This is a genomic window from Huaxiibacter chinensis, from assembly GCF_022171985.1.
Taxonomy (GTDB): Bacteria; Pseudomonadota; Gammaproteobacteria; order Enterobacterales; family Enterobacteriaceae; genus Enterobacter; species Enterobacter chinensis_A.
This window is the reverse complement of record NZ_JAJVHF010000002.1, coordinates 230,687-461,372: the sequence shown is the minus strand read 5'-3', so window position 1 is coordinate 461,372 and position 230,686 is coordinate 230,687. Positions and strand designations below refer to the sequence as shown.

Annotated in this window: 206 protein-coding genes, 4 tRNA genes, 6 pseudogenes and 1 other annotated feature (2 of these 217 cut by a window edge); of the genes and pseudogenes, 93 read left to right on the top strand and 123 right to left on the bottom strand. The window is 54.4% G+C overall.

The features are described 5' to 3' along the window. The 3 genes from polB to rluA all read left to right on the top strand — a co-directional run. Positions 1–354, top strand: the 3' end of a protein-coding gene (polB, locus tag LZP96_RS08015; RefSeq protein ID WP_064324802.1) for a DNA polymerase II. 2,004 nt of this gene lie to the left of the window's left edge; 354 of the gene's 2,358 nt are visible here — the last part of the coding sequence; its start codon lies off the left edge, out of view; the stop codon is at positions 352–354. Positions 355–483: 129 nt separating this feature from the next. Next, positions 484–3,390: an RNA polymerase-associated protein RapA gene (gene rapA / locus LZP96_RS08010; protein WP_064324801.1), complete on the top strand. Its 2,907-nt coding sequence runs from the start codon at positions 484–486 to the stop codon at positions 3,388–3,390. 12 nt (positions 3,391–3,402) lie between these two features. After that, positions 3,403–4,062: a bifunctional tRNA pseudouridine(32) synthase/23S rRNA pseudouridine(746) synthase RluA gene (gene rluA, locus LZP96_RS08005; protein ID WP_064324800.1), complete on the top strand. Its 660-nt coding sequence runs from the start codon at positions 3,403–3,405 to the stop codon at positions 4,060–4,062. A 28-nt stretch (positions 4,063–4,090) separates the two neighbouring features. Here the strand turns inward: rluA and djlA are convergent, their stop codons facing one another. After that, the gene (gene djlA / locus LZP96_RS08000) at positions 4,091–4,906 is read right to left on the bottom strand and encodes a co-chaperone DjlA (protein WP_064324799.1); all 816 of its coding nucleotides are present in this window, start codon (positions 4,904–4,906) and stop codon (positions 4,091–4,093) included. Positions 4,907–5,144: 238 nt separating this feature from the next. Between djlA and lptD the strand changes: the two genes are divergently transcribed. Genes lptD through apaH form a run of 6 tightly spaced genes read left to right on the top strand, consistent with a single transcriptional unit; the run spans position 5,145 to position 11,870 of the window. Then, positions 5,145–7,493, top strand: coding sequence for an LPS assembly protein LptD (lptD, locus tag LZP96_RS07995; protein ID WP_064324798.1), 2,349 nt, complete (start codon positions 5,145–5,147; stop codon positions 7,491–7,493). Positions 7,494–7,546: 53 nt separating this feature from the next. Then, positions 7,547–8,833, top strand: coding sequence for a peptidylprolyl isomerase SurA (surA, locus tag LZP96_RS07990; protein ID WP_258925820.1), 1,287 nt, complete (start codon positions 7,547–7,549; stop codon positions 8,831–8,833). Continuing rightward, positions 8,833–9,819, top strand: coding sequence for a 4-hydroxythreonine-4-phosphate dehydrogenase PdxA (pdxA, locus tag LZP96_RS07985; protein ID WP_064324796.1), 987 nt, complete (start codon positions 8,833–8,835; stop codon positions 9,817–9,819). Before surA ends, pdxA begins: the two co-directional genes overlap by 1 nt. Continuing rightward, on the top strand, positions 9,816–10,637 hold the full coding sequence (gene rsmA, locus LZP96_RS07980; protein WP_064324795.1) for a 16S rRNA (adenine(1518)-N(6)/adenine(1519)-N(6))-dimethyltransferase RsmA: 822 nt from the start codon (positions 9,816–9,818) through the stop codon (positions 10,635–10,637). The genes pdxA and rsmA overlap by 4 nt, the downstream gene beginning before the upstream one ends. Before the next feature lie 3 nt (positions 10,638–10,640). Continuing rightward, the gene (apaG, locus tag LZP96_RS07975; RefSeq protein WP_064324794.1) at positions 10,641–11,018 is read left to right on the top strand and encodes a Co2+/Mg2+ efflux facilitator ApaG/CorD; all 378 of its coding nucleotides are present in this window, start codon (positions 10,641–10,643) and stop codon (positions 11,016–11,018) included. Positions 11,019–11,021: 3 nt separating this feature from the next. Continuing rightward, entirely contained in the window at positions 11,022–11,870 is an 849-nt protein-coding gene (apaH, locus tag LZP96_RS07970; RefSeq protein ID WP_064324793.1) for a bis(5'-nucleosyl)-tetraphosphatase (symmetrical) ApaH, read from the top strand. Positions 11,871–11,910: 40 nt separating this feature from the next. Here apaH and folA read toward each other — a convergent pair whose 3' ends face one another. The 8 genes from folA to LZP96_RS07930 all read right to left on the bottom strand — a co-directional run bounded on the left by folA (position 11,911) and on the right by LZP96_RS07930 (position 22,227). After that, entirely contained in the window at positions 11,911–12,390 is a 480-nt protein-coding gene (gene folA, locus LZP96_RS07965; RefSeq protein WP_064324792.1) for a type 3 dihydrofolate reductase, read from the bottom strand. Positions 12,391–12,504: 114 nt separating this feature from the next. Then, on the bottom strand, positions 12,505–14,370 hold the full coding sequence (kefC, locus tag LZP96_RS07960) for a glutathione-regulated potassium-efflux system protein KefC (protein WP_064324791.1): 1,866 nt from the start codon (positions 14,368–14,370) through the stop codon (positions 12,505–12,507). Beyond that, positions 14,363–14,893, bottom strand: a complete 531-nt coding sequence (kefF, locus tag LZP96_RS07955) for a glutathione-regulated potassium-efflux system oxidoreductase KefF (protein ID WP_064324790.1) — start codon at positions 14,891–14,893, stop codon at positions 14,363–14,365. Before kefF ends, kefC begins: the two co-directional genes overlap by 8 nt. Positions 14,894–14,998: 105 nt before the next feature. Beyond that, positions 14,999–15,232, bottom strand: a complete 234-nt coding sequence (locus LZP96_RS07950) for a YgdI/YgdR family lipoprotein (protein WP_064324789.1) — start codon at positions 15,230–15,232, stop codon at positions 14,999–15,001. Positions 15,233–15,419: 187 nt separating this feature from the next. Then, on the bottom strand, positions 15,420–18,644 hold the full coding sequence (gene carB, locus LZP96_RS07945) for a carbamoyl-phosphate synthase large subunit (protein ID WP_064324788.1): 3,225 nt from the start codon (positions 18,642–18,644) through the stop codon (positions 15,420–15,422). Between the two features lie 17 nt (positions 18,645–18,661). Continuing rightward, on the bottom strand, positions 18,662–19,810 hold the full coding sequence (gene carA / locus LZP96_RS07940) for a glutamine-hydrolyzing carbamoyl-phosphate synthase small subunit (protein WP_064324787.1): 1,149 nt from the start codon (positions 19,808–19,810) through the stop codon (positions 18,662–18,664). Positions 19,811–20,264: 454 nt separating this feature from the next. Continuing rightward, positions 20,265–21,086, bottom strand: coding sequence for a 4-hydroxy-tetrahydrodipicolinate reductase (gene dapB / locus LZP96_RS07935; protein WP_064324786.1), 822 nt, complete (start codon positions 21,084–21,086; stop codon positions 20,265–20,267). Positions 21,087–21,219: 133 nt separating this feature from the next. Continuing rightward, positions 21,220–22,227 carry a LacI family DNA-binding transcriptional regulator gene (locus tag LZP96_RS07930; RefSeq protein ID WP_064324785.1) on the bottom strand — a complete coding sequence of 336 codons (1,008 nt, stop codon included), beginning with the start codon at positions 22,225–22,227 and terminating at the stop codon, positions 21,220–21,222. Between the two features lie 191 nt (positions 22,228–22,418). Here LZP96_RS07930 and LZP96_RS07925 point away from each other — a divergent pair, with 191 nt between their 5' ends. The 7 genes from LZP96_RS07925 (at position 22,419) to LZP96_RS07895 (ending at position 31,479) form a co-directional block, all read left to right on the top strand. Next, the gene (locus LZP96_RS07925; RefSeq protein ID WP_064324784.1) at positions 22,419–24,371 is read left to right on the top strand and encodes a fructose-specific PTS transporter subunit EIIC; all 1,953 of its coding nucleotides are present in this window, start codon (positions 22,419–22,421) and stop codon (positions 24,369–24,371) included. Positions 24,372–24,383: 12 nt separating this feature from the next. Next, the gene (locus tag LZP96_RS07920; RefSeq protein WP_258925819.1) at positions 24,384–27,014 is read left to right on the top strand and encodes a glycoside hydrolase family 38 N-terminal domain-containing protein; all 2,631 of its coding nucleotides are present in this window, start codon (positions 24,384–24,386) and stop codon (positions 27,012–27,014) included. Between the two features lie 161 nt (positions 27,015–27,175). Next, complete coding sequence (locus LZP96_RS07915; protein ID WP_198324751.1) at positions 27,176–28,918, top strand: class I mannose-6-phosphate isomerase; 1,743 nt, start codon at positions 27,176–27,178, stop codon at positions 28,916–28,918. A gap of 2 nt (positions 28,919–28,920) precedes the next feature. Further along, on the top strand, positions 28,921–29,349 hold the full coding sequence (locus LZP96_RS07910; protein WP_064324781.1) for a PTS sugar transporter subunit IIA: 429 nt from the start codon (positions 28,921–28,923) through the stop codon (positions 29,347–29,349). A 9-nt stretch (positions 29,350–29,358) separates the two neighbouring features. Continuing rightward, a complete protein-coding gene (locus tag LZP96_RS07905) occupies positions 29,359–29,853 on the top strand; it encodes a PTS sugar transporter subunit IIB (protein WP_064324780.1) in 495 nt (164 codons plus the stop codon). A 10-nt stretch (positions 29,854–29,863) separates the two neighbouring features. Beyond that, positions 29,864–30,661: a PTS mannose/fructose/sorbose/N-acetylgalactosamine transporter subunit IIC gene (locus LZP96_RS07900; protein ID WP_064324779.1), complete on the top strand. Its 798-nt coding sequence runs from the start codon at positions 29,864–29,866 to the stop codon at positions 30,659–30,661. Further along, the gene (locus tag LZP96_RS07895; protein ID WP_064324778.1) at positions 30,661–31,479 is read left to right on the top strand and encodes a PTS system mannose/fructose/sorbose family transporter subunit IID; all 819 of its coding nucleotides are present in this window, start codon (positions 30,661–30,663) and stop codon (positions 31,477–31,479) included. Before LZP96_RS07900 ends, LZP96_RS07895 begins: the two co-directional genes overlap by 1 nt. A 27-nt stretch (positions 31,480–31,506) precedes the next feature. Here the strand turns inward: LZP96_RS07895 and LZP96_RS07890 are convergent, their stop codons facing one another. The 8 genes and pseudogenes from LZP96_RS07890 to LZP96_RS07855 all read right to left on the bottom strand — a co-directional run bounded on the left by LZP96_RS07890 (position 31,507) and on the right by LZP96_RS07855 (position 38,912). Then, positions 31,507–32,277 carry a glucose-6-phosphate isomerase family protein gene (locus LZP96_RS07890; RefSeq protein ID WP_064324777.1) on the bottom strand — a complete coding sequence of 257 codons (771 nt, stop codon included), beginning with the start codon at positions 32,275–32,277 and terminating at the stop codon, positions 31,507–31,509. Further along, positions 32,270–32,824: a glucose-6-phosphate isomerase family protein gene (locus LZP96_RS07885; RefSeq protein ID WP_064324776.1), complete on the bottom strand. Its 555-nt coding sequence runs from the start codon at positions 32,822–32,824 to the stop codon at positions 32,270–32,272. The genes LZP96_RS07890 and LZP96_RS07885 overlap by 8 nt, the downstream gene beginning before the upstream one ends. Before the next feature lie 153 nt (positions 32,825–32,977). Beyond that, on the bottom strand, positions 32,978–33,928 hold the full coding sequence (gene ispH / locus LZP96_RS07880; RefSeq protein WP_064324775.1) for a 4-hydroxy-3-methylbut-2-enyl diphosphate reductase: 951 nt from the start codon (positions 33,926–33,928) through the stop codon (positions 32,978–32,980). Further along, positions 33,909–34,379, bottom strand: a complete 471-nt coding sequence (gene fkpB / locus LZP96_RS07875) for an FKBP-type peptidyl-prolyl cis-trans isomerase (RefSeq protein WP_064324774.1) — start codon at positions 34,377–34,379, stop codon at positions 33,909–33,911. Before fkpB ends, ispH begins: the two co-directional genes overlap by 20 nt. Positions 34,380–34,441: 62 nt before the next feature. Beyond that, the gene (lspA, locus tag LZP96_RS07870; RefSeq protein WP_064324773.1) at positions 34,442–34,942 is read right to left on the bottom strand and encodes a signal peptidase II; all 501 of its coding nucleotides are present in this window, start codon (positions 34,940–34,942) and stop codon (positions 34,442–34,444) included. Beyond that, a complete protein-coding gene (gene ileS, locus LZP96_RS07865; RefSeq protein ID WP_064324772.1) occupies positions 34,942–37,758 on the bottom strand; it encodes an isoleucine--tRNA ligase in 2,817 nt (938 codons plus the stop codon). Before ileS ends, lspA begins: the two co-directional genes overlap by 1 nt. Positions 37,759–37,795: 37 nt before the next feature. Beyond that, positions 37,796–38,734, bottom strand: coding sequence for a bifunctional riboflavin kinase/FAD synthetase (gene ribF, locus LZP96_RS07860; protein WP_064324771.1), 939 nt, complete (start codon positions 38,732–38,734; stop codon positions 37,796–37,798). Between the two features lie 7 nt (positions 38,735–38,741). Further along, positions 38,742–38,912: pseudogene (locus LZP96_RS07855) on the bottom strand (DUF2575 domain-containing protein). 150 nt (positions 38,913–39,062) lie between these two features. Between LZP96_RS07855 and rpsT the strand changes: the two are divergent. Next, positions 39,063–39,326: a 30S ribosomal protein S20 gene (rpsT, locus tag LZP96_RS07850; protein WP_003856458.1), complete on the top strand. Its 264-nt coding sequence runs from the start codon at positions 39,063–39,065 to the stop codon at positions 39,324–39,326. Between the two features lie 57 nt (positions 39,327–39,383). Here rpsT and nhaR read toward each other — a convergent pair whose 3' ends face one another. The 4 genes from nhaR to dnaK all read right to left on the bottom strand — a co-directional run bounded on the left by nhaR (position 39,384) and on the right by dnaK (position 44,840). After that, positions 39,384–40,286, bottom strand: coding sequence for a transcriptional activator NhaR (gene nhaR / locus LZP96_RS07845; protein WP_064324770.1), 903 nt, complete (start codon positions 40,284–40,286; stop codon positions 39,384–39,386). A 58-nt stretch (positions 40,287–40,344) separates the two neighbouring features. Then, complete coding sequence (gene nhaA, locus LZP96_RS07840; protein ID WP_064324769.1) at positions 40,345–41,520, bottom strand: Na+/H+ antiporter NhaA; 1,176 nt, start codon at positions 41,518–41,520, stop codon at positions 40,345–40,347. 167 nt (positions 41,521–41,687) lie between these two features. After that, positions 41,688–42,836: a molecular chaperone DnaJ gene (gene dnaJ, locus LZP96_RS07835; protein WP_064324768.1), complete on the bottom strand. Its 1,149-nt coding sequence runs from the start codon at positions 42,834–42,836 to the stop codon at positions 41,688–41,690. Between the two features lie 84 nt (positions 42,837–42,920). Then, positions 42,921–44,840, bottom strand: coding sequence for a molecular chaperone DnaK (dnaK, locus tag LZP96_RS07830; protein WP_064324767.1), 1,920 nt, complete (start codon positions 44,838–44,840; stop codon positions 42,921–42,923). 295 nt (positions 44,841–45,135) lie between these two features. Here dnaK and satP point away from each other — a divergent pair, with 295 nt between their 5' ends. The 4 genes from satP to LZP96_RS07810 all read left to right on the top strand — a co-directional run bounded on the left by satP (position 45,136) and on the right by LZP96_RS07810 (position 48,933). Continuing rightward, a complete protein-coding gene (satP, locus tag LZP96_RS07825) occupies positions 45,136–45,702 on the top strand; it encodes an acetate uptake transporter (RefSeq protein ID WP_064324765.1) in 567 nt (188 codons plus the stop codon). A 240-nt stretch (positions 45,703–45,942) separates the two neighbouring features. Continuing rightward, a complete protein-coding gene (locus LZP96_RS07820; RefSeq protein WP_064324764.1) occupies positions 45,943–47,016 on the top strand; it encodes a FecCD family ABC transporter permease in 1,074 nt (357 codons plus the stop codon). Further along, positions 47,013–47,789, top strand: a complete 777-nt coding sequence (locus LZP96_RS07815; RefSeq protein ID WP_064324763.1) for an ABC transporter ATP-binding protein — start codon at positions 47,013–47,015, stop codon at positions 47,787–47,789. Before LZP96_RS07820 ends, LZP96_RS07815 begins: the two co-directional genes overlap by 4 nt. Before the next feature lie 16 nt (positions 47,790–47,805). Continuing rightward, positions 47,806–48,933, top strand: a complete 1,128-nt coding sequence (locus LZP96_RS07810) for an ABC transporter substrate-binding protein (RefSeq protein ID WP_064324762.1) — start codon at positions 47,806–47,808, stop codon at positions 48,931–48,933. Here the strand turns inward: LZP96_RS07810 and LZP96_RS07805 are convergent. The 3 genes from LZP96_RS07805 to tal all read right to left on the bottom strand — a co-directional run bounded on the left by LZP96_RS07805 (position 48,920) and on the right by tal (position 51,992). Beyond that, positions 48,920–50,221 (bottom strand): MFS transporter, encoded by a 1,302-nt coding sequence (locus tag LZP96_RS07805; protein WP_064324761.1) that lies wholly within the window; start codon positions 50,219–50,221, stop codon positions 48,920–48,922. The two genes, LZP96_RS07810 and LZP96_RS07805, sit on opposite strands and share 14 nt — an antisense overlap. Positions 50,222–50,340: 119 nt before the next feature. Continuing rightward, positions 50,341–50,928, bottom strand: coding sequence for a molybdopterin adenylyltransferase (gene mog / locus LZP96_RS07800; protein WP_064324760.1), 588 nt, complete (start codon positions 50,926–50,928; stop codon positions 50,341–50,343). 110 nt (positions 50,929–51,038) lie between these two features. After that, positions 51,039–51,992, bottom strand: a complete 954-nt coding sequence (gene tal, locus LZP96_RS07795) for a transaldolase (RefSeq protein ID WP_064324759.1) — start codon at positions 51,990–51,992, stop codon at positions 51,039–51,041. Positions 51,993–52,263: 271 nt separating this feature from the next. Between tal and LZP96_RS07790 the strand changes: the two genes are divergently transcribed. Then, on the top strand, positions 52,264–53,694 hold the full coding sequence (locus LZP96_RS07790) for an alanine/glycine:cation symporter family protein (RefSeq protein ID WP_064324758.1): 1,431 nt from the start codon (positions 52,264–52,266) through the stop codon (positions 53,692–53,694). A 66-nt stretch (positions 53,695–53,760) separates the two neighbouring features. Beyond that, a complete protein-coding gene (gene yaaA, locus LZP96_RS07785) occupies positions 53,761–54,534 on the top strand; it encodes a peroxide stress protein YaaA (RefSeq protein WP_064324757.1) in 774 nt (257 codons plus the stop codon). Between the two features lie 86 nt (positions 54,535–54,620). Here the strand turns inward: yaaA and LZP96_RS07780 are convergent, their stop codons facing one another. From LZP96_RS07780 to yjjY, 7 genes are all read right to left on the bottom strand, one after another. Beyond that, a complete protein-coding gene (locus tag LZP96_RS07780; protein ID WP_064324756.1) occupies positions 54,621–54,905 on the bottom strand; it encodes a DUF2502 domain-containing protein in 285 nt (94 codons plus the stop codon). Between the two features lie 217 nt (positions 54,906–55,122). After that, the gene (thrC, locus tag LZP96_RS07775; RefSeq protein ID WP_064324755.1) at positions 55,123–56,409 is read right to left on the bottom strand and encodes a threonine synthase; all 1,287 of its coding nucleotides are present in this window, start codon (positions 56,407–56,409) and stop codon (positions 55,123–55,125) included. A gap of 3 nt (positions 56,410–56,412) precedes the next feature. Next, positions 56,413–57,342 (bottom strand): homoserine kinase, encoded by a 930-nt coding sequence (gene thrB, locus LZP96_RS07770; RefSeq protein ID WP_064324754.1) that lies wholly within the window; start codon positions 57,340–57,342, stop codon positions 56,413–56,415. A gap of 1 nt (position 57,343) precedes the next feature. Further along, entirely contained in the window at positions 57,344–59,806 is a 2,463-nt protein-coding gene (thrA, locus tag LZP96_RS07765) for a bifunctional aspartate kinase/homoserine dehydrogenase I (RefSeq protein ID WP_064324753.1), read from the bottom strand. Positions 59,807–59,830: 24 nt separating this feature from the next. Further along, positions 59,831–59,949, bottom strand: a sequence feature (Thr leader region). Next, positions 59,888–59,956 carry a thr operon leader peptide gene (gene thrL / locus LZP96_RS07760; protein ID WP_071892486.1) on the bottom strand — a complete coding sequence of 23 codons (69 nt, stop codon included), beginning with the start codon at positions 59,954–59,956 and terminating at the stop codon, positions 59,888–59,890. Its footprint overlaps the feature before it by 62 nt. 210 nt (positions 59,957–60,166) lie before the next feature. After that, positions 60,167–60,853 carry a tRNA/rRNA methyltransferase gene (locus tag LZP96_RS07755; RefSeq protein WP_064324752.1) on the bottom strand — a complete coding sequence of 229 codons (687 nt, stop codon included), beginning with the start codon at positions 60,851–60,853 and terminating at the stop codon, positions 60,167–60,169. 399 nt (positions 60,854–61,252) lie between these two features. Further along, positions 61,253–61,393, bottom strand: coding sequence for a YjjY family protein (yjjY, locus tag LZP96_RS07750; RefSeq protein ID WP_086870418.1), 141 nt, complete (start codon positions 61,391–61,393; stop codon positions 61,253–61,255). Positions 61,394–61,488: 95 nt separating this feature from the next. Between yjjY and arcA (LZP96_RS07745) the strand changes: the two genes are divergently transcribed. After that, on the top strand, positions 61,489–62,205 hold the full coding sequence (arcA, locus tag LZP96_RS07745) for a two-component system response regulator ArcA (protein WP_064324751.1): 717 nt from the start codon (positions 61,489–61,491) through the stop codon (positions 62,203–62,205). A 43-nt stretch (positions 62,206–62,248) separates the two neighbouring features. Here the strand turns inward: arcA (LZP96_RS07745) and creD are convergent, their stop codons facing one another. The 4 genes from creD to creA are packed head-to-tail and all read right to left on the bottom strand — an operon-like array spanning position 62,249 to position 66,256. Beyond that, positions 62,249–63,601, bottom strand: a complete 1,353-nt coding sequence (gene creD, locus LZP96_RS07740) for a cell envelope integrity protein CreD (RefSeq protein ID WP_064324750.1) — start codon at positions 63,599–63,601, stop codon at positions 62,249–62,251. Positions 63,602–63,658: 57 nt separating this feature from the next. Beyond that, complete coding sequence (gene creC / locus LZP96_RS07735; RefSeq protein ID WP_064324749.1) at positions 63,659–65,083, bottom strand: two-component system sensor histidine kinase CreC; 1,425 nt, start codon at positions 65,081–65,083, stop codon at positions 63,659–63,661. Then, a complete protein-coding gene (gene creB, locus LZP96_RS07730; RefSeq protein WP_064324748.1) occupies positions 65,083–65,772 on the bottom strand; it encodes a two-component system response regulator CreB in 690 nt (229 codons plus the stop codon). Before creB ends, creC begins: the two co-directional genes overlap by 1 nt. Before the next feature lie 13 nt (positions 65,773–65,785). Beyond that, positions 65,786–66,256, bottom strand: a complete 471-nt coding sequence (gene creA / locus LZP96_RS07725) for a protein CreA (protein ID WP_064324747.1) — start codon at positions 66,254–66,256, stop codon at positions 65,786–65,788. A gap of 211 nt (positions 66,257–66,467) precedes the next feature. On the opposite strand from creA, the gene robA reads away from it, so the two are divergent. Then, positions 66,468–67,337, top strand: a complete 870-nt coding sequence (robA, locus tag LZP96_RS07720) for an MDR efflux pump AcrAB transcriptional activator RobA (protein WP_064324746.1) — start codon at positions 66,468–66,470, stop codon at positions 67,335–67,337. Here the strand turns inward: robA and gpmB are convergent. Then, the gene (gene gpmB, locus LZP96_RS07715) at positions 67,334–67,981 is read right to left on the bottom strand and encodes a 2,3-diphosphoglycerate-dependent phosphoglycerate mutase GpmB (protein WP_064324745.1); all 648 of its coding nucleotides are present in this window, start codon (positions 67,979–67,981) and stop codon (positions 67,334–67,336) included. The two genes, robA and gpmB, sit on opposite strands and share 4 nt — an antisense overlap. A 47-nt stretch (positions 67,982–68,028) precedes the next feature. Between gpmB and yjjX the strand changes: the two genes are divergently transcribed. Continuing rightward, positions 68,029–68,544: an inosine/xanthosine triphosphatase gene (gene yjjX, locus LZP96_RS07710; RefSeq protein WP_064324744.1), complete on the top strand. Its 516-nt coding sequence runs from the start codon at positions 68,029–68,031 to the stop codon at positions 68,542–68,544. Between the two features lie 18 nt (positions 68,545–68,562). Here yjjX and trpR read toward each other — a convergent pair whose 3' ends face one another. After that, positions 68,563–68,889 carry a trp operon repressor gene (gene trpR, locus LZP96_RS07705; protein ID WP_064324743.1) on the bottom strand — a complete coding sequence of 109 codons (327 nt, stop codon included), beginning with the start codon at positions 68,887–68,889 and terminating at the stop codon, positions 68,563–68,565. Between the two features lie 55 nt (positions 68,890–68,944). Beyond that, positions 68,945–70,882 carry a murein transglycosylase gene (gene sltY / locus LZP96_RS07700; protein WP_064324742.1) on the bottom strand — a complete coding sequence of 646 codons (1,938 nt, stop codon included), beginning with the start codon at positions 70,880–70,882 and terminating at the stop codon, positions 68,945–68,947. A gap of 226 nt (positions 70,883–71,108) precedes the next feature. Between sltY and ettA the strand changes: the two genes are divergently transcribed. Further along, positions 71,109–72,776, top strand: a complete 1,668-nt coding sequence (gene ettA, locus LZP96_RS07695; protein ID WP_064324741.1) for an energy-dependent translational throttle protein EttA — start codon at positions 71,109–71,111, stop codon at positions 72,774–72,776. A 261-nt stretch (positions 72,777–73,037) separates the two neighbouring features. Here the strand turns inward: ettA and LZP96_RS07690 are convergent, their stop codons facing one another. Continuing rightward, positions 73,038–73,952 carry a LysR family transcriptional regulator gene (locus tag LZP96_RS07690; RefSeq protein ID WP_064324740.1) on the bottom strand — a complete coding sequence of 305 codons (915 nt, stop codon included), beginning with the start codon at positions 73,950–73,952 and terminating at the stop codon, positions 73,038–73,040. A 108-nt stretch (positions 73,953–74,060) separates the two neighbouring features. Between LZP96_RS07690 and LZP96_RS07685 the strand changes: the two genes are divergently transcribed. Continuing rightward, the gene (locus LZP96_RS07685) at positions 74,061–75,062 is read left to right on the top strand and encodes a zinc-binding alcohol dehydrogenase family protein (protein ID WP_064324739.1); all 1,002 of its coding nucleotides are present in this window, start codon (positions 74,061–74,063) and stop codon (positions 75,060–75,062) included. Between the two features lie 191 nt (positions 75,063–75,253). On the opposite strand, the gene nadR is transcribed toward LZP96_RS07685, so the two are convergent. The 3 genes from nadR to serB all read right to left on the bottom strand — a co-directional run bounded on the left by nadR (position 75,254) and on the right by serB (position 78,947). Beyond that, a complete protein-coding gene (gene nadR / locus LZP96_RS07680; RefSeq protein WP_064324738.1) occupies positions 75,254–76,486 on the bottom strand; it encodes a multifunctional transcriptional regulator/nicotinamide-nucleotide adenylyltransferase/ribosylnicotinamide kinase NadR in 1,233 nt (410 codons plus the stop codon). 35 nt (positions 76,487–76,521) lie between these two features. Beyond that, complete coding sequence (gene radA / locus LZP96_RS07675; protein ID WP_064324737.1) at positions 76,522–77,907, bottom strand: DNA repair protein RadA; 1,386 nt, start codon at positions 77,905–77,907, stop codon at positions 76,522–76,524. Between the two features lie 71 nt (positions 77,908–77,978). Next, entirely contained in the window at positions 77,979–78,947 is a 969-nt protein-coding gene (gene serB / locus LZP96_RS07670; protein WP_064324736.1) for a phosphoserine phosphatase, read from the bottom strand. Between the two features lie 118 nt (positions 78,948–79,065). Here serB and LZP96_RS07665 point away from each other — a divergent pair, with 118 nt between their 5' ends. Then, positions 79,066–79,710 carry a YtjB family periplasmic protein gene (locus LZP96_RS07665; protein WP_064324735.1) on the top strand — a complete coding sequence of 215 codons (645 nt, stop codon included), beginning with the start codon at positions 79,066–79,068 and terminating at the stop codon, positions 79,708–79,710. A 39-nt stretch (positions 79,711–79,749) separates the two neighbouring features. Further along, a complete protein-coding gene (lplA, locus tag LZP96_RS07660; protein WP_064324734.1) occupies positions 79,750–80,766 on the top strand; it encodes a lipoate--protein ligase in 1,017 nt (338 codons plus the stop codon). 52 nt (positions 80,767–80,818) lie between these two features. Here lplA and deoD read toward each other — a convergent pair whose 3' ends face one another. From deoD to deoC, 4 genes are all read right to left on the bottom strand, one after another. Then, the gene (deoD, locus tag LZP96_RS07655; protein ID WP_014882458.1) at positions 80,819–81,538 is read right to left on the bottom strand and encodes a purine-nucleoside phosphorylase; all 720 of its coding nucleotides are present in this window, start codon (positions 81,536–81,538) and stop codon (positions 80,819–80,821) included. Between the two features lie 126 nt (positions 81,539–81,664). Beyond that, positions 81,665–82,888 carry a phosphopentomutase gene (gene deoB / locus LZP96_RS07650; RefSeq protein WP_064324733.1) on the bottom strand — a complete coding sequence of 408 codons (1,224 nt, stop codon included), beginning with the start codon at positions 82,886–82,888 and terminating at the stop codon, positions 81,665–81,667. 52 nt (positions 82,889–82,940) lie between these two features. Continuing rightward, positions 82,941–84,263, bottom strand: coding sequence for a thymidine phosphorylase (gene deoA / locus LZP96_RS07645; protein ID WP_258925818.1), 1,323 nt, complete (start codon positions 84,261–84,263; stop codon positions 82,941–82,943). Between the two features lie 55 nt (positions 84,264–84,318). After that, positions 84,319–85,098: a deoxyribose-phosphate aldolase gene (gene deoC / locus LZP96_RS07640; protein ID WP_064328063.1), complete on the bottom strand. Its 780-nt coding sequence runs from the start codon at positions 85,096–85,098 to the stop codon at positions 84,319–84,321. Positions 85,099–85,360: 262 nt separating this feature from the next. On the opposite strand from deoC, the gene LZP96_RS07635 reads away from it, so the two are divergent. Beyond that, positions 85,361–86,908 carry a YjjI family glycine radical enzyme gene (locus tag LZP96_RS07635; protein WP_258925816.1) on the top strand — a complete coding sequence of 516 codons (1,548 nt, stop codon included), beginning with the start codon at positions 85,361–85,363 and terminating at the stop codon, positions 86,906–86,908. Continuing rightward, positions 86,883–87,743 carry a YjjW family glycine radical enzyme activase gene (locus LZP96_RS07630; RefSeq protein ID WP_258925814.1) on the top strand — a complete coding sequence of 287 codons (861 nt, stop codon included), beginning with the start codon at positions 86,883–86,885 and terminating at the stop codon, positions 87,741–87,743. The genes LZP96_RS07635 and LZP96_RS07630 overlap by 26 nt, the downstream gene beginning before the upstream one ends. On the opposite strand, the gene LZP96_RS07625 is transcribed toward LZP96_RS07630, so the two are convergent. The 8 genes from LZP96_RS07625 to LZP96_RS07590 all read right to left on the bottom strand — a co-directional run bounded on the left by LZP96_RS07625 (position 87,738) and on the right by LZP96_RS07590 (position 94,057). After that, the gene (locus LZP96_RS07625) at positions 87,738–88,520 is read right to left on the bottom strand and encodes a TatD family hydrolase (protein WP_258925812.1); all 783 of its coding nucleotides are present in this window, start codon (positions 88,518–88,520) and stop codon (positions 87,738–87,740) included. The genes LZP96_RS07630 and LZP96_RS07625 overlap by 6 nt on opposite strands. Continuing rightward, positions 88,517–89,569 carry a patatin-like phospholipase family protein gene (locus tag LZP96_RS07620; protein WP_064324728.1) on the bottom strand — a complete coding sequence of 351 codons (1,053 nt, stop codon included), beginning with the start codon at positions 89,567–89,569 and terminating at the stop codon, positions 88,517–88,519. The genes LZP96_RS07625 and LZP96_RS07620 overlap by 4 nt, the downstream gene beginning before the upstream one ends. Before the next feature lie 119 nt (positions 89,570–89,688). Continuing rightward, a complete protein-coding gene (locus tag LZP96_RS07615) occupies positions 89,689–89,850 on the bottom strand; it encodes a DUF1328 domain-containing protein (RefSeq protein WP_003856556.1) in 162 nt (53 codons plus the stop codon). A gap of 83 nt (positions 89,851–89,933) precedes the next feature. Further along, positions 89,934–90,551 carry a molecular chaperone OsmY gene (gene osmY, locus LZP96_RS07610; protein ID WP_064324727.1) on the bottom strand — a complete coding sequence of 206 codons (618 nt, stop codon included), beginning with the start codon at positions 90,549–90,551 and terminating at the stop codon, positions 89,934–89,936. A gap of 302 nt (positions 90,552–90,853) precedes the next feature. Further along, complete coding sequence (gene prfC, locus LZP96_RS07605) at positions 90,854–92,443, bottom strand: peptide chain release factor 3 (protein WP_064324726.1); 1,590 nt, start codon at positions 92,441–92,443, stop codon at positions 90,854–90,856. Between the two features lie 91 nt (positions 92,444–92,534). Beyond that, entirely contained in the window at positions 92,535–93,212 is a 678-nt protein-coding gene (gene yjjG, locus LZP96_RS07600) for a pyrimidine 5'-nucleotidase (RefSeq protein WP_064324725.1), read from the bottom strand. 19 nt (positions 93,213–93,231) lie between these two features. After that, complete coding sequence (rimI, locus tag LZP96_RS07595; RefSeq protein WP_064324724.1) at positions 93,232–93,675, bottom strand: ribosomal protein S18-alanine N-acetyltransferase; 444 nt, start codon at positions 93,673–93,675, stop codon at positions 93,232–93,234. Further along, on the bottom strand, positions 93,644–94,057 hold the full coding sequence (locus LZP96_RS07590) for a DNA polymerase III subunit psi (protein WP_064324723.1): 414 nt from the start codon (positions 94,055–94,057) through the stop codon (positions 93,644–93,646). Before LZP96_RS07590 ends, rimI begins: the two co-directional genes overlap by 32 nt. Positions 94,058–94,159: 102 nt before the next feature. Here LZP96_RS07590 and rsmC point away from each other — a divergent pair, with 102 nt between their 5' ends. The 4 genes from rsmC to LZP96_RS07570 all read left to right on the top strand — a co-directional run bounded on the left by rsmC (position 94,160) and on the right by LZP96_RS07570 (position 95,664). Beyond that, on the top strand, positions 94,160–95,188 hold the full coding sequence (gene rsmC, locus LZP96_RS07585; protein ID WP_064324722.1) for a 16S rRNA (guanine(1207)-N(2))-methyltransferase RsmC: 1,029 nt from the start codon (positions 94,160–94,162) through the stop codon (positions 95,186–95,188). A gap of 154 nt (positions 95,189–95,342) precedes the next feature. Then, positions 95,343–95,429: transfer RNA gene (locus tag LZP96_RS07580), tRNA-Leu, on the top strand. Between the two features lie 29 nt (positions 95,430–95,458). Beyond that, positions 95,459–95,545 (top strand) — tRNA-Leu (locus LZP96_RS07575). A 32-nt stretch (positions 95,546–95,577) separates the two neighbouring features. Next, positions 95,578–95,664: transfer RNA gene (locus LZP96_RS07570), tRNA-Leu, on the top strand. 37 nt (positions 95,665–95,701) lie between these two features. Here the strand turns inward: LZP96_RS07570 and LZP96_RS07565 are convergent. Next, complete coding sequence (locus LZP96_RS07565; RefSeq protein ID WP_064328062.1) at positions 95,702–95,971, bottom strand: DUF1435 domain-containing protein; 270 nt, start codon at positions 95,969–95,971, stop codon at positions 95,702–95,704. Positions 95,972–96,186: 215 nt separating this feature from the next. Here LZP96_RS07565 and LZP96_RS07560 point away from each other — a divergent pair, with 215 nt between their 5' ends. Together LZP96_RS07560 and fhuF are read left to right on the top strand one after the other, a co-directional pair. Further along, entirely contained in the window at positions 96,187–97,251 is a 1,065-nt protein-coding gene (locus tag LZP96_RS07560) for a GGDEF domain-containing protein (RefSeq protein ID WP_064324721.1), read from the top strand. Between the two features lie 97 nt (positions 97,252–97,348). Next, positions 97,349–98,137 carry a siderophore-iron reductase FhuF gene (fhuF, locus tag LZP96_RS07555; RefSeq protein ID WP_258925811.1) on the top strand — a complete coding sequence of 263 codons (789 nt, stop codon included), beginning with the start codon at positions 97,349–97,351 and terminating at the stop codon, positions 98,135–98,137. Positions 98,138–98,180: 43 nt separating this feature from the next. Here the strand turns inward: fhuF and LZP96_RS07550 are convergent, their stop codons facing one another. Then, a complete protein-coding gene (locus LZP96_RS07550; RefSeq protein ID WP_064324719.1) occupies positions 98,181–99,524 on the bottom strand; it encodes a PTS sugar transporter subunit IIC in 1,344 nt (447 codons plus the stop codon). A 327-nt stretch (positions 99,525–99,851) separates the two neighbouring features. Here LZP96_RS07550 and LZP96_RS07545 point away from each other — a divergent pair, with 327 nt between their 5' ends. Then, positions 99,852–100,310 carry a YbaK/EbsC family protein gene (locus LZP96_RS07545; RefSeq protein ID WP_258925810.1) on the top strand — a complete coding sequence of 153 codons (459 nt, stop codon included), beginning with the start codon at positions 99,852–99,854 and terminating at the stop codon, positions 100,308–100,310. Positions 100,311–100,346: 36 nt separating this feature from the next. On the opposite strand, the gene bglJ is transcribed toward LZP96_RS07545, so the two are convergent. Both bglJ and LZP96_RS07535 read right to left on the bottom strand, forming a co-directional pair. Continuing rightward, positions 100,347–100,982 (bottom strand): DNA-binding transcriptional activator BglJ, encoded by a 636-nt coding sequence (gene bglJ, locus LZP96_RS07540; protein WP_064324717.1) that lies wholly within the window; start codon positions 100,980–100,982, stop codon positions 100,347–100,349. Beyond that, positions 100,982–101,716, bottom strand: coding sequence for a helix-turn-helix transcriptional regulator (locus LZP96_RS07535; RefSeq protein WP_258925823.1), 735 nt, complete (start codon positions 101,714–101,716; stop codon positions 100,982–100,984). The genes bglJ and LZP96_RS07535 overlap by 1 nt, the downstream gene beginning before the upstream one ends. 391 nt (positions 101,717–102,107) lie before the next feature. Between LZP96_RS07535 and LZP96_RS07530 the strand changes: the two genes are divergently transcribed. The 9 genes from LZP96_RS07530 to opgB all read left to right on the top strand — a co-directional run bounded on the left by LZP96_RS07530 (position 102,108) and on the right by opgB (position 109,556). Next, complete coding sequence (locus tag LZP96_RS07530) at positions 102,108–102,884, top strand: threonine/serine exporter family protein (RefSeq protein ID WP_258925809.1); 777 nt, start codon at positions 102,108–102,110, stop codon at positions 102,882–102,884. Continuing rightward, entirely contained in the window at positions 102,875–103,348 is a 474-nt protein-coding gene (locus LZP96_RS07525) for a threonine/serine exporter (RefSeq protein WP_258925808.1), read from the top strand. Before LZP96_RS07530 ends, LZP96_RS07525 begins: the two co-directional genes overlap by 10 nt. Before the next feature lie 65 nt (positions 103,349–103,413). Next, complete coding sequence (locus LZP96_RS07520; RefSeq protein ID WP_064324714.1) at positions 103,414–104,040, top strand: TetR/AcrR family transcriptional regulator; 627 nt, start codon at positions 103,414–103,416, stop codon at positions 104,038–104,040. 40 nt (positions 104,041–104,080) lie between these two features. Next, the gene (locus LZP96_RS07515; protein ID WP_258925807.1) at positions 104,081–104,533 is read left to right on the top strand and encodes a MarR family winged helix-turn-helix transcriptional regulator; all 453 of its coding nucleotides are present in this window, start codon (positions 104,081–104,083) and stop codon (positions 104,531–104,533) included. Between the two features lie 83 nt (positions 104,534–104,616). Continuing rightward, positions 104,617–105,045 (top strand): organic hydroperoxide resistance protein, encoded by a 429-nt coding sequence (locus tag LZP96_RS07510; protein WP_258925806.1) that lies wholly within the window; start codon positions 104,617–104,619, stop codon positions 105,043–105,045. Positions 105,046–105,149: 104 nt separating this feature from the next. Beyond that, positions 105,150–105,695 carry a primosomal protein DnaT gene (gene dnaT, locus LZP96_RS07505; RefSeq protein WP_258925805.1) on the top strand — a complete coding sequence of 182 codons (546 nt, stop codon included), beginning with the start codon at positions 105,150–105,152 and terminating at the stop codon, positions 105,693–105,695. Continuing rightward, a complete protein-coding gene (dnaC, locus tag LZP96_RS07500; RefSeq protein ID WP_258925804.1) occupies positions 105,692–106,429 on the top strand; it encodes a replicative helicase loader DnaC in 738 nt (245 codons plus the stop codon). The genes dnaT and dnaC overlap by 4 nt, the downstream gene beginning before the upstream one ends. Positions 106,430–106,510: 81 nt before the next feature. Further along, a complete protein-coding gene (locus LZP96_RS07495) occupies positions 106,511–106,996 on the top strand; it encodes a YjjA family protein (protein ID WP_064324709.1) in 486 nt (161 codons plus the stop codon). 268 nt (positions 106,997–107,264) lie between these two features. Then, positions 107,265–109,556 carry a phosphatidylglycerol--membrane-oligosaccharide glycerophosphotransferase gene (opgB, locus tag LZP96_RS07490; protein ID WP_064324708.1) on the top strand — a complete coding sequence of 764 codons (2,292 nt, stop codon included), beginning with the start codon at positions 107,265–107,267 and terminating at the stop codon, positions 109,554–109,556. A 152-nt stretch (positions 109,557–109,708) separates the two neighbouring features. Here the strand turns inward: opgB and tsr are convergent, their stop codons facing one another. After that, positions 109,709–111,367 carry a methyl-accepting chemotaxis protein gene (gene tsr, locus LZP96_RS07485; RefSeq protein WP_064324707.1) on the bottom strand — a complete coding sequence of 553 codons (1,659 nt, stop codon included), beginning with the start codon at positions 111,365–111,367 and terminating at the stop codon, positions 109,709–109,711. A gap of 358 nt (positions 111,368–111,725) precedes the next feature. Between tsr and LZP96_RS07480 the strand changes: the two genes are divergently transcribed. The 7 genes from LZP96_RS07480 to LZP96_RS07450 all read left to right on the top strand — a co-directional run bounded on the left by LZP96_RS07480 (position 111,726) and on the right by LZP96_RS07450 (position 119,613). Continuing rightward, on the top strand, positions 111,726–112,622 hold the full coding sequence (locus LZP96_RS07480) for a helix-turn-helix transcriptional regulator (RefSeq protein WP_258925803.1): 897 nt from the start codon (positions 111,726–111,728) through the stop codon (positions 112,620–112,622). Positions 112,623–112,842: 220 nt separating this feature from the next. Further along, positions 112,843–114,996 carry a carbon starvation CstA family protein gene (locus tag LZP96_RS07475; RefSeq protein ID WP_258925802.1) on the top strand — a complete coding sequence of 718 codons (2,154 nt, stop codon included), beginning with the start codon at positions 112,843–112,845 and terminating at the stop codon, positions 114,994–114,996. 94 nt (positions 114,997–115,090) lie between these two features. Further along, positions 115,091–115,294 carry a YbdD/YjiX family protein gene (locus tag LZP96_RS07470; protein WP_064324704.1) on the top strand — a complete coding sequence of 68 codons (204 nt, stop codon included), beginning with the start codon at positions 115,091–115,093 and terminating at the stop codon, positions 115,292–115,294. Between the two features lie 10 nt (positions 115,295–115,304). Next, positions 115,305–116,258: a GTPase gene (yjiA, locus tag LZP96_RS07465; RefSeq protein ID WP_258925801.1), complete on the top strand. Its 954-nt coding sequence runs from the start codon at positions 115,305–115,307 to the stop codon at positions 116,256–116,258. A 181-nt stretch (positions 116,259–116,439) separates the two neighbouring features. Then, positions 116,440–118,287, top strand: coding sequence for a UvrD-helicase domain-containing protein (locus LZP96_RS07460; protein ID WP_258925800.1), 1,848 nt, complete (start codon positions 116,440–116,442; stop codon positions 118,285–118,287). Positions 118,288–118,747: 460 nt separating this feature from the next. Continuing rightward, positions 118,748–119,293 carry a YfaZ family outer membrane protein gene (locus tag LZP96_RS07455; RefSeq protein ID WP_258925799.1) on the top strand — a complete coding sequence of 182 codons (546 nt, stop codon included), beginning with the start codon at positions 118,748–118,750 and terminating at the stop codon, positions 119,291–119,293. Continuing rightward, a complete protein-coding gene (locus LZP96_RS07450) occupies positions 119,293–119,613 on the top strand; it encodes a hypothetical protein (RefSeq protein WP_064324700.1) in 321 nt (106 codons plus the stop codon). The genes LZP96_RS07455 and LZP96_RS07450 overlap by 1 nt, the downstream gene beginning before the upstream one ends. A 47-nt stretch (positions 119,614–119,660) precedes the next feature. Here LZP96_RS07450 and LZP96_RS07445 read toward each other — a convergent pair whose 3' ends face one another. After that, positions 119,661–121,031 (bottom strand): NAD-dependent succinate-semialdehyde dehydrogenase, encoded by a 1,371-nt coding sequence (locus tag LZP96_RS07445; protein WP_064324699.1) that lies wholly within the window; start codon positions 121,029–121,031, stop codon positions 119,661–119,663. 153 nt (positions 121,032–121,184) lie between these two features. Here LZP96_RS07445 and LZP96_RS07440 point away from each other — a divergent pair, with 153 nt between their 5' ends. From LZP96_RS07440 to LZP96_RS07430, 3 genes are read left to right on the top strand one after another with little or no spacing between them, the layout of a single operon-like run. Then, positions 121,185–121,928: a helix-turn-helix transcriptional regulator gene (locus LZP96_RS07440; protein ID WP_258925798.1), complete on the top strand. Its 744-nt coding sequence runs from the start codon at positions 121,185–121,187 to the stop codon at positions 121,926–121,928. 47 nt (positions 121,929–121,975) lie between these two features. Continuing rightward, on the top strand, positions 121,976–122,638 hold the full coding sequence (locus tag LZP96_RS07435; protein ID WP_258925797.1) for a LysE family translocator: 663 nt from the start codon (positions 121,976–121,978) through the stop codon (positions 122,636–122,638). A gap of 3 nt (positions 122,639–122,641) precedes the next feature. Next, positions 122,642–123,913 carry a DUF445 domain-containing protein gene (locus LZP96_RS07430; protein WP_064324696.1) on the top strand — a complete coding sequence of 424 codons (1,272 nt, stop codon included), beginning with the start codon at positions 122,642–122,644 and terminating at the stop codon, positions 123,911–123,913. Here LZP96_RS07430 and LZP96_RS07425 read toward each other — a convergent pair. From LZP96_RS07425 to LZP96_RS07395, 7 genes are all read right to left on the bottom strand, one after another. Next, positions 123,910–124,986, bottom strand: a complete 1,077-nt coding sequence (locus LZP96_RS07425; RefSeq protein ID WP_064324695.1) for a DUF2955 domain-containing protein — start codon at positions 124,984–124,986, stop codon at positions 123,910–123,912. The two genes, LZP96_RS07430 and LZP96_RS07425, sit on opposite strands and share 4 nt — an antisense overlap. Beyond that, entirely contained in the window at positions 124,976–126,043 is a 1,068-nt protein-coding gene (locus LZP96_RS07420; protein WP_087892555.1) for an HlyD family secretion protein, read from the bottom strand. Before LZP96_RS07420 ends, LZP96_RS07425 begins: the two co-directional genes overlap by 11 nt. Beyond that, positions 126,040–126,510, bottom strand: a complete 471-nt coding sequence (locus tag LZP96_RS07415) for a MarR family winged helix-turn-helix transcriptional regulator (protein ID WP_064324693.1) — start codon at positions 126,508–126,510, stop codon at positions 126,040–126,042. Before LZP96_RS07415 ends, LZP96_RS07420 begins: the two co-directional genes overlap by 4 nt. 433 nt (positions 126,511–126,943) lie before the next feature. Continuing rightward, the gene (locus tag LZP96_RS07410; protein WP_064324691.1) at positions 126,944–127,639 is read right to left on the bottom strand and encodes an ArsR/SmtB family transcription factor; all 696 of its coding nucleotides are present in this window, start codon (positions 127,637–127,639) and stop codon (positions 126,944–126,946) included. After that, positions 127,611–128,009 (bottom strand): hypothetical protein, encoded by a 399-nt coding sequence (locus tag LZP96_RS07405; RefSeq protein ID WP_064328060.1) that lies wholly within the window; start codon positions 128,007–128,009, stop codon positions 127,611–127,613. Before LZP96_RS07405 ends, LZP96_RS07410 begins: the two co-directional genes overlap by 29 nt. Beyond that, the gene (locus LZP96_RS07400; protein WP_064324690.1) at positions 128,002–128,325 is read right to left on the bottom strand and encodes an antibiotic biosynthesis monooxygenase family protein; all 324 of its coding nucleotides are present in this window, start codon (positions 128,323–128,325) and stop codon (positions 128,002–128,004) included. Before LZP96_RS07400 ends, LZP96_RS07405 begins: the two co-directional genes overlap by 8 nt. 93 nt (positions 128,326–128,418) lie before the next feature. Continuing rightward, positions 128,419–129,834, bottom strand: coding sequence for an aldehyde dehydrogenase family protein (locus LZP96_RS07395; RefSeq protein WP_064324689.1), 1,416 nt, complete (start codon positions 129,832–129,834; stop codon positions 128,419–128,421). 101 nt (positions 129,835–129,935) lie between these two features. On the opposite strand from LZP96_RS07395, the gene LZP96_RS07390 reads away from it, so the two are divergent. Beyond that, positions 129,936–130,838: a LysR family transcriptional regulator gene (locus LZP96_RS07390; protein ID WP_064324688.1), complete on the top strand. Its 903-nt coding sequence runs from the start codon at positions 129,936–129,938 to the stop codon at positions 130,836–130,838. Here the strand turns inward: LZP96_RS07390 and LZP96_RS07385 are convergent. Next, positions 130,825–131,304 carry a carboxymuconolactone decarboxylase family protein gene (locus LZP96_RS07385; protein WP_064324687.1) on the bottom strand — a complete coding sequence of 160 codons (480 nt, stop codon included), beginning with the start codon at positions 131,302–131,304 and terminating at the stop codon, positions 130,825–130,827. The genes LZP96_RS07390 and LZP96_RS07385 overlap by 14 nt on opposite strands. A gap of 102 nt (positions 131,305–131,406) precedes the next feature. Between LZP96_RS07385 and pdxR the strand changes: the two genes are divergently transcribed. Next, a complete protein-coding gene (gene pdxR, locus LZP96_RS07380) occupies positions 131,407–132,798 on the top strand; it encodes a MocR-like pyridoxine biosynthesis transcription factor PdxR (protein ID WP_064324686.1) in 1,392 nt (463 codons plus the stop codon). Positions 132,799–132,804: 6 nt separating this feature from the next. On the opposite strand, the gene LZP96_RS07375 is transcribed toward pdxR, so the two are convergent. Beyond that, positions 132,805–132,966, bottom strand: a complete 162-nt coding sequence (locus tag LZP96_RS07375) for a DUF1127 domain-containing protein (protein WP_064324685.1) — start codon at positions 132,964–132,966, stop codon at positions 132,805–132,807. 176 nt (positions 132,967–133,142) lie between these two features. On the opposite strand from LZP96_RS07375, the gene LZP96_RS07370 reads away from it, so the two are divergent. Next, positions 133,143–134,558, top strand: a complete 1,416-nt coding sequence (locus tag LZP96_RS07370; RefSeq protein WP_064324684.1) for an aminotransferase-like domain-containing protein — start codon at positions 133,143–133,145, stop codon at positions 134,556–134,558. Between the two features lie 68 nt (positions 134,559–134,626). Here the strand turns inward: LZP96_RS07370 and foxA are convergent, their stop codons facing one another. The 3 genes from foxA to LZP96_RS07355 all read right to left on the bottom strand — a co-directional run bounded on the left by foxA (position 134,627) and on the right by LZP96_RS07355 (position 138,232). Further along, a complete protein-coding gene (gene foxA / locus LZP96_RS07365) occupies positions 134,627–136,735 on the bottom strand; it encodes a ferrioxamine B receptor FoxA (protein ID WP_087892551.1) in 2,109 nt (702 codons plus the stop codon). 121 nt (positions 136,736–136,856) lie between these two features. Further along, entirely contained in the window at positions 136,857–137,837 is a 981-nt protein-coding gene (locus tag LZP96_RS07360; RefSeq protein ID WP_064324683.1) for a helix-turn-helix domain-containing protein, read from the bottom strand. Positions 137,838–137,998: 161 nt separating this feature from the next. Then, positions 137,999–138,232, bottom strand: a complete 234-nt coding sequence (locus LZP96_RS07355) for a DUF2171 domain-containing protein (RefSeq protein WP_064324682.1) — start codon at positions 138,230–138,232, stop codon at positions 137,999–138,001. A gap of 228 nt (positions 138,233–138,460) precedes the next feature. On the opposite strand from LZP96_RS07355, the gene LZP96_RS07350 reads away from it, so the two are divergent. Then, positions 138,461–138,646, top strand: a complete 186-nt coding sequence (locus LZP96_RS07350; RefSeq protein WP_064324681.1) for a hypothetical protein — start codon at positions 138,461–138,463, stop codon at positions 138,644–138,646. A gap of 43 nt (positions 138,647–138,689) precedes the next feature. On the opposite strand, the gene LZP96_RS07345 is transcribed toward LZP96_RS07350, so the two are convergent. Together LZP96_RS07345 and LZP96_RS07340 are read right to left on the bottom strand one after the other, a co-directional pair. After that, complete coding sequence (locus tag LZP96_RS07345) at positions 138,690–139,811, bottom strand: ribosomal protein uL16 3-hydroxylase (RefSeq protein ID WP_064324680.1); 1,122 nt, start codon at positions 139,809–139,811, stop codon at positions 138,690–138,692. A gap of 142 nt (positions 139,812–139,953) precedes the next feature. Next, positions 139,954–140,559 (bottom strand): ATP-dependent Clp protease proteolytic subunit, encoded by a 606-nt coding sequence (locus LZP96_RS07340; protein ID WP_064324679.1) that lies wholly within the window; start codon positions 140,557–140,559, stop codon positions 139,954–139,956. Positions 140,560–140,729: 170 nt separating this feature from the next. On the opposite strand from LZP96_RS07340, the gene LZP96_RS07335 reads away from it, so the two are divergent. The 3 genes from LZP96_RS07335 to LZP96_RS07325 all read left to right on the top strand — a co-directional run bounded on the left by LZP96_RS07335 (position 140,730) and on the right by LZP96_RS07325 (position 144,626). Then, positions 140,730–141,116: a VOC family protein gene (locus LZP96_RS07335; RefSeq protein WP_064324678.1), complete on the top strand. Its 387-nt coding sequence runs from the start codon at positions 140,730–140,732 to the stop codon at positions 141,114–141,116. 97 nt (positions 141,117–141,213) lie between these two features. After that, positions 141,214–143,280: an McrB family protein gene (locus LZP96_RS07330; RefSeq protein ID WP_064324677.1), complete on the top strand. Its 2,067-nt coding sequence runs from the start codon at positions 141,214–141,216 to the stop codon at positions 143,278–143,280. Then, complete coding sequence (locus LZP96_RS07325; protein ID WP_064324676.1) at positions 143,277–144,626, top strand: McrC family protein; 1,350 nt, start codon at positions 143,277–143,279, stop codon at positions 144,624–144,626. The genes LZP96_RS07330 and LZP96_RS07325 overlap by 4 nt, the downstream gene beginning before the upstream one ends. Here LZP96_RS07325 and LZP96_RS07320 read toward each other — a convergent pair. Then, positions 144,619–146,010, bottom strand: a complete 1,392-nt coding sequence (locus tag LZP96_RS07320) for an MFS transporter (RefSeq protein ID WP_064324675.1) — start codon at positions 146,008–146,010, stop codon at positions 144,619–144,621. The genes LZP96_RS07325 and LZP96_RS07320 overlap by 8 nt on opposite strands. A 45-nt stretch (positions 146,011–146,055) precedes the next feature. Then, a complete protein-coding gene (locus LZP96_RS07315; RefSeq protein WP_064324674.1) occupies positions 146,056–147,144 on the bottom strand; it encodes a cellulase family glycosylhydrolase in 1,089 nt (362 codons plus the stop codon). 185 nt (positions 147,145–147,329) lie between these two features. Here LZP96_RS07315 and LZP96_RS07310 point away from each other — a divergent pair, with 185 nt between their 5' ends. Further along, positions 147,330–148,337 carry a LacI family DNA-binding transcriptional regulator gene (locus LZP96_RS07310; RefSeq protein WP_064324673.1) on the top strand — a complete coding sequence of 336 codons (1,008 nt, stop codon included), beginning with the start codon at positions 147,330–147,332 and terminating at the stop codon, positions 148,335–148,337. On the opposite strand, the gene fosA is transcribed toward LZP96_RS07310, so the two are convergent. Beyond that, positions 148,334–148,759 (bottom strand): FosA/FosA2 family fosfomycin resistance glutathione transferase, encoded by a 426-nt coding sequence (gene fosA, locus LZP96_RS07305; RefSeq protein WP_064324672.1) that lies wholly within the window; start codon positions 148,757–148,759, stop codon positions 148,334–148,336. The two genes, LZP96_RS07310 and fosA, sit on opposite strands and share 4 nt — an antisense overlap. Positions 148,760–148,958: 199 nt before the next feature. On the opposite strand from fosA, the gene trpS reads away from it, so the two are divergent. Together trpS and LZP96_RS07295 are read left to right on the top strand one after the other, a co-directional pair. Further along, entirely contained in the window at positions 148,959–149,963 is a 1,005-nt protein-coding gene (gene trpS, locus LZP96_RS07300) for a tryptophan--tRNA ligase (RefSeq protein ID WP_064324671.1), read from the top strand. Between the two features lie 119 nt (positions 149,964–150,082). Next, a complete protein-coding gene (locus LZP96_RS07295; protein ID WP_071892483.1) occupies positions 150,083–150,655 on the top strand; it encodes a DUF1349 domain-containing protein in 573 nt (190 codons plus the stop codon). 98 nt (positions 150,656–150,753) lie between these two features. Here LZP96_RS07295 and LZP96_RS24195 read toward each other — a convergent pair. From LZP96_RS24195 to LZP96_RS07270, 5 genes and pseudogenes are all read right to left on the bottom strand, one after another. Further along, positions 150,754–151,155: pseudogene (locus tag LZP96_RS24195) on the bottom strand (VENN motif pre-toxin domain-containing protein); the annotation flags it as partial. Positions 151,156–151,660: 505 nt separating this feature from the next. Beyond that, positions 151,661–151,966 (bottom strand): hypothetical protein, encoded by a 306-nt coding sequence (locus tag LZP96_RS07285; RefSeq protein ID WP_064324669.1) that lies wholly within the window; start codon positions 151,964–151,966, stop codon positions 151,661–151,663. Continuing rightward, entirely contained in the window at positions 151,963–164,451 is a 12,489-nt protein-coding gene (locus LZP96_RS07280; protein ID WP_157685347.1) for a hemagglutinin repeat-containing protein, read from the bottom strand. Before LZP96_RS07280 ends, LZP96_RS07285 begins: the two co-directional genes overlap by 4 nt. Before the next feature lie 12 nt (positions 164,452–164,463). Beyond that, the gene (locus LZP96_RS07275) at positions 164,464–166,158 is read right to left on the bottom strand and encodes a ShlB/FhaC/HecB family hemolysin secretion/activation protein (protein WP_064324668.1); all 1,695 of its coding nucleotides are present in this window, start codon (positions 166,156–166,158) and stop codon (positions 164,464–164,466) included. A 515-nt stretch (positions 166,159–166,673) separates the two neighbouring features. Further along, positions 166,674–166,958, bottom strand: a pseudogene (locus LZP96_RS07270) (SymE family type I addiction module toxin); the annotation flags it as partial. 162 nt (positions 166,959–167,120) lie between these two features. Between LZP96_RS07270 and LZP96_RS07265 the strand changes: the two are divergent. The 5 genes and pseudogenes from LZP96_RS07265 to LZP96_RS07245 all read left to right on the top strand — a co-directional run. Beyond that, a pseudogene (locus LZP96_RS07265) lies at positions 167,121–167,276 on the top strand (tryptophan--tRNA ligase); the annotation flags it as partial. 251 nt (positions 167,277–167,527) lie between these two features. Beyond that, positions 167,528–168,010, top strand: a complete 483-nt coding sequence (locus LZP96_RS07260) for a hypothetical protein (RefSeq protein ID WP_064324667.1) — start codon at positions 167,528–167,530, stop codon at positions 168,008–168,010. Between the two features lie 3 nt (positions 168,011–168,013). Continuing rightward, entirely contained in the window at positions 168,014–169,666 is a 1,653-nt protein-coding gene (locus LZP96_RS07255) for a pyocin-S2/colicin E7-DNase domain-containing protein (RefSeq protein ID WP_064324666.1), read from the top strand. Next, positions 169,663–169,911, top strand: a complete 249-nt coding sequence (locus LZP96_RS07250; protein WP_064324665.1) for a bacteriocin immunity protein — start codon at positions 169,663–169,665, stop codon at positions 169,909–169,911. The genes LZP96_RS07255 and LZP96_RS07250 overlap by 4 nt, the downstream gene beginning before the upstream one ends. 114 nt (positions 169,912–170,025) lie before the next feature. Next, positions 170,026–170,397, top strand: coding sequence for a hypothetical protein (locus LZP96_RS07245; RefSeq protein WP_064324664.1), 372 nt, complete (start codon positions 170,026–170,028; stop codon positions 170,395–170,397). 81 nt (positions 170,398–170,478) lie between these two features. On the opposite strand, the gene LZP96_RS07240 is transcribed toward LZP96_RS07245, so the two are convergent. Beyond that, the gene (locus LZP96_RS07240; RefSeq protein ID WP_082904907.1) at positions 170,479–170,952 is read right to left on the bottom strand and encodes a SymE family type I addiction module toxin; all 474 of its coding nucleotides are present in this window, start codon (positions 170,950–170,952) and stop codon (positions 170,479–170,481) included. Positions 170,953–171,252: 300 nt separating this feature from the next. On the opposite strand from LZP96_RS07240, the gene LZP96_RS07235 reads away from it, so the two are divergent. Then, the gene (locus tag LZP96_RS07235) at positions 171,253–172,128 is read left to right on the top strand and encodes a phosphorothioated DNA-binding restriction endonuclease (protein WP_064324663.1); all 876 of its coding nucleotides are present in this window, start codon (positions 171,253–171,255) and stop codon (positions 172,126–172,128) included. Between the two features lie 180 nt (positions 172,129–172,308). Here LZP96_RS07235 and LZP96_RS07230 read toward each other — a convergent pair whose 3' ends face one another. The 7 genes from LZP96_RS07230 to LZP96_RS07200 all read right to left on the bottom strand — a co-directional run bounded on the left by LZP96_RS07230 (position 172,309) and on the right by LZP96_RS07200 (position 177,498). Next, positions 172,309–173,298 carry a restriction endonuclease gene (locus LZP96_RS07230; protein ID WP_492011848.1) on the bottom strand — a complete coding sequence of 330 codons (990 nt, stop codon included), beginning with the start codon at positions 173,296–173,298 and terminating at the stop codon, positions 172,309–172,311. 94 nt (positions 173,299–173,392) lie between these two features. Further along, positions 173,393–174,223: a DUF4942 domain-containing protein gene (locus LZP96_RS07225; protein WP_258925796.1), complete on the bottom strand. Its 831-nt coding sequence runs from the start codon at positions 174,221–174,223 to the stop codon at positions 173,393–173,395. Positions 174,224–174,336: 113 nt separating this feature from the next. Continuing rightward, positions 174,337–174,657, bottom strand: coding sequence for a TA system toxin CbtA family protein (locus LZP96_RS07220; RefSeq protein WP_258925795.1), 321 nt, complete (start codon positions 174,655–174,657; stop codon positions 174,337–174,339). Between the two features lie 36 nt (positions 174,658–174,693). Beyond that, positions 174,694–175,017, bottom strand: coding sequence for a type IV toxin-antitoxin system YeeU family antitoxin (locus LZP96_RS07215; RefSeq protein WP_258925794.1), 324 nt, complete (start codon positions 175,015–175,017; stop codon positions 174,694–174,696). A 12-nt stretch (positions 175,018–175,029) separates the two neighbouring features. Further along, positions 175,030–175,500, bottom strand: coding sequence for a RadC family protein (gene radC, locus LZP96_RS07210; RefSeq protein ID WP_258925793.1), 471 nt, complete (start codon positions 175,498–175,500; stop codon positions 175,030–175,032). 70 nt (positions 175,501–175,570) lie between these two features. Then, a complete protein-coding gene (locus LZP96_RS07205; RefSeq protein WP_258925792.1) occupies positions 175,571–176,392 on the bottom strand; it encodes a DUF932 domain-containing protein in 822 nt (273 codons plus the stop codon). Between the two features lie 149 nt (positions 176,393–176,541). Then, entirely contained in the window at positions 176,542–177,498 is a 957-nt protein-coding gene (locus LZP96_RS07200; protein WP_258925791.1) for a hypothetical protein, read from the bottom strand. 544 nt (positions 177,499–178,042) lie between these two features. Between LZP96_RS07200 and LZP96_RS07195 the strand changes: the two genes are divergently transcribed. Beyond that, positions 178,043–178,690: an inovirus Gp2 family protein gene (locus LZP96_RS07195; protein ID WP_160623352.1), complete on the top strand. Its 648-nt coding sequence runs from the start codon at positions 178,043–178,045 to the stop codon at positions 178,688–178,690. 91 nt (positions 178,691–178,781) lie between these two features. Further along, a complete protein-coding gene (locus LZP96_RS07190; protein ID WP_160623722.1) occupies positions 178,782–179,000 on the top strand; it encodes a helix-turn-helix transcriptional regulator in 219 nt (72 codons plus the stop codon). Positions 179,001–179,218: 218 nt separating this feature from the next. Here the strand turns inward: LZP96_RS07190 and LZP96_RS07185 are convergent, their stop codons facing one another. From LZP96_RS07185 to rraB, 18 genes and pseudogenes are all read right to left on the bottom strand, one after another. Beyond that, entirely contained in the window at positions 179,219–180,004 is a 786-nt protein-coding gene (locus LZP96_RS07185; RefSeq protein ID WP_258925789.1) for a hypothetical protein, read from the bottom strand. A gap of 11 nt (positions 180,005–180,015) precedes the next feature. Then, positions 180,016–181,020, bottom strand: coding sequence for a GTPase family protein (locus LZP96_RS07180; protein ID WP_258925788.1), 1,005 nt, complete (start codon positions 181,018–181,020; stop codon positions 180,016–180,018). 38 nt (positions 181,021–181,058) lie between these two features. Continuing rightward, the gene (locus LZP96_RS07175) at positions 181,059–181,742 is read right to left on the bottom strand and encodes a WYL domain-containing protein (RefSeq protein WP_110146077.1); all 684 of its coding nucleotides are present in this window, start codon (positions 181,740–181,742) and stop codon (positions 181,059–181,061) included. A gap of 308 nt (positions 181,743–182,050) precedes the next feature. Continuing rightward, positions 182,051–182,218, bottom strand: a pseudogene (locus LZP96_RS07170) (IS630 family transposase); the annotation flags it as partial. Positions 182,219–182,482: 264 nt separating this feature from the next. After that, on the bottom strand, positions 182,483–182,710 hold the full coding sequence (locus LZP96_RS07165; RefSeq protein ID WP_165459699.1) for a hypothetical protein: 228 nt from the start codon (positions 182,708–182,710) through the stop codon (positions 182,483–182,485). 238 nt (positions 182,711–182,948) lie between these two features. Then, positions 182,949–183,578, bottom strand: coding sequence for a hypothetical protein (locus LZP96_RS07160; protein ID WP_258925787.1), 630 nt, complete (start codon positions 183,576–183,578; stop codon positions 182,949–182,951). 57 nt (positions 183,579–183,635) lie between these two features. Further along, positions 183,636–184,355, bottom strand: coding sequence for a M48 family metallopeptidase (locus LZP96_RS07155; RefSeq protein ID WP_096982822.1), 720 nt, complete (start codon positions 184,353–184,355; stop codon positions 183,636–183,638). A gap of 18 nt (positions 184,356–184,373) precedes the next feature. Next, positions 184,374–187,652: a type I restriction endonuclease subunit R gene (locus tag LZP96_RS07150; RefSeq protein WP_258925786.1), complete on the bottom strand. Its 3,279-nt coding sequence runs from the start codon at positions 187,650–187,652 to the stop codon at positions 184,374–184,376. Beyond that, on the bottom strand, positions 187,649–188,695 hold the full coding sequence (locus LZP96_RS07145; protein WP_258925784.1) for a virulence RhuM family protein: 1,047 nt from the start codon (positions 188,693–188,695) through the stop codon (positions 187,649–187,651). The genes LZP96_RS07150 and LZP96_RS07145 overlap by 4 nt, the downstream gene beginning before the upstream one ends. Next, complete coding sequence (locus LZP96_RS07140; RefSeq protein WP_258925782.1) at positions 188,692–189,849, bottom strand: restriction endonuclease subunit S; 1,158 nt, start codon at positions 189,847–189,849, stop codon at positions 188,692–188,694. Before LZP96_RS07140 ends, LZP96_RS07145 begins: the two co-directional genes overlap by 4 nt. Then, positions 189,839–191,362, bottom strand: coding sequence for a type I restriction-modification system subunit M (locus LZP96_RS07135; protein WP_258925781.1), 1,524 nt, complete (start codon positions 191,360–191,362; stop codon positions 189,839–189,841). Before LZP96_RS07135 ends, LZP96_RS07140 begins: the two co-directional genes overlap by 11 nt. Positions 191,363–191,368: 6 nt before the next feature. Then, positions 191,369–191,947 carry a restriction endonuclease subunit S gene (locus LZP96_RS07130; RefSeq protein ID WP_258925780.1) on the bottom strand — a complete coding sequence of 193 codons (579 nt, stop codon included), beginning with the start codon at positions 191,945–191,947 and terminating at the stop codon, positions 191,369–191,371. 55 nt (positions 191,948–192,002) lie between these two features. Then, entirely contained in the window at positions 192,003–192,269 is a 267-nt protein-coding gene (locus tag LZP96_RS07125) for a hypothetical protein (protein ID WP_258925778.1), read from the bottom strand. A gap of 473 nt (positions 192,270–192,742) precedes the next feature. After that, on the bottom strand, positions 192,743–194,002 hold the full coding sequence (locus LZP96_RS07120; RefSeq protein ID WP_258925777.1) for a tyrosine-type recombinase/integrase: 1,260 nt from the start codon (positions 194,000–194,002) through the stop codon (positions 192,743–192,745). 198 nt (positions 194,003–194,200) lie between these two features. After that, positions 194,201–194,285: transfer RNA gene (locus LZP96_RS07115), tRNA-Leu, on the bottom strand. Between the two features lie 108 nt (positions 194,286–194,393). Beyond that, positions 194,394–195,125, bottom strand: a complete 732-nt coding sequence (locus tag LZP96_RS07110) for a hypothetical protein (RefSeq protein WP_064324639.1) — start codon at positions 195,123–195,125, stop codon at positions 194,394–194,396. A 32-nt stretch (positions 195,126–195,157) separates the two neighbouring features. Continuing rightward, positions 195,158–195,916, bottom strand: coding sequence for a tRNA isopentenyl-2-thiomethyl-A-37 hydroxylase MiaE (gene miaE, locus LZP96_RS07105; protein ID WP_064324638.1), 759 nt, complete (start codon positions 195,914–195,916; stop codon positions 195,158–195,160). A gap of 45 nt (positions 195,917–195,961) precedes the next feature. Next, positions 195,962–196,384: a ribonuclease E inhibitor RraB gene (gene rraB, locus LZP96_RS07100; RefSeq protein ID WP_064324637.1), complete on the bottom strand. Its 423-nt coding sequence runs from the start codon at positions 196,382–196,384 to the stop codon at positions 195,962–195,964. Between rraB and argL the strand changes: the two genes are divergently transcribed. Both argL and argF (LZP96_RS07090) read left to right on the top strand, forming a co-directional pair. Then, positions 196,284–196,580: a putative translational regulatory protein ArgL gene (gene argL / locus LZP96_RS24190; protein ID WP_374230089.1), complete on the top strand. Its 297-nt coding sequence runs from the start codon at positions 196,284–196,286 to the stop codon at positions 196,578–196,580. The genes rraB and argL overlap by 101 nt on opposite strands. Next, entirely contained in the window at positions 196,550–197,554 is a 1,005-nt protein-coding gene (gene argF / locus LZP96_RS07090; protein ID WP_064324636.1) for an ornithine carbamoyltransferase, read from the top strand. The genes argL and argF (LZP96_RS07090) overlap by 31 nt, the downstream gene beginning before the upstream one ends. 546 nt (positions 197,555–198,100) lie before the next feature. Here the strand turns inward: argF (LZP96_RS07090) and LZP96_RS07085 are convergent. After that, positions 198,101–198,553: a YhcH/YjgK/YiaL family protein gene (locus LZP96_RS07085; RefSeq protein WP_064324634.1), complete on the bottom strand. Its 453-nt coding sequence runs from the start codon at positions 198,551–198,553 to the stop codon at positions 198,101–198,103. Positions 198,554–199,226: 673 nt separating this feature from the next. On the opposite strand from LZP96_RS07085, the gene arcA (LZP96_RS07080) reads away from it, so the two are divergent. The 10 genes from arcA (LZP96_RS07080) (at position 199,227) to gbpA (ending at position 208,199) form a co-directional block, all read left to right on the top strand. Next, positions 199,227–200,447 carry an arginine deiminase gene (gene arcA, locus LZP96_RS07080; RefSeq protein WP_064328054.1) on the top strand — a complete coding sequence of 407 codons (1,221 nt, stop codon included), beginning with the start codon at positions 199,227–199,229 and terminating at the stop codon, positions 200,445–200,447. 10 nt (positions 200,448–200,457) lie between these two features. After that, a complete protein-coding gene (arcC, locus tag LZP96_RS07075) occupies positions 200,458–201,369 on the top strand; it encodes a carbamate kinase (RefSeq protein WP_258925776.1) in 912 nt (303 codons plus the stop codon). Between the two features lie 114 nt (positions 201,370–201,483). Beyond that, a complete protein-coding gene (gene argF, locus LZP96_RS07070; RefSeq protein WP_258925775.1) occupies positions 201,484–202,488 on the top strand; it encodes an ornithine carbamoyltransferase in 1,005 nt (334 codons plus the stop codon). A gap of 47 nt (positions 202,489–202,535) precedes the next feature. Continuing rightward, positions 202,536–203,939, top strand: coding sequence for a YfcC family protein (locus LZP96_RS07065; RefSeq protein ID WP_258925773.1), 1,404 nt, complete (start codon positions 202,536–202,538; stop codon positions 203,937–203,939). 87 nt (positions 203,940–204,026) lie between these two features. Then, a complete protein-coding gene (locus tag LZP96_RS07060) occupies positions 204,027–204,503 on the top strand; it encodes an arginine repressor (RefSeq protein ID WP_064324630.1) in 477 nt (158 codons plus the stop codon). A 100-nt stretch (positions 204,504–204,603) separates the two neighbouring features. Further along, positions 204,604–204,708 carry a pyrBI operon leader peptide gene (locus tag LZP96_RS07055; RefSeq protein WP_071892320.1) on the top strand — a complete coding sequence of 35 codons (105 nt, stop codon included), beginning with the start codon at positions 204,604–204,606 and terminating at the stop codon, positions 204,706–204,708. A gap of 34 nt (positions 204,709–204,742) precedes the next feature. Next, positions 204,743–205,675, top strand: a complete 933-nt coding sequence (gene pyrB, locus LZP96_RS07050; RefSeq protein WP_258925772.1) for an aspartate carbamoyltransferase — start codon at positions 204,743–204,745, stop codon at positions 205,673–205,675. Positions 205,676–205,687: 12 nt separating this feature from the next. Beyond that, positions 205,688–206,149 (top strand): aspartate carbamoyltransferase regulatory subunit, encoded by a 462-nt coding sequence (gene pyrI / locus LZP96_RS07045; protein ID WP_064324628.1) that lies wholly within the window; start codon positions 205,688–205,690, stop codon positions 206,147–206,149. A 73-nt stretch (positions 206,150–206,222) separates the two neighbouring features. Then, complete coding sequence (gene ridA, locus LZP96_RS07040; protein WP_006179088.1) at positions 206,223–206,609, top strand: 2-iminobutanoate/2-iminopropanoate deaminase; 387 nt, start codon at positions 206,223–206,225, stop codon at positions 206,607–206,609. A gap of 138 nt (positions 206,610–206,747) precedes the next feature. Then, positions 206,748–208,199: an N-acetylglucosamine-binding protein GbpA gene (gbpA, locus tag LZP96_RS07035; protein ID WP_064324627.1), complete on the top strand. Its 1,452-nt coding sequence runs from the start codon at positions 206,748–206,750 to the stop codon at positions 208,197–208,199. A 518-nt stretch (positions 208,200–208,717) separates the two neighbouring features. Here gbpA and LZP96_RS07030 read toward each other — a convergent pair. Together LZP96_RS07030 and mgtA are read right to left on the bottom strand one after the other, a co-directional pair. Continuing rightward, on the bottom strand, positions 208,718–211,102 hold the full coding sequence (locus tag LZP96_RS07030) for a beta-N-acetylhexosaminidase (RefSeq protein WP_064324626.1): 2,385 nt from the start codon (positions 211,100–211,102) through the stop codon (positions 208,718–208,720). Positions 211,103–211,263: 161 nt separating this feature from the next. Beyond that, complete coding sequence (gene mgtA, locus LZP96_RS07025) at positions 211,264–213,972, bottom strand: magnesium-translocating P-type ATPase (RefSeq protein ID WP_064324625.1); 2,709 nt, start codon at positions 213,970–213,972, stop codon at positions 211,264–211,266. 387 nt (positions 213,973–214,359) lie between these two features. On the opposite strand from mgtA, the gene treR reads away from it, so the two are divergent. From treR to nrdG, 5 genes are all read left to right on the top strand, one after another. Next, complete coding sequence (treR, locus tag LZP96_RS07020) at positions 214,360–215,307, top strand: trehalose operon repressor TreR (protein WP_064324624.1); 948 nt, start codon at positions 214,360–214,362, stop codon at positions 215,305–215,307. A gap of 126 nt (positions 215,308–215,433) precedes the next feature. Then, the gene (treB, locus tag LZP96_RS07015; protein ID WP_064328053.1) at positions 215,434–216,852 is read left to right on the top strand and encodes a PTS trehalose transporter subunit IIBC; all 1,419 of its coding nucleotides are present in this window, start codon (positions 215,434–215,436) and stop codon (positions 216,850–216,852) included. 51 nt (positions 216,853–216,903) lie between these two features. Continuing rightward, the gene (gene treC, locus LZP96_RS07010; protein WP_064324623.1) at positions 216,904–218,559 is read left to right on the top strand and encodes an alpha,alpha-phosphotrehalase; all 1,656 of its coding nucleotides are present in this window, start codon (positions 216,904–216,906) and stop codon (positions 218,557–218,559) included. A 375-nt stretch (positions 218,560–218,934) separates the two neighbouring features. Next, entirely contained in the window at positions 218,935–221,073 is a 2,139-nt protein-coding gene (gene nrdD / locus LZP96_RS07005; RefSeq protein ID WP_064324622.1) for an anaerobic ribonucleoside-triphosphate reductase, read from the top strand. A gap of 141 nt (positions 221,074–221,214) precedes the next feature. Continuing rightward, entirely contained in the window at positions 221,215–221,679 is a 465-nt protein-coding gene (nrdG, locus tag LZP96_RS07000; RefSeq protein ID WP_064324621.1) for an anaerobic ribonucleoside-triphosphate reductase-activating protein, read from the top strand. A gap of 3 nt (positions 221,680–221,682) precedes the next feature. Here the strand turns inward: nrdG and LZP96_RS06995 are convergent. From LZP96_RS06995 to LZP96_RS06940, 12 genes and pseudogenes are all read right to left on the bottom strand, one after another. Next, positions 221,683–221,963 (bottom strand): annotated as a pseudogene (locus LZP96_RS06995) (type II toxin-antitoxin system RelE family toxin). Next, positions 221,953–222,195 (bottom strand): type II toxin-antitoxin system RelB/DinJ family antitoxin, encoded by a 243-nt coding sequence (locus tag LZP96_RS06990; RefSeq protein WP_064324620.1) that lies wholly within the window; start codon positions 222,193–222,195, stop codon positions 221,953–221,955. The pseudogene LZP96_RS06995 and the gene LZP96_RS06990 overlap by 11 nt, the downstream one beginning before the upstream one ends. Positions 222,196–222,272: 77 nt before the next feature. After that, positions 222,273–224,183, bottom strand: a complete 1,911-nt coding sequence (locus LZP96_RS06985) for a BglG family transcription antiterminator (RefSeq protein WP_064324619.1) — start codon at positions 224,181–224,183, stop codon at positions 222,273–222,275. A gap of 19 nt (positions 224,184–224,202) precedes the next feature. Further along, a complete protein-coding gene (locus LZP96_RS06980) occupies positions 224,203–225,342 on the bottom strand; it encodes a lactonase family protein (RefSeq protein WP_064324618.1) in 1,140 nt (379 codons plus the stop codon). Between the two features lie 115 nt (positions 225,343–225,457). Continuing rightward, positions 225,458–226,198 (bottom strand): 2-dehydro-3-deoxy-phosphogluconate aldolase, encoded by a 741-nt coding sequence (gene dagF, locus LZP96_RS06975; RefSeq protein ID WP_064324617.1) that lies wholly within the window; start codon positions 226,196–226,198, stop codon positions 225,458–225,460. Beyond that, the gene (locus tag LZP96_RS06970; protein WP_064324616.1) at positions 226,195–227,313 is read right to left on the bottom strand and encodes a DgaE family pyridoxal phosphate-dependent ammonia lyase; all 1,119 of its coding nucleotides are present in this window, start codon (positions 227,311–227,313) and stop codon (positions 226,195–226,197) included. The genes dagF and LZP96_RS06970 overlap by 4 nt, the downstream gene beginning before the upstream one ends. After that, positions 227,297–228,430, bottom strand: a complete 1,134-nt coding sequence (locus LZP96_RS06965) for an amidohydrolase/deacetylase family metallohydrolase (protein WP_064324615.1) — start codon at positions 228,428–228,430, stop codon at positions 227,297–227,299. The genes LZP96_RS06970 and LZP96_RS06965 overlap by 17 nt, the downstream gene beginning before the upstream one ends. 42 nt (positions 228,431–228,472) lie before the next feature. Next, positions 228,473–229,114 (bottom strand): DUF4310 family protein, encoded by a 642-nt coding sequence (locus LZP96_RS06960; protein ID WP_006179056.1) that lies wholly within the window; start codon positions 229,112–229,114, stop codon positions 228,473–228,475. 13 nt (positions 229,115–229,127) lie between these two features. After that, positions 229,128–229,904 carry a DUF4311 domain-containing protein gene (locus LZP96_RS06955; protein WP_064324614.1) on the bottom strand — a complete coding sequence of 259 codons (777 nt, stop codon included), beginning with the start codon at positions 229,902–229,904 and terminating at the stop codon, positions 229,128–229,130. Between the two features lie 22 nt (positions 229,905–229,926). Beyond that, on the bottom strand, positions 229,927–230,226 hold the full coding sequence (locus LZP96_RS06950) for a DUF4312 family protein (protein WP_064324613.1): 300 nt from the start codon (positions 230,224–230,226) through the stop codon (positions 229,927–229,929). Between the two features lies 1 nt (position 230,227). Continuing rightward, entirely contained in the window at positions 230,228–230,590 is a 363-nt protein-coding gene (locus LZP96_RS06945; RefSeq protein WP_064324612.1) for an SFCGS family glycine-rich protein, read from the bottom strand. Between the two features lie 10 nt (positions 230,591–230,600). Continuing rightward, a protein-coding gene (locus tag LZP96_RS06940; RefSeq protein WP_087892547.1) for a glycine dehydrogenase crosses the window boundary here: on the bottom strand, positions 230,601–230,686 show its 3' end. The gene runs 253 nt beyond the window's last position; 86 of the gene's 339 nt are visible here — the last part of the coding sequence; its start codon lies off the right edge, out of view; the stop codon is at positions 230,601–230,603.

The following is a 230,686-nucleotide window of genomic DNA, read 5'->3' as shown; positions in this document are numbered from 1 at the left end:
CGCGAGACCATCGCCAGCCTGATGGCAGGCGAGCTGGACGACCAGCTGGTTTACCGAAAACGCCTGCGCCGCCCGCTGGCGGAATATCAGCGCAACGTGCCGCCCCACGTCCGGGCCGCGCGTCTGGCAGACGAAGAGAATGCGCGACTCGGTCGCGCCCTGCAGTATCAAAACCGCGGCACTATAAAATATGTCTGGACCACCAGCGGCCCGGAACCTGTTGATTATCAGCGTTCGCCCCTGGACTATGAACACTACCTGACGCGTCAGCTTCAGCCCGTCGCGGATGGAATATTACCCTTTAAGGACGATGACTTTGCTACACTAGTGACAGGGCAACTGGGGCTATTTTGACGCGTGACGAAAACGCCGCCATCCAGTACCATAGCGCCCTTTCCATTCCCGGACCCATTTTTCGATGGCCGTCATTTTTCGACGGTGGTCGAACTATTGCCTGCAATTAAAGATTAGAGCCGAACAACTATGCCTTTTACACTTGGTCAACGCTGGATCAGCGATACAGAAAGCGAACTCGGATTAGGAACAGTCGTGGCGCTGGATGCGCGCATGGTCACCATTATGTTCCCTGCAACGGGTGAAAACCGTCTGTACGCACGCAATGACTCCCCTGTCACCCGCGTGATGTTCAATCCGGGTGACACCGTTACCAGCCATGAAGGCTGGCAGCTGAAGATTGAAGACGTAAAAGAAGAGAATGGACTGCTCGCCTACACGGGAACCCGTCTCGATACCGACGAGACGAATGTCATGCTGCGTGAAGTGCTGCTCGACAGCCGACTGGTGTTCAGCAAGCCGCAGGATCGTCTGTTCGCCGGTCAGATTGACCGTATGGATCGCTTCTCGCTGCGCTATCGCGCGCGCAAATTTCAGAGTGAGCAGTACCGCATGCCGTGGAGCGGCCTGCGCGGCCAGCGTACCAGCCTGATCCCGCATCAGCTGAATATTGCCCACGATGTGGGCCGCCGCCATGCGCCGCGCGTTCTGCTCGCCGATGAAGTTGGCCTCGGTAAAACCATCGAAGCCGGTATGATCCTGCACCAGCAACTGCTTAGCGGTGCCGCGGAACGCGTCCTGATCGTGGTGCCGGAAACGCTGCAGCATCAGTGGCTGGTAGAAATGCTGCGTCGCTTCAACCTGCGTTTCTCCCTGTTTGATGACGAACGTTACGCTGAAGCGCAGCACGATGCCGACAATCCGTTTGAAACCGAACAGCTGGTGATCTGTTCGCTGGACTTCGTGCGTCGCAGTAAACAGCGCCTGGAGCATCTCTGCGACGCCGAATGGGACCTGATGGTCGTTGATGAAGCCCATCACCTGGTGTGGAGCGAAAACGCCCCCAGCCGTGAATATCTGGCCATCGAACAACTTGCCGAACGCGTCCCGGGTATTTTGCTTTTAACCGCGACCCCGGAACAGCTGGGTCTGGAAAGCCACTTTGCCCGTCTGCGCCTGCTGGACCCGAACCGTTTCCACGATTTCAATCTGTTTGTTGAAGAGCAGCAAAACTACCGTCCGGTCGCCGACGCCGTTGCCCTGCTTCTGGCAGGCAAACATCTGTCTAATGACGAACTCAATACCCTGAGCGATCTGATTGGCGAAGAGGATATTGAGCCGTTATTGCAGGTAGCGAACAGCGATCGCGAAGATGCGGCATCCGCGCGTCAGGAACTGATCGCCATGCTGATGGATCGCCATGGCACCAGCCGCGTGCTGTTCCGTAACACCCGAAACGGAGTGAAAGGCTTCCCGAAACGCGAGCTGCACACCATCCGGCTGCCGCTGCCCACCCAGTATCAGACGGCAATTAAAGTCTCCGGCATCATGGGTGCACGTAAAACGGCAGAAGAGCGTGCGCGCGACATGCTCTATCCGGAACAGATTTATCAGGAATTTGAAGGCGATACCGGCACCTGGTGGAATTTCGATCCCCGCGTTGAGTGGCTGATGGGCTATCTGACGGCCCATCGCTCACAGAAAGTGCTGGTGATTTGTGCCAAAGCAGCCACCGCGCTGCAGCTGGAGCAGGTCCTGCGCGAACGCGAAGGCATCCGCGCCGCCGTGTTCCACGAAGGCATGTCTATTGTCGAGCGCGATCGTGCCGCCGCCTGGTTTGGGGAAGAAGACAGCGGCGCGCAGGTGCTGCTCTGTTCTGAGATCGGCTCGGAAGGGCGTAACTTCCAGTTTGCCAGCCATCTGGTGATGTTCGATCTGCCTTTCAACCCGGATCTGCTGGAGCAGCGTATTGGTCGTCTGGATCGTATCGGTCAGGCGCATGATATTCAGATCCACGTCCCCTATCTGGAAAAAACGGCCCAGTCCGTGCTGGTTCGCTGGTTCCATGAAGGTCTGGACGCCTTCGAGCATACCTGCCCAACGGGCCGCACCATTTACGATCAGGTCCACAGCGATCTGATTGGCTATCTGGCCGCGCCGGAAAATACCGACGGCTTTGACGACCTCATCAAAGCCTGCCGTGAAAAACATGATGCGCTGAAGATGCAGCTGGAACAGGGCCGCGACCGTCTGCTGGAGATCCACTCCAACGGCGGTGAAAAAGCGCAGGCGCTGGCGGAAAGCATCGAGGAGCAGGATGACGACACCAGCCTGATTAGCTTCGCGATGAATCTCTTCGATATCGTTGGCATCAATCAGGACGACCGTGGCGAAAACATGATTGTGCTGACCCCGTCCGACCATATGCTGGTGCCTGATTTCCCGGGCTTACCAGAGGATGGCTGTACAATCACCTTTGAGCGTGATATCGCGCTCTCCCGTGAGGACGCACAGTTCATTACCTGGGAACATCCGCTGATTCGTAACGGTCTGGATCTGATCCTGTCTGGCGATACCGGCAGCAGCACTATTTCACTGCTGAAGAATAAAGCGTTGCCTGTCGGCACGCTGCTGCTTGAGCTGATCTACGTGGTAGAAGCCCAGGCACCGAAACAGCTGCAGCTTAACCGGTTCATGCCGGCGACCCCGGTACGTCTGATGCTGGACAAAAACGGGACAAACCTGGCCTCTCAGGTCGAATTTGAGAGCTTCAACCGCCAACTGAGCGCCGTGAACCGCCATACCGGCAGTAAGCTGGTGAATGCGGTCCAGCAGGATGTTCATGCCATCCTGCAGCAAGGCGAAGTGCAGATCGAGAAAGCCGCGCGTGCGCTGATTGACGCGGCGCGTCGTGAGGCCGATGAAAAACTGTCTGCTGAGCTGTCTCGTCTGGAAGCGTTAAAAGCCGTGAATCCAAACATCCGTGACGATGAACTGGCTGCCATTGAGAGCAACCGTCTGCAGGTACTGGAAAGTCTGGATCAGGCAAGCTGGCGACTGGATGCGCTGCGTCTGATCGTCGTGACGCATCAGTAACCGGAGCGCGATATGATCATGGAGACCTACAATCCGCCAACCGATCCCTGGCTGGTCATTCTGTATCAGGATGAGCACATTATGGTGGTCAATAAGCCGAGCGGCTTATTGTCCGTGCCGGGGCGGCTGGAGGAGCATAAAGACAGCGTGATGACGCGCGTTCAGCGTGATTATCCGCAGGCGGAATCGGTCCATCGCCTGGATATGGCGACCAGCGGCGTGATTGTAGTGGCTCTGAACAAAGCGGCGGAACGTGAGCTGAAGCGTCAGTTCCGTGAACGCGAGCCGAAGAAGCAGTATATCGCCCGCATCTGGGGTCATCCTGAAAAAGCCGAAGGGCTGGTCGATTTACCGCTGATTTGCGACTGGCCAAACCGTCCGAAGCAGATGGTCTGCTTTGAGACGGGGAAACCTGCGCAAACGGAGTACGAGATTCTGGAATATGCGCCGGATAACACGGCGCGGATCCGGCTTAAGCCGATTACGGGACGCTCCCACCAGCTGCGTGTGCATATGCTGGCGCTGGGGCACCCCATTCTCGGCGATCGCTTCTACGCCACACCGGACGCGCTGGCGATGGCCCCGCGTTTACAGCTGCACGCTGAAATGCTCACTATCACCCACCCGGTCTTTGGCAATGCCATGACCTTTAAGGCCCCCGCCGACTTCTAAAAAAATGCCCGGTTAAACCGGGCATTTTTTATTTGAAACCTTTCTGCTCTTTTATCAGCTCGTACGCTTTCTGGATTTCCTGCGCCTTTTGCTTCGCCATCTCCATCATTTCTGGCGGCAGGCCTTTGGCCACCAGTTTATCCGGATGGTGTTCGCTCATCGCTTTTCGATACGCACGCTTGATGGTCGTGGCATCATCGGTCGGTTTGACGCCCAGCACATTACAGGCGTCTTCCAGCGTAGGACCACGCTGCGCCTGCTGCCATCCACCGCCTGCCGACTGCTGCTGATAGCCGCCGCCAAACTGCGCGCCTCCCTGCATCATGCGCAGGAACTGGTCGAACTGATTGCGGGAAATACCCAGCTCTTCAGCGATGACGTAAAGAACATCGCGTTCGTTCGGGTGCAGCGAGCCATCGGCAAAAGCTGCCTGGATCTGGATTTCCAGAAACATCCGAATTAAATCAAAGCGTCCGAAGCAGATGCTGCGGAACTGGCGCATTTTTTCACGCAGCGGGTAGTTATCCGCTTTGCCGATACGAAACGCATTTTGCGCCGCGACGCGGGACTCGCCATGAAGGTTCATGCGATCCATAAAGACGCTGGCGATCTGGATATCTGCTTCGGTGACCCGCCCTTTCGATTTGGTCAGGTGCCCCATGACTTCAAAGGTGGTCGCGAAAAAGAGAGTCTGACGCTCGCGCTGGTTCGCAAACCAGGCCATTTTGCGACTACGCGCTTTATCAAATAAATGACCAATAATCAGCCCCAGGACAACGCCCCAGAAGCCTGCACCCATCATGATAGCGAACGCAACGCCAATTATTTTACCCCAATACTGCATAGACTCCCCGAATGGTCATGTTCCTGGTGTGACGCAACGCCATCTTACTGTGGTCGAGCCACAGTCAATTGAAGGACATCGCCTATAATTTGCATTATCATACTCGTCATTCGATCGCGCGCCTAACACTCAGGCACGCATACGGGCAGGATTAACGCTGGCACTGCGATGATGAGTAAGATAGTCTCTGAGCGTTTGCAAGCCGTAGCCACTGATGACGGAACAATAAATACAACGTATGAAAAAACGTATCCCCACCCTCCTGGCCACAATGATTGGTGCAGCCCTGTATAGTCAACAGGGGCTGGCGGCCGACCTCGCCTCGCAATGTATGCTTGGCATCCCAAGTTACGATCGCCCGTTGGTACAGGGTGATACCAATAACTTGCCTGTTACTATTACCGCCGATAATGCCAAGGGTAATTACCCTGACAATGCCACTTTCAGCGGCAATGTCGATATTAATCAGGGCAACAGCCGTTTGCAGGCCGACGAGGTTCAACTGCATCAGAAGCAGCCAGAAGGCGCTGCCGATCCGGTTCGTACGGTAGATGCACTGGGCAATGTGCACTATGACGACAATCAGGTCATCCTGAAAGGTCCGAAAGCCTGGGCAAACCTGAACACCAAAGATACTAACGTCTGGGAAGGTGATTACCAGATGGTAGGCCGTCAGGGCCGCGGTAACGCAGACCTGATGAAGCAACGTGGCGAGAACCGCTATACCATCCTGGAAAACGGTACCTTTACCTCCTGTCTGCCGGGCTCGAACACCTGGAGCGTCGTGGGCAGCGAAGTGATCCACGACCGCGAAGAGCAGGTCGCGGAGATCTGGAATGCGCGCTTTAAGCTGGGACCGGTGCCTGTTTTCTACAGCCCGTATCTGCAGCTTCCGGTTGGTGATAAGCGTCGCTCAGGCTTCCTTATCCCGAACGCCAAATACAGCACCACGAACTATTTCGAGTTCTACCTGCCGTATTACTGGAACATTGCGCCCAACATGGACGCCACGATTACGCCGCACTATATCCACAAGCGCGGCAATATCATGTGGGAAAACGAATTCCGTTACCTGACTCAGGCAGGCGTAGGCCTGATGGAGCTGGATTACCTGCCGTCGGATAAAGTCTACGAAGACGAGCACCCTACGGAAGGCGATCGCCATCGCTGGCTATTCTTCTGGCAGCATGCCGGGGTGATGGATCAGGTCTGGCGCTTTAACGTCAATTACACTAAAGTCAGCGATTCCAACTATTTCAATGACTTCACCTCGAAATACGGTTCCAGTACTGATGGTTATGCCACGCAAATATTCAGCGCGGGTTACGCTGTACAAAACTTCGACGCGACCGTATCAAGCAAGCAGTTCCAGGTCTTCAGCAATCAGACTGCGAGTACCTATGGGGCCGAACCGCAGCTGGATGTTAACTGGTATCAGAACGATGTAGGACCGTTCGACACACGCGTCTATGGCCAGGCCGTCCACTTCGTGAATACCAATTCCGATATGCCGGAAGCGACCCGTGTGCATCTTGAGCCAACCATTAACCTGCCATGGTCAAATGATTGGGCGAGCCTGGATACCGAAGCCAAAATCATGGCGACGCACTACCAGCAAAAAAATGTTGATGATTACAACAGCAAAAACGGAAAGGATCTTGAAGAATCAGTCAACCGTACGCTGCCGCAGTTTAAAGTTGACGGTAAACTCATTTTCGAACGCGATGTGACCCTGGCAGACGGTTATACCCAGACGCTTGAGCCTCGCATGCAGTATCTGTATGTGCCTTATCGCGATCAGAGCAACATCAATAACTACGACTCCTCGTTCCTGCAATCTGATTTCAGCGGCTTGTTCCGCGACCGTACCTATGGCGGTCTGGACCGTATCGCGTCAGCGAACCAGCTCACCACGGGCGTGACGTCGCGAATTTATGATGACGCTGCCGTTGAACGTTTTAACGTTTCTGTGGGTCAAATCTACTACTTCACGGAATCGCGTACCGGTGATGACAACATCAACTGGGAAAAAGACAACAAAACGGGTTCACTGGTGTGGGCAGGCGATACGTACTGGCGTATGACCGATCGCTGGGGTCTGCGCGGCGGCGTTCAGTACGATACCCGTCTGAACAATGTAGCCACCAGCAGCACGGCGCTGGAATACCGTCGTGATGAAGATCGTCTGGTGCAGCTCACCTATCGTTATGCCAGCCCGGAATATATTCAGGCGACATTACCGTCCTATGCAACGGGTGAGCAGTACAAAGAAGGGATCTCTCAGGTGGGCGGTACCGCGAGCTGGCCGATTGCCGATCGCTGGTCGGTCGTTGGCGCTTACTACTTCGACACTAACGCCAATAAAGCGGCCGATCAGATGTTGGGCCTGCAGTACAACTCCTGCTGTTACGCGATTCGTGTCGGTTACGAGCGCAAGCTTAACGGCTGGGATGTTAAAAATAATCAAAGCGAATACGATAACGTGATTGGCTTCAATATCGAGCTGCGCGGTCTGAGTTCTAACTACGGCCTGGGCACACAGCAAATGCTGCGCTCGAACATTCTGCCGTACCGTAGTTCCTTGTAATAAGCTTGATTTACAACGTAACCCGCATTGCGGTTAATTGAAATGGAAAAAGTATGAAGAACTGGAAAACGCTGCTGCTCGGTGTCGCTATGGTTGCGAATACCAGCTTCGCTGCGCCACAGGTTGTTGATAAAGTCGCTGCCGTTGTAAACAATGGCGTCGTTCTTGAAAGCGACGTAAATGGTATGATGCAGTCTGTTAAGCTCAACTCAGGTCAGGCAGGTCAGCAACTTCCGGATGATGCGACCCTTCGCCACCAGATCCTTGAACGTCTGATTGCCGATCAAATTGTCCTGCAAATGGGACAGAAGATGGGCGTAAAAGTCACCGACGAGCAGCTCGATCAGGCGATTACCAATATCGCGAAACAGAACAACATGACGCTCGATCAAATGCGCAGCCGCCTGGCTTACGATGGCATCAGCTACGCGACGTACCGCAATCAGATCCGCAAAGAGATGCTGATTTCAGAAGTGCGTAACAACGAAGTGCGTCGTCGCGTCACGATCCTGCCTCAGGAAGTCGATGCCCTGGCCAAACAGGTGGGCAACCAGAACGATGCCAGCACCGAGCTAAACATCAGCCACATTCTGATTCCATTACCAGAAAACCCAACCTCCGATCAGGCGGCCGAAGCAGAAAGCCAGGCTCGCTCTATTGTCGATCAGGCGCGTAACGGCGGAGATTTTGGCAAACTGGCGATTACCTACTCTGCTGACCAGCAGGCGCTGAAAGGCGGCCAGATGGGCTGGGGACGTATTCAGGAGCTGCCTTCTATCTTTGCCCAGGCGCTGAGCACGGCGAAAAAAGGCGATATCGTGGGTCCTATCCGTTCAGGCGTGGGCTTCCATATTCTGAAAGTGAACGACCTGCGCGGTCAGAGCCAGAGCCTCTCCGTCACGGAAGTCCATGCGCGTCATATCCTGCTTAAGCCATCGCCTATCATGACTGACGATCAGGCTCGCGCTAAGCTCGAACAGATTGCAGCGGATATTAAGAGCGGTAAAACCTCCTTCGCCAATGCTGCGAAAGAGTTCTCACAGGATCCAGGCTCGGCTAATCAGGGCGGCGATCTGGGCTGGGCCGCAGCGGATATTTACGATCCGGCGTTCCGTGATGCACTGATGAAGCTGAACAAAGGCCAGCTTAGCACACCGGTTCACTCCACCTTCGGCTGGCATCTGATCGAACTGATGGATACCCGCAACGTGGATAAAACCGATGCGGCGCAGAAAGACCGCGCGTACCGTATGCTGTTCAACCGTAAGTTCTCTGAAGAAGCGGCAACCTGGATGCAGGAACAACGCGCCAGCGCCTACGTGAAAATTCTGAGCTACTAATGCAAACGCACCGTGTCGTCATCACGCCCGGCGAACCAGCCGGGATTGGCCCGGACCTCGTGGTTCAGCTTGCTCAGCATAGCTGGCCCGTGGAACTGGTAATATGCGCTGATGCTACGCTGCTGAAAGACCGGGCGACATGTCTCGGTCTTCCTTTAACGCTCCTCCCTTATGATGCCCATCAACCGCCCGCCCCCCAGCAGGCGGGAACCTTGACCCTGCTTTCCGTTCCCCTGCGCACGCCGGTTGTGGCGGGGCAGCTGAGCACGGAAAATGGTCATTATGTTGTCGAGACACTGGCCCGCGCCTGCGACGGTTGTCTGACGGGCGAATTTGCCGCGCTGATTACCGGCCCGGTCCATAAAGGGGTGATCAACGAAGCCGGGATCCCCTTCACCGGGCATACCGAGTTTTTCGAAGCGCGTTCGCACAGCCCTAAAGTGGTGATGATGTTGGCTACCGAAGCGATGCGTGTCGCGCTGGTGACCACCCATTTGCCCATCAAAGCAATTCCTGACGCGATTACGCCCGCGCTCCTGCGTGAAATCATCACCATTCTGCACCATGACCTGCGGACCAAATTCGGTATTGCCTCTCCGCATGTTCTGGTCTGCGGCTTAAATCCGCATGCGGGCGAAGGCGGCCATATGGGGACCGAAGAGATCGACACGATTATTCCGGTGCTCAATGAAATGCGCGCGAAGGGGATGAATCTCAGTGGTCCGTTACCGGCCGACACGCTTTTCCAGCCGAAATACCTGGATAATGCGGATGCCGTGCTCGCGATGTACCACGATCAGGGTCTGCCCGTGCTAAAATACCAGGGCTTTGGCCGCGGTGTGAACATCACACTCGGTTTACCTTTTATTCGAACGTCCGTTGACCACGGTACTGCGCTGGATCTGGCAGGCCAGGGGAAAGCGGATGTCGGCAGTTTTATTACGGCGCTTAATCTCGCCATCAAAATGATTATTAATACGCAATGACTAATCGAGTCCATCAGGGCCACTTAGCCCGTAAACGCTTCGGGCAAAATTTTCTTAACGATAGCTTTGTAATTGAAAGCATCGTTTCTGCCATTAATCCGCAGAAAGGCCAGGCCATGGTTGAAATCGGCCCGGGTCTTGCTGCGCTGACGGAACCCGTCGGCGAACGCCTTGACGAACTGACCGTTATCGAACTGGATCGCGATCTGGCTGCCCGCCTGCAAACGCATCCGTTTCTGGGTCCCAAACTGACGATTTATCAGCAGGATGCCATGACCATGGACTTCGGCGAACTGGCCGAGAAACTGGGTCAACCGCTGCGCGTCTTTGGTAACCTGCCGTACAACATCTCTACGCCGCTGATGTTCCATCTCTTTAGCTATACTGATGCCATTGCTGACATGCACTTTATGCTGCAAAAAGAGGTCGTCAACCGCCTGGTTGCAGGACCGAACAGTAAAGCGTATGGTCGATTAAGCGTGATGGCGCAATATTTTTGCAACATCATTCCGGTGCTGGAAGTGCCACCCGGTGCGTTTACGCCACCGCCTAAAGTGGATTCTGCCGTGGTTCGCCTTGTCCCGCACAAGACAAAACCGTATCCGGTCAAAGAGCTTCGCGTGTTAAGCCGCATCACCACCGAAGCCTTTAACCAGCGCCGTAAAACGATTCGTAACAGCCTTGGCAATCTGTTCAGCGTTGACGTGTTGAATGAACTGGGTATCGACACGACAATGCGTGCGGAGAATATTTCCGTAGAGCAGTACTGTAAGCTGGCTAACTACATCAGTAATAATGCGCCGCCGAAGGAGAGTTAAGCCATGATCGATTCGCCCCGCGTCTGTGTTCAGGTACAAAGCGCCTACATTGAATCTCAATCCACGCCGGATGAAGAACGTTTTGTTTTTGCTTACACCGTCACGATTCGCAATCTGGGGCGGATGCCTGTGCAACTGCTTGGGCGTTACTGGCTTATCACCAACGGCAATGGCCGCGAAATCGAAGTCCAGGGAGAAGGCGTTGTGGGGGAACAACCGCACATCGCCCCTGGCGAAGAGTATCAGTACACCAGCGGCGCCGTTATCGAGACGCCGATGGGTACGATGCAGGGCCATTATGAAATGGTCGATGTCGATGGCAACCCCTTCCGCGTTGCCATTCCCGTTTTCCGTCTCGCCGTTCACACGCTGATTCATTAAGACATGTCTACATATCTCATTGGTGACGTTCATGGTTGCTACGATGAACTGATCGCGCTGTTAAAGCAGGTCGACTTTACGCCTGAACACGACACCCTCTGGCTGACGGGCGATTTAGTTGCGCGTGGCCCAGGCTCTCTGGACGTCCTGCGCTTCGTTAAATCGTTGGGCGACTGCGTGCGCGTGGTCCTCGGCAATCACGATCTTCATCTGCTGGCCGTATTTGCGGGAATCAGCCGGAATAAACCGAAAGACCGGCTTGCGCCACTGCTTGAGGCGGTGGATGCGGATGACCTGCTCAACTGGCTGCGCCGCCAGCCGCTGTTGCAAATTGATGAAGAGAAAAAGCTGGTGATGGCCCACGCAGGGATCACGCCCCAGTGGGATCTTCAGACAGCAAAAGAGTGTGCCCGTGACGTCGAAGCCGTTCTCGCGAGCGATTCTTATCCGTTCTTCCTGGATGCAATGTACGGCGATATGCCTAATAACTGGAGCGCGGAGCTTAGCGGCCTGGCGCGCCTGCGGTTTATCACCAACGCGTTTACGCGCATGCGTTACTGCTTCCCGAACGGGCAGCTGGATATGTACTGCAAAGATACGCCTGATAATGCACCTTCACCGCTCAAGCCCTGGTTTGCCATTCCTGGTCCTGTGACGGAGGAGTACAGCGTTGCCTTTGGCCACTGGGCCTCTCTGGAAGGCAAAGGTACGCCCGAGCATATTTATGCTCTGGATACGGGATGCTGCTGGGGCGGGGATTTAACCTGTCTGCGCTGGGAAGACAAAACCTATTTTGTTCAGCCATCGAACCGGCAGTTAGATCTGGGTGAAGACGAGGCGGTTGCCTCCTGAATCGAAAAGTCCCCCTCCCGCTGAGGAGAGGGGGATTCTTTTAGCGACGCTCCAGAACCTCGAAGCAGTAGCTGTGTGAGTTCTGCGCATCCGCGTCGTGGAATTCACTGAATACGGATTCCCACTCATCAGGATCGTAATCCGGGAAATGGGTATCCCCTTCCACTTCGGCATCGATATGCGTCAGATACAGTTTCTGCGCTTTCGGCAGGAACTGCTCATAAACACGCCCACCGCCGATCACCATAATCTCTTCGGCGTCGCCACAGGCCGCAATCGCTTCATCGACAGACTTCACCCACTCGACGCGATCGTCCGTGCCAGGCTTGCTGCTGATGACAATGTTTTTACGGCCCGGCAATGGGCGACCAATTGACTCCCAGGTCAGGCGGCCCATCACGACTGGCTTGTTAAGCGTCGTACGTTTAAACCATGCGAGATCGGCAGGCAGGTTCCACGGCATGGCGTTTTCCATACCGATAACGCGGTCTACCGCCAGCGCTGCAATCAGACTGATCATTGAAAATTTCCCGGATGCAAAAAATTGCCGCCACTATACGTAAAGCTTAATCTTTCGTCGACTAGAGCCAGAGTAAAGAATGGGAAATATTTCATTATTGCTGGCAACTCCACTTCACGCTGTCGGTTTCGGTTCCGGCTCATCCTTCGGATCGCCCGTGTGTTTTCCTTCTTCGGTGCCCTGCCAGCCATGACGCTGGATGAGCGACAGGTGGTTGCGGTCCTCATTGATGATTTCCGTGAGCATGGCGCTGGTGCGTTTCACGACGGCCGCCCGGGACGAATCATCGCTCTCAGCCATCTCCACCATCTCTTCCACCATATCCATATTGAAGCGACGGAACAGATCGGCACGCTCGCGCGCTTCGTATGACCCCAGGCCCAGGCCCTCAAGCGCCATTCTTCCTGTTTTCAGCGCCCCTTCAAAGGTCTCACGTTCCGGCGCGTCTACCCCGGCCTGACGCAATTTTATGAAATGATCGACGTCACGGGCGCGTGCGATAATTTTCAGGTTCGGGAAGTGTTCTTTCGCCAGTTCGGTCAGCTGCAGGCTGGCCTGCGGATCGTCAATCGCGTTAATCAGCACTTCGGCTTTTGCTGCCCCGGCGGATTCCAGTAGATCGACACGGGTGGCATCACCATAAAAGACCTTCATCCCAAATTTCCGCAGCGTTTCGATGTGATCGGGATCGTGATCGAGAATGACCATCTTCACGCCGCTGGACAGCAGCAGACGCCCGGAGATCTGACCAAAACGGCCAAATCCGGCAATGATCACCCGAGGCTGTTCTTCGTCAATTTCATCGGCTTCCTGCTCTTCGCCACTGGCTGATGATTCCAGACGCGTCAGCAGGACCAGTAAAATCGGCGTCGCTGCCATCGATAACGCCACGGCCAGGGTCAACGCTTTGGCCCATTCGGCGTCCAGCACGTTTGCCATCTGCGCAGCGCCAAAGACCACAAAGGCGAATTCACTGCCCTGCCCCAGCAACACGGCAAACCAGCGGCGCTGTTTATTGGGCACATTGAGCGGGCGGGCGATCAGCCACAGCACGGCCATTTTGATGACCAGGAAGCCGACCAGCAGTAGGAGTATCCGCAGGGGGTGTGTGACCAGCGTGCCGAAGTCGATAGACATCCCGACGCCGATGAAAAACAGCCCCAGCAGTAGCCCTTTAAAGGGCTCGATATCGCTTTCCAGCGCGTGACGATATTCAGAACTCGCCAGCAAAACGCCGGCCAGGAAGGCCCCCATCGCCATGGAGAGTCCCGCTTCTTCAAGCAGCAGGCCAAAACCAAAGACGAGGAACAGCGCCACGGCACTGAATACTTCGCGCAGGCCCGAGCGTGCCACAAAACGCAGTAGCGGGCGGGTCACGTAACGCCCCAACAGAATCACCAGCGCCAGCGCACCTGCCACTTTTAAGGCGGAAAGCGCGAAGGCTCCCAGCGTCGTAGAGGCGCCGGATGTCGCCAGCAGCGGAATCATCGCCACCAGCGGAATGGCCGCAATATCCTGAAAGAGTAAAACGGAAAAGGCGCTGCGCCCCATTTGCGAAACGGTCAGGTTACGTTCATTCATCGCCTGCATGGCAATCGCCGTAGAAGACAGCGCCAGCGTCATGCCTATCAGGGCGGCAATCTTCCAGTTCATGCCGAGCAGCGTACAAAAGCCGCCAAGAAGCACACCGCAGGAGACCATCTGTAATGCGCCGCCGCCAAATACCGAGGCGCGCAGCTGCCACAGCCTGCGGGGATCGAGCTCCAGCCCGATGACGAACAGCATCAGGACCACGCCAATCTCGGCAAAGTGGAGAATCGACTCTGCATCCGTCACCAGACGGAATCCCCAAGGGCCGATAACGCACCCGGCAATCAGGTAGCCCAGCACGGACCCCAGACCCAAACGAACGGCAACAGGCACAATCAATGCCGCGGCGCCGAGATAAATCAGCGCCTGTATCAGCGTATGGCTATCCATTGTGCGTCTCCTGCCAGTCGAGTAAGCGTTGTTTAAAGTGACGCGCCTGCGCCTGCAGGGTTTCGTCATCGCAGACAAAGGTGCAATGCATGGCAAAAGGGGGAAGCCAGTCTAAGCCGCAGTAAAGTGCGGTCGCCTGAAGCGGCTGTGACAGGACGTCGAAGCCGGGGTGCGATCCAATCTGAAAATGACTTTCGCCTCCGCCCGTCGTTACGGCCCAGAGCACGCTTTTCCCTTGCAGGGCTTTGCCGTTATGACCATAGGCCCAGCCGTGGGAGAAGACCTTGTCGATCCACAGTTTAAACAGCGGCGGCGTGCTGTACCACTGCATGGGATGCTGCCACACAATCAGATCGGCACGAGCAAGTGCTTCCTGTTCGGCGGCAATATCAATATTAAAATCGGGATAGCGTTCGTAGAGGGAGCGTATTTCTACGCCTTCAAGCGTCTTTACCTGGTCAAGCATCCGCTTGTTTGCGTGCGAATGGCGCGGATAGGGGTGCGCATAAATAATTAAGATCATGAAGTAGCCTGTTGTTTTACTGCACTCTTTTAACAACAGAGTGTAGACAGTAATTCAACAGGCTTATAGTGAATAATATTGACGGGCTAAATGGGTAAATCTGAACTAGTTATCGAGTTCGCCCATAGATTTTAACTGATCGCGGTTGATCTGCTCGGTCTTCCCGGTCTCTGCATTTTTCATCGAAACCATACCGGTATCATCATCCACCTGCGGTTTACCGTCGGTGACAATCGTTTGGCCATCTGTGGTTTTAACGGCCTGGTTAGACGAACAACCGGCAACGGTGAAAAGGGCTGCGGCAGCAAAAAGTGAGGTCGTGAGAAGTTTATTTCGCATGGTGTTCTCCCTGCTTTTCAGTGGAATTTCGTTAACGTCCTACTTATTTTAGGCTAACTCACTGAAGAGAGATGAAAAACCAGACGGTTCCGAACGAAGGGAAAGCACACAAACGCGGGGGGTGATAGTGAAGGATTCGCCGCAGGCCCGGCGGCACGTGTCTGCCGGGCCTGCGAAGAAAGACCGATTATTTACCGATCTGGGCATGCATCTCCTGAACGGAAATCACCTTCTCGGTGGCGTCCGCATTCAACGCCATCGCCGTGGCAAAACCGCCGTTCAGGGTGGTGTCGTAGTGCACTTTATACTGCAGTGCGCTGCGGCGGATCAGCTTGGAGTCTTCAATCGCCTGACGCCCTTCGGTGGTGTTGATGATGTAGGTGTACTCGCCATTCTTGATACGGTCCTGAATGTGCGGACGACCTTCATGCACCTTGTTCACCAGACGCGGGTTGATCCCGGCTTCGCCCAGCACAATCGCCGTACCGTGGGTGGCATCCAATTCAAAGCCCTGTTTCAGCAGTTTCGCTGCCAGGTCTACCACGCGCTCTTTATCGCCTTCGCGAACGGAGAGCAACGCGCGTCCCTGTTTTCTCATGGTAGAGCTGCTGCCCAGCTGTGCTTTGGCGAAGGCTTCAGCAAAGGTGCGGCCTACGCCCATCACTTCCCCGGTAGAGCGCATCTCTGGCCCTAACAGCGGGTCCACGCCCGGGAATTTGTTGAACGGCAGGACCACTTCTTTCACCGAGTAATAAGGTGGGATGATCTCTTTCGTCACGCCCTGCTCGGCCAGCGTCTGGCCCGCCATGACGCGTGCGGCCACTTTGGCCAGCGGAATGCCGGTGGCTTTTGACACGAACGGTACCGTACGTGCGGCGCGCGGGTTAACTTCAATCAGGTAGACTTCGTTATCTTTCACCGCAAACTGCACGTTCATCAGGCCGCGAACCTGCAACTCAATGGCGAGTTTTTGCACCTGCTGGCGCATCACGTCCTGAATTTCCTGGCTCAGGGTATAGGCTGGCAGCGAACACGCGGAGTCGCCGGAGTGAACCCCCGCCTGCTCGATGTGTTCCATGATGCCGCCAATCAGCACGCGCTCACCGTCGCAAATCGCATCAACGTCGACCTCTACCGCATCATCAAGGAAGCGGTCTAACAGCACTGGCGCATCGTTGGAGACGCTCACCGCGGTCTGGAAGTAGCGGCGCAGGTCAGCTTCGTCGTAGACGATTTCCATCGCGCGACCGCCCAGGACGTAGGAAGGACGAACCACCAGCGGGTAGCCAATCTCTTTTGCCTTCTCAACGGCCATCTCAATCGCGGTCACGGTGGCGTTGGCAGGCTGTTTCAGCTTCAGACGGTCAACCGCCTGCTGGAAACGTTCACGGTCTTCTGCGCGGTCAATCGCGTCCGGGCTGGTCCCGATCACCGGAACACCCGCCGCTTCAAGGGCGCGCGCCAGTTTCAGCGGGGTCTGACCGCCGTACTGCACGATGACGCCTTTCGGTTTCTCGATGCGCACGATTTCCAGCACATCTTCCAGCGTTACCGGCTCAAAGTAGAGACGGTCAGAGGTGTCGTAGTCCGTCGAGACGGTTTCCGGGTTACAGTTGACCATGATGGTCTCGTAACCGTCTTCGCGCAGCGCCAGAGAGGCGTGTACGCAGCAGTAGTCGAATTCGATACCCTGGCCGATACGGTTTGGCCCGCCGCCCAGCACCATAATCTTGTCGCGGTCAACGGACGGGTTCGCTTCGCACTCATCTTCATAGGTGGAGTACATATAGGCGGTGTCGGTGGCAAACTCTGCCGCACAGGTATCGACGCGTTTGTAGACCGGGTGCAGATTGTACTGGTCACGCAGCTTGCGGATTTCCGCTTCGCGCACGCCCGCCAGTTTAGCCAGACGCGCATCGGCGAAGCCTTTACGCTTCAGCATGCGCAGGAAGTCGGCATCAAGACCCGTGATGCCCATCTCTGCGACCTGCTCTTCAAGACGCACCAGCTCTTCGATTTGCACCAGGAACCAACGGTCAATGTTGGTCAGGTTAAAGACGCCATCGACCGACAGACCGGCACGGAAAGCATCCGCGATGTACCAGATACGTTCGGCGCCGGCATCTTTCAGCTCGCGACGAATCTTGGTCAGCGCTTCAGGGTCGTCCAGGCTGACTTTCGGGTCAAAGCCCATCGCGCCCACTTCCAGGCCGCGCAACGCTTTTTGCAGGGATTCCTGCTGCGTGCGGCCAATCGCCATCACTTCACCCACTGATTTCATCTGGGTGGTCAGACGGTCATTGGCCCCGACAAATTTTTCGAAGTTAAAGCGTGGAATTTTAGTCACAACGTAATCGATGGACGGTTCAAACGAGGCTGGCGTGCGTCCGCCCGTGATATCGTTCATCAGCTCGTCAAGGGTATAACCCACCGCCAGTTTCGCCGCCACTTTGGCAATCGGGAAACCGGTCGCTTTTGAGGCCAGCGCGGAAGAGCGGGAGACGCGCGGGTTCATCTCAATGACGATCAAGCGGCCATTTTTTGGGTTAACGGAGAACTGGACGTTAGAGCCGCCGGTTTCGACGCCGATTTCACGCAGTACCGCCATCGAGGCGTTACGCATGATTTGATACTCTTTGTCGGTCAGCGTCTGGGCTGGCGCAACGGTGATGGAGTCGCCGGTATGGATACCCATCGCATCGAAGTTCTCGATTGAGCAGACGATGATGCAGTTGTCGTTTTTATCACGCACCACTTCCATCTCGTACTCTTTCCAGCCAATCAGCGACTCATCAATCAGCAGCTCTTTGGTTGGGGAGAGATCCAGACCGCGTTCGCAAATTTCTTCGAACTCTTCGCGGTTGTAGGCGATGCCGCCGCCGGTGCCGCCCATGGTAAAGGACGGACGGATGATGCACGGATAACCCACGTCAGCCGCCACGGCCAGCGCTTCTTCCATCGTGTGTGCGATACCGGAACGCGCGGTGTCGAGGCCGATTTTCTTCATCGCCACGTCGAAGCGACGACGGTCTTCGGCTTTATCAATGGCATCGGCTGTCGCACCAATCATGGTCACGCCAAACTCTTCCAGCACGCCCTGACGCTCAAGCTCCAGCGCGCAGTTCAGCGCCGTCTGGCCGCCCATGGTAGGCAGAACCGCATCCGGGCGCTCTTTTTCGATGATTTTACGTACCACTTCCCAGTGAATCGGCTCGATGTAGGTTGCGTCGGCCATTTCCGGGTCGGTCATGATGGTGGCCGGGTTGGAGTTCACCAGGATAACGCGGTAGCCCTCTTCGCGCAGGGCTTTACAGGCCTGCGCGCCGGAGTAGTCGAACTCACAGGCCTGGCCGATAACAATCGGGCCAGCGCCAAGGATCAGGATGCTTTTTATGTCTGTACGTTTTGGCATGGTCTTAATACTCCTGATTACTTAGCGGTTTGACGGTACTGCTTAATAAGTTCGATGAAGTGATCGAACAGCGGTGCGGCATCATGCGGCCCCGGGCTGGCTTCAGGGTGGCCCTGGAAGCTGAAGGCGGGCTTATCGGTGCGATGAATCCCCTGCAGGGTGCCATCGAACAGCGATTTGTGCGTCACGCGCAGGTTTGCCGGCATCGTCGCTTCATCCACTGCAAAGCCGTGGTTCTGCGCCGTAATCATGACGGTGTTGTTATCGATGTCTTTCACCGGGTGGTTACCACCGTGGTGACCAAACTTCATCTTGATGGTTTTTGCCCCGCTCGCCAGCGCCAGCAGCTGGTGGCCCAGGCAGATCCCGAATACCGGAATATCGGTGTCCAGGAAGGTTTTAATCGCGTCGATGGCGTAATCGCACGGTGCCGGGTCGCCAGGACCGTTTGAAAGGAAGATTCCGTCCGGATTCATCTTCAGCACGTCTTCTGCCGGGGTCTGTGCCGGTACAACCGTCAGGCGGCAGCCGCGATCCACCAGCATACGCAGGATGTTACGTTTAGCGCCGTAGTCATACGCCACCACGTGGAAGGGTAACTCGTCTTCTTTTTTGGCTTCCGGCAGGTCGCCTGCCAGCGTCCAGCTGCCCTGTGTCCAGCTATAGGCTTCAGCGGTAGTCACTTCTTTTGCCAGATCCATCCCGTTCAGGCCCGGGAACGCTTTCGCTTTCTCCAGCGCCAGCGCCGCATCCAGGTTATCACCCGCGATGATGCAGCCGTTTTGCGCGCCTTTCTCACGCAGAATGCGCGTCAGCTTACGGGTATCGATATCGGCAATGGCCACGATGTTATGGCGCTTAAGGTAAGAAGAAAGGTCTTCGGTGTTGCGATAGTTGCTGGCAATCAGCGGCAGATCACGGATGACGAGGCCTTGCGCATGGACCTGGGAAGATTCTTCATCGGCGGCGTTGGTGCCGACATTGCCGATATGGGGATAAGTAAGGGTGACGATTTGGCGGGAATAGGAAGGATCAGTGAGGATTTCTTGATAACCGGTCATTGAAGTATTGAAAACGACTTCCCCAACCGCCGAACCTGTTGCCCCTATGGCCCGACCGATAAACTGGGTTCCGTCTTCCAGAACCAATAGCGCTGACTTAATCAAAACACCCTCCAGAGAATATTCACTCACTTTATCTGCATATTAATTCACAACCACGTCATGAATCAATGCAAATTTGTTGCCAGTGGATTTTCGGCAAACGGCGGCATTCTGGAGATTTGAGGCATGAAAGTCAACTTATAATGGCTATTTTGTTTATTCTTTTGCGCCGCTGGCGTGATTATCGCAGTTTAACCAGCAAAAAGATCAAGCAAATCACTATAGAAAACGTTTGTTTGAGAAGTTAACTGTTTCGAAAGGGCTGATGGGTCGAAAAACTGGACCAGATGGTCAAAATTTACAAATTTGCAACGCAATATCAGTAGATAAGATTCTTTTTTATCACTTACAGGATTAAATTTACGTATGAAAGGCAAAATAAAAGGGCAATAAATTATTGCCCTGTGTAATCAATAGATTATGATTACAATAACCACATCACGAAGGGTAACTAATACTATAATTCATTCAGATTAAGCACATCTCGCATATCAAAAAGACCGCTTTCATTCGATTTAAGCCACAAAGCAGAACGGACTGCACCGTTGGCGAAGGTCATTCGGCTGGACGCCTTATGGGTAATCTCAACACGTTCGCCAATATCGGCGAAGATCGCCGTATGTTCACCGACAATGTCCCCCGCACGCACCGTGGCAAATCCAATTGTCCCCGGCACGCGTTCGCCGGTGTGACCTTCGCGGGCGTAGACTGCGCACGCTTTTAAATCTTTATCGAGTGCATAAGCAATCGCTTCCCCCATCGCCAGCGCGGTGCCAGACGGGGCATCCACTTTGTGGCGGTGATGCGCCTCGATAATCTCAATATCGGTATAATCACCCATGACTTTTGCCGCTTTCTCCAGCAGTTTGAGCATCACGTTCACCCCCACGCTGAAGTTTGCCGCAAACACGATAGCGATATCCGCAGAGGCATCGACGATCGCCTGCTTGCCTGCATCGTCAAAGCCGGTGGTTCCTATGACCATTTTTTTGCCATGCTCCCGGCAAAATGCCAGATGGGTCAGCGTGCCTTCCGGGCGGGTAAAATCAATAAAGACATCAAAGTCCTCTTTAACCGCGTCCAGGCTGCTTTGAACGAGCACGCCCGACGTCCCTGCCCCCGCCAGTTCACCGGCATCGGTTCCAAGGAGTGAAGAACCCTCACGCTCCAGCGCCGCACCCAGCGCCACGCCGTCCATCTGAAGCGCAGCCTGAATCAACTGACGGCCCATACGGCCACCCGCGCCCGCTATCGCGACACGGACCTGTGCATCATGCATAGTTATTCTCTTACGTTAAAAGTATGTAAATCGTTTTCAGATTAACCAGCCTTTGCCTGGGCTGCCATCTGAAAACGCCAATAATTAGAATTTAATGTAAAACAGGGCGAGATATCAGCAAAAGACATAACGTTTAGCGAAAGCCGCAGGATTCGCGGATCACCAGCGCAGGAGGCAGAATGATCCGTTTAGCCGGTTCATCGTTGCCTTGCATGCGGCTGTAAAGCAGCTCCCCCGCTTTACGTCCTATCTCTTTGGCCGCCACCGAAACGGTGGTCAGGGCTGGCTGCACCAGGGCGGCCTCGGTAATATCATCGAACCCGACCAGGGCAAAATCGCGCCCCGGCTCGTGACCGAGCTTACGTAAACACTGCATCACGCCAAGCGCGACAATATCCTGATAGCAAATTGCCGCGCTAATGCGCGGGTGAGCCGTTAACAACGCTTCCGCCACGCGCGCACCATCACTTTGCGTCGCCTGAGATGCCACGATCCACGCCGGATTAGGCGTTACGCCGTACGTCTGCAGCATGCGGGTAAATCCCTCAATTCGCTGCGCCCGCGTGCCGGAATTCTGGCTGCCGCCGATGAAAGCGATATCCCGATGCCCCATGCGTAAAAGGTGCTCGGTCGCCATCTGCGTGCCGAGTACGTTATCGGTCCCGACAAAATCGACATCAGGATCGCTTAAGGGCCGCACCACCATAATGGCCGGAATATTGCGTCGCTTAAGGCCATCAAAAAAGGCCTGCGGCGTCTCGCGCGCGGCGCACAGCACCATCCCACCCACGTTGTTACGCATCAGCGAGTCGACAAACTTTTGCTGACGCTCGGACGACTCTTCGCTGTTAGCCAACAACAGTAGCAGCTCGTGGCGCTCCATCTCATGGCTCAGCCCCGCCGTCATCTCGCTGTAAAAAGGGTTGGTGATATCGTGCAACAGCAGGCCCACCTGGTTACTGCTGCGATTACGCAGGTTCGCCGCGGTTTGGTTGTAGACGTAGCCGGATTCATCCAGCGCCCGCAGCACCTTCTCGCGGGTGGCCGCGGAAATACGGCCTTTATTGCACAGCACCATGGAGACTGTCGCCGTCGACACGCCTGCCCGTTTAGCCACATGCGCCAGCGTAACCGCGCTCATACATTCGCCCCTTTACCCACGGAAGATTTTTAATGTGAAGTGACGCACTTAATCCCCGAGGAAAATCCTGATATCCCCGATACTGCTGAGTTAATCGCATTAAGCACACTACCCACAAAAAGTTAATCGATTAACCTCGGAGTGTCCAGATTCATTCTTACAGGGAACAACGCGTTACGTCAGGGGGTAATATGTCATTAAGCAGCATAACGACCGACAGACTGATTGTGCTTGATGCGGACTGGGATAGCCGGGAAAAGATCCTCGACGAGCTGGCCCGCCGGTTATATGAACAGGGAAAAGTCACCGATAAAACGGCCTTTCTTGATGCGGTTTGGCAGCGGGAAAACCTGTCGGAAACGGGATTTGAACAGGGGATAGCCATTCCTCACGGCAAATCGTCGGCCGTGACGACTCCGGCTTTCGCCGTTGCTCGTCTGAAACGCCCGGTTGAGGACTGGCCCACCATGGACGGGGAAGATAAGGTCGACCTGGTCTTTCTGCTGGCGGTTCCTGAGGGGGATGACGACGGGCACCTGAAACTGCTCTCCACCCTGAGCCTGACGCTCATGCAGGAGGAAAATGTGTATGCCCTGAAGCGGGCCGCCGATGCCGCCAGCTTCCTTGCCCTGCTGGACAACCCTGCCCACCATGATGATGCAACCCCCTTAGCCCTGCCTGCCCGCTCGTTGATTGTCATTACCTCTTGCCCTACGGGAATCGCTCATACCTATATGGCCGCCGAAGCGCTGGAAAAAGCGGGCGCGGCGCGTGGAATCCGGGTGTTGAGTGAAAAACAAGGAGCCAGCGGTACAGAAGATGAGGTCACGCCAGAGCAAATTCGCGCTGCTGACGGGGTGATCTTCGCCGCCTCGCTCCCCCCTAAGGGAAAGGGGCGATTCAAGGGAAAACCCTTTCTCTCCGTTTCGGTATCGGACCCGCTCAGAGATGCCGACGGCGTCATCAGCCGGTTTCTCACTGCCCCGGAGGGCCTTGTGCCGGATGATGCCCAGTCAACGCCGGTAACGGCATCGAAAAGCCTCTCCGGTCGACTTTATCAGGGCGTCTCCAGCGGCATCTCATACATGATCCCGGTCATTGTCGCCGCCGGATTAATGATTGGCGTCGCCCAGCTTCTGGCCGGGGCGTTTGGCGTGACCAATCCTGCCGAGGCGCGTTACGCCACCAGCGACAACCGCCTTCTGGAGACGGCGCACGGCTTGTCGCTGTATGGCACGATGATCATGAAATTTATGTATCCGGTCTTTGCCGCCTATATGGCCTGGAGTATTGCTGACCGGCCCGGGCTGGTGCCCGGCTTTATTGGCGGGGCCTTCGCGGGCGGACTTCATTACACGTTCTGGTCGATCGACGGGGGCATTCCCTCTGGCTTTCTAGGGGCGTTGATCCTTGGGATGGCGGCCGGACTGATTGCTGATTTCCTCAACCGGCATATTCATCTGCACAAGAATTTACAGGCGATGAAGCCGATGCTGATCGTGCCTGGCCTGACCGTGTTGCTGCTGTTCTTTTTAAACAGCGGGTTTGTCGATCCGGTGTTTGGCGGGCTTAACCAGGCGCTGCAACGTTTTATTGTCGAACATGGCCGCTCCAGTGCGCTGCTATTGTCTGTGATCATCGCATCACTCACAGCCTTTGACCTGGGCGGCCCGGTGAATAAATCGGCTGGGGCGATCGCCATCGGCCTGGCGGCCGATCATATTTTTCCCCTCACGCCACGCGTGCTCGCCATTGTGATCCCGCCGATCGGCATTGGTCTGGCGACGCTTGTCGATCGCTTTATCGTTCACCGCCGCGTGTTCGACGACAGCCTGCGCGTGACGGGCACCACCTCGCTGATCCTCGGCTTTCTGGCGATTGGCGAAGGGGCGATCCCCTTCATGCTTAAAAACCCGCTGATCACCATTACTCTCAATATCCTTGGCGCGGTACTGGGCTCCGTTATCGCCATCCAGCTCGGTTCGGTGCAGTGGTATCCGCTGCCCGCGGTCTGGGGCTGGCCGCTGGTGGAAAATCTGCCCGCGTATCTGTGCGGGATGGGCGTGGGAATCGCGTTTATCGCGCTCAGCAACGTGCTGGTGCGCTATTACTTCATCAAACATGGCACGCTAAAAATCGATTAACAAGGAGGTTATATGCAACGTCAGGATGTCTATGTCGTCCCCCATTCACACTGGGATGCCGAGTGGTATTTCACCTGTGAGGATTCCCATATTCTGCTGGTCGAAAACCTCGACGCGCTGATCGCGCTGCTGGAAAAAGACGACGCCTTTCCCGCCTACACCTTTGATGGCCTCGCCTGTGTACTGGAGGAGTATCTGCGGGTCAGACCGGAAAATCGACAGCGGCTGGCGGCGCTTATCGCCGGGCGTCGATTGTTTGTTGGCCCCTGGTACACCCAGTGCGATTCGCTGCTGATCCGCACTGAATCGCTCATCCGCAACCTGCAGTGCGGAATGGCTGTCGCCGAAGCGTTCGGCCACAGCATGAACATTGGCTATCTGCCGGATATTTTCGGCCAGCACGCCTGGCTGCCCTCCCTCTTTACGCAGCTAGGGATTGATTATGCGGTGCTGCAACGCGGCGTCTATACCGACGAGCTGGACGGGGACCTGAACCTCTGGTGGCAGTCGCCAGACGGCGCAAAAATTGCCACCAACTATCTTTATTACGGCTACGGTCCCGGCAAATTTTTGTCTGACGATGAAGCGTATTTACAGCACCGGCTGTTGCCGATCCTGACCGCGCTTAAAAATATGAATCGCAGTACCCGTAACCTGTTACTGCCTGCGGGCGGCGATCAGGTGCTGGCGAATCCACGCTTTCCGCAGATCGTGGCGGCGCTGAATCAAAAAGCGCTGCCTTGGCGCTTTATCCTCGCCGATTACGAACGCTACATGCGGGAGACCTGGTCTGAGGCGTCGTTTCACCACACGCTGAAAGGCGAGCTTTATGCCTGTCAAAAATCCCGTATTCACCGCACCTGCCACTCCACCCGCTACGACATCAAGCGGCAAAACTGGCAAACGGAACATCTGCTGATCGATAAGCTTGAGCCGCTGGCCGCGCTGGCCTCGGTAATGGGGATCCACTGGCCTTCGCCGGTGCTAGCGTCCCTGTGGAAAACCCTTTTTATGGCCCAGGCGCATAACGGCGTCGAAGCCACCAACGCCGATCCGGTTAATCAGAACATCAAAAACCGACTGATCAGCGTCGAGCGATCGGCGCTGAGTCTGATTAATCTGCTGAAGAAAAAAATCAGTTACCGCATCGCCCAGCCTGATGCGCTGGTGGTGTTTAACGGCGATCCGCATCCGGGAACGCGAGCTGTTGAAGCCGTCGTGTTCACCCGACGCCGCGGATTTGCGCTGTACCATCAACAGCAAAAGGTGCCCTGCACGATCCTTCGTCAGGAAAAGCTTCGCGGCGGGCAGCGGATCGTGGTCACCGCCGAGGGGGAGAAGCGGGAGGATCTCGAGGATTATTACCGCAGTGAGATCCTGTTTAACGCGGATCTATCCGGGCTGGGCTGGCAGACTTACCGGGTTGAGGAAGGCCCGGCCAGCCCACGGCTTATGCCCGCTTCCTGCACGACCGTTGAAAACGCGTTCTTTCGCGTGACGCTGCACGATGGCGCGCTGACGTTTGAAAACCGCCAGACGGGAGTCCGCATCAGCGATCCTTTTACCTTTGTGGACTGTGGCGACGACGGGGATGCGTTCGACTTCGCCCCGCTGGCGGACGATGTGGAACTCCGCACGGCGCACTTTACCCTGATTCGCTGCGAAGTGAGCGATCGGGTGAGCATCATGACCCTGGAGACGCCGCTGCGGCTTCCCGCCGACATGCTCAGCCGTCAGGCCGGGCGGCGCGACCGCTTGCTGACGATTGAAACCACCCTCACACTGCGCCAGGACGAGCCGCTGCTGCGGGTTCAGCATCGGTTAACCAACAAAGCGAAGGACCACCGGCTGCGCGTTCATCTTGCCACGCCGGTGCATCGACCCAGCCAATCGTATGCCGATCAGGGCTTTTCCGTCATCGCGCGTGAGACGCAAAGCCCCTGGCTGAAAGGCTGGCGTGAAAAGGGTTTTGTAGAAAAACCAATGCCTATCTACACCCTGGAAAATGGGGTTTACCTGCGTGATGAATCACATTCCTTCTGCGCGCTCACCCAGGGTATCAAAGAGTACGAGGTGCTTCCGGCGTCGGATACGCTGGCGTTGACGCTTTTTCGCAGCGTCGGGTTATTGGGCAAAGACGACACGCCGTGGCGCCCGGGTCGCGCCTCTGGCATCAACAACTGCGTGGTGGAAACACCCGACGCCCAGATGCTTCAGCCTATGCTGTTTGAGTATGCGCTCGCGCTGGATACCCTGGCAGATGAGCAGGCGCTGTTCTCCGCCATTCAGGGTTATCGTCCTTCCTGGATGACGTATCAGGTGCAGGATCTCAATACCTTTGAGGAGCGTCTGGAACGCTTTGCCATTCCGCTGCCTGAGCAGGAGATGCCCGCCGCCTGCTCGCTGGTGAGCCTGGACAATCCGCGCGTGTTCATGAGCCTGTGTAAACCTGGCGTGCGCAACGACGAGCTCATCGTGCGCCTTTTTAACCCCGGCACGCAGCCTGAGGCGTTTAGCCTGACCACCCTGCGCCCCTGCCTTATTCAGTATCTCGATTTAAAAGAGGCGGTAACGAAACCCGTCACCGCACCGCTGCTTATTCCTGCGGGTCATTATCAGACCTTTTCGCTGCTTTTCTCCTGACGGCCTTCCCCGTCCACGACGGGGATTTTCTTTGTGCGTTCTCTCACAGAAACCTGCCGCCTGCGTGCAGGTTTATTCATTCTGCCGGGTTAATCCCGTTAACCACCGTTTCTGAATAAGGTTAATCGATTAATCTAAAGACATCTAACGGGAGAGAACTGATGACGACTTACGATAAATGGCCCGAAATCCCGGTGGCGGGATATGACAATTGCGCCTGGGAAGGCTGGGAAGGCCTTGCCGCCACGCTGAATGAAACGCACCGCGGGCGCCAGCGCACGGTTCTGGCCCTGGATTGCTATCCGGGTGTGCGCCTGCGTGAACTGGAAGAACAGCTATTTCCTCTGCTTGATCCGGCGCTGATCCTAAACGCCGAAGAGGCGCGGCGTGACGAAGCGGCCCTGCACACCCTCCTGGCGCGCAACCTGACCGACGATCGGGTGTTTGGCGTGCTCTCCTGCCACCAGCTTGGCGAGTTTATCGATGCAGACGTCCTGGAACGCCTGAAAGCGCAGGTGGAAGCCTGTCGGGAAGGGTTGATTGTGATCTACGGGCCCGGTGCGGCGCTGGTGCACCCGGGCGACGTGCTGGTCTATGCCGATCTTCCGCGCTGGGAGATCCAGCAACGCATGCGCAGCGGAGAGCTGGATAACTGGGGAGCCAAAAACCAGAGTGAGGATATGCTTCGCCGCTACAAGCGTGCCTTTTTCATTGAATGGCGGGTGTTCGACCGACATAAAACCCCGCTGCTCAAACGGGCCGATTTTATCCTTGATACCACCGACTCCCGGCGTCCGGCCATGGTTTCTGGCGATGCGCTGCGTGCGGGCCTGAAGCAGGCCACCGAACGACCCTTCCGCGTGGTGCCCTTTTTCGACCCCGGCGTCTGGGGCGGACAATGGATGAAACAGAAATTCGATCTCGATCCCTCAGCACCTAACTACGCATGGTGTTTTGATTGCGTGCCCGAGGAAAACAGCCTGCTACTGCGTTTTGGTGCCGTGCGGATCGAGATCCCCTCTCAGGATCTGGTATTACTGCAGCCCCGAGCTCTGCTGGGGGAAAAAGTCCACGCCCGATTTGGGGCTGAATTCCCGATTCGTTTTGATTTTCTCGACACCATGGGCGGGCAGAACCTGAGTTTCCAGGTACATCCCGTCACCGAGTATATCCAGCAGCAGTTCGGCATGCACTACACCCAGGATGAGAGCTATTACATCCTGGAAGCCGAGCCGGGGGCAATGGTCTATCTGGGCACCAAAACGGGTATCCATCCCGACGAAATGCTGGCGGATCTTCGCAAGGCCGGTCGCGGTGAAAAAGCCTTTGATGACCACCGTTTTGTGAATGCCCTTCCGGCGAAAAAACATGACCATTTCCTGATCCCTGCCGGTACCGTTCACTGCTCCGGGAAAGGCACCATGGTGCTGGAGATCAGCGCGACGCCCTATATCTTCACCTTCAAGTTGTGGGACTGGGGACGCCTGGGTATGGACGGACAGCCGCGCCCGGTTCATCTGGACCATGGTGAGCAGGTGATTGACTGGCAACGGGATACCCAATGGGTCAATCAGCACCTGGTGAATCAGATTGAACGCGTCGCCGAGGGACACGGCTGGCGGGAAGAGCGGACAGGTCTCCACGAGCGTGAATTTATTGAAACGCGCCGCCACTGGTTTAGCGAACCGGTTACCCATCACACCCACGGCGGCGTGAACGTGTTCAATTTGATTGAAGGGGATGAGGCGATCGTTGAGAGTCCGGACGGCGCATTTCCACCGTTTGTTGTGCACTATGCCGAGACGTTTATCGTTCCGGCAAGCGTCGGGGAGTACCGAATCCGCCCGTCGGCTCACTCTCCCGATACGCCTTTAGCCACCATCAAAGCCTGGGTAAGGAGCTAACGATGATTCACGTTATTGTCGCCACGCACGGCCCGCTCGCCGCCGCGCTGCTGGAGAGCGGAAAAATGGTGTATGGCGACCTGCCCTACGTCCACGCCGTCTGCCTGAACGACAGCACGGGCATTGAGGGGTTTCGTCGCGATTTTGCCGCCACGCTGAGTGAGGCCAGTGCCAGCGCCGATGGCGTTCTGGTGTTGTGCGATATGCAAAGCGGCACGCCGTGGAATGTCGCCTGCGAGCAGGCGTTTAACCCCCTCACCTTTCCGCCCGTCGCTGTTATCGCCGGGGTGAACCTGCCCATGGTGTTACAGGCGGATGAGATCATGCATGACGCGCAAGTGCGGACCGCTGCCGCCCGACTGATTGCATTAACACAACCGACACTGGTGCAGGCATTACCGGTGCAATCCGCCCAGACAGACGATTTTTAGGAGCCTGACATGAGCATTTCTTTTGTACGCATCGATGACCGCGTTATCCATGGGCAGCTCGTTACACGCTGGGCCAAAGAGCTGCCCTGCGATGGGATCGTCGCCATTGACGATGCCGTCGCGGCCGATCCGCTGCTTTCGTCGGTGATGAAGGGAGCGGTATCCGATACCAAAGTGTGGTTGTTCGATACCGCCACGGCCATTGCAAAACTGCCCAAAATCATCGCCAGCGAAAAACGTTACTTCGTCATTGGCAAGTCGCCGCTCACTCTGCAGCGCATCGAGCAGGCGGGCATCAGCCTGCAAAACAGCAATGGCAAAATTAACGTAGGCCCGATGAGCGCTCGCGCTAATACCACCACGATTGGCCCAAACCAGTCGGTGACCGTCGACGAAGCGGCCGCGTTTGAGTGGCTTTCACAGCAGGGCCATACGATTGAATTCCGCCTGGTGCCCGATGCCGGTTTTTATCGCTGGCAGGATGCCCGGCAAAAGCTGAAATAAGGAGCAGACCATGATTATTGAAGCTGCATTAATTGGCCTGCTCTGCTATCTGGGGGCGCTAAGCAGCCCGTGGCTGCTCGGGCTGACCGGCGGCTGGTATCTGATCAGCCGCCCGCTGGTCTCCGGCATGCTGGTTGGGTTGATTCTGGGCGATCTCAAAACAGGGATCATGATTGGCGTCGCGGTACAGGCGGTTTACATCGCCATGGTCACACCCGGCGGCTCGATGCCTGCCGATCTTAACTTTGTCGCCTATCCGGCGATAGCGCTGGGCATTCTCTCCGGCAAAGGGCCTGAGGTTGCCGTCGCGCTGGCCGCCACGATTGGTATCGCCGGCACGCTGCTGTTCAACGCCATGATGGTGCTGAACTCCTTCTGGAATCACCGTGCCGACGTGGCGCTGGAGCAGGACGACGAACGCGGGCTCTATCTGAACAGCGCCATCTGGCCGCAGGCAATGAACTTTGTCTTACGCTTCGTCCCGACCTTTATCGCCGTCTACTTTGGCGCGCAGTACATCAGCGGCTTTATGGACAGCCTGCCCAGGGTCGTGCTGTCGACCATGAACGTGCTGGGCGGGATCCTTCCGGCGGTGGGGATTGCCATCCTGCTCAAGCAGATCATCAAAAGCTACACCATGCTGATTTACTTTCTTGTCGGCTTCATCTGCATCGTTTTCCTGAAGCTGAACATGGTTGCCCTGGTGATCGTCGGCGCTCTGCTGGCGCTAATTCACTACACCTATAAACCGGAAGCGCCGCAAACCGTGGCCGCGAAGCCGGTCGACGACGATGAGGACGAGTTCTGATGGAAGCGCGTAAACTGACCCGCAACGATCTGCGCCGCTGCTGGCGCGCCTGGATGATGCATAACCTGTCGTCGATGAGCTTCGAGCGACTTCAGTCGTTTGGCTTTTGCCTGAGCATGCTGCCCGTTGCCAAAAAACTCTACCCCGATGCCACCCAGCGCAAAGAGATGCTGCGCCGCCACGCGTCGTTCTATAACACCGAGCCACAAATCGGGGCGATTGTGAACGGCATGGCGCTGGGACTGGAGGAGAAAAAAGCCAACGGAGAGCCCATCGACGGCGAAACCATTAACACCCTGAAGGTGGGGCTGATGGGACCGATCGCCGGGATCGGCGACTCCATGATCCCCGGTATGCTGATCCCCATTTTACTCAGTATCGGCATGGCGCTGGCGGCGGGTGGCAGTTTAATTGGCCCGCTGTTTTACACCGTTGCCTGGCTGGCGATTATCATTCCGGGATCGTGGTTTTTGTTCCTGAAGGGCTATCAGATGGGATCGGGTTCCGTGGAGATGCTGGTGAGCAGCAAATCGACACGGTTACGAGAAGCGTTGTCCCTTCTGGGCGTGTTTGTGATGGGCGGCGTGGCGGCAAGCTACGTGAAGCTCGGGACCGGTCTGGAATTTATCACCAAAGAGGGCGTGAACATTCATGTCCAGCAGATGCTAGACGGCATTTTCCCCCAGCTCTTACCGCTGTTAGTGGTGCTCGGGACCTGGTATCTGATGGCAAAACGCGGCGTCTCGCCGGTGAAAGCGATGGTGCTGTTGCTGGTGCTCGCCGCGCTTGGCGTGGCATCTGGTTTATTTGCCGGGTAACCTGCCCGGGGCCGCGGCCCCGGAAGGTTAAGGATGGAAGTTAAGCCATAACGCCGCCACTCTGTCCGGCCGCGATATAAATTGCAGCCGGTCAGGGTCCTCAATAAATTGCTGGTAGGCGGGTGCATCCGTAATGCCAAACTCACTGTAGCGGCGCGGGGTGATAACCTGTAATCGCCCCGGCTGATAGTGATTGTTATGCTGCCAGACAATATGCTTCCCCTGCACCAGCGGATACCAGGCCAGCCCTTTACGCGCGCGCACCGCGTCATACTCAAAACCATATTCCCGATCGCACCAGGCACCAAACGTGAGCGGTTCGTCAGGCGATGCGGAGATGGTCGCGTGACCCCATCCAGGCGGGACCAACACTTTCTCCCCCGGGCCGGCAAGCACCGCAAAGCAGCGCCCCGGATCGTCATCGACGAACTCCTGCATATAGACGATCGCGTTGCCCTGCCAGATTTCATAGAGTTCCGGTGGCGACCAGCCGCTGTGCTGGCTGATGCGATGCACGTGCCCCTGGCTACGTACCGGCTCATTGCCGAGCGTTCCGGCGGCATAGGTCACCACTCCGAACAACAGCATGCGTTTTTCCAGCTCCGGGCGATCGGGCATTCTCGCCACGTCCATGGCAATCGCGTAAACCTGCTCCGGTCCTTCGCAATTGGGATCGCGCAGCGAGGCACGAATCTGATCCAGCGTGCGGATCTCCGGCATCGGCCCTGTCACCTCGCCGCCGTAACAAAAACCCAGCGGTCGGTGAGTAATAGTCATATCCAGTCCATAATCAGGCATGGCACACCTCATATCCGTTTTCTGACGCGAATACCCGAACCGCAAAACCGCCCGCCAGCGCGGCATAATCGTGCCCCGCAACGGTTGGCCAGACCGCCAGCGCACAGAGCGGCACGTCACCCGTATTGATAAGCCGGTGCGCCGTATGGCCGGGAATAATATGCACGGAACCGGCACATACCGACTCCAGCCTCGCCTCACCCTGCGCGTTTTGCAGCAGCAACAGGCCGTTGCCGCTCAGCCCAAAATAGACCTCCCCCTGCTCACGACGCTGGTGAAAATGGCCCCGCGTAAGGTAAAACTCGCCGCCAGACGTTCCCGCCCGCAGACGCGTTACGCCAACGAAGAGCGCGCCTTCCGGAGTAGGCGTATCAAGCATCTCAACGGTATAAATCACCTGCTGAGGATCGTGCCGCTGCCACGCGTCGGCATCGGCAAAGACCCCGCACAAGTCACGCATACGTGTGGTTTTGGCGATAACGGGTTCACCGGTAAGCCTGCCGGTCGCCCATGCCACCTGTGGCGGCATAATGATGTCAGCATTCATGTTCGTCTCCAGCCCGAGGAGAACAACAGGAAAAGCCTATCAGATTAAACGATTAACCTAAGAGGGAGATGCGAAGGATTGTCGGGTTAATCACAGGTAACCAAAAAAAATGCCAGGCACTTGCGTGTCTGGCATTTTATGAAGAGGAGACGGTTATTGCACTTCGCGGGCGTCGATACGCAGCTCTTTCGGGACTTCAAAGACGATGTTCTCTTCGCGGCCTTCCAGTGGAACGGCTTCGCCGCCGCCCAGTTCCTGGAGGCGAGCAATGACGTTTTGCACCAGAATATCAGGCGCAGAAGCGCCAGCCGTAACGCCGACACAGGAGGCATTTTTCACCCACGATTCCTGAATGTCACCCGCATCATCAATCAGGAACGCCGTTTTCCCCATCCGCTGCGCCAGTTCGGCCAGGCGATTGGAGTTAGAGGAGTTTCTGGAGCCCACCACCAGCACCACATCTGCCTGTTCAGCCAGCGCACGTACCGCTTCCTGACGGTTAGTGGTGGCGTAGCAGATGTCGTCCTTACGCGGGCCGACGATTTTAGGGAAGCGCTGGCGCAGGGCGTCAATAACGTCAGACGTGTCATCCACGGAGAGCGTGGTCTGCGTCATGAACGACAGTTTTGCCTCGTTTTTCACGTTGAGCGTAAGCACATCTTCCGGCGATTCGACCAGGTACATGCCCCCTTTAGGGTTACTGTACTGACCCATGGTGCCTTCCACTTCCGGATGGCCCGCGTGGCCAATCAAAATGGACTCTTCACCCCGACGGCTGGCGCGAGCGACCTCCATATGGACCTTGGTCACTAACGGGCAGGTCGCATCGAAAACGGTCAGATCGCGGCTTTTGGCTTCGTTACGTACCGCCTGAGACACGCCGTGCGCCGAGAAGATCAGGATCGCACCGTCCGGCACTTCATCAATCTGCTCAATAAAAATCGCGCCGCGCTCGCGCAGACTTTCCACCACATAGCGGTTATGCACCACTTCATGGCGGACGTAAATTGGCGCGCCGTAAAGCTCCAGCGCGTTTTCAACAATGCTGATAGCGCGGTCTACTCCGGCACAAAAACCGCGCGGGTTAGCCAACAGGATCTGCATTTACATCCTCCAGCGCCGGATCGATCTCCAGCACTTCAACATCAAAATGGACGGTACGCCCGGCAAGGGGATGGTTGAAGTCAACGGTGATGGAATCGCCGTTGACTTCGCGGATCACGCCAGGCATTTCGCTGCCATCCATTGCGGTAAAGAGCATAATTGCGCCGATCTCCGGCTCGCCCGCATCCATAAATTCACGACGCGAGAAGTACTGCACCAGATCCGGGCTTGGCACGCCAAACGCCGCATCAGGCTCCAGCGAGAACGCTTTTTTCTCACCCTCTTTCAGGCCAAGCAGTTGTTGCTCGAGACCTTCGGACAGCGAGGTGTCGCCCAGGCGAAACAGTGCAGGTTTGCCATTATTGCGCGTGGATTCAGCCGTTGAACCATCGTCCAGCTTCAGCGTGAAGTGAACCAGAACCGCACTATTACTCTGTATGGATTTCGACATGCCTATTGCTCGCTTGTTTTGCCCGGTGACGCCGCGCGTGCAGCGCCGCCGGTCAGGGATAATTACGCCTGCTCTTTCGCCGCCGGTTTCGGCAGGAAGCCTTCCAGCACGATTAACGCGGCACCCACACAGATTGCGCTGTCGGCCAGGTTAAAGGTGGCGAAATGCCAGTCGCCGACGTAGAAGTCGATCATATCGACCACAAAGCCGTGCCACAGACGATCGAACAGATTGCCCAGCGCACCGCCAATGATCAGCGCGTAAGCGATGTTATTCAGCTTCTGCGTCGCTTTCGAGCGATACATCAGCACCGTTAGCACCACGCAGATACCCAGTGCGATACCGGCAAAGAACCAACGCTGCCAGCCGCCGCTGTCGGCGAGGAAGCTAAACGCGGCGCCATAGTTGCGCGCATAATGCAGATTAAGCGACGGGAACAGCGAAACCGTCTCCCCCAGAGCAAAGTTCTGGAGGATCAGGAATTTACTGCCCAAATCGATAATCAGCACGACCACCACCAGCCACAGCCAGCGCAGTCCTGTTGAACTGAACGATTTAGTCATCAGGCAAACTTACGTTTTTCGCCATCACCGGCGATGTTACTGACACAGCGTCCACAGATATCTGCATGTTCCGCCACCTGACCGATATCGGTGGTGTAATGCCAGCAGCGCGGGCATTTCTCACCGTCGGCTTTGCTCAACGCCACCTTCAGCCCTTTGAGCAGTTCGCTCTGCTGAGCGTCAGCGGAGGCCTGTGCATAATCGGCAACCTGAGCACCCGAGGTCAACAGGACAAATCGTAATTCATCGCCCAGCGCCGTCAGTTTTGCCGCCAGTTCGGGTTCTGCGTACAGCGTCACTGCCGCTTCCAGCGAACCACCGACTTTCTTGTCAGCACGCGCCTGCTCGATAACTTTGTTCACTTCCCCACGCACTTTCAGCAGGTCATCCCAGAAGGTATCGTTCATGGCTTCGGTATCCGCAAGACCAAACAGACCTTCGTACCATTCACCCGTAAAGACATACTGCTCGCGTTCACCTGGCAGGTAACCCCAGATTTCATCGGCGGTGAAGGACATGATCGGAGCCATCCAGCGAACCAGCGCTTCTGCAATGTGGTACAGCGCGGTCTGGCAGCTACGACGCGCCACGCTGTCCGCTTTCGCGGTGTACTGACGGTCTTTGATGATGTCGAGGTAGAACGAGCCCATCTCGATGGAGCAGAAGCGCATCAGGCGCTGCACCACTTCGTGGAAGTCGTAAGATTCATACGCTTTCAGGATATCGTCCTGTGCCGCTTGCGCGCAGCCTACCGCCCAGCGATCCAGCACCACCATCTCTTCCGGTTTCACCATATCGTTTACCGGATCGAACCCGTTCAGGTTCGCCAGCAGGAAGCGCGCGGTATTACGGATACGACGATAGCTGTCGGCAGCGCGTTTCAGGATCTCGTCAGACACCGCCATTTCGCCGGTGTAGTCGGTAGACGCGACCCACAGACGCAGAATATCCGCGCCCAGTTTGTTCATCACATCCTGCGGAGAAACGGTGTTGCCGATTGATTTGGACATCTTACGGCCCTGACCATCCACGGTGAAACCGTGGGTCAGCACCTGGCGGTACGGTGCTTTACCTTTCATGGCGGTCGAGATCATCAGAGATGACATAAACCAGCCGCGGTGTTGGTCTGAACCTTCCAGATACATATCAGCCGCGTGGCCCGCGAATTCCGGACGCACGTCTACAACGGAGGAGTGCGTTGAACCGGAGTCGAACCACACGTCCAGGGTATCCGGCACTTTCTCGTAACTGTCCGCGTCCGCGCCCAGGATGTCGCGGGAATCGAGATCCCACCATGCCTGGATGCCGTCGACTTCAACGCGCTTCGCCACTTCTTCCATCAGCTCCAGCGTGTTCGGGTGCAGTTCCTGCGTCTCTTTATGCACAAACAGAGACATCGGCACGCCCCAGGTACGCTGACGGGAGATACACCAGTCAGGACGATTCGCCACCATGGATTCGATACGCGCCTGGCCCCAGTCCGGGATCCACTGCACGCCTTTGATCTCTTTCAGAGACTGCGCGCGCAGGCCTTTCTGATCCATGCTGATGAACCACTGCGGGGTGGCACGGAAGATGATCGGCGTTTTGTGACGCCAGCAGCACGGATAGCTGTGCTGCATTTTTTCTACGTGCAGCAGCGCGCCGCGGGTGCGCAGAATGTCGACAATGATGTCGTTGGCCTTGAAGACGTTGATCCCGTCCAGCGCCGGGTAGGTGCCAGGCAGATAAGCGCCGTCAGGACCAACCGGGTTAGCGATTTCCAGACCGTATTTCAGGCTGATGTTGTAGTCGTCAGGGCCGTGGCCACCGGCGGTATGAACCGCACCGGTACCGGCTTCCAGAGTCACGTGATCGCCCAGAATCGCCGGCACATCGAAATCAAGGAACGGATGTTTGAAGCGCATCAGCTCAAGCTCAGCGCCGTTCACGGTGCCCAGCACGGTGAAGTTATCAATGTGGGCACGTTTCAGGACGCTTTCCACCAGATCTTTTGCCAGGATCACCGCCTGACCGTCAATCTGCACCAGCGCGTATTCAAAATCAGCCGAGAGCGAGATCGCGCGGTTAGCAGGCAGCGTCCACGGAGTCGTGGTCCAGATAACCAGCGAGACTGGGCCGTTTACCGACGACACGCCAAATTTAGCTTTCACCGCATCCTGATCGACGGCATGAAACGCCACGTCGATAGACGGAGAGGTTTTGTCGTAATACTCCACTTCCGCTTCTGCCAGCGCAGAACGGCAGTCAACGCACCAGTGCACCGGCTTCGCGCCTTTGTGCAGGTGGCCGTTGCCAATGATTTTGCCCAGAGCGCGGATGATGTTCGCTTCTGTTTTGAAATCCATGGTCAGGTAAGGACGAGACCAGTCGCCCAGCACGCCCAGGCGGATAAAATCTTTACGCTGGCCGTCAACCTGCGCGGCTGCGTATTCACGGCATTTGGCGCGGAATTCAGCCGCGGTGAATTTTTCACCCGGCTTACCGTATTCCTGCTCTACCTTCAGCTCGATCGGCAGACCGTGACAGTCCCAACCCGGTACATACGGCGAGTCGAAGCCCGCGAGTCCTTTGGACTTCACGATAATGTCTTTCAGAATCTTGTTTACAGAGTGACCAATATGAATGCTGCCATTCGCATATGGAGGGCCATCATGCAGAATGAAGGTTTTTTTGCCTTTTTTAGCTGCACGAATGATGCCGTACAGGTCATCATCGGTCCAACGCGCCAGCATTCCCGGTTCACGCTTGGCGAGATCGCCGCGCATCGGGAACCCTGTTTCCGGCAAATTCAGGGTCGATTTATAGTCACTCATCAGATTCTCGGTTCCGTATTTAAAACTCGTTCAGGCGTTAAGCCGGGTTCGATAGCCCAAAAAAATCGCGGGCCGTTAACTCATCGCGGGCGATTTGCGCTTTCAGCTCATCAAGCGAAGCAAATCGCTGCTCATTGCGTATCTTTTTACGCAGGATTACATCTATATGGCGACCATAGAGGTCCATTACAACGTCCAGCAGATGCACTTCGAGTTGCTGACGTACGCCTGCCACTGTTGGACGGGTGCCGATGTTAGCCACCCCCGGTAAAGGTTTATCACCCAGCCCGGTTACTTCTACCGCATAAACCCCTTTCACCGGGGACACCTGACGACGTAGCGGTACGTTCGCCGTCGGGAAACCTATTGTGCGACCTAATGCGTCGCCATGAACCACGCGGCCGGAAATGGAGAACGGATGCCCTAGCAGGGTCTCCGCCACGTCCAGTCGATCGTCGGCCAGCGCCTGGCGTACCGCCGTGCTGCTGACCCGAACGCCGCCTTCGCAGAAGGTCAGGGTGCTGGTGACATCAAAACCGTATTCCAGCCCTGCTTTCTGTAATAACAAGAAATCGCCCTGACGACCAGCACCAAAGCGGAAATCATCGCCTACGGCCAGAAACTGTACCCCGAGGCGTTTCACCAGCAGATCGCCGACAAAGTTTTGTGCGGTCAAGGCGGCAAAACGGCGGTCAAAGCGCACGCATAGCACGTAGTCCACACCGCTCTGTGCCAGATAGCGCAGCTTATCGCGCAGACGCGTCAAGCGCGCTGGCGCTTTGTCACCCGCAAACAACTCCAGCGGCTGCGGCTCGAAGATCATGACCACCACGGGTAACCCGCGGGCCTGGCCCTCTTTACGCAGTCCCTGCAACAGCGCCTGATGCCCACGATGCACGCCGTCGAAATTACCAATGGTCAGTACGCACCCGTGCGGGGCGTGACTGAGATTATGTATGCCGCGTATCAGCTTCATGACAGGCTCAAAACAGTGAAAATCGCACGAGTATACCTTGTACAGCGGTTAAGGTTAACCGGCGATTGTTCCCTCAAATCAGAAAGCCGTATGATTTCATAATGGTTGCCGCTTCAGGTAAAAAAAACTGCCCGCCTGATGCGATTTTTATCGCCTAAAGGCTGTATTCAGGGCGCACAAGCTGGTAGAATCCTGCGCCATCACTACGTAACGTAGCGTCGCCTTATTAACGGCGCTTATTTGCACAAATCCATTGACAAAAGAAGGTATAGAGGGCATATTCCTCGGCCTTTGAATTGTCCACATAGATCATATTTGGGAGTTGGACTTGGCTAATATCAAATCAGCTAAGAAACGTGCAGTACAGTCTGAAAAGGCTCGTAAGCACAACGCAAGCCGTCGCTCTATGATGCGTACCTTCATCAAGAAAGTATACGCAGCAATCGAAGCTGGCGACAAAGCTGCAGCGCAGAACGCATTTAACGAAATGCAACCAATCGTGGATCGTCAGGCTGCTAAAGGTCTGATCCATAAGAACAAAGCAGCGCGTCATAAAGCAAACCTGACTGCGCAGATCAACAAACTGGCTTAATCGCTACTTGTTGTTGCTTGTTTAAAGAACCCGCTTAACGCGGGTTTTTTTATGGCCTTAACGTGTCGCAGGCGGCGTGAATAAAGCCGAGTAATCGCGTTGACAGATACGCTGCACCGCCGGATGCTGAATCATTCGTTCAGCAAATATAGCGTGATACTCCTCCATCACATTATCCACCCGTCCAATCTCCGTTATCTTGTCGTCCGTATAGAGATCGAGCGCGTAGAGCGTTGGCGCAACGAAGATCGCGTTGTGAGCTTCGCCAAAGGCCTTCATCAGGGCTGCATCGTCAAACTCACCCAGAATTTCCACCTTCAGCCCCTGCGAGTTAAACCAGTTCAGCAATTTGCGTCCGAGCATGGAACGACGACCCGGGACCAGTAAACGACGCTCTTCGAGACAGGCCGGGAACGGTTTTTTCGGTGGCGGATTGATACACCAGAAACTGACGCCGCACTCGCCAATCTTCACCGAGAACAGCCCTTCCTGCTGCGTGGAATCGATCGGGCAGTCCGAAATAATCATATCCAGCTTGTGCTGGCTGAGCTGCTCCAGAAGCATCTCGTGCGTGGATTCAAAGCAGCGCAGGTGAATCTGTTCATCTTCTACCACGGCCGCGTCCAGCACGCCGCTGACCAACCGTTTGGACAGTGCATCCGCCACGCCCACATCAAAGAGCAGGTTCGATTCCTTGCGATAGTTAACGATATCCAGCATTTCCTGGCTGAGCGTGAACATTTTATCCGCGTAGCGAAAGACCAGTTCCCCCAATTCGGTTGGCTCGATCCCTCTTCCTTTGCGCTTAAAAAGCTTGCCCTGAAGTCGCTCTTCAAGCGCCTTTATCTGCCCGGTGATGGTTTGCGGCGTCAGAAAAAGCGCCTCCGCCGCACCGACAACAGAGCCTTCTTTGTAAACATGCCAGAAATAGTACAGATGGTTGTAATTGATATAAGACATGCCTTCTCTCCCTGAGCGTGATGTCGGGAGAGAGTCTCAGCTCTCTCCCCTGTTTCGATTAAGCGGGCTGCGCCTCACCGGATAACTTTACCCTGAGTAAGGTATAGCCAACAAACGCCGCAAGCAGCGAGCCGGTCAGGATACCGAGTTTCGCCCAGACGATAAGCTCAGGATCCACTGAAGCGAACGCCAGCGTCGAGATGAAAATCGACATGGTGAAGCCAATACCGCACAGTATACCCACGGCCATAATCTGGCGGAAAGTGGTGCCGTGCGGCAACGAAGCCAGTTTGAGCTTAACGGCCAGCCAGCAGAACAGGCTGATCCCCAGCGGCTTACCGATAAACAGGCCAGCGATAATACCCAGGGGCAACATGCCGGTCAGCCCTTCGAGGGTCACGCCTTTTAGCGACACGCCTGCGTTGGCAAATGCAAACAGCGGCAAAATCATAAACGCGACCCACGGGTGCAAGATATGTTCTAACTGTTTAGCCGGTGATTTACCGTTCTGCTCTTTCAGCGGGATCAGGAAGCCAATAATCACGCCCGCCAGCGTCGCGTGAACGCCCGATTTCAGCACCGCGGTCCACAACACCACCCCCACCAGAATGTAAATCCCAATGCGGCGCACGTTAAGCAGATTCAGCAGCGCCAGAACCGCAATAGCACAAGCGGCAACGGTGAGTGACAGGATCGACAGGTCGCTGGTATAGAAAAGCGCAATGATAACGATCGCGCCGAGGTCATCGATAATTGCCAGCGCCATCAGGAAAATCTTCAGAGCCGTGGGGACCCGGCTTCCGAGCAGCGCCAGCACGCCCAGCGCAAAGGCAATATCTGTTGCCGCGGGAATGGCCCAGCCCTGTCGCGCAATCGGGTCCTGATAGTTAAAAGCCAGATAAAGCAGTGCGGGAACCACCATACCGCCGATGGCCGCAATAACCGGGAAAGCGGCGCGCTGGCGGCTGGCAAGCGAGCCAAGCACCAGTTCACGTTTCACTTCCAGACCTACCAGCAGGAAAAAGACCGCCATCAGGGCGTCGTTAATCCACAGCAGCATGTTTTTATTAATTTCGAGCGCGCCCACGCGCAGCTCAACCGGCGTTTCCAGAAACGCATGATAAATTCCCTGGGTTGATCCCAGGTTCGCCAGCACCATAGCCAGTGCTGCGGCCACGATCAGCACGATACCGCCCGAGGCTTCGTTGCTGAAGAAACGTTGTAGTAATTTCACTTAAATCATCCTTATTTACGACAATACCTCGTAAAAACCATCATAACAGGACAAATAACTCGGCAAAAACAGTTTAATATTGAGTCTAAGCTCAGTTTTACCGAGCATTTTTGCGAAAAAAAACCCGGAATTGCTTCCGGGCTTTTGGGATGATTATAGCTAAAGGCTTAGCGGGTCAGGTCATCGAAGAATTTTTTGACGCCGTCGAAGAAGCTTTTAGAGCGTGGGCTATTTTTCTCACCCGTCGGGCCACCGAAGCTTTCCTGCAGCTCTTTCAGGAGCTGTTTCTGCTTATCGTTAAGGCTAACTGGCGTTTCCACGACCACGCGGCAAAGCAGGTCTCCCTGCGCGCCACCCCGGACGGATTTCACGCCTTTGCCACGCATACGGAACAATTTACCGGTCTGCGTTTCACCTGGCACTTTCAGATTCACACGCCCATCAAGCGTTGGCACTTCAATTTCGCCACCGAGCGCGGCCATAGCAAAGTTGATCGGCACTTCACAGTAAAGGTTATTGCCTTCACGCTCGAAAATAGCGTGCTGCTTAACCTGAACCTGAACGTACAGATCGCCTGCTGGTGCGCCCTGCTCACCGGCCTCACCTTCACCCGTCAGACGAATGCGGTCACCGGTATCGACGCCTGCCGGAATTTTCACGGACAGGGTTTTCGTTTTCTCAACGCGACCATGACCGTGGCAGCTGTTGCAAGGATCTTTAATCAGCGTGCCGCGACCATGACAGTGAGGACACGCCTGCTGCACGGCAAAGAATCCCTGACGGATCTGCACCTGGCCAGAACCGTGACAGGTTGGACAGGTCTGTGGCTTGGTTCCCGCTTTCGCGCCGCTGCCGTGGCAGACGTCACACTCTTCGAGCGTAGGAATACGGATCTCTTTGGTCACGCCGCGTACGGCTTCTTCCAGCGTCAGATCCATGTTGTAGCGCAGATCCGCGCCGCGCGACGCGCGCTGACGTCCACGCCCACCACCGAAGATGTCGCCAAAAACGTCGCCAAAGATATCGCCAAAATCAGCGCCGCCGCCACCAAAGCCGCCGCCGCCGTAACCACCGCCACCCATACCGCCCTGTTCAAATGCGGCATGGCCGTATTGATCGTAGGCAGCACGTTTTTGCGCGTCGGTCAGAATTTCATACGCTTCTTTGATTTCTTTAAATTTGGCTTCGGCCTCTTTGTCACCCTGATTACGGTCCGGGTGAAATTTCATGGCCAGGCGCTTGTACGCCTTTTTGATTTCGCGCTCTTCCGCTGTTTTGGAAACGCCCAAAATCTCGTAATAATCTTGCTTTGCCATTGGTTTTTTCAGCCCCTAACATGCGTGCACGGGCGGAGAGGAAACCTCTTCGCCCGTGCCAGTAATTACCCGTTCAAAGGGCGATTATTTTTTGTCTTTAACTTCTTCGAACTCAGCATCGACAACGTCGTCGTCTTTCGCGTTGTTCTGAGAAGCATCAGCGCCTGCACCTGCCTGCTGCTGTGCATGCTGCTGCTGAGCGATTTCCATCAGCTTCTGAGAAGCCTGTGCCAGCTCCTGCATCTTCGCTTCGATGTCCGCTTTGTCTTCTCCTTTCAGAGAAGTTTCCAGCGCGCTCAGTGCAGTCTCGATAGCGGCTTTGTCGTCCGCTGGCAGCTGCTCGCCCACTTCTTCAACCTGCTTGCGGGTGCTGTGCAGCAGATGGTCACCCTGGTTACGGGTCTGAACCAGCTCTTCGAACTTACGGTCAGATTCGGCATTCGCTTCTGCGTCACGGACCATTTTTTCGATCTCTTCTTCGTTCAGACCAGAAGAAGCCTTGATGGTGATCTTCTGCTCTTTACCGCTGTTTTTGTCTTTTGCAGACACATGCAGAATACCGTCAGCATCGATGTCGAAGGTGACTTCAATCTGAGGCATGCCGCGCGGAGCCGGGCTGATACCGTCGAGGTTAAACTGGCCCAGATCTTTGTTATCCGCAGCACGTTTACGCTCACCCTGCAGCACATGGATGGTTACCGCAGACTGGTTGTCTTCAGCGGTAGAGAACACCTGGCTGTGCTTGGTCGGGATGGTGGTGTTTTTGCTGATAAGCGGCGTCATAACGCCACCCATGGTTTCGATACCCAGAGACAGCGGGGTAACGTCCAGCAGCAATACGTCTTTCACTTCACCGGTCAACACACCACCCTGAACAGCGGCGCCGATAGCAACAGCTTCGTCCGGGTTAACGTCTTTACGTGGCTCTTTACCAAAGAATTCAGCCACTTTCTTCTGAACCATTGGCATACGCGTCTGACCACCGACCAGGATAACGTCCTGGATGTCAGAGACGGACAGGCCAGCATCCTGCAGTGCGACTTTCAGCGGCTCGATGGAACGGTTCACCAGGTCTTCAACCAGGCTTTCCAGTTTCGCACGGGTCACTTTGATGTTCATGTGTTTAGGACCAGACGCATCTGCAGTGATGTACGGCAGGTTCACGTCGGTCTGCTGAGCGGAAGACAGTTCAATCTTCGCTTTTTCAGCGGCTTCTTTCAGGCGCTGCATGGCCAGCGGATCGTTACGCAGGTCAATGCCCTGATCTTTCTTAAACTCGTCAACGAGGTAGTTGATCATACGGCTATCGAAGTCTTCACCACCCAGGTGGGTATCACCGTTGGTCGCCAGAACTTCGAAGGTTTTCTCGCCGTCAACTTCGTCGATTTCGATAATAGAGATATCGAAAGTACCGCCACCGAGGTCGTAAACCGCGATAGTACGGTTGCCCACTTCTTTATCCAGACCGTAGGCCAGCGCCGCTGCGGTTGGTTCGTTGATGATACGTTTGACTTCCAGACCGGCAATACGGCCAGCATCTTTGGTTGCCTGACGCTGCGCATCGTTGAAATAAGCCGGTACGGTGATAACCGCTTCAGTTACTGGTTCGCCCAGATAATCTTCAGCCGTTTTCTTCATTTTTTTCAGCACTTCAGCAGAGATCTGCGGAGGCGCCATTTTCTGACCTTTCACGTCGATCCACGCATCACCGTTATCAGCACCGATGATTTTGTACGGCATGATGGCTTCATCACGCTGGACTTCTTCGTCCTGGAAGCGGCGACCAATCAGGCGTTTAATCGCGAACAGGGTGTTCTGCGGGTTTGTCACTGCCTGACGTTTAGCCGGCTGACCAACCAGAGTTTCACCATCCTGGGTATACGCAATGATAGAAGGCGTGGTGCGATCGCCCTCGGCGTTCTCCAGCACGCGTGCCGTTGTGCCGTCCATAATCGCTACACAAGAGTTGGTAGTACCCAGGTCGATACCAATAATTTTACCCATCTAAACGTCTCCACTAAAAATTCAGTCAACATGTGGTTGTGTACCTGTAATAAGGGCAGAAGGTGCTTTTTCAACTGTCCAGATTGGCTTTTTTTCAGGTCCACACACTGCGGTTGACTACTAAATGGGGTCGCAACGGCATCCATCAAGGGGCAATGATAAAAAATATTTTAATTTCACCCTGATGAGATCATAGACGCGACGATCGGGGCCCATTATGATGCCGCGCCCCGTCAGGGAGAATTGACGCGGGTTTAACCATTTCACCATATTAATGATGATTTTTTGAGGACTTATGGGCAACACTAAGTTGGCTAATCCGGCTCCGCTGGGCCTGATGGGTTTTGGCATGACCACCATTCTGCTGAACCTGCACAACATCGGGATGTTCCCGATGGATGGCATTATCCTGGCGATGGGCATTTTTTACGGCGGTATCGCACAAATCTTTGCGGGTCTGCTGGAATATAAAAAAGGCAACACCTTCGGTTTAACGGCATTTACCTCTTACGGTTCATTCTGGCTGACCCTGGTTGCGATTCTGCTGATGCCTAAAATGGGCCTGGCAGACGCGGCTAACGCTCACTTCCTGGGCGTATACCTTGGTCTGTGGGGTGTCTTCACGCTGTTTATGTTCTTCGGCACCCTTAAAGCTAACCGCGCGCTGCAGTTCGTCTTCCTGAGCCTGACCGTGCTGTTCGCCCTGCTGGCGATTGGCCATCTGGTGGATAACGAGGGTATTGTTCACGTTGCCGGCTGGATTGGTCTGGTGTGTGGCGCAAGCGCTATCTACCTGGCAATGGGTGAAGTGCTGAACGAGCAGTTTGGTCGCACTATTCTGCCGATCGGTGAGCAACACTAAGCCAGTTCTTAACGTGCCTGCGCTCGCAGGCACGTCTCTCCCCCGCTCCGATTTGAATACTTTTCCACCAGACCTCAAACAATCCATCAATAGAACCGTCATAACCTTATTAATGAATTGATAAGCATTATCATTTTAAATATGGTCACCGGATCGCTCCCGGATATCGGACATCATGCAGTGCTCTCCACAGGAAGGGTGGGAGGTAACAGGATCTGTTGTGTCGCATAAGGTTATCCAATGAATACCAGCCTTGTCGCCAGGGTAAAGCCTGACGAATCCACCCTTATTTCCCGTTACCGTCGGGTCATCTGGCGTCGTTACGCACTCGCAGGCGTCATTTTGCTTTTCATCCTTTGCTCCCTGCTTCTCGACTTTACCCTCGGTCCCTCCGGCATCTCCCTTCCCACGCTCTGGCACACGTTAATCCATCCGGCGGCTGCGGAGGCGGGTACGCGCGTCATCGTCTGGGATATTCGTTTGCCGTTTGCGCTCATGGCTATCGCCGTGGGCATAGCGCTGGGGCTGGCAGGAGCAGAAATGCAGACCATCCTGAATAATCCCCTCGCCAGTCCGTTTACCCTGGGCGTGTCATCTGCCGCCTCCTTTGGCGCAGCGCTGGCGATTGTGCTTGGATTAGGCCTTCCTGGCATCGACGATAAGTGGGTCATTCCCGCCAATGCGTTTGTCTTCGCGCTGCTGGCCTGCTTTATTCTCGACGGTATAAGCCGCTGGACCCGAGTAGCCACCTCGGGGGTGGTGCTGTTTGGTATCGCACTGGTCTTTACCTTCAACGCACTGATCTCGATCCTGCAATTTGTCGCCAGCGAAGATACGTTGCAGGGGCTGGTCTTCTGGACGATGGGCAGCCTCGCACGCGCCTCGTGGGATAAGCTGGCAATACTGGCCGTCGCGCTGGTCATTATCGTGCCGCTGTCGCTGAAAAATGCCTGGAAACTCACCGCGCTGCGTCTGGGTGAAGATCGTGCGGTCAGTTTTGGCATCAACGTGAAGAAGCTGCGTATGGCCACGCTGCTCCGAATCAGCATTATTTCATCCCTGACGGTGGCCTTTGTGGGTCCGGTAGGCTTTATCGGCCTGGTCGCCCCACACATCTCGCGCATGATGTTCGGCGAAGATCACCGTTTTTATCTGCCCGGCAGCATGCTCATCGGCGCGCTGGTGCTCTCTCTGGCATCGGTGATGTCAAAAAACATCGTGTCTGGCGTCATCATTCCCGTCGGCATTGTGACCTCGCTGGTCGGCGTGCCGTTCTTCCTCAGCATCATAATTCGTAATCGGGGGAACGTATGAGCGACGGACTGCGCATTCATGACCTGCAAACGGGTTATCGCAAGAAGAAGATCATACAGGGCCTCAGCACGCCGCTGCTTCCTCGCGGGCAAATTACCGCCCTGCTGGGGCCAAATGGTTCAGGTAAATCGACCCTCCTGCGCGCCCTTGCAGACCTGAACCCTGCACAGGGGGAGTTGATGCTCAATGGCGACGATCTTATGACGATGCCGTCCGTGAAGCGGGCACAAAAGGTGGTCTATTTACCGCAATCCCTGCCGCAGGGGGTGCATCTGCATGCGCTTGAATCGGTGATTGTTGCCCGCCGCGCCAGCGGCAGTGAACAGCATCAGAACGTAGAACATGAAGCCTATGCCATTCTCGAAAAACTGGGGGTCGCCCATTTGGCAATGAGCTTCCTCGATCAGCTTTCCGGTGGGCAAAAACAGCTGATTGGCCTTGCGCAGTCGTTGATTCGCGAACCGGATCTGCTGTTGCTGGACGAGCCGTTAAGCGCTCTCGATCTTAACTATCAGTTCCACGTGATGGATATCGTCGCCCGTGAAACCCGGTTGCGCAATATCGTCACCGTGGTGGTGATCCACGACATCAATATTGCCCTGCGCCACGCGCACTACGCGATGATGCTGAAAGAGGGCGAATTGATTGCCAGTGGGTTACCGGAAGAGGTGGTGAACGCCGCCAGCCTGGCAACGGTATACGGCGTGGATGGCCGCGTTGAATACTGCTCTCGCGGACTGCCGCATGTGGTGGTCGATGGATTAACGCTGTAAAAATAATGAGAAAGATATGACGCTAAAAACACGCATCGCGGCCGGTCTGGCCTTCTTACTTTTGCCCCTGCTGGCCCAGGCCGGAGACTGGCCAGTCACGGTTAAAGATTTGGATAACCGTACCGTCACCATTGAGCACAAACCGCAACGCATTATTTTGCAGGACGGACGGGATATCTTCGCGCTCGCCCTGCTGGCCCGCGATAATCCTTTTGCCAACGTGGTAGCGTGGAACAATCTGCCAAAGAAACAGGATTCCGAGACCTGGAACGTCCTGAAACGTAAATGGCCAGACGCGGAAAAGATCCTCGACATGAAGTTTTCCGACCAGGGAAATGTCGACCTGGAAACGGTGATCTCCCGCCAGCCCGATCTGATGATCGCCCAGCTTCGCGCCAAACCGTCGCTCGTACAGACCGGCGTGCTGGCGAAGCTTGAGGCACTGCATATTCCGGTGGTGTTTGTTGATTATGAACTGCATCCGGTCGAAAACACCCTGCCAAGCATCGCCCTGTTAGGCAAGGTGATGGGGCAGACTGACCGCGCGCAGGCCTACATCGATTTCTATCAGCAGCGTCTGGATATGATCCACCAGCGTCTGGCCAACCTCAGCAAAAAACCGCTGGTGTTTATTGAACCCATTGCCGGTGTGGGCGGGCTGGATAACGGCTGCTGCTTTACCCATGCGCGTAACGGTTGGGGTGGTCTCGTGGAAGCGGCGGGCGGTATTAACATAGGTTCGCAGCTGTTACCTGGCGCGACCGGCACTATCTCAGTCGAAAAAATTATCTCGATGAACCCGGATTACTACCTGATGACAGGCTCGAAAAGGCCGGGTAAAGGCACGGCGGTGATCCCATTTGGGTATAACGTGGATCCAAAAGAGGTGCAGATGGCGTTTAATGCACTGCTTTCCCGCCAGGGGGTGAGCAGCATTCCTGCCGTGGTCAAAGGACACACCGGGGCGGTGTATCATCACTTCTACAACAACCCCTATAACATCATTGCCATCGAAATCCTGAGTAAAACATTTTACCCCGCGCAGTTTGCGGACGTGGATCCGCTGGCGGATTTCCACGCCCTGATTAAACAGTTCACCCGGATCCCGGATGACACAATTATCCTGAGCGTCAGCTCTCGTTAACAGGCGTTTGCGCCATCCATTGATGGCGCTCTCTGTGTAACCAGACTCCGATTCCCATCCCCATAAGCGCCAGCGCCAGCACGTACCATGCGGGTGCCATCGGTGAGACCCCCATCAGTAACGTCACGGCAATCGGGGTTAATCCGCCGAAAATGGCGTAGGAAACATTGTAGGAAAACGAGATCCCGGTGAAGCGAACCTCCGCCGGAAACGCGCGCACCATAACATACGGCACGGCACCCACCACGCCAACGCACAGCCCCACCATGCCATACAACAAAAACAGCTGTTCAGGGTGGCTTCCCACCAGGTGATAAAACGTCCAGCTCGATCCCGCCAGTAACAGGCTACCGACAATAAACGTCCGGCTTGAACCAAAACGATCCACGGCCAGGCCCGCTATCAGGCAGCCCACACAGAGCATTATGGTTGCAATACTGTTGGCCTGCAGCGTCAGCGCCGGGGCAAATCCAAACTGCTTTTGCAGCCAGACGGGTGACATCAAAATCACCACAACAATGCCCGCAGAGAGCAGCCAGGTCAGCAACATCGAGACCACGACGGCTTTTTTGTGATGGACCACCACCGCCTTTACCGGCAGTTCCTGCGCCAGCGCTTTGCGTTGCTGCATCTCAAGGAAGATCGGTGTTTCCTGCAGCCAGCGGCGTAAATACATCGCCACCAGACCAAAGGCCCCGCCCAGCAGGAAAGGAATTCGCCAGCCCCAGGCGTGCACCGCTTCTGGGGTCATGCTGGTATTCACCAGGGTCGCGACCACCGAACCGAGCAGGATCCCCACCGTCAACCCCGCGGTGAGCGTTCCGCAGGCAATGCCAATACGACGCACCGGCACATGCTCAGCGACAAATACCCACGCACCCGGTACTTCTCCGCCGATGGCGGCGCCTTGCAGAATACGCATCAGCAGCAGTAACACCGGCGCCAGAATCCCCATTGATGCATAGGTTGGCAGCAGGCCAATCGCCAGGGTCGGTACCGCCATCAGCAGGATACTCAGGGTGAACATCTTTTTGCGTCCGACCAGGTCGCCAAAGTGCGCCATGATGATCCCACCCAGCGGACGTGCAAGATAGCCGGCGGCAAAGATGCCGAAGGTTTGCACCTGACGCAGCCATTCCGGAATATCCGTCGGGAAGAAAAGCGCACCCACAACGGAGGCGAAGAAGACAAAGATGATGAAGTCGTAAAACTCCAGCGCACCGCCCAGGGCGGCAAGTGTGAGGGTTTTGTAATCCTGACGGTTCAACGGCCGCGTGTAGTGTGACATAGGGAACCCTTTCGATAGCGTAGAGATAATTTTACAGTAATCGTAAAGAAAAAATTACTATACCGTAAATGTCTCGCCACGCTATCGCGGCTGTAGCTTATGTCAGAAAAGCAGAAAATTTAGGAGATTGTTTCGCGGCGTGCACTTTTTGGGCGAAAAGCTGCTACGACCTGAGGATCGGTCTCAACATAAGGCCCCTCGAGCAGTTGTATACAATAAGGTACACTCGCAAAAATCCCTGGTACGACGACCGTGCCGTCGGCCTCTTTCACCCCTTCCAGAGTCTCTTTAATCGATTTCGGCTGGCCGGGTAAATTGAGGATCAGCGCTTGTTTACGGATCACCCCAACCTGTCGGGAAAGAATGGCCGTCGGGACAAAGCGCAGGCTGATCTGACGCATCTGTTCGCCAAAGCCGGGCATTTCACGGTCGGCTATCGCCAGCGTGGCATCCGGGGTGACATCACGGCGCGCGGGGCCGGTACCGCCGGTCGTCAGCACCAGATGGCAGCTCATTTCATCCACCAGCTCGCACAGCGTCTGTTCGATGATCGCCTGTTCATCCGGGATCAGACGGGTCTGGATGTCAAAGGGGGTGGTGAGCGCACTGTCCAACCAGGCTTCGAGCGCGGGGATGCCTTTATCTTCGTAGACACCGCTTGAAGCGCGGTCAGAAATCGAGACTAAGCCGATGCGTAAGGTATTCATATCCATTCCATTCAAAAAGTACTGATTAAGAGGAATGATACACGCAGAGGGGAAATTCAGACAGAGGAGGCAAGAGGTCGCGTGACCGGGGATCCGGTCACGCGGAATGATTACAGCAGGTCGCCGATCATTTTTTCCAGTTTTTCCTGGTCTACAGCAAACTTACGGATACCGTCTGCCAGTTTGTCTACAGCCATTGGATCCTGGTTGTGCTGCCACAGGAACTCGGATTCCGTGATGCGTTCTGGACGCGCTTTCACTTCACCGGTGTAGGACAGTTTACGCTCGATAGCGCCTTCGCTCTCTGCCAGCTCTTTCAGCAGTGCAGGTGCAATGGTCAGGCGGTCACAGCCAGCCAGCTCAATGATTTCGCCTACGTTACGGAAGCTTGCACCCATCACGACGGTCTCGTAGCCGTGCTGCTTGTAGTATTCGTAGATTTCAGTCACAGACACCACGCCTGGATCTTCCGCTGCCGCGTACTCTTTCTTATCGGTATTGGCTTTGTACCAGTCCAGAATACGGCCAACGAACGGAGAGATCAGGTAAACACCGGCTTCTGCACAAGCACGCGCCTGCGCGAAGGAGAACAGCAGCGTCAGGTTACAGTTGATGCCTTCTTTTTCCAGCTGTTCTGCCGCGCGGATACCCTGCCAGGTAGAGGCCAGTTTGATCAGGATACGATCGTTGCTGATGCCCGCATCGTTGTACAGCTTGATCAGGTGTTTCGCTTTAGCGATAGAGGCTTCGGTGTCGTAGGACAGACGCGCGTCCACTTCGGTAGAAATACGACCCGGAACCAGTTTCAGGATTTCCAGACCGATATTTACGGCCAGTTTGTCCGTCGCGTCCACAACCTGCTGAGCACGATCGCTGCTCTGCGTTTTTGCCCAGGTCACTGCGTCGTCAATCAGTTTGCGATACTCAGGGATCTGTGCGGCGTTCAGGATCAGAGAAGGGTTGGTGGTGGCATCCTGCGGCTGATACAACTTCATTGCCGCGATATCTCCAGTGTCAGCTACAACAGTGGTGAACTGACGAAGGGAGGTTAATTTATCCGTCATGATAGTGTTTCTCTTTTACGTGCCCTGGATAATTCACGCTACCGACAGCATGCCAGCAACGGAAAAATGACAGGTTTACTTGTTAGGGGGATGTAACCGGTCTGCCCTGATGATAACACGACGGAATAGCAGCGCAACCGCAGACCGTGCGCTTGGGGTGTACTGAGGGAGAGTATGGTAAACTCGCAATATTAACAGGCTGCTAATTAACAGCGTGCTCAATAACTGGAAGCGCTTACCTTTTTCATTTGGCATCAACAGAGGGACGTTAATGCCTGATTTCTTTTATTTTATCAACGAGGTCCTCTGGGGCTCGGTCATGATATACCTGCTTCTGGGAGCCGGTATCTGGTTTACGCTGCGCAGTGGCTTTATCCAGTTTCGTTATATTCGTAAGTTTGGCAAAAGTCTGAAAAACAGCGTCACGCCCCAGCCAGGCGGATTGACCTCCTTTCAGGCATTATGCACCAGTCTTGCCGCCCGTGTCGGGAGCGGGAATCTGGCAGGCGTGGCCTTAGCCATCGGCGCAGGCGGGCCCGGGGCGGTATTCTGGATGTGGGTGACGGCCATTATTGGTATGGCCACCTCGTTTGCGGAATGCTCACTCGCTCAACTGTATAAAGAACGCGATAAAACCGGCCAGTTCCGGGGCGGACCGGCGTGGTATATGGCGCGGGGCCTGGGAATGCGCTGGATGGGAGTTCTCTTCTCCCTCTTTCTGCTGCTGGCCTACGGGCTGATATTTAACACGGTTCAGGCTAACTCCGTTTCGCATGCGCTGCACTATGCCTTCGCGATACCGGAATGGCTTACGGGGTCTGGGCTGGCCCTTGTCGCGCTGCTGGTGATGATCACCGGCATTAAACGTGTCGCCCGTCTGATGCAATGGCTTGTCCCCATAATGGCGGTCGTATGGGTGACCGCCAGCATCATCGTTATGCTTATGCATCCGGGCGAGATCCCGACGGTTATCGCCACCATCTTTAAATGTGCCTTTGGCTGGCGAGAAGCCACCGCAGGGGCGCTGGGTTATACCATCAGCCAGGCGCTGACAGCCGGCTTTCATCGCGGGATGTTCTGCAATGAGGCGGGTATGGGATCGACACCCAATGCGGCAGCGGCGGCGGCGTCATGGCCCCCTCACCCGGCTGCGCAAGGCATTGTGCAGATGATTGGCGTGTTTACCGATACCATAATCATCTGTAGTGCGAGCGCCATGATTATTCTGCTCGCCGGGCCTATGCCTCATGATGAGCACTCCGCTGGCGTACAGTTGATTCAGCAGGCGCTGACCACCCTTTCCGGGGCCTGGGGCGCTGAGTTTGTCTCACTTGTCGTGTTGTTATTTGCCTTTAGCTCCATCGTGGCAAACTACATTTATGCGGAAAATAATCTGATCTTTTTGCGGCTGGATTCGCGCGCAACGCGCTGGATGCTGCGGGCCAGTATTGCCCTCATGGTGTTAATGGGATCGGTTATGAGCCTGCCGCTGGTGTGGCAGCTGGCCGATGTCATCATGGCATTGATGGCTATCACCAACCTGACCGCCATTTTATTGCTTTCGCCCGTCGTGACGCTGATTGCCAGGGACTATCTGCGCCAGCGAAAACTGGGCGTCCCCCCCGTTTTTGATGCCACGCGTTACCCGGAAATCGAGTCGCAAATTGCGCCTGGTAGCTGGGATGATTTGCCGCGGCAATAGCAGTCATCGATCAATTCAGGCCGTTTTTTTGCTAAAGTCGCCCTAAATTTCCTGCAAGGACTGGATATGCTGATTTTAATTTCACCTGCTAAGACGCTCGATTATCAAAGCCCTCTCGCCACCGAGCGTTATACCCAGCCTGAACTGCTGGACTACTCTCAACAGCTGATTCACGAGGCGCGTAAACTGTCCGCCCCGCAAATCGGCAAGCTGATGAGCATCAGCGACAAACTGGCCGATCTTAACGCCACCCGTTTCCATGACTGGCAGCCTGATTTTACGCCGTCAAATGCGCGCCAGGCGCTTCTCGCTTTTAAAGGCGATGTCTACACGGGCTTACGGGCAGAAACTTTCAGCGAAGCGGATTTTGACTTTGCTCAAACCCATCTGCGCATGCTGTCTGGTCTGTACGGCGTGCTGCGCCCTCTGGATCTGATGCAACCCTATCGTCTTGAGATGGGTATCCGCTTCGAAAACGCCAAAGGCAAAGATCTTTACCAGTTCTGGGGCGATATCATCACTGAAAAGCTTAACGAGGCGCTTAAAGCCCAGGGCGATGACGTGATAATTAACCTGGCCTCCGACGAATATTACAAATCGGTGAAGCCGAAAAAGCTGGACGCACAAATCATTAAGCCGGTTTTCCTGGATGAAAAGAACGGCACGTTTAAGGTGATTAGCTTCTACGCTAAAAAAGCGCGCGGGCTGATGAGCCGCTACATCATAGAGAATCGCCTCACTCAACCCGAACAGCTTAAGACGTTTGACAGTGAGGGATATTTCTTTGATGCCGAGGCCTCAGCGAACGGTGAGATGGTGTTCAAGCGGCACGAGCAGTAGCGCCCGATAGCCTCTTTCTTCGGATGAAGGCGTACCCTCTCCCGTTGGGAGAGGGCTGGCGTAAGAGACCCGGACGATACCCTCCCTTAACGGTGCTTCCACTCTTTCCCCGGATGATGGTCTTCGTGACCACGATCGTGACGATCGCGATGTTCATCATGCGGATGCCAGCGATTCTCGCGCCATTCGTAATGCGAGCGCCACCAGTCATGATCGCGCCAGCGACCGCCGTCCCAGTAGTGTCCTCGATTATCCTGATCGCCAATGTGCAGTTTCACCGCTGGCACAAGAGTGATTTCAGATGCCTGTACCGCCATGGGAGCGACCAGCATCAGTGAAAGCGCGATAAGTGCAGGTTTCAGTTTAGACATAGGTGACTCCTTCATATTCTTGCCCGACATGGGCCGATAACTGAAGGTTACGTGAGGGGAACCGGGGATGTTATTCTCTGCAATCCTATTCTCTAAGTGACCGCATTTATTGGGCATTTCTGCATTTTTCCTGCTTTTTTTCTCCTTAATTTCTTCACAAAAAAGCCGGGAGACGCTGCGCCTTACCCGGCCTAAAAAGGTTATCGACGCGCCGATCTTACCCGCGCGTCATCATCAACTTACGCAGCGCGGCAAAATCCGCAGGCAGTTCATGCGACAGCAGCGGCAGGTCTGCGCGCTCCGCCAGCTCTTTTGGCAGCGGAAGGGACTCGCCCAGAATCTCATCCACACTCTCTTTGAACTTCGCCGGGTGCGCAGTGCCCAGGAACAGGCCATATTCGCCCGGATTCAGCTGGTCGCGCAACGCACGATAGGCAATCGCCGCATGCGGTTCAGAGGTATAGCCTACCGCTTTCAGCTCACGCATCGTGGCTTTGGTGGTTTCATCCGTGACTGCCGCATAGCCAAGATCGCCCAGTCGCCAAATCTTGCGGCGGAACAGCTCTTCGACGCGGGGCCAGTTGTTCGGCTGGCTCACGTCCATCGCGTTAGAGAGCGTGGCTTTGGTTGCATTCGGTGCCCACGTACCGTCTTTAAGGAAGCGCGGCACCGTGTCGTTGGCGTTGGTCGCGGCGATAAAACGCTTCACCGGCAGACCCAGCGATTTTGCCAGCAGGCCCGCGGTCAGATCGCCGAAATTACCGCTCGGAACGGAGATCACCAGCTGATTGCGTGCTTCCTGAGGCAGTTGCGCCACCGCTTCGAAGTAGTAGCAAATCTGCGCCAGAAGACGGCTGATATTGATGGAGTTAGCCGAGTTTAAGCCCAGCGCGGCTTTCAGCTCTTCGTCATCAAAGGCCTGCTTGACCAGCGCCTGGCAGGCATCAAAGTCTCCGTCGATGGCCACCGTTTCAATATTGCCGCCCAGGGTGCAGAACAGTTTTTCCTGTAACGGGCTGATTTTACCCTTAGGATAGAGAATGACGACGCGCACGTTCTTCAGACCGTAGAAGGCATGCGCGACCGCTGCCCCCGTATCCCCGGAAGTTGCGGTCAGAATGGTCACCGGTTTGTCGCCGCTGATGTGGGTCAGCATTTGCGCCATAAAGCGGCCGCCAAAGTCTTTGAACGCCAGCGTCGGGCCATGGAACAGCTCCAGACAGCCAATATCAGGTTCAACCGATTTAACCGGCGCCGGGAAGGTAAATGCCGTGCGGATACGCTCTTCCAGCAGCTCCTGCGGAATCTCTTCACCGATAAAGGCGGAGACGATTTTAGCGCTACGGCTGACAAAATCCTGCTTCAGCATGTCGTCGATTTCGGTCAACGAAAATTCAGGCAGATCGTGCGGGAAAAACAGCCCCTGATTTTTGCCCAATCCTTGCGTCACGGCCTGCGCAAAGCTGACCTGCTCGTTATGATCTTTAAGGTTATAGAGTTTCATCGTTTATCCCAGTACTCGTGCGCCTGCCGTGTCCAGACGGCAAATATGAACAAAGCCTTCCTGATTTTGCAGGTAGTGTTTAGTCAGCCAGTCGGCCACGCGCTGCGCGGTGTCCGGCTTATCGCACAGTGCAAAGAGTGTCGGGCCTGAGCCAGAAATCCCGCATGCCTGTGCGCCCATATCCATCGATGCCTGACGCGCTTCATTAAAGCCCGGCAGCAGTTTGGTGCGATATGGCTCGGCAATCACATCTTTCATCAGCTTCGCGGCTAGCGCAGGCTGACGGGTATAACAGGCATGAATAAACCCGGCCAGATGCCGGCCATGCGCGATGCAGTCCTGTCGACGATACTGCGCGGGCAGAATCGCGCGAGCTTCCGCGGTAGAGACTTTGATCCCCGGATAGGCTAACACCCACAGCCATTCATCAAAGCCTGGCACTTGCTGGCTGATGATGCCGTTTTCTTCAATCATCAGCTGCATGCCGCCCAGGAAACAGGGGGCGACGTTGTCGTAATGAATGCTGCCGGAAATACGGCCTTCCAGCTCGCCCATCAGGGATAAGAGACGATTGTTATTCAGCGGCTTGCCGCAGTATTCATTCATCGCCACCAGGGCGGCCACGACTGAACAGGCGCTGGATCCCAGCCCCGAGCCAATCGGCATGCTTTTTTCAAGGGTCATCGTGACGGGAACGTTTTTGCCGATTTCCTGGCAGAAGCGTTCCCAGCACTGATAAACAATATTTTCTCGCGGCTCCACGGGCAGTTTGCTGGCAAAGCGGCCCACGTTGGTGAGGCTAAAACTCTCCGCCGCGTCGACCGTGACCGTATCGCCCAGAAGCGACCCATCCACCGGCGTAACCGCCGCGCCCAGTACGTCAAATCCGACGCTCATATTGGCGCTGGAAGCCGGGGCATACACTTTGACCATCTTAAACTCCTAACTTCCATGACAGGGTACGCAACAGATCGGCAAACACGCCCGCCGCCGTCACATCATTCCCTGCGCCGTACCCGCGTAACACCAACGGCAGCGGCTGATAATAGTGGCTGTAAAACGCGAGGGCGTTTTCGCCGTTTTTCACTTTGTACAGCGGATCGTTACCGTCCACTTCAGCAATCTTCACGCGGCAGACGCCGTCGTCTTCAATGTTGCCAACATAGCGCAATACCTTGCCTTCATCACGGGCTTTCGCGACCCGGGCGGCAAACTCATCGTCCAGCGCCGGTAAACGGGCCATAAAGTCGGCCACGTCTCCGCTGTCGTCGAACGTGTCTGGTAACACAGGTTCAATGACGATATCCGAAAGCTCAAGCTCGCGACCGGTTTCGCGGGCAAGAATCAACAGCTTGCGCGCAACGTCCATCCCGGACAGATCGTCGCGGGGATCCGGTTCGGTATAGCCCAGCTCACGCGCGGCGCGGGTCGCCTCTGACAGGCTCATCCCTTCATCCAGCTTGCCGAAGATAAACGACAGCGAGCCGGAGAGGATCCCCGAGAAACGCTGCAGTTCGTCCCCTGCGTTAAGCAGGTTTTGCAGGTTCTCGATCACCGGCAGGCCCGCCCCCACGTTGGTATCGTAGAGGAATTTACGCCGTGATTTACTGGCCGCAAGACGCAGCTGGTGGTAATAGGCCATCGACGAGGTGTTCGCCTTTTTGTTCGGCGTCACCACGTGGAAGCCTTCGCGCAGGAAATCTGCGTATTGATCCGCCACCGCCTGATGCGAGGTACAGTCAACGATCACCGGATTCAGCAGATGGTACTCTTTCACCAGACGGATCAGACGCCCCAGGTTAAACGGCTCTTTGGCCTCGGCCATCTCAGCCTGCCAGTTCTCCAGGCTTAATCCGTGAACGTTGGTCAGCAACGCCCGGGAGTTGGCAATCCCGCACACGCGCAGATCGATATGCTTACTCTTCAGCCAGGTCTGCTGACGTTTCAACTGCTCCAGCAGCGCGCCGCCGACACCGCCGACGCCAATCAGGAAGACCTCAATCACCTGATCGGTATTGAACAACATCTGATGCGTCACGCGTACACCGGTGGTCGCATCGTCGTTATTCACCACCACCGAAATCGAACGCTCAGAAGAACCCTGAGCAATCGCCACGATATTGATATTGGCGCGAGCCAGCGCGGCAAAGAATTTCGCGGAGATCCCGCGCAGCGTCCGCATCCCGTCGCCGACCACGGAGATGATCGCCAGCCGCTCCTGAATCGACAGCGGCTCCAGAAGCTCCTCTTTCAGCTCCAGATAGAACTCTTCTTCCAGCGCACGGCGGGCACGCAAACAATCACCCTGATGAACGCAGAAGCTGATGCTATATTCCGAAGAGGACTGGGTGATCAACACGACCGAGATCCCGTTGCGTGACATGGCGGCAAAGACGCGCGCCGCCATGCCTACCATCCCTTTCATGCCCGGGCCAGACACGCTGAACATCGCCATATTATTCAGGTTTGAAATGCCTTTTACCGGCAGGTCCTCCTCATCATGGCTGGCTCCAATCAGCGTACCCGGTGCCTGTGGGTTACCGGTGTTTTTGATCAGGCATGGGATCTGGAACTGCGCAATAGGCGAGATCGTACGTGGATGAAGCACTTTCGCGCCAAAGTAAGACAGCTCCATCGCTTCCTGATAAGACATGGACTTGAGCAGTCTGGCATCCGGCACCTGGCGTGGATCGCAGGTATAGACGCCGTCGACGTCCGTCCAGATTTCGCAGCAGTCGGCACGCAGGCAGGCAGCCAGCACGGCAGCGGAGTAGTCTGAACCGTTGCGCCCCAGCACAACCAGCTCGCCCTTTTCGTTTCCGGCGGTAAAGCCCGCCATCAGAATCATATGGTCAGACGGAATTTTGCTGGCGGCGATGCGGCGGGTGGATTCGGCAATATCCACGGTGGATTCGAGGTAATGTCCTACGGCCAGCAATTTTTCTACGGGATCGATAACGGTGACGCGGTGACCACGGGCTTCCAGCAGGCCAGCCATGATCGCGATAGAGAGTTTTTCGCCACGGCAGATCAGCGCAGCATTGATGCTGTCCGGACATTGCCCCAGCAGGCTGATGCCATGCAAAACGTGTTTAATCTGAGCAAACTCTTGCTCCACAAAGGCCTTCAGTTGGGCAAGCGGGAACCCCGCCTGCATCTCCGCCAGCCCCTGAAGCAGTTCGGCAAAAATACGCTCGGCGTCGCTGATGTTCGGGAGGGCATCCTGACCACCGATGGTTTTTTCAATCATCGCCACCAGATGGTTGGTTATTTTCGCCGGGGCAGAGAGGACGGTCGCAACCTGCCCCTGCCTGGCATTGCTTTCCAGGATATCGGCAACGCGCAGAAAACGTTCTGCATTTGCCACTGATGTACCGCCGAACTTCAACACTCGCATGGTATTACCTCATTTCCTTTAGCCGAAAAAAAAGCCCGCACTGGTTAGGTGCGGGCTTTTTTCTGTTTTTCCTGTTACGCGTCAGCCCGCATCGTTACCTGTGGTAATGATGATGGTTGTTGTAATGGTGGTGGTGCTGATGCGATTCATGGATGTTGTGTGCCTGTCATTATTATCTGTCTGTCCTGTATTCTTTTAGGGTTAAAGTATCCGGCATCTTAAGTCAATTAATTTTTAAATTGCTCAGTGTTTGCGCGCCTCTGCCGACGCGCTGCGACCCGTTTACTTTCATCCAGAAACGTCCAGTTGCAACCCTTATAAACAGGCCCTTCAACCATATTGAAAAAATATCACAGAATTTTATTCTGGCAGTTTTTTTTCAATGTCATGCAGCAATTGATGCAGCATTGCCGTGTCTCGCTGTGTCAGAAGCCCCAGACGCTGGTGCAGCCAGTCAGCCAGTTTTTGATCGTCCGCGACGTCCAGGCGAGACATCAACGCCCGGGTGCGTGAACGTAATGCCCGCAGCTGGTTTTCATCGGCGGTATTCGGAGCAGGCGTCGTAATTTGCATTAAGGACGCTAATTGATAGCAATACACCATCACCGCCTGGCCTAAATTAAGTGAGGGATAATCCGCCACCATCGGCACGCCGGTTAACACGTCTGCAAGCTCCAGTTCTTCGTTTGTGAGACCGGAATCTTCACGACCAAACACCAGCGCAGCCCTGGGTAACCAGCCGCTTTTTTCCGTCAGTATGGGCAGCAGTTCATCCGGCGTGGCGTAATGATGAAACTTTGCCCGACTCCGCGCCGTGGTCGCAACGGTGAAAGACACGTCCTGAAGCGCATCGGCCAGCGTCGCGTAAGTTGTTATATTATCAAGTATTTCCCCCGAGCCGTGGGCAACCCAGCGCGCCGCAGGTTCAAGATGTGCTTCGCTGGCAACAATACGCAGATCGGTAAAACCCATCGTCTTCATTGCCCGGGCGGCGGCGCCAATATTTTCTGCTCTTGCTGGCGAAACCAGCACTATCGATAAGTGCATTTATGTTCTCTTTCTAATCAGTTAGCGGGGAAAAATGTGATGCGCTTCAACATATTACGCAGCGCGAATTTACAAATTTGCAACACAAATCACCGAAATCGCGTTTCAGTAAAAATTAAAAAGGCTAAACTGTTCTGAGACGGTACTATCAGAGATAATGTTAACAGAAGCTGCTTATCCTTATGTTTACTAATGATAATAAGGGCACCGATACGCTTTTTGAATTGGATTCACATCGTTTATTAATCAAGATCCGCAACTAGTTGGTTTATTGAAAATTTGTGACAAAGGCTACCATTCGGATACGATGATTTCATCAAAGTGTTATCGTGCTACAATTGAACTTGATATATGTCAACGAAGCGTAGTTTTATTGGGTGTCCGGTGTCACTTAGCCTGTTATGTTGCTGTTAAAATGGTTAGGATGACAGCCGTTTTTGACACTGTCGGGTTCAGAGGGAAAGTGCCCACGACCAAGCTAATGATGTTGTTGACGTTGATGGAAAGTGCATCAAGAACGCAATTACGTACTTTAGTCACGTTAGCCCGGTCATGTTAATTTGCGACATGCATCAGGCAGGTCAGGGACTTTTGTACTTCCTGTTTCGATTTAGTTGGCAATTTAGGTAGCAAACATGCAGACCCCGCACATTCTTATCGTTGAAGACGAGTTGGTAACACGCAACACGTTGAAGAGCATTTTCGAAGCAGAAGGCTACGATGTCTTTGAAGCGACCGATGGCGCAGAAATGCATCAGATCCTTTCTGAAAATGATATCAATCTGGTGATTATGGATATCAACCTGCCCGGGAAAAACGGCCTTCTGCTGGCGCGCGAGCTGCGTGAACAGGCGAACGTCGCATTAATGTTCCTGACAGGCCGTGATAATGAAGTCGATAAAATTCTGGGCCTGGAAATTGGCGCAGATGACTACATCACCAAGCCGTTTAATCCGCGCGAATTAACCATCCGTGCACGCAACCTGCTGTCCCGTACCATGAACCTCGGTACCGTGAGCGAAGAGCGTCGCAGCGTTGACAGCTATAAATTCAACGGCTGGGAACTCGATATCAATAGTCGTTCACTGGTCAGCCCTAACGGCGAACAGTATAAGCTGCCGCGCAGTGAATTCCGCGCCATGCTGCACTTCTGCGAAAATCCGGGCAAGATCCAGTCCCGTGCAGAACTGCTGAAGAAAATGACCGGCCGTGAGCTTAAGCCACACGACCGTACTGTTGATGTGACCATTCGTCGTATTCGTAAGCACTTCGAATCCACACCAGATACACCTGAAATCATCGCCACGATTCATGGCGAAGGTTACCGCTTCTGCGGCGAATTGCAGGAATAATTCCGCTTTTCATACAGTAAAAACGGCGCTTACGCGCCGTTTTTTATTTCCAGATCCTTAACGTATCATCGTCCGGCGCCCCTGACGGCAGCGGACGTTTCGGCTGCGAAAGCGAATACCAGTCAAAGTGGCGAGTCAGATACATCACCGCAAACAGCGCCAGCACCAGTACACCTGAGCCGAGCAGCAGCGCACTGTCCTCCGACCGTAGCAGACACCACATCACCCCATCCAGACCAAGCAATGCCGCCACGAACAGGCCGCTTCGTGCCCAGCCTTTTAGTACGGCCTGCAGATACACGCCATTCATCAGCGCTGCAACCAGGCTTGCCACGATCCACGCCGGGGTAAAGCCAATGTGTTCAGACAGCGCCAGCAGAACCAGATAGAACAGGACCAGCGACAGCCCTACCAGCAGATATTGCATCGGATGCAGACGCAGATGAGTCAGGGTTTCGTAGACAAAGAACGCCATAAAGGTCAGGGCAATCAGCAAAATGGCATATTTAATGGCGCGATCGGTGAGCTGGTACTGATCGGCCGGCGTTGCCACCATCACGCTAAAGGCCGGGAGTTGCCGCCATTCGGGTCCTTCCTGAGCGCTAAACTGGCTTTCAAGGTCGTTAGCAAACCAGGTGCTCTCCCAGTGGGCCTGAAAACCGGAATCGCTGATCTCATGCTTCACGGGCAAATAATTTCCCATAAAGCCCGGGTGAGGCCAGTTGCTGCTGAGGTTAAGCGCGCTGTTGCGTCCTACCGGAACGATATCAAGACTTCCGGTACCGTTCAGTTTAAGGGACATCTCCAGCGCGAACGATTTACCCTCGAGCATTTTCTGCGTCAACGGAATGTGAATACCGGGCAGATCGCCTGCCACACCCGAACCAGGCTCAATGGGCAGCGTTTCGCCGTTCACCTTCGAGACCGTTACGGCCCCTATACCCCGGGCATCTCCCACGCTCACCACGATAAAAGGCTGCCCAAGCGCGATCGTTTCGCCTTTTAAGGACGCCAGCTTTTCAGGGTTAAATTGGGCCTTGAGCGTAAGATCCGAGCTCCAGATTTGTCCGTCATAGATACCAATATTGCGTGACTCAACGTGCTGGCTGCCGTCAATTAACAGGGATTCTGGCAGCAGAAAATGGAGATAACTGCGCTTGTGCTCGACCTCTTTTTTATCTTCAATCCGGTAAAAGATTTCCGTCACGGGAATGGCGATGACCGGGCCGGTTAACTGCTGTGAGCCGCTGGTGCTTTTCCGCAACGCCTCTTCGACGCTATGGCGATAGCTCACGCGTTCCGCAATTAAATTACCCACCATCATCAGTGGGACCAACAACAGCAGGATGCACCCTAACAGGGTGCAGATTTTCCAGAACAGGGGGGATTTTTTCATGACCTTCTCCTTTGTGATGGCAGGAGCTTAACGAGGCCATGTGCGGTCAGTTTGAAGTTATGTGAAGGGACGGTGAAGTGTCAGGGTGGCTTTCACGCCGCCTTGCGGGCGATTATGCAAGACTATCTCCCCCTGATGCAGACGTGCCACCTCCTGAACGAAGGCAAGCCCCAGCCCGCTGCTCTTTACGCCATTGGCGCGGGGAAGCGAATAAAAACGCTCAAAGATGCGGGGCAGCGCGTAATCAGGAATCCCGGTGCCGCTGTCGACCACGCTGAGGGCTACCCCTGCTGACGTGGCCTGCGCCGCCAGGACAAGGCTTCCACCTTCAGGCGTGAAATCGATCGCATTATCCAGCAGGTTACCTAAAGCCTGCTCGATCAAATCGGCGTCGCCCACCAGCTGTAGCGAGGGGGAATCGATCTTCAGATGCAGCCGTTTCGCCGAAAGTGAGGTAGAACGCGTTTCATGTAAACGGGTGAATAAGGTTCCAGTGTCGATCGTCGTCGGCGCAATCTCGACGCGGTTTTCAAGCCTCGCCTGGGTCAGCAGCTTTTCAACCAGCGATTGCATGCGCGCATTTTGCACCAGAATATTATCAATAAACCGCGAGGCAACCTGCGGCGGGGGCTGCTCAGTTAAAATCTCTGCGGCACCACGCACTGCCGCCAGCGGGCTTTTCAGCTCGTGCGTCAGGGCGTGAACATAATGCTCAATCTCTTTTTTGCCTTCGAGGCGCAGACGCATATTTTCCAGCGCCTGTGCCAGCTTGCGCAGTTCACGGCTTCCCGGGTCAGGCAAAGGCAACGGGGAGTCACGGGTGACCGAATCGGCATAACGCGACAGCAGGCCAATTGAGCGGTTGATCCACCACACCACGATCGCGCCGATCAACAGCGCGATCCCCAGTAACGCGCCGCCCGCCCACAAAATGCGGCGTTCGCTACGATGGATCACGGGGGCCATCGCGAGGTTCGGTTTCCCCACGGAAAGCACCCCAATGATGCTCCCCCGATCTATTATCGGCGCGGCAACGTACATCACCGTACTTTCCGGATCGTCGGGATGGGCAGCCGTACTCCGTGCGCCATACTTGCCCCGGAGCGTGAGCCAGACATCATTCCAGCGAGAATAATCCTGACCAGGCGCTTTACCGGCAGAGTCGAACACCACCCTGCCCTGCGCATCAGTCATATAGACATGATATTCGTTACGTACCTTCTGAATACCGGCAATGTTCGCGCGCAAAGGACGCTGATGAAGCCGTGAAAAGGCCTGCGCCAGCTGACCATTTTGTGCGGAACCGGACAGCAGATCGTCCCGGCCAATTTCAGCCAGCAACGTCGCCGTATCGATTAACGTCCCCTCCGTTGCCCGCCGGACGCCAGGCTTCACTTCCTGCACAAAAATCGACAGCACAAACCAGGCGGCGATCGCCACGATCAGGAAATACCCCAGCAACAGGCGCATGCCAATTCGCATTACATTAACCCCAGGCTGTAGCCCATTCCGCGATGGGTACTGACCGGCGACAGATCGGGATTGATAGCGCGTAGCTTCGCCCGCAGGGTTTTAATATGCGTATCCACGGTGCGATCAAAGCTGTCCCCTTCATCGCCCCAGACCTGGTCCATCAACTGTTGACGGGAAAAGACGCGCCCCGGGGAGAGCAGCAGGGTCTTGAGCAGCAAAAACTCATAGCGGGTTAAGGTCAGGGGTTTACCGCACCAGCTGATATACGCCGCAGGCTCGTTAAGCTCAAAGTGTCCGATACGCACAATGTCTGTCGGCACGGTGGATTTCTGCATCCGTCGCAGGATGGTCCGCACGCGGGCACAGACTTCACGCGGCGAAAACGGTTTGGCCACGTAATCGTCGGCGCCCATTTCCAGGCCGAGTAATTTATCCACCTCGTCGCTGCGCGCGGTGAGGAACAGCACCGGCAGGGAAGGATGGAGTGCCAACAGGCGACGGCACAGCTCAAAACCGCTGATATCGGGTAAACCCACGTCCAGGATCGCCAGTGCAGGCGGACGAAGACGGGCTTCATCCAGGGCCGACAAGCCGCGTTCAAAGGTTTTCACCGCAAACCCTTCCTGCGACAGCATATAGACGAGCGTCTCTGCAATACTGACTTCGTCTTCCACCAGCCAAATCAACGGTTGCTGCATTGCCCGGCCCCCATTAATGCCATGGCATAATCGGCACAGCGCTTATGGCGTTTTTAGGCGAGCCTTCGACCACTTTGTCAGAGTAAGCCAGATAGGCCAGCGTGTTGCGTTTCGCATCATAGAAGCGAACAACCTGCAGTTTTTTGAACACCAGCGAGGTGCGTTTCTGGAAGACAACGTCACCCTGTGATTTGCCGTTTTTTATCTTGTCGCTCAGCTCAACGGGCCCGACCTGCTGGCAAGAAATGGCGGCATCAGAGGTATCTTCCGCCAGACCTAATCCGCCTTTAATGCCCCCTGTTTTCGCCCGGCTGACGTAGCACGTCACGTTCTTCACATCTGGATCGTCGAAGGCTTCCACCACAATTTTGTGGTCCGGGCCAAAGATTTTAAATACGGTGTCGACAGAGCCGATTTGTTCGGCCTGGGCGACGTGACCCACCAGCAGCAGCAGAGAGGTCAGGAGCAATGTCTTGTATTTCATATTGTTACCATTTTTAAGATTACACTGAGCGATTATTCAACAATTTAGCCAAAAAATGTTTCAAGATCACAGGATTACAAAATAATGGCCCTTAATGTGCGGCAAAAAGCATTTATGAGCAAAAAAAACACCGAATGCGCAAACATCAAAAAATGCTATTATCCGCTAACCTGTTATCAGGCACCTGCTGTTTTAAGGATGAGGATAGTATATGGATCAGGCTGGAATTATTCGCGATTTGCTTGTCTGGCTGGAAGGTCATCTTGACCAGCCATTGTCACTGGATAATGTGGCGGCAAAAGCAGGCTATTCCAAGTGGCATCTGCAAAGGATGTTCAAGGATGTTACCGGTCATGCTATCGGTGCCTATATTCGTGCGCGTCGGCTCTCAAAATCTGCGGTCGCCTTGCGCCTCACGGCTCGTCCGATTCTGGACATTGCGCTGCAATACCGTTTCGATTCCCAACAGACGTTTACCCGCGCCTTCAAAAAACAGTTTACGCTGACGCCGGCGCTCTACCGCCGCTCGCCTGACTGGAGCTCGTTTGGCATGCGTCCGCCGCTGCGTTTGGGCGAATTCGCAATGCCGAAACACGAGTTTATCACGCTGCCCGATACTCAGTTAGTGGGCACCACGCAAAGCTACTCCTGTTCTCTGGAGCAAATTTCCGAGTTCCGTCATCAGATGCGCGTGCAGTTCTGGCGTGACTTCCTGAGCCATGCGCCCGCTATCCCGCCGGTGCTTTATGGCCTGAACCAGACGCATCCGAGCCAGGAAAAAGATGACGAGCAGGAGGTGTTTTACACCACCGCGCTCACGCCTGAACTGGCCAATGGCTACATTCAGGGATCAAAAGCGGTCACGGTGGAAGGCGGCGATTACGTGATGTTCACCTACGACGGGCTGGGTACAGGCGTGCAGGAGTTTATCCTGACCGTCTACGGAACCTGTATGCCGATGCTGAACCTGAACCGTCGAAAAGGTCAGGACATTGAGCGTTACTATCCGGTCAGCAACGTGAAACCGGACGAACGCCCAATCGATTTACGCATGGAATACCTGATTCCTATCCGCCGCTAGCGCTGGAGCTCATCCAGTGCGGGGGCATCCAGATGTGAGATGTCCCCGGCCATTTCCACGACCCAGCCAGACGCCAGCCATGGGCTTTCCTGATGGTCAATACGGGAAATAGAACAGTTGCGCAGGCGCAAACGGCGCTCAGCCCAGGCCGGTAGCCCTAAAATCGTGCTCACCAGACATCCCAGCGCAATACCGTGGCTCACCAGCAGAGGGCGACTGCCTGCCGGCAGATTCAGACATTCAGCCAGCGCGCCGTGAACGCGTACGCTCAGCTCCTGCATGGATTCGCCCTCAGGAATACGGCCCTCTTTTGTGCCGTTAACCAGCGTACGACGCCAGCCTTCTTCCTCTTCGGTCAACGAGTCAACGTGACGTTTCTCCAGCACGCCCATATCCAGCTCGCGCAGGCGAGGTTCGAGGATAATATCGCAGCCGCAGGCTTCGGCAATAATCCGCGCCGTTTGCTGGGTACGTCCCAGATCACTGGTGATGACATGGGTGATGCCCAGCGTTTTGGCGCGCTGTGCGACCTGGCACGCCTGTTGCTCACCTTTCGCGGTGAGAGGACTGTCTGACTGGCCTTGAATACGTCGCTCGGCGTTCCACTGCGTTTCACCGTGGCGAACAAGGTAAACCTCTAACATGTTATTTTCCGTTATACTGCGATGAATTTTTTTATGTGAGTGTAATTATGCACCAGGTTGTCTCTGCTACCACTAATCCTGCCAAAATTCAGGCAATTCTAAGGGCATTTGAAGAGATCTTCGGCGAAGGATCCTGCCATATTGACGCCGTCGGCGTCGAGAGCGGCGTTCCTGAACAGCCTTTTGGCAGCGAGGAAACGCGCGCTGGCGCACGAAACCGCGTCATCAATGCGAAGGCGTTACGTCCGCAGGCGGATTTTTGGGTGGCGATTGAAGCCGGGATCGACGAGGGAGCTACCTTTAGCTGGGTGGTCATAGAGAGCCGTGAGCAGCGCGGTGAAGCGCGTTCGGCTACCCTGCCGCTACCGGACGTCATTTTGAAAAAAGTGCATGACGGAGACGCGCTGGGGCCGGTGATGTCGCAGTACACCGGCATTGATGAGATTGGCCGCAAGGAAGGTGCCATTGGCGTCTTTACCGCCGGCAAATTAACCCGCTCAAGCGTTTACCACCAGGCGGTCATTCTGGCATTAAGTCCGTTTCATAACGCCATTTATCGCTAAGCGAGCCACATCGCGCCATCAGGCGTTATTCAGCAGCACCTGCTCAAGCCACTGGCGCAGTTCCACGGGCGCCGATTTCAGGCTGTTAGAGCCACGGGTGATGGTTGCGATACCCGCACCCAGTTCGGTTTTCAGCTCACGCTGACTCATTTCACCCCGCAATAGTTCTTCGATGATCCGCACCCGTGTGCCCAGCGCTTCGCGCTCGTCGGGGGTGAGCATCAGCTGCATGAGGGGCATATGCAGATTCTGTTCGTAAGACTGGCGAAGCAGCTCCACAAAACGAAGCCACTCCTGATTGCGCTGATCGGCCATTGCCGATGAATACGGTGAATGCTGGGTCATGTTATGCCGCCTGTTGTACTCTTAAACGAGTACAGCATAACACAACCCATCGCGATCAGTAACGTCGCTGCCACTCAGAATCGCTCAACAGGGCCTCTTTCTGCCCCAGGAAGTGCCGATAGTACGCATCATACGCCAGCACATTTTTCACATAACCCCGCGTTTCAGAGAATGGAATACTCTCTACAAAGGCGACGGCGTCGAGACGGCCGGCACTGTTGCCAAGCCAGGTGCGCACCCTGCCGGGACCTGCGTTATACGCCGCTGACGCAAAGATGCGGTTATCGCCAAACTGCTGATAGACATATTGCAGGTAGCTGGTTCCGATGTTGATATTCGTTTCCGGATCGAGCAGCTGTGAAGGGCTGCTGTAGCCCGGGATAGAAAACATCTTCACCGTGTGCGTCGCCGTGCCCGGCATAATCTGCATCAGACCGCTGGCGCCGACCGGGGAACGCACTTTCGGGTTCCAGGCGCTCTCCTGGCGGGCAATCGCCATGGCATAACTCTGAGAGATATCTTTACCCTGGGTGTAGCGCTCGAAGAGATCTTTATAGGCCAGCGGGAAACGCTCTTCCAGATGATCCCACAGCTTACCGGCGATCGTGGCCTGAACGCTCAGATCCCACCAGCCGTTATCGAAGGCATAACGGGCAAGCTGCGCCTTTTCATCGACGGTACGGCTGGTCACCAGATTGGCCCATTCACTGCGCGCGGTATTATCCAGGCTCCAGTACATCAGCTCACGCACGCGCGCCATCTCCGGCCCCTGAATCAGCGTGGCGCTGGAGACAGACGGTGCTTTATCAATTTTGAGCGTATATTCCTCGCCCAGACGTTGTGCTGCCACCATCGGGTAGAAGCCGCGCTGCTGCATCAACGCGTGCAAAATCTGTTTCGCTTCGTCTTCACGCCCGCGCTCCATCAACAGATCGGCCTGCCAGTACCGCCATTCGTCTTTCTCTTTGGCATCCATGGGCAAACGGGCAAGCCAGGTGTTCAACCCGCGGCGATCGCCCGTGCCCAGCGCCATACGCACCCGGCGTTCCACCAGCGATGTCGAGTTTGAGCGCATGATGGCATCGTCACGCCAGCGAGCCTGCTCGTCGGTAACATCCGTCCCCATCAGACGCCAGGCAACAATATCGCGCAACTCCTGGGTTTGATCGTCATTCAGCTGTTGCGCCTGCACCAGTTGCGGGATCATCAGCCGCGCATTTTCGACGTCATCACGCGCGACGCTTGCAAACGCCACCGCCGCCATCTGACGAGTGAAATCCGTTGCCCCTGTGCTGCGGGCAAAAGTCAGAACGGCGTTGGGATCGTTCGCCAGTTGCATAACGGCCGAAGCAATCGTTTGATAATCGGACGGCATCTGGCCTGCCAGGAGGGTGACCAGACGCGTATTCCCCGCCTTCATCGCCAGACGAATGCGTTCAAGGTAGGCCAGCGGATCTTGCTGACCCGAAGCGCGCCACGCGCCAAATAACGCATCGCAGGCATTAGGCTGGCTTTTCCCCGTCAGCCACAGATCTTTCGCCCCGCTCCAGGCTTCCGCCTGCTGGCCCGTCGCCCATTTCGCGTAGTAATAGTTACATTGTGCTTCCGTGGATGCGGGTTTTTCAGGGCTGAAGGCCAGTAAGCCACGCCAGTCTTCACGTCGCGCCAGCTCGTTCACAAAACGGGATTGCAGCGTACGCGCCGGCGGCAGCGTGGGATTCGCCTGAATAAACTGGGCGACGGTGACCGTCGGCTGATTCATCAAATCGTCGGTTATCTGGCGATACTCCAGATAAGGATATAATGGATACGCTTTTAAGGTCGGCATCAGCGCCTGCACCGTATCCATCTGTTTGCTGTCCCATGCCTGCTTGATCTGCGCATAGCGACTACGTTGTTCATCCAGTGAATCGGCATGCGCTGCATGGCTTATCGTCAGCACGCACACGCTGGCGGCCAGCAGACGCCAGACCCCCTTTTTGGCTTTTTCCACAAGCTCTTCCTCATTCTGTTATAGGCAGTAGCAGCATCATGCCGCGTCAAAAAGTTATTCACTTATGCTAACCAGGCATCCCGGAACACGCCACGTCATGGACACTTTTTTACCTTTCTTGCGCGTTTTAACACTCCCGATGTTCCTGGCTGGGATTAGCCTGCGAAAAAGGCTACACTTCGCAGCTGTTACCTATTCTCATTACGATAAAAGAGGCGAAGTCCACGTGGCTCAATTCGTTTATACCATGCATCGTGTCGGCAAAGTGGTTCCGCCGAAACGTCATATTCTTAAAAATATCTCGCTGAGTTTCTTCCCGGGCGCAAAAATCGGTGTTCTGGGCCTCAACGGTGCCGGTAAGTCTACCCTGCTGCGCATCATGGCCGGCATCGATACCGACATCGAAGGTGAAGCCCGTCCTCAGCCAGGCCTGAAAATCGGTTACCTGCCGCAGGAACCGAAGCTGAACCCTGAACACACCGTTCGTGAGTCCATCGAAGAAGCGGTTGCTGAAGTGGTTAACGCCCTGAAAGGGCTGGATGAAGTGTACGCGAAGTACGCCGAACCCGACGCCGACTTCGATAAGCTTGCGGCACAACAGGGCAAATTCGAAGAAATTATCCAGGCGCACGACGGTCATAACCTGAACGTGCAGCTGGAGCGTGCGGCCGATGCCCTGCGCCTGCCTGACTGGGATGCGAAAGTTGAAAAACTGTCCGGTGGTGAACGCCGCCGCGTCGCGCTGTGCCGTCTGCTGCTCGAAAAACCAGACATGCTGCTGCTCGACGAACCCACGAACCACCTGGACGCCGAATCCGTCGCCTGGCTGGAACGTTTCCTGCACGATTTCGAAGGCACCGTGGTGGCGATTACCCACGACCGTTACTTCCTCGATAACGTAGCAGGCTGGATTCTGGAGCTTGACCGCGGTGAAGGTATTCCGTGGGAAGGCAACTACTCCTCCTGGCTGGAACAGAAAGATCAGCGTCTGGCTCAGGAAGCCTCTCAGGAAGCGGCACGCCGTAAATCCATTGAGAAAGAGCTTGAGTGGGTTCGCCAGGGCGCGAAAGGCCGTCAGTCTAAGGGCAAAGCCCGTCTGGCACGCTTTGAAGAGCTTAACAACTCTGAATACCAGAAACGTAACGAAACCAACGAACTCTTTATTCCACCTGGAGCACGTCTGGGCGATAAAGTCGTTGAAGTGAGCAATCTGCGTAAATCTTACGGCGATCGCGTATTGATCGACGACCTGAGCTTCTCCGTACCGAAAGGCGCTATCGTCGGGATCATCGGTCCTAACGGCGCGGGTAAATCGACGCTGTTCCGCATGATGTCCGGTCAGGAACAGCCTGACAGCGGCACCATCACCCTGGGTGATACCGTGAAGCTGGCATCCGTTGACCAGTTCCGTGACGCGATGGATAACAGCAAAACCGTGTGGGAAGAAGTCTCCGGCGGGCAGGATATTATGCGTATCGGCAACACCGAGATGCCAAGCCGTGCCTACGTGGGTCGCTTCAACTTCAAGGGTGTCGATCAGGGCAAACGCGTTGGCGAACTGTCCGGCGGTGAGCGTGGTCGTCTGCATCTGGCGAAACTGCTGCAGGTTGGCGGTAACGTTCTGCTGCTCGATGAACCAACCAACGACCTGGACATCGAAACCCTGCGTGCGCTGGAAAACGCCATGCTGGAGTTCCCGGGCTGCGCGATGGTTATCTCGCACGACCGTTGGTTCCTTGACCGTATCGCAACCCACATTCTGGATTACCAGGACGAAGGTAAAGTGGAGTTCTTTGAAGGTAACTTCACCGAATACGAAGAGTACAAGAAACGCACGCTGGGCGCAGATGCGCTTGAGCCAAAACGCATCAAGTACAAGCGTATTTCAAAATAAACAGCAAAACGGCAACTTCGGTTGCCGTTTTTTATGTTTTCCCCCTCTCCCTGTGGGAGGGTCGGGGTGAGGGCATCAGACCGCACTAACCCATGCAAAACGGCAACTTCGGTTGCCGTTTTTATGTTTACTCCCTCTCCCCGTGGGAGAGGGTCGGGGTGAGGGCATCAGTCCGCACAAGCCCAACAGCAAAAGGCAACGCAAGTTGCCTTTTTTTATGTTTTCCCCCTCTCCCCGTGGGAGAGGGCCGGGGTGAGGGCATCACACCGCAGAGGATCGTTCCCCGACGTAATACCGCTTCACCTCATCAAACCCCATGGCAAAGTCGATATAGCTCATCAGCGCAGGCGAATTCAGCTTACGGCTCGGATAAGCCAGCCACAACTCGTTCCCCTCGACGTTCCACTCCGGCAGCACCTGCACCAGCGCCCCCTTCTCAACCTTATCTTCCAGAAGAAAGGCCGGTAACAAGGTGATCCCCGCCCCGGCAATGGCGCTCTCGCGGGCATACACCAGGTTATCCGTCAGATGGGCGTTATCCGACAGGTAGCGATAATCTTCACTGCCACTTTGCAGCAACCATTCCGACCAGGATTTATGGGTGATGCAACGGTGCCCCACCAGCTGTCGGGGATGCGTCAGCGGTTCACGCGTCGCCAGATACGCCGGTGACGCCAGCATATAGCGCGGGCAATGGCCAATCATGCGGCCAATCAGCGACGAATCCTGCGGCTTGCCGGTGCGCAGCGCCACGTCATAACCAGACGCCACCAGGTCAACCACGTCATCGGAAATAGACACATCCAGCGAAACGTCAGGATAGCGGCGCTGAAACTCCGTATTCAGGTGGGCCAGCAGCGTCGCGCCGATCCCGGCCGGTGAAGTCATGCGCAGCCGTCCGCTGGGATTATCCCGCAGACGCTGAATGGCGTATTCCGCCCTTTCGCTGGCCGCGAGCATCTCGCGACAGTGCACCAGATAGTGCTCACCCGCAAAGGTCAGGTTGAGCTTGCGCGTGGTGCGGTTAAGCAACCGAATGCCGATCTGCTGCTCAAGCTGGCTGATACGCTGGCTCACGCTCGATTTAGGCAAGTCCGCTTTTTGCGCGGCGGCAGTAAAGCTGCCCATCTCGGCGACCAGCGCAAACAGCGCCATATCCTGAAGCTGTTTAAACATGATTGTTCACCCTGTGCGAACACTTCGTTCTGGATTGTCCATCTTATCACGCAGCGGCTCACTTAATAGACTAGCCTCAACAACACGCATTCCATTAAGGAGCACACCATGTCAGTGAAAGCCATTGCCGTTAATCCTGAGAATCCGTCTGATTTTATTGAAATTACCCAGCCGATGCCGCAGCCGGGCGAGCATGATCTGCTGGTTGAAGTGAAAGCCGTCTCCATTAATCCTGTCGACACCAAAGTGCATGCCGCTATTGCCAAAAGTGGTCTGAAGGAGCCGCGCATTCTCGGCTGGGATGCCAGTGGTGTCGTTAAAGCGGTTGGCGCGGGCGTGACCCAGTTCAAACCGGGCGACGAAGTCTGGTATGCAGGCGATATCACCCGTCCGGGCAGCAATGCAACGCACCAGTTAATTGATGCCCGCATCGTCGGACACAAACCGGCGAGCCTGGACTGGGCCGCAGCGGCGGCACTGCCCCTCACCGCGCTGACCGCCTGGGAAGGGCTTTTTGAACGACTGAACATTCAGCAGGCGGGAGCGGATAAGACGCTGCTGATCGTCGGCGGTGCCGGCGGCGTGGGATCGCTGGCGATCCCGTTTGCGAAGCACAATAGTCAGGTGACCGTGATCGCCACGGCCTCGCGGGAAGATTCTGCCAGATGGTGCCGCGATCGCGGCGCGGATCGCGTGGTGGACTATCGCGATCTGAAAGGCGAGCTGGCCAGAGAGGGGATCACCTTTGTGGACTACATCTTTATCCTCAATGATACCGATGGCCACTGGGATGCCGTCAGCGAACTGATCGCCCCACAGGGGCATATCTGCACTATCGTCGAGAACCAACATCCGCTGAATCAGGATAAGCTGAAATCGAAATCTGCGGCGCTGCACTGGGAATTTATGTATACCCGCAGCATGTACCAGACCGCCGATATGGCGCGTCAGGGCGAGATCTTAAACGAGGTGGCGAAGCTGGTGGATAACGGCGTGGTTGAAAGCTCGCTCAGCGAAACGTTGCACGGGTTGAGCGTGGAAAGTATTACCGAGGCGCACAGGAAAGTGCTGGAGGGGCATATGCGCGGGAAAGTGGTGGTTGCGTTCTGAGCCGTCTGGTGCCCTCACCCTAACCCTCTCCCACGGGGAGAGGGAATATAAAGCTCACTCCCCTTTGAGCGAGGGGATATTAAGCTCACTCCCCTTTGGGCGAGGGAACTTTAAGCTCACTCCCCCTTTGGGCGAGGGGACTTCAAGCTCCCTCTCCCTTTGGGAGAGGGCTGGGGTGAGGGGAAAGCAATCTACCCCTGCTCTCCCATCATCTCCTTCACCAGCTCCACGCAGCGCAGGAAGCGGGTATCGTAGTCGGGCTCTTCCACGTGCACAAACTCAATGTTGTTTTCGTTGAGCATGTCCACCAGCATGGTCTGGAACTCTTTTCGATCAACGGAACTGCCCAGGCTGCGCATCCCGTCGGCAACCCATGGTGTGTTGTTTTCTACCAGGATCACCAGATCGAAGCGGTATTCATCAATCAGCGCCTGCACAAACGGGTGCTCGCGCCCTTCGTATTTTTTACAGAACGCCTGAGTGGTCACAAAGTCGGTATCGACAAAAGCCACCTTATTGGCATATTTCACAGCAAAATCAATGTACTGTGCATGGCCCAGGGCAATTTTATCGTAGTCGGAATACTGAAGCGCCATTTCGTCACCGCCCAGATGCGAGAACACATAGTCGCGCCCGAACTCCCACGCGCTGGTGGTGTTGAAGATGTTCGCCAGCTTATTGACCAGCGTGGATTTACCGCTGGATTCACCGCCCAGTATCGCCACGGTGCGAACAAAGAACGGCTTCACTTCCGTCGGGATGTAATCCCAGTAGCGGAACGGGTTCTCACGGATCTGGCCGCCGCTGATATTCATAAACGTCCGCTTCGGGTCAATCAGCACGGTTTCGGTGCCCAGATGCTCACGAAACTGCGGGGCGTCGGACTCTTCAGACGTGTAAATCCAGTTAGGGGTGATCCCCTTCTCTTCCATAAAGGCTTTGACGCCGTTACTCCACACATCCCAGCCGTGCGGATAAGGCTCCATGCCCTCTTCGTTAAAGGCATGAATGCGGATGTTTTTCTGATACTTAAAGGTCTGTAACAGCCAGCGCAGGCGGTCCGGCACCGTCGGCTGTTGCGACATCGCGCTGTCTTCAAAAAGCTTGCGGTCACGGGTTTCGTCATAGCCCATGATGATGTGCAGCTCGTCCACCTGGCTACAGGCACGCTGGATAAGGTAGATATGCCCGGTATGCAGCGGGTAAAACTTACCAAACACCACGCCGATGTTCTTCTGCATACGCGGGAATTCCAGCCCCAGGAAGCGGTGTAACGCCTCCAGCTTTTGCGCGCTGGGGCTTTTGATTTTGGCGTTTAGCAGTTGGCTTAAATAGCCTTTAGTCATGCCGCTGGCTTCCGCGACCTGCTGCAAGGTACAGCCTTTTTGGCGGATCGCGGTCTTAAGGTAGTCAAATGTCGACATAAATTACGGTGCCTCCTGCAAAATCGAATGCGTAATTATAAGTCGTCAAAGACGCTTAGTGCATCCGAGAGTTTTTTGACGGGGAAAACTTTCATCCCTTCGGGCACTTTTTTTGGCACGTTTGCCGCAGGGACAATCGCCCGCCGAAAACCGTGTTTAGCCGCTTCTGAAATGCGCTCCTGGCCGCTTGGCACCGGACGAATTTCACCGGCAAGCCCTACCTCGCCAAACACCACCAAATCTTGCGGCAGTGGACGGTTACGCAAGCTGGACACCATTGCCAGCAGCAAGGCCAGGTCGGCGCTGGTTTCGGTCACCTTAACGCCCCCGACCACGTTCACAAAGACATCCTGGTCCGCCATTTGCAGCCCACCGTGTCGATGCAGCACGGCCAGCAGGATGGCCAGACGGTTCTGTTCAAGCCCCACCGCCACGCGGCGTGGGTTACCCATCATCGATTGATCGACTAAGGCCTGAATCTCCACCAGCAAGGGGCGGGTTCCTTCCCACAGCACCATCACCGAGCTGCCCGAGGTGATTTCATCTCCCCGGCTCAGGAATATCGCCGAAGGGTTGCTGACTTCGCGTAAGCCTTGTTCAGTCATGGCGAACACGCCCAGTTCATTCACCGCGCCAAAACGGTTTTTATGGCTGCGCAGGGTACGGAAGCGGGAATCGGCATCGCCATCGAGCATTACCGAGCAGTCAATACAGTGTTCCAGCACTTTCGGCCCTGCCAGCGAGCCATCTTTGGTTACGTGGCCGACCATCACGATCGCCACGCCGCGGGTTTTGGCAAACCGGGTCAGATAGGCCGCCGTTTCACGCACCTGCGCCACGCTGCCCGGCGAAGACTGGATATCCGCCATATGCATCACCTGAATGGAGTCGATGACCATCAGCTTCGGCTGCTCTTCTTCCGCAATCATGCAGATCTGTTCGATGCTGGTTTCGGAGAGCATATTGAGGTTGCCCGTCGGCAGTCCCAGACGGTGCGCACGCATCGCGACCTGCTGCAAAGACTCCTCACCGGTCACGTACAGCGTCTTCATCTGTTCGGAGAGCTTACACAGCGTTTGCAGCAAAAGGGTGGATTTCCCGGCACCGGGATTCCCGCCGATCAGAATGGCGCTGCCGGGGACCACGCCGCCGCCCAGCACGCGGTCAAACTCTTTAAAACCGGTCGAAAAACGCGGAACTTCGTCCAGGCTGATTTCCGACAGTTTCTGCACTTTGGAGATGCCCGCGTTACCCGCATAACCGCTCAGGCGCTCATTGCGGGCCACGGTTGGCGAAGCGGCCACCCCACGCACTTCGGTGATGGTGTTCCAGGCATGACAGGCGCTGCATTGCCCCTGCCAGCGCGGGTAATCAGCACCACATTCATTACAGACAAATGCGCGTTTTGGAGCTTTCGCCACGGTTTACCTCGTTATTTCTGTGCTGCAGACCGGCTAGCGCTCGCGCGGACCCGGCCTGTAAAAATCGGTCATTACTTCATGTTCACGCTACCAGAGAGGATGCAAAACACCCCCATCAGGTCAGCATGACGAATGGTAATCTCGGTCTTCTCATTCACTTTTGGCTTGGCATGATACGCAATGCCCAGGCCTGCGACTTTAATCATGGGCAGGTCGTTCGCCCCGTCGCCAATCGCCACCGTCTGCTCGACGGGAATTTCATATTTATCCGCCAGGCGCGTCAGAGTGTTAGCTTTATACTGCGCATCCACGATATCGCCAATCACCTGACCGGTGAGCTTTCCGTCCATGATCTCCAGTTCGTTGGCAACCACCGTGGTTAAACGCAGCTTGTCGCGAAGGTAATCGGCAAAGAACGTAAATCCGCCGGAGGCGATAGCCACTTTCCAGCCCAGCGTTTCCAGCTTAAGAACCAGCTGGGTTAATCCTGGCATAAGCGGCAGTTCATCACGCACCTGACGCAGGATATTCGCGTCTGCGCCCTTCAGCGTCGCCACGCGCTGGCGCAGGCTGGCGGTAAAATCCAGTTCCCCGCGCATGGCACGCTCGGTCACTTCCGCAACCATCTCGCCGCTTCCGGCCAATTTGGCAAGCTCGTCGATACACTCAATCTGGATGGCGGTGGAATCCATATCCATCACCAGCAGGCCCGGCGTCTTCAGATGGGGAATTTTCCCCAATGGCGCGACGTCCAGACCGGCATCATGCGCCAAACGGGTGGCGCGTGCGGTCAGGGAACCCGCCAGGCGTAAAACCTGATAATCTTCAACGCTCCAGGCCGCTACAATCACCATCGCAGCACCGAGTTTGGTCTGATATTGCGTCAGGGTTTGCTTATCCAGACCGCGTCCGTACAGCAGCCAGCCGCTACGACCCGCATGGTAATCGAGTGGCATTACCTCATCACCACTTAAAGAGAGCGGCAATCCTGGCCATAAAGAGACATCCGTTGGCAGGTCACACCAGGTAATGTTCGGCATTGAAGCTCCTGTAGATTGGTTCGCGCCGGTTGGTTCCGCGAGGGAAAATAACGCATGAGGCTACCTTGTAACCATCACTTCTGGCAACATTAACTCGTAAATTTTCAGCAGGTGGAATATGGCTCGCGCAAAACTGAAATTCCGGCTTCATCGCGCCGTGATTGTCTTATCCTGTCTCGCATTATTGGTCGCGCTGATGCAAGGGGCTTCGTGGTTCAGTCAGAATCACCAACGACAACGCAACCCGCAGCTTGAAGAGCTGGCCCGCACGCTGGCCCGTCAGGTCACGCTCAACGTTGCGCCGTCAATGCGTACCGAAACGCCGGATGAAAAACGGATAAACCAGGTTCTGCGCCAGTTGACGGAAGAGAGCCGCATTCTGGATGCGGGTGTCTATGACGAAGAGGGCAACCTGATCGCCCGCGCCGGCGAGAAGATTGACGTGCGCGATCGGCTGGCGCTGGACGGTAAAAAAGCCGGAGGGTATTTTAACCAACAGATCGTTGAACCCATTCAGGGGAAAAATGGCCCACTGGGTTATTTGCGCCTGACGCTCGACACCCACACGCTGGCGACCGAATCCAGACAGGTTGATAATACCACTAATATTCTGCGTCTGATGCTGCTCCTCTCCCTGGCGATTGGCGTGGTGTTAACGCGTACCCTGCTTCAGGGCAAACGTACCCGCTGGCAACAATCGCCCTTCCTGCTGACCGCCAGCAAATCGGTGCCGGAAGAGGAAGAGAGCGAGAAGAAAGATTAGTGATACAGTAGGCGAACGATTCGGAAAAGGAACTCTGCCATGACGACGTTACGCTTACTTATCTCTGACTCTTACGATCCCTGGTTCAATCTCGCCGTGGAGGAGTGCATCTTCCGCCAGATGCCCGCCACGCAGCGCGTACTGTTCCTCTGGCGTAACGCCGACACGGTGGTCATAGGCCGTGCGCAAAATCCCTGGAAAGAGTGCAATACGCGTCGCATGGAAGAGGACAACGTGCGTCTTGCGCGTCGCAGCAGCGGCGGCGGCGCGGTATTTCACGATCTGGGTAATACCTGTTTCACCTTCATGGCGGGCAAGCCCGAGTATGATAAAAGCATCTCGACTGCCATTGTCCTTAACGCCCTGAATGCACTTGGCGTGACGGCGGAAGCGTCAGGGCGAAACGACCTGGTGGTCAAAACGGCCGAAGGGGATCGCAAAGTCTCTGGCTCCGCGTACCGCGAAACCCTGGATCGCGGCTTCCACCACGGTACGTTACTGCTCAATGCCGATCTCAGCCGCCTGGCAAACTACCTCAATCCGGATAAGAAAAAGCTTCAGGCAAAAGGCATCACCTCCGTGCGGGGTCGCGTGGCGAACCTGGTTGAATTGCTGCCGGGTATTACCCATGAGCAGATATGCGATGCGGTACGCGAAGCCTTTTTTGCCCACTACGGCGAGCGCGTCGACGCAGAAGTGATCTCGCCCGACAAGACGCCCGATCTGCCTAACTTTGCGGAGACTTTCGCCCGCCAGAGCAGCTGGGAGTGGAACTTTGGTCAGGCGCCCGCGTTCTCGCATCTGCTGGATGAGCGTTTCACCTGGGGCGGCGTGGAGCTGCACTTTGACGTTGAAAAGGGTCATATCACCCGCACGCAGGTTTTCACCGATAGCCTGAACCCTGCGCCGTTAGAAGCGCTTGCCGCGCGTTTACAGGGCTGTGTGTATCGGGCAGATAGGCTGCAGCAGGCGTGTGATGCGATACGGGGTGATTTCCCCGAGCAGGAAAAAGAATTACGGGAATTATCGGCGTGGATTGCACTGGCAGTGCGTTAATGCGTTCTGATGCCCTCCCTCTCCCACAGGGAGAGGGAGGGAAGAGGCAGAATTACTCTTTATCGCCCAGCAGAACGGATTCCAGCGCGATTTTGATCATGTCGTTGAAGGTGGTCTGACGCTCGGCAGCGGTCGTCTGCTCGTGCGTACGGATATGGTCAGACACGGTGCAGATGGTCAGCGCTTTCGCACCGAATTCAGCCGCCACGCCGTAAATGCCCGCCGCTTCCATTTCTACGCCCAGGATGCCGTACTTTTCCATCACGTCGAACATTTCGCCGTCCGGTGAGTAGAACAGATCGGCAGAGAAGAGGTTGCCCACGCGCGCATCAACGCCCAGAGCTTTTGCCGCGTCAACCGCGTTACGCACCATGTCGAAGTCAGCGATCGCAGCGAAGTCATGATCCTTAAAGCGGATACGGTTCACTTTGGAATCGGTGCAGGCGCCCATACCAATCACCACGTCACGCAGCTTAACGTCCATGCGTACCGCACCGCAGGAGCCCACGCGAATGATTTTCTTCACGCCAAAATCAGTAATCAGCTCTTTGGTGTAGATGGAGCAGGATGGGATACCCATACCGTGACCCATCACGGAGATTTTGCGGCCTTTGTACGTCCCGGTGAAGCCCAGCATACCGCGCACGTTATTCACTTCACGCACGTCTTCGAGGAAAGTTTCTGCAATGTGCTTTGCGCGCAGCGGGTCGCCCGGCATCAAGACGACGTCAGCGAAATCACCCATTTCTGCATTAATGTGAGGAGTTGCCATCTTCAGTTCCTTTTACATTGTTGTTTTTGCCGGGTGGCGGCTACGCCTTACCCGGCCTACATTCTGTTCTCCCTCTCCCTGTGGGAGAGGGCGGGGGGTGAGGACATAAGGCCGCACCCAATCCGTTTAAAACATGGCCTTGCCATATTCCATGTCAGACGTACCGAAGTATTTCGCGATGGTCTGGCCGATATCCGCGAAGGTTTCACGATGGCCCAGCGAGCCAGGTTTCACTTTCGGGCCGTACACCAGCACTGGAATGTGCTCACGGGTGTGGTCGGTACCGGTCCAGGTCGGGTCGCAGCCGTGGTCAGCGGTCAGGATCAGAATGTCATCTTCCCCCACCAGCTCCATCAGCTCTGGCAGACGGCGGTCAAACAGCTCCAGACCTGCGGCATAACCGGCGACGTCGCGACGGTGGCCCCATGAGGAGTCGAAGTCCACGAAGTTGGTGAAGACGATGGTCTTGTCACCCGCTTCTTTCATCTCGTTGATGGTGGCGTCAAACAGCGCGTCCAGGCCGGTGGCTTTCACTTTTTTGGTGATGCCGCAGTTGGCGTAGATGTCAGCAATTTTACCCACAGACACCACGTGACCATCTTTCTCGTCAACCAGCTTCTGCAGCACGGTAGGTGCCGGTGGCTCAACGGCCAGGTCATGGCGGTTACCGGTGCGCTGGAAGTTACCCGCTTTGTCACCGATAAACGGACGTGCGATCACGCGGCCGATGTTGTAGCCGCCTTCGGTCAGCTCTTCACGTGCGATTTCGCACAGCTCGTAGAGTTTATCCAGACCAAAGGTCTCTTCGTGGCAGGCAATCTGGAACACGGAGTCAGCGGAGGTATAGAAAATCGGCTTGCCGGTTTTCATGTGCTCTTCGCCAAGCTGGTCCAGAATCACGGTACCGGAAGAGTGGCAGTTACCGAGATAGCCCGGCAGGTTGGCACGCTTAACCAGTTTATCCAGCAGCTCCTGCGGGAAGCTGTTGTCGTGATCGGCGAAGTAGCCCCAGTCGAACAGAACCGGCACACCGGCAATTTCCCAGTGGCCTGACGGGGTATCTTTACCGGAAGAGAGCTCGTGCGCCCAGGCGTACGCGCCCACCACTTCCGCATTGCCGTCCATACCCGCAGCGACTTTACCGGTAGAACCTTCGTGGGCTTTCACCAGACCCAGACGGGTCAGGTTGGGCAGATTAAGCGGGCCCTTACGGCCATTGTCCGCTTCGCCTTTCGCACAGGCTTCTGCGATGTGTCCCATGGTATCGGAACCGACATCACCAAAACGTTCTGCATCTTCGGTTGCGCCGATGCCGAATGAGTCCAGCACCATAATAAATGCACGTTTCATAATTGTTCTCCGTACGTAGTGCTCAAAAGTAAGTGATCAGATCAGTATACAATTAATCAGTAATACGACGATAGACCGTCGGTGTGCTTTCAGGCGCTTTATCGTCAAGCTTAATTGCCGCTTTCACCGCCTTCGCCGCATCCTGCCAGCTGGCTTCATCTTTCGCATGAATCACCGCCAGCGGACGCTGACCATCCACGCTGTCGCCCAGACGCGCCATATCGGTAAAGCCCACGCTGTAATCAATAGTGTCCGACGCCTGACGACGACCGCCGCCCATCGACACAACCGCCATGCCCAGCGCGCGCGTATCCATCGCCGAGACAAAGCCTTCGGTATCGGCGTAGACCGCTTTGCTGAGCGTGGCGGTTGGCAGGTATTTCGCGTAATTTTCCACGAAGTCGGTCGGACCTCTCTGCGCGGCTACCATGCGGCCAAAAATCTCTGCCGCTTTGCCGTTATCGAGCACCGCCTGAAGTTTGGCGCGTGCGTCGGCATCGTCTTTGGCGAGCTTGCCGGAAATAAGCATCTCTACGCACAGGGCCATCGTCACATCGAGCAGACGCGGGTTGCGGTATTCGCCGGTGAGGAACTGCACGGCTTCACGCACTTCCACGGCATTGCCTGCGCTGGAGGCCAGCACCTGGTTCATGTCCGTCAGCAAGGCGGTTGTACGCACGCCCGCGCCGTTGGAGACGCCCACAATGGCTTCTGCCAGCGCGGCGGACAGTTCATAGGTCGGCATAAAGGCGCCGCTGCCCACTTTCACATCCATGACCAGCGCATCCAGACCTTCCGCCAGTTTCTTGGCAAGGATAGACGCGGTGATCAAAGGAATGGAGTCCACGGTCGCGGTGATATCGCGGGTAGCGTAGAAACGCTTGTCTGCCGGTGCAAGAGAGCTGGTCTGGCCGATAATCGCCACACCCACATCTTTAATAATTTCGCGGAAGCGATTGTCATCCGGGAAGATATCGAAGCCCGGGATGGCTTCCAGTTTGTCGAGCGTACCGCCGGTATGCCCCAGGCCGCGCCCGGAGATCATTGGGATGTATCCGCCACAGGCCGCCACCATCGGGCCCAGCATCAGGGAGGTGACATCACCCACGCCGCCGGTAGAGTGTTTATCAACGATCGGGCCGTTGAGATTAAGGCTCTTCCAGTCCAGAACGGTTCCTGAATCTCGCATCGCCATGGTCAGCGAGACACGCTCAGGCATAGACATATCGTGGAAGAAAATGGTCATCGCCAGCGCAGCGATCTGCCCTTCTGAAATGGTGTTATCACGAATGCCATTGATAAAGAAGCGGATCTCTTCGTCGCTTAATGCCAGACCATCACGTTTTTTACGAATAATTTCTTGTGCGAGAAACACGGTAACCCCCGAGAAAACAGGTTAATGCGGCGGATGGCCCGCCGCAGGATGAAAATCAGTAGCTGCTTGCGCTCTTACCGTCGCCGTGACCCAGCGCTTTCAGCAGGCTGGCCAGCAGGCTTGATGCACCAAAACGGTAGTGACGGGAATCAGCCCAGTCAGCGCCAAAGAGTTCATCGGCAATCGCCAGGAACTGCTGCGCATCTTCTGCGGTACGCACGCCGCCGGCCGGTTTGAAACCCACGGTTTTTTCCACGCCCATATCACGAATGACTTCCATCATGATGCGCGCGCTTTCCGGCGTAGCGTTGACCGGCACTTTACCGGTAGAGGTTTTGATGAAATCCGCACCGGCTTTGATGGCGATTTCTGAGGCTTTACGGATAAGCGCTTCTTCTTTCAGTTCACCGGTTTCGATGATCACTTTAAGCCAAACGTTGGCCGCCGCACAGGCGTCTTTACAGGCTTTCACCAGGTCGAAACCCACCTGCTCGTTACCGGCGATCAGCGCGCGGTACGGGAATACCACGTCAACTTCGTCTGCACCGTAGGCGATTGCCGCGCGGGTCTCGGCCAGTGCGATATCAATATCGTCGTTGCCGTGCGGGAAGTTCGTTACGGTTGCAATGCGAACATCCGGCGTGCCCTGCTCTTTCAGCGTTTTACGGGCAATGGGGATAAAGCGCGGGTAGATACAGACAGCGGCAGTGTTACCCACCGGGGTTTTCGCCTGATGGCAAAGGGCGATGACTTTCTCATTGGTGTCGTCATCGTTCAGGGTGGTCAGGTCCATCAGTTTCAACGCACGAAGGCTGCTTGCAGTTAAATCGGTCATAACATTCTCCAACGGCATCGCCGTATAAATTTTCACCTTGCGGGTCTGTGAGTATTCTAACATTCACCCGCATTCACACTTCGACATTCATCACAGTTAATGAAAACTGCATACAAATTTGCATTACTGTAATGAGATCTCGCTCAAGTTTTATCACTCTCTTTGCTGACTAAAGCAGCGATCACCCGCGTGGGATCAAAAGCGCCGACGGGATGACTTTCTACAATCTGCCTACATTTAGCAGAGTAATAAGGAAGCGCACATGTCCACCTCCGGCCCTGACGCCCTGCAACAACGTTGCCAGAAAATTGTGACAAGCCCGGTGCTGTCGCCCGAGCAAAAACGTCATTTCCTGGCACTGGAAGCCGAAAACAATCTGCCCTATCCCGGCCTGACTGCCGCTGCTCGCGCTGCGCTGGACGCGGGGTTTATCTGCGACATGTTCGAGGGCCATGCGCCCTACAAGCCGCGTTATGTTCTGCCGGACTACGCAAAATTCCTGGCAAACGGTTCGCAATGGCTGGAACTGGAAGGCGCGAAAGATCTTGATGATGCGCTCTCTTTGCTGACCATCCTGTACCACCATGTTCCTTCAGTTACCTCGATGCCGGTCTATCTGGGCCAGCTCGATGCGATATTACATCCTTATGTTAAAATTCTAACACAAGAAGCGATCGATATCCGCATAAAACGTTTCTGGCGCTACCTCGACCGCACCCTGCCGGATGCGTTTATGCATGCCAACATCGGCCCGCACGATACGCCCATCACCCGCGCCATCTTACGCGCTGATGCAGAGCTGAAGCAGGTCGCACCCAATCTCACGTTTATTTACGATCCAGACATTACCCCTGACGACCTTCTGCTTGAAGTAGCAAAAAACATCTGCGCATGCAGTAAGCCCCATATTTCAAACGGCCCTGAAAATGATAAAATTTTCACAAAAGGCGGCTACGGCGTAGTCAGTTGTTACAATTCGCTGCCGCTGGCAGGCGGTGGCAGCACCCTGGTTCGCCTGAATCTGAAAGCCATTGCCGAGCAGAGCGCATCGGTTGACGATTTCTTCCATCGCACCCTGCCGCACTATTGCCAGCTGCAGACAGAAATCATCAATGCCCGCTGCGACTTCCTCTATGAACAGTCCGGCTTCTTTGAGAATAGCTTCCTGGTCAAAGAAGGGCTGATAGCACCTGAGCGCTTTGTGCCGATGTTTGGCATGTATGGCCTGGCAGAAGCCGTCAATGCGCTGTGTGAAAAAGACGCCATCACGGGACGTTACGGTCAGGACGCCCAGGCGAATGCGCTGGGCTATCGCATCAGCGAAGCGCTGGCCGCCTTTGTTGAAAGCACGCCGGTTAAACATGGCTGGAAGCAGCGCGCCATGTTACATGCCCAGTCCGGTATCAGTTCCGACTCGGGTACCACACCGGGTGCACGCCTGCCGTACGGCGAGGAACCCGATCCGATTAACCATTTGCTGACGGTTGCCCCGCATCATTCGTATTACCATTCTGGCATTAGCGATATTTTGACGCTGGATGAGACCATTAAACGCAACCCGCAGGCCGTTGTGCAGCTCTGCCTGGGCGCGTTTAAAGCGGGACTGCGGGAGTTCACCGCCAACGTTGCGGGCAACGATCTGGTTCGCGTGACGGGATATATGGTGCGCCTGTCCGATCTGGAAAAATACCGCGAAGCCGGATCGCGCACGAATACCACCTGGCTGGGTGAAGAGGCCGCACGCAATACCCGTATTCTTGAACGTCAGCCACGCGTGATAAGCCATGAACAGCAGATGCGCTTTAGTTAGTCAGGTGATACCTTTTTCCTGCGTGGACGGGCCGGGCAGTCGCCTGGCGCTGTTCCTGCAGGGCTGTAACCTGCGCTGTAAAACCTGCCATAACCCCTGGACGATTGGGCGCTGTAATGATTGCGGTGTTTGCGTGCCGCACTGCCCGCATGATGCCCTGAACATTCAGGCGGGGCGCGTCTGGTGGCAGGAGGAAGACTGTCAGAAATGCGATACGTGCCTGCATCTGTGTCCGCAGCAGGCCACGCCCATGGCGCAGCGTCTCAGCGTAGCGGAGATTGTCGCGCAGATCCGCCAGGTCGCCCCGTTCATTGAAGGAATTACCGTCAGCGGCGGTGAAGCCACCACCCAACTGCCCTTCCTCATCGCCCTGTTCAGCACCCTGAAAGCCGATTCGACGCTGAACAAGTTAACCTGCCTGGTGGACAGCAATGGTTTATTAAGCGAAACCGGCTGGCAAAAACTACTCCCCGTTTTTGACGGTGCGATGCTCGATCTGAAGGCGTGGAACAATGACCATCATCGCTTTCTGACCGGACGCGAAAACGGAGTGATTAAACAGAGCATTCGCTGGCTGGCGCAGCATCATCGCCTCACCGAATTGCGTTTGCTGGTGATCCCCGACCACTGCGATTATCTGGAAAATCTCAAACCCCTTGTCGCCTTTATTCACTCGCTAGGTGACATACCTGTACGCATCAACGCATTTCATGCCCACGGGATTTACGGCGATGCGGCGGCCTGGCGAAGCGCCACGGCGGAGGACATCGAGCCGCTGGCACACGCGCTGGAAACAGAGAAGATTAGCGTGATGCGTCCGGCGCTCTATTTATAGCGTGATGCCAAACAGTTCGCGGGTCGTGTTCAGCAGGGCGTCAGCCATCACATCGGCGGGTTCATCGCGCAATTCACACAGCGTGGCGAACACGCGCGCAACCTGCTCCGGGCGGTTCGGCTGCCCCTGAAAACCATTCAATGGCATATCGGGCGCGTCCGTTTCCAGCAGCAGTGAAGAAAGAGGCAGCTGGCTCATCACCTCCCGCGTTTTGCTGGCACGCGGATAGGTAATGGTTCCCCCTACGCCAATCTTATATCCTGCCGCGATAAAACGCTGCGCCTGCTGCAGGCTGCCTGAAAAACCGTGAATCACGCCGGTTCTCGGCAGATCGTGGCGTTTTAAATGCATCGCCAGCTTGTCATGCGTGCGGCGCGAATGCAGGATCACCGGCAGATCGTGACGTTTAGCCAGTTTCAGTTGCGCATCCAGGATCGTCTGCTGACGGTCAAAATGCGGATCTTCGCGATAGAGATCGAGGCCAATTTCGCCGATCGCTACCAGCTTGTCGCCCGCCGTCAGTATTTTCTCTTCAAGGCGATCAAGGTGATCGTCGTGGTGCTTTTCAATGACGATCGGATGCAAGCCCAGCGCGGCGTACAGAGCCCGGTGCGTGTGGGCCAGTTCGATCACCCGATCGAAGCGCGCCGCTTCAATGGCGGGGACGATGATCGCTTTTACCCCGACGCGCGCCGCCTGCTCAATGCTGTGCGCTTCGTTGCCGGTAAACGGTGGGAAATCAAAATGACAGTGGGTGTCGATAAAGCGGTATGTCACGCCAAATCCTCGTTGTCATAGGTGGTATCGTTCGCCTGCGGCGCGTTCACAATCGGCACCGCGACGGCGTCATTCGCCACCACCGCGGGCGGGGTAATGATGCCTGTATGCCGCTGAAGAGGCGCTTGCCCGGCGAGCATTTTGCCCACCGTTGCCAGGAAGTAACGGCCACACAAACGGCCCGTTTTGTAGTCGTTGCGTAACGCGGGTAAACGACTGCCGAGCGCCATACTGGCGAGAGGTTTTGGGGGATAAATTTCAAAAATGCGCAGCTTGCCCGGCGGCTTTTCGATAAAGCGCTGCATGGCGCTATAGGTACTTTCATGACGCTGAGCGATATTGACCAGCGGCTGCAGGCTGCTGTCGCCGAGCCAGCGCTCCATCCGTTTAAACCACTGCGGGGTGTAGTACATTTGCGACGGGACCGTGCGGATCACGACGATCGTTTTCGCCCCGCGCCGCGCCGCTTCCTGAACGGGTACGGCATCGCTGATCCCACCGTCGAGATAGTTGATCCCATCCAGCGCGGCGGCCGTTCGGTAGAACCCCGGAATCGCACTGGAGGCGCGAATGATATCCAGCCAGTTCTCTTTTTGCGGGCTGAAATAACCCGGCGAGTAGTCATCACCCCGGCTGGCGCACATCCAGAATTCTTTACCCGTATCGAAAAGACGGGCGGCCGTGTCCATCGCCAGCGGCATCTCGCTGGCGGTGGCATCAAGCAGCCAGTCCAGGTCGATTAAGTTGCCGCCGCGCACAAAGCGGACGGGATTGAAAAATTCCCGCGAGGTGGTGTATCGCATGATGACTTTACGTGCGTACCCCGGCTGTTGGCAGACGTACGCGGAGAGATTCTGCGCCCCGGCGGAGGTGCCAAAATAGAGGTCAAACGGGTTGAAATCGGCGCGCATAAATTCATCCAGCACACCCGCTGTGAAAATTCCTCGCTGACCGCCGCCCTCACACACCAACGCAAGTTGCCCTGCGTGAAAGGGTTTTAACGTCAGCGGCGCAATGTTACCGAGCGTAACGGGAATTCGCTGCCCCACCTCTGCCTTCCTGTTTTAATTATTTTATGTAGACACCATACCCCACCCGGCTTCCTCTCTCAAACGAGAAAAGCCAGTCACGAGGACTGGCTTTAGAGGATGTTATTGATAGCGTGCTGCTACGGACGTCTGCGTCCGGTAAACAGGCTGACCAGGAACAGGATAATACCCACAACGAAGACAATTTTAGCTGCCCATGCTGCTGTACCCGCCAAACCACCAAAGCCCAAGGCAGCGGCAATTAACGCGATAACCAGAAAAATAATGCCCCAACGAAACATAAGACTCTCCTTTACCATAGTTAATATCAGCCGCTATACGTGAGCTGTAAGGTGCTCACCGGCGTTTTTCCAGGTGTTATTTTTTACTTCGCTTTCAGATCGTTTTTGACGCTTTTCACGCCATCAACGGCTTTAGCGATAGTTTCGGCACGTTCTACCTGCGCCTGGGAATCCACCGTACCGGACAGCTGAACCACCCCATCCGTGGTTTCAACTTTCACTTTGCGCGACGGCACGATGTCATCAGCTAATAGTTTAGCTTTGATTTCACTGGTGGTTGCCGTATCGCCTGCATAGCCTTTCACTGACGAGTCTTTTGCGTCACGTACATGCAGTTTATCGCTGACAGAGGTCACGCCTTCAACGCCCTTCGCCACTTTCACTGCCTGCTCCGCCTGCGCCTGGCTTTCTACAAAGCCGCTCAGCGTGACCACTTTTTTGTCGGTTTTAACCGAAATATCGGTGCTCTTAATGTTTTCATCATCCACCAGAGCGGCTTTCACTTTTGCTGTGATTGAGCTGTCATCCATGAAATTACCGACTTTATTCATAGAGCTATCGATTTTTTGCCCCGCGCTATCGGCAGTTGACTGTGCTTTATCCGTCGTGGTCGTTTCTGCCATCACGGAACCGCTCATCATTAAACCACTCAGAGTAACGGCTAACAGGGTTTTAGAAATCTTCAGGCTTGTCATATTCATCGATGTATTCCTGTAGTTTGCTCATTATTTGAGCGTCAAACTTCCTTTCGTATAGTTTTTAATCTTGCGAATAAACACGCTGTTGGAATGCAAAGCAAAAAAAACGACGTTAAACAGCTTTTTCATTCGCGCCAGGTGTTAAACACTGAGTTAAATATAGATCACATTCACAAGGCTGCTTTAAGAATTGGGGAAAATACGAACGATTGGTTAGAAAAGGCGATGAATTAAGAAAATTCCGCAAGGGTTTAATAAAGAAGGGAATTAAGCAGAGCACGGCAAATACCGTGCTCTGAAGGGGATTAGTGCTCGCGGGTTTTACGGAACTGAACGTCAGGATAACGTTCCTGCGTCAGGTTCAGGTTAACCATGGTTGGGGCAATGTAGGTCAGGTTGTCGCCGCCATCCAGCGCCAGCTGAACTTCATTCTTACGCTTAAACTCTTCGAATTTTTTCACGTCAGCGCATTCAACCCAACGCGCCGTAGCCACGTTGACGGATTCGTAAATCGCCTCAACGTTGTACTCACTCTTCAGGCGGGCAACCACCACGTCGAACTGCAGCACACCGACCGCACCAACGATGAGATCGTTATTGGCAACAGGACGGAACACCTGTACGGCGCCCTCTTCCGAAAGCTGTACCAGGCCTTTCAGCAGCTGCTTTTGCTTCAGCGGATCGCGAAGGCGAATACGACGGAAAAGCTCCGGCGCAAAGTTCGGGATCCCGGTGAATTTCATCATTTCACCCTGCGTGAAGGTATCACCAATCTGAATGGTGCCGTGGTTATGCAGGCCGATGATGTCCCCTGGATAGGCCTCTTCCACATGGGAACGGTCGCCAGCCATAAAGGTCAGCGCATCAGAGATCACCACGTCTTTACCGATACGCACCTGGCGCAGCTTCATGCCCTTTTCATATTTACCCGAGACCACGCGCATAAACGCAACGCGGTCGCGGTGTTTCGGGTCCATGTTGGCCTGAATCTTAAAGACAAAACCGGAGAACTTCTCTTCTGCCGCTTCAACAAGACGCGTGTCGGTTTTGCGCGGCATCGGTTGCGGGGCCCACTCCACCAGACCATCAAGCATATGGTCTACGCCAAAGTTACCTAATGCGGTACCAAAGAAGACCGGGGTGATTTCACCGGCCAGGAACAGCTCTTTGTCGAACTCGTGCGAAGCCCCTTTCACCAGCTCCAGCTCGTCGCGCAGCTGCATCGCCAGCTCTTCACCTACGGCGGTATTCAGCTCCGGGTTATCCAGACCTTTAACGATGCGCACATCCTGAATGGTGTGACCTTTACCGGTCTGGTAAAGGTAAACTTCGTCTTTATAAAGGTGGTAAACCCCTTTAAACAGCTTGCCACAGCCAATAGGCCAGGTAATGGGCGCACAGGCAATTTTCAGCTCGCGCTCGACTTCGTCCATCACTTCCATTGGATCGCGAATATCACGGTCGAGTTTGTTCATGAAGGTCAGGATCGGCGTGTCGCGCAGACGGGTGACTTCCATCAGCTTACGGGTACGATCTTCTACCCCTTTTGCGGCGTCAATCACCATCAGACAGCAGTCAACCGCCGTCAGCGTACGATAGGTATCTTCAGAGAAGTCTTCGTGTCCCGGGGTATCAAGCAGGTTCACCAGGCAGTCGTGATACGGGAACTGCATCACGGACGTGGTAATCGAGATACCACGCTGTTTTTCCATCTCCATCCAGTCGGATTTTGCATGCTGGCTGGACCCACGGCCTTTTACCGTACCGGCGGTCTGAATCGCCTGTCCGAACAGTAACACTTTCTCGGTGATGGTCGTTTTACCGGCATCCGGGTGAGAGATAATGGCAAAAGTACGGCGCTTGGCCACCTCTTGCAGATAAGGAGACAACGTCATAATTGAATCTTCTTTTAAAAGCGCGGCAGCAGGCCACGCATTATGGAATACGAAATTGCGGCTATTTTACCCATCAACAGGGGGCAGGCAATCATTGTTTACACAGGAGCTGCTCCAGTTCGTTCAATGATGTGACGGTCCAGGTGGGATGAATACCTTCCGGCACCTCGCGACGGTGCGCATTGAGCCAGACGGTCGCCAGACCAGACCTGTTACCACCGAGAATATCCGACTCGGCGGTATCACCCACCATCAGCACGCGCTCGCGATCGGGATTCCCGGCTTTTTCCAGCGCGTAATCAAATATCCTTGGGTCAGGTTTGGGTACGCCAACCTGTTCAGAGATGACCAGCGCGTCGAAATAATCGCGCAGGCCGGTACGCTCAAGGCGAATTTGCTGTAACGCGGTAAAACCGTTGGTAATGATCCCCAGCTTCGCTTTACCCTTCAGCGCGTTCAGTAAAGACACCGCACCGGGTAGCGGGGCACAGATCTCTGCCATGGCATTGAGAAAGGCATCGTTCAGCGCCCCTGGGTTGACGTTTAACCTTTCGGCCCAGACATCGAAGCGCTGATGCTGCAGCTGTAACGCAGTGATGGCACCATTCTGGTAATCCACCCACAGCGGCTTATTCACCGCCTGATAGTCCTGAAAATCTTCCGCGGTGAAGGTCACGCTATAATCCATAAACATCCGCTGTAGACCGCCAAACGAATCAAACGTAAACAGCGTTTCGTCGGCATCAAAGAAAATCCAGTCCCATTTCATCGTTACAACCTTATGTTCATTAACCAATTGGCAGAGCCATAATAATGGCGTCTTCACGTCCCTCAGCAGTAGGGTAGTAATTACGGCGAATTGTGGCCTCGTTAAAGCCCAGGCTTTCATAGAGGGCGATAGCGGCAGCGTTTGACGCACGCACTTCCAGCCACAGCGTGAATACATCCCGACTTTCAAGCTCGCGTATCAGATGTTCCAGTAAATGCTTGCCCAGACCACGACGCTGAAACGCGGGATCCACGGCAATGTTAAACAGGGTCGCTTCGTCTAACACGACCTGGGTAATCGCAAAGGCGGCCATCTCACCTTCAACATCCAGCCGATAGTTGAGATAGCGCTCGCCCTGATTGCTGGCAAAGGTTTTTTCGCTCCACGGAAAGGCGTGGGCGCGTTTTTCAATCGCGAACGCTGTTGCAAGATCAGCCGTCGTGAGGGAAGAAATCGTGTTCATATGTGCAGATCTGTTGCCATAGCGCGCTGCGCGCGGTTGGGTTTGCTTTTAATTCTTCCAGCGCGGGCGAGAAGATCCGGCCACCTTCAAGGGGAATCGCCTCCGTTCCACCTATTTGCCAGCTGTTACAGCGGCTTTCAGGGGGCAGCATCGCCACGCGATCGGGGGTAAGTTGCAATACCTGATCCGGGGTGATCTGCAAGGAACGCAGGACGTCACCAATCATCGTGTCATGCAGGGCAGGCAGCTGTTCTGCCACCATCACCAGACGAACATGCGCAGGAATGGAGATAGCAATTTCACCCTGTAACGCCGTCGGGCGACGCAACGCCCACTGGGTAATGCCCAGTTGCTGCAACTGCCAGTCTCGTCGGGATGTCATAGCAAAAACTCCTGTCTGTCAGGCGCGCAAATATAGCAAATTCGTCGTATATCCGCCAACAAACTACTATACTCCCCGCCTGAGTTTATTGAGGAACAATTCATGTCTGCTTTTACCCCGGCAAGTGAAGTCTTGCTGCGCCACAGTGATGATTTCGAACAAAGCCGTATTCTGTTTGCCGGAGATATGCAGGATGACCTGCCTGCTCGTTTAACCTGTGCAGACAGCCGTGCACATACTCAGCAGTTCCACCACTGGCAGGTATTGAGCCGCCAGATGGAAGATCGCGTGCGTTTTAGCCTGGTTGCCGATCAAACCGATATCGCCGATTGCGATACGCTGATTTACTACTGGCCAAAGAACAAGCCGGAAGCACAGTTCCAGCTGATGAATCTGCTCTCCCTGCTGCCGGTTGGGTGCGATATTTTTGTGGTGGGTGAAAACCGCAGCGGCGTGCGCAGCGCCGAGCAGATGCTGGAAGGGTATGCCACGCTGACCAAAATCGACAGCGCCCGCCGCTGTGGTCTGTATCACGGTCGCCTGGAGAACAAGCCGTCCTTTGATGCTGAAAAACACTGGGGCGAATATCAGCTGGACAACCTGACCATCAAAACCCTGCCGGGCGTGTTTAGCCGCGATGGCCTGGACGTAGGCAGTCAGCTGCTGCTCTCCACCCTGACGCCGCACACCAAAGGCAAAGTGCTGGATGTGGGTTGTGGCGCCGGCGTGCTTTCTGCCGTTCTGGCTAGCCATTCGCCAAAAGTCCGCTTAACCCTGTGCGACGTCAGCGCGCCTGCGGTTGAAGCCAGCCGCGCAACGCTTGCCGCCAACGGTTTTGAGGGCGAGGTCTTCGCCAGCAACGTCTTCTCTGAAGTGACGGGCCGTTTCGATATGATTATCTCGAATCCACCGTTCCACGATGGCGTTGAAACCAGCCTTGAAGCAGCACAAAACCTGATCCGCGGGGCGGTTCGCCACCTTGGCAGCGGCGGTGAACTGCGTATCGTGGCCAACGCCTTCTTGCCGTACCCAAAACTGCTGGATGAAATTTTTGGTTTCCATGAAGTGCTGGCACAGACGGGACGCTTCAAAGTTTACCGTACGGTAATGACGCGTCAGGCGAAAAAGTAACGTCATACGAGCGGCAGCGTCGCGCTGCCGTTTCGCCTGAATGCCCATTTTTGCAGCAATTAAAACCCCCTGGTCAATTTTCTGTTGACGAACAGCGGAAAACATCTAGAATGCGCCTCCGTGGTTGCGATACTTTTATAAGTATTAATGGTATGCGACGGTGGCGGAATTGGTAGACGCGCTAGCTTCAGGTGTTAGTGTCTTTACGGACGTGGGGGTTCAAGTCCCCCCCCTCGCACCACAAACCATGTTTGATATTGTTCTCACCGGGCGACGGTGGCGGAATTGGTAGACGCGCTAGCTTCAGGTGTTAGTGTCTTAACGGACGTGGGGGTTCAAGTCCCCCCCCTCGCACCAACGAGGCAATATCAAAAGAATAAGATAACAGTGCGAAGGTGGCGGAATTGGTAGACGCGCTAGCTTCAGGTGTTAGTGTTCTTACGGACGTGGGGGTTCAAGTCCCCCTCTTCGCACCACTTATCTTATCTCCCTTCTGAATTCTCTGATTCCCTGTTATTTCAAACTCATCATTATCACCAGTATCCCGCTTATCAACGCGACGCACGATGGCAGCAGTACGAAATGCCGCAGTTGCTTGTGCCAAATCATCGCGGATGTCACCAGTAAACCTATTACGATGATCATTTTCCAGACGATCAACGAGAGATCGGTAAAGGCCAATCCGGCAAGCACGATCCCTGGCAGACATACTCCCCAACCACTTCTCAGCACGTTGCTCAACATGGTTTTCTCACTCAATACGATAATGATAACCAATATCATATGATAGAGTTTCTCATTTGTCAGCAGTCGCCAGAACATTCTTACGACCTTTACCTTTCCTGTAATGACAGGAATTCAGTAAGGTGATAAATTGCACACCTGTTAACTACCTATAACATTTTCCTGATATTTTAGTTCCTGATAATTTCACCATTTCAAATTCACATTGGCAGCCATCAGTCTGATTTAATTAAGTATTAATAAAATATACCGACATGACAGCACAATCCTGGCGTTCGTTGCGCCACAAGAAATATCAGTTATCTTTACGTTTATTTCTGTTCCTGAATACGTTTTCAGCTCTTTTTAGCATGCTGAATCCGCTGTACAGCGTTCAGGCCCTGTCTCTGCCCATCATTATTATTTTGACGTTTAGCCTGTCGTTGCTGGCGTGGCACTGGAAAAACAAAGCGCGAACAATCAATATCCCGCTGATTTCCCTGTTTTTTGGCGGATTATGGGCCTGGCATATCGCCGGTAAATTTTCTCTGGTCACCGGGGATCAACCACTCTATTTACTGGTCGCGTTGTTGAGTGTGTTATTCATTGGCTCCCTCGCGTTCGCCAGTGATATCAAAGCATTTACGTTGCACTCGCTGCCCACGTTCATTATTTGCCTGTCTTTGAGTCCGCACGATCAATGGCTGCGGATGATCTATTCTGTCGCCCTGCCCATGGCCGGGATTGCGATTCATCAGGTGATCCAAAAGCGTAATGACCTTTTTGCCCAGCAACTGCTCTATCGATTACAGGAAGAACGCGAAACGCTGAACGACCTGAGCATGATGGACCCCCTAACCGGCCTGTATAACCGGCGCGGGTTACAGAACCGTATTGAAAATCTGCCTGCGGTAAAAAGCGGCGAGCATTTTGTCCTGCTGCTGGATATCGATCACTTTAAGGCCTACAACGACCATTACGGCCATATGATGGGCGATCAGGCGCTTATTCGCGTCTCTGCCGCTATTCGTAATGCCGTACGCTCCCGGGATATTGTGGCCCGCTTTGGCGGTGAAGAATTTATGGTGCTGTTTACCAACATCACGCTCGAACAGGCCCGCCAGCGCGCAGAACGGATCCGCCAGCAGGTGTATGATCTTGAAATACCCCACATGTTTAATGAAAGTGTCGCCACCACCGTCACGATCAGCATCGGGATGGCCATCCTTGAAGGTGAAAATATCGAAGCGGCGCTCGAAAAAGCGGACAAAGCGCTGTATGAAGCGAAGCATCTTGGGCGTAACACTATTTTGCTGAGCCCCGAGCACCAGGCGATCTGAGGTCAGGCTCTCGCTTTGCCGACAAAAGGCTTGCGAATGCTTTTATCTATAGTTAGGATTGGCAATCATTATCATTTAGATTTCTATCCAACCCTATATGGCCACGCATTCCGCACAAAACGTTGACGCAATTCTCTGGCGAGCCCATCTCTCCACGGGGAGCACTTCGCTTGCGGAGGCTATAAGGGAGCAAATTGCTGAATCACGTGCCTACATGCTGGATTTCATCAAGCTTGATGAACCGCATCCACATCAGGCCATGACGCTCGAACAGTGGCGCCGCCCGTCAGAACTACGCTCTCTGCTGGCGCTCTATTCCGATCATATCTACCGTAATCAACCCGATCAGGCGCGAGAAAACAAACCGCTACTCTCTTTGTGGGCGCAATGGTATATCGGGCTGATGGTGCCGCCGCTGATGCTGGCTCTGCTGAGTCAGGATAATGCGCTGGCGCTCTCACCAGAGCATTTCCACGTAGAGTTTCACGAAACGGGCCGTGCCGCGTGTTTCTGGATTGATGTGCATGAAGACCGTCAGGTAACCGTGATGTCGCCTCAGGCGCGTATGGAAACGCTGGTGGCTCAGGCGCTGATGCCGGTGATTGACGCGCTGGAAGCGACGGGCGAAATTAATGGCAAGCTCATCTGGAGTAATACCGGGTATTTGATTCACTGGTATCTGACAGAAATGAAAACGCTGCTGGGAGATGAGAAGGTCGATGCGCTTCGTCAGTCTTGTTTCTTCACGAAACAGCTGGCGGACGGCAGAGATAATCCTCTTTATCGTACCGTGGTCCCGCGTGACGGGATACTTGTCCGACGTACATGCTGCCAGCGCTATCGCCTGCCTGATGTCCAGCAGTGCGGTGACTGCACGCTCAAATAATCCTTTTTATAAACCCGGCGGCCCATCACCGCCGGGTTTTTAGTTATGCGACCTGCTGATTTTCCTCTTCAGCGCGCTGCGCCTCTTCTGCTTCCTGTTCCAGCAACTGCTTCTCGTACACCTTAAAGAACGGGTAGTAGATAAGTGCTGAAACCAGCGCCAACAGAATCACCAGTACCGCCGCGCGGAAATCCCAGCCTAATGCCCATGCTGCCCCGACGGGCGCGGGTGCGGTCCAGGGAACGACTGAAATAACGCGACCAATCAGATCCAGCTTCATTGCTGCCCAGGCCAAAACAGCATTGACCATCGGGGCCAGCAGGAACGGGATAAAGAACACCGGGTTCATGACGATTGGGGTACCAAAAATTACCGGTTCGTTAATATTGAAGATACTCGGCACCACGCTCAGGCGGCCAATAGAGCGCAGGTGGGCTGAACGGCTTCGGAGGTAACAGAACACCAGCCCCATGGTGGCGCCAGACCCCCCGATCACGATAAAGAACGTCCAGAACGCTTCCATAAAGATATGGGGCAGCGGCGCACTCTGCGCCAGCGCTGTCTGGTTCGCTCCCAGGTTGGTGAGCCAGAACATTTGCAGCATCCCGGAGACAATCGCCGCACCGTGGATGCCGGCAAACCACAGCAGATGACCAATCAGTACTGCCAGCAGAATCGCCGGCAAGGAGTCTGCAGCGGAGACCAGCGGTTTAAAGATCGCCATAATGGCCTGCGGGATCAACATGTCGAACTGCGACTGTATTAACAGGCTCAGCGGATAGAGCGTCAACACAACCACCAGCACCGGAATCAGAAGATCAAAAGAGTTTTTGATCATCGGAGGCACCTGATCCGGCAAACGAATGCCGATATTATGCGCCTTCAGGAACCGCATCATCTCCACGCAGTAAATTGCCACCAGGATCGCCGTAAAGATCCCGGTTCCGCCCAGGCTATCCACCGGCAAGGTGCCTTTGGTTTTAGGCGCCGCGACCAGCAAAAAAGCCATTAACGACAGCATTGCGCACATGAACGGATCAAGCTGATGCGACTTGACGTAATGTTTACCCAGGTTATAGGCGATAGCCGCACAGATATAGAGCGACATCACCCCCATCGTCATATCAAACGGCGTCAGGATCTGGCCTTCAAACTGTTTTGCCATGTCCAGCCACGCACGGGCAAAGCCCCACGTGGTATCTGGCGAGAAAGGCGGGTAGGCGAAAACTAATAAAAACGACCCAACAATCATAAACGGCATCGCGGAGATAAAACCGTCGCGAATCGCCATCACATGACGCTGGGAGGAGATCCGCCCGGCAATCGGACTGACATAATTCTCGACGAAACGAAATATCAGATTAAACGCAGCATGGTTGGCAGACATATCGGCTCTCCTGTCAGACGTTCATTTTGGACGCGCACGCGCCACACGTTATTCCACACATCTTTCTCACAACCTTGCTGGTTCGTTTGCCAGCGGTACTGCTCGAGCGGATTAGATTCATAGTTGACTCTTATTATTAGGTGCAGAGGAGGTTACGTCTTCAGTATTCCTCTCTCACTGACGCTCTGCAACCGGTTACTGTAACCGGTTTCTGTGAATGTGAAGGCGATCCATAAAACGGCTGTACTGAATATTTGTTACGGAAGAGATATTTACAGAGCATAATTTCTTATGACAAATTACGCAGGAAATTTGTCAGGAGGAATCATGAGTTTGCAGTCAGTGCGGCAATTTTTTGCTGACAACGCCCCAGAGATCGAAATTATTGAGCTCAACCAGAGCACGGCAACCGTCGCCCTCGCGGCCGCAGCGCACTCTGTTGAGCCTGGCCAAATTGCCAAGACCTTGTCTTTAAAGATTAAAAACGACGTTATCCTGGTTGTCGCCAAAGGCGATGCGCGGCTGGATAATAAAAAGCTGAAGGCGACCTTTGGCGCTAAGGCACGCATGCTGAGCTGTGATGAAGTGGTGTCACTCACGGGACATCCGGTTGGCGGCGTGTGTCCCTTTGGCCTGGAGAATCCGCTGGCCGTTTACTGTGATATTTCGCTTAAACAGTATGAAGAAGTGCTCCCCGCAGCGGGTGCGATCCACAGCGCGGTGCGCATCGCGCCAGAAAAAATGGCAGAACTGACGGCAGCAAAATGGATTGATGTCTGCATTTAATCGCTGCGCCAGGCCCCTGGCGCAGTGCGTCTGTCTTTAAGAAAACGAGGAGACGATCCTTAAGGAACGACGAGGATCGGTCGCGGGCACATGCTTCAGAATATCTGCCGCATCCAGCAGCCCTACATCAGAATTCACCCCCAGCTTAATCATGGCGTTAAACTTATGCGCACGTATCGTCTTGATATTGCGCTCGAGTTGGGCAGCAATTTCCGGTATAGAATAACCGGAAGACATATAGCGTAAAATCATTCGCTCTGTCGGGCTTAACATGCGTCCCTGGCTGACGTGCCAGTGATTCAACATATTGTCATTGACCCGGTGGGTTTCACTCAGCAAAGTAACGAGCTGAGTTTTAAGCTCGTCGAGCGAGGCCGACTTGCTAATAATTCCGTGGAGGCGTGACGGAGCTAAATGGCTCACCAGTCTTGCTTCCATATCATCTGATGCCAGAACAATTCGCTGAACTGAACTACGTGTGATGGCCAGTTCCCGAATGGAGACCATGCAATTACGTCTTTCTTCTCGTCCATCTGAAAGAGAATAGATGACGGAGAAGAACGGTATTTGCGTCATTGCAACTTTAAGACTGTCAAAATCGGAATAAAAATGTAGCTGATATTGATCAAGCGGTGGCGCCGTAAAAAAATGCGCCAGGCCCGCGGCACTCATTATGCACTTTTCGATGACAGCGATGTGTCTCTTTGTGGGGTTCGTTTCCATTCCTCTGGTTCTCCATAGGCCGAAATTAAATTCAGCTCTCTCATTCCATGTGTACTATTGATCCACGCGTACATTTCGGCATTGCTACGCAGCGCTAACCGTCGCATCGCACTGTTTTTCTGTGCACTAACCGTTTTATTACTTTTCTGAAGTAATGAGGCAATTTGGTTAATACCCCAGCCTTTACCAATCAGTCGCAATACTTTGCGTTCAGAAAGCGTGAGCAACACACAGGATTCATATCCTTCCTCCATGTCTTGTGGCTCCGGTGCAAGTAACGTCTGGCTTATCCTTTCTGCAAGTTCGCTACCAGCGCGGATAGCACCGATCACGCCTTCGATAGGTTCCCTGTCAGAGAGCAAGGTGCTCTCCGGGCGCATGAGAAGCTCAACGGCAACAGGATATAAAGGACGTGATACGAGAAAAATCCAATGAATTCCCCGGTATTGACTTAATAATGAGTAATATTGCTCGAGCGTGGCTCGAGGATTGCGGTAATCACCGGAAATATCAGCAATAACAACATCAGCACGACGTAGCTGAAGTAACGTCAGCTCCTCCTGTGAACGACAAAATGTCAGTTCATACTCCGGAAAGTGGCGTGTCATTATGCCCGTCAGGCCCGTTTGCATGACAGGTAATTTACTAATAATAATCCCGTATTTACCGTTTGTTGATAACATAGGTTCTCCGAATCCCTTCATAATTTTGCTTGATAACGCCTGGTGTACAGACAACTGCACACGCATCCCTTAACGTTAAAATTAAATCGCATATATATGGCAATACAGCTGACTATCTAAGAATCGCCTAATCAAACCTAATATCGCACAAATAAAAGCAAAACATAATCAGTCCTCTATAAAAGATGAAATTAGAAAAACTTAATATAAACACCCTATTTTTTGAGTCTCATATATTCATATAACAAATAATTAAACCCCTTAGGTTTGAATCCCAGGGCGTCAACTGAATGCACAAATCTTGATCTAACCCAGCGCAAAGGGGCCCCTGCTCTGTGCTAAAAGTAAGCATTCGCAAGCCTTTGACCGAACCTTTTCACCAGGGCAACACATGCAGGTAGATCAGTCATCACAGCGGGCCGTCACGCGGTTATGTATTCAGTGCGGTCTTTTTTTATTGCAGCACGGTGCTGAAAGCGCACTGGTTGAAGAGCTATCAACACGTCTCGGTCTGGCCCTTGGCATGGACAGCGTCGAAAGCGCTATCTCCTCCAATGCGATCGTCCTGACGACCATTAAAGACGGGCAATGTCTTACGTCGACGCGTAAGAACCACGACCGCGGCATCAATATGCACGTGGTGACGGAGGTCCAGCATATTGTCATCATGGCCGAGCATAAGCTGCTGGATCTCGACACCGTCGAAAAACGCTTCAACCATATTAAACCGCTGCGTTACCCGCGCTGGCTGGTTGTGTTGATGGTGGGGCTCTCCTGCGCCTGCTTCTGTAAGCTCAATAATGGTGGCTGGGACGGCGCGGTGGTGACCTTCTTTGCCAGCGCGATTGCGATGTATGTGCGTCAGCTTCTGACGCAGCGACAGATGCATCCTCAGATTAATTTCTGTCTCGCGGCCTTTGTGGCGACAACCGTTTCCGGGCTGCTGCTGCGTCTGCCTGCGTTCTCCACGACCCCGACCGTTGCGATGGCGGCCAGCGTGCTGTTACTGGTGCCTGGCTTTCCTTTAATTAACTCGGTCGCAGACATGTTTAAAGGACACATCAATACAGGCCTTGCGCGATGGGCCATTGCCAGCCTGTTAACGCTGGCGACCTGCATTGGCGTCGTGATGGCGATGACGTTGTGGGGGTTACGCGGATGGGCGTGATTGATTTTTTGTTCGCGCTGGCGCAAGACATGCTTTTGGCGGCCATTCCTGCCGTGGGATTCGCCATGGTCTTTAACGTGCCCCATCGTGCGCTGCCCTGGTGCGCTTTATTAGGGGCGATTGGCCATGGTTCTCGCATGGTGATGATGACCGCGGGGTTTAACATTGAGTGGTCAACCTTTATGGCTTCAATGCTGATAGGGTGCATTGGGATCCAGTGGTCACGCTGGTATCTGGCCCATCCCAAAGTGTTTACGGTTGCCGCCGTCATCCCGATGTTTCCCGGCATTTCGGCGTATACCGCGATGATCTCTGCCGTGAAAATCAGCCATTTTGGCTACAGCGAGCCACAAATGATCCTGCTGCTCAGTAACTTTCTGAAAGCCTCATCCATCGTAGGCGCGCTGTCCATTGGCCTGTCGATACCGGGCCTGTGGTTATACCGTAAACGCCCCCGGGTGTGAGATTTGTGTTATCCCGCGCCTCTGGCGATAATCATTCCCCCTGTCTGGTCATATAAGGAAAGGATGTGGTTATCGCTGAGCATCATGAAGACTCCAGCCTGAAGGAGAAGATTTTTCAGAGCGCCATTACCCTGTTTGCCGAATACGGTCTGAACGGCGCGCGCATGGAGCAGATCGCTGAAAGAGCGGGAACAACCAAGCGCATGGTGGTCTATCACTATAAAAATAAAGAGAGCCTCTATCTCCAGGCGCTGGAATACGTTTACACCCAGATTCGCGCCAGCGAAAAAGAGCTGAGCCTGACCGGGATGCCGCCGGTCGAAGCGCTCGTTCACCTGGTTGAAACCACTTTTGACTATCACGCCGATCATCCTGACTATATTCGCATCATCTGCATGGAGAACATGCAGCGGGGCCGCTTTATGCAGCAGTCTAGCTATTTACGCCAGGTGAACCGCAGCGCGCTGGCGTTGCTCGAGGAGATCCTGCGGCGCGGTACAGAGAAGCAGCTGTTTAACCCCACCGTTTCTGCCCGCGATCTCCATCGTCTGATCAGCAGTTTTAGCTTTCACTATGTCGCCAACAGCTACACCTTTACCCTGCTTTTTGAAGACGGTGCAGACGAGCAGGCGCAGCGTGAGCATTACCGAAAAATGGCCGTTCAGGTGGCACTACGCTATACCTGCCCATAAATCGCTTGCAATTAAGTCGTGCGCTATCTATATTGAACTCATGAACGCAAAAACGAACGACTCGACCGCAGCGCTAAAGCTGGATAACCAGCTCTGTTTTGCTCTGTACTCGGCAAACCTGGCGCTGAATAAGCTGTACCGGCAGTTGCTGGCACCGCTGAACCTGACGTATCCGCAGTATCTGGTTATGCTGATATTGTGGGAGCAGGATGACATCACCGTGTCTGCCATCGGCGAGCGTCTGTTTTTAGATTCCGCCACGCTGACGCCGCTGTTAAAGCGCATGGAAAGCGCAGGGCTGATTCTTCGCCAGCGTTCGCGTCAGGATGAACGTCAGGTCGCGGTCACGTTAACGGCGCAAGGTCAGGAGCTGCAACAGCAGGCGCTGGCCATCCCACATGCGGTGGGCTGTGCCGCGAAATGCGATGCGGATTCTTTGAATACCCTCAAGCTCCAGCTGGAACAATTACGCCAGCAGCTCCATCAGGCTTGAGATACAGTGAATAAGTATTGATTTACCCATATATATCGCGCGCTATTTAATAGCACATATAAATGTAAGATGAGGAACCTGCCATGTCTTTAGAAAAAGTTGTCTACACTGCCAAAGCCAAAGCCACCGGAGGCCGTGATGGCCGTGCAACCTCTTCCGATGGCGTACTCGACGTAAAACTCGGCGTGCCAAAAGAGATGGGCGGCATGGGCGGTGACGTCACCAACCCAGAGCAGCTTTTCGCCGCCGGCTATTCTGCCTGCTTCCTGGGCGCGATGAAATTCGTCTCCGCACGCGACAAAATTGCGCTGCCGAAAGACGCGTTCATTGAAGGCGAAGTGGGTATCGGTCCGCTGCCAACCGGTTTTGGTATCGAAGCAAAACTGAATATTCACGTTGAAGGTATGGATCCTGCTGAAGCCAAAAAGCTGGTCGATGCAGCACATATCGTCTGCCCATACTCTAACGCAACCCGCGGCAACATTGATGTTACGCTGAATATCATTGCCTGATATCCGTTCCCCTCTCCCTCTCGGGAGAGGGTTCACCTGCCCCTTCCTCTCTGTGCTACCATAAGCCCATAATGTGTTCGCCGTGATCCAGCAGAGAAAGTGTAATGTCCTCCAGAATCCTGACCACCAGCGTCGCTGGTATTGATGCCTTTATGCGTGACCCCCGTGGGGTGCTGACGAATGCCGAAGGCGGCACGATCGCGGTCTTTGCCGATAACGCGCCCGCATTCTATGCCATCACGCCTGAGCGTCTGGCCCAGCTTCTGGAGATTGAATCTCGTCTGGCCCGTCCGGCAAGCGATGTTGCCCTGGACAGCCAATTTTTCGAAGAACCGAACAGCGTCCCTGTCGCCGTCCCGATGGGTAAATTTGCGATGTACGCGGGATGGCAACCCGATCCTGATTTCCAGCGGCTGGCCGGTTTATGGGGCATCGCCCTGACGAAACCCGTCACGCCGGAAGAGCTGGCCGCCTTTGTCGCCTACTGGCAGGCAGAGGGAAAAGTGTTCCACCACGTGCAGTGGCAGCAAAAGCTGGCGCGTAGCATCCAGATAAATCGGTCAGGCAGCGGCGGTCAGCCGAAGCGTGATATTAATGCATTCTCACAACCAGATTCACATATCCCACAGGGATTCCGGGGGGCCAAATGAAAAACGTCGGCGACCTGATGAAGCGTCTGCAAAAAATGATGCCTGCGAGCGTGAAGCCCGCCTTTACGACAGGTGAAGAGCTGCTGGCCTGGCAAAAGGAGCAGGGACAACTCCGCGCGGCAGCGCTTGCGCGCGAAAACCGCGCCATGAAAATGCAGCGCACCTTTAACCGTTCAGGCATTCGTCCGCTCCATCAAAACTGCTCTTTCGATAACTATAAGGTTGAGTCACAGGGGCAGATGAACGCCCTCAATCTGGCCCGCCAGTATGTCGATGAGTTTGATGGCAACATCGCCAGTTTTATCTTCAGCGGTAAACCTGGCACCGGCAAAAACCATCTTGCCGCCGCCATCTGTAACGAGCTGTTATTGCGTGGAAAATCGGTGCTGATCATTACCGTTGCCGACATCATGTCGGCCATGAAAGAGACCTTCAGCAACCGCGAAACCAGCGAAGAACAGCTGCTTAACGATCTCAGTAACGTTGATTTGCTGGTGATTGACGAAATCGGTGTCCAGACGGAATCCCGCTACGAGAAGGTGATCATTAACCAGATCGTCGATCGTCGGTCCTCCTCCAAGCGCCCCACCGGTATGCTCACCAACCATAACATCGACGATATGACCCGACTGCTGGGCGACCGCGTGATGGATCGCATGAAGCTTGGCAACAGTCTGTACGTTATTTTTGACTGGGATAGCTTCCGCAGCCGCGTCACCGGCAAAGAGTATTAAGACATTTCCGGCAATGATGCCTGTACAGCGGGTATATACTGGGGCGACTTCCAGCCTGTAACAGGCATTGTTTGGGTAGATATGATGAAAAAACGTCTTCTTAGCACAGCATTAACGGCACTGCTGCTCACCGGTGCCGCACATGCGGCCTCCTGGCAGGATTCTCTTTCCAGCGCCGCCAGCGAATTGACCAAAGAGAGCGGCAGCGCCGGGAACGACGGTTTTTCTGCCTCCTCTCTCGCCGGTTTGCTGGGGAACAGCAGCCAAAGCCTGAGTGCCGGCACGATGAACAACGCCGCAGGTATTCTGGAGTATTGCGCGAAGCAAAAACTGGCTTCAGTGACGGATACGCAGAACATCAAAAATCAGGTTCTGGGCAAGCTGGGTCTGGATACGCAGGAACAGAAAGCGGATACCAACTATATGGACGGGATTCAGGGCCTCCTGAATGCGCAAAATGGTCAGCAGTTAAATCTGACTACGCTCGGTAACTCCTCGCTGGCAAAACAGGTAAAGACCAAAGCCTGCGATTTAGTGCTGAAACAAGGCGTTAACTTCCTCTCCTGATCGTTCCCCTTTTCTGCCACATCCAACCGCGTTGATTCGATTATTCAGTCAACGCGGTGCCAGAAGTAAATAGCGCTCCCCCCGTCTCACCTGCTTCTCAGCGGGATGCGACGGCGTTCAAATTTTCTGCTTTCTAAACTAAATCCTAACAACAGCACACTTCCGTGACACTAGAATTGCAGCTATATGACTTCGCCATTACATTATATCCACCCAAAAAATAGATACTTAGCCTGCTAATAAAACAGGCGCCATTGAGGATAAGCTGTTGTCAGAGTTTATATCCCTTACCCTGTTCCTGGCCTCGATCGGCATCTATGCCTGGAAGGCCGGCCGCAATACCTGGTGGTTTATCGCCACGCTGCTGGTATTGGGCCTTTTTATTGTTTTAAATATTACCCTCTACGCCAGTGATTACTTTACCGGTGACGGAATCAACGATGCCGTCCTGTATACCCTAACGAATAGTCTGACCGGTGCAGGTGTTAGTAAGTACATACTTCCTGGATTCGGCCTGGTTCTGGCGCTGGTCGCGGTGTTTGGCGCGCTTGGCTGGGTGCTTCGTCGCCGTCGTCATCGCCCGCACCATATGGGCTACAGCCTGCTGGCCCTGCTCCTTGCACTGGGTTCCGTGGATGCCAGCCCGGCTTTCCATCAGATAACGGAACTGGTGAAATCCCAGTCGCGCGACGGTGACCCCGATTTCAGCGCCTATTACAAAGAGCCGTCAAAGCAGATTGCCAATCCAAAACTCAATCTGGTGTATATCTATGGCGAAAGCCTGGAGCGCACCTATTTTGACGAGGACGCTTTCCCGGGCCTTGCGCCGGAATTAGGGGCGTTAAAAAACGACGGGCTGGATTTCAGCCACACGGCGCAGCTGCCAGGCACCGATTACACCATCGCAGGTATGGTCGCCTCACAGTGCGGCATTCCGCTTTTCGCCCCCTTTGAGGGCAACGCTTCCGCGTCCATGTCGAGTTTCTTCCCGCAAAATATCTGCCTTGGCGATATCCTGAAAAACTCCGGCTATGAAAATTACTTTATGCAGGGCGCTAACCTGCGTTTCGCCGGTAAAGATGTCTTCCTGAAATCGCACGGCTTTGACCATCTGTACGGCGCGGAAGAGCTTAAAACGACGGTGGCCGACCCCACTTACCGTAATGACTGGGGCTTTTACGACGATACCGTGCTGGACGAAACCTGGAAGAAATTTGAATCCCTTTCTCAGTCGGGTAAACGTTTCTCGCTATTCGCCCTGACGGTGGACACCCATCATCCGGACGGCTTTATTTCGCGAACCTGCCAGCGCAAGCGCTACGATATCGACGGCAAACCTAACCAGTCATTCAGCGCCGTCACCTGTAGCCAGGAACATATCGCGGCCTTTATCGAGAAGATCAAAGCCTCGCCGTGGTTTAAAAATACGGTGATTGTGGTTTCATCGGACCATCTGGCGATGAAAAATACCGCATGGGATCGCCTTAATAAGCTGGACCGCAGCAACCTGTTCTTTGTGATCCGCGGCGACCAGCCCCAGCAGGAGCTGATTGCCACCAAACGTAACACCATGGATAACGGCGCGACGGTCCTTGATATTCTTGGCGGCGATAACTTTATTGGCCTTGGGCGAAGCACGCTTTCGGGTCAGTCACTGTCTGAAGTGTTCCTCAACATGAAGGATAAAATTCTGGCCTGGAAACCGGACGTTATCCGCCTGTGGAACTTCCCGAAAGAGATGAAAGAGTTCACCATCGATCAACCCAAAAATATGATCGCCTTCTCGGGGAGTCACTTCCGCTTGCCGCTCCTGCTGCGGGTCTCCGACAATCGCGTGGAACCGCTGCCGGAAAGCGAATACTCTGCCCCGTTGCGCTTCCAGCTGGCCGATTTCGCCCCGCGCGATAACTTCGTCTGGGTCGATCGTTGCTACAAAATGGGTCAGATTTGGTCCCAGCCGCTGGCTCTCTCAACCGACTGGTGCGTATCGCAAGGCCAGCTAGGGGGCAAACAGCAGGTACAGCGTGTCGATAAAGATCGCTGGCAAGGCAAAACGGCCTTCAAAGATGTCGTCATCGATACTGACCGCTACAAACGTAACGTGGAGATGCTGAAAGTTGTCGATAATGATATCCGCTACAAAGCCGACAGTTTCGTGTTTAACGTGGCGGGCGCGCCGGAAGAGGTAAAACAGTTTAGCGGGATTTCTCGTCCTGAATCCTGGGGCCGCTGGTCCAATGCCCAGCTCGGGGACGAGGTGAAAATTGAGTATACCCAGCCTCTGCCTGAGAAATTCGATCTGGTGATCACCGCCAAAGCCTATGGCCCGAATGCGGATAAGCCCATTCCGGTGCGCATTGGGGATAAAGAGCAGATGCTGACGCTGGGCAAAGAGGTCACCACCACCACGCTGCATTTCGACAACCCTTCTCGCAGCAATACGGTCGTTATTATTCCGCCCGAACCGCAGTCGACAAACGAAGGGAATATTCTTGGGCATTCGCCGCGTAAGCTGGGCATAGGGATGGTGGAAATTAAGGTCGTCAACGCGGCTGGCTAAGCCATATCGCCTCGGTGAAGGTATCGTTGTCGTGTGCGTCTGGCACAGCGGGGAGTCAGATAAAAGCGAGCGTTTACTATCATGTAAGGTGATGTGCGGACTGGCTTTTGTCACCAAACAAAACGTCCTGCCGAAGCAGGACGTTTTTCACATCAGAAGGTTTCCCAGTTGTCACCTGTCGTGGTCGCAGCGGCTTTGCGCGCCATCACCGGAGCCGGGGTTTTTAACGCCTGGTCACGTGATTTCATCTGCTCCTGCTGAATGCGGAACACGGCGACAGCCTGCGTCAGGCGACTCGCCTGCTCTTCCAGCGCGGCCGCGGCAGCGGCGGACTCTTCCACCAGCGAGGCGTTCTGCTGCGTGACGCGATCCATCTCAGCAACAGCCAGACCGACCTGATCGATACCCCGGCTCTGCTCGTCAGACGCAGAGGCGATTTCGCCCATAATGTCCGTCACGCGGGTCACCGCATTCACGATCTCATCCATGGTTTCACCGGCGCTTTCAACCAGGGTTGAACCCAGCTCAACGCGGCCGACGGAGTCTTCAATCAGGCTTTTAATTTCGCGTGCTGCCTGGGCGCTACGCTGTGCGAGGTTACGCACTTCGCCTGCCACAACCGCAAAACCACGGCCCTGCTCACCCGCACGTGCGGCTTCAACCGCTGCGTTCAGCGCCAGAATATTCGTCTGGAAAGCAATGCCGTCGATCACGCTAATAATATCGGCAATTTTCTGAGAACTGCCCGCGATGTCACGCATGGTTTGCACCACGTTATCCACCACTTTACCGCCTTTCTGCGCGGTTTCGGACGCGCTCAGAGCCAGATTGCTGGCCTGACGCGCATTTTCGGCGTTCTGTTTCACGGTGGCCGTCAGCTGCTCCATGCTCGCTGCGGTCTCTTCCAGAGAGGCCGCCTGCTGCTCGGTACGTGAAGAGAGATCGTTATTCCCGACGGAGATTTCGCTCGCGCCGCTGTAAATCGCATTGGCGCCGTTACGCACGTCACCCACGGTCCGTACCAGCTCACCCTGCATATGACGCAGCGATTCGGCCAGTTCGCCCATTTCGTTGGTGCCTTCCACATCAATGCGTTTCACCAGATCGCCGCTGGCAATATGACGAATGCTGTCGATCAGACGGTTCAGCGGAGAGATCAGGGTTTGTTTGATACCCAGCCACACGCCAACGATAACCACCAGCACCAGGATCAGCACGCTCAACAGAACCCAGATGGCCTGGCTGTAAGAGCTATTGCTGTCATCCACGGCCACCTGATAGAGATGGTCGTTTTGCTGCAGATAGTTCACGTACTGTTTCTCGAAACCGTCCTGGAAGCTCTGGGTCGGCTGATCGAAGAATTCATTGATTTTACCGGCACCCAATAACTGGATAAGTTCTGCCAGCGCACCGTGATAGATATCGTAGTTACGTTTAATTTCCAGGGCAGCGGCGTCGCTCTGGCGCGGATCACGCGGCAACGCTTCATAATCGGCCCAGTTTTTCTCCGCCTGCTTCAGGGAAGCAGACGCAATCTGCATCAGCTCGGCCACGGTCGCGCCGCTGCCAATATTGCTCTGATCCATCATGTAACGAATACCCGCACGGTTCAGGGTATTACGGGTTTGCAGCAACGCGACCCAGCTGCCGTTAAGCGTGGACTGCTGCTGGCGAATGGTTTGCAGGACGGTGAAATTCTCTTTGTCATGCTTGAGGGCATTAAAGAAAAGACCACCGGACGTCAGTTGTAACAGGCCGAAAATAGCCAGAACCAGTAACAAACTGGTGACAATCTTGATACGATTTAACATGATTTCTCTTTCCATCAGACAGATAACAGAATTTTCGGCCTGGGAAAGGAAAACTTTACGAAAATCGTACTAAAAGTCGTGTTTATTCCCACTCTTTTTGCAGTGAGAAGAAGAACGATAAGCAATCAATTTTAAACGTTGACCTCCACCCCCGATACGGGGAGAAATAATCCCCTGATTATTATTAATCCCTGCCTCGACCAGAACGGCACCCCCACGTGCAAAAAAAATTAATGTTTATCCTAAGTGGGGTCGTTATATATCCATAAGATAAATTTTGGCTCTGTATCACTGACACATTCTGTCAGCGATGCTCTGCATTATTCAGAGTCACGCAGCAAATAAACGGGAATCCATTATGGCAACGCCGGTTCGGAGCCGTTCGGCTGAACGCCTCGTCGATATTATTCTGGAACTACATTTAAACGGCGTCGTTAATCGCAGCGACCTGATGCATAAATTTAATATTACAGAACGCACGGTCTACCGCGATCTGAACGCCCTGGCGCCGATTGTTGAACACAGCGGCAACGGACAGTATCGCCTGATTCATCTGTCGTCTGGTTCCCATGAGCACGGCATCCACCATACGCTGGCGAATTTTCTCAATGCCGACGCCTACATCCCGGAAAGAGGAAAGGAGTTTTGGCAGCATCTGGACGCCCGCGTTGAAGAGAACCATATTCTTATCCTGAACACGGATGCTGAACATTCGGTCAAAAAAGATATCCGCCAGCATTTATCCGCCATTGAGAAGTCGATTAAACAGCACTTCGTCTGCCAGATTGTTTATAAGAATAAAACCAGACTGATTAATCCCTATAAACTTATTAACAAAAAAAATATATGGTATTTACAAGCCACCGAAAATGGCAGGTTAAAATCCTTTTCCCTAAGTCAGATTCACTGGTTCGATATACAGAATAAAACTTTCATCCCGGATGCGGATACGCTCGCCCTGCTTGAGAAAAATCTCGACCCCTGGGTCAGTGACGAAACCTTTGAAGTCACCGTTTTCCTGCATCGTGATATTTCACACTATTTTAAACGCCGCAATTTATTGCCCGACCAGGAACTGCTTGCTGAAACACCGGAGGGGATCACCCTCCGTTGCCAGGCCTCTCATGAAAATCAAATCCTGCCGCTGCTCTGTTACTGGTTACCGAATATCCAGATTTTGTCGCCGCAATGGCTGCGTGAAAAACTGATCGATACGCTCGAGGGTTATCTCGCTGCGGTGCCCGTCGACGCCTGAAAATAAACTTCGTGATCTCAATCACATAAACACGCCGACTGAGGGTGAGCCCAAACCGCTCACCCCACCCTTTGACCGCTCACCTGCACGTTTCAACCACTCACTCATTTACCGTCCTTTACACGGGCGCGGATCTGGCAAGATCGCCCCAGCACTAATCATCACTTCCTCACAACGCACGATGACCCTTTTTTCTTCACATAAAAAACCAGGTCTTACTATGGATACGAAAAAACTACTTAAGCACGTGCCCTGGGCCTTACTCGGGATCCTCGGGGCTTTCTGTCTGGCGGTTGTCGCATTACGCCGGGGCGAGCACGTTAGCGCCCTGTGGATCGTGGTCGCGTCAGTCTCCGTTTATCTTGTGGCTTATCGCTACTACAGCTTGTATATCGCGCAGAAGGTCATGAAACTCGACCCGACGCGCGCCACCCCCGCGGTCATTAACAACGATGGCCTGAACTACGTTCCGACCAACCGCTATGTCCTGTTTGGTCACCACTTTGCCGCAATAGCCGGTGCAGGTCCGCTGGTTGGGCCGGTGCTTGCCGCGCAGATGGGCTACCTGCCGGGCACGCTTTGGCTGCTGGCCGGCGTGGTGCTGGCGGGTGCCGTTCAGGACTTCATGGTGCTGTTTATCTCTACTCGCCGTAACGGCGCCTCTCTGGGTGAGATGGTTAAAGAAGAGATGGGCCGCGTGCCGGGCACCATTGCCCTGTTTGGCTGCTTCCTGATCATGATTATCATCCTGGCGGTGCTGGCGCTGATCGTGGTGAAAGCGCTGGCAGAAAGTCCGTGGGGGGTCTTCACCGTCTGCTCCACCGTGCCGATTGCGCTCTTTATGGGCATATACATGCGCTTCCTGCGCCCAGGTCGCGTCGGCGAAGTGTCGGTCATTGGTATTGTTTTACTGGTGGCAGCCATTTACTTTGGCGGCGTCATTGCGCACGACCCGTACTGGGGCCCGGCGCTCACCTTTAAAGACACCACCATCACCTTTGCCCTGATTGGCTACGCTTTTATCTCAGCGCTGCTGCCGGTCTGGCTGATTCTGGCTCCGCGTGATTACCTGGCCACCTTCCTGAAAATCGGCGTGATCGTCGGTCTGGCGATTGGCATTGTGATCATCAACCCGGAACTGAAAATGCCTGCGGTCACGCAGTACATTGACGGCACCGGTCCACTGTGGAAAGGGGCGCTCTTCCCGTTCCTGTTCATCACCATTGCCTGTGGCGCGGTATCTGGCTTCCATGCGTTGATCGCCTCCGGCACCACGCCGAAGCTGATGGCGAACGAAACCGACGCCCGCTTTATCGGTTATGGCGCGATGCTGATGGAATCCTTCGTGGCCATCATGGCGCTGGTTGCGGCATCGATCATTGAGCCGGGTCTGTACTTTGCGATGAACACCCCGCCTGCGGGGCTGGGCATCACCATGCCAAACCTGCACGAAATGGGGGGCGATAACGCCGCGCTGATCATGGCGCAGCTGAAAGATGCCAGCGCTCATGCGGCCGCTACCGTCAGCTCCTGGGGCTTTGTGATTTCGCCTGAGCAGATCATGCAGACCGCGAAAGACATCGGTGAACCGTCAATTCTGAACCGTGCCGGCGGCGCACCAACGCTTGCCGTGGGTATCGCTCACGTCTTCCATAAAGTGCTGCCGTGGGCGGACATGGGCTTCTGGTACCACTTCGGTATTCTGTTCGAAGCTCTGTTCATCCTGACCGCGCTGGATGCAGGCACCCGTGCGGGCCGCTTTATGCTGCAGGATCTGCTCGGTAACTTCGTGCCGTTCCTCAAGAAAACGGATTCACTGGCGGCAGGCGTACTGGGAACGGCGGGCTGCGTCGGTCTGTGGGGCTATCTGCTGTATCAGGGCGTCGTCGATCCGTTGGGCGGCGTGAAGAGCCTGTGGCCGCTGTTCGGTATCTCTAACCAGATGCTGGCCGCTGTGGCCCTGGTACTCGGCACCGTTGTCCTTGTGAAGATGAAACGCACCAAATACATCTGGGTGACCGTGGTCCCTGCGCTGTGGCTGCTGCTGTGCACCACCTGGGCGCTGGGTCTGAAACTGTTCAGCGCCAATCCGCAGCTGGAAGGCTTCCTGTACATGGCGAACCAGTACAAAGAGAAGATTGCAGCAGGCGGCGGCGACCTGACCGCGCAACAGATTGCCAACATGAACCATATCGTGGTGAATAACTACACCAACGCGGGTCTGAGCATTCTGTTCCTGGTCGTCGTCTACAGCATCATCTTCTTTGGCATCAAAACCTGGCTGAACGTGCGTAACGCCGACGGTCGTACGGATAAAGAGACCCCGTATGTCCCGGTCCCGGAAGGCGGCGTGAAGACCTCTTCACACCACTAATCCACCCTCCTCCCCTCTTCTTTCAGGAGAGGGTTAGGGTGAGGGAAACCACGCCCGGCCGCCGCTGCCGGGCTTTTTCTATCTGGAAGGCACAATGTTTGGTAACTTAGGCGAAGCAAAAAAATACCTTGGTCAGGCGGCCAAAATGCTGATTGGTATCCCGGACTATGACAACTATGTTGAGCATATGAAAACCAACCATCCCGATAAGCCGTATATGACCTATAACGAATTCTTCCGTGAGCGTCAGGAAGCACGCTATGGCGGAAGTGGCGAAGGCGGCATACGCTGCTGCTAAAGGAGAGACCATGACACCGATTGCAGTAACCCTCCTCACCGGCTTTTTGGGCGCGGGCAAAACCACCCTGCTGCGCCACATTCTGAACGAGCAGCACGGTTTTAAAATCGCCGTCATTGAAAACGAATTTGGTGAAGTTTCAGTAGACGATCAGCTGATAGGCGATCGCGCTACGCAGATCAAAACCCTGACCAACGGCTGCATCTGCTGCACCCGATCCAGCGAACTGGAAGATGCCCTGCTCGATCTGCTCGACAGCCGCGATCGCGGTGACATCGGGTTCGATCGTCTGGTGATCGAATGCACCGGCATGGCCGATCCCGGTCCGATTATTCAGACCTTTTTCTCCCACGAGATCCTCTGTCAGCGCTACCTGCTGGATGGCGTCATCGCCCTGGTTGACGCGGTACACGCCAACGAACAAATGAATCAGTTCACTATTGCCCAGTCGCAAATTGGCTATGCCGATCGTATTTTGCTGACCAAAACCGACGTGGCGGGCGACAGCGAAGAACTGCGCGAGCGGCTGACACGCATTAACTCACGCGCCCCGATTTACACGGTGACGCACGGCGATATCGATCTGGCGCAGCTGTTTAACACCAACGGCTTTATGCTCGAAGAGAACGTCACGTCAAAACCGCGCTTTCACTTTATGGCTGATAAGCAAAACGACGTCTCATCAATCGTGGTGGAACTGGATTTCCCGGTGGATATCAGCGAAGTCTCCCGCGTGATGGAGAACCTGCTGCTGTCGTTTGCCGACAAGCTGCTGCGCTACAAAGGAATGCTGTGGATTGACGGTGAACCAAATCGCCTGCTGTTCCAGGGCGTGCAGCGCCTGTACAGCGCCGACTGGGACCGCCCGTGGGCCGACGAACCGCCGCACAGCGTGATGGTGTTTATCGGCATTCAGTTGCCGGAAGAGGAGATTCGGGCGGCATTCTCGCAGTTAAAGAAATAATATTTCCACTCCCTTTCTGCCTGAAAGGGAGTATAAACGCCATTGATATTTACTTTGTTATATTCTTTTCGTTTCCAATATTGTCTGTTAATGTCTTAAATAATGAAACAACAGTCAATGAACATTCTCGCAAATGTTAATTATACCAGAAATATAAATCCCATGAATGAGTAGACGTGACATGGCAATCATTATTCCGACAATCAGTAGTTGTAGTGAGAAAATTACGGCAGGCGAAAAAAGACTTGCCAGGATACTTGAAGGTGGACTGAGCGATAAGTGTACCTGCTGGTATGATATTCCAATAGGCGATAAACAACATCATCCGGACTTTGTCATACTCACCCCGGATAAGGGCCTGTTATTTATAGAAGTAAAAGACTGGTTTGTCACAAAAATCAAATCCGCCAATAAAACCCACATTCATTACGAAACCAAAAACGGTATTGAACCTCTTAAAAATCCACTTGAGCAGGTTCGCCAATATACATTCAAGACGATTGATAGCCTGAAAAATGACCCCCAGCTTCGCCAGCAAGACGGGGATTATCAGGGCAGTTTTATTATGCCCTATGGCTACGGCGTTTATTTGAGCAATATTACCCGTCCGCAGCTTGAAAAGCATTTTAATGCTCTCGAACTACAAGAAATTTTGCCCGCCGATCTGATTATCTGTAAAGACGAGCTTAATGAGTTTATGACAAGAGAACAAATCTCAGCAAGGTTGATCTCTCTTCTTAAACATAACTTCCCGCATCACACCACGCCGCAACAGCTCGATCGGATCAGATGGCATCTTTATCCCGACACTCGCATCAACCCGTCAGTGACTCACGTTGAACTGCATAGCTTTACCTTACATGCCCCTGATATCGTTTGCATCATGGACACGAATCAGGAACAGCTCGCCAGAAGTATGGGGCCAGGACACCGCGTCGTGCATGGAGTAGCGGGCTCGGGCAAAACGCTTATTCTCCTTCACCGCTGCGTTGATTTGGCTAATAATATAGAAAATACCAAGCCTGTCCTGGTGGTTTGCTACAACATTACGCTCGCCAGAAAACTAAAAGCGCAGATCGACCTCCATCCACTTCGGATCCCGGTTGAAGTGACGCATTTTCATGCCTGGTGTTATCAGCAATTACATACGCATGGCCGACTTCCGCCTAAAGGTAAAAACTTTGTAGAACGAATGGAAAATGCCCTGACAAAGGCATTTGAGGAAGGCGCGATTAAACCAGAGCAATACAGTGCCGTTTTAATCGATGAAGGGCATGACTTCAAGCCCGAATGGCTAAAAATTCTTGCCCGCATGCCCGATAATAAAGACAACGCGCTGCTTTTCCTTTACGACGATGCACAATCTATTTACCAGAAAAAGAAAGCCCTCGACTTTACACTCTCAAGCGTCGACATTAAGGCGCAAGGGCGCACAACCATTCTGAATATCAACTATCGTAATACCCGTCAAATATTGCATTTCGCCAGCAGCATGGCATTCAACTATCTCAATAATCATATTGAGGCAGCGCTTCAATACCAGCAACCTTCTGCGGGCGGCCTGACCGGGCATTATCCCGCCCTGGCTTGCTTTGATAATCAGGATGATGAGATTACCCACGTACTCAACTGGATTACTGACCAACGCCAACAAGGGGTGGCCTGGTCAGAAATCGCGGTACTCTGTCCTTCAACCTATAGTATCTCTGACGCCCTGGTTCCCAGATTGACGGCCCGCAAAATCCCCTTCCAGATGATTGTTACCGGAAATGATAAGAAACACTGGTCACCGCAGAATGATTTACTTTGCGTTATGCCTCTGCCAAGCAGTAAGGGTCTCGAGTTCCACTCCGTTGCGATTATGGATGCGGCAAAAGGACGGGAAGAAGAGGATTTAAGCGATGATATTAAGCGTCTGTATGTCGGCTTTACGCGTGCACGCCACAACCTTCTGGTGACAATGCACGGTAGCGGCAAACTGCACGATCATCTTAAAGAGACCTACGATAAGAGCGAAAAAAACGTTTAAATGCCCTAAGCACCTGGCCCCAGTTCTCTTGCTGGGGTCTGCCTGCCTTTTCTGGCGTTACCCCGAATCAATGATCGCTTCAACTCAGCACTATTCTGAGGACGTCAAACCTTTTTAAAATCCGCCTGCAGCTCAAATCATGCTCATGACAGATTAATTATGTAAATTTACGTATTTATCTGTTTCAACTGAAATATAATTGGAAATAATAAGAAGCTTAATTAATTCACGTCGAACGATTTTATCCGCTCTGTTCATTTTATGTTTAGCCAAAAAATTAAACGCAGATTAAACGCAAAAACATTAACCATTGACCCCAAAGTAAACCTTCACACACGCAACATTAAAGAATAACTTCGATAACAAAATCAGCATTAAACCGCGACATCCATCACATTTGCAGTCATAAACCTCGCCTGTTAAGGTGCCCTCAGATTAATTTAACGACGAGGCATAAAACATGAAAAAGCTGAATATTCTTCTCCTTGCTGCTCTGACTGCTGTATCAGGTTCCGCACTGGCCATGGGCGGTAGCATCGAACAGGGTAAAAACTTTACCAACCTCAATCTGGAAATGGGTAAATCCTCATCTGGCCTGTATGCAGAAAGCAACTGGCTGAAGAATACCGATGACGGTACGCAGACCGGCGGCGTGGGCGCAGGCTACAACCTGGAACTCGGCCCGGTGATGCTGAATGCAGGAGCCAAAGCCATCTACATTGGCCCGAAGAAAGGCGATAACGGCGTAGCATTCCCAATCGGCGGCGGTGTGAATGTTGCCCTGACCGACAGCATCCATGTCTTTGGTGAAGGCTATGTCGCACCAGAAGGCCTGAACAACAGCGTTAAAAACTACGTTGAAGCCAACGGCGGCGTAAGCTGGACCCCTGTTAAACCTGTTACGCTGAAAGTGGGTTATCGCCACGTAAGCGTTGACGGCAAAGACGGTCGTCCAGGCCACACCCTGATTGACGGCGCATACGTTGGCGGTGGGGTCACCTTCTAATGAAACGCCGCATGACTGCGCTTTGTATTCTGAGCGTCACCTTACTTCTTTCAGGTTGCGTCCAGTATAAATGGGTTAAGCCAGGGGTGAGTGATTCAGAGATGAATAAAAAGCTCACGGAATGCGAAGCGCAGGCGCTGATTGATCTTCCGCCCGATAATGTCGTGACGAGTTCTAGCTCGGAAAAAAAGGACAAATCGAAAAAGAAAAAGGATATTTCCACGAGCTATTCCGTTGAAGACGCCAACGAATATCGCAGAGAGCCGCTTGTCGACAGCTGCATGTTCAAAAGCGGGTGGGATAAGATCGAAGTTAAATAACAGCCCGGTTTAAAAAACCTGCCTTTCGGCAGGTTTTTTTATGCTGTTTACTGACGCACCACCACCAGCTTCTGGTTCACAAACTCTTTGATCCCCAGATCCGACAGCTCACGCCCGTAGCCCGAACGCTTCACGCCCCCGAACGGCAGCTCTGCTGCGGTATCGGTCAGCCAGTTGATGTAGACCATCCCGGTTTCGATACGTGACGCCATTTTCTTCGCACGTTCGATGTCTTTACTGAACACCGCGCCACCCAGTCCGTAGTGAGAATCGTTGGCCAGGCTTATCGCCTCGTCGTCGTTTTTCACCACGTAAACCTGCGCCACCGGTCCGAAGAACTCTTCGAAATACGCCGGGTTATCCCGTGAAATATGGGTCAGGATCGTCGGCTCAAAGAAGCTCCCCTCTCGCTGCACGGGCTTGCCGCCAAGATGCAGTTTCGCGCCATTTTTCACCGCGTCGTCCACCTGTTTGGTTAACGTCTCGAGCGCATCTTTTGATGATAAAGGTCCAAGCGTCGTGCTCTTATCGAGCGGATCGCCCACTTTTATCGCGCGGAAGGCTTCCGTGAATTTGGCCAGGAACTGGTCAGCAATTTTTTCGTGCAGAATAAAGCGCTTGGCAGCGGTACAGACCTGCCCGGCATTGGCGAGTCGGGCATTGACACCCGTTTTGACCGCCTTCTCCAGATCCGCATCGTCCAGCACGACGAACACATCGTTCCCGCCTAACTCCAGCGTCGATTTTTTGATGTGTTTGGCTGCCTGAGCGGCCACTACGCTACCGGCTTTCTCCGATCCGGTAAGAGCGGCACCCTGAACGCGTGGATCGGCGATAATTGCCGCCACCTGATCCTGCGAGATAAACAGGTTGGTCCAGGCTCCTTCCGGCGCGCCCGCTTCGCGAACCAGATGCGCAAAGGCTTCCGCACATTGCGGCACGATACTGGCGTGTTTCGCCAGCACCGGGTTACCGGCGGCCAGGTTTGGCGCCAGCACGCGCATCAGCTGATAATACGGGAAGTTCCATGGCTCCACGGCCATCAGGACACCGATGGGATGATGTTCCACCCACGCGTCGCCCATTTCAGATTTGTATTTCACCGGCGCGAGGAACTGCTTCGCGTTATCCGCGTAATAGCGGGCAATTTGTGCACACAGCTTCACTTCGCTACGGCTTTGCTCAATGAGTTTCCCCATTTCCACACTGGCGATTTTGGCCAGATCGTCCACACGCGCGTCGATCAGGTCCGCCAGTTTATGCAGTACAGGCAGGCGCTGTTCGATGTCCCCTTTTGCCCATTCTGAATGGTAAAGGGCATCCGCTTTTTTAAGCGCCGCTTCGACGTCTGCGTCGGTGTGGGAGGGATATTCTTTGATGAGCTGATTGGTGGCAGGATTTACTGTCTGATAAGCCATATTGAATCTCCTGTTTTTGCCGCTTAGGGTAATAAGGGTAGTCAATGTGACTGGATGCGGGCGTAAAGTTGGGTATATAAGGACATTTCCGAATGTGACGCTGCCCTCTGAAATGCTGACATGGTATAAAAAACGCAACTGACAGGACGACCTATGACCGAAACGCGCCACATTCGCCAGAGTTTTCATCGTGCCCCGGGCCTTGAGCTGCGAAGCACCTGGCAAAGCACACAGGCTTATAAACGCCACAGCCACACTCAGCTGTCGATAGGCGCGATAGTCGAGGGGCAGACGTGCTGTCTATGCAACGGTCAGGAATTCATCCTGAAACCGGGCGATATCATCGTGATCCCAGCCCATGTACCGCACAGTTGCAATCCGCTGGCAGGGCAGCCTCGCAGCTATCATTTGCTGTATCTCGACACCCCTGTACCGCTGGCGATGCAGGTTATCCGCAGTGCATCTCTGTTTAGTCTTTATCTGCATGTTGTTGAAAACCTGTCTGAATCATCCCTGCGCGCTTTGCTCACGGCCCTTCCACAGGGCGGGGATGAAGGTGACACGCTGCGTCCTACCAGCCAGCAGTTACAGCAGGTCTTCCTCCGCGAACTCATCCATCCGCCCGGACTGGATGAACTTGCTCAGCGGTTCTCGCTGCGTAAAGAGACGCTGATACGTACCTTTAAACAGGATACAGGCCTGACGCCGGGCAGCTTTCTCAATATCGCACGCGTGGAATATGCCAAAGCCCGCTTGCGCGCAGGAGACACAATTGCCGACGTGAGCTATCAAAGTGGGTTTGCCGACCAGAGTCATTTTCATAAAACGTTTGTCAGCTACACGGCCGCAACCCCTCGCCAGTACGCTACGGGCCGATCAATTTCAGACAATAAATAGTGTCCGCAACGTCCTAAAGTGACCTCGGTTTTCCTGTTGAGGTCGTTATGGAACTTTTATCACACCTTTTTCCTTCTGCTTTTCTCGCGCTGGCGCTGGCACACTTTGTCGCCCTTTTAAGCCCCGGACCGGATTTCTTTTTATTGGTCGGATACGCCGCACGCTATCGGCTTCGCGGCAGTGCAGGCCTGTGCCTGGGCATTGCGATGGGAAATGGGTTTTATATAGTGCTGGTGATTATCGGCTGGAGCATGCTGCGCCACGTTACCTGGATTTTCACACTCATTGAGCTGCTGGGCGCCTTGTATCTGCTGTGGATTGGATTGCATCTGATACGCAGCCGCCCGCAGATCCTGTCGCTCCGCGATGCCCACTCGCACTGCCCCTCTTTATCGATGCAGATACTCATTGGGCTAGGCTCGGCACTCCTGAATCCTAAAAATGCGCTGTTCTATCTGGCGCTGATGACATCGTTGCTGGGGCCGGATGTCACGCTGCTTCAGCAGTCGGTCAGCGGCATCTGGATGGTATTGGCGGTGCTGGCATGGGATTTTACCGTGGTGTCCCTGATCGGTTTGCCGGGGGTGCAGCAAACATTACGGCGATCCCTCTGGTTAATAGAGCGGACGGCTGGCGTGGTATTAATGGTATTTGGCGGCTGGATTTTATGGCGCACTTTGCACTTTCCCCCCGCTTCCCTCTATCCTTAACCCATGGAAAAATTAGCTGAACTCAAACGCGCCAAGCTGTTGGCGCTGTCGCTCCTGCTGGTGGCCGTTGCGACATTTATTGTGACCCTCTTTCTGCCACAGACGTTCTGGGTGCGCGGGGTAAAGGCGATTGCCGAGGCGGCGATGGTCGGTGCGCTGGCGGACTGGTTCGCGGTGGTCGCGCTGTTTCGCCGGGTGCCGATTCCCTTTATCTCCCGCCATACGGCCATTATCCCGCGTAACAAAGACCGGATAGGCGACAATCTCGGGCAATTTGTGCAGGAAAAGTTTCTCGATACCCAGTCGCTGGTGGCGCTTATCCGCCGCTACGAGCCTGCGCAAATGATTGGCGTCTGGTTCAGCGAGCCTGAAAACGCTAAGCGCGTCGGTCAGCATCTGATCCAGGTGATGAGCGGTTTTCTGGAGCTCACCGACGACGGGCGCATTCAGCGCTTGTTAAAACGCGCGGTGCATAAGGCAATCGATAAGGTCGACTTCACCGAAACCAGCGCCGTGATGCTGGAAAGCATGACCAAAAACAACCGACATCAGGTATTGCTGGATGCGATCATTCATCGTCTGATCGCCCTGATTCAGCGGGAAAGCACGCGCGATTTTATTGCCGCGCAAATCGTCCACTGGCTGGAAACCGAACACCCACGTAAGGCGATGGTGCTGCCCACCGAGTGGCTGGGAGATCAAAGCGCGGAGATGGTGTCGAAAGCGGTGAACACCCTGCTGGATGACATCAGCCATGACCGCACGCATCAGATCCGTCAGGCCTTTGACCGCGCCACGCTGAAGCTTATCGACAACCTGAAAAATGATCCGGAGATGGCGGAAAAAGCAGAAAATATCAAACACTATCTCAAAAACGATGACGCCTTTAACCGCTACCTGAGCGAGATGTGGGGCGATCTTCGCCAGTGGCTGAAGAACGACATGCAAAGCGACGATTCACGCGTTAAGCAACGCATGACGCAGGCCGGGCTGTGGTTTGGCGAAACGCTGGTGGCCGATGCCAGCCTGCGGGCGTCGCTGAACGAGCACCTTGAACAGGCCGCGCATCGTATGGCACCGGATTTTGCCACCTTCCTGACGCGCCATATCAGCGACACCGTTAAAGGTTGGGATGCAAAAGATATGTCGCGGCAGATTGAGCTGAATATTGGTAAAGACCTGCAGTTTATCCGCGTCAACGGTACGCTGGTGGGCGGAACCATTGGCTTGATCCTGTTTTTACTCTCCCAGCTCCCCAGCGTGATAACTTTTTAACTGTTTTGTGGCGGCGCAATGACGTAACGCGTCGGCTCAAAACAGTTGAGGATCAGATGCACCAGAAATACGAGGGTCAGCGTGGCCACCAGCGCAACGGTGACGGAGACGATGCGATAGAGATCGCTGAACACCAGGTCGCCGTCCGGATGCAGATTCTGACCAAACATAATGCCGATGGTGGTAATACTGGCAAAGCCGACTCCTGCGCCCACCTTTTCCATGACGTGCAGGCGCGCGCCAAACGCCAGCCCCAGACCAATGAGCGGCATCATCAGCACCATATGGCTGCTGTGATCGTAAAGCAGCAGCTGCATGACCAGAATATACAGACAGCCCAGCACTACGCCGACCACACGCCAGATTGAGCTCATCACCGCACCGCGATAATGCATAGGAAATAAGATCAGCACGCCGGCCATCAGCGCCGACAGGGAGTCGCTCAGATCGCTTATCTGAAAAACGACAAAAATCAGCGTCGCGACCGTGCCAGATAGCAGCGATTCGTGGCGGACACGCGCGGCATCTTTCTCAATCAGCGGCGGCGGCTTGCGCGGCTCTACGTCGGGCAACAGATAGTTCATCAACGCGCTCAGGCACACCGCCATCACGCTGGCTTCGATATTGGAAAACAACAGCGTGTGCCAGTTGGTGGTGGGATAACTCATAAAATTGAGCATCACGCTCTGGCACACCACGCCCATCGAACCAAACAGGAAGAGCGGTCCCTGGCTCATAAAGCGAAAGCGCATCACATAAAGGGCAAACACCACCAGCGTCATAATCACCGGCCATTGCGACAGATAGCCGATGATGAACACCATTTCGATACAGTTCAGCGAAGCGCTAAAGACAAACTGTTTCGCCACATGGCGGTTAAACACCGGCACCAGTGACATCAGCATAATCGGGTAGACCACGTAAAAGACGCCGTACGTGGTGTTGTAAAAACTCGATATGCTCAGGGCAATCATGCCGGCAAAAACAATGCGCAGCGTCTGGCGAAAATCATTCGCCGTATAGACGATATTGCCGTGCGGGGTAAAGACCCGCGCCAGGGTATTAATAGACATAGTGCAGCAGGCTGACGAGATGGATCTGCAGACCGGAGAAGAACTGCGCGAACGGCCCTTCGCTATTATAAAGCTGTACGGTGGCCCGCGCGCCGGTCGGCAAATGCTTAGGGAGTGACTCTTCCAGCGAAACGTGAATGCGCATACGCTGGGCATCACGTACCCAGCGGTTAGAGGTCTCCGGTTGAGAGAGTTGCCCGTTCACCGCCTCTTGTCCCGCCAGAATCCCCGCATCGCTGCTGGTTACGTGGGCATGGAACACTCTTCCCGGAAAGGCATCGAATACCACCGCGGCATCGGTTCCCTGGTGCGTGTGCCGCAGGCTCTTTTCACGAAAATCCGCCACGATATCGGTCTGGTTGTTGACCAGCGCCAGTGCGGCTGTGCCCGAAGTGGCGTAAAAGCCTGGGCTGAGCTGCAGGTTGCTGATAGTGCCATCGGCCTGAGCGTAAACCCGGGTCCAGCTCAGGTTCAGTTCCGCCTCTTCCAGCGCGTTACGGTATTTTTGCAGCGTGACGTTACGCTTTTCGTCCCGCTCGCCGCGCTCGATGCGTAAATTTTGCAGCGTCGCCTGCAGATTCGCGACGGACTGTTCACTGCTCTGCCAGGCGGTACGGACCTTATCCAGATCGGACCGGGAGACATTTTGCAGAGTGCTCAACTTCTGATAACGATCGAAGGTCACTTTGTCGTTGCGGGCATTCAGCTGCGCTGTTTTCAGGCTGGCCTGCGCGCCGGTGATTTGCGCATCAAGCTGTTGGTTAGCCAGGCGCGCCTGCTCCAGGGCGATTTCAGCGGCCTCGACCTTATTGCGAAAAGGCGTGGGATCCAGTTCAAACAGCACGTCCCCTTTTTTGACCTGACTGTTGTTGTGAATGTGTACGGCGGCGACATAGCCCGACACGCGTGCCGACACAGGCGTTACCACGCGCATAACGGTGGCGTCCGGCGTCAGCGGGATCCAGATATCCGCCACGATAAAGTAGACAAACATCAGCAGGAAAGAGGCAATACTCACCCTTACCCAACGGGCAAACTTTTGTTCAGGAGTCATTATTTTTGTGTCTTATTATCTTCTTCGCGGATTGACCGCAAATTGCAGGCGATTTGATTTAGTGTGGCGCTAAAAATGTCGATATGTTCTGGCGCGATATTTTGCGATACGCGAGCCTGAAACGTCTCAATGACTTGCGTCAACGTCTTCAGCACCGCGTTGCCTTCAGGAGTCAGTCGTAATAAACGAATACGCTTGTCATAGGGCGATGTGGTACGCAGAAGATAACCCTGCTTTTCCAGCTGAGAGAGTGTGCGCATCAGCGGCGGCAGTTCGATACCCTGCACTTCCGCCAGTTCGCTCACCGAGACATTATCCCCCAGCTGTTGAAGCTGCATCATGACCGTCCAGCTCGACTGGGTTAACCCCGTATCAAGAATGGCATCGTCAATAATGGCACGCCACTGGCGCACAACCATCGCCATTCGCATGCCCATCGGCCTGCGGCTGAACAGATCTTCTTCACTCACGGGGAAATCCTCTTGTATCACGCGGCCACAGTAATAGTTATCACGGTAAGTATCAAGAAACGCGAGGCTAAAGAGCAGGAATTGCGAAAAGCGGTGGATAGGTTCTGGGTCTTGTTTTCTCCCTCTCCCGTGGGAGAGGGCGGGGATGAGGGCATCAGCGCGCATCTTTCCCCTCACCCTAACCCTCTCCCGAAGGGAGAGGGGATATTGGCACCGGTTCTCCTCCAGGCAGGGGTCTTGTTTTCTCCCTCTCCCGTGGCAGAGGGCCGGGGTGAGGGCATCAGCGCGCACATTTGCCCCCTCACCCTAACCCTCTCCCAAAGGGAGAGGGAATATCAGCACCGGTTCTCCCCCCGGCAGGGGCGTTGTTTCTCCCTCTCCCGTGGGAGAGGGCCGGGGTGAGGGCATCAGACCGCACAGTCCCCCGCCCGCTTCACCCGCTAAAAGACTTCTGCAACGCCGCTCTGCCCGCAGCGGTTATTGTCACCTCACGAAACCCCGTCACCCGCTGAATCCATCCTTTTGAATCCAGATACGTCAGTAACGCCGCGCCCGCCTCGCCGCCTAGATGAAAACGCCGCTCGCTCCAGTCCAGACAGGCACAGCACGCCTTTCGGCGCGGGTTAGCGCTGATGGGAATACCGCGTTGCATAAACTGTTCTCGCCCATACAAAGTTAACGCCGAGCCGTCTGGCACCAGCCACCCCGCGGAGTGCATAAAATCATACATCTGCACTGCAACCGTGCCCGCAAGATGGTCGTAACAGGTTCGCGCCTCGCGCATCGATTTCGGCGCCGTCGTTTCCGGCGGTGAGATGCGGCTCCAGGAGAGCCCCATCATCTGCTCCACCATCTCTGCCACCTCGTGCCCCGCCAGACGGTAGTAACGATGCCGCCCCTGCGACAGACAGGTTATCAGCTTCCCCTCCACCAGCCGGTTGAGGTGTCCGCTGGCGGTAGAGGGCGCGACGTCTGCCGCCGCGCTCAGCTCGGTGGCGGTCCAGGCGCGCCCGTCCATCAGCGCGCACAGCATCTTCACCCGCGACGGATCGGCCATCGCGGCGGCGAGCGCCGCCACTGCCTGTTCCAGCGCAACGGGGTTATCGGGGATCAGACTCGTCTTTGGCATGCGGTGCCCACCGTGCAGTAATCTCTGCCGCCAGCTTATCATTATCCGTCAGCAGAATAAGGCGATTCGCATGATCGCTGTACTGCGTCAGCACCGCGATCCCCTTTGATGCCAGCGCTACCGCAATCTCGCCCAGCTCGCCGGGACGCGCCTGCCTGAGCTTTCTGATCACCGGCGGGCGTACGGATTGCACGTTGAAGCCGGCCTCTTCTAAAACAGTGCGGGCCTTTTCCCCCTCCTCCACCAGGAAATGCGCCTCCACGCCAAACACGCCACCGCCCTCCAGCCCAACGCCGTTGCGCCCCAGCAGTTGCCCAAAACGGGCCAGTTCGCCCGGAATATCGTCAAAAATCACATGAACGTCATACACGGGCATGCCCTCCGTTTTCGGAGTCGTATTCCCGCACCAGCTGCGCGACACGGATGCGATAGAACGCAAAAACGGACGCCCGCCCTTCGGCTTGCGCGGCCTGATGAAAAACATTCTGCTTCCAGTTGCGAATGGCCTCTTCATCCCGCCACCAGGAGAGCGACAGGATTTTGCCGTCGGTGGTCAGGCTCTGAAAACGTTCGATATCGATAAACCCGTCGATATCCGCCAGCAGCGGCTTAAGTTCGGCGGCAAGTTGCAGATACCGCGCCTGATGCGCGGGATCGGCCTGAGCTTCAAAAAGAACGGCAATCATGTGTGTGTCTCCCTTGTGATGATGGGGAGAGAGTGCCGGTAAACGAAACCCGATGCTTCGGTCGGGAGCGAAGTGTTTACCGGCCGCGCACCGTTACCCCAGAATAGATTTCGGCTCCATAAATGCGCGAATCCCCCACTCACCCATCTCGCGGCCCACGCCGGAATGTTTAAACCCGCCAAACGGGGCTTTCGGCTCGTGGGTCAGGGTGTTTACCAGCACGCGACCGGCGGTAATGTGCTGCGCCACGCGCCTGGCGTGCTCCGCATCACGGCCCAGGACCAGCGCGCTCAGGCCATACTCGGTATCATTCGCTATGGCGATCGCTTCTGCTTCGTCACGCCAGGTCATGATCGACAGCACCGGGCCAAAGATCTCTTCGCGGGCGACGGTCATCTGGTTACTCACATCGGTAAACAGGGTTGGGCGAACAAACCAGCCATCCTGCGTACCTTCAGGCCGACCTTCTCCCCCCACCAGCAGTCGCGCCCCTTCGTCGATCCCCAGCCGAATATAACGCTGCACGCGCTGCCACTGTTTTTCGCTGACCATCGGGCCAATTTCAGTCGAGCTGTCCCGCGGATCGCCCGATTTAACCGCCGCCACCGCCTGCGCCAGCGCCGCTTCGCACTCTGCTTTTCGGGCGTGCGGCACCAGGATGCGCGTACCGGCAACGCAGGCCTGCCCGCTGTTCATGAAGCCCGCCGCGATGGCCAACGGAACCGCCTGCGATAGATCCGCATCCGCCAGAATCAGCGTCGGGGATTTGCCGCCTAACTCCAGCGTCACCCGCTTAAAGGTCTCCGCGGCATTACGCAGAATCGCTTTGCCGGTATTGGTCGAACCGGTAAACGAGATCTTCGCCACGTCAGGATGGCGGGCAATAGTTTCCCCCACGGTATCGCCGCGCCCCGTGACGATATTAAAGACCCCCGGCGGCAGACCGGCTTCACTCAGCGCCCGGGTAACAATCAGGGTTTGCAGCGCGCTCATCTCACTGGGCTTGATCACCGCCGTACAGCCTGCCGCCAGCGCCGCCGCCAGCTTGCCGCAGATAAAACCCGCATCGCTGTTCCACGGCGTGATAAGCCCCGCCACGCCCAGCGGGATCATGTCGACGGTGGCGGCACCCACTTGTGTAGTGAAGGGAAATGCCTCCAGCGCCTCAATAACATGGGCGATCACGTCTGCCGGATAGCGTGCCATCCACGCCGAACGCGACGCGGGAGCGCCATACTCCTCGATCACCGCTTCCAGCAGCTCGTCATGCCGTGCGGCCACGGCGGCATGCATCCGTTTTAGTGCGGCAATACGTTCCTGTTTGCTTGTCTGCGACCATGCCGGAAAAGCCGCTTTCGCCGCAGCGATCGCCCGTTCAGCATCCTGTTGATCCGCCAGCCGCACCTGGCCGGTAATTTGCGCGGTGGCAGGGTTATACAAATCGAAACGGTCGGTACCGTGCGGGGTGACAAATTCACCGTTAATAAAGATTTGATCGATGTTACGCATTGGGGGCCTCCTCAGGCTGTATGGAGGCAGTCTGGCACGCCTTTAACGTTTCGATAATCCACGCTATGCTGCAAAGGCTGTTTCGATTTTCAGGATAATCTATGCATCGTTCAGGTTTAACCGAGCTGGAAGTGGTACTGGCCGTGGTGCGGCGCGGCAGCTTTCGCGGCGCGGCGCAGGAGATGGGGATGTCCGCCAGCGCGGTGAGCAATGCCATTGCCGGGCTGGAAGCGCGCCTGCAAACCAGGCTGTTCAACCGCACAACCCGTAGCGTGGCGCTGACCGATGCAGGACAACACTTTGTCGCCCGTATCGCACCCGCCTTGCAGGAGATCCGCCAGGCCACGGAAGAGATGCACAGCGACACCGACGAACCTGCCGGCACCCTGCGGCTGAACGTACCGAACAATGTCGGCGCGCTTTTCCTGGATGCGCTGCTGATCGACTACATGATGCGTTATCCAAAAATGCGCGTTGAGACGGTAAGCGAAGCACGCATGATCGATATCGTCGCCAGCGGTTTCGATGCCGGGATCCGCCTGGCCGAGTCCGTGCCGCAGGATATGATCGCCGTCGCGCTCACCCCCGATATTCGCCAGCTCGTCACCGCCACGCCTGCCTGGTTTGCCCGTTATGGCACACCGCAAACGCCCGAGGATCTCCTGCATCATCAGGGGATCGGGATGCGCATGTCACACGGGGGGATCTATCGCTGGGAGCTGGAGCGTCGCGGCGAGCGATATGAGTTAGCCGTACCGCCGCGTTTTGCGACCTCGGATCTCTTCGCCTCGATACGTGCGGTCAAAGCCGGTTTGGGCGTGGGATTTCTGCCTGAACTTTATATTCAGCAGGAGCTGGAGAGCGGTGAACTGGTGAGCGTGCTGAACGACTGGACGCAGCCGTTTGGCGGGCTGCGCCTGTACTACCCCGGCCATCGCCACGTCCCACCCGGTTTGCGGGCGCTGGTGGCGATGATCCGCGAACGCGGCCTTACGCCAGATTAGCTTTATTCAGGCCATACGCCACGTCCATCGCGCCAGGCTCCATGCGCGAGGTGATCCCCAGACGGTTCCAGGCATTGATCGCCACAATGGCAAAATTCAGTTCAGAGAGTTCAACCTCGGAGAAATGCTCGGCCACGCTGCGATACAGCTCGTCGCTTATCCCTTCTGACGTGATGTGCGTCAGGGCTTCGGCGAAGGCCAGCGCCGCTTTTTCTTTGGCGCTAAACAACGGCGATTCACGCCAGGCCGTCAGATGGTAAAGACGCAGTTCGCGCTCGCCGGCGATTTTGGCCTCTTTCGCGTGCATATCCAGGCAGAAGGTACAGCCGTTCAGCTGGGAGACACGGATATCGATCAAATGCTTTAACGTGGGATCAAGCGCGGTTTTGCCGATCGCCATGCTCAGATCGGAAAGGGCTTTTGCCAGGGCAGGTGTAGCTTTATGGTGATTAACGCGAGTGCTCATTGTCTTTCCTCTTTTTGTGCGGGCATGTCTCATGCGATGGGGCAAATGTACGCCGTTCATGACATAGTAAAAAGATACAAAAACCGTGAAATGAGGTAGGACATGAAATCGGGCTATCACGATATCTATACCCGCTATCGCGAGAACATTACGCGGGGCGTGCTCAAGCCCGGGGACAAGGTTCCCGCCATCCGCGTGCTGGCAGAAGAGCTAAAAGTGGCGCGGAAAACCGTCGAGACGGCCTACGCTATCCTCACGGGCGAGGGCTATCTGGTCAGTCAGGGGGCGCGCGGCACGCGGGTCAATCCGGATTTAACCCTCCCTGCCCGGCTGGAGGCCCCCACGGATCACGCTACCGGTTCACTGCCGGAATCGTTAATGGCTCAGCGCGAACGGACCGGATTTTTACGCCCGGGCATTCCGGCGCTGGACAGCTTTCCCTATAAAAAATGGCTTTTGCTGGCAGGCCAGGCGACGCGTTCGATGCGTCAGGAAGAGATGCTTAACCCGCCGGTCATGGGCTGGCCTGCGCTGCGTCAGGCCATTGCCAGCTACCTGAATATTTCGCGGGGCCTCTCCTGTCGCGCTGAGCAAGTCCTGATCACCAGCGGATACAGCGGCAGCCTGCGGTTGATCCTGGATACGCTGGCCAGCCGAAACGACAAGGTCGTGTTTGAAGATCCGGGCTATTTTATGGGCCAGCAGTTACTCAAACGGATCGTGCCACGTCTGCATACCGTACCGGTCGACAGAATGGGCATGGATACAGATTATCTGCTGCGTCATCATCATGACGCCCGCTTCGCCATCGTCACGCCATCACACCAAAGCCCGCTGGCGGTCACGCTCTCCCTGCCGCGAAAACAGCAATTGCTCGACTGGGCGAGCCAGAACGCGGCGTGGATCATTGAAGATGATTACGACGGTGAATTTCACTACACCCGCAAAGTGTTGCCCTCGCTGAAAAGCCTCGACCGTCATGACCGGGTGATCTTTATGGGCACGTTCAGTAAAACGATCATGCCGTCGCTGCGAATGGGCTACGTGGTGATGCCCGCCAGCACGGTAGATGCCTTTACCGACTGCGCGGATATCGTTGCCAGCGGCCAGCCCGTGCTTACGCAAAAGATCCTTACCGCTTTTCTCAGCGAGGGGCATTTTTTCCGCCATCTCAAGAAGATGCGGGCGCTCTACCAGATGCGTCGCGACTGGATGATCGCCGCCCTGCGTGAGGTGTATGGCGATCTGTTTTTTACCGAGCAAAACGATGGCGGAATGCACATCGTGGCGTTCCTGGCAAAAGGCAGCTGCGACAGGGAGATCGCCCACTGCTGGCAGGCTCACCAGCTGCAGGTTAACGCCTTATCCGACTGGTATCGCGGCTCGGGCAAGCGCTACGGGCTGGTGATGGGCTACAACAACGTGCGCACCTGGCAGGAAGCGCTGGAATTACTGCAAAGGCCGAAACAGCAGACGCTCGACCTGATGCGTTGACCCCCGTCACACATCGTAGCGCGACAGCCCCACATCCTTAAGCTGCTCGTCGCTCATCTGGCGCAAAATTCGACGGGTACGGTTGACGCGGTACCACTGTTTCACTGTTTTTCCGATCCAGACAAAGGCGATAAACGGTCTTTTTGCCCGATTTTCGTAGAATTCCATGATGCTCTCCTCGCGGTGTCAGTGGAGATATCATCGTGGATTACGGCATCGACAATACAGATTCAAAAAACACTTTTTTTTAACATACAGATCCGTTACAACAGGATCTGCATGCCGTTTTCTGCGGCAATCTGTACTGGTTTTATAATCTGTATGGTGAAAATTAAGGATACAGCATGACGCGTTATCAACATCTGGCTAATCTTCTGGCGGAGCGTATTCATCAGGGACTGTACCGCAGCGGCGAGCGTCTGCCGTCCGTGCGCGCCCTGAGCCAGGAGCACGGGGTCAGTATTAGCACCATACAGCAGGCCTATCAGATTCTGGAAAACCTCCAGCTGATCACACCGCAGCCCCGTTCCGGCTATTTTGTCTCGCCCCGTAAAGCCCTGCCGCCGGTCCCGGCCATGACCCGCCCCGTTCAACGGCCTGTGGAGGTCACGCAGTGGGACGAAGTCATGATGCTGCTCGACGCCCGTGCCGATAAAGAGATGATCTCTTTTGGCGGCGGCTCGCCAGACCTTAATCAGCCCAGCCTGAAACCCCTCTGGCGTGAAATGAGCCGTATCGCCCATCACAATCCCGGTGAAATGCTCAGCTACGATGTGCTGGAGGGGCGAGCAGAGTTGCGGGAGCAGATCGCCCGCCTGATGTTTGACGGCGGTTCAACCGTGTCGGCGGATGAGATTGTGATCACCAATGGCTGCCACGGTGCACTGTCGCTGGCCCTGCTGTCAGTCTGCAAGCCAGGCGACATTGTCGCCGTTGAATCCCCCTCTTTTCACGGCACCATGCAGATGCTGCGCGGGTTTGATATCAAAGCTATTGAGATCCCCACCGATCCGCAAACCGGGATCAGCATCGAAGCGCTGGAGATGGCGCTGGAGCAATGGCCCATCAAAGCGGTCATTCTGGTGCCCAACTGCAACAATCCGCTCGGGTTTATCATGCCGGAGGCCCGTAAACGTCAGGTTCTTACGCTGGCCCAGCGTCACGATATTGTGATTGTGGAAGATGATATTTATGGCGAGCTGGCCGCAGAATATCCGCGTCCGCGCACCATTCATTCGCTGGATATCGATGGCCGCGTATTGCTCTGCAGCTCCTTTACCAAAACGGTTGCCCCAGGATTGCGCGTCGGCTGGATTGTACCGGGACGTTATTACGACCGGGTCATGCACATGAAATACGCCGCCGGGGGCTTTAACGTTCCCGCCACGCAGATGGCGGTGGCGGCGTTTATTCGCGACGGCCACTATCATCGTCACGTGCGCCGCATGCGCCAGATTTACCAGCAAAATATGGAAACCTATACCTGCTGGGTGCGCCAGTATTTTCCCTGCGAGATTTGCGTCACGCGCCCGCAGGGGAGTTTTCTTTTATGGGTGGAACTGCCGGAACAGGTGGATATGGTCTGCGTCAGTAAGCAGCTCGCCAGACTGAAAATTCAGGCCGCCGCAGGTTCGCTTTTTTCTGCCTCGGGTAAATACCGAAACTGCTTACGTATCAACGTCGCCCTGCCCCCAACGGAGAAAACCCGCGAGGCGCTGAAGAAAATGGGCGAGGCAGTGGCTATCGCCATGGAGGAATAGCCCGCCTCGCTGCATACAGGCCGGGTCAGGCGACGCCGCCCGGCAATAACATCACGCGTTGCCCGGACTCAGAACGCCCAGGAGAGACTGCCCACGATGCTGCGCTCTGCGCCAAAGTAGCAGTAGGACAAGGAGTTACAGGCCGCCACGTAGCTTTTATCCGTCAGGTTATTGACGTTCAGCTGCGCGCTCAGCCCCTTCAGTCCCACCTTAGACAGGTCGTAACCCACCATCATATCCACCAGCGTATACGAGGGCAGCGTATGGGTATTCTGACGATCGCTGGTCACGCCGTTGACGTAACGCACCCCTGAGCCGACCGTTAAGCCGTCCAGTGGACCAGTTTTGACATCGTAACTGACCCACGCGCTCGCCATGTTTCGTGGCGCATAGACGGCACGTTTACCCTCTTCTTCCGGGCTGCTCTTCTTGTAGCGAATATCGGTGTAGGTATACGCCGCCTGCATGCGCAGGCTTTCCGTCACCTGACTTATCGCCTCCAGCTCTACGCCTTCTGACTCGATTTCACCAATTGAACGATAGGGATCCGTTGGCTCTTCTTTTGTGGCGATATTTTTCTGATTGATGCGGAACACCGAGGCGCTGAACTGGCTGTTCATCCCCTCTGGCTCGTACTTCACGCCCGCTTCCCACTGCTTGCCCTTCATTGGATCCAGAATCTGACCTTTATCATCGGCAAAGCTGGTCGGGGTAAAGGCGGTGGAGTAACTCACGTAAGGCGCAACGCCATTATCAAAGAGATACAGCAGCGCCGCGCGGCTGCTGAAGTTGTTCTTATCCAGATCGCTGCGGGTGTTGTTGAGTTTATCGATATTCGAGACGCTCACCTGATCGTAACGTCCACCCAGCGTTAAGCGCCAGCGGTCAAGCGACATCTGATCCTGCAGGTAGTAGCCGGTCTGACGCAGCTTGTGCTTCTCTTTGCTGTACATCGAGATGGAGTCCGGCTTCGCGCCATACGACGGATGGAAGGCATTAATGGCCGGGAACGCGCCGGTATAACCGGTCGTGTTGTTACTGCGATCCTGGTAATCCATGCCGATCAGCACGCGATGGTTAACGATCCCGGTATCAAAGCTGCCGTCCACCTGGTTATCCAGCGTGATCGCGTTCATCTTCTCGTCTGAACCGGAATAGCCCCGATTCAGATCGGTATCGTTGAGCCAGCCCGAAGCATACACCTGGTTCAGTTTTACTTTGGTATGCAGATAGCGAAGCTTCTGGCGGACTGACCAGCCGCTGTCAAACATGTGCTCAATGTTGTAGCCCACCATGTTTTCGCGACGATCGTATTTGTCGTAATCGTCCTCACCTTCGTAGAAAGTGTTGGAAATCTTTTTGCCCGCGTGAGGAACGACGGTGCCTTCATAAGGCAGCCCCGAGTGGCTGCCGCCTTCCGGGTCGCGATGCAGATAGGCCATCAGATCCAGGCGCGTATTGTCGGTGATCCGCCAGGTCAGGCTGGGCATCACCGCATAACGCTCCTCTTTCAGCGGATCGAACTGCGAATCGGCATAGCGGGTCATGCCGCTCAGACGAGCCGCCACGCGATCGTTATCATCCAGCGCGCCGGTGACGTCAAACATCGCACCGCGCTGATCGTTATTTCCGGCAAGCAGTTTGATCTCTCCGCCCGGATCAAACGACGGCTTACGCGAGGTAAGCGCCACAATGCCGCCCGGTGATGAGCGTCCGTACAGCACAGACGCCGGGCCGCGTACCACTTCCACGCTCTCCAGGAACCACGGATCGACCACCAGCGAACTGTGGGAGTTGGTGTCGCCCATCATCTTCAGGCCGTCGAGGTAAATATTGTCCAGGCTGCCATCGGAGAAACCACGCAGCACGATGTAATCAAAGCGGTTGGAAGCCCCAATCTGATTGCTGTAAACGCCCGGGGTATAGCTCACCGCCTGACGGACGCTCGTGGCACCCTGCTCTTCAATCTGATCGCGCGTTACGATGGAGACCGCCTGCGGGGTTTCGATATCGGGCGTGGCGAGCTTGGTTGCGCCGCTCTGTATTTGCGACGTCACCACCACGGTCTCAGGTTTCGGCGTATCCTGCGCCAGCAAAGGAAAAGCGATACTGCCGGTCACGCATCCCACCAGCAGTGCCAGCCGTGATTGAGCAAACATGAAGATCTCCAAAGGCATTTCTAATTGTTAATAAGAATTATTACCCTTTTGAGATCGCAAATAGCTATGCGGCGTGCCAGGTTAAGTATGCGCAATGCCAAACCGCACGTAAAACGTTAGCGTGATGGAGGAAAGTGGTTTAACCGGATTGACGGACGTCGCCAGGCGAGAGGCCATAACGCCGGCGAAAAGCAGTCGAGAAATTTGAGGCATGTTGGTAGCCCGACATCCAGGCGGCCTGCTGTACGCTGTGGCCTTCCAGAAGATAGCGCCGCGCCTGCTCAAGACGGCAATCGCGCAGATAATCAAATACCGTGCAGCCATACGCCTGACGGAACTTGCTGCGTAAACTGCTGGGGCTCATCGCCGCCTGGGCCGCCAGCTGCGCCAGGGTGTATTCCCGCTCCGGTGATTGTTCCAGTACGATGCGCACACTCTCCAGGCGCGCCCGCTCCCCCCCTGACGGCAAGGTGCGGCAGGTTAGCTGCTGCTGGCGATGGTTCAGACCGTGACCAAGCAGCTGATACATCAGCCCTTCCAGAAGCAATTTACGCGACAACTCCCCGATCCCCGGCTGCTGAGAATGGGCAATCCCGGCCAGCACGAACCCAGGCACCTGCCAGACAAAAGTGGGCGTATCCAGACGCTGCCACTCCTGAAGCAACGACTCCAGCAGGCTCTCGCGGTGCATGTCATCCGGATATACCCCAAAGGAGAGCGTTTTTAAGCTGCTGTCCGCATCGTGACGGGCGCACATCGCCTGCTGCTCGCTTAAGCGGGCCGTAAATGCCATACCGGAATAGACCTGAAACGCTTCCCCGTTGAGGGCAATCGTCACGCATCCCTCAAGCACCACCAGCATGTAAAGCGGGCTGCTGTGACGGGAGGTGGTTTCGTAGGGTTGCAGGACGCGAACATCCGAGTGGGTGAGCGATATCCCGGATGACAGCGTCATCTCCTGAACATCACCGTGCAGTACAGGGCTTGTGTGACCCTCATCGCCAGACAAATGCGGAAAGCGGTAATCGATACCGTAGCGCTCGCCAAAGCGTTGAAAATCCTCAACCAGGAAAAATTTCTTTGTTGATGCACTTTCGTCGCGAAGCGTTGTGTTGTGCATGCCTGCGCCTGCCGGAAAAAATAAGGAAGAAAATATTATCACTCCCTCTTCGTAACGGCAATTACGTAACGACAATGCGGCTTAAAGTGGCAGGTCTCAGAAATTATAAAGCTCTGGCATGATGCCAGAGCCCATAAATAACATCCTTGTTACTGTGGTAATTAGGCTTCTTGCCACTCAGCAAAAACCTCTTTATGGTTTTTGGTGAGAACCACTTTATTATCATCAACTTTAGCGACCCACTCCAGCGGAATATAATGGTGTTTACCACCGGATTCCGGATCGCTTTTCGAAAGCTTGATGCGCTCGCCATCTAAATGGTCGACTACCCCGACGTGAGTCCCACAGCTGGCGACGACCTGAGTATGATCCTTAATCTCGCTCTTGTTTACCATGTTAATTCTCCTCTGTGGTTAATGGGCTGTTTCACGATATTAACTGTAGTCCAAAATTTTATTATTTCATCCTCTGTTAGCATTTAGATACATCTTTGACAAATGAATAAAAGCGACTATTTAAGGGCATTATTTAAATATCACCACAACATCGGAAAGAGACGAAATGCAATATAAACCATGAAACTGTTTTATAATTAACAGTACGCACTCAACAAGGAGGCAAATATGATGATTCAAAGTTATCCTGAAGAAATTTCATTGGCTCTTGGTGAAGCGGTATTAGACATCGTGCAAAAAGGCCAGGAGGTATCGCGAGAAAACCTGGCGCGAACGATGAAGTATAAAGCAGAGAAAGAGGCAGATGATGAGCGGCTGCTCTACTACTGGAAAGCCTGCAATATGCTGATCTAAGCCTGCTGGTGACGCTCAGCGCCCGCTGAGCGTCACCGTGATATTATTCGTCGAAGTACCAGTATCCCTGATTAATCAGCCCCGTCAGCTCCTCAACAAACGCCGGGTTTTGCAGCGCTGTACCCAACTCGTTCTGACCGAATTCGGTATAACGGCACAATACGTCTGCGGCGTTCGCATCCGTGGTCTCCAGCAATTCACTGTTTATAAAGAAACTGTCCCCCACGTTTAATACCCGCAGCCCGCTCAGACGGCACAAAGTTTCTCCTCCCAACAGCGCATCGAGCACCTCTTCCGGCTCGTAGGCCGGTTCTGCCGCGGCGATATCCAGCTCGTGGCGTGGGGTGGAGACAAAGCTACCGAACCATTTTTTGAACTCATCAGGCTGGCTGATCATTTCGATCATCATGTTGCGCAGGCGATCGAGTTCATACTGCTCTACGCGGCCGGGATGCTCACGGCAGGTGAGATCCGGATCGCTGTAATGCTCGCCGCCCAGATCGTTTTCAAGGGCGTAATCCGCGAAGCTGCTGATCAGATCCCGGCCATTCGGCCCGCGGAAGCCAACGGAATAGTTCAGCGCGGTCTCATGGGTGAACCCATCGTGCGGGAAGCCTGGCGGGATATAAAGAATGTCCCCGGGCGCCAGATCTTCATCGATAATCGGGGTGAAGGGATCGACGTGCAGCAGCGCCGGATGCGGGCAGAACTGACGCATTGGCAGTTTGTCGCCCACGCGCCAGCGACGGCTCCCCATCCCCTGAATAATAAACACATCGTACTGATCGATATGAGGCCCCACGCCGCCGCCCGGAACGGAATAGGAGATCATCAAATCATCCAGACGCCAGTCCGGCAGCACGCGGAAGGGGCGCACCAGTTCAGCAGAGGGCATATGCCAGTGGTTAACCGCCTGCGCCAGCAGCGACCAGCCGGTTTCACCCAACCCATCAAAATGTTCAAACGGACCGTTGCTTGCCTGCCATTCGTTATTGAAATGGCTGACCAGGCGGCTATCGACTTCGGGCTCCATCGCCAGCCCCGCCAGCTCGTCCGGCGTTATCGGGTCGACAAAATTCGGGAAGGCATTTTTTAAAACAACGGGTTGTTTTTGCCAGTATTTTTCAAGAAATTCCGGCCAGTTCAGGTTCAGTTGATACGCCATGGGTAGCACCAGTGAGATAAGAGACGGGTGCCATTATGAAAGCGGGGTCGCCGGGATGCTTTGTTGTGGGTCAAGCGACGGTGAATCGCATAATACAATCTGAGCGGGTTAGCGCCCGACTGGCGGGCGCTAAAGGGGGGCATTAATCCAGCTTCAGTTCATCATACTGCGTAATGATTTTACCCACGATGCCGTAGTCCAGCGCTTCCGCCGGGGACATCCAGAAGTTACGGTCGGTATCTTTTTTCACTTTTTCCAGCGGCTGACCGGTCGCGTCTGCAATCAGTTTGTTCACGCGCTCAAGCATACGAATAATTTCGCGGGCTTCGATCTCGATATCCGTCGCCTGGCCGCGCACGCCGCCCAGTGGCTGATGGATCATAAAGCGGGTATTCGGCAGAGCGTAACGGTTCTCTTTTTTCGCCGCCAGGAAGATGGTGATCCCTGCGCTTGCCACCCAGCCGGTGCCGATGACGTGCACGTCAGGGCGAATGAATTTAATAAAGTCGTGAATGGTATCCCCGGCTTCCACATGGCCGCCCTGGCTGTTGATATACAGCTTGATCGGGTCATTGCTGATGCTTTGCAGCAGGATCAGCTGGGTAATGACTTTTTCGGCCAGCGCCTGGTCAATTTCTCCCGAGATAATGATCGAGCGTGACTCCAGCAGCTTATGCTGCAACGCGCCCGCGCCGTTCTTTTCGTCGGTTTTTTCAGTGTTGTCGCGATCTTTCTGTGTGAAGTGCATTGTGCTTATCCTCGGCTTTTAGCGCTCAAAGTCAGAGTGTAGCCTGTTTTACCTGTCAAAGTCCTTAAGGGCGCACACTCCGCGCCTTCGATGTTATGCAGAATTTGATTCATGCTGTAAAATGGACAGGACACGCTGTTCACTACGCCGCATAACCAACGAGGATTACGATGAAAATTGCACACGTCGCACTCTGGACCCGCAACCTGGACGCGCAGGTGACTTTCTGGGAGAGCGTCTTTGGCGGACGCAGCAACGCGCGGTACGTCAGCCAAAACCGCGCGGGATTTGCCTCACATTTTATCACTCTCGAGGGTGGACCGACTGTTGAGCTGATGACGGTGCCAGACCTCCCCGACGCCCCCTCGTACCCGGAGTTTGTTGGCTGGGCGCATATCGCCATCGCGGTAGGCAGCCGGGCGGATGTCGACAGCATGGCAGCTCAGGCGCGTGAAACGAATACCCTGCTCAGCGCGCCGCGGATGACCGGCGATGGCTTTTATGAAGCGGTCATTGCCGACCCGGACGGCAACCGGATTGAGCTGGTCGGCGAATAACCTTACCTGAACCGCGTCACTGCCCACCTGAACAGGCAGTGACATGATTAAGATTAATCTCATAAACTAAGCCATTTTCCGATTTCCGGAGTTTATGATGGTTCAGGATCGCACCGCGCTCGCCCCTTTTTTCCGCACCCACAGTGCAAAGAACAGTGAATACAGCCCTAAATGGGGCCCCGCCTACCATCATATTGCGGACCAGGTCCAACGAGAGCGTCCGGATTTTAACGATCCAGGGCTGCTGAAATCGCTCTGGTACGATCGCTCAAACGGCGTCGCCAGCGTTAAGCAAGGGGGCATGTCGCTTGATGAATTTAACGGCGCGCACACGCACTTGCGTGAACTCACCCGCTTAATGGCGCAGGGGTGTACGCCTGAGGTTTATCAGACGGTGGTCAACCAGCTCCAGGCGCTTAAAGCCCAAAATATCCTAAAAAAACAGTACTGGGCGCTTTGTCATCGGGCCTTTGCGACGATCTACCCGGAAAAGGTGTCGAACGTCGTCAATACCAGCATGTTTTCGCGCATTTATAACTATTGTAATAACCGTTTTAATCTGGGGCTGTCCGGAAAAGGCGAGTGGTTCGAGAAAAACCTTGAGCTGAAACAGGCGTTAACCCGTGAGACAGGCCATGCGATCGATCCGATAGAACTGAATATGTCGCTTTGGCATCTTTATACGCATTACATCAAGGATCAAAGCGAAATCGGATTAGTCAGCCAGGCGTCGTTCGTTGATGAGGACGAAGAGGATGCGGTGGCCAGCACGCCGGATATCCCCCTGAACGTCATCCTGTACGGCCCGCCGGGAACCGGTAAAACCTACACCACCGTCGAACATGCGGTGCGCGCCTGTGAGCCAGAGGAATATTCCCGCTTACTCGATGGCCTTGAAGGCAGCGCATATCGAACCGAACTCAAAGCGCTTTATGACCGTCTGGTGGAAGAAGGGCGAATTCGCTTTGTGACGTTCCACCAGAGTTTTGGCTACGAAGAGTTTATTGAAGGCCTCAGGGCCGATACCACCCACGACGGAAGTGTCCGCTACGAGATCAAAGCGGGCGTCTTCAGGCAAATCTGTGAAGACGCCGCGTTTGGTCATGCGGGCGAGCAGCTGGCCCTGAATGAGGCCCTGGCACAGCTTCAGGCCGATCTGATCGAAAACGACAGCATGACGCTTCACACGCCATCAGGAAACGCGTTCCGGGTGACCTATAAAAGTGAGAGGTGTTTTGGCATCTTCCCTTCACAAAGCAAAAAATCGGATCTGGGCAACGGCTATAACGCGTATCTGAAGGATATCAAAGCCTGGTATCAGGATAATCACGCCGACGTTCATAACCCGCCCTATGTGAGAGGTATCCTTCACCATTTGCAGGAGACGTATCACCTTCCGGCCATCCCGGCTGAGACCTCCCCTGCCAGACGTCAGAACTACGTGCTGATTATCGATGAGATTAACCGCGGCAATATCTCCAAAATCTTTGGCGAACTGATTACCCTGATTGAAACCTCAAAACGCGCGGGTGAAGCGGAAGCGCTGAGCGTTGTGCTTCCCTATTCCGGGCAAGCGTTCCGCGTGCCGAATAACCTTTATCTGGTCGGCACCATGAACACCGCGGATCGATCGCTGACCGCTCTCGATACCGCGCTGCGTCGCCGGTTCGAGTTCAAAGCGATGCTGCCAAAGGCATCCCTGCTGGAGGGGCATGTCATCAATGGCATTAACCTTAAGCAGCTGCTTGTAACGCTGAATGAACGTATCGAGATGCTTTACGACAGCGAACATACGCTTGGGCACGCGTTTTTCATCCCGATAATTCAAAACGCCGATGACGAAGACGCAGCGTTCGACAGGCTGCGTCGGGTCATGAAAAACAAAGTCCTGCCTCTGCTGGAAGAGTATTTTTATAACGACTGGCAAAAGATACGGCTGGTGCTGGGTGATAACCAGAAAAAGGCGCCTGAGCTGTGCTTTATCCGCTCAATTAAAAACGAGGGTAACGCGCAACGCCTGTTTGGTGCCGATGCGACAGATGAATTACAGGAGGCCGGGGATCGTTATTATCTCGCCAGTGAAGACGATCCGGTCTGGCTCACTCCACTCGCCTGGCGCCAGATTTACGATCCTCAGGCGCGCGACACGGAGCAGGAGGCATGACCACCCCACCGCCGTGGACGCTCTATGAGTATGGCTATCTGGTAAGCGAAGCAAATTCAGGCCGCGTTCAGGACGCGGTTGCCCTGCCCGACCCGCTGTTTCAGTGGCTGGAGCAGCGCTGCCTGAGCGATGGCGATGAATACGATCGCCGTCTGCTGACGTTACGCATCGTAGGGCGGGTAAAGGTCCTCCAGGTCAAAAACTACGTGGGCGTTCTCGCCCTGCCAGGCGGTGCGTTGATCGAGGTATTACCCAAAACGGGACGCGGAGAGGAGAATCATGCCAGAGCGCGAGAACAGCTGATCATGATGCTGCGTGCCCTGAAAACCTTCCGCCATATCGCGACCACTCCCGCCAGCGTCAAAACGTCGCGTATGCCCCTGATGGATATTTTCATTCAGCAGTTTATTACCAGCGTGCAGGCGATCCTGCGTCAGGGCCTTAAGCGGGATTATTTACGCCGCGAGGATAACCTCTCGTGGATGAAGGGTAAGCTGCGGGTATCGGCCCAGCTGTCCAAAAACAGCGTACGCCCCGATCGTTTTCAGGTGGAATATGACGAGTACAGCGTCGAACGCCCTGAAAACCGCCTCCTGAAAACGGCTATTGAAAAAGTCAGGCGCTTGACCCGTGATCCATCGCTGATCCGGCAGCTTCACCCCTTACAGGCCCATTTCGAGCCTGTTGCCGCCGTGGCGGATGTCGCGGTTGCTTTCAGTCAGGTGCGACTCGACCGGCATATGCATCATTACGTGCAGGCCCTGGACTGGGCAAAGCTGATCCTTCAGGGCGAGTCGCCGCACTGTATGCAGGGCCAGGCTAACGCTATCTCGCTCCTCTTTCCCATGGAGGCGGTATTTGAATCCTTTGTTGCCGCATGGATGCGTCATCATCAGCGGCACTATCGGGTGGAGACGCAGGCAAGAGAGAAGAGTCTGGCGCGGTTTAATACCCGGAAAATGTTCACGCTGAAACCGGATATCTGGCTTCGCTCAGGCACCGACGCTGAACCCGGGCCAATCGTGTGCGACACAAAATGGAAGATGATCCAGACGCATAAACCCGGCTTTAATCTGGCGCAGGACGATATGTATCAGATGCTGGCGTATGGCCTGCACTACCTCGATGGCGAGGGCGAGTTGTTGCTTATCTATCCTGAGCACGAGGGGTTTACCCAGCCGCTGCCGCATCCCTTTGACCTGCATAAAGAGGGGAAACCAAACCTGCGTTTATGGGTGGTGCCTTTTTTCATTGGCGACAGCATCACCACCTCGCGGCTTCGTCTTCCCGACAGCTTCCCCGCAAGCCTGACGCCTGCTAAGCAGGCGTCAGCTTCTGTTAATTGACCGTTGCCGGGCCCGTTACCTGCCCTTCGTCGTCGGGCTGACGGGCCTGGTCGCGTCGCGCCGCCAGCAAACGACAAATTTCGGCGTGCTTCTCCTCGGTAAAGGTAAAGCGGGACATGCACAGCAGGCGAATCACGGAGCCTATCGCCGGGAGCAGACAAATCCCGAAGAACAGCCCTGTTAACACGCCGTCGCTTTGCGCCTGCGCCTGAGGCACGTAGCCTATCATCGTCAGGAAGACGCCTATCAACCCGCCGCCCACGGCGACGGACATCTTGCCGGTAAAGGTCTGCCCTGAGAAGGTGATGGCCGCACAGCGTTTATGGGTGTGATATTCCGCGTACTCAATGGTGTCGGCAATCATCGACGAGGTGAGAATGTTGGTCATCATCACGAACAGCGTGCTCAGGCCCAGCAGGACAAACAGCAGCGCCGTTTGCTGATAACCTGCAAACCACATCACCAGCCGCACGGCCACATCCAGCCCGCAGAGGATCATGAACAGCTGCCGCTTTTGCATCCTGCGCGTCAGCATCGGCGCAATCAGGCACACCACCGCGGCCAAAATCCCCATGATGCCAATCGCCATTTGCAGGCTGCCATCGCCCAGGTTGTAGATAAAGAAGTAGATATAAATACCGTTCGCGACGTTATGGAACACGCAGAAAAAGAACGATAACAGGATAATAAAGAGAGGCTTATTCTGCCGCAGGTTATGGAACGTATCGCGTATCGTCACCTTCTCCGGGCTGGGCGGCACGCGCTCTTTAATCTGCACAAAGCCATTTATCATCAACGGCAGGCCGACCATCATCATCACCAGCGCCGCCATAAAATAGCCTTTGTCATTGCTGTACTGCGCAAAAAAGGCCGCCAGTTTCGGGAAGAAGATATTGGCGCAGGCAATACCCGCGTTCACGCCCAGCATCGCTGCCGTGACCGCGCGGGTACGCTGGCCTGAGTCATTGGTCATTACCGATGACATCGACCAGAACGGAATATCGGATATCGCGTACAGCGTTCCCCACAGGATATAGGTCATCCCGGCATAGAGGATTTTGGTGGTCATGTCCGCGTCGATTTTATAAAACGACAGCAGCGTAACGCCGGTGATCAGCAGCGGGGCAATCAGCAAAAAGTGACGAAACTTACCGAACCTGCTGTTAATCGTATCCATAAAGCTGGCAAACAGCGGATCGTGCACCGCATCCCAGACGCGGGCGATGAGGAATATGGAGCTGGCGGCCAGCGCCGAAATCCCCAGCACGTCGGTGTAAAAATAGTTAATGAATGAACCCACTAAACCAAAGCTAAAACACTGACCTAAACCATAACCAAAATAGGACCATAACTCGCGAGACGGTATTTTCATTGTCGTTGCCATAGGGTGTACCTTGCTGCCCGGCGGTGAACCGCCGGGTCGTTATTATTAGCCACACGTTTTCGGGGCGATTTTACGCAGGTGACGAAGCAGGGCGATCTCGCTGCGCGAGAACGGAATGCCATTTTCTTCAAAGACATCGTGGAACCACAGACGGCAGTAGTCGGTGGACTCTTTCATCACCACCGGCCAGGGCAGCCAGGTCTGGGTTTTACCGCGTACCAGCCCCCATTGGTACGGCGCGACCTTCGCCATGTACATCAGCGGCAGCTGCTCTTCCATGGTGCCGCCCACGTGGCGCGCCAGCCATTCGGTGCAGAAAATGGGGCGGCCCAGCGTCTGAAGATGCTGGATGATCGCCGTCATTCTCGCCGTGTGGGTGTAAGCGTGATAGCTCACCACGTCTGACAGGGCCAGCGCGGTTTGATCCAGCGGATGCTGATAAAAGGTTTCGTCTTCCACTTCCGCAGGTAATCGCCACGCGCAGACGGTCAGCGGTTGCTCAGGATCTTCTTCGCGGACCCACTGGAACGCCAGCTTCATCAACTCATGGGCATAGCTTTCCAGCTTTTCGTCGTACAACACCTCTTCGGTCCCGGTTGCAAAAATGCCCCGATTGCCTGGCTCGTTGTAGAGATCCCACAACAAGACGCGTTTATCGTCGCGGAACTGGCGGACAACGTCGCGAATATATCGCTCAACCTGCGGCCAGGCGTCGCGATCACACACATTATCGCGCCCGGGGCTGGCCGCCGCCTGGCTGTTATGTTTGCCGGGCACCGGCGGTTTTTGCGGCCCCAGGTAGGGTTCATCCCCGGAGAAGCCGCAGTCGTCCATCAGCGTCAGCATGGTGCTAAAGCCATGGCGATCGGCGATATTCAGAAAATGGTCGATACGCGCCATTAAGCCGTCGCGGTCAGCCTCCCAGACAATAAACGGCAGGTTGATACGCAGGGTGTTATAGCCTGCATCCGCCGCCCAGCCCAGTTCACGGTCTATGGTGTCGGCATCGAAGGTCTCTTTCTGCCAGATATCCGTCCAGTTCACCGCCGTTGACGGCAAATAGTTAAACCCGCACAGCCAGCCTTTCTGCTGATACCAGGCCTGCGCCTGTTCCTTGCTCCATTGCTCTTTCATCACACATCCTCTCGCTGATAATATTTAGCTAATAAATATTAGTAGCCGTATAAATGAGCAAATCATTGCGTTCAGAAAAGCGACATTCCTCACAGAGTTGACGCCTGTCTGAAGAAGAAACGTGATCGGCGGCGCTTTAACAGGCAGTTAAGGTATGATGCGAATTCGCAAAAGGGAGAGGCCAGATGAAGCGGAAAAATAAAGTCACAATGAATGATATTGCGCGCGCGGCGGGTGTGTCGCAGGCGACGGTATCGCTGGTATTAAACCAGTCCCGCAACATCAAGCTCAGCGACGAGACCCGCCAGCGCGTGATCGGCGTGGCGACCGAACTGGGCTACGACCGCTTATCGCCTTTGCACGCCCCGCGTAATCAGGAAGAGGTGGCGCTGCTGATAAGCTCCCTGCAAAGCTACGATCCTTTTATCGATGCGATAAGCCAGGCGCGGGAAGCCGCCTGGCGCAATGAGGCAATGCTCACCGTCTATGAGTACGGGGACGACGTGGCGCTGGCGTTAAACATCATACGGCAGCTTGAGAAACGCAACTGCGTGGGGATCATCCTCGCCTCTCCCGTCACCACCCTGGTGGACATGACCGATTTCCAGGACTGCACTCGCCTGCCGCTGGTGCTGCTGAATCAGCGCGATCTCGATTCCCCCTTGCTCCCGTCGTTTGTGCCAGACGATTATGCCAATGCCTTTCAGGTCACCCGGCATTTGATTGCCTGCGGCGCTACGCGCATTGCGCACATCACCGGCGAAAGCTGGATGGAAGCATCCCGTCAACGCCTGGCGGGGTATCAGGCCGCGTTGCAGCAGGCCGGGCTGGCCCTTGATGAGAGCCTGGTACGCCAGACCAACTGGCAGTTTAGCGAGTCCTACGCGGCCACCGAGTCTTTGCTGCAGCTTCACGCGCGCCCGGATGCCATCTTCTGCGCCAGCGACTGGCTGGCGATTGGCTGCTATCAGGCGCTGTCGGTGAACGGCATTCGCATCCCGCAGGATATGCTGCTGGCGGGCTACGATGACCAAAAGATTTCCGAGCAGCTCACCCCCGCGCTCACCAGCGTTCAGCTGCCCTACAGCGAACTGGGTCGGCTTGCGGTGGAATATCTCTGCAACCAGGAAGATGCCGCCACGCACGTCACGCTGGCGGGCAGGTTAAAAGTGCGGGCATCAAGCACGCGTTAACCCTTATCCTCGGTAAATACCATTCCGGCATAGGGCTTTTCCCGGCACGCCGCCAGCCGCGCGTCGAGATTGCCCACATGCAGCTCCAGCTTATGTCCGTCCGGATCGAGAAAATAGAACGATGCGCCTTCGCTTTTGTTCTGCTTCCAGACGGTAACCCCCGCCTGTTCCAGCTTATGCGAAAACGGCGCAAAATCTTCCGCCGCAACGGTAAAGGCGTAATGGGTATAGTCGCTCTCATGTGGCGGCACAGCGCGTCGCGCTTCATCGTATGACAAACATATCCACAGCTCGCCGCAGGTGAGGTACGCGCCCGTCTCCCAGTGGGCATGAAGCGGAAGCCCCAGAGTGTCGTGCCAGAATGTGAGACTTTTTTGCAGATCGCTGACGGCGAGCGTCAGGTGGTTGAGTGATTGCAGCATACTGTGCCCTTTTGCTTTTCGCGCCAGCCGTGGTACGTTAACCTTATGAACATAAACCACGCCGACCTCACCGTAAACCGTTGGTGGCTGCCTTCTTAAAGGCGGCATGGAATCGTTTTTCCCATTTTCAGATAGCCGCCGAAAGGCGGCTTTCACATTTCTAAGACCCCTTTCGGCTTTTCAACCTTAAGGAGTTTGTATGAACACTCAACCCACTATCCTCACCGGCGACCGTCCAACCGGCCCGCTGCATCTGGGCCATTACGTTGGTTCACTGCGCCAGCGCGTGGCGCTTCAGCACACCCATAACCAGTTTGTCCTCATCGCCGACCTGCAGGGGTTGACCGACAACGCCAGCAACCCGCAAAAAATCCGCGACAACATCCCCGAGGTGCTGGCCGACTATCTTGCCGCCGGAATCGACCCTGACCTGACCACGATCTGCCTGCAATCCGCCCTGCCCGCCCTCGCCGAGCTGACGATGCTCTACATGAATATCGTCACCGTCGCCCGCGTCGAGCGTAATCCGACGGTGAAAAACGAGATTGCCCAGAAAGGATTTTCCCGTGCGCTCCCCGTCGGGTTTATGGTCTATCCCATCAGCCAGGCGGCGGACATCACCGCGTTCAACGCCGAATGCGTGCCCGTCGGCGATGACCAGCTGCCGATGATTGAGCAGACCAACGAGATTGTGCACAAGATGAACAGCCTGCTGCCCGCTCCCGTACTGCGCCACTGTAAAGCGATGCTGAGCGACACCAGCCGCCTGCCCGGCATCGACGGCGGCGCCAAGATGTCGAAATCGCTCGGCAACACGCTGCATCTTTCGGCCAGCGAAGAGACCATCCACCGTGCGGTCAGCGCGATGTATACCGACCCGAACCATCTTAAAGTGAATGACCCGGGGCAGATTGAAGGGAACGTGGTATTTACGTATCTCGATGCGTTTCATCCGGATAAAGCGAAAGTGGCCGCGATGAAGGCGCATTATCAGGCGGGCGGACTCGGCGACCGGGCGTGCAAGAACGAGCTGGAGGCGTGTTTGCAGGATCTGATTGCACCGATGCGGGAACGCCGGGCGATGTATATCCGTGACAGGGGGGAGTTGATGGCCATGCTCAGGCGCGGCACGGAACGGGCGCAGGCGGTGACGCAAGGGACGTTGCGGGAGGTGAAAAGGGGGCTGGGGGTACCGGTGTTTTAACTAGTTGAGTTGATTGAGGTTGCGTGTGTATGGCAAAAGGTGGGCAAGAGAATGCGAACTGGCAGGCCGCAAACCGACTACCTTTTGATCGTCACGCCTTCAAACGTCATGGAGACTGTATGCAAAACGCATTTTACTGGATAAACGAACCAGCCGAATGGCATCGCGAGAACAACACGTTATCGGTCGTGACAGACGACCACACCGATTTCTGGTGCCATACGTGGTATGGATTCGAGCGTTTCTCGGGCCACATCTACGCGACTGACGCGGCGGGTGATTTCACCTTTCAGACTAACATCCGCGCTGATTTCAGTACGCTCTATGACCAGGCGGGAATCATGCTGATGTCGGACGAGCAACACTGGCTCAAGGCCGGGATTGAATACAATGATGGCGCGCCGGCCATTGGCAGCGTACTGACGTTACAGGCCTCCGACTGGGCAACCGGTATCTTCCCGGGTAATCCTCGGGAGTTCTGGCTTCGCCTGACCCGCAAGGGAGACGCGTTGCGGTTACAGTACTCCGCAGACGGGCTTTCATGGCCTTTGCTGCGTTTATGCCATTTCCCGTTGGGGCCCGTGAAAGTCGGTGTCATGTGCTGCACGCCTGAACGCAGCGGCTTAGCCGTCGAGTTTCGTGATTTCAGTCTCGCTCCGGCCATGGATAAAGCGCTGCACGATCTCAGCTGATTTACATCGCGCCATCCGGTTCTGTGATCCGCTGATGGCGCTGGCTGAGTTTCCTGGTCGGACTGTTTTTCAAAGCCCCGAAATGGAATGCGGACACCGTTACCCTTATGGGCAGTCGTTACACTACCGAGGATGGCATGGGCAATCGCTTTCGCCGCTATGTCGTCATTTATGCCCGCATGGTGGTCGATGATGTTCGCCAGTACCGGTGCTGAAGCCTCCGCCAGCGCACCCGCAATATTACCGCCCGCCAGCCCCTGGAGAGCTGCCGTGGCCGCCTGGATGCCGCGCTGCATGTCGCTGCCGGTGCCGAACTCCGCTATTTTTTCTTTGTAAGCCGGAGTGTTACGCAGACCCGCAAGATACGCCTGGCGTTGTTCCTCTGTCGCGTTCGCCGGAAGTGCACCGTATTTTTCCTGAGCCGCCTTCAGCGCGTTCAGCTCACCCTGCGTTTTGGCAATATCCGCTACCTGACTGCCAATATCGCTGATCATCCCGATTTTCAGCATTGGATTGATATCAAAGATGTCGGGCTTATCCTTGCTGAGCGAGTTATTCTCAACTCAACTTTAACAGTGCTTATTCCGGCACTGCCGCCCCGATTTCGGGCTTACAAAGGTGTGTGGATTAGGTACCTGGATGTGTGTGGATCCAGCACCATTGCCATTTATCTTATTGTTTTTATTCGCTACACATATTTAGAATACCTGTTACCATCACGCTTTAACACCGAGTAAATTTATAAACATAACAGTCTGATTGTGAATGATAAATCTGCAAGACGAAGTCTTGCGTGGGGTGTGAGATTTTAGTGTGCAGTAAAGAGCGGTGATTAATAAGAGATTTCAGGAAGAGATTTTTATTAATGGGATATTTCGGGGCGCTGATAAACAGCGCTGCCTGCGTGTTTGTAAGGCGAAGTTATTGATATAGGGCAATGCTTTTATTTCATAAAACGGCATTTCGGACAAAAAATCCCGCAAAAAAGCGGGATGTGTAGGTAATTTAAAAACCATTCAAAACAACTTCGCCATAATCATATTCACCTTTGATTGAACTCTGCTCTAAAAACTCACATAGTTCAAAACCTCTGACTATCAGATTACAACCTTCATCTACAACTTCAACACTACCGGTGAATGCTATAGTCAAATCGCCAGAAAGATGAATGCTGAAGCCAGAAGGTGTTATCTCCACCCGCTCGATAGAATATTGATTGTCAAATGGCCTCCCGTAAGGACCATCGGGTAAAAAAAAGTAAAACGAACTTCTCTTGTTAACCCATTGAGCTATCATTTCTATCGTTTTCATTTTTTTATAATCCACTCATTCTTAGGTGTAGGTAAAAATATCTGTGTTCCGCCGCCTTGCAATGTCGGATTTGTTCCTTTTGTGCCCGTTTGTGCAGCAGCAGGTCCTTCATAGTAAGTGGTTCCTTTTGGAATCTTTATGATTGCCTGATTTTGGAAAGTATTACCCCACTCAGGTAAAACAGCACTATCCATCTGAGATTGCAGAGGCCCTTTTGATGGTTCAGGAGTCCAATATCGGCCATCAGCTTTAGCCTGCCCCCCATAATCTCTATATAAATAAATATCTGTTTGAGCAATTTTTTCTGTATATGTACCACTTCTAAATGTTGAGGCGGGAGACCGAGTATCATTTGAATTACCTAACGGTCCCATCTCATGTGGCGCATATGTTTTAATAATCTTGAACGATTCGATGCTTTCTGCTGGACGGAGTTTATTAGCGAAGCTAGCCAACTTACCTGCTGCTGCTTCCCCTAACATCGGTGCAACGGAGGCTGCAACGATCTTCATCCCATCATAGGTTTCTACATATGCCTCCGCTGTAGCTTTATCCAGGCCAAGCTGAGTCATTGTGTAGTTGACCATGGCATCTTTCACCTGCTGCTGATTCTGTGCATCAACACTGGTGATATTCAGCAGGTTAACTATCTGGCCGTAAGAGTCAGCATACTTCTGGCTTATCTTCGAGTCATAAGGCCCGGTTTCGTACTCACCTTTAGCGGCTATTACTTCCAGCCTTGCACCGGCACAGGCAGCACTTCCGGCATTTCCGTTGCCACAGGCATCAATGACCTTCTGGTCGCTGGCGATATCCTTTTCACGCAGATCATTGATGGTTTTCTGAGCTTTATCCCTTTCAGCCGGATCCTTGCTGTTGAGTTTCCGCTTCGCTATTTCAAGCTCAGTCTTATCACTGACGCTCAAGAAGTTATTCTCAATCGCATTCTTCCCTGCACTGGCCCCGGCCGCCGCACCAGCCGTATTTCCTCCAGCAATCCCACCAGCTATACCCGCTGAAACAGACGCCAGCGCACTCACGGTCTGCTTCTGGTCTTCCGTCAGCTTCGACGGGTCTGTGTCCGGATAGAGCTGTCTGGCAATCGCTGTCGCAACCAGTTCGCCGGAAGCGGCGCCCACTGCGCCTGCTGCGGCACTGTTGCCCTGAAGGGCTGCGGTTACGCCGCCGAGGATGGCATGGGCAATCGCTTTTGCCGCCTCGTCGTCATTAATGCCCGCATGGTGTCCGATGATGTTCGCCAGTTCCGGGGCTGAAGCCCCCGCCAGCGCACCCGCAATATTACCGCCCGCCAGTCCCTGGAGTGCTGCAGTGGCCGCCTGGATGCCGCGCTGCATGTCGCTGCCGGTGCCGTACTCTTCTATTTTTTCTTTGTAAATCTTAGTGTTACGCAGACCCGCAAGATACACCTGGCGTTGTTCCTCTGTCGCGTTCGCCGGAAGTGCACCGTATTTTTCCTGAGCCGCCTTCAGCGCGTTCAGCTCACCCTGCGTTTTGGCAATATCCGCTACCTGACTGCCAATATCGCTGATCATCCCGATTTCATTTAGCCGGTTCTGCTCTTTCTCCTTGTCGAAGATTGGGCCGATGCTGTTATTGGCATGCACGGTGTCGCGGCTCAGCCCGGCAATGTCCTGCTGCTGGTTATTCTTATCACGAATGGTGATAGAGCCCTCTGCCACGGCGGCCTGGGTCGTTCCTTCCGCATGCCCGCTGTTACCTGCTGCGGAGATCATCCCGCCCGGCATGTTGCCCTGGGATTTTTCCCCGAAGCTGCCGCCGCCGCTCAGGCTGATACCGGAGTGCGAGGTTTTGAAGTCGGCTTCGTTGCGGATGTCGCTGAAGCCCAGCGTCCCGGTATCGAGGCTGTTTTTGTCCGCTGTGGCGGTGGAGGCGATAACCGCGCCATCAAGTTGGGTATGGTGACCCACCGTGATATCGAAACCGCCGTCCCCGGCGTACAGCCCGGTTTGTTCTGCCACGGAATCAAAGCGGCTCTTCATCTTGTCCTGGCTGGCGTTGATGTAGCCTGAACCGGACATAGTACCAAAGGTGAAGCTGCCCCCTGCTGCGACGCTGGTCTGCTTGCTATCGTAGTCGTTATTATTCTGCTGGCTGCCCATCAGCAGATCGTGCCCGACATCCGCCACGATTTTATTGCCGTTCACCTGGGCGCCGTTGAGCACGGTGTCGTGCCCGCTTGTGAGGGTGACGGTTTTACCGCTGTCGAGGGTGGTTTCGGTCCAGTCGGTGCCGTTGCCTTTATCTTTGCCGTGTGCAGCGTTAACGTTGGCGAAAATGCTGATACCCGCGCCGTTACCCCCGCCCCCGATGCTCACGCCCACGCCGCCACCGCTGCTGCTGTTCTTGCCGCTGGTTTTTTGGGTGTTCGCCGCGCCCGACAGCAAAATATCGTTCTGCGCATCCAGCACGGTGTCGCCACCGGCTTTCAGCTGGCTGCCGGCAATCACGATGTCGCCGCTGTTCGCGCCTTTGTTTTGGCCGCTCGCGGTGATGGACAGGTTATTACCTGCATTCAGCGTGCTGCCCGCCACCGCATCACTTTCGGCGTGCTGTTGTGATTTTGACTTCTGGGTCGTCAGTGAGAGGCTGACTCCAAGAGCGTTCGGATCGCCAGTGGTTGCTGCCAAATCCGCTGCCTGCCCGGCCTGCACACCGGACAGCACCGTTTTGGTCGCCTGAAGGGCTTTCAGCCGTCCGTCACTTTGCTCTTTGGTGTCCTGCGCTGCGGTGACAGCATTGTTCACTGCACTGCCGACCGTGCCGGAAAGCGCCACCGTCAGCCCGCTCTTCTTCTGTTCAAAGGTTTCATCGCGGGTGCGCTTGTCATGCCCCGGCTCGATGATGACGCTGTTGCCGCTGAGGCTTAAATCCTTCGCGGCGATAAGATCTGCGCCGCCGATATGGGCCTGATTGCCTGCGGCAATGTCCACGCTACCGCCCGTCGAGCCCACGGTACTGAAGCTCTGACTCTGGGTGGTCCCTTTCTCACGCAGATCGTGGGTACTTTTACTGCTGCCAATGGTGAAACCAATCCCGCCGGTCCCCATCAGGCCTGATTTTTTCTCTTCCTTAAAGCGCCACGACGTATCGCTATTGGTGGCAGCCACGATATCAACGTTGTTGCCTGCCTTAAGCCGGACATCGCCATCACCCGCTACAGCCGAACCTGACACCAGCAGATTGTTACCTGCCGAGACCGACACGTTATCACCACTCAGCAGGGTGCCCGCTTCACGCGTGGCGCTGTTCTCCTCAATAGTGTGGGTCTTTTTCTTGCTGAGGAAACCGCTTTTGGTTTTGGTCTGCTCTTTGAAGTAATAGTCACTTTCGGTGGCGGTATTGAGATTAACATCACGCCCCGCCGCTACGCCAATGTCGCCTTTCGTGGTTACCTGCGCGGCTTCGGTTGTTACGTCACGTCCGGCGATAATAGTGGTATCACCGCCGCTGGCAATCTCGGTCCCCTGCTGGCGTACCGACTCGTTAATCACCGTTTTCTTGCTCGCTTTATAGCTGTCGCCCTGGGTGGTTTCCTCCGCGGCAAGATTCACGTCGCGGCCGGCCTGCAGCCCAACGTTGTTCTCCGCAGCCAGTGCGGCAGCCTGAGCATTGATATCCTGTCCGGCTTTCAGGACCAGATTATCGCCCGCCGAAATCGTGGTGCGATCGAGTCCCGTACTGTGGGACTCGCTTTTCCCCTGACCGCTGCTTTCGCTGGTACTGGCTGCGTTCAGGTTGAGGTTGTTACCCGCGCTTAATCCTGCGCTACCGCCCGCGTTGAGATCGCTGGCGCTCAAATCAAGATCGCGCCCGGCATTCATCACCAGATTTCCCCCGGCGGTGACGGTACTTCCCTGGTATTTCACGGATGATCGGCTGGTTTTTGCCTGACTTGAGCTGTACGCGTCGTTTATCTGATTCGCATTAACGGCAATATCGCCCCACGCGTTCAGCAGCATATCGCCACCAGATGCCAGCCCCGCACCGGTTATAGTGATATTTTTTCCCGCCCCGAGTGAAAGGCCATCCTGCGCGGTAATTGATGCCGTATTGCCCAGGATCGTGTCCTTCAGGCTGATGTTGCTGTACTTCCCTTTGGCGTTGATATCGATCTGTTCAACTTGGGTCAGGTTGTTAATGCTGCCGTCCAGACTTTCAAGCTGAACCGTTTTGCCGCTGATGGTCGAACTGATGTTATTGATATCACCGATAGCGCTGAGATTGAGATCGCCGCCTGCGTTCATCAGGCCATTGTTGAGGTTACTGATGCTGTTCTGACTGTCGAGCGTCAGATTATTCTTCGCCAGCAGTGAACTGCCGCTGTTAGTGATACTCCCGCTCTTCAGCGTGACGTTGTTGCCCGCAATCACGCTGCCATTGTTGACGGTGACGTCCTTCGGCGACAGGTAGAGTTTCGGCACCATCACCGTTTCACCGTTGATGGTCGCTTTTTCCCACCACAGAAGACTATGGTCGAGTGCGGCAATTTGATCTGCTGAGAGCGACACGCCAAACTGCAGGCCCAGCGATTGCTGCGCCGCTGCGGCGTTATCCATCAGATAGCGCATCTGATCCAGATCGGAGCCTATACCGTTCAGGTAACGGTTACCTGTCTGGTTGAGCATCACGTTTGAAACATACCGGGTATCAAACGCTGCATCACCCAGGAAGCGGTAATCATAATCCGGATTGAGATTCAGACGGCCCAACATATATGACGAACCGAGGAACTGCTTTTCGTCGGTAAAGGCGACACGCGTCTCCTGCTGCGGCTGTGAAGTCGGTTTGACGCCAAGCATCGCATTCAAATCGTTAAACAGCGCTGGATCGAGCTGCCCGAGCGTGTTCAGTTTTGGGTTAACGCTGATCAGATACGGGCTTTTAGGATTATCGGAGACGACGAAATAGCCATTGTCTCCCGACGGCAGGGGATAAGCGCTGGTATCTACGCGCTGAGCCTGATGCTCACCTCCGTTGCTGCCTTTGACCTGACTGAGATCGGCTGCGCTGACGCCTGCATTGACCATTTCGCTGGCTTTACCGAGATTGGCTTTGCCTTTCTGCGTGGTGGAAATCGAACTGAGCGCCGCGTTCTCTGCACCACTGCTGTCCAGTGTTCCACCGCCGTTGAGCTGTTGCAGGGCATCCTGCAACTGATCGTTCCACTGCGGTGAATTCACCGCCACGGTGCCGGTATTCGCCAGGCTCTGCTTTTGTACGGCACTGCCGAGGGTCTGATTGCTGAGCGAGTTCAGCGTTGGCGTGGAGATGACATGACTGACACTACCCGCGTTTGAGGTGGTATTTGTATTGCTGATGTTGCTGGTGAAGTTAGCGGTGACGTTACCACCTGCCTGGATGACGGCGCGGTATACGTTACCCGCCTCGAACGACGTATCATGACCGCTTAAAGCAAAAGTAACAGTATCATTTTTAAAACTAAGGTTTTTGCCTTCAGACAACTGGTTCTTTGCATACTTTGGCTTCACATTGTTTGTTTTTGAAGCATAGGTATAAACCAGATATTCGTTTTGAACACCATCTTGCCAGCTTTGATTATTGAGTGTGCTTCCTGTAAGACTTATGTTTTTTTCAGCAATAATATTGCTCGCGTGGTTATCAAGAGTATTTGCCTGAAATTCAATATTACGCCCGGATTGTATGCGCGCCGGAGCATTTTTCTCGCCAGTAATAGTTGTTAATTTACTGGAAAGCAGAAATTTTTGTGTAGCAGACTCCTCAAAGGGAGCGTAGTAATAACGCATCGCCTCGTGATAATTACACCCACCATTTTGCCCACCACTACAGCTACCGGTTTCCCAACGCTCTAGTTTTGAATAATAGCCGTAACTACCCTCAGTCAATGCTGAAATCGGAACCTCGATAAATGACTCACCCGTCATCCAGCTTTCTGCGGGGACCGGGTGATTTTCAGTAGTGACTTCCATTCCTTCACGTTGATTAAGGAGATGACCAGTCCTGATCGTAATATCACCGTCCTGGGTCTCAATATTCCCTGACGTATTCACCACCTGGCTATTGGCATTCCCGGCAGCATCCCGCTGCATCCACAGGTTATGACCCGCCATGATGTCGCCACGCTGGTTGGTAATGCTGTCGGCATAAAGCGCCAGATTGTTCGCTGCATACAGCAGCGCCGTATTGATGATAGAGCCTGGCGCGCTCAGGGTCAGTGAGCCGCGCGTGCCGGTAAACCCGTCAACCGTGATATTGCCACGGCTGGTGACGTTGATATCCCCGCCCCCCTGCACTGACCCTGTCGCATTCAGCGCTACGGTGCTGCCGGTGAAGGTGCTGGCGCCCGTGCCGGTGGTGATTTGTCCGTTGTTAATCAGTTGCCCGGCGGCATTCAGATTCACCGCCTGCCCCTGCAGCACACTCTGGTTGTCTAAGGTTCCGCCACTGTTGATGGTCAGGGTTTTCCCGGCAGCCACAGCGGTTTTAGTGGTAAACGCGTTCGCCAGCTCCAGGGTCAGATTACCCAGTGACACCAGTTGGCCGACGACATCCAGCCCTTTACTTTGAAGCCACAGGTCGCCGCCGCTCAGCAGCTTACCGCCTGCGCTTTGGGTCACCTGGTCGGCGCTAATGTTCAGTTGGGTGTTGCCCAGCAGCGTCCCGCTGTTGGTCAGCTGGTTGTAGTTGACCGTCAGCTGGCCCGCCTGAGTAATGCCCTGGTTGTTAAATGTTGTGCCGGTCAGCGTGGCGCGATCTGCAACCCAGGTGCCGCCACTGGTGGCGTTAGCCGCATTCAGGATCAGATCGGTGGCCTGTAACCAGCCCGTACCGCTGTACTGCGGCGTAACGAGTGTCAGACGGGCGCCGGAGAGCAATTTACCGTCGTTACGCGCCTGCGAGGTTGCGGTCAAACGCGTTTCGCCCCCGCCCTGAATCAGGCCGTAATTAAACAGCGCGGGTGTCGTCACCGTCAGGCCACCCCGGCTGACGATTTCGCCAGCGGAATCATTGGTCAGCGTTCCGCTGAGCCTCAGGTCCGCGCCATTGTCGCCCTGCAAACGTCCATTATTGGTCAGCGCGCCCGTGGTGATGCCGAGCGTTGCGCCCTGAATTTTGCCCTCGCTGGCCACCGATGCGGCGCTGATGTTCAGCGCACCGCCGGTCAGCATCGTCCCGCTCGCCTGCTGGCTAACGGCTCCTGTCTGACTGAGCGTCAGACCATTAACCCCGCTGATGGCGCCGCTGTTGCTGAGTGAGCCTCCTTTCAGCGTCAGGTTTTTCGCTGCCCATTGCCCCTGGTTCGTCAGTGCGGCGGCCTGCAGCGTGGCTGTACCCAGCGCGGTGATTTTGCTGTCGACGCCGGAGGTGAGCGTATCTGCCAGGATCATCTGCAGTGCATCAGCACTCTGGACAGCCCCGCTGTTCGCCAGCGACCGGGCGTTAAGAAGAATATTTTGCCCCTGCCAGCTGCCTGCGTTGGTGACCGTGCCGGAGGTGACTACAAGCGTCCCCTGGGTGAGGAGTTTTCCGCCCGCGCCGTTGATCAGTTCCTGCTGTGGCACCGCCATCGCCATGCGTGCCATCAGCCGCTGCTGCGCCTTCAGCGTCAGGCTCTCCAGGCCGGTTAAGGTTCCCTGGTTATTGACGCTGTTCTGCGAAAGCGTCAGGCTTTTGCCCTGTACTGTTCCGCTGTTTTTAAGCACATTACCGCCCAGCGTCACGTCACCTTCGCTGAGAAGCTGGCCCCGGTTATCCAGGGTCTGCGCGTTGATATCGGCCGCGCCCGCGCTCATCAGTGAACCGGTCGAGGTGAGCGTGCCAGCGGTGTTCACCGTGAATACGTCCTGACTGAGCAGCGACCCGCCGTGCGTCCAGCCCGTCGCGCTGACCTCCACCCCATTCCCCTGGAGTGTCCCCTGCGTGGACAGCTGTCCGGCATCCAGCGACAGCAAGCCGCCCGTGAGCGTACGTGACGCGGCGCCGGTGGTAAGCGTATCGCCGGTGACCGTCAGCCCCCGGGTCCCCTGCCAGAGCCCGCTGTTATTAAGATCGCGGGCGCTGAGCGACAATGTGCCGCTCATGATGCGCCCCGGATTGGTCAGCACATCGGCGGAGAGTGTCGTAGTGCCGCCACTCTGTAGCAGCCCGGTATTGTTTATCGCCCCGCTGAACGTACCGGTTAACCCTGCCAGCCCGTTGAGGGTGCCACTGTTGGTGAGCGTGGCGCCCGTCATTTTGACCGTTGAGCCCTGAAGCGTACCGGCGCTGGTAAGCTGCCCGCCGTTCAGAATCAACCCGCCGCCGGAAAGCCATGTTCCGCTCAGTTCGTTGATAAAGCGATCAGCCGTCACCTCAATGGCGTTGCTTCCCTGGACCAGGCCGCTGTTATGCCATTCCGTGCCCGTCAGCGTCAGCGTTTTACCGGCCACCGTACCGTTATTACTGCCCGTAGTTGCACTGAGCGTTGCGTTCTCAAGGGCGACCAGATTGCCCTGGTTGGTCAGCGCGTTGTCCAGCGCGATGTTGAGATCCTTCGCCTGAATATCGCCCCGGTTAATCAGGTCCTGGCTCCGCAGGGTTAACCCCTCGTTCACCAGCAATAAACCGGCGTTATCCAGATGGTCGAGCGTGAGATCCAGACCACTGCCGCTCACCACCTGCCCGGTGTGACTGTTCACTAACGTGCGGGTGGTGAGATCCAGACTATCGTTACCCTGCACCATGCCGGTGTTAGTGAGCTGAAGCGCGTTCAGCGTCAGCGCCTTACCTGCCAGTTGCCCGTCATTAAAGAGTTGCCCTGCCGTCAGCGTAAACCGATCCTGACTGAGTAACGCCCCGGTGTTGTCCAGCCTGCCGGTGCTTGTCAGCGTCAACGCATCCAGTGCCTGTACCGCACCGTGGTTAGCCAGCGTCTGCGCGTCCAGCGTGGTGTTGCGCCCCTGGAGAGCCCCGTCACTGAGGATATTTTTCCCGGTCAGCGTCAAGGTATCGCCGCCCGTCACCTGCCCCTGAGACTGGTTAACGAAGGTATTACCCGACCAGGTCAGCGTGTTGCTGCCCTGCAGAAGACCGCTGTTCTTCAAATCGCCCTGCAGCGTGAGTACTTTTGCCAGCAACTGGTTTCGGTTATCCGTACTGGCGGCCTTCACGTCCACCTTTTGCTGACTTAATATTTTGCCGCTGTTGGTCAGCGCACCGTCCAGCGTGGCGGTTATGCCATCCTCACCCAGTGCGTTGCCGCTGTTTATCCAGTCACCGGTGGCGAGATTGAGCGTTTTGCCCTGCAGTAAGCCCGCATTCGTGAGCGTGGTATTACGCAGCGCCAGGGTGCCGCCGGATAACAGCATGCCCGTTTGCTGGTTGGTGAGTTGCGTGCCCGTTGCCGTCAGAGAACGCGTTCCCTGCAGCGTACCGCCGTTGGCGATCGACGCGCTCGTCAGCTGCAAATCAGTGCCAGCGATGAGCCCGGTGTTATTCATTTCGGGTGCGGTCACGGTGACGCCGTCCCGGCCAATGATCCGTCCGTCCGCGCCGTTAGTGGCCTGGCGGGTCAGGTTCAGCAACAACGTGGTGGCACTGAGCTCGCCGGTGTTGGTAAGCGCAACCCCCTGAAGATCCAGTGCGCCATTGCTGTGCAGCACACCGCTGTTTGACACCGACGCGGCATCAAGCGTCAGGGCGTGGTTGCCCTGCACCTCTCCGGCATTTTGCAGGTCGCCCGAGGCTATCTGCACGCTGTCGGCAGCCATCAGACCGCTGTTGTTCAGCGTTGCGCCATTGAGGATGAGGGTGTTATCAGCCAGCAGTCGCCCCGTCCCGAGGTTGTTCACGCTGCGATAATCGCTGCGCAGATTGACGCCGTTAATTTCCCCCTGGCTTGTCAGCGTATCGCCCTTCAGCCATAGCGCACCATCCGTCGTGATCAGGCCCCGGTTATCCAGCGCCGGGATATCCAGAGTCAGATCCTGCTTGCTGTAAAGCGATCCGCCTGCAACGTTCGTGAGCGAGCCGGTCTGCAGACTGAGCAGATGGCTTCCCTGAAGCAACCCGCTGTTTGTGAGCGACGCTCCGCTGAGCGACAGCGTATCTGCGATCAGCGAACCGGTATTGGTTATGGCCTGAGGCGCAGTCAGGGTAATGCGATCGGCTTCTGCACTGCCGCCCTGGGTAAGGTTACTGCCGCTCAGGGTAATCTCATTCGCGGTTAACTCTCCGGCGTTTGTCATATCCCCGGACGCCAGCAGATTCAGGGTGGATCCAGTGGATTTGCCGCTGTGGGTCAGCGTGTTTGCCGTTGCAGACAGGGCCCCTTTTGCCGCCTGGGTGCCCTTCAGTTCGGCGCGGCCTGCCTGCAGGGTAAGCGTCGTTTCGCTCTGCAGGTGCGCATCCTTCTGGGTGGTAAGCTGGTCAGTCGTGACGGTTAAGGCGCCGCCCGCATCGGTCTGCCCGTTAAGGTCGGCACTTTGGGTTGCATTCAACTGGACATTGCCCGCACTGGTGGTACGGGCGTTCTGACCGCTGCTCAGCGTGTCGGCGTTGACCACAAGCGATTTCGCGCCGGACAGGATTCCCTGCTGCTCCAGCGTGCCGGCCCTGACGGTAAGTCCTCCCTCCGAAAGCAGGCTACCGGTGTTACGCAGGGCAGTGCCCGCCACCACATTGATGTCACCTTGTGCGCTTAAGATCCCCTGCTGTGCCAGCCTGTCGGCAGTCAGACTGAGCTGTCCCCCGCTTTGCAGCGTGCCGCTGTTGGTGATGCCCTTGCCCTGCAACGAGACGTCGCTGCCCTGCAGGGTACCGCCGTTATTCAGTTCGTCTGCGGTCACCGCGAGACGCCCTTTTGCAGCCATCTGACCGCTGTGAGTCACCGTGCTGCCGGTTAAGGTGAGATCGTGACCCGCATTGATCTGTGCCTGGCTGGTGACCTGATTGCCCGCCAGGCGCATATCTTCCTGAGCATCAACACGGCTCTGTTGGTCCAGTGCAATCTGCCCCCCGTTCAGGTCAAGACGATGACCCGCGGTGAGGGTGCCTGACGACGCCGACAGCCCGCCCTGACTGGTCAGCGCCACGCTGGCGTCACTGCCGATCCGGCTGTTCACCAGACCGATATCCTGCCCGGCGGTCACCTTAAGGTCGCCCTTGCTGGTGATGCTGCCGCCGCGCTGTGACAGGTTTCCGTCCGTTGCCAGCGTGGCGTTTGCCTGGCTTGTCAACGTGCTGTTCGTGAGCGCCATGCCCTGCTTCGCGGCTACGCTTAACGCCCCGCCTTGTGCGGCAATGCCCCCACCATTCATGGTCAGGGTACTTTTACTCTCCAGCCCGGCGGTGCCCTTTGAGACCAGCGCCGTGTTATCAAGCACCATCTCCTGACCGCTGCTGATTGTCAGCGGACCGGTACTGTTGGTGCCGCCACCCGCACTCTGCAGTTTTCCTTCGCTGGAAAGCCGCATTTCGCTGCCGCTTGCCAGGGTGCTGTTGTTCAGCGCCATATCCTGCGAACTGCTTACGTTCAGCGCGCCACCAGCCTGATGGCTACCGGCTAACGTCACCCCCGCGCCCTTTGCCGTTATCGATCCGGAGGCGAGACTGTTCGACACCGTCAGCCTGCCGCTGGCATCAAGCTGAATATCCCCCTGGCGGGCATTCAGATTCCCCAGGTTAACGCCGAGGCCTTTTTCGCTGGACACCAGATGAATGCGGTTAGCGTACATTCCGCCCAGCGCCCCGGTATCTATCGCCACCTTCGGCGCGTTGCCTTCACCCTGAAGCGCACTCACGCTGCCATCCGCCGCTACCCTATTGGCACCGGCGATGACGGTTAACGCTTTAGCATGCAGACTGGCGTTGATCTCCGTTGCACGAGAGATGATCGACACGGCGTCGTTCTGGCTGCCATCCAGCCCTTGCCCTTCAATCGTGACGGCACCTTTTGTGACGTCGAGCGACTGCAGTTGTCCATTGGCATCCAGCACCGGCTTGCCCGTGGTCAGTGTCACATTCGGGGTATTAATAAACCCGCAGCCGTTACAGGTAATGCCGTACGGGTTAGCCACCATTACGTTGGCCGCCTTGCCGGCGACCTCCGTATAGCCCTGCAGCGTTGAGCGATTCGCTCCAGTGACTTCGTTAATGATACCTTTGGCTTCCTGCCCGGCTTTCAGGTTGGGGTTATTTTGAATAAGGCCACCGAGCTGAGTCTGGTTCAGTTGCCCGGTCGCGTTATTGAGAATGAGCCCTTCTTTCCCCACGTTGTAGTCGTTGTATTTGTTATGGGAAATGCCGGACTGATTGGGCGTGGCAATGTTCACGACCGGTACACCGTTCGCCGCTTTATCCAGCTGCGTATTGCCGGAAGGGGTAAGGGTGGCGGCAACCGCAGGAAGCAGCGGCTGAGTGGTCAGCAGGATGCTCAGTAAGATGCTAAGCGCGCGTTGCGAAAAATGAACCCGATCGTTTTTCATCGTCCCTGTCCCTTAGAAAGCCACTGATGCGCGGTAGTAAATTGTGAGGTGATCCGGTGCCAGCCAGTCCGGATAGTTAACGGGCGTCCCGACGGTAAACTGGCTGGTGACCCATCGATTAACCGTGGTCAGGCCCATCGCCGCGCCCCACAGGGTGCCGGAAGCATAGCGGTCAAAGCCGTCTTTCTTCAGCCAGCCGCCGTCGACTGCGGCCAGCAATCCCACATCGCCCACCCACGGCAGCGTAAAGAGCGACCAGTTAAGTTCATTTCGCCAGTAGCCCCCGTTATCACCGGAGATATACTGTTCTTTGTAGCCCCGCACGGAGGTTTCGCCCCCTAACGTCAGGCGTTCGCTGCCGTAGAGTCTGTCCGGTGACCACTGAAAATAGACGCTGGTCAGCCACCACAGCTTGTCCGCCACGGGACGCTGAAAACTGCCGTTCACGCTCCATTTACGGAACTCTGCTTTTGGCACGTCGCCATGCTTGTCGTTATCGTCCTCCGCCCCGAGCCAGGGCACGCCCTGGGTAAAGGCGGGATTGAACGTAGCCACACCGGACGCCACTTTTTGCGTATGGTTAATACCCAGTGAGAAGCTTGAGAGTTTGCGGCTGCTGGTATCCAGCAGGACATCGTTGAGGTAGTTGTGATTGATTCGGTGTGTGATGCCCGCCGACACGCCGGTTTTGATATCGCCATTACGGAACAGCACCCAGGAACCGTTGAGGCGGTGTGTCTCCGTATCCCCTGTAGAGCGCCAGAAGTAGCCATTATTATCAATCGTGCTGAGGTAGTTGCTCCAGCTGTAGCTGTAATCCAGCAGGCCATAGCCGTAAGGGATGCTGACACCGGCGGCAAAATTTTGTGCATCACCGCTGTTGGAGAAATCACTGCTGCGCCCGCCGCTGATAAACCACTTATCCGCCAGCCCCAGCAGGTTATTCCCGAAAAGCGCGCCGTTCAGTTGCCCGGTCCCCGTGCTTTTTTGCCCACTGTTATCAAAGCTGACGGAACCGGTCAGTGGGAATTCCGGCGTGGCGGTTAAATTCACCACCGAATAGCCTTGCTGGTCCCCCGGCAGGATTTCGATTTCAACCGGTGTTTTACGCACCCGGTTTAATTGCTCCATACCCTGTTCAATATCGCGCAGGTTAAGGATTTTTCCCTCAAGTCCCGGGAACGTCATCTTGAGCGTGCGCGCTGGCACCCCCTCAAGACGAATTTGCTGTAGCTTTCCTTCCAGCACGGCCAGATGGAGTACGCCACTGGTCAGATCCTGTTCGGTTAAAAAGGCGCGGCTGGTGATATACCCCCGGCTGATATACCAACTGGAAACGGCATCGGTGAGTTTATTGAGGCGGGTAACGTCAAGACACTGATTGAGCCAGGGCGCGAGTAGCCGATTTTTGGCAGGCGCAGAAAGCAGGGTTGAACCTGAAAGCTCAATTCGCGTAATGAGGAAACAAGGGCCGCGCGGGGCGGACACACTGTCTGGCTTAACGGGTGGAGGCAAGACAATGCTACGCTCCAGCTCCTGCCGCTGGCGCTGGTTTTCATCCAGTCGCTGTTGCTGTTGCTCCTGAATGCTTGTTCGATCCGCAGGTGAAAGCAGTGCGGCATTTAGAGGAAACGCGAAGCAAATGTTAAGAACGACAGCGACCGATAAACTTATCAGGAAGCCCTTGTCAGAAATCCATGCTTTCATCACAAGCCCGAACAAATGTAATTAATTATTTCGTGGCAGGCTAATTCTTATTCAAAGTATTGTAAAGATCAAAAATGAGTTTTAAGGATTTTCCCGATTGATTTTTCTTTATTTAAAAGAAATTCGAATTAATCACATTGGTAAATTAATTTTTTTTGCATCAGATCGCAGAAATAACGTTTTGGATATGGTTAAGCAACTGTCTGTATTATTGAGGGTTTGCCCGGAGAAGGCGTATGTCTTCCCCGGTTTCGCTGCTGTTAAGCGGGGATATGGATGATAACACGGATGGGTTTGCTACCCTGCTCTGAGATCCTTCTATATTACTAAGAAAAATCTCGCACTTAAGAATTACTGGGCGACCATGTTAGCGGTGCTTTATTTTAAAGGCGTGTAGTGCCTTACTACAATACTCCCCTGACACATAAGAATGTGTCTTCGGGTATTAAGATGGCACAAGGTAAAACTGAATGCGGATTCTTTTCCACCCTGTAAGACATATTCAGACGTCACGCTTATCTGGGCTTAATCACCGGGATATCGCCCGTATCATTTAACGCCCCCGGAAATGTTTTTAACCACTGAGCGACTTTTTGTTTAATGATATTCACCACACTCATCCCTTCCAGGCATCCCCATCATTCTCTTGTATGCTACAGCGTGATCACAATACAGTCTTTCATCACCAGGCTTTTAACCGGTATACCTCTGATAAACCCTGCGCGGGTTAACCAGTCTCCCCCCAGCGGAAGGTATTAATTATCTATCCGGGCACAGAGCTCGCAGCAGGCGGAGCTTGCTTCCGCCGTTTGCGCACGTCACGCTGGCGGGCAGGTTAAAAGTGCGGGCATCAAGCACGCGTTAAACTTTATCATCGGTAAATATCATTCCTGCATAGGGCTTTGCCCGGCACGCCGCCAGCCGCGCGGCGAGATTGCCCACATGCAGTTCCAGCTTATGCGAAGTTGATTACCCTGATGCGGGAACGCCGGGCGATGTACATGCAGGATAAGGGGGAGTTGATGGCCATGCACAAGCGCGGTACGGAACGGGCGCAGGGGGTCACGCAAGGGACGTTGCGGGAGGTGAAGAGAGGGCTGGGGGTACCGGTGTTTTGAGATAAGGCCATGCAGCGTATGTATTTAAATAATGCAGCCGCTGCATAATATTATTTTTCGTCAACGCAGCGAGTATTACATGTCTAATTAACAGGAACCCTAACATCCCCTTCCTTAAACTATGACCGATATCAATCTGGATATTTATTTCGGATTTCAACCCGTCTTATTAACCACTTTATGTCTATTCGCCATACAGTCTAAAACCTAGCATTGCTGCATTTACTCTTCTTCCCCTACAAGGAATTGTCATGCAGTTTTATACAAATGAATTTACCGCCGAGTTAAAAGCGGAAATAGATCGTTCGCCTTTTTCCGCCGAAGAACTGGCCGCCATGCCCGAGGACGCGCGCGCCATCATTGCCGAACAGGAAGCCTTTCATCGACAACATCCCGTCACCGCCATCTGGCGGATCGCCACGGCTGGCAGCCAGACCCGACTGGGCGGCGTTGTGCTTCCTGTCGATCGTGAAGGCAAAATGCTTATGAACGATGGCAGTTACACCAGCCTGATTGTCGAAGGCGACGGTGTGGCCTATCCGGATGGAACGCTCGCCACGATTATGACCTCAGCTGGCGAAGCGTTTTCCTGGAGACGACAGGGCGTTGCGCTGGTCGGCAGCCTGCTTGATAACGATGACGAGATTATCAGCACACCGCTCGGCAGTATTTATCTGGTCACCCGCGAAGGTATTCCCTCTCATGAGGATTTCTTAACATGGCCCGGAGAATAGGCCATGGGCTACCGTTCCACGAACTACGGTCGCGGTCAGGCGCTGCACGGCGACAGAACGACCACCGGCGCAATATGCTGTAGCAGCCTGCCCAACTGCACCGAGCACGGTCGCGGCGTTATCCGCGTTGGCGATAAAACCACGGCATGCCCTAACTGCGGCAAGCAGGGCGTTGTTGCAGACGGCGAACCTCGCGTTAACTGGACGGGGCAAGCCTCAGCCGTCGATGGTTCTGTCGTCATCTGTGGCTGCCCGCACGGAACCAACCGTGTGATCGCCCCATCGGGAGAATGGCTCGGCTCCGGTCCCTCTCCTGAACAGATCGCACACGAAAAGCATCAGGCCATGTTCGCGGCACGCCGAAAAGAGGAAGAGGCAGAAGCGCAGCGACAAGCAGAAGAACGCGATCGCAACCGGGTCTTTGCGAAATCCTGCCTGCGCGGTGAAGGCTGTAACGATGTGGGCACCGGAAGTGAGCCCCACACCAACTTCGCCGAGATGGCATTTTCTCAGGCCATGCCCAACGACACTCCCCAGCACGCCCAGGCGGCGAAGCGTAAGCCGAAGCAACACGGCGCGCTTTATCCGGGGTGGAATGGGCATCATGAGGAGATGGACTATCAGGCGGCCGCTGCGGCCGAAGAGAGGGCCTGGACCGCGCGGAACGCGATAGCCGATGCCAGCGAACTCGTACTGGTTGGCGGTCGCACAGTCACGCCCGGCACATGGGCCGTGCGAGGAGCGGCACTTGGCGAGATAGCCACCGGAGGCCCTGGTGCACCTGCCGCAGGGCTGCTGATAGGGATGTTTCCCGGCAAGCTGAACGACGGCGAGCAGGATTTTATCGACAGGATGCGCGCTGAACAGATGCGGGAGGCCCCTACCCGCGTTCGCTTCACCTGGGAGTACGATGCAAACGGTAAGCCGACACCGCGCGGCTGGCATACGCCGCCGGGCAAGGACAGCGTGCGCGTTCGCAGGATGGAGTGGGATAGCAGACGCCAGGCGTACACCTTTACTACCGAAGAAGACCCCGGCATCACCCTCATCTGGACACCGGACCGCACCGGAGAGAATAAGCCGTGGGATACGGGCAATCAGAACCCGGTACGGATACCGAACCCGGTTGTGGTTGATCCGCTGCCGGAGGATACGAGGATTGGTGCAACGACCAGCCCGACACCGGAAGAGAAGACGTTTGCGGATTATATTCTGATTCTGCCGGTGGGCGGGGTGCCGCCAATTTATGTCTTTATCCGTCACAATCCCGGACAGGTCACAGGCAAGGGGCAAAAAGTTAGCGGGGTTTGGTTATCTGATGCGAATGCGGGTAATGGGTCTCCCATTCCGAGTCAGATAGCGGATCGGTTACGTGGGCAGACATTTACAGACTTTGACCAGTTTCGTAAGGCGTTTTGGATGGAGGTATCGAGGGATCCGGGACTTCTGGAACAATTTAACCGAGGGAATGTTGGTAACATTAAGGCAGGGAAAGCACCTTCACCACGAGAAAATGAGCAGGTAGGCGGTAAAGTGAAATATGAGATTCACCACATAAAACCTATAGTTAAGGGTGGTGAAGTATACGACATAGATAATATGGGGATAGTGACCCCTAAACGTCATATTGAAATTCATCGAGGGGGCATAAATTGAAAACGATAAGTGATTATACAGAAAACGAGTTCCTAAATTTCGTAAGAAAATTGTTTGATGTCACTGCCACCACTGAAGCTGAAGATATAAAAAACATCCTCGAATTCAAACGATTGGCTGAACATCCTGATGGTTCCGATCTTATTTACTATCCACGAGAAGATAGAGAAGACAGTCCCGAAGGTGTCGTCCAGGAAGTAAAGGAGTGGCGTAGGGCAAATGGTAAATCCGGTTTCAAACCATAGCAAAGATAATCATGCTTTCTGGGCCTGTACTCTACTTGACACCTTATCGAATAGCGGGTGACTGTTAACTTCCGGATAGTCAATTGAAACTAACGAATACGGAATTTTTTGTAAATGGAACCTACTCTCGCACAAGTTATTGAGGTCGTACGTGAGTCCTCAGGGATACATCGTAAACCTATTGACAGCAACACCTGGATTGAGGCCGATTTGCATATTTGCGGTATGGATGGCGAAGACCTACTGGAAGACTGCGAAGAAGCGTTTGGCGTTCAGCTTGCCACGGAAGAAGTTGGTTATATGAAAACGTTCTCTCTCGCGGAGAATGAGTATCTGTTTACGGGCGAAGGCCTGGATTTTTTTGGCATCTGCCGTTTTATGCGCTGGGTGCGCGGCATACCCGAACCTGTTATCCGCGATTTAACTGTCGGAGAACTTCACGATGTTTTGGTTAAGGCGGTCAAACAGCAAGTGAAGCGCGGTTAATTTTTGCTTAGAACGGGCATGGGATGACATGCCCGTACAGTTTCATTGTTTAAAAGATTACCTGAGGTGAGAAGTCAGACGTTACTCCGACATCGCCTGCCCTACTCCCCGCCTCACAATCGGGATATCGCCCGTATCATTCAACGCCCCTGGAAATGTTTTTAACCACTGAGCGACTTTTTGTTTATTGATATTCACCACACTCATCCCTTCAAGGCATCCCCATAATTCTCTTGTATGCTGCGGCGTGATCACAATACAGTCTTTCATCACCCGGATTTTAACCGGCATACCGCTGATAAACCCTGCTCGTGTTAGCCAGTCTCCCGCCAGCGGAAGATATTTATTATCTATCCGGGCATAGAGTTCACAGCAGGCCGCGCTCTCCTCCGGCGTTACTGCCCGCGGATGCACGGGTGCCGCGCAGGTCTGGTTGCCGTGAAGACGGCGGGCACTGTTTTTGCGTACCAGCTCGCGGTTTTCAATCATGCCGGTGAAAGCGTCTGATTCTGTTTTGCAAACCGTACACTCTGGCTTAAAATTCGTCGCAGCCATTTTCAACTCCTTTTCAGTTGCTTGTGGTTAGCGGTATGGGGGTGTTGCAGCACCTTCATATCGCGTCTCGTTGTAAATAAATTCTGTGAAACTTACTCTGCCGTTCGGCGTAATTTCTGCTGCGTATTATACCAGGCTGGGTATAAATACAGCGGTTTGGTGTGGGGTAAATTTGAGAAATGCGAGGCGGATTCAGGAAATAGTGTTGTGTGCGGTAACTTCATGTTTTTGCTGGTTGTGGGTTGATTGGTCTGGGTTTTGCGAGCATCATCGCAATTATTTACCTTCTTCCGTAACGCGATGGCATCCAGCAAAACACTCGAACAGGCAATTGCCAACATCACCATCTGGCGCAAGGGCGAACAACGTGCGCCGCATAAACCCTTATTGCTTCTGTACGTGCTGGCGAACTATCAGCAGGGGCATGCACGTCTGTTTGAATACGGTACCGAGGTACATGCTCAACTGCTAAGCCTGTTAGAACGCTTTGGCCCAGACAGGAAAGAACATTACCCGAACATGCCCTTCTGGCGGCTCAAAGGGGATGGATTCTGGGAGCTTGAGAACAGTGAACTCTGTTCCACCACTGGCAGCAAACAGCCACCGGTAAAAGAGCTTGTTGTACATAAGGTCGCTGGCGGTTTTGATGAAGAACACTATGCGCTGCTCAACAAAAACAAAAAGCTGATCGGCTCACTGGCACAGAAAATCCTCGAAGCGCATTTCCCGGAGAGCATCCAGGAAGAGATCGTAGATGAGATGGGTTTTGATATTCAACAGATTCGTAAGGTTCGCGATCCGTTGTTTCGCCAGCAGGTGCTTCGCGCCTATAATTATGAATGTGCAATCTGCGGATTCAACATGCGCCACGATAACTCCTCCGTTGCACTTGAGGCCGCGCATATCAAGTGGAAGCAGTTTGGCGGGCCGTGTGAAATCCCGAACGGGCTGGCGCTGTGTGCAATTCATCATAAAGCGTTTGATAAGGGATCGATTGGGCTAGATGACAGTTTGCGGGTTCTGGTGTCTGACGCGGTCAATGGCAACGGGAATGGGATTGTAGGAAGACTGTTTTGGGATTTCGCCGGGAAGCAGATAGCACTGCCGATGGTGAAAGGGAATTATCCAGGGGAAGGGTTTGTGGAATGGCATCGGAGGGAGGTGTTTAGGGGGTGAGTGCGAAGGCCGGACTCGAATTTCACACCTAATAGACTGATATCAATGTTGTTTAGAAACAGGAATAATTAGTTATACCCGCACTTGTACCCACAAGTTAAAATCCGTATAAAAAACAGACAACATTAGTGGGTGTAAAGCCATACCAGTAAAACACCGATATGGCTGTCGAAGCAAGATTCAGGCAGGCAGGAAAGTTTTCTTCAGAGGCACCAAAAGTTTGGTTTCGATATCAACCTGCTCGTAGTTCTCAATGAGTGCACGAACGAGATCATCAAGCGTCCAGAGCGTCAGAGGTATCGTCGAACGGTCGGCTTCATAGCGAGCATCTTTCGTAAAGCCCCCCGTACTGACATAAAGCCCGCGATCGTCTTTATGGCGACCGCCGATAAAGCTGCGAATCTGCTGACTCCCCATTTGCTCCCTGCGATGTTTTACCTCAACGATAATTCGTGGATTTTCAAAACCGAATCCATCAGGTGAAGCAATGATGTCTTTACCCCGATCGGCACCCGCAGGTGAAACCTGCGTTTTATAGCCCATACTGCGTAAAACTCCGGCAACCAGATTTTGCATCTCATCCCAATCAAGAGAGTTGATGCGATCTTTGATACCCTCAAATGCCAGCATTTCCATATCGCGAAGCGGATCAGAAACGACCTCATCTTCATCTATCACAATTGGATTCTGAGTAATCACATCTGCAGTGGGTTTCTTATCCTGCAAAAGCTCTTCTAGCGCATATTCTGGAAGCTGGAAAACCGTCAGCGTAGAACCCAATGTGTTTTTGGTAGCAACAGACAATCGATCGCGATCGATTTCTTGAGTATTCCATTTAACCTGCCGAGCGATCCCCATCCCCTCTTCCACCCATTCAGGATGATATTGGAAGTCTGATGTAACTTTGCCTAGCAGATAAGTACGGTTGGCTGGAGAATAGGTAATAACCCAATCACTCTTTTGGATTTCGTTCACAAAACGCCAGACCTGCGATGCACCAGAACGCGCAGTTCCCAGCTTTGTTAAAGGGTCTGCCTCCTGGTATAAGGCGAGTAACTGGGCTCGGGATAGGCCGGGTTTGACTAATGGAGCCAGCTGAGACCAACCGATACCTACAATTTGCTTATCGCGAAAATCGTCATAGAGCTTGCCGCCGTCACCGCGGATCATCCACATTCTGTTGCCCATACCCGTCCCTTCATTAGGAAAAGAAATTAAGCTGGATCATAAGCTTGTTCGCCGTAGGCGTCAAAACTCTCCAAAACTACTTCGCTAACATTCCTGGGTAGTGTTTAGCGATAATATCATTCATCCTCTCGACCAAATCCAGGCGCTTGAAAGTCAAGTGCGCAGTGCCCTTCTGAAAGTAGCGAATACGGAAGAACTCATCTTCATAAACATCCTTATCCGGGTTATCTCGAATATGCGCCATCAACCGAGTAGTTATATCGCTACGGTTGTCAGGTATTGATTTACCACTCAGTAAAAACAGCATTCGCTCCAAGTCAGCCAACTGATCCCTCCGCCAACCCCAGTTCAGACTAAATCCCCAGCGATTGTGGCTCACCAGATTATTGATGATGATCTTCTTACCAAAGCTGCAGGGACTATTGGTTTTATAATCCCACGACAGGCCTTTGAAGACGTTAATGATCCCGCGCTCAAAGACTTCCATTTTGTTCAGATGTAACTGTTCAAAAGTACTGAGAATGTTCGCCTCACTGATAGCAGGAAGATCGCCCTCCTCCAGGTTCTTATGCCACTGGTCGCGAGCCTGCGCATCCATTAAGGCCATCATGCCGGACTTCAGCATCAAATCGCGCCAGATACTACTGTCGATATTGCGGGTGACGGCAGGCATCGCTTTATCAGCCTTCTCAGTCAGCCAACTATCGTAGCGGTGCCCTGGCTTCATCGCCCAGTCTTGCGCTGTACCACCGCCAATTTCTGAGGTTAACCCTGAAATGGCATCAAGCTGCTGAATGAGCTGTTCGATCTGTTTCAGGGCGGTATCTCGGCCTGTGACAACGCGCTCGATACTAGTCGAAAGGATGAGTTCATTGTGCTCCGTTAATACATCGGGTTCTGTTTGCATCGTTAATCGTCCATTAAAGCAAACACGCCTGTCGGGAGTGGCAGGCGCATTATGCGATGAATACAAAAGGTGGGAAGTTCAGAGGTAAAAATCAGGAATGAGGCTCGAAGAATTCAGGTATTTATTAATCCGGTAGCTCGCCTGGCTCTGAGAATATCGGTAGCGGTCAAGAATGATGTCTGCTCATACCATGTAAATCCTTTATGGTCGATACGTACCAGTTCATGACGTTCCACGAGGAAATTAACCGCATCCGCAAGCGTTATTCCCGCGTCGATATGCTCCTCAATGGCCGCGTCGTCATGGAATGGCGTGTCGTTAAGTGTCAGGCCGTAATGGTGATCCAGCAGATACGTTAACAGTTGCTTCCACACCTGTACGGGCGACAGGCGTGACGAAACCGGCACCGTGGCCAGTACAGATGAAATGTGCATGGGTTGAGTCCTGAGAAAAGGAGAAGAGAGAAGGTGTTATGGGGTTGGATAAATAGAAATGTAAACGTAGCCGCAGCTACCTCGGGTATCAGCTATACAGGTTAGACTCGCAAGTTGAATGGTCACCTGATGTTGCTGCTGTGGATTTAGCTCACCAGAACGCAGCATTGCTTCCAATTGACTGATAAACAGCGGGAAAGCTTGATCCAGTTTCTGCAGTTGCTTCGGGGTAAATTCCCCCGTCAATTCAGCCCTGTCAGCCAGATAGTGCAGACGGTTGCTTTCCTGGACTAATCTAGCGCCAAATCGTGGGGTGATATCGCTTTGTAGCCCCCATTCATAGGGTGGTGTGAATGGCATGAAAACCTCCGTTTAAAGCAAACCCTGCTCAGCGAAAGAAACCACTTCATTCCCAACAACCAAATGATCCAGCACTCGCACTTCTACCAGTGCTAACGCTTTCACTATCCGCTGAGTGATGTGTTTATCCTGCTGACTGATTTCTATCGTACCTGACGGATGGTTATGCGCCAGAATTACCGCAGCGGCATTGTGTTTTAGGGCCAATTTAACCACTTCGCGGGGATGCACTTCGGTATGGCTGAGTGTGCCGATAAACAGTGTTTCGCATCCCAGCAGGCAGTGTTGATTGTCGAGATACATCACGATAAAAACTTCACGTTCCTGATGAGCCATCTGTAATTGCAGCCAGGTTTTAGTAAAGCTGGTGGAGGTAAATGGCTCACTCGGTTGACGCTGGTATTTCTCCAGCAGACGTAATGCCCGACGAATGACGCGTTGCTCGTTTGCAGGAAATACCGGGGATAAATTAAATACAGACATATTTGTTCCTTAAAACAAAAAGCCTCGCCGGTTTATTGGCAAGGCCTGAGGGAAGGGATAATAAAAAGGTTCATGAGGCAAGCTGCAGCATATTCTCAGCCATCACCCACAGAGCACGGTTAAGCCTCACATCACCGTCGATACTTTTTACAGCGCGTGTATGGGCGTGTTTACCTTTGGTGGTTCGTCCAGACAGACCGCCTTTAATCAGGTTTTCCTGAATGCGCTGATAAGTGGTCCACAGGTCGTTACTTTCATCCTGCCAGCGGCGCGGGGATAGGATCTGCGATTCCGTCACCGGCTGATGCTCTTCACCAAAACGATAAATTAATGCCGCTTTCGCCATCGCCTGCTGTGCTGTTGGTGGTAACAAAAGCGACTGCATGGCATCGCGCTTCTCTTCTACTCGGTCAAATATCCCCAGCACTTCGTAAGCCCCTTCAATGACTTTTTCCACAACATTGCCTTTATGCGGCACCCGCACCTCACCAAAACTCTCACCACAAATTAGTCCATTCTGGCAAACCGATCTGAATAACCCCGGCAGCATCTGATATGAGCTGGAGCCGTCGTGGCTATTAAGCAGTATGATTTCAGGCACCTGCTTGCCAGTGATCTGGCCTTCGCGACGCAGACGTAGCATGTGCTTAGTATGTTCGCGTTTGCTCTGGTCTCGGACTCTAGTCTGGCACGCAAAGAATGGCTGAAAACCTTCACGTTGCAGGTTATCAAGCAGGGTAATGGTCGGAATATATGTGTACCGATCGCTACGGGATTCATGCTTTTCTTCGCTGAATACACTCGGCACATAATGCGCCAGTTCATCGCGGGTTAGCGGGCGGTCGCGTCGAACAAGATTGACTGCGCGGAAGCGGCTGGCTAAAAGTGTCATTATTAGTTCCTTATTGAGATATGAAAAAAAGACCATGCCTCAGAGTGAGGCATGGTCTTTTCTGAAAGTGAACGGTGAAAAAAGATTGTGTTAAATTCGGGTGAGATCACACGGATAGTACAGAGATAAAAACGACTGTAATTTAAATATTACCAGCCAGCATTCTGCTCCCTGATAGCCCGGTTGAGCGTGTCCAAATCTTGTATAGTTTTTTCTTTTACTGTGTAAGTGGTTCCATTCGGGTCAATAGTGACTGATTTCGGAAAATGATCCTTTATGATTTTAACCGTTGATGGGTGACTAAAAAATCGATATCTGAGACCTGAGCTGCTAATAAAGTCTCCCTCTGATGGGGTAGCCAGTTCATCTGGTGATTGCGGCTCATACAAAACCCCGACAAAAAAACCGCCCCCACGCATGCCCTCCAGCCCATTAATATACAACTGGTGTGAATGTTTTTTTCTGTTCCATCCATTTTTGGCCATGTCATGAAATGTTCTGTACTTAATGTTGTTCAGATCGAACAAAAGCGCTTCATCGTCGTTTGATCTTTTAGTATGTACCGGAATCACCTTGCATGAATAATCAATTTTCACTTCGAGGCCATCAGCGGTGTGCTGTCTATATTTTACTGTTACCTTTCCGATGAAAAATAAAAATAATGCCGGTTTGAATTCACTATTATTAGGGACATGAAGTTTTGTCTGTAGGTATGCAATTACTCTTCTGAGTATATCCCTCTTGTTTATCGCTTCCGCAGGCTTTGGCACGTCACTAAACATTATGTAAGGAAGCGTTTCAATAAAACTATCTCTTTGAAACAAACGATGAAACGCATCGGTTGCTCCCCTGACTATTCCATCAATAGTCAAATTATTGATTTCAAAACCTGCATTGAAAACCTTTTCCGGCACCAGATTTTTATTCGCCACCAGTTTACCTGATGGTAAAAGTGAATCGTTTTCCATCCTGTACTTCAAGGCATCCAAAATCATGTCCTGAATCACAGCTGAACTACTACTACCCGTTCTCTTCGCCAGACCCACTATAATCTGATGAAGTTCAGGATAGGAAAGGTTAACCGTTATCCTTTTTTTACTTACCATCACACATTCCTTATAAGGTGCAGCACTTTTTAGATTTTAACAGTGCTGCACCTTTTTAAAAACTGCTTTAAATCAAGGGAGTATTCCATGCAAAAACAACCGCTTTTGGCAATACCCGGCATGGTGACATGAGTGACAGTAAAATGTTCATCCGCAAACCAGAGCAAGAAATAGCCCCATAGTCAGCGTGCCGGGATAACTTAAGAGTGGTTTTAGACCGAATGAAGGGAAGTAATAACAGCCAGAAACCCGATATCGCAGGGGTATACGGGGTGACAGGTGGCGATATCAGTGATTCTTTACTGCCGGTACCAATTATATGTTTATAGTTGCTCTCTACAGTATGAACAGAACCTTACAGATACAGGGTATACAGAGAATCATCGGGAAGGGGGTATAGCACCGTCAAGAAAGGGAGTTTGCTACCATCAGAGGCTAAAGCCAGTAGTAGTGTGAGGCAGTGTTTTCTTTGCTCGTCCTGTACCTGCATTAAAAGTTACTGAGGCACTCATGGATATATCACCCAAAGCATGAGAGCCCGGAAATGATACTCAAAGAAAGTAACCGCGAGAAGAATGCCTACCATATGCAGCGTCTGGAAGCGCTGACAGCCTTCGTGATGAATGAGCATGCCCGTGTATTAGCCTTCGGGCTGGATCTATACCTGCCGCAGCATAACCAACATGAGGGCCACGAATCTGCGGTGATAACCCGTTTTATTGCCTCACTGAAAGCGCAGATTGCCGCTTATCTGAAAAAACGCAGCAAAGAAGGTAAACGCATATACCCTTGCCCGGTGTATTACGCATGGGCCAGAGAGTTCGGTGAGCTTAATGGCAATAAGCATTATCACTTGGTGCTGCTGGTTAACCGTGAAGTGTTCACAGGCATGATGTTAAAAATGGATCTTGATGGGAAGGCAAGAGGTTTTTTGCTGATGATGTCTGTCAAAGCATGGTTCCACGCTTTGAAGCTAAGAAACGGAACAAAGGAGAACGTTCGTTTTTGGCTGGCGGGGGTGTTTGAGTTAAACCGCAGAGAAGGAACTGATACACCGGATTATAAGAATTACCTGACGAGGATCTGCTATCTCGCCAAAAAACGTTCCAAAGAAAATGAGGACGGAGAGCGTAACTTTGGCTGCAGTCAGTTTAAGGCTAAAGCAAAAAGTAATTTATTACCGGAGAAGTGATTGTAATGACGGAGCACGCAACATGACCTTAAATCAACAGGTTAGTTCTGCTCCTGTCTTTTACCCACTCAAAGACAGAAGGACAATCGTCATGAACAATCTCCCGACTCCCGATACCGACCTGATGAACGATAAGCTGGTGGACATGGTCTTCATCACCACCTTCACGGGTCTAACCGATAAGTGGTTCTACAAGCTGATTAAGGACGGTCTGTTCCCGAGACCCATCAAGTTTGGCCGCAGTTCCCGTTGGCGGGAAAGTGATGTCAGGCGCTGGCTGATGGAACGCATAGAAGAATCCCGCAAATAATGCCCTTGAGGCCACTTCCACACGCCTTATCCGTAAACAGCAACCCGACACAAGCGCTATGTCAGTAAACGTCTGGCAGGGCTGTTGCTGCGCGTTATTTGTTAAGGGACGCTGTAGGGATGAAATGAATGACATCCCAGCGGGGTTAAACATAATTAAAAGGGGGAAGTGTCGGATAATTGACTGACACTTACTCCCCGGACTCACCATAGTTAAATTTAATTATTGAAGGTCCAACTACCGGAATCGGTCGCAATACTGGCTTCGATAATGCGGTCACATTTCATATATTTGAACGTGGCCACATCACCGAATTGATATTTGGCTGGCAGGGTTCTGTTACCGACGCTCTCCATTTTACAGTTCCCCCGGTTAACCCGAATGGATTTCAGTAACACGTTGTCATCAGTGATAGTGAGCTGAATAACGCCATATCTGGTATTCCAGCCTTCATTGCTGACTGCGCTGCCGAACTGTACTTTAAACGGAGGTGTCGTAGGTTGCTGTGCCTGCTGTTGTTGAGAAGGTGAAGGTTTATTCGCCTGCTGGCTACCCACGCCATTAATACCGTTCTGGAGGAGACTTCTGGGAACGTTAATCGTATCCGGTTTGCAGGATACGGTGCTGGTTTCCTGCCCGAGTGAATTCATGGCCGTGTAATAAGCATCCCCTGTACCATCATATTCCGAATAATTGACAGCAACAGCGCCTTCGATATCGTCACTTTCTCCGCGCAGCGTGAAAGAAGCGGTTCCCGCCTCTGATTTAGCGATGACAGTTTGCTTCGCCTCACCGGAAGGAATGTCCAGTTTAATGACTGAACCTCCTTCTTCGGAATCACTACCGGGCTTTTCAAAACTGATATAAACAGTATGATTGGCATGACTGAGCGTCATTTGCTCGCCGTTTTCAAGCATGCATTGCAAGTCGTAGCCTCCGTCTGCATGAGCATACTGGGCAGCAAATAACGATATAAACAATGCAGGAACAATTAGTGGTTTCATTAAATGCTTCCTTATCCAAAAAAATGGTCCCAGACGTTACCCGCCCACTCGATAACCTTATCTTTCCCCTTACGGGCAAGCTCTTTGACGGGCTTTGGTAACGGAACAGAATCAATAACGTCGTCAAGTATCCCGGAGATCACGCTGGCAAAGCCGCCTTTCGCTTCCGTCTTTACGTCATCGGTTTTGTACTCTTCCTTAAACTGCGAGGCGGTGCTGCTTTTAGCTCGATCGGGCAACGCACGGATCATCGTTTCGACCAGACGAAGGATGTTGTAGCCCTCATCGGCGGAAATGGGGATGACCGGATAGTGCGTAAAGCCAAATCGTTCAGTAATGTAGGCTTCTTTCTTTTCGATGTTGATGCGCTGTGCCAGGGACGGCTGATGCAGGTGTGTATCCCACTCACGGAAGGGCTCGATTTTATCCACCTGGTTGAGGACGAACAAAACGCGCTCACCCCCACCTGCAGGGAGCAGGACATTATTGTAGAAATGCTCATCCGCAGAAAAGGCCCGATCGTCGCCTTTTATCACCCAGAGGATGAGATCCAGAGAGGGAAGCAAAGTGCGGTATAAATCTTCATACTCTTTATCCCGCCGGGCATTCTCACCGACGCCAGGGATATCAATTATCTTCAGCGAACGTTTACCAAACCGTATGCGCAGTTCCTGGGCCTCACGCGTACAGGCTTCAACGTCACTGATCGCACACACTTCGCCCTGGAATAGCGCATTACACACGCTTGATTTACCTGCGCCGGTCTTTCCCATAACCCCAATAACGGGTTCATAGTCGATAGCTTCACTGATTTTGTTAACCAGGTTTTCCCGCAGCGACTGAGGGAAAACATCGAGAATATCCCTGATGTCAGGTATGAGCGGCGGGCTGTCGGCTTTTACTCCGTTGCTATCATTAAACATATTGCCCCATATTCCTGAAATTCCCCCTTCTCTTCTGGTGATGCCATTAGTATCAGTAATCATCCGGCCTTCGCCCTTTACTGGGTCATCCATAAAGGTCTCCTTGCTTATGTTGAAATGAACGTTGCCAGTTACTCTCTGAAGGTGTGAATAACATCGCTGATGAAACGAAAGTGAGGTAGAGCCGAAATAAATTCCTCACTGGCGGTGAGTGCGTCAAGTTCAGGCTTTCTGCGAAAAGAGGTGTCAAGAACAGTCACAGCGTTAACGTCTTCCATGCGAAACACCTGTAGCTTTCTCGCTCGAGTAGCCACAAGAAACCAGTTTCTGGACTGGAAGATCAGGCGGCGAGGAGCCACTCCTTCGTAGCTCTTACCATTGACTAATAGCGTGACGGCCCGGTAGTCACGGATAGCTTCAGCCAGCTCCAGAAAACAGGTGGTCTGCGTGATTGGCGATGGCAGCCCTCCATGCCCGATTAGACATGGAGAGCCACCAGAGCTGCTGGTAATCAGCCGGATTAGTCTGCGGTTCTGAGCCGGAATGATCCCCGAAATGCCAGAGTTGAGGATAAACGCAAAGGTATTGGGTAAATGCTCTCGACCCGTTCGCCGCATAAGTCGATAGCAGCCACTGGAATGTTCAAGATCCAGATGGATTAGACGCTGCTGAAAATCCCGCTGTAGAGTGCGCTCTGAAACACCAAACTCATTTGCCAGCACTTTCAACTCTAAGGATTGACCAGCCAACAATCGGCTGATAATGACCGATAACCTGACGGACAGGCGGTCATAATGATCATGTTGTGTTTTCATGGTGAGAACAGTCCTGAACTCCCAAAATAACCAGATATTGATATGGGAGATTATGACGTACTGGTACGACACGTTGTGTCGCACCAAAGGGAGGTAGATTGAAAAAATGATGGGGATAACTGCGGCTATCTAACGCAATGAAATTCAAGTTAATTAGTTGATTATAATGCGAAGGCATCATCAAAAAAACGACACATCCTGTCGCATTCCGCATTGTCAAAAAGAGAATATTTGCTGCTCACAAAAATGATTTAGTTCTGAAAATAGTTCTAAACCAATATACATCCATGCAGTGATTACGTTGCGGTAGAGGAACGGGCGCAGCAAAGCATTCTGACGACATCGCTAACCTGTGCATTCCGATGAAGCATCAGCATAGCGGTGAGTCTGCGGGCATGATTTTTATCACGCGTATTATGGATTGCTTTCTGCATCAGGCGTCTTTCGCCACGGGGAATAGATGTTATGATCGGCATCGTTCAGTCCGGTTGGAGATTTGTTTTGATTTGGCGATTGATCAGATCGCACAATCCGGGCTGAGTTCCCTTTAAGGGATCTACTATTAGGCGCAGCTATTTAGCATTTATGATGGTTGTATTATATGCAGTTTTATATTTGTCATATTGCTCAATCTCACCAATCGCGAAGGTGCTTAGAAGGACGTGAGGCAAGGAACCTAGCTAGACGAAAAAATTGAACTGTCCAGAGCAGTATGACTCTGGACAGACGATGGGGAGAAATTATCGTAGTTTTTGATAAAAATTCTTGCGCACAGTGCGGCTGATATAACTGTTAAGCCCCTGACCAGCCCTGGCAAGCATTTTCATATGGTCAACCGTAACCTGGCCTGGGCGGATGGAGTTGTATAGGTACAGAGAGTTATCACGAAATTGTACAGTGATTGAGTCATCCCCTATCTCAAACCCTACAACACCTGAATCGCCACCGCGATTTTGATACTTTTCCATTTAATATCCTTGTTAAATAAATGCTTATTGCAGCTCAACAATAACCATTTAAATGAAAAGGATATGTGACAGAACTCTCTAAACTTAAGATAAAATTCACACATCATGAAAGCGAGCAGCTCGGTCAGATTAGGTTTAGCCCTGTATCGTGACGGTATCAGATCAGGTCTGAGCTAACACATCAAAACACAGTGTTTTTGGCCTGCTTCGCTTTTTGAACATAGTGCACAGCGGTACATTATCTTTTTCCCAGAGAAGGTAAACCGCCGGAGACAACAATCCTACGTCCGCCAATGTATTGGTCCATAATGTCTCGTGACTTGGCACCTTTGGTTTTTTTACCCTTTGCCGTTACTTTTTTGTTTTTGCTAGATTTGCTTTTTGCAGCAAGTCTTTTCTTGGCATGGGCAAGCAGAATGAGCCGCCCTGACATCAAACTCTGTCTGGAAGTATCCGCCGCATCATAGCCATTCACGATGGTCACTATTTCTTTTTCAATTTCAGATAACGTTTTTTCAGTAACAAATTTCTCTACTACAGCGGAGTATTTTTTATCTAGCGGTTGAGTTATCGCCCATTGATAGGAAATCGTCGTTACACTGTTTTTCTTTGAAGGATTACTACTGATGGGAGAAGAGCTTGGTCTTTCTGAATGGGCTTTATTTATATGCTTTTCTAATCTTTTTGCGTCCTTGAAAGAGACGTTACATACTGGACATTTGCAGGTTTGACGGGCAATAAGCGGTGCCTCAGCTACCGGCTTAGCAAGATGAGGTGCCATCTTCCAGCCATGATTGGTTAGCAAATGACTGGACAGCACCGTCACTTCGACTGCGGTATTACACAGAGCACATATGATTTTTTCCATATTCTCCTCCCTCAAGCGATGGATGCTGCAGGATTGAAGCATCGCACGCCATTATGTTTAGCTTGTCATTATCATCCCAGCCATCCCATCCAAACGCTTCTTGGTCTTCTCCCAGTCAGGCATTACCTGCCCCATGAGCCGGTAGAAGCGTTCGCTATGGTTATGCTCGGCCAGATGGCAGAGTTCATGCAAGATAACGTAATCGATACACTCACGCGGGGCCTTTACCAGATTGGGATTCAGGGTCACCCTTCCATTGGGGGAACAACTTCCCCACTGAGTCTGCATGGTAAGAATGCGCAATGGCGGTGAGTCACTGACCCATAACGCTTGCTCCAGCATAGCGTTCAGCCTCTTGGCGAAGACTTCGCGGGCTCGAGCCTTATACCAGTCAGTCAGCAACTGTAGAACCTTTTCAGCGCTCTTATGGCGTAAGGTGACTTCCAGCTTGCCACGCAACATTTTTACGCCCTGTGCCTCAGAGGGAGCCACTATCACCTTAAGCATGTACTGTTTGCCCAGGTAATAGTGACTCTCACCGCTGATATACTGTCGTGGAGTTATATATTCCAGCTGCTTACGGAAGTCCCGTAGCTGCTGATAGATCCAGCGCCCACGCTTTTCAACGGCATTCAGAACCTGTTGGTCATCGGTATCCTGCGGCGCGGATACTACAACCCGACAGTCAGGGTGAACTTTTATCAGAATGCGCCCATTCACCAACGGTCGGGGTTTACACTCGAAAGTAATGCGTTCATCACCGTAAATGAAGCTCATTGCTCTTTCACACACAATTTAGACTCCGCTCAGCCCTACGCGGGTAATCTGGACGATCATTTCCACAATCTTTTTCGCCTGATCCATTCCGCCACCTACTGCCTTACATTCTTTAAACATCATCGGTAGAAGCTTCTTGCGAATATCAGCCTCGATATTTTGCGGATTGATCGAGTTCTCAACCACTGAGATATCAACAGCCTGATCTACTTCAAAAGCAAGCTTCACCCACTTATCGATAACCTGAGAATCGGTAATGGCAAAAACCTCCGGCAGTACTTTTTTGTACACGCCGAAGTAAGCCTGTGCATGGTGATTACCAGCAAATACGTCGGGTATTTCGTTCAGCCGCCGTTCCTGTACTTGCTCCTCAAACTCACGAAATAGCATGTACTGCTTGAGAGGGTGATCAAACAGTTTTTCCGCCTCTTCAATAGCCAGACGCAGTAACTTCGAGAAGGCTTCCTGAGCATAAGGATCATCACGTAAATCCTGCTCAATCATGCGGGTTACGCGGGTTTTGATAATATCCGTTTCGTTGCGAGTTTTATCCTCGCTCCACTCTTCGGGCCGTTGTCCCATTTTGCTGACTTCATACACTCCATCAGGCTCGCGGACTTCTACGCCAACAACGTGTTTATCCAGCAGCTTTTTAACCTGTTCAGTGTACTGATCATAATCTACTGTCTCACCAGCATCCTGCTTCACCAGCTGGCGCAAGCTGGTAAATTGCCTCAGCGTCTCTTTGTAGTGCTGGCGATCATCTTCGCTGAAACTCTTATCCTCAAAGAAGGTAGCTGACTGCAACGCCACTTTCAGGCAGCTGGCAAACTGCGTGAGTGCCTCATAAAAGTCCTCACGGACTTTAAGATGCACATCAACCATTTCGCCATGCTTTTCTTCCGTGCGCGGCACCAGCACCTGACGGAGCTGCTCAATATCGTTTTTGTTTTTTACACCTGCGAAAATCGCCCACAGATTTTTATACAGCTGGGGAAGGCGCTTGTACTCCGTACTCATCTGGCCGTACAGCCCCACCAGATCGTCAATATCAAACCCGCCCTGCGTGCGTGATGCCAACTTTTGGTAATCCTCAATGGTGGTATCCAACTCTTTGAGGATGCCCCGATAATCGATTAACAGACCAAATTTTTTCTTAGGATGAAGGCGGTTAACACGGGCTATGGCCTGAATCAGGTTATGCCCCTTAAGAGGCTTATCGATGTAAAGCACGGCGTTTTTGGGTTCATCAAATCCGGTAAGTAACTTATCGACCACAATAAGTAGCTTCAGCGAATCATCTTTATCAAAACGCTCAATGACATTGCGCGTGTAAACCTGCTCATCCTGAGAGCCGACATTATCTTTCCACCATTTGGTCACATCAGGGATACCAGATTCATCCACCTCGGTATTCCCTTCACGCGTGTCAGGAGAACTAATGACCACTGCAGACTCAAACAGTCCGGCTTCATCAAGATACTTTTTGTATTTTATCGCTGCAGCTTTACTGTCACAGGCGAGCTGCCCCTTCAAGCCATCGTCGATGTTTTTGACAAAATGGTTGGCGATATCCAGTGCAATAAGGTGGATGCGATCGTCAGCGTTATACACCTGCCCTTTATTAGCAAACTTACGCTTCAAGTCGGCTTTTTGTTTATCCGTTAACCCCTCGGTGATACGGTCAAACCAACTATCTATAGCTCGTTCATTAACATTCAGCTCGGGCGGCCTCTCTTCGTAGAGAAGCGGAGTGACGGTCTTGTCCTCTACCGCACGCTGCATGGTGTAAGCATGAACGATGGGACCAAATTTATTAGTGGTCTTATCATCTTTCAGCAACGGCGTACCGGTGAAAGCAACAAAGGCCGCGTTGGGTAGAGCCAGCTTCATGCGTTGATGACTCTCACCGCCATGACTACGGTGGCCTTCATCGATCAACACAATGATATCGGGGCTGGTATTCACGCACTCGGGCAGGCGGGTGGCAGTGTTAAATTTCTGAATCAACGAGAAGAGAATGCGCTCAGTACCCTTGCCAATCTGTTCGGCTAAACGTCTGCCAGAGGTGGCAATGGCATCGGCTTTATCCCTTTTACCGGCCAGCTCCCCGGTTGAGATAAAGGTGCGACTGAGCTGGTTTTCCAAATCGACGCGATCGGTTACGACGATGATGCGGCACTGCTTGAGAGTTTCACTCAGAATCAGCGCCTTGCTGAGGAAAACCATCGTCAGCGACTTACCTGAACCCGTGGTATGCCAGATAACCCCACCGTTGCGGCTACCATCAGGGTTCTTCGTTTCGATACGCTGTAGCAGTCGTTTGATACTGAACACCTGTTGATATCGGGCAATGACCTTACCGGCTCTCTTATCAAACAATGTGAAGAGGCGAGCCATATCCAGCATGCGCTCGGGTAACAGAAGGCTTATAAGCAACTGATCCTGACCCGTTAAAGCTAGCTCGCCCACTGCGATCAGGTTCTGATACCATTCCAGGCATGCAACCGGGCGGTGACTGAAGATTGAATCCATCTGCTGCGCGTTAAGTTTGCGGTTTTTTATGGTAAGCATCTCCAGATCGGAGATATCTTCTTCCCGCCATGTCGCCCAAAACTTGGCTGGTGTTCCGCAAGTCCCGTAACGCCCATCATGACCGTTTATCGAGAGTAAGACCTGGCTATAGGCAAACAGTCGCGGAATTTCATCATGACGCTGGTTTCGCAGGCTTTGTGAGATCCCCTCATCAATAGTCGGTCCTTTTTTAGCATTGCCGTCCGGACGCTTAGCCTCAATGACTACCAATGGAATACCATTCACAAAGCAGACAATATCTGGCCTGCGCACCTCAATGCCGTTAGCGCGTGTCACGCTGAACTCTTCGGTGAAAACAAAGCTGTTGTTCTTCGGGTTGTTCCAGTCGATCAACGAGATAGTTGGGTTCGCCCGTTTGCCATCGATAAACTCCGTCACTGAGATGCCGTACAAAAGGTGGTTGTACAAGTGCTCATTGGCAGTAATCAGACCCTGATTTAATGCGGGACTGTTAACTTCGGCAATTAGGCTATCAATCGCTTTGTCGGAAATGACATGCTCTTTACCGGCAAAGATAAACGTTCTCTTGGCTAACTGTTCACGCAAAATCTGGTTTAAGACCACCTGATCTGCCTTGCCTGCTCGCGCAGACATGGCTTGCTGAGGTGAAATATATGTCCAGCCTAAATTGCTCAAGAGAGCCAGTGCCGGGAGTTTGGCGCTGTACTCTTCCTGGAATTTTGGCGCGATCTGCATGCTCATGATGTTCCCTTATCTTTATCGGCTTTCCAGTGCAGTAGCTCGGTAATATCCTTTTCACCCTCAGCCTCTTTTAACAAACGCCGCTGCTCTGCAAATCTTGCATATTCACCCTGAGCTTTTTCATCTGCCATTCTCTTACTGATAGCCCCAGCGCCCTGTAGCACATTGCGGTCGTTGAACTGCAGGAATTGATCCAGCTTCTCCTGCCAGTCCTGCAAAAAAACCTGCTGACGGCGCAGCGCCTGATCTTCGGCATAGTCCAGCCACATATTCACTACACGGTTCAGCTCACTGACCTCTTTTTGGGTCAGGTAATTCTTAGCAACCGTGACATCGCCTTTTCGCACGTCATTGCCTTTATAGCTGGTGAGCCCCATATGAGGCAGGCTGGCATCTGCCCGCTGGTGGATTAGCTCAGCGGCTGTACGCCCAGTGCAGGCAAAGTGCAGTTTGTTCTGGATGGTTTGAAAGAAGAGGGTGGTCTCTTTCAGCGTCGGCTGATAATCAGTAGCCAGCGCGAAAATCTCCCGCACACGCAGATAGACGCGCCGCTCGCTGGCACGAATATCTCGGATACGTTCCAGCATCTCGTCAAAGTAGTCAGGCACCACAGAAGAGCCAACGGGCGGATTCTTCAGCCGCTCGTCATCCATCACAAACCCTTTAATCAGATATTCCTGTAGGGTTTGCGTGGCCCACTGGCGGAACTGAGTCCCCCGAACTGAGCGAACACGATAGCCTACGGCTAATATAGCTTCTAGGTTATAGTGTTCTATCTCTCTGGAAACCTGACGTTTACCTTCCTGGCGAACTATCCGGAATTTCCGGATAGTTGAATTTTGACCAAGTTCGCCTTCCGAAAAGATGTTGATCAGATGCTCGTTGATGGTACGAACATCCTTACCATATAGCTCAGCCATGGTTGCTTGAGTAAGCCAAAGCGTATCTGACTGAAAGCGACACTCAACGCGTGCGCGACCATCCTCGCTTTGAAACAGCAGGAATTCACCTGCTGGAGGTTGAGGTAAGTGTTTATCAATCATGCGGTCTCCACCTTTACCCGGCGTTTACCGGTAAGCAGTTGCTGCATCAGGGCTTTTTTTTCTTGTTTTAGATGGTTGAGTTTTTGCTGTTGTAATTCAATTTCTTGGTCCGCATTAGAAAGAATTAAAGCGATTTTTTTTTGTTCAGCTAATGTTGGCAAATGCAACTTCATCTTTTGAAACATAGGTAAACGTAGAGATTTTACCGTAGACCCTACCGCTTGTGACAAAAAGTGTGCCCTGAAGTAGTGAATAGCATAGAAAAGATATTTTCCATCACAGGTTGGAAAATCCATAATTGCGTATGTTCGTTGGTGAAGATCAAATTTACCAAAGAAATATTTTGGGATGAAATCCTGACCTTCACCAGGAACGATGATAGCTTCACCATCGAACAAATATCTGTCACTAGAGCGTATATCTTCTGAGCGATCGAAAAATGTATATTTCCCACTCAACTGAGAATCTTGCCGGTTAGAACTACCAGTTGTGATTTTTGCTATATCGCCTAAGTAAACCTCTTTCCAACCCTTACTAAACTCTGGAACATACCTCTTACCAGTTAACAACTGCTGCATTAGTGATTTTTTCTGTTTCTGGCTATTGGAAAGCAGTTTCTCAGTAGTTGCAATCGCCTTATCCCAGACGGATAAGACTTGAATAATTCTCTTTTGCTCATCTATTTTTGGTAGAGGGATCACTATATCATTAAGAATTTTCTGGCTAAGATTCGATATATTTGTGCCCCCTCCATTTTTTGATATTTGCTGTTTCATAAATGAAGAGCGAGCTACCGCAGCAATGTACTCCGGTATTACTAGCTCCTGTTTTGCTCTTCCTCTTATCGTGAACCCAGAAAAAGACAATCTTTCGGAAATACATGGAAAATAAAGACACCTACCAATTAATTCCTTATTTCCATTTGACCTCACGAATAATAGATCGCCATTAGCCAGCAATTCTTCATCTCGAATTTTGTTAGCTATTCTCACGACATCCAAGTGTTCCGTAGAATGTAGTTCGTTTAAGTCTTTAAAATTAGCCACGCCGACAATTTTAATAGCCTCGCCTGTATCATTTTTAGTGAAGTTCAAACCATTTTTGAACTGCATGACATTTCCTAATAAGGTTTTCGTCCATCCTTCAGGCACCATAACCTAATTCCTCCAGATATTTCGCCATCTGCACTTCCAGTTCAGCTAATTGCGACTGTAGTTGCTTGCGCTCATTACGGGTAGCCATTAGATCAATTTCTTCTTCTTCTTCAGAGGTATCCACATAGCGGGGGATATTCAGATTGTAGTCGTTGTCGCGGATCTCTTGCAGGCTGGCTAGATAAGCATATTTTTCTACGTTATCGCCATTGCAGTAGGTTTTAACGATTTGGTCAATATTTTCCGGACTAAGCTGGTTTTGATTTTTTCCCGACTTAAAATCACGGCTGGCATCGATGAATAACACGTTATCGTCAACTTTACTCTTTTTAAAGATCAGGATTGCTGCAGGTATGCCTGTACCAAAAAACAGCTTTTCTGGCAAACCAATCACCGCATCAAGAAGATTTTCATCAATTAACTTCTGGCGGATTTTCCCTTCGCTAGAACCACGGAACAGCACACCATGAGGAACCACGACGCCCATACGTCCGGTTTTCGGCTTCATGGTTTCGATCATATGAAGGATAAACGCAAAGTCACCCTTGGTTTTAGGCGGAAGCCCACGGCGGAATCGACCGTAATGATCGTCAGCCACATCATCAATCCCCCATTTCTCCAATGAGAAAGGTGGGTTAGCTGTGACCACATCAAACAGCATCAGATTGGCATTTTTATCGAGTAGCTTGGGATTGCGGATCGTATCACCCCACTCGATTTTATGGTTATCCTCGCCGTGCAGAAACATGTTCATTTTAGCCAGAGACCAGGTTGAACCAATCGCTTCCTGCCCGTAAAGCTCATAGTTCTTGCTATGGTGCTGTTGAGCCACCCACTTACCACATTTCATCAAAAGAGAAGCGGAGCCACAGGTTGGGTCACAAATAGATTCACCAGGTTGCGGATCAAGCAACGCAGCCAGCAGGTCAGACACCTCAGGTGGTGTATAGTACTCGCCGGCTTTCTGACCGCTATTAGCAGCAAACTTGCCAATCAAATATTCGTAAGCATTACCAATGACATCCAGGCCACCAACACGGCTTGGTTTCAAGTTCAGCTCTGGATGAGTAAAATCTTCAAGCAGTTGCTTTAAAATCAGATTCTTTTGTTTCTCATCGCCAAGTTTATTGGTATTAAATGAAATTTCTTGGAACACGCTCTTGCTACCATCTTTCAGCTTGGTGCCGTTAGCTTCTTCAATTGCGTGCAGAGCTACATCGATACGTTCACCGTTACCCGCCTCACTTCGACGCTTATAGAGAGCATAAAAGCTAGCATCTTTAGGTAGAACAAAGCGTTCATTCTTCATCATCTCTTCAATTAGCTCTGGTTCATCGCCATACTGGGCTTTGTAGCCATCATAGTGATCCTGCCAAACATCCGAGATGTACTTCAGAAACAGCATAGTAAGAATAAAATCTTTGTAGGTATCAGGGCTGATGGTGCCACGGAAAGTGTCACATACGCCCCATAGCACGCGATTGATACGGTCCTGATCGATCATATTGCTCATAACAAATTAATCCTTAAGTAATTTTTGTAAAATACCAAGTTCAAGCTGATGGCGATTTTTCTGTAACTTATTGATAAGTTCATCTTCTTTCTGCCATACACGCTGGAGATCGATAAGCTGTAATTGGGTTTCAAGAGGCGGAACAGGGATAGCGACATCCAGCAGCGCTGATTTCGTTATTAACTGAATATTGGTGCCACTCCGATGAAACCATTGCTGAATCATCGGATGGTTTAACAGCCAGCAAAGGTATTCGGGGACAATCTCACGCTCTTGTCTTCTGAGGCTAACAATCAGGAACTGGCTGGTAGCAACCACAGGAACCTCGCCACGATAGACAACTGCCAGATTACGATTCCCCCTGGCCGCAACAATAATCTCCCCCTGTTCAAGAAATGGGGGAGCGATGCGTTGTTCCCATAAGACAGTAGGTAGTGCGTTATGATTGAACTGCCAGTCCTGATCAAGGTCTTTAATCTGTAACAGACGCACATCCCCTTCAGGGTCAGGCGTGATTGCTCCCCTTAGAGTGTGGCCTGAACGGATGCCTGCAATTTGACCTAACTTTTTTAAAGATGTTGGCATACGGGCCCCTGATTTATTGCACCATCCCTGGCGCATCTATTCTTAAGCGTGGCGATTATAAGTTGTTTTTAAGCCATTGAGATATCTTGTCGGAAAGCCCATACCATGCACCGTCTCCCCGCAAACCAGTGACGAGTAAACCATCATCGTTATCCATAGCGGTTTTGAGATAATCGCGAACTTGAGTTGCCGTTTGCTCGGTGACAATAATCCAGGTTGATTCCAGAGGATGACACCAGGTCCCATAAGACTTGATGCGTTCAATGAGCGAGGCATAATCTTTCTGCTTTCGCAGATCGTAAGAAATTTGATAAGCTGACATAGATTTGATCTCCTAATTTAGACGTTTGGGTTTGAGTCAACGCGACAGATTGCAGTCTGTCGCACCTCACCACTCTAATCTGTAGCTTATGTACAGAGTTAAAAGTGATTTGGTGAAGCTATGATTGAGCAAAAAGATCAGAATGTAAACTAAAAAATAATGCAGTAGCGGACCTACAGAGATGCATGTTCGTAAATTAGGTGCAAAAAAACAAACTTCTTACGACACAAGCGATTGATTTTAAATCAATAAAAAATAATCGAGCATGAATGAAACATGCGCAAATATTTTTATAACTTGCGCACTTTTATGCATTTTTGTTAAATGAGCTGTGTAAATCATTCAACATTAACGCAAGATTATCCCATACACGTGCATCATCTCCCGTCTTCCCTCCAGATAGGCCGCATATTTATACATGCCACAAATGGCTTTCCGTTTGGTGGATACCAAATCGTTCTCGTTTGCTAAATTTACTTAGTCCTCAACTTAGCAAAGTCAAACGGGCTAATTGATTTTTCTCGATTAATATCCAGATAATCAGCCCACCACTGCAACATCAGTCTCCTCTCTCCCAGATGCTCCGCCTTATGGATGTAAGCCGCCCGCACAGAGTTACGTTCCTGGTGACTCATCTGCCGCTCCACTGCATCCCTCGACCACAATCCTGACTCAATCAGAGAACTACACGCCATCGTCCTGAAACCATGCCCACACACTTCCGTTTTCGTGTCATAACCCATCACTCTCAGCGCCTTGTTCACCGTGTTCTCACTCATAGGCTTACGTGGATCGTGATCACCCACAAAAATCAGCTCTCGATTCCCACTCATGCTTTTGATCTTCTCCAAAATGGCTAAAGCTTGCCGCGACAAAGGCACAAGATGAGGTGTCCGCATCTTCGAACCACGCTGAGAATGCTTGACTCCTTCCAGTGGTTCGCGCTCGCCTGGAATCGTCCACATGGCCGTTTCAAAGTCTACTTCTGACCAACGGGCAAAACGCAGCTCACTTGAACGGATGAAGACCAACAAAGTGAGTTCAACAGCCAGTCGGGTTAACGGTCTGCCAGAGTAGTGATCGATGCGGTGAAGTAATTCAGGTATGCGATTGAGTTCCAGAGCGGCACGATGCTGTCTTTTCGCCGTAGCAACCGCACCGGCAATTTCTTGAGCGGGGTTGTAGTCGATTAATCCGCTCTGAACGGCAAAGCGCATAATCGCGGTAGTACGCTGTTGTAAACGGGCGGCGACTTCAAGGCGTCCGGATGACTCGACGGCTTTGATGGGTACAAGCAGATCCCGTGTCTTCAATTCAGCAATGTTCCGCTTACCGATGGCAGCAAAGAGATTATCTTCGAGGCTTTTCAATACACGAGCGCTATGTGATGCAGACCACTTCTGATTGCTGGCGTGCCAGTCTCTGGCAACCACTTCAAATGTTATCGCCTCTTGCTCCTGCTCTACCTGAACGGCTTTCTTGTTCTCACTAGGATCTACACCGTTAGCTAGATGCTTACGGGCTTCATCACGCCGTGCCCGGGCATCAGCCAATGACACTTCAGGGTATTTCCCCAACGCCAGCATCTTCTCTTTACCGCCAAAGCGATAGCGTAGCCGCCAGTATTTTGAGCCGTTAGGATGAACCAGCAAAACCATGCCGTCACCATCGGTAAGCTTATAGGCTTTTTCTTCAGGCTTGGCCGTACGAACCTTCACATCACTCAGAGCCATGATGAGTATCCTTTCAAGGGTTCTGTGTGGGTACAAACATTATCGAACCGGGATATACCCGCAGTTGTACCCGCATCAGTAAGTTGATGTAGATTGAATCAGGTTGACTTAGGTTGAGTGAAAAAGCGAGGAAAGCCTTGCGGATACTGGATTTCAGGCACAAAAAAAGACGTCCGTTGACGTCTATTCATGTTCCGATGGTGCCGAAGGCCGGACTCGAACCGGCACGTATTTCTACGGTTGATTTTGAATCAACTGCGTCTACCGATTTCGCCACTTCGGCACTGAAGGGGATGATGCGGAAACGTTGTGGATTATACCTGTCACGCGCTGCCATGCAAGCGGCAGCGCGTTAAACCTGTGCTAAGTGTCGAAAAAATCAGCGTAAGGGTTAATCCAGCTCGGAAACGGCCAGGCGGATGACGCCGGCGGCCTTCTGTTCCGGCAGTTTCAGCACCTTCGCCCACATCGCCTGCACCATATCGCACGACAGCTTCTCTTTCCCGATGGCTTTCTCCGGCATCTGCAATAGCTGGATGTCCTCGCCGTACTGGCTGGCCAGTTCCTGCATAACAGGACGCACGTCGGCGATCGCCGTTTGCCGCTCTTCGGGGGTGACGGTGTGGCGATTTTTACCGTAGGCGGCGCGCATCATGTCGGCGTCGGCCTTCATACGGCGCTGCATCATCGCTTTATCCAGCACGCGCATCGGGTTTACGCCGCCCTTCACGGCCGGATACAGGAAGCGGAAACAGGCATCGTCGCTCACCTTCTGGATGGCGGCGGTCTGTTCCATATTGACGCGCATATAATCCACCACGTAGGCGTCGGGTGAATGTTGCAGACGCGACATCTGCAGGTTGAGGATCTGAGGCTGGATGACGTCGATAATGTGCTGTTCAGGTTCGCCCGCCTTTTGCATCGCGAGGATCTGCTCGCGGATGCGCTTTTGCAGCGCGGGCTCTTGCTCTTTGATCACCTGCCAGGCAGGCATCGAATTCAGCGTGGTATCAAGCTGTTGTTCGGGGGTATTGAGCTGGCGCTGCCGGTCGTAATAGACCCAAAACGCCACGACGGCGGCCAGTACGGCAACAATGACTATCGGTTTCCAGGCTCTCTTCATCGTCTCGCATCCTTATCCTTTCGCTATGCCGGTTACACCGGTACGCCACTGTGAAAGCGGAATTCATCGTCCGGTGTTGAAATAAGTGTGGCTTCAATTTCACCAAAAAGCTTTATGCGCGGTGAGATATCGTTATCGCTCACCTGTTGGGCAAGCGTCAGATAGTCCTGATAATGCCGCGCTTCCGAGCGCAGTAACGACAGATAGAACTTCTGTAGATCATCATCCAGGTGCGGCGCCAGGGCGGCAAACCGCTCGCAGGAGCGCGCTTCGATGTAGGCGCCACAGATAAGCTTATCAATGAGCGTCAGCGGTTCATGCGTGCGGACTTCTTTCAGCATGCCTTTGGCGTAGCGGCTGGCGGTGATTTTTACATAAGGGATGTGGCGCGCCTGCATCGCCTCGCGCACCTGCCAGAAATGGTGCAGTTCCTCTTTAATCAGCAGCACCATGCTGTCGATCAGCTGCCGCCCCCACGGATCGTCGGTGCCGGGCATGGCACTCTTCGCGATCTGCTTTTGCAGGGCGATGAAGTCAGGCTCCGGGCCGTCGCGGAAGGTGAAAGCTTCGTAAGGTTTTAACAACGCCAGCAGCGCGTCGGCCCCGTGTGGATCGGCGGCGTATTTACGCACCAGCAATAGCGCGGTCTGTGCGGCTTTGAGTTCGCACACCATGTGGTCGGTCAGTAATAGCGGCAGGTTGGCCGGATCGCGGGCTTTATCAATCCAGGCTTGCGGGGTCGGGCACTGAAGGAACTGACGAACGGGGGCAAGTATCTGCGGGTAATCCATTTTACACCTTAAAGAAACGGCAGCCGGAGCTGCCGTCAGCCATCCTTAGTGACGCACACCGTCGTCGTCTTCATCGACGAGATCGTCATCTTCGTCGTCACCCTCTTCGCCGTTAGGATCTTCGAAGTAGGTGCCCCAGCCGTCGTATTCCACTTCGAACTTCTCGGCCAGGTTCATCAGCTGTTCAACCTGGGCGTCAATCAGTTCCGCTTTCAGCGCGCCTTCGCTCAGAATGTCACAGCAGATGACGGTCTCGCCCTCTTCCACTTCCAGCTCTTCTGGCTCGGTGACTTCGTAACCCATTTTGAAGGCTTCTACCGCCATTTTCTCCAGCGACTCAAAATCGTCAGCAGAGAAATGGTGCTCGATGGTGTACAGCGCGTCAGGATCGCTGCCGTCTTCCAGCAGTTCTTCAATAATCAGACGCGTCTCTTCGCGTTGCTCTTCGAGCAGTTCTGGGTTTGCCATGGCTCGTTCCTCTTTAAAGTTCGGCAGATACTTCTATTTTCACACACGGATGTGTTTGCCTCCACCTAATGTAAGAAAGAATTGTGAAACAGGGTTGCAAATGAATATTCATACATATAAAGTGAATTTTAATTCAATAAGTGGCCTTTGCCATGTGAGGATAAAATGTCTGAACTGTATAAAAAACACTTTCTGAAATTGCTCGATTTTACACCAGCACAGCTTCACGGTTTGTTATCTCTCGCCGCTCAGCTCAAAGCCGATAAGAAAAAGGGCAAAGAGGAACAAAAGCTTACGGGTAAAAATATCGCGCTCATCTTCGAAAAAGACTCGACTCGTACACGTTGCTCTTTCGAAGTTGCCGCATATGACCAGGGCGCACGCGTCACGTATTTAGGGCCGAGCGGCAGCCAGATTGGGCATAAAGAATCAATTAAAGATACCGCGCGCGTGCTGGGGCGGATGTATGACGGGATTCAGTACCGTGGTCACGGGCAGGAAGTGGTTGAAACCCTGGCCGAATACGCAGGCGTGCCGGTGTGGAACGGCCTGACTAACGAGTTCCATCCCACGCAGCTTCTGGCGGACCTGCTGACCATGCAGGAGCATCTGCCGGGCAAAGCGTTGAACGAGATGACGCTGGTCTATGCGGGCGATGCGCGCAATAACATGGGCAACTCGATGCTGGAGGCAGCGGCACTGGTGGGGCTGGACCTGCGTCTGGTGGCGCCTAAAGCCTGCTGGCCGGAAGAGAGCCTGGTCGCGGAGTGCAGCGCGCTGGCGTTGCAGAACGGCGGCAAAATTACCCTAATCGAGGATGTCGCGGCGGGCGTGAAAGGCGCTGATTTTATCTATACCGACGTCTGGGTGTCGATGGGTGAGCCGAAGGCGATCTGGGCGGAGCGTATTGCGCTGTTGCGTGGTTATCAGGTCAACAGCGAAATGATGGCGCTGACCGGTAACCCGAACGTGAAGTTCCTGCACTGTCTGCCGGCGTTCCATGACGATCAGACGACGCTGGGCAAGCAGATGGCGAAAGAGTTCGATCTGCACGGCGGGATGGAAGTGACGGACGAGGTGTTTGAATCGGCGGCAAGCATCGTGTTTGACCAGGCGGAAAACCGTATGCACACGATTAAAGCGGTGATGGTGGCGACGCTGGGGGAGTGATCCTCTGCGGTCTGATGCCCTCACCCCGGCCCTCTCCCACGGGGAGAGGGAGAAAATCTGCGGGCTGATGCCCTCACCCCGGTTCTCTCCCACGGGGAGAGGGAGAAAATCTGCGGTCTGGTGCCCTCACACCGGTTCTCTCCCACGGGCAGAGGGAGAAAACCTGCGGGCTGGTGCTCTCAACCCGGCGCTCACCCACGGGGAGAGGGAGAAAACCTGCGGGCTGGTGCTCTCAACCCGGCGCTCACCCACAGGGAAAGGGAGATAAACCAGCGGGCTGATGCCCTCACCCCGGCCCTCTCCCACGGGGAGAGGGAGAAAACCCTGCGGGCTGATGCTCTCACCACGCCCCTTTCCCACGGGGAGAGGGAGATAATCCTGCGGGCTGGTTCCCTCACTCACAGGGAGAGGGAACCAGAACTTTACCTCCATGGATGAGGGGAGCTACAACTTTTACTTCCATGGGGCTGGGAGCGTCGACTTTTACTCCCGGAGGTGAGGGGAATTTTCCCCCTCTCCCACGGGGAGAGGGCTGGGGTGAGGGGCTCAGCCTACCAGCATTTTCACCACTACCTTACGCACCTGGGCTGGCGCTCCTACCGCGCACAGCGGCTTATGCACTTCGCCCGGGTAGAACACCACAAAATCGCCTTCGCTTAAGACGACGGTTTTTTCCTGCTCCCCTTCCGGCAAAAACGCAATGTCTTTATCCGCCAGCCAGTCTGTGTCCGGCGTGCCGTGCGGCAGGGTGCTGAAGGTCATCCCTTCCTGCCCTTTTAACACGATCTGGATATCCAGATAACGGGCATGGTACTCCGCGCGACGCTCAGCAAACGGCTGGGTCATATCGTCAGAGACCAGATAGAAGAGATTGTTGCCGTCAATGTCATGCTTGCCCAGCGGGGTCGCATCGGTCACGTGCGTTTTAACGTGCTCAATCGCCTGGCGCAGCGCTTCCGGCAGCCAGACCTGTAAGTTATGGATGTTGCCAACGATCATTTTTAAATCCTCAATATAAAACGATGTTTCATTTTTATCTTTTATACGAGAATTTTCACTGCCATACCACCCCTTTCTGCTTCAACCTTGCGGCAGCGCATGTTTATCGGGATATGTGTTAAAACACTGTTAAACCTGTTCCGGCAAGTATGCAGTCATTATGCATAAACCCTGTTTCAGCAGATTTAGCCGCTCCGCTAACCACCTGAATATTATATAAAAAATTAATTAAAGCTGCCCTGCTCACACTTTGTTATCTGGCGATTTTGCGTTAAAAACAAATAATTATTTATGGGTTTAAGATAAGATAATAATAATTAACGGCTCAATTTGCATAGTCATTCCAGTCGCTAGCATTTCCTGTTAACAATCAATATGATAGATATTTATTTCAAAATATAAATTTCTACATAATAATAACAACTTCAGATAACCCTTTCTAATAACGCGTAGCTATTCATATTTTAAAAGCCGCTAATTAATCATTATCTGATGCGAATCATGCAATTGAAAACAAACGCATCACTCTCCTGTTGAGCGTGAGCAATATCACATTACAAATAGATTTAGCGCCTAGTATGATTCCTGAAATCAAATGAGCTTAGCCGCCATGACATTAATTAACATGCATGGCTCAGCCCTTTTTATTCTGAAAAAAAGTAAAGGGATAAATATGGAAAAGCATTATGTCGGTTCTGAAATAGGTCAATTGCGTAGCGTCATGCTGCATCGCCCGAATTTAAGCTTGAAACGCTTAACGCCATCGAACTGTCAGGAATTATTATTTGATGACGTGTTATCCGTTGAGCGTGCCGGCGAAGAGCACGATATCTTCGCAAACACGCTGCGCGAGCAGGGTGTAGAAGTCCTGCTGTTGACCGACCTCTTAACCCAAACGCTTGATATTACAGAGGCCAAAGCCTGGCTTCTGGATACGCAAATCTCGGATTATCGCCTTGGCCCCACCTTCGCCAACGATGTGCGCGGCTGGCTGGCGGATATGCCTCATCGGGAACTGGCGCGTCGATTAAGCGGAGGATTAACCTACGGTGAGATCCCGGCCTGTATTAAAAATATGGTGGTGGATACCCACACGGCGAATGATTTTATTATGAAGCCACTGCCCAACCATTTATTTACCCGTGATACCTCCTGCTGGATTTATAACGGTGTTTCCATTAACCCAATGGCTAAACCCGCCCGCCAGCGCGAAACCAATAATCTGCGCGCCATTTATCGCTGGCACCCTGCCTTTGCCGACGGCGACTTTATTAAATATTTTGGCGATGAAAATATTAATTATGACCACGCCACATTAGAAGGCGGCGATGTCCTGGTCATTGGCCGTGGCGCCGTATTAATTGGTCTTTCCGAGCGCACCACGCCACAGGGGGTGGAGTTCCTGGCTGACAGCCTGTTTAAGCATCGTCAGGCCGAACGGGTGGTGGTCGTTGAGTTACCGAAACATCGCTCCTGTATGCACCTCGACACCGTCATGACGCATATCGACGTTGATACCTTCTCGGTCTATCCCGAAGTGGTGCGCAAAGACGCACAGTGCTGGACCCTGACCCCGGACGGACGCGGCGGCCTGCTGCGTACCCAGGAGACGGATCTGCTGCACGCCATTGAAAAAGCGCTGGGGATCTCTCAGGTGCGCCTGATTACCACCGGCGGCGACGCCTTCGAGGCCGAGCGCGAGCAGTGGAACGATGCCAACAACGTGCTGACCCTGCGCCCCGGCGTGGTGGTGGGTTACGAGCGCAACATCTGGACCAACGAAAAATATGACAAAGCCGGCATCACCGTGCTGCCGATTCCCGGCGACGAACTGGGTCGCGGTCGCGGCGGCGCTCGCTGCATGAGCTGCCCTCTGGAACGTGACGGAATTTAAAGGAGCGATCATGGAACGAAAACCTACTCTGGTTGTGGCGCTCGGCGGAAACGCGTTGCTGAAACGCGGTGAACCCCTGGAAGCCGCCATCCAGCGTCAAAACATCGAGCTGGCCGCCCGCACCATCGCCGGATTAACAACGCAGTGGCGCGTGGTGCTGGTGCATGGCAATGGACCGCAGGTAGGCCTGCTCGCGCTGCAAAACAGCGCCTATGACAAGGTCACCCCTTACCCGCTCGACATTCTCGGTGCCGAAAGTCAGGGGATGATTGGTTACATGCTCCAGCAAGCGCTGAAAAACAATCTGCCCCAGCGCGAGGTGAGCGTGCTGCTCACCCAGGTGGAGGTGGATGCGGCCGACCCGGCGTTTAGCCACCCGACCAAATATATCGGCCCGGTCTATTCCGAAGAACAGGCGCAGGCCCTGCAGGCGGAAAAAGGCTGGGTATTCAAAGCAGACGGCTCTTACTTCCGCCGCGTTGTTCCGTCACCTCAGCCGAAACGCATTGTCGAGAGCGATGCCATTACCGCCCTGATTGCCCGCGATCATCTGGTGATTTGCAACGGCGGCGGCGGCGTGCCGGTGGTGGAAAACGCCAGTGGCTATCAGGGTATCGAAGCGGTCATTGATAAAGATCTCTCCGCCGCGCTGCTTGCCCGCCAGATCGAAGCGGATGCCCTGCTGATCCTGACCGATGCCGACGCGGTGTACCTCGACTGGGGAAAACCCACCCAGCGCCCGCTGGCCCAGGTCACGCCTGACATCTTAAGGGAGATGCACTTTGACGCCGGGTCGATGGGCCCGAAAGTCGCCGCCTGCTGCGCGTTTGTGCAGACGTGCAACGGCATCGCCGGGATCGGCTCGCTGGAAGACGGCCCGGAAATCCTGGCGGGCGAGAAAGGCACGCTGATTCGTCACTAAAACCCCTCACCCTAACCTTCTCCCACAGGGAGAAGGAATATTACCCCCCTCTCCCTGTGGGAGAGGGCCGGAGTGAGGGCATCAGACAGCTAACAAGTTAAAAAGGATTTACCCATGACCATCAACCTGAAAAACCGTCATTTCCTCAAACTGCTGGACTACACGCCAACAGAAATTCAGTACCTGATCGACCTGGCCATCGAACTCAAAGCCGCCAAAAAAGCCGGTCGTGAAAAGCAAACCCTGGTCGGGAAAAACATCGCCCTGATCTTTGAAAAAACCTCCACCCGCACCCGCTGCGCGTTTGAAGTGGGCGCATTTGACCAGGGCGCTCAGGTCACCTACCTCGGCCCAAGCGGTTCCCAGATCGGCCATAAAGAGTCGATGAAAGATACTGCCCGCGTGCTGGGTCGGATGTATGACGGCATTGAATATCGCGGCTACGGCCAGGCGATTGTCGAAGAGCTGGGCGAGTTCGCGGGCGTGCCGGTCTGGAACGGCCTGACCGATGAGTTCCATCCGACGCAAATCCTGGCGGATCTGATGACCATGCTGGAGCACGCGCCGGGCAAAACGCTGCAGGAGCTGAGCTTCGCCTATCTGGGCGATGCGCGAAACAACATGGGCAATTCGCTGATGGTCGGCGCGGCGAAGATGGGCATGGATATCCGCCTGGTCGCCCCGAAATCGTTCTGGCCGGATGCCGCGCTGGTTGAGCAGTGCCGCGCCATCGCCAAAGAGACCGGCGCACGCATCACCCTGACCGATGATGTGAACGAAGGCGTGCACGGCACGGACTTCCTCTACACCGACGTCTGGGTGTCGATGGGTGAACCGAAAGAGGCCTGGGCCGAGCGCGTCAGTCTGATGAAGCCTTATCAAATTAACGGCGACGTGATGAAAGCGACCGGCAATCCAAACGTCAAATTCATGCACTGCCTGCCTGCGTTCCATAACGAGCACACCAAAGTGGGCCGGGAAATCGAAATGGCCTACGGCCTGAAAGGGCTGGAGGTAACGGAGGAGGTCTTCGAATCCCCGAACTCTATCGTCTTTGACGAAGCAGAAAACCGCATGCACACCATTAAAGCGGTCATGGTGGCGACACTCGGCGACTAATCACCGCCCGGCGCGGCATGAGGCTGCGCCGGGGCAAGGAGAACATCATGGGCAAGTTCAAGTTTCCTTCTGCGTATACCATCCTCTTTTTTCTGATTGCCGTTGTCGCCGCGCTGAGCTGGATTGTGCCAGCCGGCCAGTACCAGATGGCGATGAACGAAACGCTCGGCAAAGAAGTGCCCATTGCCGGCACTTACGCGCACGTTGCCGCGCATCCGCAGGGGATCGTTTCGGTGCTGATGGCCCCGATCGCCGGATTGTACGATCCGGTCTCCGGCCAGGCCGGGGCGATCGACGTCGCGCTGTTTATTTTGATCATCGGCGGATTTCTGGGGATCGTCACCAAAACCGGTGCCATTGATGCGGGGATCGAGCGCGTCACCACCAAGCTGCGCGGGCGCGAAGAGTGGATGATCCCGATCCTGATGGCGCTGTTTGCCGCCGGTGGCACCATTTATGGCATGGCCGAAGAGTCACTGCCGTTCTACACGCTTTTGGTTCCGGTGATGCTGGCCGCCCGCTTCGATCCGGTTGTGGCCGCCTCCACCGTCCTGCTCGGCGCGGGCATTGGTACGCTCGGCTCGACGATCAACCCCTTTGCCACGGTGATCGCGGCCAACGCCGCCGGCATCCCCTTTACCAACGGGATCGCCCTGCGTCTGGCGATGCTGGTTATTGGCTGGATCATCTGCGTGGTCTGGGTGATGCGCTACGCCCGCAAGGTCCGTCAGGATCCGTCGCTGTCGATCGTGGCGGATAAACAAGAAGAGAACCTCGCCCATTTTCTGGGTAACAAAGGCGACCAGTCGCTGGAATTTACCCCGGTGCGCAAAATCATTCTGGTGATTTTCGCCCTGGCCTTTGCCGTGATGATTTACGGCGTGGCGGTGCTGGGTTGGTGGATGGCCGAGATCTCGGCCGTGTTTCTTGCCAGCGCCATCATCGTCGGCCTTATCGCGCGGATGAGCGAAGAGGAGCTGACCTCCACCTTTATCAACGGCGCACGGGATTTGCTGGGCGTCGCGCTGATTATCGGCATCGCCCGCGGTATCGTAGTGATTATGGATAAGGGCATGATTACCCACACCATTTTGCACAGTGCTGAAGGCCTGGTGACCGGATTATCCTCCGTCGCGTTTATTAACGTGATGTACTGGCTGGAAGTGCTGTTGTCATTTCTTGTGCCTTCTTCGTCCGGCCTGGCCGTTCTGACGATGCCGATCATGGCGCCGCTTGCCGATTTCGCTAACGTCAATCGCGATTTGGTCGTGACTGCGTACCAGTCTGCATCCGGTATCGTCAATCTGGTGACCCCAACCTCCGCCGTGGTCATGGGTGGGCTGGCAATCGCCCGCGTTCCCTACGTGCGCTATCTGAAGTGGGTTGCGCCGCTGCTGGGGATTTTGACGGTGGTGATTATGGTAGCGTTAAGCCTGGGTGCATTGATGTAATTTTCCGGATGGCGCTGCGCTTATCCGGCCTACGGATCGGTGCGGCGCCACCGGTTATTTTGCTCACTGAGATGGGAAGAAGAGAACATGGAATACGGAGATTACTCCCCCAAAGAACAACTTCAGCTGGCGGTTTGCCAGACTCTGATTAGCGAAAACACCTACCTCTCTCAGGAAGAGATCCGCCGTGATTTACAGGAACGCGGCTTTGAAACCATAAGCCAGTCTACCGTTTCACGTCTGCTCACGCTGCTGGGTGTCATAAAAATTCGCAATGCCAAAGGCCAAAAGATTTATTCGATGAATCCTCAGCTGCGCCCGGCTCCGGATGCGGCGCGGTCTATCTCAGAAATGGTGGTCAGCGTGGAGCACAACAGCGAATTTATCCTTATCCATACCGTTGCCGGATATGGCCGTGCGGTGGCGCGTATTCTGGATTATCACCAGCTGCCGGAGATTTTAGGCGTGGTGGCCGGAAGCAGTATTGTCTGGGTCGCGCCGCGCATCGTTAAGCGCACGGCGCTGGTGCATAAGCAAATTAATTATTTACTCAGAACGCATTAATATTCATATAGAACCGTTTGCACTGAGTAAAGCGTGCATTAAATGCTTGATCGGAGCATCGAGCTGAGTATAATGCCCGACAATTTGCCGGGAGGAAGTCATGGTCAAGCGTGTACGACATACAGTCATACCGCGTCTGAAAACAGACGCTGGCCTGCCGTTTTTCTTCCCGTTGCTTACCCTATTCCCAGAGCCCCTCATTTGAGGGGCTTTTTTTTGCCCGGCGTCAGGAGATAAACATGAATCCGCTTTATCAAAAACACATCATTTCCATCAATGACCTCAGCCGCGAAGAGCTGGAACTGGTTCTGGATACCGCGGCAAAACTGAAGGCCAACCCACAGCCCGAGCTGTTAAAACATAAAGTGATCGCCAGCTGTTTCTTTGAGGCATCGACCCGTACTCGCCTCTCGTTCGAAACTTCCATGCATCGCCTGGGCGCAAGCGTGGTCGGCTTCTCAGACAGCAGCAACACGTCGCTGGGCAAAAAAGGCGAGACGCTGGCAGACACCATTTCGGTTATCAGCACCTACGTGGATGCCATCGTGATGCGTCATCCGCAGGAAGGCGCCTCGCGCCTGGCGACCGAGTTTTCAGGCGGTATTCCGATTCTGAATGCCGGCGACGGCGCGAACCAGCATCCAACGCAAACCCTGCTGGATCTGTTCACCATCCGTGAAACCCAGGGCCGACTGGAAAATCTGCATATCGCCATGGTCGGTGATTTGAAATATGGCCGCACCGTCCATTCGCTGGCTCAGGCGCTGGCGAAATATAACGGCAACCGGTTCTACTTTATCGCCCCGACGGCGCTGGCGATGCCGCAGTACATTCTGGATATGCTCGATGAAAAAGGGATTGCCTGGAGCCAGCACGCCAGCATCGAAGAGGTGATGGGCGACGTGGATATTCTCTATATGACCCGCGTGCAAAAAGAGCGTCTGGATCCGTCCGAGTACGCCAACGTGAAGGCGCAGTTTGTGCTGCGCGCCAGCGACCTCGACGGCGCGCGTGGCAACATGAAGGTATTACACCCGCTGCCGCGCATCGACGAAATTGCCACCGACGTGGATAAAACGCCGCACGCCTGGTACTTCCAGCAGGCGGGCAACGGTATCTTCGCACGCCAGGCACTGCTGGCACTGGTTCTGAATCGCGACTTGGCTCTGTAAGGAAAAATAACCATGACACATGACAACAAACTCCAGGTAGAAGCCATCAAACGTGGCACCGTGATTGACCATATCCCTGCGCAAATTGGTTTTAAGCTTTTGACGCTATTCAAGCTGACCGAAACCGACCAGCGCATCACCATTGGCCTGAACCTGCCGTCAGGCGAGATGGGCCGCAAGGATCTGATTAAAATCGAGAACACCTTCCTGACCGACGAGCAGGTGAACCAGCTTTCGCTCTATGCGCCGAATGCGACGGTAAACCGCATCGATGATTACGAAGTGGTGGGAAAATCGCGTCCGAGCCTGCCGGAGCGTATCAACAGCGTGCTGGTCTGTCCGAACAGCAACTGCATCAGCCACGCTGAGCCGGTTTCGTCCAGCTTTGCAGTGAAAAAACGCGAGAAAGACATCGCACTCAAATGCAAATACTGCGAAAAAGAGTTTTCTCATTATGTGGTGCTGGCCAACTAATTGAGGTTGGTAAAGGATCCCGGCCTCCCTATAATGGCCGGGACATTCTTAACGCTGTTATTCTGGAGAAAACATGAGCAAAGTACTTGCGACGGAAAATGCACCAGCCGCCATTGGCCCGTACGTTCAGGGCGTTGATCTGGGCAGCATGATCATCACGTCTGGTCAGATCCCGGTGAACCCAAAAACGGGTGAAGTGGCAGAAGATGTTGCCGCACAGGCGCGTCAGTCCCTGGAAAACGTTCAGGCGATCGTCGAATCTGCGGGCCTGAAAGTGGGCGATATCGTGAAAACGACCGTTTTCGTTAAAGATCTTAACGATTTCGCGACCGTTAACGCCACGTACGAAGCATTCTTCACCGAGCACAACGCGACCTTCCCGGCGCGCTCCTGCGTGGAAGTGGCTCGTCTGCCAAAAGATGTGAAAATTGAAATCGAAGCGATTGCCGTGCGTCGTTAATTTATTTCAATAAATTCAAGGCAGCTACGGCTGCCTTTTTTATTTCGACCATTTTTACTCTCTGTATAAAATGACTTATCACCGTGTCCATTATTAGACTTTATTCTCAAGATAATACTTTCTTTTAATGGACGAGTAATGAAACTTTCAAAAATCGCATTTGCAATCGCAACATTGACTGTTGCCTCTTCTGCATTTGCTCATGGATATATTGAGTCTCCAGCCAGCCGCGCCTATATGTGTAAGCTCGGTCAAAATATTGACTGCGGTACCGTTCAATACGAACCGCAGAGCGTCGAAAAATCCTCCGGTTTCCCGACTGGCGCGATGCCGCCTGATGGTCAACTCGCCAGCGCCGGCATTTCCCAGTATTCCCAGCTTGATAAGCAGAGCCTGAATGCATGGACTAAAAACCCTATGACGGCCGGACCACACGAATTCGTCTGGTATCATACTGCGCCACATAAAACGACTAACTGGCGTTATTATATTACCAAACAAAACTGGAACCCGAATAAACCGCTGACCCGCGATCAGCTCGAATTAATGCCATTCTGTACCGTTAACGGTAATGGCCAGGCGCCTGCCCAGCGTCAGACAATGAATTGTAATGTGCCTGAGCGTACCGGCTATCAGGTTATTTACGGCGTGTGGGAAATTGCCGATACCGCTAATAGTTTCTATCAGGCTATCGACGTTGATTTTGGTAACGGCGGCAACGTGACGCCAGACGAAACGCCGGCAGTCGTGTCCGAGTGGAATAAGACGCTGAACGGCCAGATCGCAGGTAATAACCTGAACGCAGGCGATAAAGCGATCGCGCGCTTCTTCGACGCAAACGGCGAAGTAGCCTCTATGCGCACTGAATTGACCATCGCCTCGGCTGAACAGGGTGATGCGAACCAGTGGTCTTACGATCTGGCGCAGCAGATCAACAGCGCGCACGGCGACGTTCGCGTGGGCGTGAAAGATGAAAGCGGTCAAATCAACCCGATTCACGGCGCAAACAGCGTGTTCGTGAAAGACGGCAGTCAGCTGAAGTCCGTTGCTATCTCCTATGAAGAGCAGCAGGCTGAAGTGAGCGAAACCATCGCCGTATCTAACCTGCAGTACAGCAAAATTGAAAACGGCAACGCAACCGTCACGTTCCACGTGAATACGCACGGTGACGTGAACCTGGAAGCGCATGTCATGAACCACATGGGCGCAGAAAAAGGTTACCTGAAGCAGGACATGAATAACGCCAACCAGGACGTGACCATGAACCTGAACGATGTGACCGCGGGCCACCACATGCTGAAATACTACGCGACCAACAAAGACGGCACGATGTTCGCTCAGGACGTGCTGAACCTGATGCTGGAAGAAGATTCAGCAAGCGGTAATACCGGCAGCTACGACTTCACCTTCCCGCAGAATATGGGGTCGTACAAAGCAGGCACCGTTGTACTGCAGCCGAAAGATGGCAAGACGTATCAGTGTAAGCCCTTCCCATACAGCGGTTATTGCCTGCAGTACAGCCCAACGGCGAACCAGTATGAGCCTGGCGTAGGCGCGCACTGGAAAGAGGCGTGGGTTGTTAAGAACTGAGTCGCCTGTTTCCCTCACCCTACCCCTCTCCCAAAGGGAGAGGGAACTGTTCCGTGCAATCCTTGCCAAGGGTGAGGATTACCCTGCTCCCTCTCCCGTCTACATGGGTGAGGGTTGCCCTTCTCCCTCTCCCGTCTACATGGGTGAGGATTGCCCTTCTCCCTCTCCCGTCTACATGGGTGAGGGTTGCCCTTCTCCCTCTCCCGTGGGAGAGGGTCGGGGTGAGGGCATCAGACCGCACGATCTAAACCACTTGTCTGTTGGCGCCTCGCTACCCTACCTGCAAAAATGAAAAACTGAGTCGCCTGTTTCCCCTCACCCTACCCCTCTCCCAAAGGGAGAGGGAACTGTTCCGTGCAATCCTTGCCATGGGAGAGGGAACTGTTCTGTGCAGTCCTTGCCATGGGAGAGGGAACTGTTCTGTGCATTCCTTGCCATGGTGAGGATTGCCCTTCCCCCTCTCCCGTGGGAGAGGGTCGGGGTGAGGGCATCAGACCGCAGAGGTCCCCCGCGCCGCCCTACGGGTTGCGCGTGGCTCTGAGCAGCGTCTCCAGCGGATAAACCGCTGCAATCACTACCTCGTCCTGGATTTTTGCTGCGCTATCCAGCTCGCTTTGAATTGCCGCGATCTCTTTATCATCCAGCGTGCCCTGACGCGCCACCAGATCCGTTAACCGCAGACCAATCGACGCCAGCTTGTCCACCTCCTGAATCACAGGCTTCATCGCCTTAAGCTGATAGTTATTTTCGCTGAGCGCCAGCGCATCGCTGGTATTGCTCTGCCAGCGGTTAAAGACGTGACGCAGTGACTCTGCGCTTTCCGTGTCTTCGGCGTCGCTGATTAAACGGTCGACCCAATGGTTCATCTGTCGCACGGTGGTACTTTCTGCGTTGAGCGCATCGGCATAGCGGTTCAGCGGCTCAAACTGGTGGTAGTTTCCGGCCTGGAATTTAAGATGCTGACGCGTGTAATACTGCGCAGGCTCCAGCGCCTGGGCGAGAACCTGCAAAGGGAGCGTGTCGGCGTTATTCGCCAGACGCGTAAAGTATGCCTGCTGCTGGCTATGCTGCTGCAGACCCACCGAAACGGTGGTCCAGCTGTCCATGGCCTGCAAACGGGTATACATATTATCGGTGTCGTTCACCTCTTTTGCGGACCACAGCCGCTCCGCCACCGCAAAGGCGCGCGGCCAGAGCCTGATATCCAGTACCGGCGCGACCACGTTTTCCGCCCAGAGGGCGGCTTCTCCGCCCATCAGATTCGCCTGCTGAGCCGCGTCTGGCACCACCGGCTGCGTGCCCGCCGGCACGCTGTCGAGCCGGGCGCCCGAAATCGGGTAGCGGGCGTTGCCCACCAGGAAGTAGCCGCTGAGCTTATCGTCCGTCACGTTCACAACCGGGCGGGTTTCTCCCATCCAGGTATCGACGGTAAAGGTCACCTGATTGTCGTCCCGCCACTCAATGTTATCCACGGCGCGACGCGATTTGCCGCTGAAATCAATAAACCCGCGCCAGCCGGATTCGCCCTTCACCAGCGTAAAGCTGCCCTCAACCGGCTTGCCCTTCAGGCGCGGCATAACGAATGACCAGCTTTGCGCGCTGTCGTTATCCGCCAGTTGATCCACCCCATTCAACCCCTGCGGGGCGATCTCATTGCGGTAGTGGTAGGCGGTGCTTTGCGGCTGATCGAGATAAAAACCGGTGGAGAGGATGCCCTTATAACCCTGTTTCGCCACCTGGCCCAGCGCGTCCTGCCCCTGCCAGGACTGGATCAAAATGCTCTTCGGCAGGTCCGGGTGGAAAATCTCATCCCAGCCGACCATCTGACGGTGATGCTTTTCCAGAATGGTTTCCAGCTTACGGTTGAAATACGCCTGTAAGGCGTGGCTGTCGGCCAGTTTGTTTTGCCGCATAAAGTTTTGAATGGCCGCATTCTCTTTCCACTGGGTGTCGTCCACTTCATCGCCGCCAATGTGCAAATACGGATCGGGGAAGATCGCCGCCAGTTCGCTGACCATGGCGTCAGCAAAAGCGTATGTTGCCTCTTTGGTCGGATCGAGAACGGGTTTTAATACGCCCCAGTGCCGCTCCATTTCATACGGGCCGGGGGCGCTCATCAGTTCCGGATAGGCGACCGCAATGGCCGAGGCATGTCCCGGCATGTCGATCTCCGGCACCACGCGGATCCCCCGATCGGCGGCGTAGCGGACAATTTCGCGCATCTGCGTCGGGGTGTAGAACAGCCCGTCGCTGGCAAGCTCGGTCAGTTTGGGATAACGCGTCGAGGTAAAGCGCCAGCCCTGGTCGTCCGTTAAGTGCCAGTGCAGCACGTTGAGTTTTGCGGCCGCCATCCCGTCGATCTGGCGTTTGATATCCGGCAGCGGGATAAAATGACGCGCGGAATCCAGCAGCAGTCCGCGCCACGGGAAGCGCGGTGCATCTTCGATGTTCACCCACGGCAGTGAGGTGTTTTCCGCGCCGTTCTGAATGAGCTGGAGCACGGTCTCCATCGCGCGGAGCGCACCAAAACGGGTATTGGCGGAGATGTTTACCCCACTGGCATCCACCTTCAGGGTGTAGCTTTCATCGCTGTCCGGCAGCGGCTGCGGCTTCACTTTTTTGGCGATAGCAATGCGAATGGTGGGTTTATCCGGCGTGCTGCTTTGTGGCTGGAGCGTCCAGCCTGTTTGCAGGGCGATGCGCTGGCGCAGTCGGTTAACCGCCTCGCCGAGATCGTCGCCGCTGACGCTAACGGAAACCTGATTGGTCAGGACAAAAGCCCCTTGCGTCGTCGGGCGCTCCACTTTCGCAGGCCAGGGCATAAGGGGTAAATCGCCTGCCGGTGCGGCAAACGCAGAAGCGCCGAGCAACAGCCCGGCGGTGAGAAGACTGTAACGCAACATGAATGTTCCTTATTTGAATCTGACGGGCCAAATAAAAGCAAAACATTTTGTTAACATGCGTACAATTTATCGTCAAGCGTAAGGCCTGACGGAGATCACAGGTTCTTGAATTTAAGAGGAAAGCCATGGCCCGGCACGCGCAGCGCCACCGGGCCAGGAAATCACTGCCAGCCATACCGGCGGCTGTAAAACCCTTTGACCATCTGCGTCAGCACCATGTACCCGGCCAGAATCGCCACCAGCCACGGGAAGTAGCTCAACGGCAACGCCTGCAGGTGCAGATAACCCGCCAGCGGCGAGAAGGGCAGTGCAATCCCCATCACCATTACCAGCAGCGTCATCACCATCAGGGGCCACGCCGCACGGCTCTGTATAAACGGAATACGACGCGTGCGGATCATATGCACAATCAGCGTTTGCGACAGCAGCCCCACCACAAACCAGCCGGACTGGAACAAGGTCTGATGTTCAGGCGTATTGGCGTGGAAGACAAACCACATCAGGCAGAACGTCAGGATATCGAAAATGGAGCTGATCGGGCCAAAGAAGAGCATAAAGCGCCCCAGATCGGCGGGATTCCACCGCTGTGGCTTCTGGATCTGCTCGTCATCGACGTTATCAAACGGGATCGCCACCTGAGAGACATCGTACATCAGGTTCTGAATCAGCAGATGCAACGGCAACATCGGCAGGAACGGCAGGAAGGCGCTGGCGACCAGCACGCTGAAGACGTTACCGAAGTTGGAGCTGGCGGTCATCTTGATGTATTTCAGCATGTTGGCAAAGGTGCGACGCCCTTCGATAACCCCCTGCTCCAGCACCATCAGGCTTTTTTCCAGCAGGATGATATCCGCCGCTTCGCGAGCAATGTCCACCGCGCCGTCAACGGAAATGCCAATGTCAGCGGCACGCAGCGCAGGGGCATCGTTAATGCCGTCGCCCATAAAGCCCACGACATGCCCTTCCCGACGCAGCAACGAGACAATGCGCTCTTTGTGCATGGGCGTCAGGCGCGCAAACAGCGTGGTGCGTTTTGCCAGCGCCGCCAGCGCATCATCAGAGAGCGTTTCAATTTCGCTGCCCGTCACCACGTCGCCCGCATCAAGGCCAACCTCATGACACACTTTTGCCGCCACCAGTTCGCTGTCGCCCGTCAATATTTTCACGGTGATGCCGCTGGCTTTTAACGCCTTCAGCGCCGGTGCGGTGGTCTCTTTCGGCGGATCGAGGAACGCGATATACCCTTCCAGGATCAAATCGGATTCGTCGATACGCTGATAATCCCCTTCCCGGGCGGGCAGACATTTGCTCGCCACCGCCACCACGCGCAGCCCCTGACGGTTCAGGCTGTCGGTCACGCGTTTAATGCGCCGCAGCATGCTCTCGTCCAGCGGCACAATCTCACCGTTATGCCGCACCTGCGTTGAGACGCTCAGGATCTCCTGCAGCGCGCCTTTACAGATCAGCTGATGGGCGTCGGCCTGCTCGCTGACCACCACCGACATCCGGCGGCGCTCAAAATCAAAGGGGATCTCATCCACTTTTTGCCAGCGGGTAGAAAGCTGACGGGCAGATTCTTCTTCCACGCCCTCCAGCACCGCCACGTCGAGCAGGTTTTTCAGGCCCGTCTGATAATGGCTGTTTAGCCAGGCGGTATGCAGAACGCGTTCGCTCGCCTTGCCTGAGACATCGGTATGGTTCTCCAGCACGATTTTATCCTGCGTGAGCGTACCGGTTTTGTCGGTGCACAGGATGTCCATTGCGCCAAAGTTCTGAATGGCGTCGAGGTGTTTAACAATCACCTTCTGCTTTGACAGTTTGACCGCCCCGCGCGCCAGCGTAGAGGTGACGATCATCGGCAGCATTTCAGGCGTGAGCCCCACGGCTACCGACAGCGCAAACAGCGCGGCTTCCCACCAGTCGCCTTTGGTGTAGCCGTTGATCAGCAGCACAATCGGCGTCATTACCATCATAAAGCGGATCAGCAGCATGCTGACGCGCCCAATCCCTTTCTGAAACGCATTGGGCTCGCTCTCCTGCTCGCTGACGCGGCCCGCCAGCTGCCCGAACCAGGTTTGCCCTCCGGTGGCGATGACGATCGCCTGCGCGGTTCCGCTGACCACCGTGGTGCCCATAAAGCACAGGGTATCGCATTCCAGCGGGTTGGTTTGCGCAGGATCGCGGCTGCGCGCCACCTTCTCGACGGGTAAGGACTCGCCGGTCAGAGACGCCTGGGCCACAAACAGATCCCGCGCCTGGATGACACGCAGATCCGCCGGGATCATATCGCCCGCGGCAAGTTTGATTACATCGCCAACCACCAGCTGATCGATCGGCAGTTCAAGCCAGGCGTTTTCGCCCTTATCATTGATAACACGCTGCACCGTGGCGGTATTACTGACCATGGCTTTCAGGGCATCCGCTGCCCGCGTGGAACGCGCCTCCTGAATGAAGTTGAGCAGCGTGGAGATCCCCACCATCAGCGCAATCACGCCGGCGGCAAACAGATCTTCGGTGGCATAGGAGATGATGGCCAGGACCGTCAGCAGCAGGTTGAACGGGTTGCGGTAGCAGAGCCACAGATGAACCCACCACGGGGAAGGCTTTTGCGCCGGAATCGCGTTGTCGCCCTTTTCCGCACGTGTTTTTTCCACTTCAGCGGCGTTAAGCCCTTCGGGGTGTCCGCCAAAGGCGCGCCAGACCTCGTTTTCATCCATGGCGGCAGCGTTAAGGCATTGAGCGGTCAGGGTAGGTGGGATCGGCGCGCCAGCCAGATTTTTGGCATTTGGCAGCGGATCGCGCTGCACCAGACGGTGCGGCAGGTGACGGTGCAGCTGAGCAAGCAGCTGGCGGGTGATATTTTTCAGCATAAGCAGTCCCCCGCATCCGTAAACGGACGCAGTATTTTCTTCAGGCGTGGCAAAGCCGTACCTGAAAGGCACTCAACAATGTAAACAGGAACGTTTGGGACGTTACTGCCTCACGTCACCGGTGAGGCAGCAAAAGCTGACTTACCGGAAAGAAAGGGTTCTCCGTTTCAGGAGAGGTGCGGGATCGGGATCCATGTGGCCTCCGGTAAGTAAAAGTCGTGTGTCGCCGCGCAGTATACGGATTTAACCATACCTTTTGTGACGTTTCGGGCGGTATGATACCCCCTCTGAACTAAACCAAATGTAAACCAGACATTGCCCATTGCTATTTCGCTGCCGGGCAGTAGGCTCTATTGACCACATTTTCGCTGTAACAGGGAATAAAGGATGCAGAACCGCCTGACCATTAAAGATATTGCGCGCTTAAGCGGCGTGGGGAAATCCACCGTGTCGCGCGTGCTGAACAACGAAAGTGGTGTCAGCGAGCGCACGCGTGAACGCGTCGAGGCGGTAATGGCTCAGCATGGTTTTTCCCCTTCCCGTTCCGCCCGTGCCATGCGTGGGCAGAGCGACAAAGTCGTCGCGATTATTGTCTCCCGCCTGGACTCTCTCTCTGAAAATCTGGCCGTGCAAACCATGCTTCCGGCGTTTTACGAACAGGGTTACGATCCGATCATGATGGAAAGCCAGTTCTCCACCCAGATGGTAGAAGAGCATCTGGGCATGCTGCAACGACGCAATATCGACGGCGTTGTGCTGTTTGGTTTTTCCGGCATACAGGATGAAATGCTCAAACCCTGGCAGGCGTCACTGGTGCTGATGGCACGTGAAGCCAGCGGTTTTGCCTCTGTCTGTTATGACGATGAGGGCGCCATCACCCTGCTGCTGCATCGCCTGTATGAATTGGGCCATCGTCATATCAGCTACCTCGGGGTACCGCACAATGACGTCACGACCGGTAAACGTCGTCACGAAGCCTATCTGACTTTTTGCAAGCAGCATAATCTGCCCGCCGTTGCCTCTCTGCCGGGGCTGGCGATGAAACAGGGCTACGATAAGGTCGCCAGCGTTCTGACGACGCAAACCACCGCGCTGGTTTGCGCCACCGATACCCTGGCCCTGGGTGCAAGCAAGTATTTGCAGGAGCAGCGTATCGACTCGCTCCAGCTGGCGAGCGTGGGCAGCACGCCGCTGATGAAATTCCTCCATCCGGAAATCGTGACCGTCAATCCGGGCTACGGCGAAGCCGGACGCCAGGCGGCCTCCCAGCTTATTGAGCAGATTAACGGACGCAGCGAACCGCGGCAGATCGTTATTCCTTCTCACCTTTCCTGACCCTTTACTGAACGGATTATTGTGATCCTCACCCAATTTCGGGAACGTTCCCGTTTTAGTTGTTGCGCTTAAAGAGTAGGCTCTCGTTCATTCCGTAACCCACCCTATCAGTCATGAGGCTTCATGATGAGCAAAGTAAAACAATCCGACATCGACCAGCTGATCGTTCTGGTTGGCGGGCGTGAAAATATCGCCACCGTCAGCCACTGTATTACCCGCCTGCGTTTTGTGCTGAACGATCCGGCCAAAGCGAATCCAAAAGCCATTGAAGAACTTTCCATGGTTAAAGGCTGCTTCACCAATGCGGGGCAGTTCCAGGTTGTGATTGGCACCGAAGTGGGCGATTACTATAAAGCCCTGCTGGCCACCACCGGGCACGCTTCGGCTGACAAAGAGCAGGCCAAAAAAGCGGCCCGTCAGAATATGAAATGGCACGAGCAGCTGATTTCCCACTTTGCGGAGATCTTCTTCCCGCTGTTGCCAGCGCTGATCAGCGGCGGTCTGGTGCTGGGATTCCGTAACGTGATTGGCGATGTGCCGATGAACGACGGTAAAACGCTGGCGCAGATGGTCCCGGCGCTGCAAACCATCAATGACTTCCTGTGGCTTATCGGTGAAGCGATCTTCTTCTATCTGCCGGTGGGGATTTGCTGGTCGGCGGTGCGTAAGATGGGTGGAACGCCCATTTTGGGCATCGTCCTGGGCATCACCCTGGTCTCCCCGCAGTTAATGAACGCCTACTTACTGGGGCAACAGGTACCTGAAGTATGGAACTTCGGCCTGTTTTCCATCGCCAAAGTGGGATACCAGGCGCAGGTCATCCCGGCGCTGCTAGCAGGGCTGACGCTTGGCTTTATTGAGACGCACCTCAAGCGCATCGTGCCGGATTACCTCTATCTGGTGGTGGTGCCGGTCTGCTCGCTGATCCTGGCGGTCTTCCTGGCGCATGCCTTGATCGGTCCGTTTGGCCGCATGATTGGCGACGGCGTTGCGTTTGCGGTTCGCCACCTGCTGACCGGCAGCTTCGCCCCGGTTGGTGCCCTGCTGTTTGGTTTCCTGTATGCCCCGCTGGTGATCACCGGTGTCCACCAGACCACGCTCGCTATCGACATGCAGATGATCCAGAGCCTGGGCGGTACGCCGGTCTGGCCATTGATTGCTCTGTCGAATATTGCCCAGGCGTCTGCGGTTACCGGCATTATTATTGTCAGCCGTAAGCATAACGAACGTGAAATTTCCGTTCCGGCGGCCATCTCTGCCTACCTTGGCGTGACGGAACCGGCGATGTACGGCATCAACCTGAAATACCGCTTCCCGATGCTCTGCGCGATGATTGGCTCTGGCCTGGCGGCACTGCTCTGCGGGTTAAACGGCGTGATGGCGAACGGTATCGGCGTCGGCGGTTTGCCGGGCATCCTCTCCATCCAGCCCGATTTCTGGCAGGTCTTTGCCGTGGCTACGGCGATTGCCATCATCATCCCGATGGTGCTGACCACCGTCGTTTACCAGCGCAAATTCCGTCAGGGCACGTTGCAGATTGTTTAATACCTTCATTCGGGGCGCACTTGCGCCCCTTCGCATTTGCAGGAAATCATTATGAATACCCTTCCCCACTGGTGGCAAAACGGCGTCATCTACCAGATCTACCCGAAGAGTTTCCAGGACACGACCGGCTCCGGCACCGGTGATTTATGCGGGGTGACCCGGCGTCTCGACTACCTGAAAACGCTTGGCATTGACGCCATCTGGCTGACGCCATTTTATATCTCCCCGCAGGTGGATAACGGCTACGACGTGGCGAACTATACCGCTATCGATCCGACTTACGGCACGCTGGATGATTTTGACGAACTGGTGGCACAGGCGCATTCACGCGGCATCCGCATTGTGCTCGACATGGTGCTTAACCACACCTCCACCCAGCATGCCTGGTTTCGGGAATCCCTGAATAAGGCCAGCCCGTACCGCCAGTTCTATATCTGGCGCGACGGTACGCCGGACGTGTTGCCCAATAACTGGCGCTCTAAATTTGGCGGCAACGCCTGGCGCTGGCATGCCGAGAGTGAACAGTACTATCTGCATCTTTTTGCCCCCGAGCAGGCGGATCTGAACTGGGAAAACCCGGCCGTACGCGCCGAGCTGAAAAAGGTGTGTGAGTTCTGGGCCGATCGCGGCGTGGACGGTCTGCGCCTGGATGTGATTAACCTTATTTCAAAAGATCAGGCGTTCCCGAGCGACGAGATGGGCGACGGTCGCCGCTTCTATACTGACGGACCGCGCGTGCATGACTATTTGCAGGAGATGAGCCGCGACGTCTTTACCCCGCGCAACCTGATGACCGTGGGCGAGATGTCCTCGACCTCGCTGGAAAACTGCCAGCAGTACGCGGCACTCGACGGTCGCGAACTGTCGATGACCTTCAACTTCCATCATCTGAAGGTAGATTATCCCGGCGGTGAAAAGTGGACCCTGGCAAAACCAGATTTCATCGCCCTGAAAGCGCTCTTTAGCCACTGGCAGCAGGGGATGCATAACAACGCCTGGAATGCGCTGTTCTGGTGTAACCACGATCAGCCGCGCATCGTGTCGCGCTTTGGTCATGAGGGGGAGTACCGGGTGCCCGCAGCAAAAATGCTCGGCATGGTGCTCCACGGTATGCAGGGCACCCCCTATATCTTCCAGGGAGAAGAGATTGGCATGACCAATCCGCACTTTACCCGCATTACCGATTATCGCGATGTGGAAAGCCACAACATGTTCGCCGAATTACGGACAAAGGGCCGCGATCCTGACGAACTTCTGGCGATTCTGGCGAGTAAGTCCCGGGATAATGGCCGAACGCCGATGCAGTGGGACGCCAGCCATAATGCCGGCTTTACCGAAGCAGAACCCTGGATTGGCGTGTGCGATAACTATGAGACGGTCAACGTTGATCGCGCGCTTAACGATCCTGACTCGGTGTTTTATGCCTATCAAACGCTGGTCACCCTGCGTAAAAGCCTGCCGGTCCTGACCTGGGGGGATTATCAGGACCTGTTGCCGGATCACCCGTCTTTATGGTGCTATCGTCGTCACTGGGGGGGTCAAACGCTCATCGTTGCCGCCAACCTTAGCAGTGAAGCACAGCTATGGCAGCCGGAGGCGTTCTCAGGCGCGTGGCAGCAGGTCATGAGCAACTACACGCAAGCCGCCCCTCAACCAGACGCCATCACGCTGCGTCCGTATGAAGCGGTCTGGTGGCTCCAGCGTTAACTCCCTTCGCCGGGCTGCCTGACCGGGGCCCGGCAATACCTTACTGTTTTTGTTGAAAAATTAAGCGAATTTTTCCCGCCATCTTTTACAAAGCCTGAAATGCCCGTCGTTTGTGCTCTCGCTTTTTTACCTTGTTCTGAATCAAATAAATCGCAAACAAGTTTGATGCAAATCACTACATATAGACCTTAAAATGCACGCCGACCCAATATCTTGTATTTTTCGTCTACTATTCCAACAAGACAACGGCGATGACGCTGGCCGGAATTGTGGATAACACGGGTCGAAAACGTGGGAAGTGGCTGGGTTATTTGAAAATCTCGCCTGCACCTGTTTCCCCCGCCTCTGTGGATAACCTGTATGAATGGAGTGATCATGACACCGCATGTGATGAAACGAGATGGCTGCAAAGTGCCATTTAAGTCAGAGCGCATCAAAGAAGCAATTTTGCGTGCAGCTAAAGCAGCGGGAGTCGATGACGCAGATTACTGCGCCACCGTCGCAGAAATCGTTAGCAGCCAGATGAATGAACGTAGCCAGGTGGATATCAACGATATCCAGACGGCGGTCGAAAACCAGCTGATGTCTGGCCCGTACAAACAGCTGGCGCGTGCCTATATCGAATATCGCCACGACCGGGATATCCAGCGCGAAAAGCGCGGACGCCTGAATCAGGAAATCCGCGGGCTGGTGGAGCAGACCAACTCGGCGCTGCTCAATGAAAACGCCAATAAAGACAGTAAAGTGATCCCCACCCAGCGCGATCTGCTGGCCGGTATCGTTGCTAAACACTATGCCCGTCAGCATTTGCTGCCGCGCGACGTGGTGCAGGCGCACGAACGCGGTGAGATCCACTACCACGATCTCGACTACTCGCCGTTCTTCCCGATGTTCAACTGCATGTTGATCGACCTGAAAGGGATGCTGACTCAGGGCTTTAAAATGGGCAACGCCGAGATTGAACCCCCGAAATCGATCTCTACCGCCACGGCGGTCACCGCGCAGATTATCGCGCAGGTGGCGAGCCACATTTACGGCGGCACCACCATTAACCGCATTGATGAAGTGCTGGCCCCGTTCGTGACCGAAAGCTTTAACAAACACCGTAAGGTCGCGCAGGAGTGGCAGATCCCTGATGCGGACGAATATGCTCGTTCGCGCACCGAAAAAGAGTGCTACGACGCGTTTCAGTCGCTGGAATATGAGGTGAACACCCTTCATACCGCCAACGGTCAGACGCCGTTTGTCACCTTCGGTTTTGGTCTGGGCACCAGCTGGGAATCGCGTCTGATCCAGCAATCCATTCTGCGCAACCGTATCTCTGGCCTGGGCAAAAACCGTAAAACCGCCGTGTTCCCGAAACTGGTTTTCGCCATTCGCGATGGCCTGAACCACAAACCTGGCGATGCGAACTACGACATCAAACAGCTGGCGCTGGAGTGCGCGAGCAAGCGCATGTACCCGGATATCCTCAACTACGATCAGGTGGTGAAAGTCACCGGCTCGTTTAAAACCCCAATGGGCTGCCGCAGCTTCCTGGGCGTGTACGAGGATGAAAACGGTGAGCAGATCCACGACGGACGTAACAATCTGGGCGTGATCAGCCTGAACCTGCCGCGCATCGCGCTGGAAGCAAAAGGGGATGAAGCGGCATTCTGGACATTGCTGGACGAACGTCTGGTGTTAGCGCGTAAAGCGCTGATGACCCGTATCGCCCGTCTGGAAGGGGTCAAAGCCCGCGTGGCGCCCATTCTCTATATGGAAGGAGCCTGCGGCGTGCGTCTGAAAGCGGATGATGACGTGTCGGAAATCTTTAAAAACGGTCGCGCCTCGATTTCGCTGGGCTACATCGGGATCCATGAAACCATTAACGCCCTCTTCGGCGACCAGCACGTTTACGACAGTGACGCGCTGCGCGCGAAAGGTGTGGCGATCGTTCAGCGTCTGCGTGATGCGGTTGACCAGTGGAAAGACGAAACCGGCTACGGCTTTAGCCTGTACAGCACGCCAAGCGAAAACCTGTGCGATCGCTTCTGCCGTCTGGACACCGCGGAATTTGGCGTAGTGAATGGCGTGACCGACAAAGGTTATTACACCAACAGTTTCCACCTCGACGTGGAGAAAAAGGTGAACCCGTACGACAAGATCGACTTTGAAGCGGCTTACCCGCCTGTCGCCAGCGGCGGTTTCATATGCTACGGCGAATACCCGAACATCCAGCATAACCTGAAGGCGCTGGAAGACGTGTGGGATTACAGCTACCAGCATGTGCCGTACTACGGCACCAATACCCCGATTGACGAGTGTTATGAGTGCGGCTTTACCGGTGAGTTTGAGTGCACCAGCAAAGGCTTCACCTGCCCGAAATGCGGTAATCACGATGCAGCCCGCGTCTCCGTCACCCGCCGCGTGTGCGGCTACCTTGGTAGCCCGGATGCACGTCCGTTTAACGCCGGTAAGCAGGAAGAGGTTAAACGCCGCGTGAAACATTTGGGGAATGGGCAGATCGGTTAAGTTCTTCGCCGGGTTCTCCCCCTCACCCTACCCCTCTCCCTCAAGGGAGAGGGAATAGATTGAGCACATTGTTATGCCTGCCGCCGGTTTTCTCCCTCTCCCTATGGGAGAGGGCCGGGGTGAGGGCATCAGGTTAAACCTATGAATTATCATCAGTATTATCCCGTCGATATCGTCAACGGCCCCGGCACACGCTGCACGCTGTTTGTGTCAGGCTGCGTTCACGAATGCCCTGGCTGCTACAACAAAAGCACCTGGCGGCTGAATTCAGGTCAGCCGTTCACCGATGAAATGGAACAGCGGATCATCAACGATCTGAACGACACGCGCATTCCCCGCCAGGGGATTTCACTCTCTGGTGGCGATCCGCTCCATCCGCAGAACGTCCCGGAGATCCTGAAGCTGGTGAAACGTATTCGCCGCGAGTGCGCCGGAAAAGATATCTGGGTCTGGACCGGCTATAAGCTGGATGAGCTGGATGCTGAGCAGAGAGAAGTGGTGGATCTGATCAACGTGCTGGTCGACGGCAAGTTTGTGCAGGACCTGAAAGATCCGGCACTGATCTGGCGCGGCAGCAGCAATCAGGTTGTGCACCATTTGCGCTGAGCGCTAAAGCCGTTTGCTTGCGGCCTGATACACAGCGGATTTCTCTCGCTTACCAATGGAAATGACAAAAACGATCACCATCGCGTCCCGCACCTGATAAACCAGGCGGTAACCAGAGGATTTTAGCTTTATCTTGTAGCAGTCAGGCAGGTCAGGCAGGCAGATTCATTCCGGGGATTCACCAGTACGCTGGCTAACTTCTTCTTAAACTGGGCTTTCACGGTATCGCCCAGTTTATGCCACTCCTTTAACGCCCTCGGATCAAATACGAGTTCATAAGTCATCCAGCCTAACCTTAATTCCTTTTTGCGGATTAGCCAGCCGCTCCCGGACTGTCTGGATCAGTTCATCTTCACTGTCGCTAAGGGTGACCGTTTTCACCGGCATACGCCCCGTCTCCGCAACGTACTGAAACAGTAGCCGGACGGCTTCCGTTGGCGTGATATTGAGTTTTTCCAGCACGGCATAAGCCTCGTTTTTGAGTTTGTCATCCAGACGGACGTTCAGCGTGGCCATTATGCCTCCAGTGAAATCGAATATGTAATGCATTTTAGCATTACATTCGCATTACATCGATTTCTGGATAACGCCTCTCAAAACCGACTCAGGCATTCCACGGCCACCGTCTTAAACTCGGCAAAATCGCCGCAGCTACAGAGCCTTGCCATCGCGCGTTCGCGCAGGAAGGTGACGAAAATATCGTAGATCGCCATCGCCTCTTCGTACTCGCTTTTGCTGATGGCGAGCAGGAAAATGACGTGGGCCGTTTCATCGCCCCATTTAATCCCCTTCGGGGCCAGCACGGTATAGACCACGGTTTTTTGCGCCAGCAGCCCCAGGGTGTGCGGCAGCGCAATGCCGTCGCCCAGCATGGTACTGACTATCGCTTCACGCTCGACAACGGAATCGAGAAATTCCGCGCCGACAAAGCCCTCTTCCTCAAGCTGTTCACACAGTTCGTGGAATAACGTTTGCCGATCCACCGGTTGGTCCAGAATACGGAAATGGGCGGCATCAAAATATTTTTCCAGCATCCAGGGCCGCGTGCGGTCCACCAGCACCAGCTTGCCGATCTGTTCCAGCTGATAATCCGTTGGAAAAGGCGCGATCTGCACCACCGGTTTGGCTTTCTCGCTGATGCGCGCGGTGGCGATGACGAAATCCTCGCTGATGCTTTCTGCCAGCTCGTACTCCCGCAGCGTCACCGTGCGGGTGATCTCCACCTGCGGATATTTGCGCTGCATGACCGCTTCGATCATTCGGGCCATTGCATTGCCCGCATCACACACCAGCAGTACCCGCGGCTGGCGCTGATAGCCCACGTTGTAATGCCGCTCCAGCCCGACGCCAATGTGCAGCACCAGAAAACCGATCTCGTTTTCACTGATAACATACGGGGTGTATTTTCCCCATCCCGACACTGCCGCCAGCGTCATGTCCCATGCCATCGGGTAGTGCTGTTTGATGTTGTCCAGCAGCGGGTTGGGGATCATGATTTGATAGCGCACGCGGGTGATCATCGTTTTAATATGCGTCAGCAAATCGGCGTGCAGCTGGGCATCGTTAAGCAGGTTGTAGTTATAGTGCGTGTTGATATAGCGCAGGATGTAATTGACCAGCGCCTCTTCGTCATCGGCGTTAATGGCGCTGGGGGCGATCTCCTGAATCTGACGCGCGGCAATGTGCACGCAGAGCCAGTTCTCTTCAGAGGGTGAAAGCACCTTATCGGCAAGTCGCGCAATCGCCGCCGCAATATCCCGTGCCGCGTCGCGGACATTCTCTTCAACGCCCTCGGCATTAAACTCCGGCAGCGGGAAGCCTTCGCTGATGCGCCGGACCGACACCGCACAGTACAAACGGACAAACAGTTCGCCTTCGTCGGTCAGGCGAATGTGGTGTCGCGTCAGGGTGTCGTGCAACACCGCGACCAGCTGTTCAGGCACGCCCGCATTGAGGGCCACTTCGGTGACCAGCGGGTTCAGGCTGTCCTGTTGGGCCAGCTCCCAGAGTAAATCGGTGAGACAGGCGCGCACGGACATCTCGCTGCCAAACAGCTTCATGCCGTGACGCGGACGTGTCTCAAGCGTCAGGTTATAACGCTGAAACCACTCCCGCACCTCGACCATATCGCTTTGCAACGTCGCCCGGCTGACAAACCACTCGTCCGCGAGATCTTCCAGCTTTAAGGAAAATGCCGAGGTCAGAAAGCGCACCACCAGGTAATGCACCCGCTCCGGCCCGGTTCGCGGGATACGCAGCGCTCTCGGGCGTGAATCCTGCAGCGACTGATAGCGCGCCGCATCGTCGATCTTTAACTGGTAGCCGTTACCCCGGCTCAAAATAAACTGCGCGCCGTGGCTTGCCAGCAGCGCGTTGAGTGCGGTGATATCCGCCCGAACGGTACGTGTAGAGACCGCCAGCCGCTGCGCGAGTTCGTCCTGCGGCAGCGTTTCGTTTTGCAACAGGTCGAAAAGTTGCGCTAAACGTTGGTTCGGAAATCGCACGGGGGTGTCCTCTTAGGGCTTAAGGTGAAATAACCATCTGGGATGGACTGCCAACGGGCGTATAGTCTGGCTCAAAGCTGAGTTTACCGTCCTGCGCCACGCGGAAACGGGTAATGTTGTCGCTGCGCTGATTCATGACGTAAAGCCAGCGCCCCTGTTTATCCAGCGTCAGGGTGCGCGGGTAATCGCCTCGCGTCCAGACATCGTCCTGATGCGTCAGCGTGCCCTCGGCGGTTACGGTAAAGTGCCCGATGCTGTTATGCAAACGGTTAGCCACATACAGCTGTTTGCCATCGGCACTGAGCGCCAGCCCGGCGGCAAAGCTCGTCCCTTTATACCCCTCAGGCAGCGCTGAGATCGTGTTGCCCTCTTTCAGCGTCCCGGTCGCCGAGTCCAGCTTGTACCAGGTTAACGTGGAGGCTTCTTCATTAATTAACCATAGCCCCTCACCGTCTGGCGAGAAAACAAAATGGCGCGGTCCGGCTCCTTTTGAAGAGGCGCTGATAAACGGCGGATCGTTCGGGGTCAGCTTGCCGGTTCGATCGTCAAAACGGTACTGGTAAAGACGATCCAGACCCAGATCGGTAGAAAACACGTATTTCCCGCTCGGATCGGCGGCGATCATGTGCGCATGCGGCCCGTTGTGGTCGCTCATGGCAAAACTGCCTTCTGCCGCTGCCGCCGGTTTCGCCGCGCCCGGTTCCCCCTTATCCTGATGGGTATCCGTGGCTTCACCCAGGCTGCCGTCTGCGTTAACGGGCAGTACGGCAATCGACCCGCTGACGTAGTTTGCCACCAGCAGGTGCTGGCCCTTTGGCGTCAGGGAGAGATAAACCGGCCCCGCACCGCCGGACGCCACCTGATTCAGCTCACTCAGTTCACCGTTATCGCCCACCCGCAATGCCTGCACCACGCCCTGCTCCACTTCGCTTGCCACGTAGAGGGTTTTGCCATCGTGCGAGACGGTCAGCTGCGCGGCGTTCGGCAGCGTGCTCACCAGCGTTTTATTACCGAGCGCGCCGGTTTGCGGATCGACCGTAAAGCGGTACAGGCCTTCGCCGTTGGGGTTGTAGGTGCCGACCCAGGCGTAGTGTGTCTGGGCCATGGCGGCGGTGGCCAGTAAAGAGAGTGAAGCGACAAGCAGGTTACGGGTATGCATGGTGGCTCCTTTGGGTTTGTGCGGTGTGTTTCCCCACACCCCGGCCCTCTCCCAAAGGGAGAGGGGGTAAAGGTTCCCTCTCCCTTTGGGAGAGGGTTAGGGAAAGGGGCAGTTTTTATTTCACCAGTTTCTTCGTCATCTCCAGCAGCGTGCGCACATCTTCCGGGCGCGTGTCGCCGCTGGCTTTATCGATAATCGAACTGTAAATATGCGGAATGATCTTGCTCACGCCCGCGTCCAGAGCAATCTGCAGGATCTCTTCAACGTTTTCCAGATCGATACCGCCGGTCGGCTCCAGCCAGAAATCGTGACGGGCGCAGGCTTCCGCCACCGCCTGGTATTCGTCACGACACGCCAGACCCCCCATCGGGAAGTATTTGATGGAGCTGCCGCCGAAATCTTTCAGCAGAGCAATCGCGGTGTCAACCGGCACAATGCCGTCCGGCGCCGTACTGCTCAGCGGACCGGTGGAGATTTTCACCATGCCAACGGTGCCGGTCGGCGAGACCAGGCCGTTCACCACGGATTCACGCTGCCCCAGCAGCGCACGGCTGGTTGCCACGCCGGTGAACACCTGGTTGACGTGCTGCGGCTGCACCTGACGGGCGATCTCGCTCACCATCGCGGACTGATTCGGATCGCCTGCGCCCAGGCCCACAGAGAGCGCATTATCGATCAACTGAGCGTAGTCGCGCATATCGGCAACCGCACTGGCGACGTCCGGGTAATTTTTGGAGAGCACGCCCACCAGTACATGGCCTTCCGCCGCCTCGTAAATGGCGCTGGCGTTGGCTTTCGATCCCGCCAGCACGTTCAGGCAGACGCGGTCACGGTAAAAGTTGGGGGTCAGTTTCATGCCTTTTTCTCCTGTCCTAACACTTCACTAATGCGACGGTACACAATATTCAGCTGATCGGCATTCACGCTGCGCACGTCCGCTTCGATAATCCCTTCGTTGGCCTTATAGCCCCGGAAGTAAATGGCATACTCGCCCTGCTTCAGCGCGGCCACCAGGTCGCCTGTGCCCACGCCGGTAGTGGCTTCGTCAAACTTAATCTCGGTACGGGCGATGTCGCGCCCGGCGCTATCCCAGACCACGCGTGCCGTCACGCCGTTCAGGGTGTTGAGCGCATCGATAAACGGCGTCATCTTCGCCACCATCTCTTCGCCGCTCTCTTTGGTCGCCGTCAGGTAGTGTTCGATGGCGCAGGTCAGGCCGAGGATCCCCTCTTTACCCACTTTCATTGCGCGACCAATGCCCGCCGTCTGGCGTTTCACCCACTCAACGTACTGCGTTTTGCCGATCACCAGCCCGCTGGTGGGCCCTTCAATCGCCTTCGCGCCACTGTAGATCACCAGATCGGCGCCGGAGCGGTAGTAAACGTGCAGATCTTCTTCCGCGGCCGCATCGACGATCAGCGGCAGATCGTGTTTACGCGCGACAACCGCCGCCTGCTCGACGCTGAGCATGCTTTTCTGCACGCAGTGGTGAGATTTGATGTAGAGGATCGCCGCGGTACGCGGCGTGATGGCCGCCGCCAGCTGATCGGCGGAGCATTCGTTCGCATAGCCCGCTTCCACCAGCTTGCCGCCGCCCAGCGCCACCATGGTGCCGACCGGTGCGCCAAAGTTGACGTTATGGCCTTTCGGCAAGACGATTTCGTTGTTTTCAATCGGGGTGACGTGCAGGTTCTCCAGCAGCCAGTCGCTGTCTTTGACCAGCACCGCCGCCACGGACTGGGCGATACCCGCTGACGCGCAGGAGACCACCGTCGCCCCTTCCACGTCCAGCAGCTTCGCGATGTATTCGCCGGTTTTGTTGACCAGATCTTTCATCTCGAAATAGTGATTCATGCCATCCATCGCCGCCTGCACCACGTCCGGGCGCGGCGTGGAGACACCCAGCGCCGTCATACGGCCTGAGGTGTTGATGACTTGCTTTAAGTGGTACTTCTCATAAATCGAAGGCATGTTCCGTGCTCCCTTGTTCGGTCATGTAGCCCTTGCCCGCGCGGATGGCGGCAAGCGGCACCAGAATATGTTCAGCCTGCAGGCTGTCGTTTTCAGCATCCACCAGCAGCGTTGGCTGGCGTTTTATCGTGAACAGCGTCAGGTCAGCATCGAGGCCGGGCTGAATACGGCCTTTGTGCGTCAGACGCAGGCCGTCGGCGGCATTTGCGGTGACGCACTCAATCACCTGCGGCAGCGACATGCCGATGGCGAGAAACTTCGACATCACGCTTGCCAGCGACCCGACCGGGCCGTTGAGACGGTTGCGGCAGTAAATATCCGAGCTGATGGTGTGCGGCAGAATGCCCATCGCGATGGCGCGCTTCGCCACCTCAAAGCTAAAGCTCGCGGTACCGTGCCCCACGTCCAGACGGACGCCGCGTTTCAGCGCCGAGGTCACGGAGGCACGCAGTTCGCCGGATGGCGTCAGAATGCGGTTGGGTTTGCCGTTGTAGCAGTGGGTGATAATGTCGCCCGAGCTGAGCAGGTCGGCAATTTCATCGAGATTGGGCGGGTTGTTGCCAATGTGCACCATCAGCGGCAGGTCGCCGTTCTCTTTCTGGATGGCTTTCGCGCGCTCCAGCGGCGTTATGCCGTTCTCGCCCACCACGCTGCTGCTCATGCGCGCTTTCAGTCCCACGATAAAATCCGGGTGGCGCGCAACGGCCTGCTTCACGGCGTCCGCGTCGATGTTGGCCATATTGGCCAGTTCGTTCTGGGCAATCAGCCCCACGCGGGAGATGTTCAGTAGGGCATATACGTCAGTAGAGGCTTTGCGGGTGATTTCATAGAAATCGTCCACGTCATCCGCGCCGGTACTCCCCGCGTCCACCACCGTGGTGACGCCGGTGGCGATGCCCACGCTGTCCGGTTCATCGTGATAAATGGGGGAGTTTGGGTAGCAGTGAACGTGGGAGTCAATCCAGCCTGCGCTGACGAACACTTCGCCGTTCAACTCAACCGTTTTGCGGGCAGGCGCGTTAATCTCGCCCAGCGCCGTAATTTTCCCGTCCTGAATGGCGATATCGGTCAGGGTATCGTCGGTGAGGCGCGCACGGCGCAGGAGTAAATCAAACATGGGGTTCTCCTGAAAAGACGGGCACCAGAGCGCCCGCAGGTATTAAAGGGCGACCGGGAACAGCCAGCCCAACAGCATCGCACCGAGGATGGCACCGCCGGTAATCGGCTTCTGCCAGATGTAAAACAGCAGTGCGCCCAGCAGGGAACCCACGCCAATAGGAATGGAGGCCGTCATGGCGCTGAGGATAATCAGCGGCCCCAGGAAGCGGCCAGAAGCGTTACCCGCCCCCATCATCACGTCCGCCCCGTAGGTGGAGTTGCTCTGATTGATGGTGAACTTACGCGCCAGGATGATGACGTAGCCAATTGCCAGGCCAATCACCAGGCCGGTGATCAGCGCCGCAATAAAGTTGGTCACCGGGAACATGATGCCTGCACCCAGCAGCAGTGCCGGAACGCCCAGGCCCACGCCGGTCTGGATCGCCCCGCCGATATCCAGGATCCCCACCAGCGATCCTTCGATAATGCGGGCAAACAGGAAGCTGGCACCAAATGCCGCCACCGCGCCGTAAACGCCGGTATCCATACCCGCTTTCAGCATCGCCACAAACGCCACTTCGTTAAACGCGCCAATCCCGTAGAGATAGTACATGTGTGTTCCGGCGAAGACGCCGGAGGAGAGCAGGCCAACAAAGATCGGGAACGACCAGTCGGCATACCAAAAACCTTTATTCTGTTCCATGTCGAGGCTCCTGTTATTTACCGCTGAGCGAGTTGTGGATCATGTCGAGCCAGTTCGGCACGGTCAGATGGAAGGATTCGATCATTTTCATGTCGAAACCGCGGAAGAAACCGCTCAGCACAAACAGAGCGACGATAGCCGCCATCATCACTTTGGTGACGTGGTTCCAGCCGCTCTCTTCAACGCCTTTACCAATCAGGATACCCAGCACCAGGCCCGGTACGGCGTTACCCATGATCAGCTGCGCCGCGCCGCCGAAGACAGTGGCCCAGAAGCCCGATTTTTTACCCGCGTCAATGGCCGCCAGCCAGAAGATCACCGGCATCACGGTATTCACCAGCAGGTTGGCCGCAGGAACCAGCACCTTCACGGCGGTGACCTGAAGCGCGGCGGGAACGGAGGAGGCCGTCAGGTTAAGGAAGGTCACGACGAGCATGCCGATCACGCCGCAGGCAATCGCCATTTTGCGTGGATCGTGCAGCGTTTCGCCGACGTTACGGTTTTTGATCATCAGCGCCGCCGCACCCCAGTTCGGGATGATGCGATGGTCTACGTCCTGAGTGAAGGCACCTGCCGCCACCGAGGAGGCCCAGGCGTTAAAGAAGAACCCCAGACCGAATGAGAAGTGGGACGCGGGATCGCCTTCACAGGAGTTCAGTTCCCCCAACGTACGAAATGCGCCCATACCCTGTGTGGTAGGCGCATGAAACATGCGTGCAGCCCCGGCCCCAACGCCGACGCCAACCAGGCCGCCGATGATGAGCGATTTTATTAAAATTATCAGGAACATTAGTCTGCCCTATTAGTAAGAATCAGCGTTGCGTGACGAAATCCACCTGATCGAGATTGATGGCGGTCACGTTGACGGTCACGTCCAGCTCCACGCTGTAGGTGCGTCTTTCCCGGTGCAAAAAGAAGAACAGAAACGCTTCTTTACGCACCGCTTCTTGCGCCTGAACAACCTGCACGTCCTGTGGCTCAATGCGCAGTAAGATGTGGGGTGATGCTTTCATCACCGTGGCCTGAACCTGGTTCAGCGCGTCGGCAAAGGCGCGCGCTTTCGCCTCGCCTTTGCCTTTTACTCTCACCGTGGTGGTGAATTGCTCTTTCATACTACGCGCCGTACTTTTTCAGCCAGGCTTGTACCAGCCGCTCGCCCAGCTCTTCTTTATCCATAAAGCCAAAGCCCAGCACGTTGCAGCCTTCATTGATGGCGGTCACGCCCTCTTCTACCGAACGCATGCCGTATTTGGCCTTGTAGCCATATTTGGTTTGTGCGGTGATAGCCCCCGCGCCGCCGCTACCGCAGAATGAAATGCCAAAGGTGGCGTTTTCTGCTTTCATCACGTCACCCAGCTTCATGTCTGCCGCCACGCCCGGCACAACAACCGCGCGTCCACCTGCTTTTTCCACACCCGCAGCCACTTTCTGACCTTTACCCAGGCGATCGCCAATCACGACTGTAATCTGTTCCATGTAATGCTCCTTAAAGGTTGTCTTTCGCGACTTCGAAGTGAACGGAGAGCAGCCAGGCCTCTTCGTCAGGCAGATTGCCAAACTGTGCGACCACTT

Coding starts and splice junctions, on each gene's coding strand:
- rapA (WP_064324801.1), top strand. CDS start 484: ATGCCTTTTACACTTGGTCAACGCTGGATCAGCGATACAGAAAGCGAA.
- rluA (WP_064324800.1), top strand. CDS start 3,403: ATGATCATGGAGACCTACAATCCGCCAACCGATCCCTGGCTGGTCATT.
- djlA (WP_064324799.1), bottom strand. CDS start 4,906: ATGCAGTATTGGGGTAAAATAATTGGCGTTGCGTTCGCTATCATGATG.
- lptD (WP_064324798.1), top strand. CDS start 5,145: ATGAAAAAACGTATCCCCACCCTCCTGGCCACAATGATTGGTGCAGCC.
- surA (WP_258925820.1), top strand. CDS start 7,547: ATGAAGAACTGGAAAACGCTGCTGCTCGGTGTCGCTATGGTTGCGAAT.
- pdxA (WP_064324796.1), top strand. CDS start 8,833: ATGCAAACGCACCGTGTCGTCATCACGCCCGGCGAACCAGCCGGGATT.
- rsmA (WP_064324795.1), top strand. CDS start 9,816: ATGACTAATCGAGTCCATCAGGGCCACTTAGCCCGTAAACGCTTCGGG.
- apaG (WP_064324794.1), top strand. CDS start 10,641: ATGATCGATTCGCCCCGCGTCTGTGTTCAGGTACAAAGCGCCTACATT.
- apaH (WP_064324793.1), top strand. CDS start 11,022: ATGTCTACATATCTCATTGGTGACGTTCATGGTTGCTACGATGAACTG.
- folA (WP_064324792.1), bottom strand. CDS start 12,390: ATGATCAGTCTGATTGCAGCGCTGGCGGTAGACCGCGTTATCGGTATG.
- kefC (WP_064324791.1), bottom strand. CDS start 14,370: ATGGATAGCCATACGCTGATACAGGCGCTGATTTATCTCGGCGCCGCG.
- kefF (WP_064324790.1), bottom strand. CDS start 14,893: ATGATCTTAATTATTTATGCGCACCCCTATCCGCGCCATTCGCACGCA.
- LZP96_RS07950 (WP_064324789.1), bottom strand. CDS start 15,232: ATGCGAAATAAACTTCTCACGACCTCACTTTTTGCTGCCGCAGCCCTT.
- carB (WP_064324788.1), bottom strand. CDS start 18,644: ATGCCAAAACGTACAGACATAAAAAGCATCCTGATCCTTGGCGCTGGC.
- dapB (WP_064324786.1), bottom strand. CDS start 21,086: ATGCATGATGCACAGGTCCGTGTCGCGATAGCGGGCGCGGGTGGCCGT.
- LZP96_RS07930 (WP_064324785.1), bottom strand. CDS start 22,227: ATGAGCGCGGTTACGCTGGCGCATGTGGCTAAACGGGCAGGCGTGTCG.
- LZP96_RS07925 (WP_064324784.1), top strand. CDS start 22,419: ATGTCATTAAGCAGCATAACGACCGACAGACTGATTGTGCTTGATGCG.
- LZP96_RS07920 (WP_258925819.1), top strand. CDS start 24,384: ATGCAACGTCAGGATGTCTATGTCGTCCCCCATTCACACTGGGATGCC.
- LZP96_RS07915 (WP_198324751.1), top strand. CDS start 27,176: ATGACGACTTACGATAAATGGCCCGAAATCCCGGTGGCGGGATATGAC.
- LZP96_RS07910 (WP_064324781.1), top strand. CDS start 28,921: ATGATTCACGTTATTGTCGCCACGCACGGCCCGCTCGCCGCCGCGCTG.
- LZP96_RS07905 (WP_064324780.1), top strand. CDS start 29,359: ATGAGCATTTCTTTTGTACGCATCGATGACCGCGTTATCCATGGGCAG.
- LZP96_RS07900 (WP_064324779.1), top strand. CDS start 29,864: ATGATTATTGAAGCTGCATTAATTGGCCTGCTCTGCTATCTGGGGGCG.
- LZP96_RS07895 (WP_064324778.1), top strand. CDS start 30,661: ATGGAAGCGCGTAAACTGACCCGCAACGATCTGCGCCGCTGCTGGCGC.
- LZP96_RS07890 (WP_064324777.1), bottom strand. CDS start 32,277: ATGCCTGATTATGGACTGGATATGACTATTACTCACCGACCGCTGGGT.
- LZP96_RS07885 (WP_064324776.1), bottom strand. CDS start 32,824: ATGAATGCTGACATCATTATGCCGCCACAGGTGGCATGGGCGACCGGC.
- ispH (WP_064324775.1), bottom strand. CDS start 33,928: ATGCAGATCCTGTTGGCTAACCCGCGCGGTTTTTGTGCCGGAGTAGAC.
- fkpB (WP_064324774.1), bottom strand. CDS start 34,379: ATGTCGAAATCCATACAGAGTAATAGTGCGGTTCTGGTTCACTTCACG.
- lspA (WP_064324773.1), bottom strand. CDS start 34,942: ATGACTAAATCGTTCAGTTCAACAGGACTGCGCTGGCTGTGGCTGGTG.
- ileS (WP_064324772.1), bottom strand. CDS start 37,758: ATGAGTGACTATAAATCGACCCTGAATTTGCCGGAAACAGGGTTCCCG.
- ribF (WP_064324771.1), bottom strand. CDS start 38,734: ATGAAGCTGATACGCGGCATACATAATCTCAGTCACGCCCCGCACGGG.
- nhaR (WP_064324770.1), bottom strand. CDS start 40,286: ATGTCTTATATCAATTACAACCATCTGTACTATTTCTGGCATGTTTAC.
- dnaJ (WP_064324768.1), bottom strand. CDS start 42,836: ATGGCAAAGCAAGATTATTACGAGATTTTGGGCGTTTCCAAAACAGCG.
- dnaK (WP_064324767.1), bottom strand. CDS start 44,840: ATGGGTAAAATTATTGGTATCGACCTGGGTACTACCAACTCTTGTGTA.
- satP (WP_064324765.1), top strand. CDS start 45,136: ATGGGCAACACTAAGTTGGCTAATCCGGCTCCGCTGGGCCTGATGGGT.
- LZP96_RS07820 (WP_064324764.1), top strand. CDS start 45,943: ATGAATACCAGCCTTGTCGCCAGGGTAAAGCCTGACGAATCCACCCTT.
- LZP96_RS07815 (WP_064324763.1), top strand. CDS start 47,013: ATGAGCGACGGACTGCGCATTCATGACCTGCAAACGGGTTATCGCAAG.
- LZP96_RS07810 (WP_064324762.1), top strand. CDS start 47,806: ATGACGCTAAAAACACGCATCGCGGCCGGTCTGGCCTTCTTACTTTTG.
- LZP96_RS07805 (WP_064324761.1), bottom strand. CDS start 50,221: ATGTCACACTACACGCGGCCGTTGAACCGTCAGGATTACAAAACCCTC.
- mog (WP_064324760.1), bottom strand. CDS start 50,928: ATGAATACCTTACGCATCGGCTTAGTCTCGATTTCTGACCGCGCTTCA.
- tal (WP_064324759.1), bottom strand. CDS start 51,992: ATGACGGATAAATTAACCTCCCTTCGTCAGTTCACCACTGTTGTAGCT.
- LZP96_RS07790 (WP_064324758.1), top strand. CDS start 52,264: ATGCCTGATTTCTTTTATTTTATCAACGAGGTCCTCTGGGGCTCGGTC.
- yaaA (WP_064324757.1), top strand. CDS start 53,761: ATGCTGATTTTAATTTCACCTGCTAAGACGCTCGATTATCAAAGCCCT.
- LZP96_RS07780 (WP_064324756.1), bottom strand. CDS start 54,905: ATGTCTAAACTGAAACCTGCACTTATCGCGCTTTCACTGATGCTGGTC.
- thrC (WP_064324755.1), bottom strand. CDS start 56,409: ATGAAACTCTATAACCTTAAAGATCATAACGAGCAGGTCAGCTTTGCG.
- thrB (WP_064324754.1), bottom strand. CDS start 57,342: ATGGTCAAAGTGTATGCCCCGGCTTCCAGCGCCAATATGAGCGTCGGA.
- thrA (WP_064324753.1), bottom strand. CDS start 59,806: ATGCGAGTGTTGAAGTTCGGCGGTACATCAGTGGCAAATGCAGAACGT.
- LZP96_RS07755 (WP_064324752.1), bottom strand. CDS start 60,853: ATGCACTTATCGATAGTGCTGGTTTCGCCAGCAAGAGCAGAAAATATT.
- arcA (WP_064324751.1), top strand. CDS start 61,489: ATGCAGACCCCGCACATTCTTATCGTTGAAGACGAGTTGGTAACACGC.
- creD (WP_064324750.1), bottom strand. CDS start 63,601: ATGAAAAAATCCCCCCTGTTCTGGAAAATCTGCACCCTGTTAGGGTGC.
- creC (WP_064324749.1), bottom strand. CDS start 65,083: ATGCGAATTGGCATGCGCCTGTTGCTGGGGTATTTCCTGATCGTGGCG.
- creB (WP_064324748.1), bottom strand. CDS start 65,772: ATGCAGCAACCGTTGATTTGGCTGGTGGAAGACGAAGTCAGTATTGCA.
- creA (WP_064324747.1), bottom strand. CDS start 66,256: ATGAAATACAAGACATTGCTCCTGACCTCTCTGCTGCTGCTGGTGGGT.
- robA (WP_064324746.1), top strand. CDS start 66,468: ATGGATCAGGCTGGAATTATTCGCGATTTGCTTGTCTGGCTGGAAGGT.
- gpmB (WP_064324745.1), bottom strand. CDS start 67,981: ATGTTAGAGGTTTACCTTGTTCGCCACGGTGAAACGCAGTGGAACGCC.
- yjjX (WP_064324744.1), top strand. CDS start 68,029: ATGCACCAGGTTGTCTCTGCTACCACTAATCCTGCCAAAATTCAGGCA.
- trpR (WP_064324743.1), bottom strand. CDS start 68,889: ATGACCCAGCATTCACCGTATTCATCGGCAATGGCCGATCAGCGCAAT.
- LZP96_RS07690 (WP_064324740.1), bottom strand. CDS start 73,952: ATGTTTAAACAGCTTCAGGATATGGCGCTGTTTGCGCTGGTCGCCGAG.
- LZP96_RS07685 (WP_064324739.1), top strand. CDS start 74,061: ATGTCAGTGAAAGCCATTGCCGTTAATCCTGAGAATCCGTCTGATTTT.
- nadR (WP_064324738.1), bottom strand. CDS start 76,486: ATGTCGACATTTGACTACCTTAAGACCGCGATCCGCCAAAAAGGCTGT.
- serB (WP_064324736.1), bottom strand. CDS start 78,947: ATGCCGAACATTACCTGGTGTGACCTGCCAACGGATGTCTCTTTATGG.
- LZP96_RS07665 (WP_064324735.1), top strand. CDS start 79,066: ATGGCTCGCGCAAAACTGAAATTCCGGCTTCATCGCGCCGTGATTGTC.
- lplA (WP_064324734.1), top strand. CDS start 79,750: ATGACGACGTTACGCTTACTTATCTCTGACTCTTACGATCCCTGGTTC.
- deoD (WP_014882458.1), bottom strand. CDS start 81,538: ATGGCAACTCCTCACATTAATGCAGAAATGGGTGATTTCGCTGACGTC.
- deoB (WP_064324733.1), bottom strand. CDS start 82,888: ATGAAACGTGCATTTATTATGGTGCTGGACTCATTCGGCATCGGCGCA.
- deoC (WP_064328063.1), bottom strand. CDS start 85,098: ATGACCGATTTAACTGCAAGCAGCCTTCGTGCGTTGAAACTGATGGAC.
- LZP96_RS07635 (WP_258925816.1), top strand. CDS start 85,361: ATGTCCACCTCCGGCCCTGACGCCCTGCAACAACGTTGCCAGAAAATT.
- LZP96_RS07630 (WP_258925814.1), top strand. CDS start 86,883: ATGAACAGCAGATGCGCTTTAGTTAGTCAGGTGATACCTTTTTCCTGC.
- LZP96_RS07615 (WP_003856556.1), bottom strand. CDS start 89,850: ATGTTTCGTTGGGGCATTATTTTTCTGGTTATCGCGTTAATTGCCGCT.
- osmY (WP_064324727.1), bottom strand. CDS start 90,551: ATGAATATGACAAGCCTGAAGATTTCTAAAACCCTGTTAGCCGTTACT.
- prfC (WP_064324726.1), bottom strand. CDS start 92,443: ATGACGTTGTCTCCTTATCTGCAAGAGGTGGCCAAGCGCCGTACTTTT.
- yjjG (WP_064324725.1), bottom strand. CDS start 93,212: ATGAAATGGGACTGGATTTTCTTTGATGCCGACGAAACGCTGTTTACG.
- rimI (WP_064324724.1), bottom strand. CDS start 93,675: ATGAACACGATTTCTTCCCTCACGACGGCTGATCTTGCAACAGCGTTC.
- LZP96_RS07590 (WP_064324723.1), bottom strand. CDS start 94,057: ATGACATCCCGACGAGACTGGCAGTTGCAGCAACTGGGCATTACCCAG.
- rsmC (WP_064324722.1), top strand. CDS start 94,160: ATGTCTGCTTTTACCCCGGCAAGTGAAGTCTTGCTGCGCCACAGTGAT.
- LZP96_RS07565 (WP_064328062.1), bottom strand. CDS start 95,971: ATGATATTGGTTATCATTATCGTATTGAGTGAGAAAACCATGTTGAGC.
- LZP96_RS07560 (WP_064324721.1), top strand. CDS start 96,187: ATGACAGCACAATCCTGGCGTTCGTTGCGCCACAAGAAATATCAGTTA.
- fhuF (WP_258925811.1), top strand. CDS start 97,349: ATGGCCACGCATTCCGCACAAAACGTTGACGCAATTCTCTGGCGAGCC.
- LZP96_RS07550 (WP_064324719.1), bottom strand. CDS start 99,524: ATGTCTGCCAACCATGCTGCGTTTAATCTGATATTTCGTTTCGTCGAG.
- LZP96_RS07545 (WP_258925810.1), top strand. CDS start 99,852: ATGAGTTTGCAGTCAGTGCGGCAATTTTTTGCTGACAACGCCCCAGAG.
- bglJ (WP_064324717.1), bottom strand. CDS start 100,982: ATGAGTGCCGCGGGCCTGGCGCATTTTTTTACGGCGCCACCGCTTGAT.
- LZP96_RS07535 (WP_258925823.1), bottom strand. CDS start 101,716: ATGTTATCAACAAACGGTAAATACGGGATTATTATTAGTAAATTACCT.
- LZP96_RS07530 (WP_258925809.1), top strand. CDS start 102,108: ATGCAGGTAGATCAGTCATCACAGCGGGCCGTCACGCGGTTATGTATT.
- LZP96_RS07525 (WP_258925808.1), top strand. CDS start 102,875: ATGGGCGTGATTGATTTTTTGTTCGCGCTGGCGCAAGACATGCTTTTG.
- LZP96_RS07515 (WP_258925807.1), top strand. CDS start 104,081: ATGAACGCAAAAACGAACGACTCGACCGCAGCGCTAAAGCTGGATAAC.
- LZP96_RS07510 (WP_258925806.1), top strand. CDS start 104,617: ATGTCTTTAGAAAAAGTTGTCTACACTGCCAAAGCCAAAGCCACCGGA.
- dnaT (WP_258925805.1), top strand. CDS start 105,150: ATGTCCTCCAGAATCCTGACCACCAGCGTCGCTGGTATTGATGCCTTT.
- dnaC (WP_258925804.1), top strand. CDS start 105,692: ATGAAAAACGTCGGCGACCTGATGAAGCGTCTGCAAAAAATGATGCCT.
- LZP96_RS07495 (WP_064324709.1), top strand. CDS start 106,511: ATGATGAAAAAACGTCTTCTTAGCACAGCATTAACGGCACTGCTGCTC.
- tsr (WP_064324707.1), bottom strand. CDS start 111,367: ATGTTAAATCGTATCAAGATTGTCACCAGTTTGTTACTGGTTCTGGCT.
- LZP96_RS07480 (WP_258925803.1), top strand. CDS start 111,726: ATGGCAACGCCGGTTCGGAGCCGTTCGGCTGAACGCCTCGTCGATATT.
- LZP96_RS07475 (WP_258925802.1), top strand. CDS start 112,843: ATGGATACGAAAAAACTACTTAAGCACGTGCCCTGGGCCTTACTCGGG.
- LZP96_RS07470 (WP_064324704.1), top strand. CDS start 115,091: ATGTTTGGTAACTTAGGCGAAGCAAAAAAATACCTTGGTCAGGCGGCC.
- yjiA (WP_258925801.1), top strand. CDS start 115,305: ATGACACCGATTGCAGTAACCCTCCTCACCGGCTTTTTGGGCGCGGGC.
- LZP96_RS07460 (WP_258925800.1), top strand. CDS start 116,440: ATGGCAATCATTATTCCGACAATCAGTAGTTGTAGTGAGAAAATTACG.
- LZP96_RS07455 (WP_258925799.1), top strand. CDS start 118,748: ATGAAAAAGCTGAATATTCTTCTCCTTGCTGCTCTGACTGCTGTATCA.
- LZP96_RS07450 (WP_064324700.1), top strand. CDS start 119,293: ATGAAACGCCGCATGACTGCGCTTTGTATTCTGAGCGTCACCTTACTT.
- LZP96_RS07445 (WP_064324699.1), bottom strand. CDS start 121,031: ATGGCTTATCAGACAGTAAATCCTGCCACCAATCAGCTCATCAAAGAA.
- LZP96_RS07440 (WP_258925798.1), top strand. CDS start 121,185: ATGACCGAAACGCGCCACATTCGCCAGAGTTTTCATCGTGCCCCGGGC.
- LZP96_RS07435 (WP_258925797.1), top strand. CDS start 121,976: ATGGAACTTTTATCACACCTTTTTCCTTCTGCTTTTCTCGCGCTGGCG.
- LZP96_RS07430 (WP_064324696.1), top strand. CDS start 122,642: ATGGAAAAATTAGCTGAACTCAAACGCGCCAAGCTGTTGGCGCTGTCG.
- LZP96_RS07425 (WP_064324695.1), bottom strand. CDS start 124,986: ATGTCTATTAATACCCTGGCGCGGGTCTTTACCCCGCACGGCAATATC.
- LZP96_RS07410 (WP_064324691.1), bottom strand. CDS start 127,639: ATGCCAAAGACGAGTCTGATCCCCGATAACCCCGTTGCGCTGGAACAG.
- LZP96_RS07400 (WP_064324690.1), bottom strand. CDS start 128,325: ATGATTGCCGTTCTTTTTGAAGCTCAGGCCGATCCCGCGCATCAGGCG.
- LZP96_RS07395 (WP_064324689.1), bottom strand. CDS start 129,834: ATGCGTAACATCGATCAAATCTTTATTAACGGTGAATTTGTCACCCCG.
- LZP96_RS07390 (WP_064324688.1), top strand. CDS start 129,936: ATGCATCGTTCAGGTTTAACCGAGCTGGAAGTGGTACTGGCCGTGGTG.
- LZP96_RS07385 (WP_064324687.1), bottom strand. CDS start 131,304: ATGAGCACTCGCGTTAATCACCATAAAGCTACACCTGCCCTGGCAAAA.
- pdxR (WP_064324686.1), top strand. CDS start 131,407: ATGAAATCGGGCTATCACGATATCTATACCCGCTATCGCGAGAACATT.
- LZP96_RS07375 (WP_064324685.1), bottom strand. CDS start 132,966: ATGGAATTCTACGAAAATCGGGCAAAAAGACCGTTTATCGCCTTTGTC.
- LZP96_RS07370 (WP_064324684.1), top strand. CDS start 133,143: ATGACGCGTTATCAACATCTGGCTAATCTTCTGGCGGAGCGTATTCAT.
- foxA (WP_087892551.1), bottom strand. CDS start 136,735: ATGCCTTTGGAGATCTTCATGTTTGCTCAATCACGGCTGGCACTGCTG.
- LZP96_RS07360 (WP_064324683.1), bottom strand. CDS start 137,837: ATGCACAACACAACGCTTCGCGACGAAAGTGCATCAACAAAGAAATTT.
- LZP96_RS07355 (WP_064324682.1), bottom strand. CDS start 138,232: ATGGTAAACAAGAGCGAGATTAAGGATCATACTCAGGTCGTCGCCAGC.
- LZP96_RS07350 (WP_064324681.1), top strand. CDS start 138,461: ATGATGATTCAAAGTTATCCTGAAGAAATTTCATTGGCTCTTGGTGAA.
- LZP96_RS07345 (WP_064324680.1), bottom strand. CDS start 139,811: ATGGCGTATCAACTGAACCTGAACTGGCCGGAATTTCTTGAAAAATAC.
- LZP96_RS07340 (WP_064324679.1), bottom strand. CDS start 140,559: ATGCACTTCACACAGAAAGATCGCGACAACACTGAAAAAACCGACGAA.
- LZP96_RS07335 (WP_064324678.1), top strand. CDS start 140,730: ATGAAAATTGCACACGTCGCACTCTGGACCCGCAACCTGGACGCGCAG.
- LZP96_RS07330 (WP_064324677.1), top strand. CDS start 141,214: ATGGTTCAGGATCGCACCGCGCTCGCCCCTTTTTTCCGCACCCACAGT.
- LZP96_RS07325 (WP_064324676.1), top strand. CDS start 143,277: ATGACCACCCCACCGCCGTGGACGCTCTATGAGTATGGCTATCTGGTA.
- LZP96_RS07320 (WP_064324675.1), bottom strand. CDS start 146,010: ATGGCAACGACAATGAAAATACCGTCTCGCGAGTTATGGTCCTATTTT.
- LZP96_RS07315 (WP_064324674.1), bottom strand. CDS start 147,144: ATGAAAGAGCAATGGAGCAAGGAACAGGCGCAGGCCTGGTATCAGCAG.
- LZP96_RS07310 (WP_064324673.1), top strand. CDS start 147,330: ATGAAGCGGAAAAATAAAGTCACAATGAATGATATTGCGCGCGCGGCG.
- fosA (WP_064324672.1), bottom strand. CDS start 148,759: ATGCTGCAATCACTCAACCACCTGACGCTCGCCGTCAGCGATCTGCAA.
- trpS (WP_064324671.1), top strand. CDS start 148,959: ATGAACACTCAACCCACTATCCTCACCGGCGACCGTCCAACCGGCCCG.
- LZP96_RS07295 (WP_071892483.1), top strand. CDS start 150,083: ATGCAAAACGCATTTTACTGGATAAACGAACCAGCCGAATGGCATCGC.
- LZP96_RS07285 (WP_064324669.1), bottom strand. CDS start 151,966: ATGAAAACGATAGAAATGATAGCTCAATGGGTTAACAAGAGAAGTTCG.
- LZP96_RS07280 (WP_157685347.1), bottom strand. CDS start 164,451: ATGAAAAACGATCGGGTTCATTTTTCGCAACGCGCGCTTAGCATCTTA.
- LZP96_RS07275 (WP_064324668.1), bottom strand. CDS start 166,158: ATGAAAGCATGGATTTCTGACAAGGGCTTCCTGATAAGTTTATCGGTC.
- LZP96_RS07260 (WP_064324667.1), top strand. CDS start 167,528: ATGCAGTTTTATACAAATGAATTTACCGCCGAGTTAAAAGCGGAAATA.
- LZP96_RS07255 (WP_064324666.1), top strand. CDS start 168,014: ATGGGCTACCGTTCCACGAACTACGGTCGCGGTCAGGCGCTGCACGGC.
- LZP96_RS07245 (WP_064324664.1), top strand. CDS start 170,026: ATGGAACCTACTCTCGCACAAGTTATTGAGGTCGTACGTGAGTCCTCA.
- LZP96_RS07240 (WP_082904907.1), bottom strand. CDS start 170,952: ATGGCTGCGACGAATTTTAAGCCAGAGTGTACGGTTTGCAAAACAGAA.
- LZP96_RS07235 (WP_064324663.1), top strand. CDS start 171,253: ATGGCATCCAGCAAAACACTCGAACAGGCAATTGCCAACATCACCATC.
- LZP96_RS07230 (WP_492011848.1), bottom strand. CDS start 173,298: ATGATCCGCGGTGACGGCGGCAAGCTCTATGACGATTTTCGCGATAAG.
- LZP96_RS07225 (WP_258925796.1), bottom strand. CDS start 174,223: ATGCAAACAGAACCCGATGTATTAACGGAGCACAATGAACTCATCCTT.
- LZP96_RS07220 (WP_258925795.1), bottom strand. CDS start 174,657: ATGCACATTTCATCTGTACTGGCCACGGTGCCGGTTTCGTCACGCCTG.
- LZP96_RS07215 (WP_258925794.1), bottom strand. CDS start 175,017: ATGCCATTCACACCACCCTATGAATGGGGGCTACAAAGCGATATCACC.
- radC (WP_258925793.1), bottom strand. CDS start 175,500: ATGTCTGTATTTAATTTATCCCCGGTATTTCCTGCAAACGAGCAACGC.
- LZP96_RS07205 (WP_258925792.1), bottom strand. CDS start 176,392: ATGACACTTTTAGCCAGCCGCTTCCGCGCAGTCAATCTTGTTCGACGC.
- LZP96_RS07200 (WP_258925791.1), bottom strand. CDS start 177,498: ATGGTAAGTAAAAAAAGGATAACGGTTAACCTTTCCTATCCTGAACTT.
- LZP96_RS07195 (WP_160623352.1), top strand. CDS start 178,043: ATGATACTCAAAGAAAGTAACCGCGAGAAGAATGCCTACCATATGCAG.
- LZP96_RS07190 (WP_160623722.1), top strand. CDS start 178,782: ATGAACAATCTCCCGACTCCCGATACCGACCTGATGAACGATAAGCTG.
- LZP96_RS07185 (WP_258925789.1), bottom strand. CDS start 180,004: ATGAAACCACTAATTGTTCCTGCATTGTTTATATCGTTATTTGCTGCC.
- LZP96_RS07180 (WP_258925788.1), bottom strand. CDS start 181,020: ATGGATGACCCAGTAAAGGGCGAAGGCCGGATGATTACTGATACTAAT.
- LZP96_RS07175 (WP_110146077.1), bottom strand. CDS start 181,742: ATGAAAACACAACATGATCATTATGACCGCCTGTCCGTCAGGTTATCG.
- LZP96_RS07165 (WP_165459699.1), bottom strand. CDS start 182,710: ATGGAAAAGTATCAAAATCGCGGTGGCGATTCAGGTGTTGTAGGGTTT.
- LZP96_RS07160 (WP_258925787.1), bottom strand. CDS start 183,578: ATGGAAAAAATCATATGTGCTCTGTGTAATACCGCAGTCGAAGTGACG.
- LZP96_RS07155 (WP_096982822.1), bottom strand. CDS start 184,355: ATGAGCTTCATTTACGGTGATGAACGCATTACTTTCGAGTGTAAACCC.
- LZP96_RS07150 (WP_258925786.1), bottom strand. CDS start 187,652: ATGAGCATGCAGATCGCGCCAAAATTCCAGGAAGAGTACAGCGCCAAA.
- LZP96_RS07145 (WP_258925784.1), bottom strand. CDS start 188,695: ATGATTGATAAACACTTACCTCAACCTCCAGCAGGTGAATTCCTGCTG.
- LZP96_RS07140 (WP_258925782.1), bottom strand. CDS start 189,849: ATGGTGCCTGAAGGATGGACGAAAACCTTATTAGGAAATGTCATGCAG.
- LZP96_RS07135 (WP_258925781.1), bottom strand. CDS start 191,362: ATGAGCAATATGATCGATCAGGACCGTATCAATCGCGTGCTATGGGGC.
- LZP96_RS07130 (WP_258925780.1), bottom strand. CDS start 191,947: ATGCCAACATCTTTAAAAAAGTTAGGTCAAATTGCAGGCATCCGTTCA.
- LZP96_RS07125 (WP_258925778.1), bottom strand. CDS start 192,269: ATGTCAGCTTATCAAATTTCTTACGATCTGCGAAAGCAGAAAGATTAT.
- LZP96_RS07120 (WP_258925777.1), bottom strand. CDS start 194,002: ATGGCTCTGAGTGATGTGAAGGTTCGTACGGCCAAGCCTGAAGAAAAA.
- LZP96_RS07110 (WP_064324639.1), bottom strand. CDS start 195,125: ATGAAGAGAGCCTGGAAACCGATAGTCATTGTTGCCGTACTGGCCGCC.
- miaE (WP_064324638.1), bottom strand. CDS start 195,916: ATGGATTACCCGCAGATACTTGCCCCCGTTCGTCAGTTCCTTCAGTGC.
- argL (WP_374230089.1), top strand. CDS start 196,284: ATGGTGTACAGCGCGTCAGGATCGCTGCCGTCTTCCAGCAGTTCTTCA.
- rraB (WP_064324637.1), bottom strand. CDS start 196,384: ATGGCAAACCCAGAACTGCTCGAAGAGCAACGCGAAGAGACGCGTCTG.
- argF (WP_064324636.1), top strand. CDS start 196,550: ATGTCTGAACTGTATAAAAAACACTTTCTGAAATTGCTCGATTTTACA.
- LZP96_RS07085 (WP_064324634.1), bottom strand. CDS start 198,553: ATGATCGTTGGCAACATCCATAACTTACAGGTCTGGCTGCCGGAAGCG.
- arcA (WP_064328054.1), top strand. CDS start 199,227: ATGGAAAAGCATTATGTCGGTTCTGAAATAGGTCAATTGCGTAGCGTC.
- arcC (WP_258925776.1), top strand. CDS start 200,458: ATGGAACGAAAACCTACTCTGGTTGTGGCGCTCGGCGGAAACGCGTTG.
- argF (WP_258925775.1), top strand. CDS start 201,484: ATGACCATCAACCTGAAAAACCGTCATTTCCTCAAACTGCTGGACTAC.
- LZP96_RS07065 (WP_258925773.1), top strand. CDS start 202,536: ATGGGCAAGTTCAAGTTTCCTTCTGCGTATACCATCCTCTTTTTTCTG.
- LZP96_RS07060 (WP_064324630.1), top strand. CDS start 204,027: ATGGAATACGGAGATTACTCCCCCAAAGAACAACTTCAGCTGGCGGTT.
- LZP96_RS07055 (WP_071892320.1), top strand. CDS start 204,604: ATGGTCAAGCGTGTACGACATACAGTCATACCGCGTCTGAAAACAGAC.
- pyrB (WP_258925772.1), top strand. CDS start 204,743: ATGAATCCGCTTTATCAAAAACACATCATTTCCATCAATGACCTCAGC.
- pyrI (WP_064324628.1), top strand. CDS start 205,688: ATGACACATGACAACAAACTCCAGGTAGAAGCCATCAAACGTGGCACC.
- ridA (WP_006179088.1), top strand. CDS start 206,223: ATGAGCAAAGTACTTGCGACGGAAAATGCACCAGCCGCCATTGGCCCG.
- gbpA (WP_064324627.1), top strand. CDS start 206,748: ATGAAACTTTCAAAAATCGCATTTGCAATCGCAACATTGACTGTTGCC.
- LZP96_RS07030 (WP_064324626.1), bottom strand. CDS start 211,102: ATGTTGCGTTACAGTCTTCTCACCGCCGGGCTGTTGCTCGGCGCTTCT.
- mgtA (WP_064324625.1), bottom strand. CDS start 213,972: ATGCTGAAAAATATCACCCGCCAGCTGCTTGCTCAGCTGCACCGTCAC.
- treR (WP_064324624.1), top strand. CDS start 214,360: ATGCAGAACCGCCTGACCATTAAAGATATTGCGCGCTTAAGCGGCGTG.
- treB (WP_064328053.1), top strand. CDS start 215,434: ATGAGCAAAGTAAAACAATCCGACATCGACCAGCTGATCGTTCTGGTT.
- treC (WP_064324623.1), top strand. CDS start 216,904: ATGAATACCCTTCCCCACTGGTGGCAAAACGGCGTCATCTACCAGATC.
- nrdD (WP_064324622.1), top strand. CDS start 218,935: ATGACACCGCATGTGATGAAACGAGATGGCTGCAAAGTGCCATTTAAG.
- nrdG (WP_064324621.1), top strand. CDS start 221,215: ATGAATTATCATCAGTATTATCCCGTCGATATCGTCAACGGCCCCGGC.
- LZP96_RS06990 (WP_064324620.1), bottom strand. CDS start 222,195: ATGGCCACGCTGAACGTCCGTCTGGATGACAAACTCAAAAACGAGGCT.
- LZP96_RS06980 (WP_064324618.1), bottom strand. CDS start 225,342: ATGCATACCCGTAACCTGCTTGTCGCTTCACTCTCTTTACTGGCCACC.
- dagF (WP_064324617.1), bottom strand. CDS start 226,198: ATGAAACTGACCCCCAACTTTTACCGTGACCGCGTCTGCCTGAACGTG.
- LZP96_RS06970 (WP_064324616.1), bottom strand. CDS start 227,313: ATGCCTTCGATTTATGAGAAGTACCACTTAAAGCAAGTCATCAACACC.
- LZP96_RS06965 (WP_064324615.1), bottom strand. CDS start 228,430: ATGTTTGATTTACTCCTGCGCCGTGCGCGCCTCACCGACGATACCCTG.
- LZP96_RS06960 (WP_006179056.1), bottom strand. CDS start 229,114: ATGGAACAGAATAAAGGTTTTTGGTATGCCGACTGGTCGTTCCCGATC.
- LZP96_RS06955 (WP_064324614.1), bottom strand. CDS start 229,904: ATGTTCCTGATAATTTTAATAAAATCGCTCATCATCGGCGGCCTGGTT.
- LZP96_RS06950 (WP_064324613.1), bottom strand. CDS start 230,226: ATGAAAGAGCAATTCACCACCACGGTGAGAGTAAAAGGCAAAGGCGAG.
- LZP96_RS06945 (WP_064324612.1), bottom strand. CDS start 230,590: ATGGAACAGATTACAGTCGTGATTGGCGATCGCCTGGGTAAAGGTCAG.